Below are 216,279 nucleotides of genomic sequence, written 5' to 3'. Positions count from 1 at the left end.
CTGGCACGGCTGGGACGGAAGTCGCTGTCGTTCTCAAAATCGGTGGAGTTGCATGACAAAGTCATCGGGCATTATCTGAACATAAAACACTATCAATAAGTTGGAGTCATTACCGCAGCGGTGATGCTGGCGGCGCTTCCTCTTCGCGCCGCCTGTACCTGGCCTGCCTGGGAGCAGTTTAAAAAGGACTACATCAGTGAAGGCGGGCGCGTCATTGATCCCAGTGACACGCGCAAAATTACGACCTCGGAAGGGCAAAGCTACGCCCTGTTCTTTGCCCTGGCGGCGAACGATCGCAAAGCCTTTGACCTGCTGCTGACGTGGACGCGCGATAATCTCGCCAGCGGCGATCTCAACGCCCATCTGCCTGCCTGGCTATGGGGTCAGAAAGATAAAGACGCCTGGGCGGTGATTGATAACAACTCCGCCTCTGATGCCGATGTCTGGATCGCCTGGTCACTGCTCGAAGCGGGTCGGCTGTGGAAAGATCGGGACTATACCCGCACGGGTAAGGCGCTGCTGAAACGCATTGTCAGCGAGGAAGTGGTCAACGTCCCGGGGCTCGGCGCAATGCTGCTTCCTGGTAAAGTCGGTTTTGCCGATGAGAACGCCTGGCGTTTTAACCCCAGCTATCTTCCTCCGCAGCTAGCGGCTTATTTCACGCGCTTTGGTTCCCCGTGGACCCAGCTTCGTGAAACTAACCTGCGCCTGCTGCTTGAGAGTGCGCCGAAAGGTTTTTCGCCGGACTGGGTGCAGTATCAGAAAAACAAAGGCTGGCGGTTACAGCAGGAGAAAGCGCTGGTGGGCGGCTACGACGCCATCCGCGTGTATCTCTGGGTGGGCATGATGAGTGATAAAGATCCTCAGAAAGCCCGGCTCCTGACGCGCTTCCAGCCGATGGCGGCAAAGACCGTGAAACGGGGTGTGCCGCCGGAGAAAGTGGATGTGGCGACGGGGAAACGTACCGGTGACGGCCCGGTCGGGTTCTCTGCCGCTATGTTGCCTTTTTTACAACAACGTGATGCCCAGGCGGTTCAGCGCCAGCGCGTTGCAGACCATTTTCCCGATAACAATGCCTATTACAGCTATGTGCTGACGCTTTTTGGGCAAGGATGGGATCAGCATCGTTTTCGCTTCACCGCAAAAGGTGAATTAATACCGGATTGGGGCCAGGAATGCGCAAGTTCACAGTAAATCTACTCAGTTTATCGCTTGGCCTGGCGCTTATGCCGTGGGCACAGGCCGCCAACTCTCCGCAGCAGAAACAGCTGCTGGAGCAGGTCAGGCTGGGCGAATCGACACAGCGTGAGGATTTGGTTCGTCAGTCGCTCTATCGCCTTGAGTTGATTGACCCCAACAACCCTGACGTCATTGCCGCGCGCTTTCGCTACCTGCTGCGTCAGGGCGATAACGCCGGCGCGCAAAAAGAGCTGGATCGTCTGAAAGGGATCGCCCCGGGTTCGAGCGCTTACCAGTCCTCACGCAACACCATGCTGCTTTCTACTCCGGATGGCCGACAGCAGCTCCAGCAGGCGCGACTGCTCGCCACTACGGGGCACACGCAGGAAGCGATTGCCGCCTATGATAAGCTGTTTGACGGCAACCCGCCGGGTGGCGACGTGGCGACGGAATACTGGAACGTCGTGGCGAAAGATCCAGCTCGCCGCGGTGCGGCCATTAACCAGCTGAAAAAAATTAACAGCAGCAGCCCCGGGAATACGCAGCTGCAGACAACGCTGGCCCAGCTTCTGTTCCAGAGCGGACGACGTGATGAAGGCTTTGCGGTACTGCAGGAGATGGCCAAATCCACCAATGGCCGCAGCCAGGCGTCTGATATGTGGTATGACCAAATCAAAGACCAGCCTGCCAGCAGCGCCAGCGTCAGCGCGCTGCAAAAATATCTGAGCGTATTCAGCGACGGGGATAGCGTCGCTGCGGCGCGTGCCCAGCTTGAAGCGCAGCAAAAACAGCTCGCCGATCCGGCGTTCCGCGCGAAAGCGGAAGGGCTCGCGGCGGTGGATGCCGGGCAGGGCAGTAAGGCGGTGGCCGAACTGCAAAAAGCCGTCAGCGCCAACCATGCCGACAGTGAAGCGGTGGGTGCCCTGGGGCAGGCGTATTCCCAGAAGGGCGACCGTGCCCGCGCGGTAGCCCAGTTTGAAAAGGCGATTGCCCTCGATCCCCAGAGCGATAACCGGGGTAAATGGGACAGTCTTCTGAAGGTTAACCGCTACTGGCTGCTGATCCAGCAGGGCGATGCGGCGCTGAAGGCGAATAACCCGGCGCAGGCAGAGCGTTACTATCAGCAGGCGCGTAACATCGACAATACCGACAGCTACGCGGTGCTGGGGCTGGGCGACGCCGCCGCGGCGCGTAAAGATAACGACGCGGCGGAGCGTTATTACCGTCAGGCGCTGCGAATGGACAGCGGCAACAGCAACGCGGTTCGCGGCCTGGCCAATATTTACCGCGCGCAGTCCCCGGAGAAAGCCTCGCAGTTTATCCAGTCGCTTTCCGCCAGCCAGCGTCGGAGCATTGATGATATCGAGCGTAGTCTGACCAACGAGCAGCTCTCCGCCCAGGCCGAACAGCTGGAAAATCAGGGGAAATACGCCCAGGCAGCAGAAATCCAGCGTCGTCGTCTGGCGCTCTCTCCTGGCGACGTGTGGATAACCTATCGTCTGTCGCGCGATCTCTACAGCGCGGGTCAGCGCAGCCAGGCGGACACCCTGATGCGTCAGCTTGCCCGCCAGAAACCGTCCGACCCGGATCAGGTCTATGCCAGCGGGCTCTATCTTTCCGGAAACGATCAGGACCGTGCCGCGCTGGCGCATCTGGACACGCTGCCGCGCAGCCAGTGGAACAGCAATATTCAGGAACTTGCCGACCGCCTGCAAAGCAATCAGGTGCTGGAAACCGCCAACCGCCTGCGGGACAGCGGTAAAGAGCAGGAGGCGGAGAATCTTCTTCGCCAGCAGCCAACCTCCACCCGCATCGACCTGACGCTGGCGGACTGGGCACAGCAGCGTGGCGATCTGAATTCCGCAAAAACGACGTACAACGCCGTCCTGCAGCGTGAGCCGCAGAACGAAGACGCGATCCTCGGCCTGACCGAGATTTACAGCGCCCAGGGTAACAAAGATGCCGCGCGCGCGGAGCTGGCGAAGCTGCCCGCCGCGCAGAACGGCCAGCCGCTGTCGCTCAACATGCAGCGCCGCATCGCGATGGCGCAGGCGGGGCTGGGTGATTCCGCCGCGGCAGAACAAACCTTCAGTAAAATCATTCCGCAGGCTAAATCGCAGCCCGGATCCATGGAAAACGCGCTGGTGCTGCGTGATGCCGCGCGTTTCCAGGCGCAGAACGGGCAGCCTCAGCAGGCGCTGGAAACCTATAAAGATGCGATGGTATCGACGGGTATCACCACGACGCGTCCGGCTGATAACGACAGTTTCACCCGTCTGACGCGTAACGATGAAAAAGACGACTGGCTGAAGCGCGGCGTGCGCAGTGATGCCGGTGAGTTGTACCGCCAGCAGGATGTTAACGTCACGCTGCAGCACGATTACTGGGGCTCCAGCGGCACGGGTGGCTATTCCGATCTGAAAGCGCATACCACCATGCTGCAGGTGGATGCGCCGCTCTCTGACGGGCGCATGTTCTTCAGAAGCGATCTGGTCAATATGGACGTCGGGTCATTCGATACCAGGAACGGGACTTACGACCCTAAATGGGGAACCTGCTACGAAACGCCGTGTAGCGGTAACACCCATCAGTCAGACAATGGCGCAAGCGTCGCTGTCGGCTGGCAGAATAAAACCTGGGCGATGGATATTGGCACCACGCCGATGGGCTTTGACGTCGTCGACGTGGTGGGCGGCATCAGCTACAGCAGCGATCTGGGCCCTATCGGCTATACCGTTAACGCCCATCGTCGGCCAATCTCCAGCTCTCTGCTGGCCTTCGGCGGGCAAAAAGACACCAACACCGGCACCACCTGGGGCGGCGTACGCGCGACCGGTGGCGGCGTCAGCATCAGCTATGACAAAGGGGAAGCGAACGGCGTCTGGTCAAGCCTGAACGCGGAAACGCTGACGGGTAAAAATGTGGAGGATAACTGGCGCGTCCGCTGGATGACGGGTTACTACTACAAGCTCATTAATAAAAACAATGAGCGCCTGACGGTCGGCGTCTCCAACATGCTCTGGCACTACGACAAAGACCTGAGCGGTTATACACTGGGTCAGGGCGGCTATTACAGCCCGCAGGAGTATGTCTCCTTCGCCTTGCCGGTGACCTGGCGTAAGCGCACGGAAAACTGGTCCTGGGAGCTGGGGGGCTCGGTCTCCTGGTCTCACTCCAAAACCAAAGACGAGCTGCGCTACCCGATCCAGAATCTGATCCCGACCGATGAGCCAGACCGCTATACCGACCGGGGCGCGATGGAAACCGGCAGCAGCTCCTCAGGCACGGGTTATACCGCGCGAGCCATTATTGAGCGCCGGGTTACGTCCAACTGGTTTGTTGGCATGGGCGTGGACATTCAGGAAGCGAAAGACTATACCCCAAGCCATGCGCTGATCTATGTGCGCTACTCTGCTGCAGGCTGGCAGGGCGATATGGACTTACCGCCGCAACCGCTCATCCCTTACGCGGACTGGTAATCGGATTTTCCTTAATCCATTTGTAAGTCTCTCTTAACAGCGCAGCAATCGGGTATACTCAGGCGCGCCAGGTTTACACCCTGGCGCGCCCTGCGCTTCGAGTTTTGTGGAGAGTCATTTTGCGTGTCAGCCGTTCCTTAACAATCAAACAGATGGCGATGGTCTCTGCCGTCACCATGCTGTTTGTCCTGCTCTTCTGCGTAATTTTGCTGTTTCATTCCGTACAGCAGAATCGCTATAACACGGCTTCGCAATTAGAAAGTATCGCCCGCTCGGTACGCGGCCCGCTGTCTGCCTCCATTCTGAAAGGGGATATCCCCGAAGCGGAAACCATTCTGAAACGTATTCAGCCAGCCGGTGTTGTGAGCCGGGCGGACGTCGTGCTACCCAATCAGTTTCAGGCGCTGCGGATGAGCTTTATCCCGGAGCGTCCCGTCCCGATGATGGTGATGCGCCTGTTTGAGCTGCCGGTGCAAATTTCGCTTCCCGTTTATTCGCTTGAGCGCCCTGCGAATCCACAGCCTCTGGCCTACCTGGTGTTACAGGCAGACTCCTACCGCATGTATAAATTCGTCATGAGTTGGGTGGTTACGTTAGTGACCACTTGCTTACTCATGACGCTTATTCTCAGCGTTGCGCTGACCTGGTGCATTAACCGGCTGATTGTCCATCCCCTGCGCCGTATCGCCCGCGAACTGAACACGCTTGCGCCGCAGGATCAGATGGGACACCAGCTTGAGCTGCCGCGTCTGCATCATGACGATGAGATCGGCATGCTGGTGCGCAGCTACAACCTCAACCAGCAGCGCATCCAGCGTCAGCAGGATGAGATGAACAGTAGCGCCACCCGTTTTCCGGTATCGGAGCTTCCCAATAAAGCGTTCCTGATGGCGATGCTGGAGCAAACCGTTGAGCGCCAGCAAACCACCGCGCTGATGGTCATTGCCTGTGAAACCCTGCAGGACACGGCTGGCGTGCTTCAGGAGAGCCAGCGAGAGATGCTGCTGCTCACCCTGGTGGAAAAGATCAAATCTGTCCTTGCCCCGCGCATGGTGCTGACCCAGGTCAGCGGTTACGACCTGGTGGTGATTGCCAACGGCGTAAAAGAACCCTGGCATGCGATCACGTTAGGTCAGCAAGTACTCACTGTCATTAATGAGCGGCTGCCGATTCAGGGTATCCAGCTTCGCCCGAGCGCCAGTATCGGGATTGCCATGTTCTATGGCGACCTGACCGCGGAACAGCTTTATCGCCGCGCCTTCTCGGCGGCTTTTACCGCCCGGCGCAAAGGGAAAAACCAAATCCAGTTCTTCGACCCGGCGCAGATGGAAAAGGCGCAGCAGCGCCTGACGGAAGAGAGTGACATCCTGACCGCGCTGGATAACCGCCAGTTTGCCCTCTGGCTGCAGCCGCAGGTGGATCTGCGGACGGGAGAGGTAAAAAGCGCCGAGGCCCTGCTGCGTCTGCAGCAGCCGGATGGCACATGGGAGCTGCCGGAAGGGCTGATTGAGCGCATCGAGTCCTGCGGCCTGATGGTCACCGTCGGCTACTGGGTGCTCGAAGAGTCCTGTCGTCAGCTTGCCGCCTGGCAGGAGCGCGGCATAACGCTGCCGCTGTCGGTCAATTTGTCTGCCATGCAGCTTATGCACCCGACCATGGTTTCTGAGATGCTGGAGCTGATCCATCGTTACCGCATCAAACCGGATACCTTGACCCTGGAAGTGACGGAGAGTCGACGCATTGACGACCCCAATGAGGCGGTCGCGATTCTTAAGCCGCTGCGTAATGCCGGCATTCGCATTGCCCTGGACGATTTTGGCATGGGCTACGCCGGGCTGCGCCAGCTTCAGCACATGAAGACGCTTCCGGTGGATGTGCTGAAAATTGACAAAGCGTTTGTCGACGGTCTGCCGGACGACAGCAGCATGGTGCAGGCGATTATCCAGATGGCGCGCAGCCTCAACCTGCACCTTATTGCCGAGGGAATTGAAACCAACGCGCAACGCGCCTGGCTGGCAGAGGCGGGCGTGGAGAGCGGGCAGGGTTTCCTGTTTGCCCCCGCAGTGCCTTCGGATGTCTTTGAAGAACGATACCTTTCTGGTGCTGACAATAACGCAAAAGTGTAATTTTGTTGCTAGCTTGTGCGAGCCAGCTCAAATTTCTTAACATTTGTGTTTCAAATTTGAACTGAGTTTATTTCTGTCCTGTTATGCGGGTGTTATTTTAAAGCCGCAGGTTAACCATAACCTTACAAAGCCTGTGGTTTTTCTTCCCAAGGACACCCTATGAAAACCTCACTCTTCAAAAGTCTTTATTTCCAGGTCCTGACAGCCATCGCCATCGGTATTCTGCTGGGTCACTATTACCCTGAACTGGGCGCGCAAATGAAACCGCTTGGCGACGCGTTCGTTAAGCTCATCAAAATGGTCATCGCGCCGGTGATCTTCTGTACGGTCGTCACGGGCATCGCTGGCATGGAAAGCATGAAGGCGGTTGGCCGTACCGGTGCAGTGGCGCTTCTCTATTTTGAAGTGGTCAGTACCCTTGCGCTGATTATTGGTCTGGTCATCGTTAACGTGGTGCAGCCAGGTGCGGGGATGAACGTCGATCCCTCGACGCTGGATGCCAAAGCGGTTGCGGTCTATGCCGAACAGGCGAAGGATCAGGGCGTGGTGGCCTTCCTGCTGGACGTCATTCCTGGCAGCGTCATTGGCGCGTTCGCCAGCGGAAACATCCTCCAGGTGCTGCTGTTCGCCGTGATGTTTGGCTTCGCCCTGCACCGTCTGGGCAGCAAAGGCCAGCTGATCTTTAACGTGATCGAAAGCTTCTCGCAGGTCATCTTCGGCATCATCAATATGATCATGCGCCTGGCGCCCATCGGTGCTTTCGGTGCGATGGCCTTCACCATCGGTAAGTATGGCGTCGGTACGCTGGTCCAGTTGGGTCAGCTGATTATCTGCTTCTATATCACCTGTATTCTTTTCGTGGTGGTGGTGCTGGGCTCCATCGCCCGCGCGACCGGTTTCAGCATCTTCAAATTTATCCGTTACATCCGTGAAGAGCTGCTGATTGTTCTGGGAACCTCCTCGTCAGAATCGGCGCTGCCGCGCATGCTCGATAAGATGGAGAAACTCGGGTGTCGTAAATCGGTGGTGGGGCTGGTGATCCCGACGGGCTACTCCTTCAACCTGGACGGCACCTCAATATACCTGACGATGGCGGCGGTGTTTATCGCACAGGCCACCAACAGCCATATGGATATTTTCCATCAGATCACCCTGCTGGTGGTGCTCCTGCTCTCCTCTAAAGGCGCGGCGGGCGTAACGGGCAGCGGCTTTATCGTGCTGGCTGCCACTATCTCTGCAGTGGGGCACCTGCCGGTGGCGGGCCTGGCGTTGATTCTCGGTATTGACCGCTTTATGTCAGAGGCGCGTGCGTTAACCAACCTGGTGGGTAACGGCGTGGCAACGGTAGTGGTCGCGAAATGGGTGAAAGAGCTGGATCATAAAAAGCTCGACGATACTCTGAATAATCGTTCAACTGACAGCAAAAATCCTGGCTTATCCTCTTAATCTTGTCACAAATGCCCGTATTCCCTTGTGGGGATGCGGGCTCCTGCGCATAATAACTGTTCATACCTGTCATAATTCGACAAGATTTTTTTTGGGTATATTTCACTTCGGACCGTGACGTTTTGCCGAACGCGCGGTCTAATCGACGTGTTTTCATCGTCATCTTTAAGAGTGAAGCGCGTCGCGAGGCACTCTTTTTTAACCAGGAATGTTGATCAGGGGTTCACATGCAGGGCACAAAAATTCGACTCTTAACCGGCGGTTTGCTGATGATGGCAGCAGCCAGTTATGTGCAGGCAGATGCGCTCCAGCCAGACCCGGCCTGGCAACAAGGGACACTAGCGAACGGTTTTCAGTGGCAGGTGTTAGCCACGCCGCAACGTCCCAGTGACCGTATTGAAATCCGTCTGTCTGTTAATACTGGTTCCCTTACGGAAAGCACTCAGCAAACCGGTTTCAGCCACTTTATTCCCCGGCTGGCGCTCACGCAGAGCGGCAGCCTGCAAGCGGTTCAGGTGCGTTCGCTCTGGCAACAGGCCATCGATCCGAAGCGCCCGCTTCCTCCGGCTGTGGTCTCGTATGACTACACCATGTTTAACCTGAGCCTGCCTAATAACCGCAACGATCTGCTTAAAGAAGCCCTGACGTATCTCTCTGATGCCTCCGGCAATCTGGCGATTACGCCGGACACCGTCAACTATGCGTTGAGCAACAGCGACATGGTGGCGACCTGGCCTGGTGATACCAAAGAGGGCTGGTGGCGTTACCGCCTGAAAGGCTCGACGTTGCTGGGACATGACCCTGCCGAGCCGCTAAAACAGCCGGTGGACGCCGAACAGGTGAAATCGTTCTACCAGAAGTGGTACACCCCGGACGCGATGACGCTGATCGTGGTGGGTAACGTGGACAGCCGCGCGGTGGTGGAGCAGATCAACAAAGCGTTTGGCGATCTGAAAGGCAAGCGTGAATCGCCTGCCCCTGTTCCGACACTCTCCCCGCTGCGTGCAGAGCCTGTCAGCATTATGACGGACACCGTGCGTCAGGACCGACTCTCCGTGATGTGGGATAACGCCTGGCAGCCCATCCGTGAGTCCGCGGCGCTGTTGCGCTACTGGCGTGCCGACCTGGCGCGTGAAGCGCTGTTCTGGCACGTTCAGCAGACGCTCAGTAAGAATAACGTGAAGAATATCGGTCTTGGCTTTGACTGCCGCGTGCTGTTCCAGCGTGCGCAATGCGCCATTAACGTTGAATCACCGGGCGATAAGCTGAATGCCAATCTGGGTGTCGTCGCGAAAGAGTTGGCAAAAGTGCGTAAAGAGGGGCTTTCCGAAGAGGAATTCAACGCGCTTGTGGCACAGAAAAAACTCGAGCTGCAGAAGCTGTTTGCGACCTACGCGCGCGCCGATACCGATATTCTGATCAGCCAGCGTATTCGTTCCCTGCAGAATCAGGTGGTGGATATTGCGCCGGAACAGTACCAGAAGCTCCGTCAGGATTTCCTGAACGGTCTGACCGTCGAAATGCTCAACCAGGATCTCCGTCAGCAGCTGTCGCAGGAGATGGCGTTGATCCTTCTGCAGCCGAAGGGCGAACCGGAATATGACATGAAGGAACTTCAGAAGACCTGGGATTCCATCATGGCGACCGCGCCGCAGCCGACGCAGGCCGCGACGGCTGATGATTTACACCCTGACGCGACGGATATCCCGCAAGGGCAGTAATGCGTAGACTAACCCTCTCCCTGTGGGAGAGGGTTAGGGCATCAGCCCGCACCCTACTTAAACAGGCATCGCCTCACGCGGAATAATCGCCCCGCGATACTGAATCACCGTGCTGGCCGTCAGATGTCCACGCTGTGCCGCCGCTTCCGGCGTTCCGCCCGTCAGGCGTACTGCCAGATAGCCCGCGCTGAATGAATCACCCGCCGCCGTGGTATCAATCACTTTCTCTTTGGCAAGCTTCACAGCCGGGACCTCAATCGCCGCTTCACCCGTAATCGCGACCAGGCACGACTCCGCACCGCGCTTAATCACCACTTCGCTCACGCCAGCCGCTTGCGTGCGTGCAATCACGTCCTCTACCGGTTTCTCCCCCCAGAGGGCGTCTTCATCGTCGAGCGTCAGGAAGGCGATGTCGGTGCATTGCAGCATCTGCTGATAGACCTGCTGCGTCTCTTCACGGCTGGCCCACAGGCGCGGGCGGTAGTTGTTATCGAAAATGACCTTGCCGCCGTTGGCACGGCATTCGCGCAGCAGCGAGAGCAGCTTTTCACGGCTGGTGGGACTCAGGATCGCCAGGCTGATCCCGCTCAGATAGAGATAGTCGAAGGTCGCCAGCGCTTCGCAGATGGCCGCGGCATCCTCGCTCTCCAGCCAGAATTTGGCCGCGGCTTCGTTACGCCAGTAATAAAACGTGCGTTCGCCGGTGTCGTCGGTCTCAATGTAATACAAACCCGGCAGGCGATTTTCCATACGCTGGATCAGCGAGGTATCAATATGTTCACTTTGCCAGGCCTCAAGCATATGCTGGCTGAAGCTGTCCGTCCCCAGGGCGGTAACGTATTTCACGGTGAGCGCCTCAGGCACAACCTGGCGGGCAATATAAACGGAGGTGTTTAACGTATCGCCACCAAATCCGCGGCTCACTTCCGCGCCTTTTTGTGACAGCTCAATCATGCATTCGCCAATCACGGCAATTTTTTTAGACATAATCGTGAACCTGAACAGAAGAATGATCAGCAGTGTGCGCTGAGTGAATTAACAGGTCAACTATATTAAAACAACGTTCCATTATTTTATTTGAGCCAGCGCGTGTTCCTGCGCATTTCTGTCATCTTAATTTCATTTTCCCGGTGAATTGAACATAAAGTTCTCAATTGTCGCGCCGATAATCCTGTGACGAGTCCAGAAAGGCCATCCCAACAACAGGACATCTGAAATGAAGTCAGAGCAGGTTATCCAGCGGCTGAGCACCACGCCTGAGGCAAGTATTGAGAACTTGCAGGAGCATCGCTACTGGCTGCAATGTGAGCGTGCGTATACCTATCAGCCGATATACCGAACAGACGGTCGACTGATGGCCATTGAAATTTTGACCGTCGTGACGCATCCCTCAAACCCTTCCCAGCGTATCGCACCGGATCGCTATTTTGCCGAAGTGGCCGTTCGCCAGCGTCTTGACGTGCTGGAAGAGCAGCTCCGTATGCTGGCAACGAAGCAGCCCTTTTTCGAACAGCACGATATCCTCGCCTCGGTGAATGTTGATGGCCCCACTCTGCTGGCGCTGCGTCAGAACGCGAAATTGCAGGCGCTGATCGCCACTCTGCCGTGGGTGCGCTTTGAGCTGGTGGAGCATGTCCGCCTGCCGCAGGACTCCTCGTTTGCCTCCATATGCGAATACGGCCCGCTGTGGCTGGATGACTTTGGCACCGGCATGGCGAACTTTTCGGCTCTGAGTGAAGTGCGTTATGACTACATTAAAGTGGCCCGCGATCTGTTCATTATGCTGCGTCAGACCCCGGAAGGGCGGAACCTGTTTACGCTGTTATTACAGCTGATGAACCGCTATTGCCAGGGCGTGATTGTTGAAGGTGTGGAAACGCTGGAAGAGTGGCGTGATGTGCAAAGCTCGCCTGCCGCGGCGGCGCAAGGCTATTTCCTCTCCCGACCGGTACCCATGGATCGCCTCGATAGCGTGATAACTACCCTCTGATAAGCCCGCTTCCCTTTGTCTGGACTATAGTTTTACAGGACAGGTCATCAGGAAAGGGGATAAAAATGACAAGAACAACCAGGGTAATCTCCTGGACAGCAGGGATTTTCTTGTTGTTGATCGTGGTCGTCGCCATCATTATCGCGACGTTTGACTGGAACCGTCTTAAGCCGAACATCAACCAGAAAGTCTCAACCGAACTAAACCGCCCCTTCGCCATACGCGGTGATTTAGGGGTCGTGTGGGAGCGTCAGAAAGAGGAGCCCGGCTGGCGAAGCTGGATCCCCTGGCCGCACGTCCACGCCGACGACATCATTCTCGGTAACCCGCCGGATATCCCGGACGTCACCATGATCCACCTGCCGCGCGTTGAGGCCACGCTGGCCCCGCTCGCGTTGCTGACCAAAACGGTCTATCTGCCGTGGATCAAACTTCAGCAGCCCGACGCGCGCCTGATCCGCCTCTCTGAAAAAAACAACAACTGGACGTTCAACCTTGCCAGCGATGGCGAAAAGGATCCGAATGCTCAGCCTTCCTCCTGGTCATTCCGTCTCGACAATATTCTCTTCGATCGCGGGCGGATCGCCATCGACGATAAGGTCAGCAAGGCCGACGTGGAGATCCTGGTCGATCCGCTCGGCAAGCCGCTGCCGTTTAGCGAGGTCACGGGGACGAAAGCCAAAGGTGACACGGCAAGCGTGGGCGACTATGTCTTCGGCCTGACGGCAAAAGGACGCTACAACGACCAGCCGCTCAGCGGTAAAGGGAAAATAGGCGGCATGCTGGCGCTTCGGAGCGAAGGCACGCCGTTCCCGGTGCAGGCGGACTTCCGCTCCGGTAACACCCGCGTGGCGTTCGTGGGAACGGTTAACGACCCGATGAACATGGGCGGCGTCGATCTTCAGCTTAAATTTGCCGGTGATTCGCTGGGCGAGCTGTATGAGCTGACCGGCGTGCTGCTGCCGGATACCCCGCCGTTCGAAACGGACGGGCATCTGGTCGCCAAAATCGACAGCGAAAAATCGTCGGTTTTTGACTACCGTGATTTTAACGGCCGCATCGGCGACAGCGATATCCACGGCTCGCTGACCTACACCACCGGAAAACCGAGGCCGAAGCTGGAAGGGGACGTTGAGTCCCGCCAGCTGCGTCTGGCCGATCTCGGCCCGCTGATCGGCGTGGATTCCGGTAAAGGTACGAAGTCAAAAGAGGTGAAAAAGGACATTCAGCCTGCGGGAAAAGTGCTGCCTTACGATCGCTTTGAAACCGATAAGTGGAACGTGATGGATGCGGATGTGCGCTTCAAAGGGCGTAAAATTGAGCATGGCAGCACGTTGCCGCTGAGTGATCTCTCGACGCATATCATCCTGAAAAATGCCGATCTGCGCCTGCAGCCGCTGAAGTTTGGCATGGCGGGCGGGACGATTTCCTCCAACATTCACCTGGAAGGCGATAAAAAGCCGATGCAGGGCCGGGCGGAGATTCAGGCGCGCAGGCTTAAGCTGAAAGCGCTGATGCCGAACGTCGAGCTGATGCAGAAGACCCTCGGCGAGATGAACGGCGATGCCGACATTCGCGGCGTGGGGAACTCCGTGGCGGCGCTGCTGGGCAGCGGTAATGGCAACCTGAAGCTGCTGATGAACGACGGGCTGGTCAGCCGCAACCTGATGGAGATCCTGGGGCTGAACGTCGGGAACTACATCATCGGGCAAATCTTCGGCGATGATGAGGTACGGGTGAACTGCGCGGCGGCCAATCTGGATCTGGTTAACGGCGTGGCGCGTCCGCAGATTTTTGCCTTCGACACGGAAAATGCGGTGATTAACGTGACCGGTACCGCCAGCATGGCGTCCGAACAGCTGGATTTGACCATCGATCCGGAAAGTAAGGGGATCCGTATCATCACGCTGCGCTCGCCGCTGTACGTGCGCGGAACCTTCAAAAATCCGCAGGCGGGCGTGAAGCCCGGACCGCTGATTGCGCGTGGTGCGGTGGCTGCGGCGCTTGCGACGCTGGTTACCCCCGCCGCAGCGCTGCTGGCGTTGATTTCGCCGTCAGAAGGCGAGGCGAATCAGTGCCGGACCATTTTGTCGCAAATGAAGAAGTAAGGAGCGGCCTGTTTTTGCCGGGTGGCGCTGCGCTTACCCGGCCTACATTTGAATCGTAGGCCGGGTAAGGCGTAGCCGCCACCCGGCATTAGCTTACAGAGCCTGGTGTTTCGTCTCGTGCGTCAGCAGCAGCGCAATCAGCGTCAGTGCCGCCATGGCCGCCAGATAAACGCCCACATAGAACAAGCCGTAGTTTGCCTGCAGCCAGGTGGCGATATACGGCGCAACGGAGGCACCCAGAATAGACGAGACGTTGTAGGAGAACGACGCGCCGGTATAACGCACTTCCGTCGGGAACAGCTCTGGCAGCAACGCGCCCATCGGGCCGAAGGTCAACCCCATCAGGCTCAGGCCAATCAGCAGGTAGGCCATCACCAGCGCCGGGCTGCCTGAACCCAGCAGCGGCGGGAAGACGAACAGAGCAAACAGAACGATCAGCGTGGTGATGGTGATCATGCTTGCGCGACGACCGAACTTATCCGCGAGCAGGCCCGCAATCGGAACCATCACGCCAAACCCGATCACCGCCATCATCAGCATCCACAGCACTTCGTTACGCGGCAGACCCAGCCCAACCGGCGCGGCGGCGGTACTGAAGGTCATGGAGTAAACGGTCATGATGTAGAACAGCGTGTAGGTGGCCAGCATGATAAACGTGCCCAGTACGGTCACGCGGACGTGTTTGGTCAGCAGCGTGCCCAGCGGCACTTTCACCTGCTTGTTCGCCGCGGCCACTTTTGCGAAAACAGGGGTCTCATGCAGAGAAACTCGCACGTACAGGCCAATCAGCACCAGCACGGCTGAGAAGACAAACGGGATACGCCAGCCCCAGCTCATGAACTGTTCATCCGTCAGCAGCCAGGAGAGCAGCAGGAACGTCCCGTTGGCGAAGAAGAAGCCAATCGGTGCGCCAAGCTGCGGGAAAGAACCATACAGCGCGCGCTTGCGCGCCGGGGCGTTTTCGGTGGCCAGCAGCGCCGCGCCACCCCATTCACCACCCAGGCCCAGACCCTGACCAAAACGCGCCAGCGCCAGCAGGACCGGCGCCAGAATGCCGATGGTCTCATACGTCGGCAGCAGGCCGATGGCCACGGTGGAGATCCCCATCGTCAGCAGCGAGGCCACCAGCGTGACTTTGCGTCCGATGCGATCGCCAAAGTGTCCAAACAGCGCAGAGCCAATCGGACGCGCAACAAACGCGATAGCAAAGGTCGCCAGAGACTGCAGCGTGGCCGCCGTCGGATCGCCCTGCGGGAAGAAAATATGCGGGAAGACGATGACCGCCGCGGTGGCGTAAATGTAAAAGTCGAAGAACTCGATGGCGGTGCCAATCAGCGAGGCGACGACAACTTTATTGCGCGAATTTACCGGAACGTTTTCCGTTTCTGAGTCGAGTGTGGTGGCGGTTGCTTGCATAATATTTTCTTATTTTTGTCGAACGAAAGGCCATATTACGCACAGCAAAAGCGACATTTCAATCTGTAACAAAGCCGCGACCTGGTGATAAAAGCAACAAAAAGCGGATAATTTTCAGGCCAGCCAAAACACGTCTATGAAATGCTTCACAGATTTTAAATATCAGTCAATAAAACTGGTTTTCGGTTAAATAAAAGTTACGGACTGGATTTATATGCTGAAATGATGAATCGGGCTGAAATTTCAGCCCGGGAGAGGGGTTAACGGTGCGTTTTGCCCGGCATTCGCGGGTCGTCTTTGTACTCGGCAGTGGCGATCCACGCGGCGCAGAACAGGGTTAAACGTGCGAAGAAGTAGAAGAACGCCATTAACCCCAGCACCGAGCCGAACGCCGCGCCGGAAGGGGATTTCACCAGCGACGGCAGGGTGTAGGTCATCACGATTTTGATCACCTCAAAGCCGATCGCCGCGATCAACGTGCCGCGGATCAGCGCCTTCTTGCGGGGACGATGACGGGGCAAGCGCCAGAAGATCCAGAAGAACAGCAGGTAGTTGGCGAAGATGGAAATGGCCAGCCCAATGCTGCGCCAGGCGGGCTTCAGCCATTCGATGTAATCAAGGTAGAGCGCGGAGATGATCATCTGCTGCGCGGAGCCCGCCACGGAGGTAATGGACAGCGTCACGATGAGCGCGACGAGCAGGCCAATCAGCGAAACAAAGTCGCGGAGATACTTCACCCAAATCTTCTCCTGATCCTGCGGCTTACGCTCCCAGACATCGCGCGACTGGGCGCGAATGGCCTCACGCAGGTTGCCCATCCAGTTAACGCCGGAGTAAAGGGCAATCAGCAAACCGACGATACCGACGGTGGTGCGCTGCTGGACGGCGGTATTGATGGTGCTTTTGAGCGTGCTGGCAAGGGTTGGATCACTGACGTTATTCAGGATTTTGTTAAAGATATCCTGCAACAGCGTCGGGTGCGAGGCGAGCACAAAACCGGCCGCCGCAAACGACACCATCAGGATCGGGATCATCGACAGGAACGAAAAATAGGTGATGGCGGCACCAAACTGGTTTCCCATGCGGTCATTAAAGCGTTCGGTCGCACGTATCAGATGCGCAATCATGGGAAACTGCTGAATTCTGGCGATAATGCCGGTGACGGTCCCCAGCGCTTTGCTGGCGGTACCTGGAGACCTGGTCTCTTCCGGCTCGGTCTCCATCTTCTTGATGGGCTCATACTCTAAATGTTGGGTGGGTCGTTGCGGGTTATTTTCCGGCGTCACGCGTCTTTTCCTTTTCGTTTGGCTGGATGTTACTGAATTATAGCTTGCGACTAGTCCACGTAAGCTTTTGTGAGTTCGGTCAGCCACTCCATGAACAGATGTACCCGGCGGGAGAGGTTGCGCCGGTGGGGATAAATCAGGGAGACAGGCATTGGTTCGGCCCGGTATTGCGGGAGAATTTCAATCAGTTTCTTCGCGCGCAGTAAATCTCGCACCCCAACCCGCGGAACCTGAATGATGCCCAGCCCGGCGAGGCAGGCAGCCTGGTAAGTTTCGGTGCTGTTAACAGTTAACACCCCTCCCGTTTTTATCCACTGCGTCGTACTGCCGTTATAAAACTCAAAGCCCTGTGGGCGAGTTCCCAGCGTAGCGGTGTAGTGAATGACGGCGTGGGAGCCTAAATCGTCCAGCGTTTCCGGGTAGCCAAAACGCGCCAGATAATCCGGGCTGGCGCAGTTAATCACCGACAGCTTGCCCAACGGTCGGGCAATAAGCCCTGAATCTTTCAGGGTGCCGACGCGTACCACGCAGTCAAACCCTTCGCGGATCACATCCACCAGACGATCGCTGCTGCTGAGCTCCAGCTCGATGCCCGGATAATGCTGCAGAAAAGCAGGCAGTTTGGGGATGACTAAATTTCGAGCAACGGCGACGGGCATATCCACGCGGAGCCGTCCGCTGATGCTGGAGGGATCGTGCAGAAACATACCGTCCAGCTCATCGAGGTTTGCCAGCAGATCTTTTGCCCGTTCGTAATAGACCATACCGTCCTGCGTCAGGCTGACGCGGCGGGTGGTGCGGTGCAATAGCTGGGTGCCAAGCCGGTTTTCGAGGGCCTGAATCTGCCGTGACACGCTGCCTTTCGGCAACGTTAATGTTTCTGCCGCGCGGGAAAAACTCTCCAGTTCCGCGACGCGAACAAACAGCTGCATTGCGTGAATTTTATCCATAGATATAGCTCATTGTTGTTTGTGCTGAAACAGTGAAGCGTTTTAACTCATCTTTATTGATTTTCTATCACCTAATAAGCTCTTACTCAATCTCCATAACAGCCAAAACGAGGTTTATGATGACTGAACGTATCGCATTAGTGACGGGTGGTAGCCGTGGTTTGGGTAAAAACGCTGCCTTAAAGCTGGCGGCAGATGGCACGGGAATTGTGCTGACCTACAACCGCAGCCAGCAGGAAGCGCTGGACGTTGTGCATGAAATTCAGGAAAAAGGCGTCAACGCGGCGGCATTGCAGCTCAACGTCGGGGATATCACGAGTTTTGAGCATTTTGCCCAACAGCTTCAGGAGACCCTTAAGAGCGTCTGGCAGCGTGAAACGTTTGACTATTTATTGAACAATGCCGGGACGGGTTTATATGCGCCTTATACCGACACGACGGAAGCCCAGTTTGACGAGGCGCTGAACGTTCATTTCAAAGGACCTTTCTTCCTGACGCAGCGCCTGCTGCCGCTGCTTAGCGACGGCGGACGGATCCTCAACGTCTCCAGCGGGCTGGCCCGTTTTACCCAGCCAGGATCGGCGACCTACGCGGCGATGAAAGGAGCAATGGAAGTGTTGACGCGTTATCAGGCGAAAGAGCTGGGCGCGCGCGGCATCTCCGTCAATATCATTGCGCCTGGCGCGATAGAAACCGACTTTGGCGGCGGACACGTGCGCGACAACGCGGAGCTCAACCAGATGCTGGCGTCCCAGACGGCGCTGGGGCGGGTGGGGCTGCCTGACGATATCGGCGATGCCATTGCGGCACTGCTCAGCGACAAACTGGGCTGGATGAATGCGCAACGTATTGAAGTATCAGGCGGTATGTTCCTGTGAGGTATGCGCTTGAGTAAATCCTTAAGATAAATGTGTCTAAATACTGACAGATATAAAGAACCCCGGGGATTTGTAACGTATCCATTCGTTGAGTTTTTTCTTAAATAATGCCTCTGTAGAATCCCCCTTCGCTATTCTCAGAGGGGAAAAAACGATGCGAGTAATCATGTTTGACAGGCAGTCACTCTTTATTCACGGAGCGATACACAGTCTTCAGAGGTTGATTCCGGAAATAAATATAACTGGGACCTGTCAGGCAGAAGATTTATGGACTCAGATTTCTGCTTCACCGTCGGCTATCGTCATGATTGATGGGAATTTAATTCAGGACGAAGGGAGCACTTTGCTGGAAGCGATCCTGCATCGCTTTCCGGCAATACGTGTGATTCTGATTTTGGCGAAAAAAGAGGCCAAATGTGCTGAGCAGCTGCGGCAGCGAAACGTCATGGCCATTGTTCCCCGAAACGCCAATCCCGAACGGTTTTCCGCCGTACTGGATTCGGTATCCAGAGGGATGGTCTGTTTTCCCGGAGAGTGGGTCAGAGAGCCGACGTCGCCTCAGGCATTATTATCCTTGAGCGAGCGCCAGCGCGAAGTCTTGAAATTGCTGGCGGCGGGGGAGTCGAATAAAGAGATTGGCCGCAATCTGAACATCAGTGCGGCCACGGTAAAAGCGCACCTCGAGGCGCTTTTCCGGCGGCTGGACGTGAAAAACAGAACGCAGGCAGCCATGTATTATACCCGGGCGACGGCCTGAAAAAGCGCGTTTGGGAGCGACGTTATCTCTCCGAAACTGAATATCATCATCACCAGCGCATCATGCTGCTGTTGGGTTAATGGGCGTGTCATATTTTCCCGCAGCAGCGCTTCACACAACCGGATATCTTCGCGCAACAAAGTCTCAGCCTCCAGAGGTGTGACAGGGCCGTGAAAATGCTCCTGATCGCGGATAACGTGGCCATAGCCGATAACCCATAATCCTTTTTCGTCACGATATTTTTCCAGAGAAAGACCCTGATGTTTCTTTATTAACGCGATGGCGGCAGAAGATATTTTCAGCGCATGCTCTTTCATATTCATTTCCTCTTAATGGCGACACTGTAGAGGAAATGAGGTACGAGAAATATCCGCCAAATGGCTATTGATCAGGGATTGTTATTCAGATATTCCTGCCGCAATAAACCAAATAACCAGTCATTATGCCAACGTCCCGCAAGGTAATAGCTCTCGCGTAATTCGCCCTCCAGGCAAAAGCGGGCTTTTTCCAGCAGACGTCGTGAGGCGACATTCCCGGCGGTGACGGTGGCGGTAAGTCGACGTATACCGCCCTGATGAAAAGCGTAATCGCAAAGCGCTTTCAGGGATTCAAAGCCGTAACCTTTCCCCTGCGCCTCGGGAGCGAAAAGAAAACCGACCTCAGCGCAATCCTCCTCCCGATGAATATACCCGGTGACGCCCAACGGAGCCCTGGAAGCGGCGTCACGCACGACGAGGCATAGCCAGTGCGCGCTGCCTGGCGTCCAGGGCGTCAGGCGCGAATCAAACGCCTCGCGGATCGCCGCGACGGGGCGGTCTTCCGCCACAAAGCGCATGACGTCGGGATGCTGCTGTAGCGCCAGAAAAAAGGGCCAGTCTTCTTCTTGTAAAGGCGAGCAGTTCAGGCGAGGGGTAATTAAAACCGGCATTCAGATTCTCCTGAAACATTTTAAATGATTTTAGGGTTGTCACTTTATTTCAACAGAAAGTCAGGTATGGTTAACCGCGTATAAATAAAAAGAAAAAAGGCCGTTACGTGCCAATCCGGATGTCTTCGTTGTCGCTTAAGGAAAACAATGACTCTCAGCACATCACATCATATTCGCGAACAGTTCGAACACTGTCTGGCGGTCATTCGCCATGCGTCGGTGGAAATTTTGCTTCTTCTGAATGTACATGCTTCTGAGGGCAAAGATCCACGCTGGTTTCTGGAACAACTGGACAGCGCGCGATTAGCCCTGGGCGGCTGGGGAGCCGTAGCGAAAAAACTCAACCTGAATGATGCCGAGATGTCGGAATTTACGCTCCAGCTGCGCCTGCTGCAGCAGCGCGTGCCGCAGTATGAAAGCGGACAGGATGTGAGTGAAAACCAGCTGATTGCGGCGATGCGGTTTGTCACCGCGCTGGAGCACCTTCGCCTGCAGCAGCCGCTGTTGACCTACAGCACGGAGCTGGCTCCGGGCAGCGAACTTCAGCAGCAGCAGGCGCATAAGCAGGTGCGGGCGATAGAGCTCATGATAAAAGGGCTCATACAGCAGGCCTGGCCCGATCAGGTAAGGCTGAATAACCATCTCAAGACTTTGTTTAACGCCGATCGCGTACGGCGCTGGCTGAAGTTGGGCGAGATCAACGATGTCCTGAGCGGCATGATGTTCAGCGAACTGGCGCAAATGCTGGTGGATAAAAAAGAGTTCAGCCGCTATTACGCTTCGCTGTTCAGCGACCCGTCCATGCTGACGCTACTGGTTGAACCGCGTAAAACGCTGCAAACCTTCCTCGATGACATTCGGCAAATCCGCAACAACATCACCGTCCAGAAAACGTTAAGCTCGGCGCAAATCCAGCTGCTGGATAACTACTACGCGCAGATCGCGCGGCCCGTTCAACGCGCGTTTGAAGAGGGGAGAACGCGCGTCAATCCGGCGGGATTCATGGCGGTAGATGCCAGCGAACTGCATACCTTCTGGGAAAAGGCGCAGAAAATGGATCGGGTCACCGGTGGGGATCTGTTTGAAGTCCGTGACACCATTGAAAAGCCGACCCAGCGCGCGCCGCGCACCCCCGAACAACGCGAGCAGCTCATTTCCGGTGCGTTATGGGGGGCGGTTGGCGTTATGGTGATTGCCATCGTGGCGGGAGGCTTCTGGCTGGTGACCAGCAGTAAACCGCAGCCTGCGGCCGTCAGCGCGGCTGAAGCGGCGCCGCCACAGGAAATGCGTGAGACGCCTTCCTCGCGCGAAACGCTCACGCGCATGGGAGTGACCTGGGACGAGAATAATTTCCGCTCGGCCATTAACCGCAACGACACCCGCGTGACCCAGCTTTTTTTGCAGGGCGGTATGGACTGGAAGCTGTCCTGGACCGAAGAGGCGATGTCGGCAGGCTATGACGACGTGCTGGAGCTGATGCTACGCTACCGGCAAAACATGGTGGAGGAGAAGCCGTGTCGGCGCTTCATCAACACGCTCAGCCACGCGATGTCGAACGGCGAGTCTCTGACCTCGGTACGTAAAGAGTACCTCAAAGCTTTCTGCACCGTGCCAGCGGTGGTGAAACGCCAGCAGCACGATCTCGACATGGCCACACGCCGTGCGAAGTCACAGCCGGATGCCACCACCAAAAAATGGCAGTCTATTCAGAGCGCCATTTATGAGGTGATTTGCTGATTTCTCCTCCCTCTCCCCGTGGGAGAGGGCACCAGACCGCACCCTATTCAAGGCTCCCCATACAACCCAATCAGCCGCCGCACCACGCCGTTCGTCCAGCCGAAACCATCCTGCAGCGGATACTCACCCCCGCCCCCTTCGCGCGGCGTGCTGCTGGCGATGTGGTACTTCTCAATCAGCTTATGATGCGTCTGATAAAAATGGTTCACCGTATGCAGCCAGCTCCAGGCGATTTCATCCCCCAGCGAGTCGTTGCCGTACTGCTTGAACCCCTGGATCGCCATCCACTGCAGCGGCGCCCAGCCGTTGGGTTTATCCCACTGCTCGCCGGTTTCGTACTCGGTCGCCAGAATCCCGCCCGGCGTCAGCAGTCGCGCTTTGACCGCATCAGACAGGCGCTCGGCCTGCTCATGGGTCGCCATGCCGACATACAGCGGCACAATGCTGGCGGCAGAAAACAGCGCCAGCTCTTCGCGTCGCCAGTCGTAATCGCGGTAACAGCCGCTCTCCTCGTCCCACAGATAGCGGTTCACCGCCTCGCGGCGATCGCTGGCTTTCTGGCGGAACAGGTCGGCCGTCTCTTTATCCCCTTTCGACGCCGAGATGTTGGCGATTGCGCTTTCCAGCTTGTACAGGAAGGCGTTCAGGTCGATGGGGATAAACTGCGTCGTGCGGATGCTGGCGAGCCGCGACGGATCGCGCAGCCAGCGGGAGGAATAGTCCCAGCCGGACGCCGCCCCGGCGCGCAGATCGCGATACACCTCGTTTGGCGGACGGCCCGAATGGCGGGCAGTTTCCACGTCCTCAATCCACGATTCATCGCGCGGGGTATCACGGTCATCCCAGTAGCGGTTGAGCAACGAGCCGTCCGGCATACGCACGGCGCTGCGGTAGGCCTGGTTAAGCAGGAGCGACTCCGCGCCGTCCATCCAGAAGGCGTACTCCATTTTGAGGTGTTCCAGATAGCGTTTCGCACCGCGAACGCCGTCCTCCTCAAACAGCTCCACCATCAGCGCAAAGACCGGCGGCTGGGAGCGGCTGAGATAATAGGTACGGTTGCCGTTGGGAATATGCCCGTAGCGTTCAATCAGCCAGGCGAAGTTATCCGCCATACATTTCAGCAGATCGTTACGACCGCTCTCCGCCAGCCCCAGCATGGAGAAATAGGAATCCCAGTAGTAGGTCTCGCTGAATCGTCCGCCGGGAACGATATAGGCTTGGGGCAGCGCCAGCAGGGAAGACCAGGGAATATGATCCTGCGGCTCGCGCGTCAGCACTGGCCACAGGCTGTCAATGTGCTCTTTGAGGGACAGACCGGGGTCGGAGACATATTCCGTACTGTAGGTCTCCGGCAGCCAGAAGTGGTTTTCCACAAACTGGCGCAGGTCGAAATCCCGGTGGCGTCTGACCTTGCGGTAGCGGATCAGGATATCCAGCGGATCCATCTTCGGCGCGCAGTCGGGAAAGGTTTTGCTGTCCGTGAACAGGCGCGAGGACTGCACGTGCTCAAACAGTTCAAGATAGCGGTCTGCGGGCGTCAACGCATCGGAGGCGGGTAGCCCCTCGATCATTTCGGGTTCCGGCTCCGCCTCAATCATTTCATCCAGTTTCAACTCGCAGGGATCGGTCTCGTAGCGCAGCTCTTCTGCAATCTCGAATTCGATGTTCTCGGTAGCCTGTAGTTTCTGGTTGAACATGGTGATAGGGACCTCCGGTTGTGTGTTCAAAAGACAGGTTTATCCGGGCGTCTTATAAGCGTAGACATTCGCTTCGGTAGAGGGGGAGGAATATGTGCGGTAGATCACTATTTTCGGAGCATTCGTTTTGCAACGATTTATGAATGTTAAAAAAAAATGCCCCTCCGGAGAGGGGCTTATGCATTAACGCATGGTGACAAACTCTTCGGCGGCCGTTGGGTGGATCGCCACGGTGTTGTCGAAGTCTTTCTTGGTCGCGCCCATCTTCAGCGCTACCGCAAAGCCCTGCAGGATTTCATCCATGCCGAAGCCAATGCCGTGGATACCGACAATCTTCTCGTCCGGGCCGACGCAGACCAGCTTCATGCGGCACGGCTGACGGTGGGAGGTAACGGCGGTATACATCGCGGTAAACGCGGATTTATACACTTTCACCTGGTCGTCGCCATACTGCTCGCGCGCCTGCGGCTCGGTTAAGCCGACGGTGCCGATTGGCGGGTGGCTGAAGACCACGGTTGGGATGTTGCTGTAGTCCAGATGCTCGTCCGGCTTGTTATTGAACAGGCGCTCGGAGAGACGGCGGCCCGCCGCAACGGCAACCGGGGTAAGCTCAACGGCACCGGTGTTATCGCCGACCGCATAAATGCCCGGTACGCTGGTGTTCTGGAATTTATCGACGACGATATAGCCTTTTTCGTCGGTTTTCACGCCGGTCACGCCCAGGTTGAAATTATCGTTCGCCGGTTCACGGCCAATCGCCCAGATCAGGCAATCGACGGTCTGGCTGCGGCCATCCTCCAGCTCCAGCGTCAGGCTGCCGTCTGCATTTTTCACCACCGCTTTTGGCACGGCGTTGGTATGCAGGGTTGGGCCTTCGGTGTTCATCACTTCAACCAGCGTATCAACGATCAGCGGATCGAAGCTGCGCAGCGGCGCGTGTTTACGCACGAACAGGTGCGCTTCGGCGCCCAGACCGTTAATCACGCCAGCCAGCTCCACCGCGATGTAACCCGCGCCCACCACGGCAACGCGCTTAGGCAGGGCAGGCAGTTCGAAGAAACCGTCAGAGTCGATGCCGTATTCCACGCCCGGGATGTTCGGGTGGCTCGGACGGCCGCCGGTAGCGATCAGGATGTGATCGGCGGTGATCGTCTCACCGTTCACTTCGATCGTTTTCGCGTCCACAAAGCGGGCGAAACCGTGGATAACGTCGACGTTATTTTTCCCCAGCACGTTGTCGTAGGAGGTGTGAATACGGTCGATGTAGGCGGTACGGCTGGCGATCAGTTTGTCCCAGTCGAAGTGGTTGATGGTGGTGTCAAAGCCGTAGTCCGGGCCATACATATGGATAGCTTCACGGATTTGCGCCGCATGCCACATCACCTTTTTCGGTACACAACCCACGTTCACGCAGGTGCCGCCCAGCGCTTTGGCTTCAATCAGCGCACATTTCTGGCCGTACATGGCCGCGCGGTTGATGGAGGCGATGCCGCCGCTGCCACCGCCGATGGCGATGTAGTCATAATGCTTAGTCATAGCTTTTGTCCTTAATCGTGAATTGCCGCGATTGTATACCTGAAATCAATAGTTTCCACCGATGGCTGCGATTACTCCGGCACGATCCAACTGACGGAGGTATGACCCGTACCGGCTGGCACCAGCGTTTTGTGCAGCCACGGCAGCACGTTGTTCATCTGCGCTTCGAGCTTCCACGGCGGGTTAATGACGATCATGCCCGAGGCGGTCATGCCGCGCTGGTCGCTGTCCGGACGCACGGCCAGCTCGATCTGCAGGATTTTGCGGATGCCGGTGGCTTCCAGGTCTTTGATCATGCGCTTGATTTGCGCGCGCAGCACCACCGGATACCACAGGGCGTATGTCCCGGTGGCGAAGCGTTTGTAGCCTTCGTGAATACCCGTCACCACCGCCTGATAGTCGGTTTTGATTTCGTACGGCGGGTCGATCAGTATCAGGCCGCGACGGGAAACCGGCGGCAGCTTGGCTTTCAGCTGCTGATAGCCGTCGGCTTTTTCCACGCGGGCGCGGCTGTCTTTCTGGAATTCAGAACGCAGCAGCGGGAAGTCGCTCGGATGCAGCTCGGTCAGCTGGATGCTGTCCTGCTCGCGCAGCAGCTGGCGGGCAATCAGCGGGGATCCCGGGTAGTAACGCAGCTGGCCGTTGCGGTTGAAGTGGTTCACCACGCCGATGTACGGCTCCAGCTCGGCAGGCAGGTCGTCCTGCTGCCAGATGCGGGCGATCCCTTCCAGATATTCACCGGTACGCTCGGCATGCTCGCCGCTCAGCTGATAACGGCCCGCGCCCGCGTGCGTGTCCAGATAGAGAAACGGCTTCTCTTTCTCTTTGAGCGATTCGATGATCAGGCTCTGAACGGTGTGTTTAAGGACGTCGGCGTGGTTGCCTGCGTGGAAGCTGTGGCGATAACTGAGCATAGGTAATGATATTCCGCTGAATTGACGATTTGCCACAGTTTACAGCAGAACGGCGCAGATTACCCGTAGGCCCGGTAAGCGCAGCGCCACCGGGCTCTTTTCCGCCACGTCTGGCATTGAAATCCTCTACACTTAACCCCATTCTAGATCGCATATGCACAGCGCCGGATGCGCGCTTCATTCACCTCTTTCAACAGGACAGCGTTTATGACCAATCCATTACTGACGCCTTTTTCGTTGCCACCGTTTTCTAAAATCCTCCCCGAGCATGTGGTTCCAGCGGTTACGCAATCGCTGGACAACTGCCGCGCGGCGGTAGAAAGCGTGGTCGCGCAGGGCGGGCCGTACACCTGGGAAAATCTGTGTCAGCCGCTGGCCGAAGTGGACGACGTGCTGGGGCGTATCTTCTCCCCGGTGAGCCACCTGAACTCGGTAAAAAACAGCCCGGAGCTGCGTGAAGCCTACGAGCAAACCCTGCCGCTGCTCTCTGAGTACAGCACCTGGGTCGGCCAGCACGAAGGGCTCTACAAAGCCTACCGCGACCTGCGCGACGGCGATCACTACGCCGAGCTGAACACCGCCCAGAAAAAATCGGTCGATAACGCCCTGCGTGATTTTGAGCTGTCCGGGATTGGCCTGCCAAAAGAGAAGCAGACCCGCTACGGTGAAATCGCCGCGCGCCTGTCCGAGCTGGGCAACCAGTACAGCAACAATGTGCTCGACGCCACCATGGGCTGGACGAAGCTGATTACCGACGAAGCAGAGCTGGCGGGTATGCCGGAAAGCGCCCTGGCGGCAGCAAAAGCGCAGGCCGAAGCGAAAGAGCAGGACGGCTTCCTGTTAACCCTGGATATCCCAAGCTATCTGCCGGTGATGACCTACTGCGACAACCAGGCGCTTCGCGAAGAGATGTACCGCGCCTACAGCACCCGCGCTTCCGATCAGGGGCCGAATGCCGGTAAGTGGGACAACAGCCCGGTCATGGCGGAAATCCTCGCCCTGCGCCACGAGCTGGCGCAGCTGCTGGGCTTTGAAAACTACGCCGACAAATCTCTCGCCACCAAAATGGCGGAAAACCCGCAGCAGGTGCTCGACTTCCTGACCGATCTGGCGAAACGCGCCCGTCCGCAGGGTGAAAAAGAGCTGGCCCAGCTGCGCGCCTTCGCGAAAGCGGAGTTCGGCGTGGACGAGCTGCAGCCGTGGGACATTGCTTACTACAGCGAAAAACAGAAGCAGCACCTCTACAGCATCAGCGACGAGCAGCTGCGCCCGTACTTCCCGGAAAACAAAGCCGTTAACGGCCTGTTTGAAGTGGTGAAGCGCATCTATGGCATCACTGCCAAAGAGCGTACCGATATCGACGTCTGGCATCCGGACGTGCGCTTCTTCGAGCTGTATGACGAGAAAAACGAACTGCGCGGCAGCTTCTACCTCGATCTCTACGCGCGTGAGAACAAGCGCGGCGGGGCGTGGATGGACGACTGCGTGGGCCAGATGCGTAAAGCAGACGGTTCCCTGCAGAAGCCGGTCGCCTACCTGACCTGTAACTTCAACCGTCCGGTGAACGGCAAACCTGCGCTGTTCACCCACGATGAAGTGATCACCCTGTTCCACGAGTTCGGTCACGGCCTGCACCACATGCTGACCCGCATCGAAACCGCAGGCGTGGCCGGCATCAGCGGAGTGCCGTGGGATGCGGTCGAGCTGCCAAGCCAGTTTATGGAAAACTGGTGCTGGGAGCCGGACGCGCTGGCGTTTATCTCCGGCCACTACGAGACCGGTGAACCGCTGCCGAAAGAACTGCTGGATAAAATGCTGGCGGCGAAGAACTACCAGGCGGCGATGTTTATCCTGCGCCAGCTGGAGTTCGGCCTGTTCGACTTCCGCCTGCACGCCGAGTTCAGCCCGGAGCAGGGGGCGAAAATCCTTGAAACCCTGGCGGAGATTAAAAAGCAGGTCGCGGTGATCCCTGGGCCAACCTGGGGTCGTTTCCCGCACGCGTTCAGCCACATCTTCGCAGGCGGCTATGCGGCGGGGTACTACAGCTACCTGTGGGCCGACGTGCTGGCGGCGGATGCCTTCTCTCGTTTCGAAGAAGAGGGGATTTTCAACCGCGAAACCGGTCAGTCGTTCCTCGACAACATCCTGACCCGCGGCGGTTCCGAAGAGCCAATGGTGCTGTTCAAACGCTTCCGCGGGCGCGAGCCGCAGCTGGACGCGATGCTTGAGCATTACGGGATCAAAGGCTGATTGTTACGTGAAGATCTGCTTAGTGGATGAAACAGGCGCCGGAGACGGCGCCTTATCTGTTCTGGCCGCCCGCTGGGGGCTGGAGCACGACGAAGAGAACCTGATGGCGCTGGTGATGACACCAGAACATCTCGAATTACGTAAGCGCGACGAACCGAAGCTCGGCGGGATTTTTGTCGATTTTGTCGGCGGGGCCATGGCGCACCGGCGCAAGTTCGGCGGCGGTCGCGGCGAAGCGGTGGCGAAAGCGGTTGGGATTAAAGGAAGCTATCTGCCGGACGTGGTGGATGCCACGGCGGGGCTGGGGCGCGATGCGTTTGTGCTGGCGTCTGTCGGCTGTCATGTGCGGATGCTGGAGCGTAATCCGGTGGTGGCCGCGTTGCTGGACGATGGTCTGACGCGTGGCTACGCGGACCCGGAAATCGGGCCGTGGTTGCAGGAACGATTGCAGCTGATTCATGCCTCGAGCCTGACGGCGCTGACCGATATCACCCCGCGCCCGCAGGTCGTCTATCTCGACCCGATGTTCCCGCACAAGCAGAAAAGCGCGCTGGTGAAGAAAGAGATGCGGGTGTTTCAGTCTCTGGTGGGGCCTGATCTGGATGCGGATGGCCTGCTGGAACCGGCTCGTCAGCTGGCGACGAAGCGGGTGGTGGTGAAGCGCCCTGACTATGCGCCGCCCCTGGCGGACGTTGCCACGACCAATGCGGTGACCACCAAAGGGCACCGGTTTGATATTTATTCGGGAACACCGGAATAAAAAAGCCGGGTGGCGGCTTCGCCTTACCCGGCCTACATTTCGGGCCGCCTGTAGGCCCGGTAAGCGTTAGCGCCACCGGGCTTTTTTGCACTTACTCGTCTTCTTCGTCACGCAGCGGAACAATCAGCATATCCACGTGAACGGTATTAATCAGCTGGCGAGCGGAAGACATCAGCTTGCTCCAGAAGTCCTGGTGGTGACCGCACACCACCAGGTCCATGTCGTATTTCTTGATCGCATCTACCAGCACCTGGCCCAGGTCGCCGCTGCCGCTCAGGGTTTCGGTAATCGGGTAGCCCGCGTTGGTGGACAGTTCGCTCAGGGCGTGGTGCGTCTCTTCAGAGATGCGTTTTTGCATGTCGCCGAGATTGACGTCGATCAGACCGGTGTAAAGGTCGGAGTAATTCACATCAACGTGAATCAGGGAAACTTTCGCGTTGTAGGGACGTGCCATGGATACCGCTTTATCAACCAGCACTTTGCTCTCCGGGGAGAGGTCTACCGCGATGAGAATGTGTTTGTAAGCCATAGTGTTACTCCTTCCTTAAGTTATCGATGACTAAATGGGAAAGCCGTCGTCTGATGCTTTCATTACGGCCCAGTTAAACATATTTTTCAAGCTTTGGTGTTGATAACGATTAACCTTGTGGCAAAAAAATTAACGGATCTCCTACACTATTAAATGAGCCGTTCGGATATTAAAACGCGAACCGGATCGACTTTTGGTCATTCTTTCACTGAACTGTCTGTCAGGGCATTGGGGTGCGGTAGCTCAGAAGCCTTGCTTCGTGGGCGGACGCCGGGGAGGATGTATGATTAGCACCGTCGCATTGTTTTGGGCGTTATGCGTAGTTTGCATAGTGAATATGGCGCGCTACTTCTCATCGTTACGTGCGCTGTTAGTGGTACTTCGTGGTTGCGATCCGTTGCTTTATCAGTATGTGGACGGTGGAGGGTTCTTCACCTCGCATGGACAGCCCAGCAAACAGATGCGTCTGGTGGGATATATCTACTACCAGCGCTACCGCGATCATCACGATGAAGAATTTATCCGTCGCTGCGAGCGCCTGCGTCGTCAGTTCATTTTGACCAGTGCCCTGTGCGGGCTGGTCGTGGTCAGCATGATTGCATTGATGATTTGGCACTGAGCATAAAAAAAGCGGGTCAGTTTCCTGACCCGCTTTTTTGTCGCCTTTAACCGATTAAATCAGCTTCAGCGAAATCCAGTACAGCCCGCCAGACAGCAGGATGGACGCCGGAAGGGTGAACACCCAGGCCATCAGAATGTTGGTTACGGTTTTGCGCTGAAGGCCGCCACCGTCAACAATCATGGTACCTGCCACGGACGAGGAGAGTACGTGGGTGGTGGATACCGGCATACCGGTGTAGCTCGCCAGACCGATAGACACTGCCGCCGTCATCTGCGCGGACATACCCTGCGCATAGGTCATGCCTTTCTTACCGATCTTCTCGCCGATGGTGGTCGCCACGCGGCGCCAGCCAATCATCGTACCGATACCGAGTGCCAGCGCGACCGCCATGATGATCCAGATTGGCGCGTACTCGATGGTATTGAGCATATCGCCTTTCAGTTTCTTCAGGAGACGCTGGTCGTCAGCATTCACGTCTGGCAGCTTCGCCACTTTATCCGTCACATCAGAGATGCACAGCATAATGCGACGCAGCTGACCACGCTGCTCAACGGTCAGTTTGTCATAACTTTCGATATTGCCCAGCATGCCTTTGGCACGTTCCAGCGCGTTAATCGCGTTAGCCGGATGGCAGTGGAATTCGCCAGGTGCAGTCGTGGCACCGGCTTCCGGAGACGGGATTAACTGGTCAACGCCGGTCGCTTTTTTCAGCAGCTCAGGGTGCTGCTGGAAATAAGTTTCAACGTTGTTGACCGCATCGCGGGTACGGGTGATTTCGTAGCCGGAGGCGTTCATGTTAACCACGAAGCCTGCCGGAGCAACACCGATCAGTACCAGCATCACCAGACCAATGCCTTTCTGACCATCGTTCGCGCCGTGTGAGAAAGCCACGCCGATAGCGGAAATGATCAGGGCAATACGCGTCCAGAATGGCGGCTTTTTCTTGCCGTCTTTCTTTTCACGCTCTGCCGGCGTCAGGTGAATACGGGAGCGTTTTTTGGTATTGCTCCAGTAACGACGCAGGATGAAGATCAGCCCGCCCGCCACCACCAGACCCACGATAGGGGAGACGATGAGAGAGGCAAAGATCCCCAGTACTTTCGGGATATTTAACGCATCAACAACCGATGTACCGGTCATGAGGGCGTTGGTTAACCCGATACCGATAATCGCGCCGATGAGGGTGTGAGAACTGGATGCAGGCAGGCCGAAATACCAGGTACCGAGGTTCCAGATAATTGCAGCAAGCAGCATTGAGAACACCATAGCGAGGCCATGGCCAGAACTTACGTTAAGCAGCAGATCTGTTGGCAGCATATGCACAATGGCATACGCAACGCTCAGTCCGCCCAGGAGGACACCAAAAAAGTTAAATACCGCCGCCATAACAACCGCAAGCTGCGATCGCATTGCGCGAGTGTAGATAACCGTCGCTACTGCGTTTGCAGTGTCGTGGAAGCCGTTGATCGCTTCGTAAAACAGTACAAAAACCAGAGCAAGCAAGAGTAAAAGCCCGGTATGTAAATCCAGGCCGGCAAACAAATGTAGCATAGGACGTTACGCCATTTTGAGGACATGAACGCGGCGCATTATCCAGGACAAATGCGCAACGGGCAAAGTGAAATATAGACTTTTTTTGACATACCACCTGAATTGAGAAAAGTGCCTGAAAGGATATTCTTTAAATTTCAATGGAATGGCTTTGTAATATCTTTTTACGCTGGTGTGACCACAGAGGAAACTTTACAATCCGCGGCAGTTAACAAAGAGGGTTTTGACGTGGAAAGGTTTGATGCCGTGGTAATTGGCGCCGGTGCGGCGGGTATGTTTTGTGCGGCAATGGCCGGACAGGCGGGTCGTCGCGTGCTGCTGCTGGATAACGGTAAAAAGCCAGGCCGTAAGATCCTGATGTCCGGCGGCGGGCGCTGCAACTTTACTAACCTGTATGTTGAACCCGCGGCCTATTTGAGCCAAAACCGTCATTTTTGTAAATCTGCGCTGGCGCGTTATACCCAGTGGGACTTTATCGACCTGGTGGGTAAGCACGGTATCGCATGGCATGAGAAGACGCTGGGCCAGCTGTTCTGCGACGACTCCGCCCAGCAGATTGTCGATATGCTGGTGGCCGAGTGCGAGAAGGGCGGCGTGGTCATGCGCCTTCGCACCGAAGTGCTGGACGTTTCCCGCGATGACCAGGGCTACACGCTGCAGCTCAACGGTGAAACCGTCAGCGCCGATAATCTGGTGATTGCCAGCGGCGGCCTGTCTATGCCGGGGCTGGGCGCTTCCCCGTTCGGCTATAAAATCGCCGAGCAGTTTGGCCTGAAAGTCCTGCCTACGCGCGCCGGGCTGGTGCCGTTCACGCTGCATAAACCGCTTCTGGAACAGCTTCAGACGCTGTCTGGCGTGTCCGTTCCCGCCGTTATCACCGCCGAAGACGGCACGGTGTTTCGCGAAAACCTGCTCTTTACCCATCGCGGCCTCTCCGGCCCGGCGGTACTGCAAATCTCCAGCTACTGGCAGCCGGGAGAGTTTGTCACGGTTAACCTGCTCCCCGATTGCGATCTGGATGCCTTCCTCAACGAGCAGCGTACCGCGCACCCGAATCAGAGCCTGAAAAACACCCTCGCAATGCAGCTGCCGAAGCGTCTGGTGGAATGTTTGCAGGTGCTGGGGCAGATCCCCGACGTGTCGCTAAAGCAGCTTAACAGCCGCGAGCAGGAAACGCTGGTCGAGACGCTAACAAACTGGCGCGTGCAGCCAAACGGCACGGAAGGCTACCGCACCGCGGAAGTGACGCTGGGTGGTGTCGACACGAATGAGCTCTCTTCCCGTACCATGGAAGCGCGCAACGTGCCGGGGCTCTACTTCATCGGTGAAGTGATGGACGTCACCGGCTGGCTCGGCGGGTATAACTTCCAGTGGGCCTGGGCAAGTGCCTGGGCGTGTGCTCAGGCGCTGGCAGATGTCCGAGGACAATAAAGTTGTACACAAAGCACTAAAGTTGTAACCATTCTCAAAAAACGACGCTAATGTTGTATACTTACTGAATGTGTGGTTATAGGGTTGGAGACTATAAAATGCACATATAGGTACGTATCAATGTCGTTTTTAGGGTACGATCATGGCTAGGGGTAGGCGTCTCAAATCCTATTTGGATTATGAAAATGCGCTAGGTGACGGCATAGGAGTGGGCTATGGCCAAAGTTATCAGCCCTGGCTTAGAGCTCAGGACGTTAAATCCCGTGGAAACCGTTCGATAGTCTTTGGCCTTAAGACGTTTCGAAACCATCATCTCCTTTCTTCTGTCGAAAGTAACTTTTTCTATCTGGCTGAGTTTAATGACTCGGTGATTGATATCCGGGAACAATTCCCACTCTTTCCTCTCCGGCTTACCCAACAAATAGCAAATCATCTACATTTTCAACATCCTATGGTGAGGGGAGTAAGAGGAGTACCTGTCGAAGTTCTGAATGTTATGACAACCGATTTTTTACTGACCTTGAGAACTCCTGAAGGCGGACTTCGATACAAAGCTATAGCAGTAAAACGGCTTTGTTGAATAAATCGAACTTTTGCTGAGTTGAAGGATCAGATCACGCATCCTCCCGACAACACAGACCATTCCGTGGCAAAGCAAAAGTTCAGAATCACCAACTGGTCCACCTACAACAAAGCTCTCATCAACCGTGGCTCCCTCACTTTCTGGCTGGATGATGGGGCGATTCAGGCCTGGTATGAGTCGGCAACGCCTTCATCACGGGGAAGGCCCCAGCGCTATTCTGATCTCGCCATCACCACCGTTCTGGTGATTAAACGCGTATTCCGGCTGACCCTGCGCGCTGCGCAGGGTTTTATTGATTCCATTTTTGCCCTGATGAACGTTCCGTTGCGCTGCCCGGATTACACCAGTGTCAGTAAGCGGGCAAAGTCGGTTAATGTCAGTTTCAAAACGCCCACCCGGGGTGAAATCGCACACCTGGTAATTGATTCCACCGGGCTGAAGGTCTTCGGTGAAGGCGAGTGGAAAGTCAAAAAGCATGGCCAGGAACGCCGCCGTATCTGGCGTAAGCTGCATCTCGCCGTTGACAGTAAAACACATGAAATCATCTGCGCTGACCTGTCGCTGAACAATGTGACGGACTCAGAAGCCTTCCCGGGTCTTATCCGGCAGACTCACAGAAAAATCAGGGCAGCATCGGCAGACGGCGCTTACGACACCCGGCTCTGTCACGATGAACTGCGGCGTAAGAAAATCAGCGCGCTTATCCCACCCCGAAAAGGTGCGGGTTACTGGCCCGGTGAATATGCAGACCGTAACCGTGCAGTGGCTAATCAGCGAATGACCGGGAGTAATGCGCGGTGGAAATGGACAACAGATTACAACCGTCGCTCGATAGCGGAAACGGCGATGTACCGGGTAAAACAGCTGTTCGGGGGTTCACTGACGCTGCGTGACTACGATGGTCAGGTTGCGGAGGCTATGGCCCTGGTACGAGCGCTGAACAAAATGACGAAAGCAGGTATGCCTGAAAGCGTGCGTATTGCCTGAAAACACAACCCGCTACGGGGGAGACTTACCCGAAATCTGATTTATTCAACAAAGCCATTTTTTTTGAAACAGAAGGAATGAAGGCTGACAAGAATGACATGAACTGTTTCAGCCTAAGAGAAGGGGACGGCCGTTTTGAAATAGCCTGTGAATTTGATGACCTGCCCGATTTTATCATGATCGACGACAGGGTGCAGACCACGCTCGCCTCAGAACATCTGCTGAATGAGGACGGCAATTTTGAAATCGTCAAAACGTTTAAAGCAACGACCTCAGGAAAACCGGAGCAGACCTGCATCCGCTGCATCCACCCGGATGAGGAGCCCCTGAGAAATTTACTGGGCATGAAAATTTCTGAGCTCAAGGCGGTGGGAAAAGAAGTTGAAAAAAATGTGGCGGATAAACGCACTGCATCGTTATGGCGTCAGGCCATCAGGGAAGCCGCAGCCCCCTATACCTGTTCGGAAATTATGCTGGATGTCGATAAAGAGTTCGGAACCGACACAAAATCATTATGGGGTAAGATCCTCGATTTGCTGCCCACGTATGCGATTTTCAAAGCCGACAGGGAAAGCAGCGACGGGGATTCCGAAGCTAAAAACCCCTTACAGCAGGCCGTAAAAGACGCTCAGGCTGCGCTGCAGGACAAAATTACAGCGCTGGAAAATGAGATTCAGGACAGCGTCCTGGATGTCGCACAGAGAACGCTGGATAAATTACGTGAAATGGCCCCCGAACTCGCCAGTGAACTGACTCCACGATTTAAGGAGAAACCCAAGTGGACCTTCAATTTCACCCTGGACGGGGAAAATGGCATCCCCATCAATAAGCGCGGCAGCGGGATAAGGAGGCTTATCCTGTTGAATTTTTTTCGGGCTGAGGCTGAAAAGAATGTCGCGGGGACGCCCAGAAATGTGATTTATGCCATAGAGGAGCCTGAAACGTCACAGCATCCGAACTATCAGATGATGCTGATGAAAGCGTTACTGGCACTGGCAGGCCAGCCGCACCGTCAGATTATCGTCACCACTCATGTCCCGGCGCTGGCCGGATTAATCCCTGTCGAAGGCGTACGTTATGTTACCCGAAATGAGGCGGGTGAACCCGTAGTAAAAATGCCGGATGACGCAGTGCTGAAGGAAGCCACTGAAAGCCTGGGGGTGCTGCCAGAGACCGGTATGGAAAGGGCGCAGGGGATTGTTCTGGTAGAGGGAAAGTCGGATGTTACTTTCCTGAGGCATGCGGCCAGTTCATTAAAACAGTCAGGTGCGCTGCCAGCCTCTCTGGAGGACGTGAAAATAGTGCCAGTCCTCATAGGAGGGTGTGGTAGCGTCAAACACTGGGTTACATTGAATCTGGCCAAAGATCTGGGGCTTCCCTGGTGCGTATTTCTGGACTCCGATATTGGGGGAGACCCTGCACAGGTTCTGTCCATCCAGAAGCGTAAAAAAGAAGTAGAGGAGGCCGGTAAGGTATTTTTCGCTACGCGCAAACGTGAGATAGAAAACTATCTGTGCCCGGATCTTATCGAGGAAATTACTGGTGTAGCCGTCACGTTTACGGACACCTGTGACGCTAAAAAAATAATCGGCCGGGCTGTGGGAATGAAACCCGATAATGTACTAGATAAATTCTGGCCTCAGATGACATCAGAAAGAATCATCTCAAGATCAACCTATCATGACGGAACGCAGGAGAGAAGCGAGCTGGTTGAGATCCTGAGCGACATTGTATCCATGACGAGATAATGTATTAAATAAGCATCTCAGGTGCATATATTCCGGTCCTCAACAAAGGACCGGAGTACAGAGTAGTAAAAACCCGAAATTAATCGGGTTTGAATTATATAAAGATTAACCGACTCCCGCGCCCAGGAACGATGTAAAATCACGCTTGTCGTGACATTTCTACAATGTTTACTTTTGACTATCAAGCCATTTATTCATCTGCTCAATTTCACCTTTTTGAGCTTTAATGATGTCCTGCGCGAGCTTTCTCATTTTCGGATCTTTTCCGTATTTGAGCTCGGTCTCAGCCATTGCTATTGCCCCTTCATGGTGCGCTACCATGCCTTTCGCAAAAGCCTTGTCGGGATCGGACTCATTTACGGCAGCCATCATTTTGTCATGCATGTCTTTCATGCCAGCCATATATTCCTGTGACGAAGCCGAGGTAGACATATCAGTCATTTTCATTTCTGAATGTTCTGCTGAAATCGCTGGCAGGGATAACATTAATACTGCAAATAAAGTGTTTCTGGCTTTCATAAAAAATATCCTTTTAGCGTTGATGCCCGTTAACTGTAGCAGAATCTGATAAAAATGCCCCCTGTAGGGGGCAAAGATGTTGCCATATATCCGGTTACGGAAAAATCTATCAAGGAAATAAGGACAGCACAGATACTTCCCTCGCCGTCAGCCTGCACTGAGCATGCGACGATGCGCTTCGGCCATGGCCTGATGTGGGCCAGACTGACCGTTATTCATAAATTCATGGGCAACTGCAGCTCTTTCATGCTCATTCATTGCCGCTAATGACTTCGACGGCCCGGTAGGGGAAACGGTCTGACTTCCCATCATCCTCTGATGACTTTCCACCATTTTCTGGTGCGCATCCGCCGACCCGTTCGTCATGGTTTCATGAGCAATAATGGCCTGTTCATGCTGGTCCATACCGGCCATACGAGGTGCAGTCCCCTGGATCCCGACAGGAGCCGCAGCAGACTGCATCTGGTGAGCAGGTGCCTGTGCATTGTTGACCCGCTCATGGATATTCACGGTTTCAGTGGCCCAGGCCGAAGAAATTAAGCCAAAGCCCAGCAAGGATGCTAATACGATATTTTTCATGATAACTCTCCATTTCTTAATTAGTGATGTCCGGGGGAGTACAACCGGTGTTTTCAGTTCCATAACTGAAACAGGTTCGGAAGTGTTTATTTCTCCGGGAGGGGACTGGATATTCATTTCCTGGCGTCCACTGACGCCGGATATTGATAAAGCAATCCAGCCTTCCTGATAAGTTGCACTAATTATATCGAATGGCTTCTGTTTGCTGCATGACAGGCTAATGACATCTTTGTCATTTAAATCTTTATTCCCAGCACTGGGTGTCCGGAATCATTTTCTCCAGTCTGGGCACGGATAAGATAAAACGCGTTGAGTGTACGTCCGATTCCACCTGCACTCTTCCGTGATGTGCTTCCACGATTGACTTCACAATCGCAAGGCCGATGCCGCTGCCTTCTCCTTTTCGTTGTCTGGACGGATCCACCCGATAAAAACGGTCAAACAACCTTGATAAATGCTCTTCAGGGATTGGTTTCCCCGGATTTTCAATCACAAGGTCAAAAAAGCTCTCCTGCTCTCTTATTGAGACGGTGATTGCCTGTCCCTCCGGGGTATAACGCAGGGCATTGGATAACAGATTATTGATCGCCCTTCTGAACATTTGTGGATCTCCCTCAACCAGGCAGGGCATCCCGTTAAATTTGAGCGTGATATTGCGTTCTTCGGCCCAGGCTTCGAAAAACTCGAAGACTTTCATGACTTCCGCTCTGAGGTCAAACATGACCCTGTCAGGTATCAGCTGATTATTATCTGCCTGTGCCAGGAACAGCATATCGCTGACCATTTTGGTCATCCGGTTATACTCTTCAAGACTGGAATAGAGGACATCCTCAAGTTCCCTCTGTGTTCGATCCTGACTCAGTGCGATTTCAGTCTGCGTCACCAGATTGGTGATGGGCGTTCTGATCTCATGCGCGATATCGGCAGAGAAATTGGCCTGGCGGGTAAAGACATCCTCAATCTTTCCAATCATATGATTGAACGAGATAACCAGTTGCTCCAGCTCAATGGGAACGCGTGTCGGTTCCAGTCGCGCATCAAGATTCTCGGAGGTGATGTTTTTAATGGCATTGCTGACATTACGAAGGGGCAGGTGCCCCTGACGGACAGCGATTCGAATGATCAGAACAATCAACAGGCTTATCACGACGGCAATCGCAATCAGGTTCTTTTTCAGCGCATCGAGGTAATGGAGATGGAAATTAATGGATAGGCCAGTCAGCATGACATAGTTCTGCTGTTTGCCCTGAAATATCGCCTGACCAGAGGAGGCGATAATCCTGTATGTTTCCATCTTCATTTCGGACCCGGTATCCATCGGTCCCGCAGGATCCTCCACCGTCCAGAGAAAGACATCCCGTGCGCGGCTGTGCTCGCTAAAATCTGCTGAATTCACTGCCGGGCGTAGTGCCGCCCCCTGAGCTGAGCTAAAGAGCACTTCCCCCCTGGGATTGAGGAGCAAAAGGGCAACGTTGCGGTAGCTGGCAATTGATTCCTTTATTTTGCTTATTTTTTTATCATCCGGATCCACCGGGGACTGCAGTATACGGTTCAGTGTGGTGCTGATTTGTTGAAGATCGCTGACATCCTGCTCGGCAAAATGATTTTCAACAGAATGCAGCATAAACCAGGTGAATGCGATAAAAGCCAGTATCGTGGACAGGCTGATAAAAAAGGTCAGCCGCAGAGCGAGTGAGAAAGGGCGTCTGGAAGGTTTGCTATGCATCCGGGACCTCCAGCATGTAGCCCACGCCCCGGACTGTCTGGATCAGCTTTGTCTCGTAATCGTTGTCTATTTTAGCGCGGAGTCGCTTTACTGCGACATCGATCGCATTAGTGTCGCTGTCAAAATTCATGTCCCAGACCTGAGAGGCAATCAGGGAGCGGGGAAGAACCTCTCCCTGATGGCGAATGAAGAATTCCAGCAGGCTGAACTCTTTACTGGTGAGCACAATGCGGTTTCCGGCGCGACTGACTTTTCTGGATACGAGATCAATCGAGAGGTCAGCCACCTTAAACTGGCTTTCCGTGATCATCGTGTTTCCCCGCCTCAGAAGGGTTCTCACCCGGGCGAGCAGTTCGGCAAACGCAAAGGGTTTAACCAGATAATCGTCCGCACCCAGTTCCAGTCCTTTGACCCTATGTTCGATCGTGCCGAGGGCTGTCAGCAGTAAGACCGGCATACCCTTTCCGGCAGTGCGCAGCATGCGGATGATATCCCAGCCGTTCACATCAGGTAGCATGATATCCAGAATGACTAAATCATACTCGGCTGTCATGGCGAGATGATATCCGGTAAGACCATTATCAGCGTGATCCACTACGAACCCTGCCTCTGTAAGCCCTTTGCTGAGATATTCACCTGTTTTAATTTCGTCTTCGACGATCAATATTTTCATCTTGCTCCCCGGCTGGCTGCTAATGTCATTCTATTGCGCCCACGATCGTTATCAACGGATTACAGCAAAAATGACAACATTGTCATTATCCTGTCACCCGGCAAACAGAGAGCGTTAGGTAAAGTACCCCTATCAATACTCTGGACTTCATTTGAACCATTTACCAGGTCTGCCTGGACGAGAAGCGTTATGTTCAAATTAAAATTACTCAGCATTAGCACGATATTCATCCTGGCAGGCTGCGTGTCGCTTGCGCCTGAATATCAGCGGCCCGCAGCACCGGTACCCCAGCAGTTTTCACTGTCCCATAACAGCCTGACGCCAGCGGTAAATGGCTATCAGGATACGGGCTGGCGTAACTTTTTTGTCGATCCCCAGGTTACCCGGTTGATCGGTGAAGCTCTGACTAATAACCGTGATTTGAGAATGGCTGCCCTGAAGGTTGAAGAGGCCCGAGCCCAGTTCAACGTCACGGATGCAGATCGTTATCCCCAGCTGAATGCCTCATCCGGGATAACATACAGCGGTGGTCTGAAAGGTGACAAGCCGACCACACAGGAGTACGACGCGAGACTGGAGCTCAGCTATGAGCTCGATTTTTTCGGCAAACTTAAGAACATGAGTGATGCTGATCGCCAGAACTACTTTGCCAGCGAAGAAGCCCGTCGGGCCGTACACATCCTGCTGGTATCCAACGTTTCACAAAGCTATTTCAGCCAGCAACTGGCGTACGAACAACTTCGTATTGCGCGGGAAACGCTGAAAAATTATCAACAGTCCTATGCTTTCGTTGAGCAGCAGCTCGTGACCGGGAGTACGAACGTTCTGGCACTTGAACAGGCGCGAGGACAAATCGAAAGTACCCGCGCCGAAATAGCCAAACGAGAAGGCGATCTGGCTCAGGCAAACAATGCCCTGCAACTGGTGCTGGGAACGTACCGCGCACTTCCGTCAGAAAAAGGGATGAAAGGCGGGGAGATAGCCCCAGTAAAATTGCCACCAAATCTGTCTTCACAAATTTTGCTGCAGCGACCGGATATTATGGAAGCGGAATATCAGCTGAAAGCGGCTGATGCCAATATTGGCGCAGCGCGAGCGGCCTTTTTCCCCTCAATTACCCTGACCAGTGGTCTTTCCGCAAGCAGTACGGAGCTGTCCAGCCTGTTTACGTCAGGAAGTGGAATGTGGAATTTTATCCCTAAAATTGAAATTCCTATATTTAATGCTGGCAGGAATAAAGCCAATCTGAAGCTGGCTGAAATTCGCCAGCAACAGTCGGTGGTTAATTACGAACAAAAAATTCAGTCAGCCTTTAAGGATGTTTCCGACACGCTTGCGCTGCGCGACAGCCTTAGCCAGCAACTTGAGTCACAGCAGCGTTATCTTGATTCACTTCAGATAACTCTCCAGCGTGCCAGAGGATTGTATGCAAGTGGTGCTGTCAGTTACATCGAAGTGCTGGATGCAGAACGTTCCCTCTTCGCTACCCAGCAAACCATTCTCGATCTTACCTATTCCCGGCAGGTTAACGAAATTAATCTGTTTACCGCGCTGGGTGGCGGTTGGGTAGAGTAAATTTATTTAATTAATCAGGAAATTAAAATGCGTAATTCACTTAAAGCCGTTTTATTTGGTGCCTTCTCTGTCATGTTTTCTGCCGGTCTTCATGCTGAAACACATCAGCATGGCGATATGAATACTGCCAGTGATGCTTCGGTACAGCAAGTTATCAAGGGCACCGGTGTCGTTAAAGACATTGATATGAATACTAAGAAAATCACCATTTCGCATGAAGCAATTCCAGCGGTGGGCTGGCCTGCAATGACCATGCGCTTTACTTTTGTTAATGCAGACGATGCTATTAATGCCCTGAAAACAGGCAACCATGTCGATTTCTCGTTTATTCAGCAGGGCAATATCTCCTTACTCAAAAGCATTAACGTGACGCAGTCCTGATTGGCTGTCCGGAGCGATTACATCCTGTGCGCCTGTACATTCACATAGGTATATGTGTGAGTTAACCGTCAGGCGCATATGCCAGGTGTTTTGATTTTTTAGCGGAAAATTGTATGGCTTCTTTAAAGATAAAATATGCTGCAATAATTATCAGCAGCCTCATAGCAGGGGGGCTGATATCGGTTACTGCCTGGCAGTATGTAAACTCAGCACAAAAGACAGAAAAAACAGAACAAAAGGCACCGGAACGAAAGGTGCTTTTCTGGTATGACCCAATGAAACCGGATACCAAATTTGATAAACCCGGAAAATCGCCCTTTATGGATATGGACCTGGTGCCAAAATATGCTGATGACAGTGGCGATAAAAGCAGTGGCGGGATCCGTATCGACCCAACCCAGGTTCAGAATCTGGGATTAAAAACGCAAAAAGTCACGCGAGGAATGCTGAATTATTCTCAGACAATCCCGGCTAATGTCAGCTATAACGAGTATCAGTTTGTTATTGTGCAGGCGCGTTCTGACGGGTTTGTCGAAAAAGTCTACCCCATGACGATTGGCGATCATGTGAAGAAGGGGACGCCACTTATCGATATTACCATTCCGGACTGGGTGGAAGCACAGAGTGAATTCCTTCTGTTATCCAGCACCGGTGGTACTTCCACGCAAATTAAAGGCGTTCTGGAACGGCTTCGCCTGGCAGGTATGCCGGAAGAGGATATTCAGAGACTGCGTTCTACCCGGAGCATTCAGACCCGTTTTACCATTAAAGCACCTATTGATGGTGTCATTACTGCATTTGACCTGCGCACCGGCATGAATATTTCGAAAGATAAGGTGGTGGCTCAGATTCAGGGAATGGACCCGGTCTGGATCAGCGCTGCAGTGCCAGAATCTATCGCCTATCTGCTGAAAGATACGTCGCAGTTTGAAATTTCGGTACCGGCTTATCCGGATAAAACATTCCATGTCGAAAAATGGAATATTCTTCCCAGCGTGGATCAGACAACCCGTACGCTTCAGGTCCGTCTCCAGGTTTCTAATAAGGATGAGTTTCTCAAGCCGGGCATGAATGCCTATCTGAAACTGAATACCAGAAGCCAGGAGATGCTGCTGATACCAAGCCAGGCCGTTATCGATACCGGCAAAGAACAGCGCGTGATTACTGTTGATGATGAAGGCAAGTTTGTGCCGAAACAGATCCACGTTCTGCATGAGTCACAGCAACAGTCCGGCATCGGCTCCGGCCTGAATGAAGGCGATACCGTGGTGGTCAGTGGCCTGTTCCTCATTGACTCTGAAGCCAATATTACGGGCGCACTGGAACGTATGCGCCACCCTGAAAAAACAGAAAGCAGTATGCCAGCAATGTCTGACCAGCCTGTAAATATGCATTCAGGGCACTGAGGAGACGACGATGATTGAATGGATTATCCGGCGCTCTGTCGCCAACCGTTTCCTGGTCATGATGGGGGCCCTGTTTCTCAGCATCTGGGGCACATGGACGATTATTAACACGCCTGTCGATGCCTTGCCTGACCTGTCAGATGTGCAGGTCATTATCAAAACCAGCTATCCCGGCCAGGCCCCGCAGATTGTAGAAAACCAGGTCACCTATCCACTTACCACCACCATGCTGTCCGTGCCTGGCGCAAAAACCGTGCGTGGTTTTTCACAGTTCGGTGATTCGTATGTGTATGTCATTTTTGAAGACGGCACCGATCTGTACTGGGCCCGTTCCCGCGTGCTGGAGTACCTGAACCAGGTACAGGGAAAACTGCCCGCCGGTGTGAGTTCTGAAATCGGTCCGGACGCCACGGGGGTGGGCTGGATATTTGAATATGCCCTTGTCGATCGCAGCGGAAAACACGACCTTTCAGAACTGCGTTCTCTGCAGGACTGGTTCCTGAAATTTGAGCTGAAAACCATCCCGAACGTGGCTGAGGTCGCTTCGGTTGGCGGCGTGGTGAAACAGTACCAGATTCAGGTCAATCCGGTAAAATTGTCTCAGTATGGTATCAGCCTGCCCGAAGTGAAACAGGCCCTTGAATCGTCTAACCAGGAGGCCGGTGGCTCATCCGTTGAAATGGCCGAAGCTGAGTATATGGTCCGTGCCAGCGGTTATCTTCAGAGCATTGATGATTTTAATAACATCGTCCTGAAAACAGGCGAGAACGGCGTGCCGGTTTATCTGCGGGATGTTGCCCGCGTGCAGACCGGGCCTGAAATGCGGCGTGGTATTGCCGAGCTGAACGGCCAGGGCGAAGTCGCTGGCGGCGTGGTGATCCTGCGGTCGGGTAAAAATGCACGCGACGTTATCACGGCAGTGAGGGATAAACTTGAGACGCTGAAGGCCAGCCTGCCGGAAGGCGTTGAAATCGTGACCACCTACGATCGCAGCCAGCTCATCGACCGGGCGATTGATAACCTCAGTTCCAAACTTCTGGAAGAGTTTATCGTGGTGGCCATCGTCTGTGCCCTGTTCCTGTGGCACGTACGTTCTGCCCTGGTGGCGATTATCTCTCTGCCGCTTGGTCTGTGTATCGCCTTTATCGTCATGCACTTCCAGGGACTGAACGCCAATATCATGTCGCTGGGAGGGATAGCGATTGCCGTCGGTGCGATGGTGGATGCCGCCATTGTGATGATTGAGAATGCGCATAAGCGGCTTGAGGAGTGGGATCATCAGCATCCGGGTGAGCAGATTGACAACGCCACCCGCTGGAAGGTGATTACCGATGCCTCCGTTGAAGTGGGACCCGCACTGTTTATCAGCCTGCTGATCATCACCCTGTCCTTTATTCCTATCTTTACCCTGGAAGGTCAGGAAGGACGTCTGTTTGGCCCGCTGGCATTCACGAAAACGTACTCCATGGCGGGCGCGGCCGCGCTGGCCATCATCGTCATTCCGATTCTGATGGGATTCTGGATCCGGGGGAAAATTCCTGCAGAGACCAGTAACCCCCTGAACCGGGTACTGATCAAAGCGTATCATCCATTGCTGTTGCGGGTTCTCCACTGGCCAAAAACAACCCTGCTGGTTGCGGCCTTGTCCATTTTCACCGTTATCTGGCCGCTGAGCCAGGTGGGCGGTGAGTTTCTGCCGAAGATTAACGAGGGCGACCTGTTGTATATGCCGTCGACCCTGCCGGGTGTCTCTCCGGCTGAAGCTGCAGCGCTCCTGCAGACGACGGACAAGTTAATCAAAAGCGTTCCTGAAGTGGCCTCTGTATTTGGCAAGACCGGTAAAGCAGAGACCGCCACGGATTCCGCACCGCTCGAAATGGTTGAAACCACGATCCAGCTCAAACCTGAGGATCAGTGGCGTCCAGGCATGACGATTGACAAGATTATTGAAGAACTCGACAGGACCGTCCGTTTACCGGGGCTGGCAAACCTCTGGGTGCCGCCAATCCGTAACCGTATTGATATGCTCTCAACCGGGATCAAAAGCCCGATAGGTATCAAGGTGTCCGGAACGGTTCTGTCCGATATCGATGCAACGGCGCAGAGTATCGAAGCGGTCGCCAAAACCGTACCCGGCGTAGTGTCTGCTCTCGCAGAGCGACTGGAAGGCGGGCGCTACATTGATGTGGATATCAACCGGGAAAAAGCCTCCCGCTACGGAATGACGGTGGGCGATGTGCAGCTGTTCATCTCATCAGCCATCGGCGGCGCGACGGTAGGGGAAACGGTTGAAGGCGTGGCCCGGTACCCGATTAATATCCGCTATCCGCAGGATTACCGGAACAGCCCGCAGGCCCTGAAACAGATGCCGATCCTGACCCCGATGAAGCAGCAGATCACGCTGGGCGATGTTGCGGATATTAAGGTCGTTTCCGGGCCGACTATGCTGAAAACGGAAAATGCCCGTCCAGCCAGCTGGATTTACATTGACGCGCGCGGCAGGGATATGGTGTCGGTGGTTAATGACATTAAAACGGCGATCAGTCAGAAAGTGAAACTGAGACCGGGTACCAGCGTGTCATTCTCCGGACAGTTTGAACTGCTTGAGCATGCCAACAAGAAACTGAAGCTGATGGTGCCGATGACGGTGATGATCATCTTCATCCTGTTGTATCTGGCATTCCGCCGGGTTGATGAAGCCCTGCTGATCCTGATGAGCCTGCCGTTCGCCCTGGTTGGCGGGATATGGTTCCTGTACTGGCAGGGCTTCCATATGTCTGTCGCAACCGGAACGGGGTTTATCGCTCTGGCCGGGGTGGCAGCAGAGTTTGGCGTGGTCATGCTGATGTATCTGCGTCATGCCATTGAAGCGCACCCGGAATTGTCCCGTAAAGAGACGTTCACACCGGAAGGCCTTGATGAAGCCCTCTATCATGGTGCCGTACTGCGTGTCCGGCCGAAAGCCATGACCGTGGCGGTGATCATTGCGGGTCTGCTGCCAATACTCTGGGGAACCGGTGCAGGTTCAGAAGTCATGAGCCGTATCGCGGCACCCATGATTGGTGGGATGATCACGGCTCCGCTGCTGTCCCTGTTCATTATTCCTGCCGCCTACAAATTAATCTGGCTGCGCAGACATAAAAAAAGCGTGTCCTGAACCTGAAAGGGCACCCCCTGTGGGTGTCCTTCTTTACTGATTCACCCTGACGTCAGGGTTTAAATCGATAATATACAGAGGTGAGTATGAAAAAAGTGGTTCTGATGGCGCTGGCTCTCGGCCTTTCACTGCCCGCGATGGCGAGTGAAAAAGTGATTGATATGTACAAATCTGAAAACTGTGGCTGTTGTTCCCTGTGGGGCAAGGCGATGGAAAAAGACGGGTTTGAAGTACGAACTCACGTCATGAATGATCAGGCGCTGTCAGCCCTGAAAGAAAAGCATGCTATTCCTGCAGGACTGCGAAGTTGTCATACCGCGGTTGCCGGTAATTTGATCATTGAAGGCCATGTGCCTGCGACAACGATACATAAGGCAATGCAGTCTGGTTCAGGTATATACGGTCTCGCCACCCCCGGTATGCCAGCAGGAAGTCCTGGAATGGAGATGGGAGCCCGAAAAGAGGCTTACGATGTTATCGCATTCTCACCGGATGGAAGTAAAAAAGTCTTCCAGCGAATCGAATAGTCAGCGGAACGGCTGATAACGGGACGCCGGTAGCAGGCACTCCTGTGCCGGCGATATTCGTGGTAATCGCATCCATGACATACCCTGAAGACAGAAGATGCTTCGGTATGCATAAGGAGAGTTACTGTGAAAAATGACAATGCAGTGCAACACAACAACCAGACTGCTTCTGAGCAGACATTATCCCCGGACGAGGGCCACGTATTGCATAAGGTGAGAGATCCCGTGTGCGGGATGGCCATCCTGCCCGACAGGGCGCACAGCAGCATTCGATACCAGGACCATCAACTTTATTTCTGCTCCGCCAGCTGTGAGAGTAAATTTAAAGCCCATCCCGATCGTTATCTTACCGAAGATGCCAGTGAACATTCCCATCACCATCACCACGATCATCACGAAGTCAGCCCTGATCAGATAAAACAGCCTCACCACCAGGCGGAAAAAGAGAATTCTGAAGGTGTGTGGACATGTCCGATGCACCCGGAGATACGCCGCAGTGGTCCCGGAAGCTGTCCTGTCTGTGGAATGGCACTGGAGCCGCTCGTAGCTACGGCATCCACGGGGCCGAGTGATGAACTTCACGACATGACAAGACGCTTCTGGCTGGGGTTGTTGCTGGCGTTTCCGGTTCTGGTACTCGAAATGGGATCTCATCTGTTTCCCGAGTTGAGGAATACAGTACCGCCACAGTACAACACATGGCTGCAGCTGCTTCTGGCCTCCCCTGTCGTGTTGTGGTGTGGCTGGCCATTCTTCGCCCGGGCCGGAATGTCGTTACGTAACCGCTCCCTGAATATGTTTACCCTTGTTGCAATGGGGACCGGCGTAGCCTGGGTTTACAGCGTCATTGCAACCGTCTTCCCCTCCTGGTTTCCTGCATCGTTCAGAAACATGGATGGCCTGGTGGCCGTTTATTTTGAAGCCGCAGCAGTTATTACGGTGCTTGTTCTGCTGGGACAGGTTCTTGAGCTGCGGGCACGGGAACAAACCTCAGGCGCCATTACTGCGCTTCTGAACCTTGCCCCCAAAACCGCCAGACGGCTGGATCATGACGGTCATGAAACGGATATTAATGCGGAAGATGTCCTGCCTGGCGATAAGCTCCGCATCAGACCTGGAGAGAGTATTCCGGTCGACGGTATCGTGATCGAAGGCAAAACAACCGTTGATGAATCGATGGTGACCGGGGAATCTATGCCGGTTACCAAAACGGAGGGTGACCCTGTCATCGGGGGGACCATTAATCAGACAGGGAGTCTCATCATCCGTGCAGAGAAAGTCGGTGATGAAACAATGCTCTCACGAATTGTTCAGATGGTCGCTGATGCACAGCGTTCGCGTGCCCCCATCCAGAGAATGGCTGACAGCGTTTCAGGCTGGTTTGTTCCTCTGGTGATACTTATCGCGGTTGTTGCTTTCGTGATCTGGTCTGTCTGGGGGCCCGAGCCCAGGATGGCGCACGGTCTCATTGCGGCTGTGTCGGTCCTGATTATTGCCTGTCCCTGCGCGCTGGGGCTGGCCACGCCGATGTCGATAATGGTGGGGGTGGGCAAAGGAGCCCAGGCCGGGGTGTTAATCAGGAATGCCGAAGCCCTTGAGCGTCTTGAAAAAGTGGACACGCTGGTTGTCGACAAAACAGGCACGCTCACGGAAGGTTCGCCTACGGTGACAGGGATTATCAGTCTCAATCCGGGTGGGGAAACATCTCTTTTGCGTGTAACAGCCGCAGTGGAAAAAGGCTCGCAGCATCCGCTGGGTATGGCAGTAGTTAAAGCAGCACAGGAAAAGGGGATCGCAATACCCGCAGTCACTCATTTCGATGCACCGTCGGGTAAAGGTGTCTCAGGCGATGTCGAAGGTCAACGGGTTGTTATTGGTAATGAACTGGCTATGCAGGAAAACAGTATAGTTATTGATAATCAAAAGGCCGTTGCGGATACGTTGCGGATGGAAGGCGCTACCGTTATCTATGTGGCCACAGACGGGGACCTTGCAGGCCTGATAGCTATCTCGGATCCCGTGAAAACAACCACGCCGGATGCGCTTAAAGCTTTGCGTCAGGCGGGGATCCGCATCGTTATGCTCACCGGGGATAACCAGCTTACTGCTGAAGCAGTCGCACGGAAACTGGGAATAGATGAGGTTGAAGCCGGAATTCTGCCGGATGGCAAAAAAGCAGTGATAACCCGACTGAAAGAGTCTGGCCATGTGGTTGCGATGGCCGGAGACGGTGTGAATGATGCCCCGGCGCTGGCAGCGGCTGACGTGGGTATAGCCATGGGAACGGGTACAGATGTGGCAATTGAAAGTGCCGGAGTCACCCTTCTCAAAGGCGACTTGATGATACTGAACAGGGCCCGTCATCTGTCAGAGATCACCATGAAAAATATCCGTCAGAATCTGTTTTTTGCATTTATCTACAACGCACTTGGCGTGCCTGTGGCTGCAGGTCTGCTTTATCCTGTGTATGGAATACTGCTGTCGCCAGTTATTGCGGCGGCGGCCATGGCTCTTTCCTCCGTCAGCGTCATTGTGAATGCGTTGCGTCTGAAAAGTGTCAGGCTCGGGAAATAACACTGAGTGAAGGGTCAGTTACGAACAGAAGGAGTCCAGTATGAAAAGTACCACCTATGCGCTTATTGCTGTCGCCGCGATCGCGGCATTTGCCCTCCTGCGCGAACACTGGTCACATGTGGCAGGTTACTGGCCATATCTGTTATTGCTGGTCTGCCCGCTAATGCATCTTTTCCACGGCCACGGAGGGCATGGAGATCATCAACATCACGGAAGTGAAAACGATAAAAAAAATTAATCCGGCAGACGGGGCCGCGTCGCGGTCCCGTTATCAGTCCAGGTATCGTTCGTAGTCTCTGGCATGCGCAAAGGCATGCTGTTCGAGTTTGTTATCAGCGGGTGCCGCTGCCCGGAACGCCAGAGAGTTAACAGGGTTGTTATTGATGACCAGCTCGTAATGCAGATGAGGACCGGATGAACGTCCGCTGTTACCGGATAACGCAATAGCACCTCCCCGTGTAACCCTGGCCCCTTTAGTAACGAGTATTTTATTGAGGTGGAGATAGCGAGTTTTAACACCGGCTTTTCCCGTTACTTCAACAAAATATCCCATGGTACTGTTGTATTCGGCCCGGGTGATTTTTCCGTCGATGACGCTGACTATTTTCGTGTTCATGGGCATGGAATAATCAATGCCATTATGGGGACTCACTTTTCCCGATACCGGGTTAAGTCTTGCAGGATTGAAAGGCGAACTGAGTCTTGCTGTGGCCGGTAACGGATAATCGAGACTGCCTTTCCAGGAAGTATCGGAAAGGTTATAGAACTTTTTATCTGATATACGATACGCCGTGTAATTAAATGAACCGGACGTAAATTTATAGGCCACGACACGTGATTTTCCCGCTTTCTTTTGCAGTACGAGTTTTAATGATTCATTTTTTTTCAAATGCCGCAGATTAAACCGGGAAGGCAAGGAGCGCTGAAGAGTAGCGATCTCGTTCGATTCCAGCCCCGAGCGGGTGGCTGAAAGGTAGGCATTTTCTTTTACGACATCGGTAGAATACATTTACTGGAATTCGCCGTTAGCATGAACACTGCGGCGTATGCTAGGGGTTTTCAGGAGGCGTGTCATCTGTCAGTTAATCGGGAGCACCGTTGATGGTCGTCATTTTTGTAACATATCTTGTTTCCCGTTTGCTCCTGAAGCTCTGGGAACTGTATGACCAGCCCGACGGTGATGATTAACGGGACTGAAACAGGTTACGGCAGAGCAATATGGGGCTCATGTCCTGCTACGTAACCCGTCAGTAAAGCCCTGCTGCGCACCTGACGCTAAGCACTAACCCGCCTGCAGTTACCTGGTCGAATACAGCCCGCGAAGCTTTCTTGCCTGCGTCTGATGTGCTTCCGCACCGGCATTATTGACCTGCTCATGCACGAGAGCGGCTTTTTCTCCGGCATTCAGTTCGTTAAAAGAAGAAGACGAGGTCTTTGAATTTGCATCACTGCCGGACAGCATTTTTTTATGTTCCTCAATCATTTTCTGATGCGCATAGGACGCGCTGTTGTTCATAAATGAATGAGCAACAATGGCCCTTTCATGTTCATTCATTTCAGAGAATGAGGGCGTGTTGTTTTTATTAACCCTGTCCGGTAAGTTTTCATGCGTCGAGGAATTCACATGACTGACGGCTGAGGCATTATTAACAAATCGATGTGCTTCATGGGCAATATCACTGGACTGAGCAAAAGCTGCCCCACAAAATAAAGCTGTAAACGCAGTGGTCGTGATTAATATATTCATGTGTAATTACCTTCTGAGGTACATAAAAGATGTCCTTATGATCATATATAAAAATAATCAACCTGTGGGGAAGATGACGTAAATGTAATACAGCTATGTACATTACACGATTGTAATGAATTTGTTTCTTAAGGTGTGCTAGATTCATTTCATTGTAAGTGGATGAACCAGTAATTTAATTTAAATCGGTTCTCGAATTCTGTCAGTAACCATACTTTAAATAAGGGAATGCGCATGCTGTTGAAAACGTCTCGACGAACTTTCCTGAAGGGGTTAACCCTCTCTGGCGTAGCCGGAAGTCTTGGCGTATGGAGTTTCAATGCGCGTTCCAGTCTGAGCCTGCCAGTTGCCGCATCCCTGCAGGGTACTCAGTTTGACCTGACCATTGGTGAAACGGCCGTCAATATCACGGGCAGTGAGCGTCAGGCCAAAACAATCAATGGAGGCCTGCCGGGGCCCGTTCTTCGCTGGAAAGAAGGTGACACCATTACCCTGAAGGTCAAAAACCGTCTTAATGAACAGACGTCCATTCACTGGCACGGCATTATTCTTCCGGCCAATATGGATGGTGTTCCGGGGCTGAGTTTTATGGGCATAGAGCCTGATGATACCTACGTTTACACCTTTAAGGTTAAGCAGAACGGGACTTACTGGTACCACAGCCATTCCGGTCTGCAGGAACAGGAGGGGGTATACGGTGCCATTATCATCGATGCCGGGGAGCCAGAACCGTTTACTTACGATCGTGAGCATGTGGTCATGTTGTCTGACTGGACCGATGAAAATCCTCACAGCCTGCTGAAAAAATTAAAAAAACAGTCGGATTACTACAATTTCAATAAACCAACCGTTGGCTCTTTTTTCCGCGACGTGAATACCAGGGGGCTGTCAGCCACCATTGCCGATCGGAAAATGTGGGCTGAAATGAAAATGAATCCGACTGACCTCGCGGATGTCAGTGGCTACACCTACACCTATCTCATGAACGGGCAGGCCCCGCTGAAAAACTGGACCGGACTGTTCCGTCCCGGTGAAAAGATACGCTTACGGTTTATCAACGGCTCGGCAATGACCTATTTCGATATCCGTATCCCCGGGCTGAAAATGACGGTCGTGGCTGCAGATGGCCAGTATGTAAACCCGGTTACCGTTGACGAATTCAGGATTGCCGTTGCCGAAACCTATGATGTCATTGTGGAGCCTCAGGGTGAGGCCTATACCATCTTCGCACAATCCATGGACAGGACCGGTTACGCTCGAGGGACACTGGCCACGAGAGAGGGGTTAAGTGCTGCCGTTCCCCCCCTCGATCCCCGTCCTCTGTTGACCATGGAAGATATGGGTATGGGGGGAATGGGACATGATATGGCAGGAATGGACCACAGCCAGATGGGAGGCATGGATAACAGCGGAGAGATGATGTCTATGGACGGTGCTGACCTTCCGGATAGCGGGACATCCTCCGCGCCCATGGATCACAGCAGCATGGCCGGTATGGATCATTCCCGGATGGCCGGAATGCCGGGTATGCAAAGTCATCCTGCGTCAGAAACGGATAACCCACTGGTTGATATGCAGGCGATGAGCGTCTCTCCGAAATTAAATGATCCGGGTATTGGTCTTCGAAATAACGGAAGAAAGGTTCTCACGTACGCGGATTTGAAAAGCCGCTTTGAGGATCCTGACGGACGTGAACCTGGCCGTACCATAGAACTGCATTTAACCGGCCACATGGAAAAGTTTGCCTGGTCATTTAACGGAATCAAGTTTTCAGATGCCGCACCGGTGCTGCTGAAATACGGTGAGCGGCTCAGGATCACGCTGATCAACGATACCATGATGACTCACCCCATTCACCTGCATGGTATGTGGAGCGATCTGGAAGATGAAAACGGTAATTTCATGGTTCGTAAACACACAATAGATGTTCCCCCTGGTACAAAACGCAGTTACAGAGTGACAGCAGATGCGCTTGGCCGCTGGGCGTATCACTGCCATTTGCTCTATCACATGGAAATGGGAATGTTTCGTGAAGTCCGGGTGGAGGAATGATGCGAATGAAGAGAAATTTGAAGGCCATACCTGTTCTGGTCGCCGGTTTGTTTACCTCACAGCTTTCTATTGCGGCGGGCTCCGTCTCTGCAGATCCCCACGCCGGGTACGACATGTCTGCCATGCAGATGCCAGCAGATGAGAATTTCACTGAGATGACGTCAATGGAGCCCATTGTAACTGAGAGCAGAACGCCAATTCCGCCTGTTACCGATGCCGACCGGAAGGCTGCATTCGGCAATTTACAGGGGCATGCGATTCACGACAGTGCGATTAATTATCTGGTTCTGCTGGATCAACTGGAATGGCAACGGTCGGATAACACCAACAATTTCAGCTGGAGTGTTAACAGCTGGATTGGAGGCGACACAGATCGGATTTGGCTAAAGAGTGAAGGTGAACGAAGCAATGGGGAAACGGAGGCGGCTGAAGCGCAGTTACTCTGGGGACATGCGGTTGGCCCATGGTGGGATTTGGTTGCGGGTGTCAGGCAGGATTTCAGACCTGCTTCTGCCCGGACCTGGGCTGCTGTCGGTTTTCAGGGGCTGGCACTCTATAATTTTGAGTCTGAAATTACGGGTTTTGTCAGTAATGGCGGAAAAGCAGCCCTTCGTCTGGGAGGAGAATACGACGTTTTACTGACTAACCGGCTCATACTCCAGCCATCCTATGAGGTGAATTTCTACAGTCAGGATGATGAATCGCGGGGTCGCGGCAGGGGACTGACTGACACAGAGCTGGGGCTCCGGCTGCGCTATGAAATACGCCGTGAGTTTGCACCCTATATAGGCGTTTCCTGGAATCAACTTTACGGGAAAACATCCGATATGGCGAAAAGAGAAGGTGAGAAAGACCATCAGGTAGTATTCCTGGCGGGAGCCAGAATCTGGTTTTAACGCACTGATATAAAACACTCAACTAAACAGGTAAATAAAATGTCGATTTTAAATAAAGCCATTCTTACAGGTGGCCTCGTTATGGGCGTTGCTTTCTCTGCTATGGCCCATCCGGAATTAAAAAGCTCTGTGCCACCGGCTGATTCAGCCGTAGCGGCCCCGGAAAAGATTCAGCTTAATTTCTCGGAAAATCTGACCGTGAAATTCTCAGGTGCAAAATTAACGATGACGGGTATGAAAGGCATGTCATCACATTCTCCGATGCCGGTCGCGGCAAAAGTGGCGCCAGGCGCTGACCCTAAATCGATGGTCATTATTCCGCGAGAGCCTTTACCCGCTGGCACTTATCGTGTTGACTGGCGCGCGGTTTCTTCAGATACGCACCCTATTACCGGTAATTACACCTTTACAGTGAAGTAATATTATGAACGACCTGATTATGATTGTTATTCGTTTTCTTCTTTATCTGGATTTGATGGTAATATTTGGATTGCCATTTTTTCAGATATATGGAATAAGCGGTGTCAGACATGAAACCTATAACCTGACTAATTTCAGGTCGTTTATAACTTTTGCTGTTGTTACAGGCATCATTCTTACTGGCATTAATATGCTCCTGGTATCTAATGCCATGAGTGGAGTAACTGACCTCAGAGAATTATCCATCCATGTTATCGAGATGGTGATAGAAGAAACTGATGTGGGTATTAGCTGGATTGTCAGGCTCTGTGCCCTGTTTACCACACTCGGTGCTTTGTTCCTTTACACTAATAAGAGAGTATTGTCCTGCCTGCTGATGACGATGAGTGGGGGCGTGGCGCTGGCTACACTTGCCTGGGGAGGACACGCCGTTATGCATGACGGTCTGCATTACTATCTCCATTTACTGAGCGATCTGACCCATCTCGGCGCTGCAGGTGCCTGGACAGGTGCTCTGGTTGCATTTGCTATCCTGCTGATGCGCAGAAACGAGCATAATGCACAGAGCGTCATTGTGATATCTGACTCCCTGGCAAAATTTGCCACGGCAGGAACGGTGATTGTTGTAGCCCTGATCCTGAGTGCGCTGGTCAACTATCTGTATATTGCTGAGGGTAACTTAACTCCCTTATTCAACAGTTCCTGGGGGAGGATATTGCTTGCCAAGACGGCTCTGTTTGTTCTGATGCTTCTTCTGGCTGCAGCAAACCGGTTTCACCTGGGTCCCCGGCTTGAAGTTATGGTCAGGGAAGGGAATTATGATCGCAGCGTTGCCCTGATGCGAAACAGCATCCTGACAGAATTCGTTGTTGCGATTATCATTCTGGGCGCCGTAGCGTGGCTCGGAATGCTTGCTCCGTCTCAGGTCAGCTAGGGGACAGCCAAAGCTCATGCGTGAGATTTTTACTTTCATATCAGCGAGTTGACCATGCAGCGTATTTTAATCGTTGAAGACGAACAAAAAACAGGTCGTTACCTGCAGCAGGGACTGGTTGAGGAAGGCTATCAGGCCGATCTCTTTAATAATGGCCGCGATGGTCTCGGGGCCGCGTCGAAGGGACAGTATGATTTGATAATACTGGACGTGATGCTGCCTTTCCTCGACGGGTGGCAAATCATCAGCGCACTGAGGGAGTCCGGGCACGAAGAACCGGTCCTGTTTTTAACCGCAAAGGACAACGTGCGGGACAAAGTGAAAGGACTGGAGCTTGGCGCAGATGACTACCTGATTAAGCCCTTTGATTTTACGGAGCTGGTTGCACGTGTAAGAACCCTACTGCGCCGGGCACGCTCGCAGGCCGCAACAGTCTGCACCATCGCCGATATGACCGTTGATATGGTGCGCCGGACCGTGATCCGTTCGGGGAAGAAGATCCATCTCACCGGTAAAGAATACGTTCTGCTTGAGTTGCTGCTGCAACGCACCGGAGAAGTGTTACCCAGGAGTCTTATCTCGTCCCTGGTCTGGAACATGAATTTTGACAGTGATACGAATGTGATTGATGTCGCCGTGAGACGTCTGAGAAGTAAAATTGATGATGACTTTGAGCCAAAACTGATCCATACCGTTCGCGGTGCCGGATATGTCCTGGAGATCAGAGAAGAGTGAGGTTCAAAATTTCCCTGACCACACGCCTGAGCCTGATTTTTTCTGCGGTGATGCTTACGGTATGGTGGTTATCAAGTTTTATCCTGATTAGCACCCTTAATGGCTATTTCGATAATCAGGACCGCGATTTTCTGACAGGTAAACTTCAGCTCACCGAAGAGTTTCTTAAAACAGAGACGTTCAGGAACAAAACGGATATTAAGTCATTATCAGAAAAAATAAACGATGCGATGGTGGGGCACAATGGCTTATTCATTTCTATAAAAAACATGGAAAATGAAAAAATTGTTGAACTCTATGCCAAAAATTCTGTTGTTCCAGCGATCCTGCTTAATAAGTCGGGTGATATTCTCGACTATATGATCCAGACGGAAGAAAATAACACCGTGTACCGCAGTATCTCGCGGCGGGTTGCCGTGACGCCGGAACAGGGTAAAAGCAAACATGTCATCATTACGGTTGCCACGGATACTGGGTATCACACCCTGTTTATGGACAAACTCAGTACCTGGCTGTTCTGGTTCAATATCGGTCTGGTCTTTATTTCTGTTTTTCTGGGCTGGCTGACCACACGTATTGGTCTGAAACCGCTACGGGAAATGACCAGTCTGGCTTCCTCCATGACCGTACACAGCCTGGATCAGCGTCTAAATCCCGATCTGGCTCCGCCGGAAATCTCTGAGACCATGCAGGAGTTCAATAATATGTTTGATCGCCTGGAGGGGGCATTCCGGAAACTGTCAGATTTCTCGTCTGACATCGCGCATGAGCTGCGCACACCAGTCAGTAATCTGATGATGCAGACGCAGTTTGCACTGGCTAAGGAAAGGGATGTTTCGCATTACCGCGAAATTTTATTCGCTAACCTGGAAGAACTGAAAAGGTTGTCACGAATGACCAGTGACATGCTTTTTCTGGCACGTTCAGAGCATGGTCTGCTGCGGCTGGATAAACATGATGTGGATCTGGCAGCCGAACTGAATGAATTACGTGAGTTGTTCGAGCCCCTGGCAGACGAAACAGGAAAGACAATCACGGTTGAAGGAGAGGGCGTTGTTGCCGGAGACAGCGATATGCTCCGACGTGCTTTCAGTAACCTGCTTTCCAATGCAATCAAGTATTCTCCCGATAACACCTGTACAGCGATACACCTTGAGCGTGACAGTGACTGTGTGAACGTGATGATTACGAATACGATGTCCGGCCAGGTTCCCGCTAATCTGGAACGTTTGTTTGACCGGTTCTATCGCGCAGACTCATCAAGGTTCTACAACACGGAAGGCGCGGGGCTGGGATTATCAATTACAAGGTCGATCATTCATGCTCACGGCGGCGAGCTGTCAGCAGAACAGCAGGGGCGTGAAATTGTGTTCAAAGTGCGCCTGTTAATGGATTAATCCCGTTGTTCAGGAGAAACCTGGAAGGTGACAAAATTGTCATCATTCAGTCACGCGATAAACAGAGGCGGTTTTTTATAATTATTCATAAATCAGGAGCAGCGTGATAACACAATCACCTGGTTCCTGGAGTGATGATTAACCCGCCCTGAGATCAACTGCTTTCTCTGTTATAAGCCATTGATTGTTTGGGTATGTAAACACCGGAGACCCAACCATGAAAAAGATTCTCGTATCATTTGTTGCCATTATGGCTGCCGCTTCATCTGCCATGGCTGCAGAGACAATGAACATGCATGACCAGGTAAATAATGCACAGGCACCTGCCCACCAGATGCAGTCATCTGCTGAAAAAAGTGCAATTCAGGGAGACAGCATGACAATGATGGATATGAGCAGTCACGATCAGGCCGCAATGTCCCATGACATGATGCAAAACAGCAATTCTGCTGCCCACCAGGACATGGCTGAAATGCATAAAAAAATGATGAAAGCTAAACCCGGAGCTACCAACGAAACAGCAAAGTCATTTTCTGAAATGAGCGAGCATGAGAAGGCCGCAGCTGTACATGAGAAGGCGAATAATGGTCAGTCTTCCGTTGTTCACCAGCAGCAGGCTGATAAGCATCGCAGTCAGATCACCCAGAATTAACCCGCAGCTCCACTTGTTAGACCCTCATTTGACGCCGAAGTCACTGGCTTACGCTCCCGTCCGGGAGCGTTTTTTTTCCCATATATCAAACTTTAACTCTGAAGAGGTGGAAGTATCTGACCAACACTGTCACGTAACGCCAGATAACTACAAAAACACCTTTTTCCTCCTGTAAATTGCAGTTCCTGCAAGAACATCAAGGCATAATGTTGGAACAGCGTGTGATACACACTTAGCATCATGTTTTGTATGTGTTTTTTTAAAACTTTACAACTTTAAAGTCTTTTTCAGGTTAAAGGATACAACTTTAATGTCTCTACACAGCAGAAGACAAGTGACATCAGCGCGCTGCCACTCGTCACGCTTGGCTTTACGAGCTGACGGTGGTGGCATCCGTCACGGCCAGAATATTGCCCGCGGCCACGGTCCCCATCTTGATGTATGACGCGGCGGTAACGCCGCCGATATGCGGTGAAATAACCACGTTTTCTACGGACTGCCAGAGATGCGGCGCCGTCAGCGGCTCCTGGGTAAAGCTGTCCAGCGCTGCGCTGTGCAGCGTGCCATCCCGGAGTGCCGCCAGTAACGATTCACTGTGGATCAGTCCACCGCGTGCCGTATTGACCAGAATGGCGTTCCGTTTGCAGTGTGCGAGCGCCTCGCTATTGATCATTCCCCGATTCTCATCGGTTAGCGGACAGTGCAAAGAGATGACATCGGAACGGGAAAGAAGTCCGGTCAGCGTCTCTGCACGTTCGCACAGGGCAGGCATCGATTTAGCATAGGGATCGTAAGCCAGCACCTTCATGCCGAAGGCATGACCAATAGTTGCCACGCGCGAGCCGATAGCGCCCAATCCGATTAGCCCCAGCGTTAAACCCTCCAGCTCAATGGATTTATGCGTCGCCTTATCCCAGTGCCCGTCTCGTAACCGCTTGTCCAGAGGCACTACAGACTTTGCGCAGGCGAGGATCAGCGCCCAGGTATGTTCAGCCACTGCCGCCGCGTTTGCGCCTGGGGCCGCGCGGACGGCGATATTGCGCTCGGCCGCTGCCGTCTGGTCTATCACATCGATCCCGCTTCCGTGCTTGGAAATAACCTGCAGAGCCGGGGCGGCATCCATGACTTTCGCGGTGATCCGGCCGTAACGAACCAGAATCGCCACGGGATTGTGTCGTTTACACAGCGCGATCAGGTCATCTTCTGTCGGCTGGCGGCCCGCAAACACCACCTCAAAGCCCTGCAGCATCACCATGGCCTGCTCCGCCAGGTCGCTTCCGGTAACCAGAATTACGTCTTTGCCCCCCATCACAGCGTCTCCCCGTCAGCTAACATACCTGCCTTACGAAGCGCGTCATCTAGCCAGTGTGGACGCAAATCGCCTTCACGGATGGCGGCAAGACGCCGGGTCTCCATCTCCAGCTTTTCTTTTGCCAGCGCGATGACCTGCTGAACCTCATCACGCGGGATGACGACCACGCCGTCGATATCCGCGACAACCAGATCCCCGGCCTGAACCGTCGCCCCGGCGACTGAAATGGGATGATTAACCCGGCCAGAAATTAACTTTGTCGGGCCGCAGGGGTTCAGACCGGCAGAAAAGACAGGGTAGTGACCTTTGCTCAGGGAATCGGCGTCACGTACAGCGCCGTCAATAATGATGCCCGCAATGCCGCTCGCCTGAGCCTGAGTGGCCATGATTTCGCCCAGCAGCGCGCAGCTCAGGTCGCCTTTGCCATCGACGACCAGGACATCGCCGGGTTGCGCAACCGCCATCGCGGCATGAATCGCCAGATTATCACCCGGACGGACTTCCACGGTGATGGCCGGACCCGCAACGGACATGTGAGGAGCCAGCGGTTTGATGCGGCCGTGAAGCGTACCGCGGCGACCGGCGACGTCGGCCAGAATGGCGGCCTGATACTCGGCAGCCCGACGAACGTCCTCGGCAGAAACGCGTTCGAACTGGCGATTAATCGCTTTTTTTTCAGAAACGGACATGAATGCCTCCATATTGTTTTACTGAGTACAATGCAGGTGTACAGAACAAAACAACTATAGCGGTGTTGCTTTCCTTTTAGCCAGACCCGAGGTGGCGTTTGTGATGTAAACACGAAGTGACTCACAAAATTTGAGGTACACTCACTGCCGGGCTAACAAGGAGATAATGATGGGGAATGAAGGCGTTGTAGCGGTTGAAAAAGCGCTGGCTTTACTGGATTGCTTCCGTCCTGGGGATGAGAGCCTGACGCTGACCGCGCTGGCACAGCTGTCGGGTTATCACAAAACCACGGTTTACCGCTTGATGAATTCTCTTGAACGGATGAATTACGTCGTCAGGCATGAAGACGGCAATTATGCGCTTGGCCCACGTCTGCTTTACCTCGGCAAGCTGTATGAACAATCTTTCCATCTTTCGCGGGTGGTTCAGCCAGAGCTTCAGGCCTTATCCCTGGCGTCTCAGGAGAGCGCCAGCTGGTATGTGCTGGAGGGCGGGCAGCGCCTTTGCCTGTTTCGCGCTGAAGCGTCGCACGGCCTGCGACACAGTAATCTTCCCGGCAGCCAGTTCCCGCTTGATAGTTCGGCCATCAGTAAGGTCTTGCGCCACTGGGGGCTCAATGAGAGCCTGCCGGAGGGCGATGCTGAACTCCCTTTCTACACGTCAGGCGCACGCGATCCCCATACCGCTGCGTTTGCGATGCCTGTCTTCGGCGATCACGACAAGCTGGTTGCGGCGTTAGCCCTGACCGGCCCCATCTCACGGCTGACGGAAGATCGTCGTGAGAAGGAGATAGGCCCGTTGATGAAGGCGGCGGCCAGCCGTCTGTCGCAGAAAATGGGAGCCAGTAAGCCCTTCTGTCAGCAGTTCTTTGGTGAAACGAGCGACGCGGCGGAAGAAAATCTTTAAACGCAGAAGCGGGACATGTGTCCCGCTTCTGTCATCACGAATGTGTGACCTGTTTTTCGTGTAGCTGAGCGTTGCGTGCCTGCCGTCCCATAATGAGTACCGCGATACCCCCGGCCAGGCACAGCGCCGCCAGCGGAAGCATAGCCAGCGTGTAGCTTCCCGTCCGATCGCTGATTATGCCGTAGGCATTTACCATGACCACCCCGCCTATCAGGTTCGCGATGGCGCCAATCGCGGCCAGCCCTGCCGCCGCCGAGGAGCTGCTCATCCAGCCGGATGCCAGCGCCCAGAAAGGCCCTTTCGCAGCATACGCACCTGTCAGGATAATGCTCAGGATCGCGAGAGTGGCAAAGAGCGAGACGTTTACAAAGGCAGCGAACACGCCGGCGGCAATCATGAACAGCGTCAGCGCGGTATGCCAGCGGCGTTCGTTGGTGCGATCGGAGTGTCGTCCCCAGACAATCATCAGAACCGATGCCAGACCGTAAGGGATAGCGTTAAACAGACCTGTCTCAAGATTATCAAGATGGAAGGATTTCAGCAGCTGAGGAGACCAGACGCTAATAGTGGTGCCCGCGGACGATGCGCCCGCGTAAATCAGCGCCATCAGCCAGATTTGGCGATGCTTCAGCAGCTGCCACGTCGTCTGGTGTCCAATGTTCTTTTGCTGGCTACGCTCGGTCTCAAGGGTGGTTTCCAGCCACTTTTTCTGTTCATCGCTGAGCCATTTCGCCTGATGAGGGCGATCCCGGAGAATAAACCAGGCCGCAATACCCAGCAGCACCGCAGGTAAGCCTTCAATGATGAACAGTAGATGCCAGCCGCGAAGACCCAGCCAGCCATCCAGCGACAGTATCAATCCGGAAAGCGGGGAGCCGATGAAGTTAGCGAGCGGGATGGCAACCATAAAGGACGCAATAATGCGCGCGCGGTAGCGGGCAGGGATCCACCAGGTCAGATACAGCACGACGCCGGGGAAGAAGCCTGCTTCCGCTGCTCCGAGAAGAAAACGGACGATATAGAGCGACGTGGTGTTTTGAACCAGCGCCATGCCCATGGAGACGATGCCCCAGCTGATCATAATGCGCGGGATCCACAGCCGGGCGCCGACTTTCTGCATGGCCAGGTTGCTCGGCACCTCAAACAGGAAATAGGCCACGAAGTAAAGGCTGCTGGCGAAGCCAAACGCCGCTTTGCTGAGGCCAAGGTCCTCATTCATCTGCAGCGAAGCCATGCCGATATTCCCGCGATCGATAATGGAGACCAGGTAACTGACAATCAGAAACGGAAGAATACGCCAGATCACCTTCCGCATCGTCTCTCTTTCTATGTCCTCGGTGGCGGTCGCGCCGTTACGTAAATGTTCTGTCATTGTATCCTCGCAGGGTGTGTCCTTTGTTTTATTAGGTACAACTTGGTTTTATTAAACAAAACCACTATAGCGACGGCGCGTTCTTTTTATCCAGTTAATGGAAGGTTTAAATGATGTAAATAAGAGGTGACTCACAGATAGTGCGCTGCGGATATCGCTCAAGGCTGCTGACCAGCCGCAAGCAGGACGTGCTGGCAGAGAAATAATCACGTAACGCAATTATTGCACCAACTTTTCCTCTCCCTTCGACTAAGCTTCGACCAGATGCCCCGCCGCGCTCGCGGGGCCATACTCCTTTTGGTCAGAGCACGTACCATGCAGCTACTCAGCATTATTATTTTGCTTACCCTAACCGTGGTCATTCATTCGCTGTGGATGTTTGGCGTTCTAAAATTCATCACGTTAGACGTCGATTCTGCGGTACGCATTGTTTTACGCAATGTCGGTATCGTTATCTCTATGATTTTCGCCCATCTCCTGGAGGCCGGGCTGTTTGCAGCCTTTTATTTTGTCATCGACGCGTTTAATGACTGGAACACCAGCTTCTACTTTTCGCTGGTGAGCTATGCGACGGTAGGGTACGGCGACGTCACGTTACCCCAGCACTGGCGGCTCATCGGCGGGGTGGAAGGACTGGTGGGCGCGTTGATGGTAGGCTGGTCTGTGGCGGTTCTGGTCGCAGTGCTGCAGCGTTTGCGTGGCATGAGCGCCTAAACGGTAGATGTGCAATCCCCATCTGGTAAGGTAAAGTACACCCCTTACGCGGCCGTCGCGCTGCGGTTTTGAGGGTGGATGTGATAAACAGCCCACCCTTTTTCTCTGCTGGTTTACGCCAGCCTGCATGGTGCTGTGCTTTGCCTCTATAAAAGGGTTATGTATGTCTGCTGCTCATCTCGGTTTCCCGACGGAAACCGTTGTTGTCTTTGTAGTGATGGCCGTTGGGGCGATGTTTATCGACCTCTTTATGCACCGTCACGATAAACCGATCTCGCTGAAAAGCGCCGCAATGTGGTCCCTCTTCTGGGTCATGATGGCGATGGCCTTCGCCGGGTTCCTGTACGTTCACCACGGCGCCGAGATGGCGAGCCTGTTCCTCACCGGTTATGCGCTGGAGGAGGTGCTCTCCGTCGATAACCTGTTTGTGATGATGGCGATCTTCGCCTGGTTCGGCGTGCCGGATAAGTACCGTCACCGCGTGCTCTACTGGGGCGTGCTGGGGGCGATTGTCTTCCGCGGTATTTTCGTGGCTATCGGCACCAGCCTGTTAAGTCTGGGGCCCTACGTCGAGGTGATTTTCGCGCTGGTCGTCGGCTGGACGGCGGTAATGATGCTCCGACGCAATGAAGAGAGTGACGAAGTGGAAGATTACTCGGGTCATCTCGCCTATCGCCTGGTGAAACGCTTCTATCCGGTCTGGCCGAAAATCAGCAGCAACGCCTTTATTCTGACGCAGAAAGAGGTGGATGCGGAGCTTGAAAAGCCGGAAAACCAGGACGTGATGGTTGGGCGCGTGAAGAAGGCGAAGCGCTATGCGACCCCGCTGTTGCTCTGCGTGGCGGTGGTGGAACTCTCAGACGTGATGTTCGCGTTTGACTCCGTGCCGGCCATTATCGCCGTCAGCCGCGAGCCGCTGATTATCTACAGCGCCATGATGTTCGCTATCCTCGGCCTGCGTACTCTTTACTTCGTGCTGGAAGCGCTGAAGCAGTATCTGGTGCATCTCGAGAAAGCGGTGGTGCTGCTGCTGTTCTTCGTGGCGTTCAAGCTGGGGTTAAATGCCACCGATCACTTCTGGCATCACGGTTACAGCATTGGCGCGACCGCCAGCCTGTTTGTGGTATTGGGCGTGCTGGCGCTGGGAATTATTGCGAGCGTGATGTTCCCGGGTAAACGAGAAGCCTGATGTACCGCCCGGTGGCGCTTCGCTTACCGGGCCTACAGTTCGAATGTAGGCCGGGTAAGGCGCAGCCGCCACCCGGCAAAAAGGCTACTTGATGGGTGAATTGCGGCGCTTGCGCGGCGGGTGGAAGTGCCGCCAGTGCGGATCCTGCGCCGCCGCCAGCAGCTCGTGGTCGCCGCGGGTGTCTCCCCAGGCGCGCAGGTGATAGGCGTTCAGATCGCCATACACTTTTTCCAGCCTGGCCACCTTCTGGGCGCAGCGGCAGTTATGGCCCGTGATGCGCCCCGTCAGCTTGCCGTCTTTCACTTCCAGCTGCGTGCCAATCAGCTTAATGCCCAGTTTGTCAGCCCACGGCTGGAGCACCAGCGCCGGAGACGCGGAACAGATGGTCACCTCCGCACCGGAATTCACCTCGGCCGCCACGGCCAGAACCCCTTCGGGGCGCATCAGCTTGCTCCAGTATTTTTCGCAAAACGCTTCCGCCTGCTGGCGCAACCAGTGTTCATCCACGCCCGTCAGGAACGTTTTGATCAGCACTTCCTTTAGCTCATCGCGCGTCAGCTTGCGACGCACGCAGTGGAGCGTAGGCAGCGCCATACGCACCAGACGGCCCGCGAAGTAGCGTTTCCCGAAGGCAAAGCGCAGGAAAGGAATAAAGCTGTCGTGGTGTGTTAACGTCCCATCAAAGTCAAAGACAGAGAGCACGCTGGATTTCGCCACCGTCTCGTCGGCAATCATATTGGTCATAAATACGTCTTAGCTGAAATACACATTCTGTGGATCAGTTTACCTGCTTTACCAGGACAGTCCTTACATCACCACCATTTTTTTCTTGATCTTGCGATCTCAAAGTGAGTCCATTTTTGGCCTCGATAAGAATTGGTGAAAAAACGATCTGTCTATATTATCGCCACATCGCACGATATTCAGGGGAACCCTTTGGCCCCACAGGTAAGGAAAAACTCACTCACTACTGCTTTCTTGATATGACTCTTAGATCGTTTATTTCAATCCTGACGTTAAGTTTTGCTTCGTTTTCTGCATTCAGTTTTCAACTCCCCGCGTCGATGCTATCGATGAACAGTGACCTGGCCGTCTCGCCAGCGAAATCTGCACTGATGCAACAGGATACGGGCCCGCTGCGCGCGCGCATCCTTGATCAATACCAAAAGTGGAAGGGGACCCAGTATCAGTGGGGCGGAACTACGCGCCGCGGCGTGGACTGCTCCGCGCTGATGCAGCACCTGTTCAGCGATGTGGCGCATCTTAACTTACCGCGCACGACCGGCGAGCAGATCCACCGCGGGGTGCAGGTGACGCAATACCGCCTGAGGCCCGGAGATCTGGTGTTCTTCCAGACGGGTCCGAACCGCAGGCATGTCGGCGTGTATATTGGCAATAGCCAGTTTATTCATGCCTCAAGCAGCCAGGGCGTCACGGTCTCAACCCTGACGGATGCTTACTGGCAGGCGCACTACATTACTGCCCGTCGGGTTGCAGGCAGTGCGGCCTGACAGCCTCAGATGATGTCATCTACCACGCCGCCATCGACGCGCAGCGCCGCGCCCGAGGTGGCGGAAGCCTGGGGCGAACAGACATAAATCACCATATTGGCCACCTCTTCAACCGTGGCCGCGCGCTGGATCACCGAGCTGGGGCGGTTGGCCATCACAAACTCTTTCGCCAGCTGCTCCAGCGATTTACCGGTTTTTTCGATTTCATCCTTCATCATCTCTGCGAAACCGTCCGACATCGTTGGCCCCGGCAGTACGCTGTTGACCGTCACGCCGCTTCCCGCCACGAACTTCGCCAGCCCGCGCGCCAGGGAGAGCTGCGCCGTTTTGGTCACGCCGTAGTGGATCATATCCGCCGGGATATTGCAGGCCGACTCGGAGGAGATAAACACCACCCGCCCCCAGCCCTTTTGCACCATGCCTGGCAGCAAGGCGCGGGACAGACGCACGCCGGACATCACGTTGGTCTGCCAGTAACGCTCCCAGGTTTCATCGTCGGCTGCATAGAAATCCTGCGGGCCGTAAATCCCGGCGTTGTTAACCAGAATATCGACGTTATTCGCCACCTTCAGCAGCGACTCGACCCCTTCCGCCGTGCTGAGATCGGCAATCGCGGCGCGCACCTGCACGCCCGGCACCACCTGCTGCAGCTGCTGAATGCCTTTATTCACCGATTCCGTGCTGCGGCCATTGACGATCACCTCGGCACCGCTTTCTGCCAGCCCTCTGGCAATGGCGAACCCGATCCCGCCGGTTGAGGCGGTCACCAGCGCCACTTTCCCCGTAAAGTCGATTTTCATCATCCGCTCCTTATCGTTTTAACGTTCGGACCTTAAAGCGTAGCAGGTGAGGATGACGGCTCCTGGCTAAAAAGGCGCAGCAGCGTCTCCACCTGCTCGTCAAGCGGGGCGAGGGAGCGCTTAACAATCAGGTGAAGCGGCGTCGCTCTGCGTGCACCGTGGCTCAGCGGCAGGCGTTTCAGGATGCCTTGATCCAGCTGGGCCTGGATGCGTTCCTCTGGCAGCCAGCCGTAGCCGACCTGAGAGAGGACGGCCTCAATGGCGGCATCGATGGTGGAGAAGGTCCATGACTCACCGGCCGCGCGCGCGGCGGGCTGGCTGTCCGCAATCTGAATGAGCGGCCACGGGCGTAGCATGTCGTCGTTAAGCGGCGCGTCGAGGTCAAAGAGGGGGTGCTGATGGTGGGCCACGGCAACAAAGTCGATATTCATCAGCCATTCGCCGAGCCCGGTCATGTCCTGGCGGCGGGTGAGAACCATCACATCGGCTTCGTCGTTAATGGCATCGTTCCGGGTGTTTTCCAGCACCTCGGTGAGGCGTACCTGGGTTTGCGGATACTGCTGCTGGAACTGGCGCAGAATGGCAAACAGGCGGCGGCGGGGGAAAATGGAATCCACCACCAGATCCAGCCGCGTGCGCATTCCGTTGCGAAGGGTCGCTGCGCGCGTCTCAACGTACGAAAAGGCTTTCAGCAGCGGTTTAACCTGGTTGAGCAGCAGTTCTCCTGCCGGCGTTAATACCGCCCGTCGTCCTTCCGGCACCAGGAGGGCCACGCCCAGCCGCTCCTGCAGCAGCGACAGGTTATAGCTAACCGAGGACTGGCTGCGGTGGGTTTCTTCTGCGGCTTTGGCAAAGCTGCCCGCCTCGACCACTCTTTCCAGTAAAGACCATTGTTCCAGCGTCGTCTTATGCATAATTTATCTAAAATTTGGATGAATTTGATTAAAACATAGCGTTATTCATTCATTTTTTGAAGGGGTACGATCGTCTCATCAAAACAAAGGAGACATCTTATGAACACCTTCGACAAACACGACTTAAGCGGCTTCGTTGGCAAACACCTTGTTTACACCTACGACAACGGCTGGAACTACGAGATTTACGTCAAAAACGAGACGACCCTGGATTACCGTATTCACAGCGGTCTGGTGGCAAACCGTTGGGTGAAAGATCAGCAGGCTTACATCGTGCGGGTAGGGGAGAGCATCTATAAAATTTCCTGGACCGAGCCAACCGGTACCGACGTCAGCCTGATTGTGAACCTGGGCGACAAACTGTTCCACGGCACCATCTTCTTCCCGCGCTGGGTCATGAACAACCCGGAAAAAACCGTCTGCTTCCAGAACGATCATATTCCGCTGATGAACAGCTACCGTGATGCGGGCCCGGCGTATCCAACGGAAGTGATTGATGAATTTGCCACTATCACCTTTGTACGCGACTGTGGTGCCAATAATGAAAGCGTGATCGCCTGTGCGGCCAGTGAATTACCGAAAAACTTTCCAGATAACCTGTAATAAGCGCGACAATTAACTAAATAGAAAAGTTCCCGGCTATTTCATATTATTTTGAAATGGCCGGGATTTTTTTTGTTTGTTGAGGATTGGTTTAAATGTTTCCATTTCAAAATGTTGCGGAAGATCACATCAAAAATATTTAATATAAAATTAACTTGTTGTTTTTCAATTGGCTGCTAGTTGTCTTATAACGTTGTAAACGTTGTCTTAATTTTTCCCTAAGGAAAGAGAGCTACTTTGATATGAGTTTATGGTTCGTTGAAATAAGCGGGCTGGCATTTGGTTAATATCAAAAACATGCCATTTTGATTGCAAGGAAATTAATAATGAGTGATTTTCTGCCTTTTTCGCGGCCGTCGATGGGCGCTGAGGAAATTGCGGCGCTTCAGGACGTTTTGATGTCGGGCTGGATCACCACAGGGCCTAAGAATCAGCAACTTGAAGAGGCATTCTGTCAACTTACCGGGAATCAGCATGCGATTGCCCTCTGTTCCGCCACCGCGGGCATGCACGTTACGCTGATGGCGCTGGATATTGGCCCGGGCGATGAAGTTATTACCCCTTCCCAGACTTGGGTCTCCACGCTGAATATGATCGTATTGCTGGGCGCCACGCCGGTCATGATTGATGTGGACAAAGATACATTAATGGTGACGCCAGAAGCCGTTGAAGCCGCTATTACCCCGCGCACTAAAGCCATTATTCCCGTTCACTATGCCGGCGCGCCGTGTGATATCGACGCAATTCATGCCATCGGTGAACGTCACGGTATTCCGGTGATTGAAGATGCGGCCCATGCCGCCGGAACGTATTACAAAAACCGTCACGTGGGCTGGAAAGGAACGGCAATTTTCTCCTTCCACGCCATTAAAAACATGACCTGCGCGGAAGGCGGCCTGGTGGTCACGGATAATGCCCAGCTGGCACAGCGGATCCGCAGTCTGAAATTCCATGGCCTGGGCGTAGATGCCTATGATCGCCAGACGCACGGTCGCGCGCCGCAGGCGGAAGTGATCGCGCCGGGCTATAAATACAACCTGGCGGACATCAACGCCGCGCTGGCGCTGGTGCAGTTAGGCAAACTGAAAGAGGCCAACAGGCGCCGTGAGGAAATAGCACAACGCTACCTGCGGGAGCTTGCCGATACGCCGTTCCAGCCGCTCACTATTCCGTCATGGCCGCACGTGCACGCCTGGCACCTGTTTATTATTCGCGTGGATGAAGCGCGCTGCGGGATCTCACGCGACAACCTGATGGCGGCGCTGAAAGAGAAAGGCATCGGTACCGGCCTCCATTTCCGCGCGGCCCACACGCAAAAATACTACCGCGAGCGTTTTCCTGATGTATCGCTCCCGAATTCTGAATGGAATAGCGCACGTATTTGTTCTCTCCCTCTTTTCCCGGACATGACTCATGACGACACAACCCGCGTCATTACCGCACTCCATCAGCTTGCAGGACATTGATATGTTCAGTGCACCGCCTGTACAAAAAGTATCCGTGGTCATCCCGGTTTATAACGAGCAGGAGAGCCTGCCCGAACTGATCCGCCGCACAACGGCCGCCTGCGACACGATGGGCAAGGCCTACGAAATTTTGCTGGTGGATGATGGCAGTAGCGATAATTCCGCGCTGATGATGACCGAAGCCGCGCAGGCCGAAGGCAGCCACATCGTTGCCGTGCTGCTCAACCGTAACTACGGCCAGCACTCGGCGATTATGGCGGGGTTTAGCCACGTCACGGGCGATCTGATTATCACCCTGGACGCGGACCTGCAAAACCCGCCGGAAGAGATCCCGCGCCTGGTGGCCAAAGCCGACGAAGGCTATGACGTGGTCGGCACGGTACGTCAGAACCGTCAGGACAGCCTGTTCCGCAAGCTGGCCTCGCGCACCATCAACCGTCTGATCCAGCGCACGACCGGTAAAGCGATGGGCGATTACGGCTGCATGCTGCGCGCCTACCGCCGCCATATTGTCGACGCCATGCTGCATTGCCACGAGCGCAGCACCTTCATTCCGATTCTGGCGAATACCTTTGCCCGTAAGGCAACGGAAATCCCGGTCCTGCACGCCGAGCGCGAGCACGGGGAGTCGAAGTACAGCTTTATGCGCCTCATCAACCTGATGTACGACCTCATTACCTGCCTGACCACCACGCCGCTGCGTCTGCTGAGCGTGTTCGGCAGCATCATCGCCGTGGCCGGTTTCGCGCTGTCCGTTCTGCTGGTGGTGCTGCGACTGGTCTTTGGCCCGCAGTGGGCGGCGGAAGGGGTCTTCATGCTCTTTGCCGTGCTGTTTATGTTCATCGGCGCCCAGTTTGTCGGGATGGGGCTCCTCGGTGAATACATTGGCCGAATCTATAACGACGTTCGCGCGCGTCCGCGCTACTTTATTCAACGTGTTGTCCGTCAGGAACACAAAGCATCTCAAGAGGAAATTCACCCATGAAAGCTGTTGTATTTGCCTATCACGATATGGGGTGCACGGGCACGCAGGCCCTGCTGGAAGCGGGCTATGACATTGCGGCAATCTTTACCCATCCGGACACGGCTGGAGAGAATAACTTTTTCGGCTCCGTGGCGCGTATCGCCGCCGAGCGTGGTATTCCGGTTTATGCGCCAGACGACGTCAACCACCCGCTGTGGGTGGAGCGCATCCGCGCCCTCGCGCCTGACGTCATCTTCTCGTTTTACTATCGCAACCTGCTCTCCGACGAGATCTTAGGCCTGGCTGCAAAAGGCGCCTTTAATCTTCACGGTTCTCTGCTGCCTGCCTACCGTGGCCGCGCACCGCTGAACTGGGTGCTGGTGAACGGTGAAACGGAAACGGGCGTGACGCTGCACCGCATGGTACGCCGTGCGGATGCGGGCGCTATCGTGGCGCAGCAGAAGGTCGCTATTGATGCGGACGATACCGCGCTGCAGCTGCATCAAAAGCTGAACGCGACGGCACAGACGCTGCTGCGCGATGCGCTGCCGGGCATCCTTAACGGCACCTTCAGCGAAACCGCACAGGACGAGAGCAAGGCAAGCTGCTTTGGCCGCCGCGCGCCGGAAGATGGTCGTCTGGACTGGAACAAACCGGCCCGCCAGCTGCACAACCTGGTGCGCGCCGTGACCGACCCGTGGCCGGGCGCCTACAGCTTTGCGGGCGTCAGCAAGTTCATCGTCTGGAAATCCCGCGTGCGTGACGACATTCCGGCGGCAAAACCGGGCACCGTCGTCTCCGTCTCCCCGCTGATTGTGAGCTGCGGCGAGCAGGCGCTGGAGATCGTTACCGGCCAAACCGACAACGGTCTGTACGTTCAGGGCACCCAGCTGGCGCAGTCGCTGGGGCTGGTGGCCGGGGCGCTGATCACCAGCGCGCCGGTGGTGGCCATCAAACGCCGTACCCGCGTGCTGATCCTCGGCGTGAACGGTTTTATCGGTAACCACCTGACCGAACGTCTGCTCAAAGACGATAACTACGAAATCTACGGCCTGGATATTGGCGCGGATGCGATCAGCCGTTTCCTCGACAACCCGCGCTTCCACTTCGTGGAAGGGGATATCAGCATCCACTCCGAGTGGATTGAATACCACATTAAAAAATGCGACGTGGTGCTGCCGCTGGTCGCTATTGCCACGCCAATCGAGTACACCCGTAACCCGCTGCGCGTGTTCGAGCTGGACTTCGAAGAGAACCTGAAGATCATCCGCGACTGCGTGAAATACGACAAGCGCATCATCTTCCCGTCCACCTCTGAAGTGTACGGCATGTGTACCGATAAGAACTTCGATGAAGACACCTCCAACCTGGTGGTCGGGCCGATCAACAAGCAGCGCTGGATTTACTCCGTCTCCAAACAGCTGCTGGACCGCGTGATTTGGGCCTACGGTGAGAAAGAGGGCCTGCGCTTTACCCTGTTCCGTCCGTTCAACTGGATGGGTCCGCGTCTGGATAACCTGAACGCAGCGCGTATCGGCAGCTCCCGTGCGATCACCCAGCTGATCCTGAACCTGGTGGAAGGCTCGCCAATCAAGCTTATCGAAGGCGGGAAACAGAAACGCTGCTTTACGGATATCAGCGACGGTATCGAAGCGCTGTTCCGCATCATCGAAAACAAAGATAATCGCTGCATCGGTGAAATCATTAACATCGGCAACCCGGACAACGAAGCGAGCATTCGCGAGCTGGCCGAGATGCTGCTGGCCAGCTTTGAGCGCCACCCGCTGCGCGATAAATTCCCGCCGTTTGCCGGCTTCCGCGAAGTGGAAAGCAGCAGCTACTACGGTAAAGGGTATCAGGACGTTGAGCACCGTAAGCCAAGCATTCGCAATGCGAAGCGCTGCCTGAACTGGACGCCGACGGTGAAGATGGAACAGACCATTGATGAAACGCTTGATTTCTTCCTGCGCACCGTGGAGCTGTCGGAACAGGTCTCATGAAAAAAGTCGGTTTACGCATTGATGTCGACACCTTCAGGGGAACGCGTGACGGCGTACCCAAACTGCTGGAACTGCTGAGCAAGCACGGCGTGCGCTCCAGCATTTTCTTCAGCGTGGGGCCTGACAACATGGGACGCCATTTATGGCGTCTGGTTAAACCGGCATTTCTGTTCAAAATGCTGCGCTCGCGCGCAGCATCCCTCTACGGCTGGGATATTTTGCTGGCCGGCACCGCCTGGCCCGGCAGACGCATCGGCGCGGGTAATGAAGCGGTTATCCGTGAGGCGGCACAGCATCATGAGGTGGGTCTGCACGCCTGGGATCACCATGCCTGGCAAGCCTGGGCGGGCGTCTGGGATATCCCGCGCCTGTCCCGTGAGGTCGAGCGTGGGATGCTGGAGCTGGAGGCCATTATCGGTCAGCCCGTGTGCTGCTCCGCCGTGGCGGGATGGCGTGCGGATCAGCGCGTCGTGAAGGCCAAAGAAGCCTTTGCGTTTCGCTACAACAGCGATTGCCGCGGAACCGAGCCCTTTTTGCCGCTGTTGGGCGAAAATCGCTACGGTACGGTGCAAATTCCGGTCACGCTTCCCACCTGGGATGAAGTGGTCGGGCGCGAGGTCAAAGCTGATGAGTTCAATCGCTACATCCTGGACCGCATTCATCGTGACGCCGGTACGCCGGTGTATACCATCCATGCCGAAGTGGAAGGGATTGCGTATCAGCATGATTTCGACGAACTGCTGACGATGGCCGCTCAGGAAGGCATTGCGTTTTGCCCGTTAAGCGAGCTGCTGCCAGACGACCTCAGCACCCTGCCCGTGGGCAAAGTGGTCCGCAATGAACTGGCTGGCCGGGAAGGCTGGCTTGGCTATCAACAAACCGTGAGTCCGGTCCAATGAAAACAGCCCGTTATGGCTTAGCGCTTCTCGCACTGTTTATCGTTTACTACCTCATCCCGGTTGATATTCGCCTGCTTTGGCAGCCTGATGAAACGCGCTATGCGGAAATCAGCCGCGAAATGCTGGCCTCCGGAGACTGGGTTGTCCCGCATTTTTTGGGGCTGCGTTACTTTGAAAAGCCGATTGCTGGCTACTGGATCAACAGCATCGGGCAGATGCTGTTCGGGCACACGAACCTCGCCGTGCGCGCCGGGTCTATCTTCTCCACCGGTTTAGCGGCGCTGCTGGTCATCTGGATGGCCTGGCGTCTCTGGCGGGATAAGCGGACAGCCATTTTCTCCGGCCTGATCTTCCTGACCCTGTTCCTGGTGTATGGCATCGGCACGTATGCGGTGCTGGATCCCATCATCACCCTGTGGCTGGTGGCGGCGATGTGCAGCTTCTGGCTGGCGTCACAGGCCCAGACCGTTGCCGGAAAAGCGGGGGGCTATGTGCTGCTTGGGCTGGCCTGCGGGATGGGGGTGATGACCAAAGGCTTCCTGGCGCTGGCGGTACCGGTGATTGGCGTGCTGCCGTGGGTGATTGCCCAGAAGCGCTGGAAAGAGGTGCTGATTTTTGGCTGGCTCGCGATCCTGAGCTGCGTGCTGATTGTTCTGCCATGGGGGCTGGCGATTGCGCAGCGTGAGCCTGACTTCTGGCGTTACTTCTTCTGGGTTGAGCATATTCAGCGTTTCGCCCAGAGCGACGCGCAGCACAAAGCCCCGTTCTGGTACTACGTGCCGTTCCTGATCGCGGGTAGCCTGCCGTGGCTGGCGCTGCTGCCCGGCGCGTTCCGTCTCGGCTGGCGTGACAGACAAAACGCGGGCGGCGGATTCTATCTGCTGGGATGGGTGATAATGCCGCTGCTGTTCTTCAGCATCGCCAAAGGCAAGCTGCCGACCTATATCCTGCCGTGCTTTGCCCCGCTGGCGATCCTGATGGCGCGCTATGCCTGCCTCGCGGCGGAGAAGGGCGCCAGAGCGTTACGCATTAACGGCGGGATCAACCTGGCGTTTGGCGTTATTGGCATGGTGGCGGCGCTGGTGGTCTCTCCGTGGGGGCTGGCTAAGCATCCGGTCTGGTCCTCGGTTGAACTGTATAAAGTGTTCTGCGCGGTGGTCGCGTTCCTCATCTGGGCCGCGGTCGGCTGGTTTACGTTCAGGCAGAGTCAGCAGCGCTGGTGGCTTGCGGCGCTCTGCCCTGCGGGCCTGGCGCTGCTGATCGGTTTTGCCATTCCTAACCTGGTGGTGGATTCCAAACAGCCGCAGTCGCTGGTCGACACCGTGCGCGAGCCGCTTCAGGACAGCCGATTTGTCTTGGCCAATAACGTGGGCCTGGCCGCTGGCCTGGCGTGGGAGCTGAAGCGCAATGACATCACGCTGTTTGGTCAGAGTGGCGAACTGCGCTACGGGCTGGATTATCCTGATGTGAAAGATCGTTTTGTCGGTAAAGATGACTTCGCGCAGTGGCTGGCTGAGCACCGTCAGCAGGGACGCGTATCGCTGGTTATCCTGCTGTCAAAACGCGATGACCTTTCGCGGGCGGATCTGCCAGAACCGGACAGCCTGTATATCCAGGGCCGTCTGGCCTACCTGCAGTATCTGCCGAAGTGATGACCTGGATCTGGCTGATACTGGCAAGCCTGCTCAGCTGTGCAGGACAGCTGTGCCAGAAACAGGCTACCCGTCCGGCGAAAGCCGGGCGGCGTGGCGTGCATATCGCGCTGTGGCTTGGCCTGGCTCTGCTGGCGCTGGGCAGCGGGATGCTGGTCTGGCTGGTGGTGCTGCAGCGCCTGCCTGTCGGCATTGCCTACCCTATGCTGAGCCTCAATTTTGTCTGGGTGACGCTGGCGGCGAAGGTATTCTGGCGTGAAAACGTCGCCTCGCATCACTGGCTGGGGGTGGGGTTGATCATCATTGGGATTGTTATCCTGGGAGGGAGCCTGTGAAAGGGGCGTTCTGGGCCTTATGCAGTGTGCTGTTAGTCAGCGCCGCGCAGCTGTTGCTGCGCGATGCCATGCAGGCACTGCCGCCGGTCAGCGAGATTCTGACGTTTATTTCCGCGCTGTGGCACGTCTCGTCCGGCACGGGCGCGCTGCTGCTGGGGTTGATGGGGTATGTGGCTTCTATGGGCTGCTGGTACCTGGCGCTGCATCGCATGGCGCTCAGCAAAGCGTATGCCTTGCTGAGTCTTAGCTATATCCTGGTGTGGGGCGCCGCGATCCTGCTGCCGGGCTGGGGAGAAAGCTTCTCCTGGCACGGGCTGGTCGGCGTCGTGTTTATTATGTTGGGTGTACTGGTGATTTTCCTGCCCCGACGTGGATAATCGACTCGGTGGTCAGGGTGTAAGGGGTCGACGTACAAACGGCCAGGCTGAGTGAGCCGATCTGCACCTGGCTGACCGAGTGCGACGGCGCCGTGCTGTCGATGCTGACAATCTGCCATGCGCTACCGCCACGCTGTTTGATGATTGCCTCTTTTCGCGTCCAGATACGCCAGAAGGCGGCAAGCCGTTCCTCTGGCGCTTCGCGCTCAAGCTCATCATGCTCCGTCATGCTGAAGACGGCATTCGCTAACGCCTGCCAGTTCTTCCTGGGGCGAATCACTTCGATATCACAGCCGACTTCGCCTTCATCGCTCATCAGCAAGGCGATATCGTCACCGCTGTGGCTCAGGTTGAACCACAGCGGATGGCCCTCCGCAAAGGCCGGTTTCCCCTGCTCGCCGTAAATAATGTCGGGGAGCGGATGAGGGGATAACGCTCTGGCGAGCAGCATCCTGCCAGCCAGCCATGAGGCATTGCGAGCACCCTGAGGTGCGCTGTCTGCGAGCGTTGACGCCAGCGGGTCCGCGCAAAGGGTGGATATTTTTCCCAGTACAAACTGGTACATAGTTACGCCCAGCGTTTAATGATAATCGAGGTGTTGATGCCGCCAAACGCGAAGTTATTGCTCTGCAGGTACTCGCAATCGATCTGGCGGGCTTCTCCCATAATATAATCTAAAGCACCACATTGCTCATCCGGTTGCCTTAAATTGAGTGTCGGGGCAAACCAGCCTTCACGCATCATCTGTAAACTCATCCATGCTTCCAGCGCGCCGCAGGCTCCGAGCGTGTGGCCAAAATAGCTCTTCAGCGATGAAATCGGCACGTTGTCACCATAGATAGCGGCGGTGGCCTGGCTTTCAGCAATATCACCGCGATCGGTGGCAGTACCGTGTGCGGAGATATACCCCATATCCAGGGCGCTTAGTCCCGCCATGGCCAGCGACTGCTCCATACAAATCTGCATGGTTTCACGCTGAGGCTGGGTGATATGGGCCGCATCACAGTTAGTGGCAAAGCCCACGATTTCGCCGTAGATAGTGGCACCGCGCGCTTTGGCATGCTCCAGCTCTTCAAGTATCAGGGTGCCCGCGCCTTCCCCAATCACCAGACCATCGCGCTGCGTATCAAATGGCGAAGGGGTGGTTTTGGGTTCATCGTTACGCTGGCTGGTGGCAAACAGCGTGTCAAACACCGCCGCTTCAGACGGGCACAGCTCCTCAGCGCCCCCCGCAACCATAACGGTCTGATAGCCGTGGCGAATCGCCTCCCAGGCGTAGCCAATTGCCTGGCTGCCGGACGTACAGGCGCTTGAGGTCGGGATGACGCGGCCACGTAATCCAAAGAACAGTCCGGTATTCACCGCGGTGGTGTGCGGCATCATCTGCACGTAGGTTGTGCCGGTGATGTTATTGGTGTGCTTTTCGGTGAGCATAGTGGCGAATTCGCTGACGGGCCCGGTACTGCCTGTGGATGAGCCATACGCGATACCCGTTTGCCCATTGGTGAGCACCGCCTCGCCAATCAGCCCCGCCTGCTCCAGCGCCAGCTCGGTGGCGCGGGTCGACATCAACGACACGCGGCCCATGGCGCGGATCCGTTTGCGGGTATAATGTTCCGGCAGCGTGAAGTCATCAATCGGCGCGCCCAGCAGGGTGTGCAGGCCATCATAGACCTGCCACTCCGGCATTTTACGCACCGCGTTTTCATACGCCAGCAGCCTGCTGGACACGGATTGCCAGTTTTCGCCAAAGGCGGTCACGCCGCCCATGCCCGTAATCACCACGCGACGCGTCATAGCATTCCTCCGTTAATGGAAATGACCTGGCGGGTGACGTAACCCGCAATATCTGACATCAGATAGCTTGCCAGCCCGGCGACCTCCTCAGCCTGGCCCATGCGTTTCATTGGAATGATGGACATCGCTTCTTTCAGCGCGGCCTCTTCCATTTCAATCATTCCGGTATCAATCAGCCCCGGCGCAATGCAGTTCACGGTGATTTTGCGTTTTGCCAGCTCAATCGCCAGCGCTTTGGTGGCACCGATAATGCCCGCTTTTGCCGCGCTGTAGTTCACCTGCCCGCGGTTACCCATCACGCCGGACACGGACGATAAGGTGATAATGCGTCCCCCTTTACGGGTGCCAATCATCGGCATAATGCAGGGGTGAATGACGTTATAAAAACTGTCGAGATTGGTGTGGATCACGCTGTCCCAGTCGTCTTCACTCAATGCCGGAAAGGCGCCATCGCGGGTGATACCCGCGTTGCTGACCACGCCATACCATGCGCCATGGGCTTCAATGTCCTGTTCCAGCACCTCGCGGCACTGTTCGCGGTTGCCCACATCAAACGAGAGTAAACGGCCGTTGCCGCCCGCCTGCGTGATGGCGTCCAGCGTCTCCTGCGCGCCTGCGGCATCACGATGGTAATGTACGCCTACGGTAAACCCGTCGGCGGCAAGCTGGCGGGCGATGGCGCGCCCTATGCCTTTGCTGGCCCCGGTGACCAGTACGGAACGACTCATGCGTTAGATCCCTGATTAAAAAGCGAGGTTAATTCTTCTGCGCTTGGCTGGAAGGTGTTGACCCGGCCCGTGGCCAGCGTCTCTTCATTAGCGGAAATTGCGCATTCAAAACTGCCGAAGCGTTCGTCCTGCATCAGCAGCTTAACGGTGATGTCCAGCGTCAAGCCTGCGGCGAAACGCCCGCTGGCGCAGATCAGTTCACGCGCGCCGAGCACCATGCCCAGCGCAATATGCTCCTGCCCCTGCTGCTGGCGATGCCAGCCGGACCAGACGCCGACGGTCTGCGCCATCAGCTCGAGCGCGTACCAGCCCGGCAGGTCGCCATCGGCATTCAGAAATGGTGCCAGCACGCTTTGTCTGTCTATCGCGACGCGGCATACCGCCATGTCGTCCGTCACATTCTCAACGGACTCCAGCAGCATCATGGGCGCATCGTGCGGCAAATAGGCTTCGGGTGATAAGTAGCTCATGACGCTCTCCCCAGCAGAATGCTGGCGTTGTTGCCGCCAAACGCGAACGAGTTAGACAGAATGACCGGCTTTGTCAGCGCGGTGCGCTGGTGCAGCAGACCGCACGGCGCCAGCGTGTCGTCCGGTGCGTAGCGGGCGAAGTCCTGCGGCGGTAAGGGCAGATCGCGCGTCAGAATCAGCCAGCTCAGGGCCGCTTCGGTGATACCGGCAGCGCCCAGCGTATGGCCGGTAAGGTGTTTAGTAGAGCTACAGGGCACGCTTTCCCCAAAGAGATCGTGTACCACCTGCGATTCAATCTGATCGTTAAGCGGCGTGGCCGTGCCGTGCAGGTTGATGTAGCCGATATCTCCGGGCTGCATACCCGCTTCGTTGAGCGCCTGCGTGATGGCCCTGATCGCCCCTTCGCCCTGCGGATGCGGAGCGGAGATATGGTACGCATCGCTGGATTCCCCCGTCCCGAGCAGCGCCACGTCCGCGGGCTCACGGCTAAGCACCATCAGCGCGGCGGCTTCACCGATGGTGATTCCCCGACGGTCGCGACCAAAAGGCTCGCAGAGCGTAGGGGAGAAGGATTCAAGGCTGTTAAACCCGTTGACGGGCATCCGGCTCAGGGTATCTGCTCCGCCAACAATGGCGATGTCCACCAGCCCGGCTTCAATCAGACGTTTGCCGCCGATCATCGCCCGCGCGCTGGAAGAGCAGGCTGTCGAGATCGTATAGGCCGGGCCTTCGAGCTGAAGCCAGTTGGCGAGGAAGCGGGACGGATCGCCGAGCTCCTGCTGCGGGTACTGCCAGTGCGTGCTCGCTTCGCCATGGGTCATGCGCTGCACGTGCTCATCGCCTTCATCCAGCCCAGAGGTGCTGGTCCCCAGCACCACGGCCACCCGATCGCGGCCGACGCGGGCGATAGCCTCGTCGACGGTCGACTGAATCTGCGCCAGCGCGGCCAGCAGAAGCTGGTTATTGCGGGTGCGGTGTGCGGACAGCGTTTCCGGGATGGGCGGCAGTTCGCCTTCCACACCGCCCAGCACGGCGTCGGGTGAACCCTGTAACCAGCCGGTTCGGGCATGCATACCCGGCGCTACGCCCGTCACCAGGTTAGCAGCGATTTCATCATGCGAGTTGCCCAGCGCGTTGACCATGCCAACAGCGGAAATATAAATCATCTCAGTCACCCAGATATTGAATGGTGATGTGGTATTTAAAAACGTGTTGCTCGATGCTGATCGGCTCGCGCTTGCCTTTACGCTGCAGGTAGACAATTTCCGTCACCAGCTTGCCGCTGGCGTTACGCAGTTCGCGCCGATCGCCCGTGTCAGTCAGCGTCCAGCCCTTCGGCAACTGCGGCTGCCAGGCGCTAATCGGCCAGTGGCTGAGCATCACGTCGGCCAGCACCTGGCTGGCGGGCGGCAACTGCGGCACAACGATCGACTGCTCGGTATGAATACCGGTCTCATCGTACGTCGCCAGGAACAGACGAATGCCCACGGAAGAGAGCCCGGCCAGCGTCACTTTATGCGCATCCGCGTTGAGCATCACCAGCAGGGACTGCGTTTGCCCGTTAAAGCTGCCGGTCAGCAGCTGCTGGGAGCTTACCGCCGGGCTAATGCCGGGCGGTGGGAGCGTAACGCGGGTTCCCGGCTGGAGCCAGGCCTGGGGACGCGTCTCTTGGGTATCGGTCGAATGGCTGCAGCCTGCCAGCAGCAGCGCCGCGGTTAGCGCGACGGCGCGGTAAAAAGCGTTCATTTACGTTTTCTCTCTTTCTTATCCGGCATCGCCAGCGGCGCCAGCAGGAAGGCGGTAAAAATACCGCTCACCAGCACGATACCAAAGCTGCTAATGGCCTGCGTGGCGCTGAAGACGAGCATGCCCAGCGTCAGCAGCGTGGTCATCATCGCCAGCGTAATCGCCAGCATCGAGGTCAGCGGCGTGCCGCGCGGGTTGCTGAAAAACAGCGTGTAGTTAATGCCAATGCCGAGCACCAGCACCAGCGCCAGCAGTGAAAACAGGTTTACCGGGTGGCCCGTTGCGGCCAGTACCGCCAGCCCGCAGCTCAGCGACAGCACGGACGGCACCAGGCTTATCAGCCCCTTACGCCAGCCGAGGCGCACCATCGCCCCGCAGGCAATCACCGCCAGCGCGGCAAACAGAAGCCCCGTCAGCAGCGTGCGGTAGAGGGCAAACAGGGTGTCAAAACTGGCTTTGCGATCGACCCAGACGACGCCGTCATGGCGCGCGGCCAGCTCGCCGAGGGCCGCGCTGTTTTTTGCGCCGTCCACCGGTACGAGCACGCCGCTTTGACCGTCGGGCAGGGTCAGCCAGAGCAGACGCCAGCCTTCGCTGGCCGGGCTTTTAAGCCACGCGTCCACGCTGACCGGCATGGCGTCCAGATTCGGGGAGACGGTGTTGAGCCCTGCGCTTTTCAGCACGTTCGTTACCGCAGGCGCGGCGTTTTGCAGCAGCGTAAGATCGCTTTTCTGACGGGCCAGCGAGTTCAGCGGCAGGGTGCGCCAGCGGGTAATTTCTCCCGCTTTCTGCGCCTCTGCCAGCGCCGGGGTAAAGGCTTCCAGCCGCTCCAGCGTTTGCTGAGGCGAAGCGCCATGAACCACAAACCATTTCTGATCCACGCTCTGTCCGGTCAGGGCGGTAATGGCCTTCTCCTGTGCCAGAATATCTTTCGGTAGCGCCTGCAGCTGGGCGATGTCGTCGTCCACCTTCAGCGTGCTTATTCCCACGGCGGAGAGCAGCGCCAGCGCGACGGGAAGACCAATTGACAGTTTTTTACTGCGTCGCCAGGCGGCCAGCCAGCGCAACATCAGGACCATAAAGGGAACCGGGCGCACCGGTAACCCGCAGCACAACCACGGATGCCAGAAAATCACCGTCAGGCAGGAGGCGCTCAGCCCCACGGCAGCGAACACCGCCATCTGGCGGATCCCGGGGAAGGGGGCCAGCATCATAATCAGGTAGGCGGCGACGGTCGTCAGCAGCGCCAGCAGCAGCGCATTCCGAACTTTGGCCAGGCTTTGCCAGGGAGAATGCTCCGCGCCGTGTACCATCCGTTCGGTCAGGTAGTAAAGCGTGTAGTCTGCCGAAATTCCGATGATGCTCATGCTCATCACCAGCGTCATCAGGTGCAGCTCGCCAAAGAGCAGCAGCGTCACCACCGTCCCCGCCAGCGCGCCGATGGCAATGGAGAGCACGCTCAGCAGCAGCGGGCGCAGAGAGCGGAACACCGCCACGATGAGCAGGAACACGCCAAGCAGGGTGGCGATACCCAGCGTCGAAACATCACGTTTGGCCTGCTGGCTGGCGTAATCGCTGTAGAACACGGTCCCGCGGGAAAGCAGCTGTGCCTGAGGGTAGCGGGCTTTCAGCGTCTCCTGCAGCACGTTAAGCGTCGTCACAAGCCGGTGGGTCTGCTGCATATCAAATGATGAGCCCGCCAGCTCGCCGTGGAGCAGATACCAGTAGTTTCCCGCCTCATCTTTTGCGACCAGCCAGCCGTCCATCAGCCGCAGCTTCTGGCCGTTTTGCGCCAGAGCGAGCTGCGAGCCGCGCATCAGCATCAGGGGATCGTTTTGCAGCTCTTTGCCGCTGACGCCGGAAAAGGCCGAATAGAGCTGAGATAAAATCCACTGCGCCTGCGCTTCTCCGCCGTTTTGCAGGCGGGCGCGGGTGGCGGGGTCAATCAGGCCATTTCGGTGCTGCCAGAAGAACTCTCCCCAGGCCTTTTGCCCGGCGGCGTCCATCGGGCCTTTGACCTCGCTGAGCGAATCAGTGCTTTGCAGCAGCGCCAGCCACTGCTGTGCCACGCGCGGATCCGGCTCTTTGCCGGGGCTGACCAGCCAGACCAGCTGGCGGTCGAGACGCTGCATAAACCCGTCGTTGAGCGCCGGCGGGATAGCCCCCAGCGTCTGCTTCGGCAGCATGGCCAGCACGCTGCTGTTCAGTCGCGCGCCGGGCAGCAGCGACAGCAACACGCCCAGCAGAATCAGGCATAGCGTGGCCCACAGCAGCGCCGGGCGCAGGGATTTACGGTGCGGCAAAGCGTTGGCGTTCGTCATCGGTCAGGCTGGCGGGCGTCAGTTGGTGGCGAGAAAGGGCGATATCGGTACGGTCGCCCTGTTTGTCGTTGAGGCGAATCGTTTCCAGATAGGTCGCGCCGCCCAGATCGAGGGTGGCGAAAATCTTGTCCAGCGGCGTCGTTTTTGGCGTAAGCACCAGCGACCAGCGGCCCGCTCCCAGGTCTTTAAAATCGATGCGGAAGTTCTCTTCCAGCACCTTGCGGTCCGCCTGGAACAGGGCGCGCAGAAGATGGTTGAACTGGAACATCTGCGGATTATTGTCGGCAGTGATGGTTTGCGGCGGCTGGCCGTTAATCGCCTGAACCATCCGCTTGTCGTCCAGCAGGAGCGTCATCGGAAACGGCGCTTTTTGATCCCACAGCAGGCCGCTGTCGCGGGCGATCAGCATTTCGCCCTGCGAGCGCAGCGGCTGCGGCATATCTTTTATCGTGCGAACCTGTTCGAAGTGCGCGCGCACCACGGGCTGCTCGGTGAAGCGCTGCTGCAGCTCATCCAGCGTCACGGCGCTGACCAGCGGGCTGACGATCAGCGCCAGTAAAGGCAACCATTTCATGGTGTTACTCCCATACGTTCAAACAGTATTGCCGGGCTTACAAAGCACATTTCGCGGGTCGCTTCTTCCACCGCCACCTGAATGGTGTAACCGGTGGTCGTGCGTTTGCCGGTCTGCGCATCGAAAATTTGATAGGCAATGCGCAGGCGGTTTTCATACTCTTCAATGTGCGCGCGGACGCGAATACGCTGCTCAAAGGTCACCGCATCGCGGTATTTCACCCGGGTGTCGACGACGGGCCAGACGTAGCCGGAGGCCTTCATCTGGCGATAGCCATAATCAAACTGATTGAGCAGCGCCTCGCGGGCGATCTCAAAGTAGCGGAAATAGTTACCGTGCCAGACCACGCCCATCATATCGACGTCGTGGAACGGAACGGTGATCTCGACTTCAGTCGTAAAGCGGGGATCGGTCAGCACCCTTTACTCCTTCTCACTGGACTCTGGCAGATGCCAGAAATCGAAAAAATTAAACCAGTCTAGCGGCGACATGAGGGCGTAATGTTCCAGCCGCTGCGCATAGCGATCGACGGTATCTTGCAGTGCCTGCTGGCGTTCACCGCGCGGCAGGCGCAGCGGGTCGGCAAACGGCTCGCAGTGCAGGACGAGCTTACCCTGCTGGCGCAGGGCGAAAATCAGCACCACCGGGCAGCGGAGGATGGAGGCCAGGATAAACGGCCCCTGTGGGAACGGTGCAGGCTGGCCCATGAATCGGCTCCAGATCACGCGCCATTCGCCGCCGCGCTGCGGATTCACCGCGATGCGATCCCCCACAATCGCGACCCATTCACCGCGCTCAAGCTTCTCTTTGATGGCAATGGCGGTGTACGGGCCGATGTCGGTGACCGACATCAAATTCACGCCAGCTTCGGGCGCCATTTCGCTCATGATTTGCTTAAAGCGCTGGGCGTTCTCGCTGAAAACCAGGGCGTTGATGATTTTACTGCCTTCCAGCTGAGCCAGGGCCCGGCAGGCCTCTACGTCGCCAAGGTGCGAGGCCAGCAGCAGTTTGCCCTGTGGAGCCGCGATGTTTAACGCTTCGCTCGCGCCGGGGGCAAAGACAATATCGCGATGAAGCTTCAGTTCGCCGCGCCAGCTGGCGACTTTATCCAGCATCGCGTTGCCGAAGCGCATGAAATGGAAAAAGCTGTTAAGCCGTGAGGGAACAGGCATGCTCCGCTGACGCAGTTCTTGCTTCACTCTCGCCATCCACTGCCGCGAGGCCTGCCGCGCCGGACGCGCGATAAGCCAGTACACGCCGATAACCGGCCACAACAGCACGGTAAAGGCCCGCCGACCCAGTAGTTCCCAGACGCGCAGCATCAGGCGCATCCCCCACAGACCCTTGACCTCGTCCTGCTGCGCCCAGTGCTGGCGGCGTCGACGGAAAAGCAGGCCGGGCATGCGGGGCAGCATGCCGAAGAAGAGCCGGGTATGCATCAGGGAGATCCGCACGTTATCTTTTAGCGCGTCGAAGTGGGACAAACCGTCCTGCGGATAGGTCACGCGCGTGGGCAGAAAGACGCTGGTGTTGCCCTGCCAGTAGAGACGAACCATCACTTCGGTGTCAAAGTCCATCCGCTTGCCGAGCGGTTCGCGCGCGGCCAGCCGCAGCGTGGGTGAAACCGGATAGACCCGAAAGCCGCACATGCTGTCTTTAAGCTGCAGCGATAAGGTTTCAATCCAGACCCAGACGTGGGTTACCCAGCGCCCGTAAAGTCGGGAGCGCGGAATAGAGTCATCGTAAATGGGCTGGCCGGAAATCAGCGCGTCCGGGTGGCGCTCCGCCAGCGCCAGCAGTTTGGGGATATCTTCGATGGCGTGTTGACCATCCGCATCCACCTGCACGGCGTGGGTGTAGCCCGTCCGCGCGCACTCCTCCAGCCCTCTGATGACCGCGGCACCTTTTCCGGCGTTTTGCGCCAGACGAACCAGCGTCATCTGCGGCTGCTCCGCCGCCAGGCGCTCAAGCTCCTGACGGGTGACTGCGTCGCTGCCGTCATCCACCACCAGGCACGGCAGGCCGAACGGCGCGAGACGTGACAGCACGCGGGCAATCATCGCGCCGTGGTTGTAGCACGGGATCAGCACGCAGGGACGAAAGATTACTGACATAGACGAATTTTCCCGCTGCTGGCGGTGTGGCGCTCAGCCCCGGCATGGCGCTGATAGCTGAAGGTCAGCATCTGACGTTCGGCATGCCACTCAAGCATCAGCGTCACCGTGGTTTCCGGCAGCAGTGGTGCCTGAAACTTCACGTTTTGAATGCTGTGAAAGCGATAGCCCGGTGCCAGTAACGTCGTGGCGTAGTGCATCACCCAGTCAAGCTGCGCAACGCCGGGCAGCAGCGGTTGTACGGCGAAATGGCCCTGAAACCAGAACAGCGTTGCGTCGAGATGCAAAACGATCTCCAGCTTCTCCGGCTGTGTCTGGTGGCGCTCAATTTCATGAATTTTCATGAAATAACTCCTCTAACTGCGCATAGACACGCTTGTTCATACTGTTTACCGGCATTTCATCAACGATGCGCCAGTAGCGCGGCACCGCGACAGGTTCAAGCCACGGCAGCAGGGCGCGACGCCAGGCGAACTCCTGCGCTTTTTTATCCTGCACATACCCGCGCTGACGGGCCGTTTCATCCAGAACCAGCAGGGCGCCAATCCCCTGACGACCCCCGCGCGTGACCGGCAGGGCGGCCGCTTCGCAAATACCGTCGAGCTCCAGCAGGCGGCGTTCGATCTCGTTAAGCGAGATGCGTTTTTCTTCAATTTTGACCACTCGCCCGCGGCGACCGGCGATGCTGAAAAGCCCCTCGCTGTCGAAGTGCAGGATATCGTCGAGCTGGAGCCCTTCTGGCTCATGGATCAGTGGCGACGTAACGCGACAGGCGTCATCTTCCTGATGGAAGATCACGCCGGGGAACGGTAGCCAGGGCACGTTATCCTCCTGACGATGGCGCCAGGCGAGGATCCCGGTTTCGGTACTGCCATAAATTTCATCCGGCCAAAGGTTAAGCCAGCCAGAGGTGGTCGAGACGTCACGCCAGGGCAGCATTCCACCTGCTGAAATCAGCATCCTGACGGGCGGCGCGGCAAGCTCGGTATCCAGGCGCTTCAGGAACGCCGGGCTGCTGATGAACAGGTATTGCCTGTCAGGAGGCAGGGCGGCCAGTTGTTCTGCGTAATAGAGCATCGCGGCATGCAGCGGCAGGCCCAGCGCCATCGGCAAGACGATACGGAATGTCAGGCCATACAGGTGTTGCGGTACGACCGAGGCCACAATGCTGCATCCGGCCAGACGCTCACCAAAGCGGTTAGCCAGCAGGCGGGCTTCGCGATCCAGACTGACGATGTGCTTAACCACCCGGCGCGGGGTGCCCGTGGAGCCTGAGGTGAACAGTTCAACGAAGCGGTTTTCGTCAATGATCGGCAGAGGCACCCAGTGGCTGGCTGTCTGGTGGCTGGAGGCCACCACAATCTGTTTCCCATGAAAACCAAGAGTCCGATCGCTCAGAACGCCGCTAAACAAAGATTGCTGTTCTTCAAGCTGCGAGACGCGGCTATGGCCGGGAATGACCGGTGTTTTACCGGCGTGCAGCGAGGCCAGCAGCGCAACAATAAACAGGTAGCTGTTTTCAAAGCACAGCGCCCAGCGCTCGCCTTCCTGCTGACGCAGGGTCTCGACCAGTAAGGTTACGTCGTGGCGCAACTGGCCCAGCGTCCAGGTACGATCGTCAAGCCAGGCAACAGGCGTGTCGTCAGGGCGCGGCGCATTTAACCACTGGCCCAGCGGAAGGGGGTTAGTCATTGTGCATCTCTTTTTTTATCACCCGCTGGCGCACCAGCCACTCTGCTGCCATCAGCATCCCCATCAGGATGTAAGCCACCATACCGTTCCATAGCGTCCACAGATGCATGTCGCCGTGGAGGACGGTAAACAGCGCCATCGTGCCGTTGCCGACGAAAAAACCGCACCAGACGAGGGTCACCTTACGGGTATAGCGCACGCCCTCCGGGGGCAAGTTTGGCTCGCGCAAGCGCGCCAGTCGTTCGACAAGCGGCATCGCTGTCCACAGCGAACCGCCAAACACGGCCAGCATGATAAGGTTGACGACCACCGGGTAGAGCAGCAGCCACTGGTGGGCTTTCAGCAGGTAGCTTGCCGTGCAGAGGGCGATCCCCGCCAGCGCCACGCACTGCACCACATACCGCATCGGGCTTGTGTTCCGCTGCGCCTGACGCAGCCGCAGCAGTAACACCAGAGCCATCACGGGTAATAGCCACTGCAGGCTGTTATGCGCCAGCCCAAATCCAATCAGGAAGGGCCACGCCAGCAGCATCAACCCCGTCAGAAGTGGGATGATCGGGAATGTCCGTCCGCCGCGCACGACGTCTTACTCTTCGCGCAGAAGCTGTTCGACGGCGTCTACCACATCCTGAACGGTACGAACCGATTTGAAGGTTTCCGGCTTGATTTTCTTGCCCGTTTTCTTCTGCAGATGAACAATCATGTCCACCGCATCAATGCTGTCCAGCTCCAGGTCTTCGTAAAGACGGGCTTCAGGGGTAATATCCTGCGGGTCGATTTCAAACAGTCGGGTCAGAAGGCCACAGACTTCCTGATAAATGGTTTCTTGTTCGGTCATCGTGATCACATCTCAGGCGCGTTGAGCGTTGATAAAGGACGCCAGCGTGGCGACGGAAAAGAAGTGCTGGCGCATCTCTTCGCTTTCAGCAGAAAGCACCACGCCATACTGGTTTTTCACGGCCAGACCCAGTTCCAGCGCGTCGATAGAGTCGAGACCCAGCCCATCGCCAAACAGCGCGGCATCGGTATCAATATCCTCTGCGGTAAGCTCGTCCAGATTCAGCGTGGTGATAATGAGATTCTTAATTTCAAGATAAAGCGCTTGCATCATTAATTCCTGACAAAGATTGAAGGCCTGATGTTAATCGATGCTGTAGATGCCGGTTTAACTGCCTTGCCGCCAGCGCCGGTTCTTGTTCATTTGCATCGTAAAATTCGTCGATGTTCACGCGGTCGCGGACATCCACGGTGAAGACAGGTTTTTCTGGCGGCACATCATACCAGCGACTTTTTTTATCCAGCAGATGTTCGCTACAGTGGATCAGCACCACCCGCAGATCGCTGTTACAGCGCACGGCGATATTTGCTGCGCCGCGCTGGAGGGAAATAGCTTCACCAGACCGGGTACGTGTGCCTTCCGGGAAGATTAACAGCGTGTCGCCCTGAGCCAGACGCTGCTGGCTTGCAGCCAGCAGAGGCTCGGCTTCGCTGTTAATGAGGTAATCCGCCGCGCGGATGACGCCGCTGACAAACGGATTGCGCAGCAGCGCGCTTTTCACCAGACAGTCGGTTTCTGGCATCACCGATGCCAGAATCACGTAGTCAATTAACGTGGGGTGGTTAGCCACCACCAGACAACCCCGATCGTTGCGCAGGGCGTCAAGATTGTGAATGCGATAGTCCAGTACCCCGAGGCCACGGGCAACGGTCAGGAAGAAGCGGAAGCTGGCCGCAATGCTGCGCCGCGCAAGGCGACGGCGGTTGGTGCGGTCGCGCTGGACGATCAGCAGCAGGTTGAACCATACCAGTGACAGCAGCAGCCCGCCCACGCCAAACAGCACGAAGCAGAATCCGGTCATCACCAGACGCCATAACCAGTTAATTCGGGCAGTCAGGCGGTTCATGCGCGCGTCCATTGCCACAGCAAACGTTCGCCGGGTACCACAAACTGGCGTGCCTCGCTGAGATAGCGTTGCAGGAACACCAGGCTTTGCGGAAGGGCGGGTTCATCCCCCGTGCTGCCGCTGCGGGTTTCACACTGCAATTCCTTGCCGGATTCAATCACCAGCGCCAGCGCGTAGGGCCAGTTGGGCATCTGGTGCGGTAACGCTGGGTGGTAAAATTCCGGCAGTGCGCCGTCAAAATCGACCAGCAAGACGCGGGAGTAGCCCGCCTGCAGCAGGCTCAGGACTTCACATAATGCCTGCTGGAAGGTGTCCAGCCCGGCAGAAATGGATGACGAGACGATAGCCTGGCGTGCGGTAATCGTGAGATTGCCCACCGCCGAATTGTGCACGGACATGGCGAAGTCGGTAGGCGATACGGATTGCCCCGTCGCCAGAGCATGCAGAATACGGTAGTTGCGCTCCAGCTCGCCGTGGCGGCTGGAATAGACGACGGCATCAATGGCGTGGTGTTGCAGCATAGCGAGACCAATGTCCACCGCCAGCTTACTGCCTGAATTGAGGCGGCGCGCGGTCATCATCGGTAAAGCGGTCAGCCGGGGAAGCGGGGCCGCTGGATCGACGGGCAGCTGCAGGCGTGACCACGCCTGCCACTCTGTGGCATCGCTGAGTCCTGGGGCTCTCGCCTGCCAGTCGATAATGTTCAGTGAAAATTTCATCTACGCGCGTCCGCGAAAAAAAAACCGTATTCAAAGGGCAGACCTGGCCACCCGGGCAGCTAAGCTGCTCTATTGTTCACGTTTGGTGCATATCAACAGGGTATGACCGACCCCAAGGTTATCCAGACGCTGTTCAACGCTGAAACCTGCGCTCTCCAGGTAACGATAAAACGCCTCTACGCTGTAAAACCGGCTATTGCCATTCGCCATACAGGTGAAATAGAGCGAGGTGGCATTCAGGCTGAAAGAGGCCGCTTCAAACTTCTGGGCATCCCAGAAAAGCTCCATGATGCATAAACGTGCGCCTGGCTTCATGACCTGTGCGACGCGCGTCAGCATGGCGACAATCTGATCCGGAGAGAAACAATCCAGAAACTGGCTCATCCACCAGACGTCGGCCTCACCCGGCAAGGCTGCTGGGCTAAGCATATCGACAGCATGGAATCCAATACGATGAGAAAAACCTGCTTTTGCGATGTTTTCCTGCGCCAGCGCTATCTGCTGCGGCAGGTCGAGGATCGTCACGGCAACATTTTCGTCATAGCGGCAGCAGCGTAACGCCCATTTACCCGTATTTCCGCCCACATCGTACAATTTTGTCGGCGAGCTTGCGAATATATATGGCAAAGCGGCGTCAAACGCGGCGTCGGAATAGTAATGATCAAAGGCGAACCAGCTCTCTTTCGCCTGTGCCGGTAATTGGGATAATGCCGGATAGATGGTTGGCCAGTTGCCAAACACCGCTAAGCCCGCAGGTTTTTCTTCCTTCAGGGCGTCCGCCAGGTGAAATAGCCCTTTGTAACAAACGTCCTGAGTGAAATCCATATTTACGCGGGTCATTTCATCGTGCAGTAAAAAGTGGCCCACTTTCGCCAGAAAATAACGTCCATGCTGTTGGGTAACGATCCGCCCGCTTAATCCCATATCCAGCAGTACGCTGACGCCATAGCTGCCGAGCGTGCTGTGTTCGGTTATTTCCTCGAGGCTGGCACCCTCTTTACCTTGTTTATCGAGCCAGGCGAGAATGCCTGAGTTACGCAGACAAAGCGCGGTCTGAAATAACATCGGAGCAAAAGCGATGCGTTGCGCTTCGGTAATGGCATCCAGTGCGCTGAGCGTATCCTTTTCGTACATTGCTGCGTAACCTTTCAGGGCAAGAAATAAGGGTTATCGGGCCAAATGCGGCCCGACTTTAGAAAAATATTACAGTGCGGCGCCCGCGGAGAGGTTCAGCTGAATATCGTGGTCGAGGTTATTCACCCAACGGTTATAATTTTTGTGAATTTTACCGTCAGCCGCTTTCAGGTTCATACTGCTTTCGTAGTTAATGGAATAGCTTGTTGCGGAATAAGGAATACGAACGTCGACCGAGTGGTCGCGCGCCTGCAGACGACCTTTGATAACGCCCGGACCGGCTTCCGTCATGATCCAGTCACGTTTTTGTCCTGCTTTCAAAATCGCTGTTTTTACCTGGTCGGCGGTATGACCCGCGCTCACAGTAGAGTGAACCTGAGCGATTGGGGCAGTACGCGCACAGCCTGCCAGTGCGCCAACGAATACGGCGGCAGCACACCATTTAACGATCTTTTTCATCAACAACTCCATATCAATAATAACAATTAAAGGTAGTGGTTTTTACAAATAATATTCATCCGGCGTTTCTTTTGTGCCAGATGTTTTTTTAATCAATATTAAGGTTTGCATTACGTTGACGCGAAGGCGGGCATAATAACATGGAAAATAATTAACAATTTCATTTTTTTTAATTTGCGTTAAATCATGATTTGCGTTTCAACGTAATGCGACTGACGTAAACAAAAACAGAATTAATATTTCCTTAACGCAAATAAAAATACCGCGACAGGTTATGAACGCGGTAATTTAAGGCGGATTATTGGCGGTTTAAACCTACCTATACAGGTAGGTCAGCTACCCAGGCAACCGGCTTTTCGGCCTTCCCGGCCCGAGCAAAATGGCCAGCTTGCTGCCGCCTTTGGTGGTCTCCATCCAGATCTTACACACGCTGGTCAGGGGGACCGAGAGCAGCATACCGACCGGGCCCAGCAGCCATCCCCAAACCAGTAAGGATAAAAAGACGACCAGCGTCGACATGCCGAGCCGGTGCCCCATCATGCGTGGTTCGAGAATATTGCCCAGCACCATGTGCACGACGAGGAATAACGCGCCGACCAGCATACATTCGTAGAAACCGTTAAACAGAAACGCCTGAATCATCGGCGGCACGGCGGAAAGCACCGCGCCAATGTTGGGCACGTAGTTCAGCAGAAACGCCAGCACGCCCCACATCAGCGCGAACTGCACGTTCATCAGCATCAGCCCCAGCCAGACGATGATCCCGGTCCAGACGCTCAGCAGCGTTTTCAGCGCCAGATATTTAGAGACGCCCTTCAGCGCCCGGTGTAAGCCAGCAATGTGAATTTGTGGGTTATTCAGTGCAAAGCGCAGCTTATACGGGACGTGGCGGACTTCAAACAGCATAAACACCACCGTCATGACCAGCAGCAGAATGCTGGCCATCGCGCCGGAAAGCCCCGTCATCAAGGTGGTGGCGTAGGTCATGACCTTCTCGGAGTCCATCCTGCGCAGCATCCGTTCGGGAGAGATATGCAGATTAAGGAAAGGCACCATCTCCTGGAGTGCGACGATCTTACGCGTCAGCTCTTTGTTGTACTGCGGCAGCATGGTGGAGAATTCACTCAGCGAGGCCGCCAGCACGCCGAAGAGCGCCGTCAGGGCAATCAGCATCACGATGACGACGATAGTGATGGCGACCGGGCGGCTAACGCCCCGGCGCAGAAACCAGGTGACCAGAGGATTAAGCACAATGGCAAAAAAGAGCGCCAGCAGGAGCTGAACTATGATGTCGGCGGCCGCATGGATACCCGCAAGGATAACCACCAGACAGGCGAGTTTTAATAAGATGTGGAGTCCTGCTTTGTCGGACGGGTTAGCGATCATGCGCGTTCCTTAATGTGATGACCCGGTAAGTGTAGTGCCCGGGCCTCGCTTCGTCTGGCACCGTTAATCTGAAAGTCGCTGCTGATTTTCTTATTGGGGCGTGGTAATAGTGAAACACTGTTGTAAAAAATCCAGGTAGAACCCCATGCCCGAACCTGCCGCTGAACCGGCACTGAGCGGACTGCGCCTCAATCTGCGCATCGTTTCCGTTGTGATTTTTAACTTTGCCAGCTATCTCACCATCGGCCTGCCGCTGGCGGTTCTGCCGGGCTATGTCAATGACGTGATGGGCTTCAGTGCCTTCTGGGCGGGGCTGGTGATTAGCCTGCAGTATTTCGCCACGCTCCTGAGCCGCCCACATGCCGGGCGCTACGCGGACACGTTCGGTCCAAAAAGCATCGTGGTGGTGGGATTGTGCGGCTGCTTCCTCAGTGGCCTGAGCTATCTGCTGGCTGCCTCAGCCAGCCACTGGCCGCTGGTCAGCCTGGCGCTGCTCTGCCTGGGCCGCGTCATCCTCGGTATCGGGCAAAGCCTGGCGGGAACCGGCTCGACGCTCTGGGGCGTGGGGGTTGTCGGGACGCCACACATTGGTCGGGTGATCTCCTGGAACGGGATTGTCACCTACGGCGCGATGGCGCTCGGCGCGCCGCTTGGCGTGGCCTGCTATGCGTTTGGCGGGCTGTATGGCCTGGCCGTCACCATTATGGCGGTCGCGCTTGTGGCGATACTGTTTGCGCTGCCGCGCCCGACAGTGAAGGCCAGCAAGGGCAAACCGCTGCCGTTTCGGGCGGTGCTGGGGCGCGTCTGGCCGTACGGCATGGCACTGGCGCTGGCGACCACCGGCTTCGGGGTCATCGCCACCTTCATTACCCTGTTCTATGACGCCAAAGGCTGGGACGGCGCGGCCTTTGCGTTAACCCTGTTCAGCTGTGCGTTTGTTGGTGCGCGCCTGCTTTTCCCTAACGGCATAAACCGTCTGGGCGGGCTGAACGTGGCGACGATCTGCTTTGTGGTAGAGATTGTCGGGCTGCTGTTGACCGGCGTAGCCAGCGCGCCCTGGATGGCGAAAATGGGCGTATTTCTCGCGGGAGCCGGTTTTTCACTGGTCTTCCCGGCGCTGGGCGTGGTCGCGGTAAAAGCGGTACCGCAGCAGAACCAGGGGGCGGCGCTGGCGACCTATACGGTATTTATGGATATGTCGTTGGGCATTACCGGGCCGCTGGCAGGGCTGGTAATGGCCTGGGCGGGGGTACCGGTGATCTATCTTGCCGCGGCGGGTCTGGTCATGATGGCATTGCTGCTGACGTGGCGGCTAAAAAAATGGCCCCCGGTGCAGGCACCGGAGGCCACATCATCATCGTGAAACGTTACTGGATTACGATGGTGTTAATGATGTTTTCAGCAGCCGTCTGCGCTTTCTGCTGATCTTCCGCTGGCAGGGTGATCTGCAGGGTCAGGAGTTTGTTATCGACCTTGCCCAGCACAACAGAGGAGTAAGCGGTCTGGCCTTTCGCAGAGATGATGCTGTCCAGCTGCTGCAGCTTATGGCCTTTCAGCTCGATGGATTTGTTGGTCACGACCTGCAGCTGCGGGTCGCGGCCGCGCTGCTGATCTTCCAGACGTTTGGACAGGACCGCCAGATCTTCGCTGGTGTCGTCGCCCACAATCACAATGACCGCTTTCTGCCCGGTTGCGTCGGAGTAAACGTGCATGTTATTCGCCTGAGTGCCCAGCTTGCCGCTCTGGTCAGTCATATCGGCTGGCAGAGAGAAGCTAAGTTTGCCATCCATCAGATTCACCGGCTGGCCGGTCGCATTGCTTTCTGCGGATGCGCCCTGAGCAGGCGTTTTCGTGTCGCTGTTATCACAGGCTGCAAGACCCACAACCAGCAGGCCAATCCCGACATATTTAACCAGATTGCGCATTGACTTCTTCCTTTCGATAAACGGCCATAACGGCTCATTCGCTCATCTTATCACAACTGATAAAGCGAACCCTTAACCAGCCTGCAATGCCGTGATTTCAGATTTATCTGCCAGCCTTTTCAGCAGCATATTCAGCAGCACGCCGTACATGGGCAGGAAGAACACAATGCTGATGAGCACCTTGAAGCAGTAGTCCACCAGCGCGATTTCCATCCAGTGTTCGGCCATGAACGCATCCGGGCTACGCCAGAAGGCGATGAAGAAGAAGGCCAGCGTATCGCTCACGTTACCGAACAGCGTGGAGGCGGTGGGTGCCATCCACCAGCGATGATTCTGACGCAGGCGGTTAAACACGTGCACGTCCAGAATCTGCCCCAGCGCGTAGGCCATAAAGCTTGCTGCGGCGATACGGGCGACAAACAGGTTGAAGTGGGTTAACGCCTCAAAGCCCTGCCAGCTTCCCATATAAAACAGGGACGACACCCCGTACGAGATGAACAGCGCCGGGAGCATGACCGCAAAAATAATGCGGCGAGCCAGCGGTGCGCCAAAAATACGCACGGTCAGATCGGTGGCGAGGAAAATAAACGGAAAACTGAACGCGCCCCAGGTGGTATGAAAACCAAAGATGGAGATAGGGAGCTGCACCAGATAGTTGCTGGAGGTGATCACCAGCAAATGGAAAAGCGAAAGCCAGAACAACGCTTTTACGCGCTGTGATTCAGAAAACTGCGTCATATTGTGACCTTTTTATACGTTGGGGTGAGGGAACCCAATAAAAACCGCAGCATGATACTGCTTTGGCGGGACATTGCAATGGTTAGTTTTTACGCAATCGTTAACTTGGTTTGCATTGACCGCAACGGGGCGTAAACTACAGCCGTTTTTACCTGACCGAGAAGATCATGACCGACCTGTTTTCCAGCCCAGACCACACTCTTGATGCCCAGGGCCTTCGCTGCCCGGAACCGGTAATGATGGTACGTAAAACCGTGCGCAACATGCAGACCGGTGAAACGCTGCTGATCGTTGCCGACGACCCTGCCACCACGCGCGACATTCCCGGTTTTTGTACCTTTATGGAGCATGAGCTGGTGGCACAGCAGACGGAAACGCTGCCGTACCGGTATTTGATTCGTAAGGGGTAGCCCTCACTTATTTGGGGGGAGGTTGAGGGTATCAGGCCGCACCCATGCTTGAACCTGTTCCTGAATATTTAAAAGCGAGTTTAACGGTAGATGACCTGCCTCTGGACGTCCCTGCCTTCGAACCGGAAGTTGAACAGTTGGGAAGCTATTGCCCGCTATTAACGCAGTTGCTGTTGGCTCGTTCACTTTCAGAAAGTGATGAAAGAGTGGCTGGAGATTTTTTGCAAGGCTTAGTTGGGCTGTATAGCGGTATGTTGAAAGCACCGCGCTGGTTGCGTACAAATGAAGGCATCTTGCCACTGTGAAAAAAGTCGGGTGGCGCTAACGCTTACCCGACCTACGGGACTAGAGCCGTTGTAGGCCGGGTAAGGCGAAGCCGCCACCCGGCAAGAATACGGCCTCTGCGGCCTGATGCCCTCTCCCACAGGGAGAGGGAGAACGTCATCCTTTCATCCACGCCCTGATCCCATCCAGGAACATCTGCGTTGCCATCATCACCAGAATGAGCCCCATCAGGCGCTCCAGCGCGTTTACCCCTTTTTCGCCCAGCAGGCGCAGGAACAGGGACGACTGCAGCAGGATGATAAACGTCCCGCCCCAGGCAATCAGCAGGGCAATGACCAGATGGCTCATCTGGTTCGGATACTGGTGCGACAGCAGCATCAGCGTCGCCAGAATGGTTGGCCCCGCGACGAGCGGGATCGCCAGCGGCACAATAAACGGTTCTTCACCCGCAGGCAGGCCGCTGCTGCTGCCTTCCGCGCTCGGGAAAATCATCTTAATCGCAATCAGGAACAGAATAATCCCGCCGGAAATCGACACGGTTTCAGCCCGCAGGTTCAGGAAGGCGAGGATTTTTTCACCCGCAAACAGGAAGATAAACATCACCAGCAGGGCGATGAGCAGCTCGCGGATCATGATCGCCCGGCGGCGCTTCGGCTCGGTGTGCTTCAACACCGACATGAAGATCGGCAGGTTACCCAGGGGATCCATTATCAGGATCAATAAAACCGCGGCGGAAATGATTTCACTCATGTAAATTATCCCTGAAACTCTCTAAGGTTATTATGATAATTAGCTGTATTTCTGATTGCCGGGCAATCATCGATTAATTTCGCTTGCGACTTTGGCTGCATTTTGTAATGTGAAGCATATCCCAGTTCAATACTGGCTTGCACAATCAGCACACACCCTCAGCAGGAAAAAAATGCTATGAAAAACGTTGGTTTTATCGGCTGGCGCGGTATGGTCGGCTCTGTACTCATGCAACGCATGGTTGAAGAGCGCGATTTCGACGCTATCCGCCCGGTCTTCTTCTCCACTTCCCAGCTCGGCCAGGCTGCTCCGTCCTTTGGTGGTACCACAGGCACGTTGCAGGATGCTTACGATCTGGAAGCGCTGAAGGCACTCGACATTATTGTGACCTGCCAGGGCGGCGATTATACCAACGAAATCTATCCAAAGCTGCGTGAAAGCGGCTGGCAGGGCTACTGGATTGACGCGGCCTCTTCGCTGCGCATGAAAGACGATGCCATTATCATTCTCGACCCGGTTAACCAGGGCGTGATCGCCGATGGCCTGAACAACGGCGTAAAAACCTTTGTTGGCGGTAACTGCACCGTCAGCCTGATGCTGATGTCCCTCGGCGGCCTGTTCGCGCAGGATCTGGTGGAGTGGGTCTCCGTGGCGACCTACCAGGCGGCGTCCGGCGGCGGCGCGCGTCACATGCGCGAGCTGCTGACCCAGATGGGCCAGCTGCACCAGAGCGTCGCGACCGAGCTGGCAAACCCGGCGTCGGCTATTCTCGATATCGAGCGTAAAGTGACCGAGCTGACCCGCAGCGGCGAGCTGCCGGTGGATAACTTTGGCGTACCGCTGGCCGGCGGCCTGATCCCGTGGATCGACAAGCAGCTGGATAACGGCCAGACCCGCGAAGAGTGGAAAGGCCAGGCCGAGACCAACAAAATCCTCAATACCGCGAACACCATTCCGGTTGACGGTCTGTGCGTGCGTATCGGCGCGCTGCGCTGCCACAGCCAGGCTTTCACTATTAAACTGAAAAAAGATGTGTCTATTCCGACCGTGGAAGAGCTGCTGGCCGCGCACAACCCGTGGGCGAAAGTGGTGCCAAACGATCGCGATATCACCATGCGCGAGCTGACCCCGGCAGCGGTGACCGGCACGCTGACCACGCCGGTTGGCCGTCTGCGTAAGCTGAACATGGGGCCGGAGTATCTCTCCGCGTTCACCGTTGGTGACCAGCTCCTGTGGGGCGCCGCTGAGCCGCTGCGCCGCATGCTGCGCCAGCTGGCGTAATAATTTGTTAAATACCGGGGGTGATTTTCACCCCTTTTTTTTGCGTACTACATGGAGTAACACGCGTATGTCTTATTTTTTATCAGGAGTCATTTAGAGCGTTGGCTATGCTTTAAGGAAGAGTCATTTCTTACCTGAGGTTCGAACGGAGCAGAATGGATGCACATTTTTGTGCTGTCCCGTTCAGGTCACATTAAAAGTCGTCCCGGAGCGCTTAAAAAGGACGACATAAAAACAGGATGAATACCATGTCCGATCGTGTGGATAGAGACGTGATTAATGCGCTTATTGCGGGTCATTTCGCTGACCCCTTTTCTGTGCTTGGGATGCACCGTACTGAGGCAGGCCTGGAAGTTCGTGCCCTGTTGCCGGATGCCACAGAAGTTTGGGTGATTGAACCCAAAACCGGCCGCAAAGTCGGTAACCTTGAATGCCTCGATTCCCGTGGCTTCTTCTCGGGCGTGATGCCCCGTCGTAAAAACCCTTTTCGCTATCAGCTCGCCGTTCTCTGGCACGGTCAGCAAAACCTGATTGACGATCCCTACAGCTTCGGCCCTCTGCTTAAAGAGATGGATGCCTGGCTGCTCTCCGAGGGGACCCATCTGCGTCCTTATGAAACGCTGGGCGCCCATGCCGATACCATGGACGGCATCACCGGCACGCGGTTCTCCGTGTGGGCGCCCAATGCCCAGCGCGTCTCCGTTGTCGGCCAGTTCAACTACTGGGACGGCCGCCGTCACCCGATGCGCCTGCGTCGGGAAACCGGCATCTGGGAGCTGTTTATCCCCGGGGCACACCACGGGCAGCTTTATAAATTCGAGATGATCGACGCCCATGGCAAGCTGCGCATTAAAGCCGACCCGTATGCCTTCGAAGCGCAGATGCGCCCGGATACCGCGTCGCTGATCTGCGGCCTGCCGGAGAAGGTCGTCCAGACGGAGGAGCGTAAACAGGCCAACCGTTTTGATGCGCCAATATCCGTCTATGAAGTCCATCTCGGCTCCTGGCGCCGCCATACCGATAACAACTTCTGGCTGAGTTACCGGGAGCTTGCCGACCAGCTGGTGCCATACGCCAAATGGATGGGCTTTACCCACCTTGAGCTGCTGCCGGTCAACGAGCATCCGTTCGACGGCAGCTGGGGCTATCAGCCCACCGGGCTGTATGCGCCGACCCGCCGCTTCGGCACCCGCGACGACTTCCGCTATTTCATTGATGCCGCGCACGCCGCCGGGCTGAACGTGATCCTCGACTGGGTGCCGGGCCATTTCCCGGCGGATGATTTTGCGCTGGCAGAGTTTGACGGCACGAAGCTGTACGAGCATAGCGATCCGCGCGAGGGCTATCACCAGGACTGGAACACGCTGATTTACAACTACGGTCGCCGTGAAGTGTCGAACTACCTGGTCGGGAATGCCCTGTACTGGATCGAGCGGTTTGGCATTGACGCCCTGCGCGTGGATGCGGTGGCGTCAATGATCTACCGCGACTACAGCCGCAAAGAGGGGGAGTGGATCCCGAACGAGTTTGGCGGCCGTGAAAACCTGGAAGCCATTGAATTCCTGCGTAATACCAACCGCATTATCGGCGAGCAGGTGGACGGTGCCGTGACCATGGCGGAAGAGTCCACCGACTTTGCGGGCGTCTCCCGTCCGCCGTCATTGGGCGGCCTGGGGTTCTGGTATAAGTGGAACCTGGGCTGGATGCACGACACGCTCGACTACATGAAGCTGGATCCGGTTTACCGTAAGTATCATCACGATAAGCTGACGTTCGGGATGCTCTACAACTACACCGAAAACTTCATGCTGCCGCTGTCGCACGATGAGGTGGTACACGGTAAAAAATCGATTCTCGACCGCATGCCGGGCGACGCGTGGCAGAAGTTTGCCAACCTGCGCGCCTATTACGGCTGGATGTTTGCCTTCCCGGGCAAGAAACTGCTGTTCATGGGCAATGAGTTCGCCCAGGGGCGCGAGTGGAACCACGACGCCAGCCTCGACTGGCATCTGCTGGAAGGCGGCGACAACTGGCACCACGGGGTGCAGCGTCTGGTGCGCGATCTGAACCTGACCTATCGCCACCACAAAGCGCTGCACGAGCTCGACTTCGATCCGTACGGCTTTGAATGGCTGGTGGTGGACGACCATGAGCGCTCGGTGTTTGTCTTTGTGCGTCGTGACAAGGCGGGTAACGAGATCATCGTCGCCAGCAACTTCACCCCGGTGCCGCGCGAACACTACCGCTTCGGCATTAACCAGCCGGGCAAATGGCGTGAAATTCTGAATACCGACTCGATGCACTACCACGGCAGCAACGCCGGTAACGGTGGGCTGGTACAGAGCGACGCCATTGAAAGCCACGGGCGACCCAACTCCCTGAGCCTGACGCTGCCGCCGCTTGGCACCATCTGGCTGATGCGGGAGGGCGAATGACGCAGCTTACGGCAGGTAAACCCGAACCGCTCGGGGCGCATTTTGACGGAAAAGGGGTGAACTTCACCCTCTTTTCCGCTCACGCCGAGCGGGTTGAACTGTGCGTGTTTGACGGGGAAGGTAACGAGCACCGTTACGATTTACCCGCGCGCACGGGGGATACCTGGCACGGCTACCTGGCCGGAGGACGGCCCGGCATGCACTATGGCTTTCGCGTTCACGGTCCGTGGGAGCCCGCGCAGGGGCACTGGTTTAACCCGGCGAAGCTGCTAATTGATCCGTGCGCGCACCGCGTGGACGGCGAATTTAAAGATGACCCGCTCTTCCACGTGGGCTACGGCGAGCCCGACCACCGCGACAGCGCGCCCGTCGCGCCAAAAAGCGTGGTGGTGAACGATCTTTATGACTGGGAAGACGATACCCCGCCGCACACGCCGTGGGGCAATACGGTTATTTATGAAGCCCACGTCAAAGGGCTGACCTACCTGCATCCGTCGATCCCCAAAGAGATGCGCGGCACCTACAAGGCGCTCGGGCATCCCACCATGATCGCCTACCTGAAACACCTCGGCATCACCGCCCTGGAACTGCTCCCCGTCGCCCATTTTGCCAGCGAGCCGCGTCTGCAGCGGCTGGGGCTGAGCAACTACTGGGGCTATAACCCGCTGGCGATGTTCGCGCTCGAGCCGCGCTATGCCGTCCATCCGGAAAAGGCGCGGGACGAGTTCCGCGATGCGGTGAAGGCGCTCCACGCGGCGGGCATTGAGGTCATTCTGGACGTGGTGCTGAACCACAGCGCAGAAAGCGATCTCGACGGCCCGACGCTCTCCATGCGCGGAATTGATAACCGTAGCTATTATTGGATCAGGCACGATGGCGATTACGAGAACTGGACCGGCTGCGGCAACACGCTCAATCTCAGCCATCCGGCGGTTACGCATTTTGCGTATGAATGCCTGAAATACTGGGTGGAGACGTTCCACGTCGACGGTTTTCGTTTCGACCTGGCGCCCGTCATGGGACGCACGCCGGCGTTCAGCCAGCAGGCGCCATTGTTTGAGGCGATAAAAAACTGTCCGGTGCTCTCGCAGGTGAAGCTGATTGCCGAGCCGTGGGACATTGGTGAAGGCGGTTATCAGGTCGGGAATTTCCCGCCGCTGTTTGCCGAGTGGAACGACCACTACCGCGACGCCGTACGCCGCTTCTGGCTGGAGCGGAACCTGTCGCTGGGGGAATTTGCCGGGCGCTTTGCCGCGTCGAGCGATCTCTTTAAGCGCGACGGCAAACGCCCGTCGGCCACCGTTAATCAGTTGACGGCGCACGACGGTTTTACGCTCAGGGACTGCGTTTGTTTCAATCAGAAACACAATGAGGCGAACGGTGAAGAGAATCGCGATGGCACTAACAATAACCATAGCTTTAATCATGGTATAGAAGGGTTAGGCGGAAGTCTGGATGTGATAGAGCGGCGACGCGCCAGCGTTCATGCGCTGCTGACAACGCTTTTACTGTCGCAGGGCACGCCGATGCTGCTGGCAGGCGACGAGCATGGTCACAGCCAGCACGGTAACAACAACGCCTATTGCCAGGACAACACCTTAACCTGGCTCGACTGGGGTGAAGCCAACAGCGGGCTGATTCATTTTACCGCTGCGCTGATCCATCTTCGTCAGCAGATCCCCGCGCTGACCGCCAACAGCTGGTGGGAAGAGGGTGACGGCAACGTTCGCTGGCTGAATAAAGACGCGCAACCGTTAAGCGCGCAAGAGTGGCAACACGGCGTACCCCGCCTGCAAATCCTGCTGTCGGATAAATGGCTGGTCACGCTGAACGCGACGGATGACGTCGCAGAGATTGTTTTACCTGACGGGGAGTGGCGAGCCGTTCCCCCCTTTGCCGGAGCGGATAATCCGGTAGTAATGGCTGTCTGGCACGGGCCTGCGCACGGAGTGTGCGTATTCCAAAGATGATAAAAAAGGAGTTAGTCATGGTTAGATTAGAGAAGAACGATCCCTTAATGTTGGCACGCCAGCTACCATTAAAAACGGTTGCCCTGATACTTGCGGGTGGGCGTGGTACCCGTCTGAAAGATTTGACCATCAAGCGCGCCAAGCCGGCCGTTCACTTTGGTGGTAAGTTCCGTATTATCGACTTTGCGCTCTCCAACTGCCTGAACTCGGGCATTCGCCGCATTGGCGTCATCACGCAGTATCAGTCGCACACCCTGGTGCAGCATATTCAGCGCGGCTGGTCATTCTTCAGCGAAGAGATGAACGAATTTGTCGATCTCCTTCCTGCGCAGCAGCGCGTTCACGGCGAGAACTGGTATCGCGGAACGGCGGATGCGGTGACCCAGAACCTCGACATCATTCGTCGCTATAACGCGGAATACATTGTGATCCTCGCCGGGGACCACATTTACAAGCAAGATTACTCCCACATGCTCATCGACCACGTCGAAAAAGGGGCGCGCTGCACCGTGGCGTGTCTGCCTGTGCCCGTTGCTGAAGCGACGGCGTTTGGCGTCATGCACGTGGATGCCGACGACAAAATTATCGACTTCGTTGAAAAACCGGCGAACCCGCCAACCATGCCGGGCGATGACACCAAATCGCTCGCCAGCATGGGGATCTATGTCTTTGACGCAGATTATCTTTATGAGCTGCTGGAAGAAGACGACAAAGACGAAAACTCAAGCCACGACTTCGGTAAAGACATCATTCCGAAAATCACCAAAGCTGGCATGGCGTATGCACATCCTTTCCCGCTGTCCTGCGTGCAGTCCGACCCGAATGCGGAACCGTACTGGCGCGATGTGGGCACGCTGGAAGCGTACTGGAAAGCGAACCTCGATCTGGCATCGGTCACGCCTGAACTGGATATGTACGACCAGAACTGGCCGATTCGTACCCATATGGAGTCGCTGCCGCCAGCCAAATTCGTGCAGGACCGCTCCGGCAGCCACGGTATGACGCTGAACTCGCTGGTGTCCGGCGGGTGCATCATCTCCGGTTCGGTCGTGGTGCAGTCGGTGCTGTTCCCGCGCGTGCGGATAAATTCATTCTGTAATATCGATTCGGCAGTCTTGTTGCCGGACGTCTGGGTAGGGCGCTCGTGTCGTCTGCGTCGTTGCGTGATCGACCGTGCCTGCGTCATCCCTGAAGGGATGGTCATTGGGGAGAATGCGGAAGAAGACGCGCGTCGTTTCTACCGTTCGGAAGAGGGGATCGTGTTAGTCACACGGGAAATGTTGCGGAAGCTGCAAATCAAACAGGAGCGATGATGCAGGTTTTACACGTATGTTCTGAGATGTTCCCGTTATTAAAAACGGGCGGTCTGGCAGATGTGCTTGGCGCATTACCGGCGGCGCAAATCGCCGGAGGCGTGGATACCCGAGTCCTGCTGCCCGCCTTTCCGGATATCCGGCGCGGTATACCTGATGCAAAAGTGGTGACCCGCCGTGAAACGTTTGCCGGACGCATTACCCTGCTGTTTGGACATTACAATGGCGTAGGGATTTACCTGATCGACGCGCCGCATTTATACGATCGCCCGGGTAGCCCGTATCACGATACGAACCTGTTCGCCTATACCGACAACGTGCTGCGCTTTGCGCTCCTCGGCTGGGTTGGAGCAGAAATGGCGACGGGGCTGGATCCGTTCTGGCGGCCGGATGTGGTACACGCGCATGACTGGCACGCCGGGCTTGCCCCGGCGTATCTCGCCGCGCGCGGCCACCCGGCGAAATCGGTCTTTACCGTGCATAACCTGGCCTATCAGGGGATGTACTACGCCCATCACATGAATGACATCGATCTGCCATGGTCGTTCTTTAACATGCACGGTCTGGAGTTTAACGGGCAGATCTCGTTCCTGAAGGCGGGGCTGTACTACGCCGATCACATCACGGCGGTGAGCCCAACCTACGCGCGTGAGATCACCCAGCCGGCATTTGGCTACGGCATGGAAGGGTTGCTGCAGCAGCGCCACCGCGAAGGCCGCCTGTCGGGCATTCTGAACGGTGTGGATGAACAGATCTGGAGCCCGGAAACCGATCTCCTGCTGGCGGCGCGCTACGGTCGTGATTCCGTGGAAGACAAAGCGGAAAACAAACGCCAGCTGCAGATTGCGATGGGCCTGAAGGTTAACGACAAAGTGCCGCTGTTCGCCGTCGTAAGCCGCCTGACCAGCCAGAAAGGGCTGGATCTGGTGCTGGAGGCGCTGCCCGGTTTACTGGAGCAGGGCGGGCAGCTGGCGCTGCTCGGCGCGGGCGACCCGGTATTGCAGGAAGGTTTCCTTGCCGCCGCCGCGGAACATCCGGGGCAGGTGGGCGTACAGATTGGCTACCACGAGGCGTTTTCGCACCGCATTATGGGCGGCGCGGACGTCATCCTGGTGCCGAGCCGTTTCGAACCCTGCGGCCTGACGCAGCTTTACGGCCTGAAATACGGTACCCTGCCGCTGGTGCGCCGCACGGGCGGGCTGGCGGATACGGTATCGGATAGCTCACTGGAAAACCTGGCGGACGGTATCGCCAGCGGGTTTGTCTTTGAGGACAGTAATGCCTGGTCGCTGCTTCGGGCGATTCGGCGTGCTTTCGTCTTGTGGTCCCGTCCATCGCTGTGGCGCTACGTCCAACGCCAGGCGATGTCCATGGACTTTAGCTGGCACGTTGCGGCGCAGTCATACCGCGATCTCTATCAACGCTTGATGTAACGAGGCGAAGTTACTGATATGAACGCTCCATTTAGCTACTCTTCACCCACGCTCAGCGTTGAGGCGTTAAAGCACTCCATCGCCTACAAGCTGATGTTCACCATCGGGAAAGATCCGGTTATTGCCAACAAGCACGAGTGGCTGAACGCCACCCTGTTTGCGGTGCGCGACCGCTTAGTTGAACGCTGGCTGCGCTCAAACCGCGCCCAGCTCTCGCAGGAGACGCGTCAGGTTTACTATCTGTCGATGGAATTTTTGATTGGCCGCACGCTGTCCAATGCGCTGTTGTCGCTCGGTATTTATGACGACGTCAAAACCGCACTGGAAGAGATGGGGTTAGATTTAGAAGAACTGATCGACGAAGAGAACGACCCGGGCCTCGGTAACGGCGGTCTGGGACGTCTTGCCGCCTGCTTCCTCGACTCGCTGGCGACGCTGGCGCTGCCGGGCCGCGGCTACGGTATTCGCTACGATTACGGCATGTTCAAGCAAAACATCGTCGACGGGCGTCAGAAAGAGTCCCCGGACTACTGGCTGGAGTACGGCAACCCGTGGGAGTTCAAGCGCCACAACACGCGCTACAAGGTGCGCTTTGGCGGGCGTATTCAGCAGGAAGGAAAAAAATCCCGCTGGGTGGAAACGGAAGAGATCCTGGCCGTGGCCTACGACCAGATCATCCCCGGCTACGACACCGATGCCACCAACACGCTGCGCCTGTGGAGCGCTCAGGCCAGTAGCGAAATTAACCTCGGTAAATTTAACCAGGGTGACTACTTCGCGGCGGTGGAGGATAAAAACCACTCCGAGAACGTATCCCGCGTGTTGTACCCGGATGACTCGACCTACTCAGGCCGCGAGCTGCGCCTGCGTCAGGAGTACTTCCTCGTTTCGGCGACCATTCAGGACATCCTCAGCCGCCACCATCAGCTGCACAAAACCTACGCCAACCTGGCGGAGAAAACCGCGATCCACCTTAATGACACCCACCCGGTGCTCTCTATTCCGGAGCTGATGCGCCTGCTGATCGACGAGCATAAGTTCAGCTGGGACGACGCCTTTGAGGTGACCTGCCAGGTGTTCTCGTACACCAACCACACGCTGATGAGCGAAGCGCTGGAGACGTGGCCGGTGGACATGCTCGGCAAAATCCTGCCGCGCCATCTGCAGATTATCTTTGAGATTAACGACTACTTCCTCAAGACGCTGCAGGAGCAGTATCCGAACGATACCGGCCTGCTGAGCCGCGCGTCCATCATTGATGAGTCGAACGGCCGCCGCGTGCGCATGGCCTGGCTGGCGGTTGTCATCAGCCACAAGGTCAACGGCGTGTCCGAGCTCCACTCGAACCTGATGGTGCAGTCGCTGTTTGCGGACTTCGCGAAGATCTTCCCGACGCGGTTCTGCAACGTGACCAACGGCGTCACCCCGCGCCGCTGGCTGGCGCTGGCTAACCAGCCGCTCTCGGAGGTGCTGGACGAGAATATCGGCCGCACCTGGCGTACCGATTTGAGCCAGCTGAGCGAGCTGGAACAGCATATTGATTTCCCGACGGTGAACAAAGCCGTGCGCGAAGCCAAGCTGCTGAACAAAAAGCGTCTGGCGGTCTGGCTGGCGATGCACCTGAACGTGGTGGCAAACCCGAAAGCGCTGTTCGACGTTCAGATCAAACGCATCCACGAATACAAGCGTCAGCTGATGAACGTGCTGCACGTGATCACCCATTACAACCGCATTAAGGCCGACCCGACGGCCGAATGGGTGCCGCGCGTGAAGATCTTCGCCGGTAAGGCGGCGTCGGCCTACTACATGGCGAAGCATATTATTCATCTCATCAACGACGTGGCGAAGGTGGTTAACCAGGATCCGGACATTGGCGACAAGCTGAAGGTGGTGTTCATTCCGAACTACAGCGTCAGCCTGGCGCAGCTGATCATCCCGGCAGCGGATCTCTCTGAGCAGATTTCCACGGCGGGCACAGAAGCGTCCGGCACCAGTAACATGAAGTTTGCCCTTAACGGCGCGCTGACCATCGGCACGCTGGACGGGGCGAACGTCGAGATGCTGGAGCACGTGGGCGAAGAGAATATCTTTATCTTCGGTAATACGACGGAAGAGGTAGAGGCGCTGCGCAGGAAAGGCTACTCGCCGCGTCAATATTACGAAGAGGATGAAGAGTTGCGTCAGGTGCTGACGCAGATTGCAACCGGCGTGTTTAGCCCTGATGAACCGAGCCGCTACCGCGATCTGGTGGATTCGCTGATTAACTTTGGCGATCACTACCAGGTGCTGGCGGATTACCGTAGCTACGTCGACTGTCAGGATAAGGTGGACGAACTGTATCGCCAGCCTGAGAAGTGGACCAGCGCCGCGATGTACAACATCGCCAATATGGGCTATTTCTCGTCAGACAGGACCATCAAGGAGTATGCCGAGACGATCTGGCATATTGATCCGGTGAGGTTGTAAAAACAAAGCCGGGTGGCGCTGCGCTTACCGGGCCTACGGGATCGAGTAGGCCGGGTAAGGCGGAGCCGCCACCCGGCTTTTTTGTATTAGGACGCCAGCGACAGCTCACGTTTCGCCGCATGTTGCAGCAACCACTGCGCCACGCGAGACTGCTGTTCGGCGTTGAGCCACATCCCTTCTTTGGTACGGCGCCAGATAGCATCATCCAGACGACGCACCCACTCGTGCTCAACCAGATAACGCAGCTCGGCTTCGTACAGCTCGTGGCCGAAATGCTCGCCCAGATCGGCAATCTCTTTTGCATCACCCAGGATCAGCTCGGTATTGCTGCCGTAGGTGCGGGCATAGTGGCGCGCCATCCCTTCGGTGATGAACGGGAAGCGACGGCGCAGCTTCGCGGCGTAATCATCGCGGTTACCGCCGATATCACCGCCGGGCAGTACCGCGCCTTTGGTCCATGCCGGGCCAATGCCTTTATAGTACGGCGCCAGTTTTTCCAGCGCGTGCTCGGCCAGCTTGCGGTAGGTGGTGAGCTTACCGCCAAATACGGAGAGCAGCGGCGCCTGACCGTCAACGTCGTGAATATCGAGCGTATAGTCGCGGGTAATGGCCTGCGGTGAATCAGACTCGTCATCGCACAGCGGACGCACGCCGGAGTAGGTCCAGACCACGTCGTCGCGCGACAGCTGTTTCTTAAAGTGCGCGTTATACACTTTAAGCAGGTAGTTCACTTCGCTCTCGTCGATCTCGACGTTCTTCGGATCGCCTTTGTACTCCACGTCGGTGGTACCGATGATCGAGAATTCGTCCATCCACGGGATGACGAACACGATGCGCTTGTCTTCGTTCTGCAGGATGTAAGCCTGCTTCTGGGTATGCACGCGCGGCACCACAATGTGGCTGCCTTTGATCAGGCGGATGCAGTACGGGGATGGCAGATGCATGCCGTCGTCAAAGAACTGCTTCACCCACGGGCCGGTGGCGTTCACCAGGCCGCGCGCTTTCCAGCTGAACTTCTCGCCGGTATCGATATCTTCCGCCTCGACAATCCACAGGCCGTTTTCACGACGGGCAGCGGTCGCGCGGGTGCGGGTTTTCACCTCGCCGCCTTTCTTCTCAACCATCTGCGCGTTCGCCAGCACCAGGCGGGCATCGTCCACCCAGCAGTCGGAATATTCGAATCCGCGCACGATTTCCGGCTTAAGGACCGATTCTGAGCCAAAACGCAACCCTTTCGAACCCGGGAGGCTGGTGCGTTTACCCAGATGATCGTACATAAACAGACCAATGCGGATCATCCACGCCGGACGCAGATGCGGGCGATGGGGCAGGCGGAAGCGCATCGGAATCGCCAGATGCGGGGCCATTTTCAGCAGCACTTCACGTTCGGCCAGCGCTTCGCTGACCAGGCGGAATTCGTAGTGTTCCAGGTAGCGCAGGCCACCGTGAATCAGTTTGGAGCTGGCGGACGACGTCGCGCAGGCGAGATCGTTAGCTTCCAGCATCAGTACGGATAAACCGCGTCCTGCGGCATCGACCGCAATACCGGCACCGTTGATGCCACCGCCTATCACAATCAGATCTTTGGTTTCCATAACACCCTCATGCACTTTCGTTAAAGCTCAGAAATGTTCGATATCGCTCATAATAGCAAAGGAACGCGCTTTTGGTAACATCAAAAAAACAATTTAGAGTGATATGGATAACATAATGGCGTTTACCCGCCGCCAGGACGTACACTACGGGGTAAAATCTTGTCGTTGACCACTGTTAAGAGAACACCATGGATCAGTTTGAATGTATTAACGTAGAAGAAGCCCACCAGAAGATGCACCAGGGAAAAGCGGTGCTGGTGGACATCCGCGATCCGCAGAGTTTTGCGATGGGCCATACGCCGGGCGCGTTTCATCTCACCAACGACACGCTGGGCGCGTTTATGCGCGATAACGACTTCGACACGCCGGTGATGGTCATGTGCTACCACGGCAACAGCAGCAAAGGCGCGGCGCAGTATCTGCTTCAGCAGGGTTACGACGCGGTTTACAGCGTCGACGGCGGTTTCGATGCCTGGCATCGTCATTTCCCGGCGGAAGTGGAATACGCGTTTGAGCGCTGATCCCGCTATACTGTCCCCTTTTGTGTGGAAATAAGCGACCGCTGCCCATGTTGATGATCACCTCTTTTACCAACCCGCGCGTCGCCCAGGCGTTTGTCGACTATATGGCGACGCAGGGCGTTATTCTCACTATTCAGCAACATACGCAGACCGACGTCTGGCTGGCCGATGAGAGCCAGGCCGGGCGGGTAAACGAGGAGCTGGCGCGTTTTCTTGAGAACCCTGGCGACCCGCGCTATCTGGCGGCCAGCTGGCAATCCGGCCAGACCGGCAGCGGATTGCACTACAGCCGCTTCCCCTTCCTCGCCACCCTTCGCGAGCGCGCGGGCCCGTTTACGCTGCTGCTGATGGCGGCCTGCATCATCGTCTTTATTATCATGAACGTGGTCGGCGACCAGAGCGTGATGATTGCCCTGGCGTGGCCCTATGATCCGTCGCTTGAGTTTGACGTATGGCGCTACTTTAGCCACGCGCTGATGCACTTCTCGGTGATGCATATCCTCTTCAACCTGCTCTGGTGGTGGTATCTCGGCGGTGCCGTTGAAAAGCGTCTGGGCAGCGGCAAGCTGATCGTTATCACCCTCATCAGCGCCCTGTTGAGCGGCTACGTACAGCACAAGTTCAGCGGCCCGTGGTTTGGCGGGCTGTCGGGTGTCGTCTATGCCCTGATGGGCTACGTCTGGCTTCGCGGGGAGCGCGATCCGCAAAGCGGCATCTATCTGCAACGCGGATTGATAACCTTTGCGTTAATATGGCTAATTGCCGGATGGTTTGATCTGTTTGGTATGTCTATCGCCAACGGTGCGCACGTCGCCGGGCTGGCCGTGGGGCTGGCGATGGCCTTTGCCGACACGCTCCATGCGCGAAAACGAACATAATTCTCAGGGATAATTGATGAAACAAACACAACGTCATGACGCCATTATCGAACTGGTAAAAAAACAGGGATACGTCAGCACCGAAGAGCTGGTGGAGCAGTTTGCCGTCAGCCCACAAACCATCCGTCGTGACCTGAACGACCTGGCCGATCAGAACCGCATCCTTCGCCACCACGGCGGCGCGGCGCTGCCGTCCAGCTCGGTCAACACCTCCTGGCACGACCGTAAAGCGACGCAGACGGCGGAGAAAGAGCGCATTGCCCGCAAGGTCGCCAGCCAGATCCCGAACGGGGCGACGCTGTTTATTGATATCGGCACCACGCCGGAAGCGGTCGCCCATGCGCTGCTGGATCACGAGAACCTGCGCGTGGTCACCAACAACCTGAACGTCGCCAATACCCTGATGCAAAAAGACGATTTCCGCATCATCCTCGCGGGCGGCGAGCTACGCAGCCGCGACGGCGGGATTATCGGTGAAGCGACCCTCGACTTTATCTCTCAGTTCCGCCTCGACTTCGGCATTCTGGGCATCAGCGGCATCGACAGCGACGGTTCGCTGCTGGAGTTTGATTACCACGAGGTGCGCACCAAGCGTGCGATCATTGAAAACTCACGCCACGTGATGCTGGTGGTGGATCACTCGAAGTTTGGCCGTAACGCGATGGTGAACATGGGCAGCATCAGCATGGTGGATGCGGTCTATACCGACGTGATGCCGCCGGCGGGCGTGATGCAGGTAATTAAAGATAATAATTTGCAGCTGGAACTGTGCTAACGGTTGTGTCGGGTGGCGCTGCGCTTACCCGACCTACAAATTGTTTTCCCTCTCCCTGTGGGAGAGGGCATCAGACCGCACAAAACTAAACGCCGTACCCCATCATCTTCAACAGCTGCTGCGCATGCTGTACCGCATCCTGACGATGCGCCACGCCCAGCTTCTGGTACAGGTTGCGGATATGCGTTTTGATGGTGGTCGCCGCCACCGCCAGCTCGCCGGCAATCTGCTCGTTGCTGTAGCCTGAATAGATCAGCCCCAGAACCTGCCATTCGCGCTGGGTAAGCGGACTGGTGCGGATAAGCTCCGGCACTTCCGGGTGGTTTAGCAGACGTTCAACGAAGTTCTCATCGAAATGCGCAAATTTGTGGCGATGATGCTGGTTAATCTCGCGCAGAATACGCTGGGCGCGATGCTGATCCAGCTCCGGCAGCGTGTTGAGCTGAATAAGCTGACGCAGCTGCTGGGCCATCACTTCCCCTTCAATCACAAAGTGGCTGATAAACCCGGTGCGGTTTGCCAGCTGTAGCGCCTCCAGCAGCACGCGCTGGGCATCGTTTTTACGGCCCGCCTGCCAGTAGAGCTGATTTTGCAGCAGCAGGTTGCGGTTCAGGTCGCTCATCAGGCGCAGGCTGCGCGCGTTCTCGTTCAGCTCTTCCAGCACAATCTCAGCGGGCTCTAATTCACCGAGCAGGATCTGCGCGCGGGCAATGTTGCGCCACTGGCTCTGCAGGAAGTGGTTGTTGGCAAATTCCGGTTTTGGCGTCTGACGCAGCCAGTTGGCGGCGGATTTTTTATCGCCGGTCATCTGCCAGTAAATCACCCGGACCTTGTCGGCGTTTGACACCCAGTCGCTATGATACTGGCCGTTGCCGAGCAGGTTTTCCAGGCGGTTAAGATGGTTGCGGGCGTTATCGAGATCGCCGCGCGCCAGCGAGCACTGCACCAGCAGCGCCAGGCACTGCAGCTGCTGCTGAGGCTGGAAACTGGAAAGGACGTCCACACCCTGGCGGGCGCAGCTTTCTGCTTCATCCAGACGCGACCATGCCCACAGTAATTGAGCGCGAATACGCAGCAGGAACTCGTGCATCGGCAGCTGTTCCAGATGCTGCTCGTGAATCAGCTGGAACGCTTTCTCCTGGTTTTCCCAGGCGGCCTGCAGGAACCCCTGCGCGAATAAAATCTCGCTCTGCTGGATCAGGCTCCACAGCGCGTAGTGCCAGACATCATGACGACGCGCCATCTGTTCGGTTTGCTGCATCAGTGAAAGCGAGCGCGTGAGATCGCCCTTGCAGTGCAGTACTTCGCCGTGTACGGAGGTCGCCACGATGCGGCTGTAGAAGTTGGCCAGCGGCAATTCATCCAGCGCGACCATTGCCAGCCGTTCCGCTTCGTCCGGGTCGCCATCGTTAATGGCCACCTGAGCGCGCAGCGCGTTGAACTCGCCGTGCAGGGTGGTATCCATCTCGCTTTCCATCTCCTGCTCGGCGCGCGCCAGCAGGGTGTTCACTTCGCTGTAGCGATGCTGGCTCTGCATCAGCCAGGCCTGCAGCAGCACCAGACGCGGATTCTCCAGCAGGCTTTCCCACGGCAGGGCTTTGAGGGACTCTTCCAGCAGGGTCAGCTCGCTGTGGTTAAACAGGCCCCACGCGTGATTGAGGAGGATATCGCGCAGCATACTGGCATCACCGGCGGCGAGCGCATGGTGGATGGCCTCGCTCGGGAAGCCCTGTGCCATCCAGCTTTCGGCAGCGGCGCGGTGGATCTCCGGCAGTTCAACCGCCAGCTCCCACTGACAGCGCTGGCGCAGGAAGCTACCAAACAGCGGATGATAGCTAAACCACTCGCCGGGATCGTCCATGCGCGTCAGGAAAAGGCCCTGACGTTCAATCTCTTCGAGCTGAAGCTGACCGTTTTCACAGCCCGTCACCCGCACGATCAGCGCATCGTTCATGGAGCGCAGCAGCGAGCTTTTCAGCAGGAAATTACGCGTCGAGGGATCGACGCTGTCCAGCACCTCATCCACCAGATAATCAGAGAGGTGGCTGGCGTTGATGCCTGCCAGACGGCGCGCTGACTGGTGCGCCGGGCTGTTGTTTTGCCGGGCAGAGAGGGCAATCAGCTGCAGCGCCGTGGCCCAGCCTGCGACGTCATCACACAGACGGCTGCTTTCGGCGGCCTCAATCGGTGAGTTCAGGCGGCAGTCGAAGAACTGTTTCGCTTCCTGGTGGGTAAAAGCAAGCTGTTGGCTACCCACTTCCAGAAGCTGATCGCGCACGCGCAGGTTGGCAATACCCAACTGCGGCAGGTTGCGTGACAGCACCACTAACGTCAGGTTTTCCGGCTGATGGCGCAGGAAGAAACGCATCGATTCATGAATCACCGGGTTAGTGATGAGATGGTAATCATCAATCACCACGTAAAGCGGGCGATGCCATTCAGCCAGTTCGATAAACAGCTGAGAGAAAAGGGAGGACAGGCTGGCGTACTGGCGCTTTTGCACCATCACCTCACTGGCGACGCAGTGTCCATGGGTGGCTTGCTGTATGGCGGCAATCAGATAGCTGGCAAAACGTTCTTGCTGGTTATCGCCCTCATCAAGGGAGTACCAGCCAAGATCGCTCTTACCTGCGGCCCATTGCGAGATGAGCGTTGTTTTTCCATAACCTGCAGGGCTCGTAACCAGCGCCAGTCGGAAATTATGCGCGCCGGAAAGTTTAGCCAACAGACGCTCGCGGACCACTGTATGGTCAAGACGAACCGGGCGACTTAATTTAGACGGAATCAACATAGGTTTCACTTCACTGTGGGGAACGAGAGATTTTATTTTTTTTGCGCTTCGTAATTAATACGATATAAGGTCGGTCAGAAAGAGAACTATTGCAAGTTATGTCTGGATTTGGTGGCTCTGAATTTGCACTCTGTCACAAAACATTCAGGCAGATGATGGAACTTTCTGGAAAGGGCTTTAATGCCGCGTCAATGCTGGCTTGTATGGTTGTGCTGCGGCTGCGCTGAAACTGGTTTCAGGAAGGGATAGTGACGTCAAATTTAATAAAGTGTGGGTAAAGTTCAGCGAGAATAATACCTTTCCTGGTCATGACATCCTGTTGCAAAAATATTATTCCAGGTAAGTAATTATTTCGGCAGGGTTTAATTTCATCCGAAACTGCATTTCATTTCTTTGACATTCTCCTCGGTTACTTTTTTATCTTCCGGGCACACTCGAACTATGCTCTGAGAGTGGCCTTGATCACACTTTTCTGCTCATCCCCGCTACTCCTCCCTGTCTAATCCCCTACGGGAGGAGGAAGAGGTGAAATGAGCCAGGCACACTAGCGCCAACTTGTGTTTTCTTTCTAAAGGATGCCGATCCCCTATGTCACAGCCTACCTTCAACAAAGCTCAATTCCAGGCTGCCCTGACGCGTCAGTGGCAGCGTTTTGGCCTTCATGCTGCAAACGAGATGACGCCTCACCAGTGGTGGCAGGCAGTGAGCGGTGCGCTCGCAGAGCAGCTGGATGCTCAACCTCTGGCAAAACCGGCAAACGGGCAGCGCCATGTAAACTACATTTCAATGGAGTTCCTGATTGGCCGTCTGACGGGCAACAACCTGTTGAACCTCGGCTGGTATCAGGAGGTTGGTGACGTTCTTAAAGAACACGACATTAACCTGACCGATCTGCTGGAAGAAGAGATTGACCCGGCGCTGGGCAACGGTGGCCTGGGTCGTCTGGCGGCCTGTTTCCTGGATTCCATGGCGACCGTCGGCCAGTCGGCGATTGGTTACGGTCTGAACTACCAGTACGGCCTGTTCCGTCAGTCCTTCGCTGACGGCCATCAGATGGAAGCGCCGGACGACTGGCATCGCAATACCTACCCGTGGTTCCGCCATAACGCGCAGCTGGACGTGCAGGTTGGCATTGGCGGGAAAGTGACGAAACAAGGCCTCTGGGAACCTGCGTTCACCATTACCGGCGAAGCCTGGGATCTGCCGGTGCTTGGCTACCGTAACGGCGTGGCGCAGCCGCTGCGTCTGTGGCAGGCGAAGCACGCCCATCCGTTTAACCTGACCAAATTTAACGACGGCGATTTCCTGCGTGCCGAGCAGCAGGGCATCGACGCCGAGAAGCTGACCAAAGTTCTCTACCCGAACGACAACCACCTGGCCGGTAAAAAGCTGCGCCTGATGCAGCAGTACTTCCAGTGCGCCTGCTCCGTGGCGGACATTCTGCGTCGCCATCACCTGGCGGGCCGCAAGCTGGCGCAGCTGCCGGACTTCGAAGTCATTCAGCTCAACGACACGCACCCGACCATTGCCATCCCGGAACTGCTGCGCGTGCTGATTGACGAGCATCAGCTGAGCTGGGACGACGCCTGGGCCATCACCAGCCGTACCTTTGCCTACACCAACCACACCCTGATGCCAGAAGCGCTTGAGTGCTGGGATGAGAAGCTGGTGAAAGCGCTGCTGCCGCGCCACATGCAGATCATCAACAAGATTAACGACCAGTTTAAAACCCTGGTGGATAAAACCTGGCCGGGCAACAAAGCGGTCTGGGCGAAGCTGGCGGTGGTTCACGATAAGCAGGTACGCATGGCGAACATGTGCGTAGTGAGCGGCTTTGCGGTGAACGGCGTGGCGGCGCTGCACTCGGATCTGGTGGTCAAAGATCTGTTCCCGGAATACCACCAGCTGTGGCCGACCAAATTCCACAACGTGACCAACGGCATTACGCCGCGTCGCTGGATCAAGCAGTGCAACCCGCTGCTGGCTGGCCTGCTGGACAAGACCCTGAAGAAAGAGTGGGCGAACGATCTGGACCAGCTCATCAACCTGGAAAAATACGCTGACGACGCGAAATTCCGCGAACAGTACCGCGCGATTAAGCTGGAGAACAAAGTTCGCCTGGCGGCGTTCGTGAAAGCGCGCACCGGGATTGAGATCAACCCAAATGCGATTTTCGATATCCAGATCAAACGCCTGCACGAGTACAAACGTCAGCACCTGAACCTGCTGCACATTCTGGCGCTGTACAAAGAGATCCGCGAGAACCCGCAGGCTGACCGCGTGCCGCACGTGTTCCTGTTCGGCGCGAAGGCGGCGCCGGGCTACTACCTGGCGAAAAACATTATCCTCGCCATCAATAAAGTGGCGGAGGCGATCAACAGCGATCCGAACGTGGGCGACAAGCTGAAGGTGGTGTTCCTGCCGGATTACTGCGTCTCGGCGGCTGAAATGCTGATCCCGGCGGCGGATATCTCCGAGCAGATCTCAACCGCAGGAAAAGAAGCCTCCGGTACCGGCAACATGAAGCTGGCGCTGAACGGCGCGCTGACCGTCGGCACGCTGGACGGGGCGAACGTCGAAATCGCCGAGAAGGTGGGCGAAGAGAATATCTTTATCTTCGGCCACACCGTGGAAGAGGTGAAAGCCATCAAGGCCAAAGGCTACGACCCGGTGAAATGGCGTAAGAAAGACAAAGTGCTGGACGCAGTGCTGAAGGAGCTGGAGAGCGGCAAATACAGCGACGGCGACAAGCACGCGTTTGACCAGATGCTGCACAGCATGGACAAACACGGCGGTGACCCGTATCTGGTGATGGCGGACTTCACGGCCTACGTTGAAGCGCAAAAACAGGTCGACGTGCTGTATCGCGACCAGGAAGCGTGGACCCGGGCGTGCATCCTGAACACCGCCCGCTGCGGCATGTTCAGCTCTGACCGCTCAATCCGTGATTATCAGGCCCGTATCTGGCAGGCAAAACGCTAAGGAAGCGCGATGGAGAGTAAACGTCTGGACAGTGCCGCGCAGGCGGCGGGAATTAGCCTCAGTTACATTAATGCTCACGGCAAACCACAGTCTATTGGCGCCGACACCAAAAGACGTTTGCTGGATGCCATGCACAAAACCGACGCGAAAGCGTCGGCTGCGCCGGTGCCGAACGTGAAGGTATTCACCGCAGGTAAAAAGATGCCGCTCGCGGTGGAAGGGCGCGGCGAGTTTAGCTGGCTGCTCACGACCGAAGAGGGGCATCAGCACAAAGGCCACGCCACCGGCGGCAAAACCCTTAACCTTCCGGCGAAGCTGCCGGAGGGCTACCACACCCTGACGCTCACCCAGGACGATCGGCGTTTCCACTGCCGGGTGATCGTCGCGCCAAAACGCTGCTACGAGCCGCAGGCGCTGCTCGAAGGGAAAAAGCTGTGGGGCGCCTGCGTGCAGCTCTACACGCTGCGCTCCGACAGCAACTGGGGGATCGGTGATTTTGGCGATCTGAAGAACATGCTGGCATCCGTGGGCGAGCGCGGCGGCGCGTTTATCGGCCTCAACCCGATCCACGCCCTCTATCCGGCCAACCCGGAGAGCGCCAGCCCGTACAGCCCGTCCTCCCGTCGCTGGCTGAACGTGATTTATATCGACGTTAACGCCTTAGATGACTTCAAAAACAGCAAAGAGGCGCAGGCCTGGTGGAAACTCAGTACCACACAGCAGGCGCTGAAGCAGGCGCGCGAAGCCGACTGGGTGGACTATTCCACCGTCACGGCGCTGAAAATGGCCGCGCTGCGTCTGGCGTGGAAAGGCTTTTCGCAGCGCGATGACGAGCAGATGGCGGCGTTCCGCCAGTTCGTGACGCAGGAGGGCGAGAGCCTGTACTGGCAGGCGGCGTTCGATGCGCTGCACGCGTATCAGGTGAAAGAGGACGAAATGCGCTGGGGCTGGCCGGTCTGGCCTGAAGCGTATCAATCCGTCGACACGCCGGAAGTGAAAGCGTTCTGTAAAAAATATGCCGATGAAGTGGACTTCTACCTGTGGCTGCAGTGGCTGGCGTACAGCCAGTTTGCCGCCTGCTGGCAGGTGAGCCAGGGCTATAAAATGCCGATTGGCCTGTACCGCGATCTGGCCGTAGGTGTGGCAGAGGGCGGCGCGGAAACCTGGTGCGACCGTGAACTCTACTGCCTGAAGGCCTCCGTCGGCGCGCCACCGGATATCCTGGGGCCGCTCGGCCAGAACTGGGGCTTACCGCCGATGGATCCACACGTCATGGCGGCGCGCGCCTACGAGCCGTTTATCGACCTGCTGCGCGCCAACATGCAGAACTGCGGGGCGCTGCGTATTGACCACGTGATGTCCGTGCTGCGTCTGTGGTGGATCCCGTACGGTGAAACGGCGGATCACGGGGCATACGTGCAGTATCCGGTTGACGATCTGCTGTCGATCCTGGCCCTGGAAAGCAAGCGTCACCAGTGCATGGTGATCGGTGAAGATCTCGGTACCGTGCCGGTGGAGATTGTCAGCAAGCTCCGCGACAGCGGCGTCTACTCCTATAAAGTGCTCTATTTTGAAAACGACCATGAGAAAACCTTCCGCGCGCCGCAAGCGTACCCTGAACAGTCAATGGCAGTCGCGACGACGCATGACCTTCCTACGCTTCGTGGCTATTGGGAAAGCGGCGATCTGACCCTTGGCAAAACGCTGGGCCTTTATCCTGATGAAGAGGTGTTACGCGGCCTGTATCAGGATCGCGAGCTCTCCAAACAGGGGCTGCTGGATGCGCTGCATAAGCATGGCTGTCTGCCGAAGCGCGCCGGGCATAAAGCGTCGCTGATGGCGATGACTGCGACACTCAACCGCGGTTTGCAGCGCTATATTGCCGACAGCAACAGTGCGCTGCTGGGCCTGCAGCCGGAAGACTGGATTGATATGGCGGAGCCGGTGAACATTCCGGGTACCAGCTATCAGTACAAGAACTGGCGTCGCAAGCTGTCCACCACGCTTGAGGCGATGTTTGCCGATGACGGGGTGAACAGGCTGATCAAGGATTTGGATAAGCGGCGAAAAGCTGCTGGTAAGAAGTAATAAAAAACCCGCCAGTGGCGGGTTTTTTATTATCAGGTGGTGCTCATGTAGGTCGGGTAAGGCGTAGCCGCCACCCGACTTAGGGCATCAGACCACCATATTCAGCAGCAGCACCCCGACCAGACCGCACACCGAAATAATGGTTTCCAGCGCGGACCAGGACTTGATGGTTTCACCGATCGTCAGGTTGAAGTACTCCTTGAACAGCCAGAAGCCCGGATCGTTTACGTGAGAGAAAATCACGCTACCGGAACCGACGGCGATAACCATCAGCTCAGGGCTCACGCCCGTGGTGGCAATCAGCGGCGCAACGATGCCGCCTGCGGTGATCGCCGCAACGGTCGCAGAACCCAGCGCAATACGCAGAACCGCGGCAATAGACCAGGCCATCAGAAGCGGCGACACGTTGGTTTCATGCATCATGGCAGCGATGTATTTGTCCACGCCGCTGTCGACCAGAACCTGCTTGAAGGCACCGCCACCGCCGATGATCAGGAGCATCATGGCAATGATTTTGATGGAAGAGGTCAGCGTGTCGTTGATCTGATCCATGGAGCGGCCGCGGTTCAGACCGAAAGTGAACATCGCGATCAGCACGGCAATCAGCGTTGCCATCACCGGGTCACCCAGGAATTCTGCAACGGACAGGAACGCATGACCTTTTGGCAGAACCATCTCTGCCACGGCGCGCATCGCCATCAGGATCACCGGTACCAGAGAGGTCCAGACGCTGACGCCAAAGCCAGGCATCTCTTCTTCGGTGAAGGTTTTGGCGCTGTACAGACCTTCCGGAATCGGCTTATCAATGCCTTTCAGGAAGCGGGCATAAACCGGGCCTGCCAGAATCACCGTTGGGATCGCCAGAATCGTACCGAACAGCAGGGTTTTACCCATGTCGGCGTGGAAGATGGTCGCGATAGCGGTTGGGCCCGGGTGCGGCGGCAGGAAGCCGTGGGTCACGGACAGCGCCGCGGCCATTGGCACACCGACATACAGCAGCGGGATGCTCGCGGCAGCCGCAATGGTGAACACCAGCGGCAGCATCAGCACGAAGCCCACTTCATAGAACAGCGCGAAACCAACGGTAAAGCCGGTTAACACCACTGCCCACTGAATGTTCTTCTTACCAAATTTGTCGATAAGCGTGGTGGCAATACGCTGCGCGCCACCGCAGTCCGCCAGCATTTTACCGAGCATGGCGCCGAAGCCCATGATCAGCGCCAGGCTGCCGAGCGTGCCGCCGACACCGGCTTTAATCGAGCTGATAACTTTTACCAGCGGCATCCCCTGCATCAGACCGACTGCAAGTGCCACCAGAACCAGAGCGATAAATCCGTTCATTTTGAAGCGGATCATCAAGAGCAGTAATAACACAACACCGATAGCAACGATGACTAATGGCATGATTTACCTGGCCTTTGAATTGTTATGGGTAACGTCATTGTTTCAACGACAAATTCCGGTTGTCCCAACTGGGAACAGAGAAGTAACGGCACTAATACTGATGCCTTTTAAACGATTAAGTTTAGTCGGCTGTTATGAGTGTGCTTAGTGCCCATGAGAATGATACGGGTAACATGGCGTGATTGAGAATCACCCTGGAAGGCAAAATGTGAATTATGAGACGCAGGTCAACATATAGAGGGGAGTGAAGAGGGGGAGCAGGGTTTTGTAGGCCCGGTAAGCGCAGCGCCACCGGGCAATACAGACGGGCAATGAATCAGTAGTAAGAGTGCTCGCCGCGCTGGTGTTCGGTCAGGTCACGCACGCCTTTCAGTTCCGGGAACTCGTTCAGCAGCTGCTTCTCGATCCCTTCTTTCAGGGTGACATCGACCATTGAACAGCCGTTACAGCCGCCGCCAAACTGCAGAATGGCAAAACCTTCGTCGGTGATTTCCATCAGGGAAACACGACCGCCATGGCCAGCCAGCTGCGGGTTAATCTGGGATTGCAGCAGATACTCAACGCGCTCCATCAGCGGGGCATCGTCAGACACTTTACGCATTTTCGCGTTCGGTGCTTTCAGGGTCAGCTGAGAACCCAGCTGATCGGTGACGAAGTCGATCTCCGCATCTTCAAGATACGGTGCGCTCAGCTCATCAACATAGGCGGTGAGCTGTTCAAATTTAAGGGCAGTGTCGGTGGCTTCCACGGCGTCCGGAGGACAATAAGAAACACCACATTCTGCATTCGGCGTGCCTGGATTGATCACAAACACACGGATCTGCGTCCCTTCTTCCTGATTTGCCAGCAGTTTGGCAAAGTGCGCTTGTGCAGAATCGGAAATACGGATCATAGCTTTGGCCTAATAGTTGACTAAATTACCTGGGTATAATCATACGCCCATTGAAGAAGGGCTACAAGGTACGGCACAGACACCATACCTGAACCGACGCGGCGCCGCTTTGCAAAAGCAGTCGGGAAAGTTCAGCAACGGTACTGCCTGTGGTGACGACATCATCCACAATCGCGATATGGAGACCGTCGACCGGCAATTCAAGGCGAAAGGCATTTTTGAGGTTTCTTTTGCGAAGACGGGCGCTGAGCTGATGCTGGATGGCGGTGGCATGAACACGCGTCAGCGCGCGGGCATCATACTGACAGCCAAGCCACCGGGCGAGGGGACGGCAGATCAGGTCGCTCTGATTGTAACCGCGTCGCCAGTGGCGGCGTCGGTAGAGGGGGACATTCACCACCCTGTCGATTTTCGGCAATGCGCGGTGGCGCCGCGCCTGCAAAACCGCCAGCAGTAGCAGTCGCGCAAGGGGCTGTGCCAGGGAACTTTGACCGGAAAACTTCAGCGCGTGAATCAGCCTGCTCAGCGGCGGAACATAATCATCCACCGCCACCAGCGCGCTCCACGGCGGGGATTTTTTCAGGCACCGGCCACAGGGCAAAGAGGGATTTGTGGCCGGTAAACCACATTGTGGACAGATCCCGATACGCCATTGCAGCGATCGCGTACAGACGGAGCAGATGCCCCACCTGCTGAGTGCCAGCGGCATTCGGCATAGCCAGCACAACCCAGGTACTGTTAGCATGTGCAACCTCCATGTGAAAAAGAGAACAGTAACTGATGAAGACGCTGTGGTGGCAGACCGTCGGAACGGGAAATTGCCATCTTGTGCTGCTGCACGGATGGGGACTGAATGCTGAAGTGTGGCGTTGCGTAAGCGAGGAACTTGCCTCGCAATTTACGCTGCATCTGGTGGATTTGCCGGGTTATGGCCGCAGCCGCGGCTTTGGCGCGATGTCGCTTGATGAGATGGCGCAGCAGGTTCTGGACGCCGCGCCGCAAAACGCTGTCTGGCTGGGCTGGAGCCTGGGCGGGCTGGTGGCAAGCAAGATTGCTCTGGATAACCCCGGGCGCGTGAGCGCGCTGGTTACCGTTGCCTCGTCACCCTGCTTTAGCGCGCAGGACGCGTGGCCGGGGATCAAGCCTGAAGTGCTGGCAGGATTCCAGCAGCAGCTAAGCGACGATTTCCAGCGGACGGTGGAGCGTTTTCTCGCGCTGCAGACGATGGGTACAGAAACCGCGCGTCAGGACGCGCGCACGCTGAAGCAGACCGTGCTGTCGCTGCCGATGCCTGACGTTGAGGTGCTTAACGGGGGGCTTGAGATACTCAAGACGATCGATCTGCGTGAACCGCTGGCGTCGCTGGCGCTTCCGCACCTGCGTATGTATGGCTATCTGGACGGACTGGTTCCGCGTAAGGTGGTTCCACTGCTGGATAACCTGTGGCCGGAAAGCCAATCAATGGTGGTCGCTAAAGCGGCACACGCGCCATTTATTTCACATCCTGGCGAGTTTTGTTCGGCGCTGTCCGCCTTTATTCGCGCAGTGCCCACCACTCCCTGAGGCAGGCTTTTCCTTCCGGGCAATGTTTACAGCTGCCGGACAGACAACCGTCCGGCTCTTCCTGAATGCGCACCGCTTTCCCCATGGCTTCCAGTCTTTCCAGCATGGCGTCGATCATCGGCTGCGGCGTATGCAGGCTGAGGCTCAGCTGTTTCGCCTCCATTCGCCCCTGCAGTGCCAGCAGGTCACGAACCTGAATCAACGATGCCATGGGGTGTGCTCCTTAGTGACAGTCGCCTGCCGGGCTGTTGCAGCAGGTCGCCACGGTTTTACGGTTTGCCAGCAGGTCGATGTCGACGCGGCTGCGTGCCCGCCGCAGCAGGCCGAGAACGATCACGTTAAACAGCACAACCGCGAGAATGCAGACCAGGCTGTAGCGCGGGTGCTGGCTGAAATTGACGGTTTGATAAAACAGCGTCGCCAGCGAATACGCGATGTTTAATCCCCACAGGATGGAGAAGCCCATCCAGCCGCGGCTGGACTCGCGAGCAATCGCCCCCATCACGGAGATGCATGGAATATAGAGCAGAACGAAGATGAGGTAGCTGTAGGCCGCGGACGCGCTGCCAAACTTCTCGCCCATCACGCCCATGGCACCGGTCGCCATCTCGCCGTCGCCTTTGCTCGCCTCAATCGGGTTCGCCAGCACGCTCAGGCTGAAGGTGTCCTTCAGGCTCTGCCAGGTTTCCTCTACGGCACCCAGCAGTTCGTCACCGAGGTGAAACTCCGCCGGGTTAAATTCCTGCTCCTGAATGTTCTCGGCGGTGTAGAGCGTGTTCAGGGTACCGACAACCACCTCTTTTGCCATCGCGCCGGTAAACAGCCCGACGGTTGCCTGCCAGTTATCCTCATGCACGCCAATCGGTTTGAAGACCGGCGTGATGACGCGGCTGACGGAGGCGAGGGCAGAGTCGTTAATGTTATCCGCTGCCTGTCCACTCAGGGTAAAGCTGTTCAGGGCGCTCAGGAAAACGCTGACGATGACAATCACCTTACCGGCGCGCAGGACGAAGCCTTTCAGACGCTGCCAGGTCTGGATCGCCAGGCTTTTCAGATGGGGGACGTGGTACACCGGCAGCTCCATCACGAACGGTGACGCTTCACCGCGCATGATGGTGTGTTTCAGCATTAAGCCGGTCAGGATCGCCATCACGATGCCCAGCACGTACAGCGAGAAGACCGCCAGCGCGCCCTGCTGGCCAAAGAAGGCTGCCGCAAAGACCGCAAAGATCGCCAGACGGGCGCCGCAGGACATAAACGGCGCCATCATGATGGTCATCAGACGCTCGCGCGGTGCATCCAGCGTGCGCGCGCCCATCACCGACGGCACGTTACAGCCGAAGCCGACGATCAGCGGGACGAAGGATTTGCCCGGCAGGCCCAGCGCCTGCATCAGACGATCCATCACGAACGCCGCGCGCGCCATGTAGCCGGAATCTTCCAGGAACGAGAGGAACAGGTACATCATGCCGATCTGCGGCACCAGCGGCAGAACGGTATTGATACCGCCGCCGATCCCCTGCGCGAGGAAGATGGTGAGCCATTCCGGGAAGTGCAGGGTGTAGCCCACCCACTGAATGCCGTGCACGAAGACCGCGACGGAACCGGCGTCAAAAATCGGCTGCAGCGCGCCACCGATGTTAATGGCGAGCAGGAACATCACGTACATCACCAGCAGGAAGATCGGCAAACCGAGGAAGCGGTTGAGCACAATCTTATCCACCGCCGCCGTAAAGCGGCTGGGTTCTGCCGTCAGCGCGTTACTGACCACGTCGCAGATCGAGGCGATAGCCTGGTAACGGGCATCGGCGATGTGCAGCGCCGGGTCGTCCAGCTCGTCGCTAAGACGGGCCACCGTCACGTCCAGCTTATCGGCCGCATGACCGGCATAAGCGCGGCTGTAGATATCCCCTTCCAGCATCTGCAGGCCAAGCCACAGGCGCTGTTTCGCAGGCATGGCTTTGTCCATCTCCTGCGCCAGCACGTTGGCTTCGCGCAGGAGAGGCTGGGCGTAATGCACCAGCTCAACGTCGCGATTTCCCGCGTGACGGTCAATGGCCAGCTTCAGCGCATCAATACCGCGCGCGCGCGTCGAGACCAGCGGAACGACCGGGCACCCGAGGCGCGCGGAGAGGGCATCAACGTCGATGCGTAGCTTTTGTTTCTCTGCGATGTCGAGCATGTTGAGCGCCACGATGCAGGGGATACCCAGCTCCAGCAGCTGCAGCGTCAGATAGAGGTTACGCTCGAGGTTTGAGGCATCGACCACGTTGATCAGCAGATCCGCGTCGCCGCCAAGAATGTAGTGACAGGCGATTTGCTCATCGAGCGAAGTTTGCGACGAAATGGTGGTTAAGGAGTAGGTGCCGGGAAGGTCAACCAGCGTCACCTGGTTGTCTGTCGTCGTGAACTGGCCCTCTTTACGTTCAACCGTTACGCCCGCCCAGTTGCCCACGCGCTGGCGAGCCCCGGTCAGCTGGTTAAAAAGCGTAGTCTTGCCGGAATTAGGATTGCCAATTAAGCCAATAGTTAACTTTTTCATTTTTCTGGACTCACTGAAACCGCTGGCTTGTTATCGGGATAAGGCTTCGACTTCTATTAACGCGAGGTCTTTTTTACGCAGGACCAGATTCACGCGTCGGGTTTCGATATGAACCGGATCGCCTAACGGCGCCACGCGTACGACCTGGAATGACGAGCCGGGCAGCATGCCAAGCGACAGCAGCTTTTGCCGATAGGCCGGGCTAATTTCGCGGGTAAAACCGGTAATCTTCCATGCACTGTCTGGAGTGAATTGCATAACGCCTGATTCCACGAAAGGTTAAATTATCTACTATGCGATGATAATGAGAATAGTTTTTATCAGCAATATTAAAACTGTGACGGAATGTTGTTTACGGTATTAATTTACGGCCTGTTTGACCTTGCTCAATATTTGCTGAAATGCCGGGAAAACGAAAAGAGAGGTATTTGTTAACGGGGTGATAATTCGTGGTTTAAATATGGCTATACGCTATTTATTTTAATTCCCTGCGGCCTGCTTGCCGGGCGGCACTGCATTTGCCCGGCCTACAAAACCGTAGGCCCGGTAAGCGTAGCGCCACCGGGCATGTACAACCTTAGCGTTTTTTACCCATCGCGGCCGCCAGCGCATCCATCATCGCGCTGTTGCCTGCAGGCTGGGCGTCACGTCCACGCGGCTTCGCGGCTTTCGCGGCCGGACGCTGCTGCTCGCGGCCCCCGCCGTTGCCGCCGCGGCGAGCGTTGGTGTCACCCGGCTGCTCGTCCAGACGCATGGTCAGGGCGATACGCTTGCGCTGCAGATCCACTTCCAGCACTTTGACCTTCACGATGTCGCCCGCTTTGACCACGGTGTGCGGGTCTTCAACGAACTTGTCGGCAAGGGATGAGATATGGACCAGGCCATCCTGATGCACGCCGATATCCACAAACGCGCCAAAGTTGGTGACGTTGGTCACCGCACCTTCCAGCACCATCCCTGGCAGCAGGTCGTTCATAGTCTCGATACCGTCAGCAAAGGTCGCCGTTTTGAACTCAGGACGCGGATCGCGGCCCGGTTTTTCCAGCTCTTTAATAATATCGGTAACGGTTGGCACACCAAATTTGTCGTCAGTGAAATCAACGGCTTTCAGGTTGCGCAGGGCGCTGCTGTCGCCCATGAGATCCTTCAGCGCCTGCTGGGTGGCGGCCAGGATGCGTTCCACCACCGGGTACGCTTCCGGGTGAACGGTGGAGGCATCGAGCGGGTTATCGCCGTGGTTGATGCGCAGGAAGCCCGCGCACTGCTCAAACGCTTTTGGCCCCAGACGGCTTACCTTCAGCAGCTGCTGACGGTTCTGGAACTGGCCGTTCTCATCGCGCCAGGCGACGATGTTTTGCGCCATCATGCGGGTTAAGCCCGCTACGCGGGTCAGCAGAGGGACGGAGGCGGTGTTCAGGTCAACGCCAACGGCGTTTACGCAGTCTTCCACCACCGCATCCAGCTTGCGCGCCAGCTGAGTCTGGCTCACGTCATGCTGATACTGGCCCACGCCGATTGATTTCGGGTCGATCTTCACCAGTTCCGCCAGCGGATCCTGCAGGCGGCGAGCGATCGAGACTGCACCGCGCAGGGAAACGTCCAGATCCGGAAACTCCTGGGCCGCCAGCTCGGACGCGGAGTAGACGGATGCCCCGGCCTCGCTGACGATCACTTTCTGCGCCGTCACTTTCGGGAACTGCTTCTGCACGTCGAGGTAGAAACGTTCGGTTTCGCGGGACGCCGTACCGTTGCCAATGGCGACAAGTTCGACGTTGTATTTTTCGCACAGCGCCGCCACCACGACGGCCGCTTTCGCTGCCTGGCCGGTGTGCGGATAGATGGTGTCGGTGGCGACCAGCTTGCCGGTGCCGTCAACGACAGCGACTTTTACACCGGTACGCAGACCCGGATCGAGACCCATGGTCGCGCGCAGGCCAGCAGGGGCGGCCATCAGCAGGTCGTGCAGGTTGCGGGCGAACACGTTAATCGCTTCATCTTCGGCGCGTTCGCGCACGGTGCCCATCAGCTCGGTTTCGAGGTGCATCAGCACCTTGATGCGCCAGGTCCAGCTCACCACGCCTTTGCGCCAGCTGTCAGCCGGGGCGTTGTTCAGGCGCAGGCCAAGATGGTCGATGATGATCAGCTCGCAGTGGCTCTCTTTCGGCGGCTCGTCAAACTGCGGGTCGGCGTTCAGGGAGAGCTGCAGCACGCCTTCGTTGCGGCCGCGGAACATTGCCAGCGCGCGGTGGGAAGGGGTGGTGGAAATCGGTTCGTGGTGATCGAAGTAGTCGCGGAATTTCGCGCCTTCTTCCTCTTTACCCGCGACGACGGTAGAGACGATGTGGGCGTTCTTCCACAGGTAATCACGCACTTTAGCGAGGAGGGCGGCATCTTCAGCGAAGCGCTCCATCAGAATGTAGCGTGCGCCGTCGAGGGCTGCCTTGGTGTCCGCTACGCCTTTGTCGGCGTCGATGAATTTCGCCGCTTCGGTATCCGGATCGTGGGACGGCTCGTTCCACAACAGGTCGGCCAGCGGCTCAAGACCCGCTTCAATTGCAATCTGTCCGCGCGTGCGGCGCTTCGGCTTGTACGGCAGATAGAGGTCTTCGAGTTCGGTTTTGCTCAGGGTGCCGTTAATGGCGCTTTCCAGCTCGCTGGTCAGCTTGCCCTGTTCGCCGATGGATTTGAGGATCGCCTGACGACGTTCTTCCAGCTCGCGCAGATAGCCCAGACGGGTCTCCAGGTTACGCAGCTGCGTGTCATCCAGACCGCCGGTGACTTCCTTACGATAGCGTGCAATAAACGGCACGGTGTTCCCTTCATCAAGCAGGCGAACGGCAGCTTCTACCTGTTCGGCTCTGGCCTGAAGTTCACCCGCAATAATGCGGCAGAGCGAATCTTTCATCATGGCTTTATCATCTGTTGAGTCGAAAAAATCAGGGGATAGTTATACGGGCTGACACGGCAAAATGCCAGCCGGGGAGGGCGCTCTCGGACTATTTTACGTAGACGATCTCATTAACGTACCAGCTGGCTTCACCGGCTGGGGTTTGCACGACGGCCAGATCGCCCACTTCCTTTTTCAGCAGCGCGCGGGCCATCGGGGAGTCGATGGAGATGTAATCCTTACGACCAAAAATTTCATCGTAGCCGACGATGCGAAAACGCAGGGTGTCACCGTCGTCGTTTTCAATCTCCACCCACGCGCCGAAGAAGACCTTGCCCTCCTGCTGCGGGGAGTAATCGACGATTTTCAGGTTCTCAAGGCACTTCGTCAGATAGCGTACACGGCGGTCAATTTCGCGCAGCCGCTTCTTGTTATACTGGTAGTCAGCGTTTTCGCTGCGATCGCCCAGGCTCGCGGCCCAGGTCACCTTTTTGGTCACCTCAGGACGCTCTTCGCGCCAGAGGAAATCCATCTCTTTTTTGAGCTTCTCGTACCCTTCGCGGGTGATCAGGGGCGTTTTCATGGTGCTGCCTTTGCTGCCGGTTCTCTGTTTTGCGCACAATACGTAGCACACAGTGTAACAGACAGGATTAATAATAATTTATGTGGTGAAATGAAAAGATAAGCTGCTGTTAAATATGCTTTGTAACAATTTCGACTAGAATTTATACCAGAATTAACTGGTCGAATACGTGCACTTTTTTAGAATACGCTGTTACAAAGACTATCCGAACCTTTGGGAGTACACACAATGCAAGAAAACTATAAAATTCTGGTCGTGGATGACGACATGCGCCTGCGTGCGCTGCTGGAGCGTTATCTGACCGAGCAGGGCTTCCAGGTTCGCAGCGTCGCGAACGCTGAGCAAATGGATCGTCTGTTGACCCGTGAATCTTTCCATCTGATGGTTCTCGACCTGATGCTGCCAGGCGAAGACGGGCTCTCTATCTGCCGCCGTCTGCGCAGCCAGAGCAACCCGATGCCGATCATTATGGTAACGGCGAAGGGCGAAGAAGTTGACCGTATCGTGGGCCTCGAAATCGGCGCCGACGACTACATTCCAAAACCGTTTAACCCGCGTGAACTGCTGGCGCGCATTCGCGCCGTGCTGCGCCGTCAGGCGAACGAGCTGCCGGGCGCACCGTCGCAGGAAGAAGCCGTTATTGCCTTCGGCAAGTTCAAGCTGAACCTCGGCACGCGCGAAATGTTCCGTGAAGACGAGCCAATGCCGCTCACCAGCGGCGAGTTCGCGGTGCTGAAAGCGCTGGTTAGCCACCCGCGTGAGCCGCTCTCCCGCGACAAGCTGATGAACCTGGCGCGTGGTCGCGAATACTCCGCAATGGAACGCTCTATCGACGTGCAGATCTCCCGTCTGCGCCGCATGGTGGAAGAAGATCCGGCGCATCCTCGTTATATTCAGACCGTATGGGGTCTGGGCTACGTGTTCGTCCCGGACGGCTCTAAAGCATGAGGCGAATGCGCTTCTCGCCGCGAAGCTCGTTTGCCCGCACCCTGTTACTGATCGTCACCCTGCTGTTCGTCAGCCTGGTGACGACCTACCTGGTGGTGCTGAACTTTGCGATCCTGCCGAGCCTCCAGCAGTTTAATAAGGTCCTGGCCTACGAAGTGCGTATGCTGATGACCGATAAGCTGCAGCTGGAGGACGGCACGCAGCTGGTTGTTCCCCCGGCGTTTCGTCGTGAAATCTACCGTGAACTGGGCATCTCGCTCTATTCGAATGAAGCGGCGGAAGACGCCGGTCTGCGCTGGGCGCAGCACTACGAATTTCTCAGCCAGCAGATGGCGCAGCAGCTGGGTGGCCCGACGGAAGTGCGCGTCGAGGTCAACAAAAGCTCGCCCGTTGTCTGGCTGAAAACCTGGCTGTCACCCAACATCTGGGTGCGTGTCCCGCTGACCGAAATCCATCAGGGCGATTTCTCGCCGCTGTTCCGCTATACCCTGGCAATTATGTTGCTGGCGATAGGCGGAGCCTGGCTGTTTATTCGAATACAGAACCGACCGCTGGTCGACCTGGAGCACGCTGCGCTGCAGGTCGGTAAAGGCATTATTCCTCCTCCGCTGCGCGAGTATGGTGCCTCGGAAGTCCGCTCGGTGACGCGTGCGTTTAACCATATGGCGGCAGGCGTGAAGCAGCTTGCGGATGACCGTACGCTGCTGATGGCGGGCGTGAGCCATGACCTGCGCACCCCCCTGACGCGTATTCGTCTGGCGACGGAGATGATGGGAGAAGAGGATGGTTACCTTGCCGAGTCCATCAACAAGGACATCGAAGAGTGCAACGCCATCATCGAGCAGTTCATCGACTACCTGCGCACCGGCCAGGAGATGCCGATGGAAATGGCGGACCTGAACGCGGTGCTGGGTGAAGTGGTGGCGGCAGAAAGCGGCTACGAGCGTGAAATTGATACTGACCTTCAGGCCGGTGAAATTCAGGTTCGTATGCACCCGCTCTCCATTAAGCGCGCGGTGGCGAACATGGTGGTCAACGCGGCGCGCTACGGTAACGGCTGGATCAAAGTCAGCAGCGGGTCTGAACTCAACCGCGCCTGGTTCCAGGTGGAAGACGACGGTCCGGGCATCAAGCCCGAGCAGCGTAAGCATCTGTTCCAGCCGTTTGTGCGTGGCGACAGCGCACGCAGCACCAGCGGTACGGGCTTAGGCCTGGCGATTGTGCAGCGTATTGTGGATAACCATAACGGGTTGCTGGAGATTGGTACCAGCGAGCGGGGCGGGTTGAGCATTCGCGCCTGGTTGCCGGTTCCGGTCACGCGGGGGCAGGTGAAAGAGAGTTGAAATAAGGGTGGCACGAGCCACCCTTTTTTGTAGGTCGGGTAAGGCGAAGCCGCCACCCGACATGGACTACAGTTTTGGACCCGCGCTCACCAGCGCAGCACCCGCCGGGGTATCGGTATACTTCTCGAAGTTCTCGATAAACAGCTTCGCCAGCGATTCCGCTTTCTCGCGCCACTGTTCAGGCGAACCGTACGTATTGCGCGGGTCGAGGATATGCGTATCCACACCCGGCAGCGACGTTGGGATCGCCAGGTCAAACATCGGCAGCGTGAAGGTTTCGGCGTCGTCCAGAGAACCATCCAGAATAGCGTCGATAATGGCGCGGGTATCTTTGATGGAGATACGTTTGCCGGTGCCGTTCCAGCCGGTGTTCACCAGGTATGCCTGCGCGCCGGATGCCTGCATGCGTTTCACCAGCACTTCAGCGTACTGCGTCGGGTGCAGCGACAGGAAGGCTGCGCCGAAACAGGCGGAGAAGGTTGGGGTTGGCTCCGTCACGCCGCGCTCGGTACCCGCCAGCTTGGCGGTGAAACCGGAGAGGAAGTGGTACTGCGTCTGGCTGGCCGTCAGGCGAGACACCGGCGGCAACACGCCGAACGCATCCGCCGTCAGGAAAATGACCTTCGTGGCATGACCCGCTTTTGACACCGGCTTCACGATGTTGTCGATGTGGTAGATGGGGTAAGAGACGCGGGTGTTTTCCGTTTTCGACGCATCGTCGAAGTCGATGGAGCCGTCGGCACGCACGGTGACGTTTTCCAGCAGCGCATCGCGACGGATCGCGTGGAAGATATCCGGCTCGGCCTCTTCAGACAGGCGAATGGTCTTCGCGTAGCAGCCGCCTTCAAAGTTGAATACGCCGTCGTCATCCCAGCCGTGTTCGTCATCGCCAATCAGGCGACGTTTTGGATCGGTGGACAGGGTGGTTTTCCCGGTGCCGGACAGGCCGAAGAAGACCGCCACGTCGCCTTTTTCACCGACGTTAGCCGAGCAGTGCATGGAGGCGATGCCCCGCAGCGGCAGCAGGTAGTTCATGACCGAGAACATCCCTTTCTTCATTTCGCCGCCGTACCAGGTACCGCCGATCAGCTGGATACGCTCGGTCAGGTTGAAGGCAACAAAGTTTTCGGAGTTCAGACCCTGCTCTTTCCACTGTGGGTTGGTGCATTTCGCGCCGTTCATCACGATGAAATCAGGGGTGAAGTCCTGCAGCTCTTCGTCGGTTGGACGAATAAACATGTTTTTCACGAAATGCGCCTGCCAGGCCACTTCGGTGATAAAACGTACGGAGAGACGGGTGTCGGCGTTAGCGCCGCAGAAAGCGTCGACAATAAACAAACGCTTGCCGGAAAGTTGATGGGTGACGAGCCCTTTCAGGTGCTGCCAGGTTTCCGGAGAGAGCGGTTTGTTGTCGTTCTTCCCTTTGCCCTTGTCAGCCCACCACAGCGTATCGCGGGTGGTTTCGTCTCGGACGATATACTTATCTTTCGGCGAACGACCGGTAAAAATACCGGTATCGACGGCGATAGCACCAAGATTCGTCAACACACCGCGCTCGTATCCTTCCAGTGCTGGATTGAGCTCTTCCTGATACAGCGTATCGTAGTCGGGGTTGTAGACGACTTCCTGGACGTCGTGAATACCATAAGCCTTGAGATCTTGCGGGGTTAAACCAGTAACACGCATATCACTGCTCCTTAGCCAATATGTACTGCCTGAAATTGTAGGGTTTTTCTGAGGTTGTTTACCGCGACGGGGCTCATAGATTCACGCATCTGGACAAAACCCTTACTAACGGAAAACGCTGCGACTCCAGTCACAGCGCAGGCGGATTATCGCAGGAATCGCTTTTTTGTTGGGGAAAATGTTCCGAAAAGGTTAAAGGCTGGTGATTTTATCGGAAAGAATGTGAATGTAATCGCATACACGTAAGAAAATTACGTAAGAGTTACATTGGGAAAACGATTCAGCTTGGGGGGTGTTTTTTACCCCTCAACCCAGCCCTCTTCCCAAACGGAAGAGGGTGAGGGGAAAGCGGTTTAGTGAACCTGCGGATCCGCCGGGGAGGCGTTGTTGCGGATCTCAGCGATATCCATCGAATTGAACACATAGTGCGTACCGCAGTAGTCACAGTGCATATCAATTTCGCCGTCTTCCGCCATGATGCTGTCGATCTCTTCATCCGGCAGGGTTTTCAGTGCGCCAGCGCAGCGCTCGCGGGAGCAGGTGCACTTAAACTCCACGGACTGCGGGTCGTAGACGGTCACTTCTTCTTCGTGGTACAGACGCCACAGCACGTCGGTCGCCGACAGGTTGAACAGCTCTTCCGCCTTGATGGTTTCGGTCAGTGTTGCCAGGTGCTCGAAATCATTGGTCTGCGCGTCCTGCGCAGGCAGAACCTGCAGCAGCATCCCGCCAGCAGCTGGCTGGCCGTCCACTTCACCGGTGCGGATGAAGAGACGCGTCGGCAGCTGTTCAGAACGCATGAAGTAATCTTCCAGGCAGGCTGCCAGGGTATCGCCTTCCAGACCGACCACGCCCTGATAGCGTTCACCTTCCTCCGGGGAGATGGTGATCACCAGGTAGCCATTACCTACCAGCGTTTTGAGGTCAGCATTTTCAGGCACGTCGCCCTGAACGCGCGCCACGCCGCGCATCTGCTGCTGGTTATTGCCGTTGATCACCGCCAGCGACATTGGGCCGTCACCCTGCAGCTGCACGGTGATATCGCCGGCAAACTTCAGCGTTGCGGTCAGCAGGCTGGTGGCAACCAGCAGTTCGCCCAACAGGGTCTTCACCGGCAGCGGGTAGTTGTGGTTTTCCAGAATCTGTTTCCAGGTTTCGGATACGGTGACCAGCTCGCCGCGCACGGCGAATTGTTCAAACAGATAGCGGTGTAATTGGTCGTGTTGGGCCATTTTCATCTCTCGTGCGGGTGAGGGTTACTCGCTCTCACCGTGTTTAAATTTCATCAGATCGCGGCGCTCTTTTTTATCCGGTCGCCGGTCCGGGTGGGGCATGGTCAGCGCATTCATTTTGCGCGCCAGCGCGGTCTTCTCGCGCTTTTCAATGCTTTCCGCCGTCTCTTCATAAAGCAGGACGGCTTCCGGGGCGGGCCGTCGTTGTTCGGTAATGGCTTTAATCACTACCGTACGTTCGTCGTTGCCCTGACGCAGCGTTAAGGTGGCATTCAGCTCAACCAGCTTGCTTGGTTTGCTGCGCTGGCCGTTGTAATGCACCTTTCCGCCGTCAATCATCTCGCGGGCAAGGGCGCGCGTTTTATAAAAACGCGCCGCCCACAGCCATTTATCCAGTCTTACCCCGTCAGAGGGTTTTTCTTTCATGGCCTCTCCTTCACGGTCAGTGAGGGGATCATCTGGCGGTAGTCGTTCAGTCCCGGGTGGCGCAGATAGCTTTTTTCAGCCAGGCCAGAGTCAGGATTGGTGACGCCCAGACAATAGCGAATGCCAAACCTTGCCGCGGAATCCAGAATGGGCTCGCTGTCGTCAATGAACAGCGTACGTTCCGGCTGCAAGCCCGTCTCTTCCTTCACCGCATGCCACAACCGCTGATCCTCTTTCGGATAACCAAATGTGTGGGTGGAAAGTAATAAATCAAGGTGTGATGCCAGACCCGTATGCTCCAGCTTCACGGCCAGGTTATGGGGATGCGCATTGGTCAGCAAAATACGGCGTTTGCCGCTTGCTTTCAGCGCATCCAGGAACGGAACCGTATCCTCGCGCAGCACGGCGCGTGGACCCTGGGCGGTGGTCATGGCACAAATATCCAGACCGAGGCGCTCGCTCCAGTAGTCCAGACAGTACCAGTTTAGCGTATGTTGCACGGCGCTATATTGCGAACGAATGAATGCCTGCGCTTCTGCCGGGGAGATTCCCTGCTGCTCGCCATAGGTTTCCGGCACCAGCGTTTGCCAGAAATAGTTGTCAAAGGCGAGATCGAGCAGCGTGCCGTCCATATCCAGCAGAACGGTGTCGACCTGCTGCCAGTCGATATCAAGATGCATAGGGGGGGAACTCCAGCCAGAAGAATCGTGCGCGACAGGGTAGCACATCTTGTCGCGCAACGACGTTATCAGATCAGGCTCTCAGAGGAGGGGATCAGCTTAGGATTGAGGCAATTTTCATAATATTGCTGGATCTCTGCAAGCCGGGTGCGCGAGCGCTGGTAGCGTCGCAGGGCCATAAAGCCGTTCCAGAAAATGGCGATCAGCATCGCGGTCATCAGCAGAGAGGTGCCGATATAGCGCCATAAACCTGCGCTATCCGGCATCCGGTGCAGGCCGATATGGCGCGTGCCGTTGGCGTCGGTATAAACACTCGTGACAATCCCTTCTGCGCTGAACGGCGTTTGCATCAGCATCTGCGCCAGGCGCTGGAACTGGCTCCACTGCTCCTGCGCCGGGTAGTCATAAAGTGCAACCTGCGGGTAAGGCTGATCGACCAGGTCGCTGCCTTCATCGCTTGCAATCACAAAGCCGCCCGGTGCCGGGCTGTTCAGCGCCTGAGCCGCCCGGGTGGTTTCGCGCATCATAAACGGTGATGTGGAGGTGGCGACCAGGTTATCCAGCGATTCAGCACTCACCGGACGCAGCAGCACGTTGACGCCATCCAGTCGTCCCGCTTCGGCGCGCTTTACCAGCGAGTCCCAGTCTTTACTGTTCCCGAGGTTGACCAGGGCATTTTTAAGACGTATGCACTCATCCTGCGAAGAACAGAGATCCTGCGTTTTCAGAACGATGTCACCAAAATCATCCAGCAGAACCATGCCTGATTTTTGAATGGCCGAACGCAGTGCGGGACTAACGCGTGAATCATCGTCCGGTTTCGGGTGCAGCTGGCGGTTAACCGTCTGGGTAAGAGCCGTGGCTTTATTCACCACTTCGGATTCCGGCAGCGGCAGCGGCGGTGCGTCGTTCCAGATAATTTGCGAGCAATCGAACGGCATGAACGGCGAGTTCTGACGCGTGTTCCATGCCCCCGGCGTGTGAATATTACACATCCCGGTTCCCTTCAGGCGCAGCGTGTCTCCCACGCGTACACCGGCTTCATCCAGCTTGTTGACGCTGGTCGCTTCAATGGTTTGCGCCCCTTTGATCCACGACAGGGTGAATTTGATGGGCATATCCAGCGGCACGAAAAGCAGCAGCATGACTAAGACCAGCGCCGCGCCCCCGGCAATGACCGTGCTGCGAAGCCAGTGCTGAAGCGGGAAATTTTTCACTTCATCATGCAGGGATAAGAAGCGTCCCTGACGCACAACGTGGCGGTCAAGGTAGATATCAATATCGGTTTTCTGGCCTAAATCCTGCGCGATCCACGGTTGCCAGTGGCGCGGGTAGATCAGGTCAATAATCCCGAGCGAGATATTGTTGAGGTGTTCCTGATCGTTTTCACCGAACAGACCCCAGCGCTTTGGCGTCCCGCGCAGGCAGTGGATCTCGCGCAACGAGGTTTTGGCCGGCGGAGCAAAGAGCCCCCAAAGCCCGCCCGCCAGCAGCAGCACCGCACCGCCCGCCAGCCAGGGGACAAACACATCCGGCGTCAGCAGGCAGAAAAAAAAGAGCAGGAAGGCGGCGACGATCAGCAGGGCTTCACGAATGCCGTCCGGGCGGCTCAGGGCGTACTCTTCATGCGTCTCCTGACGAATGTTCAGCAGTTCAATCTGCTCTGTCTCTTCGCCACGAATAGAAGCCTGCGTCGAACTGGCGCGCTCCAGCGCAAAACGCGGGGCTTCCTGAAGATATTCATTCAGCGTGTGGCCGTTAAGCGAGATAACCAGAGGCAATGAATCGGTGTGAATCAGCTCAACGCTGTTTTCGTCATTAATGTATTGCTCCCAGGACGGAGGGAGATGCACTTCGACGGAATCAAGGTAATAGCGCCACTTGTTGGGGTCATCAGTCGTGATGCCATAGCGCGTGATGGATCGCGTCACGCAGAGCACGGTATCACTCTGGGCATTAAGCTTTAACGCCACGGGCGCAGCGGTGGCACCCGTTGGCCCAGGCGTGAGCTGAGTACGGTTCAGGATTTCGAGATAGTTTTCAACCGCATCGCGCTCGTCTTGCGTGAGTTTACGCGTGGTCGCGCCCGCAAATGCAGTTAAAAAAGGCAGGCGATAACGGCGCTGTATGCGGCGCCTGTACAACCACCCTGCAACCAATGCGCCGGCCAGCATAGCAGCGAGAACAATCAAAATGGTGCTCATGCTTTCCCCATCTTACTTATCTTCTTACAGGTGTAGTCAGTAGCACCTTTACATTGAATGAGAGTCTGTGGCTGGCTATCGGCAAGTATGGAGTCGAACTTGAGCATTCTGAAGCGCATCCCAGTGACCGGTGATGATAGCAAAGCCTGTTATGGCGCGATATCAGCAAATTCCTGGAAACATTTCAACCTCTTGACATTTGTTTTGAATTGAGGATTGATCCCTGCTACGTTGCATAAATGTAAATAAAGAACGATTGACATTGCCGAAACCGTGCGGCGTATCGCACAATAACGCCAGTTCTCACTGCTAAGACCCATCACGATGAGCAAACCACTACAAAAACCCACCATTCTGAATGTTGAAACAGTCGCCAAATCGCGCCTGTTTAATGTCGAAAGTGTGGATCTGGAGTTCAGCAACGGTGTGCGTCGCGTTTATGAACGTATGCGCCCCTCGTCGCGCGAAGCGGTGATGATTGTGCCGATTGTCGACGATCATCTGATTTTGATCCGCGAATACGCTGTGGGAACGGAATCTTACGAGCTTGGATTCTCGAAAGGGCTGATCGACCCGGGCGAAACCGTCTTTGAAGCGGCAAACCGCGAGCTGAAAGAAGAGGTGGGGTTCGGGGCGAATGAGCTTTCATTCCTGAAAAAACTGAGCATGGCGCCGTCCTATTTTTCCAGCAAAATGAATATCGTGGTGGCTGAAGATCTCTATCCTGAATCGCTGGAAGGGGATGAGCCGGAGCCGCTGCCGCAGGTTCGCTGGCCGCTGGCGCACCTGATGGATCTGCTGGAAGATCCTGACTTTAATGAGGCTCGCAACGTGAGCGCGCTGTTCCTGGTACGGGAGTGGTTGAAAGGGCAGGGGCGACTGTAGCCCATAAAAAATGCCGGGTGGCGGCTTCGCCTGACCCGGCCTACGCTGTGTTGCCCGGTTTTTACCGGGCATTTTTACATTTAGAACAGCTCGTGCGTTTCGCCGTTATCGATAATCTCTGTACCCACCTCATGCACCGCCTGTGTGGTTGGCTGTGTGCCCTCGATGAAATACTCCTCGCGACTATTACCGCCGTTGGCGAGCTGGCCCGTGCTGCGGTCGATATTGACCGTCACCACGCCAGGCGGTGGCGTCAGTGGCTGCTCCGGCACGCCTTCAAGAACGGCCTTCATGTAGGCGTCCCAGGCTGGCTGCGCGCTCTTCGCGCCGCCTTCATAGCCGGAAATCTGATCTTTAATCGCGCCGGAGGCCGTGGTACGCCCTAAATCGCGGCGGTGATCGTCGAAGCCGATCCAGACCGAGGTCACCACGCCCGGACCGTAACCGGAGAACCACGCGTCTTTCGAGCTGTTGGTTGTCCCCGTTTTACCGCCGATATCATGGCGCTGCAGATCGCGTCCTGCGCGCCAGCCGGTACCCTGCCAGCCTGGCTCACCGAAGATGTTGGTGTTCAGCGCGCTTTTGATCAGGAAAGACAGCGGCGTGTTGATCACATGCGGGGCGTATTCCTGCGCGCCGGTCTGCGCCACCAGCGCCTGGTTCGCCTGCTCGAGCTGCGGCTGCGGCACCACGCCGCTCTGCTGCTCCTGCGACACGGCAGGGTCTTCCATGTCCTTGTTTTCAAGTACTTCAGATTTCGGCGTATTGCCATAAATGACCGGAATATCGCAGTCAGGGCAGGCAATTTTCGGCTTCGCCTCGAACAGCACGCCGCCCTGATCGTTCTCGATCTTGCTGATGAAGTACGGGTCAATCAGGAAGCCGCCGTTGGCCATCACCGAGTATCCACGCGCGACCTGAAGCGGCGTAAAGGAGGCTGAGCCTAACGCCAGCGACTCGGTGCGAACGATGTTCTGCGCCGGGAAACCGAAGCGCTGCAGATACTCTGCGGCATAGTCGACGCCCATGGCGCGCATGGCACGCACCATCACCACGTTTTTCGACTGTCCCAGACCCTGACGAAGACGAATCGGGCCGGCATATTCCGCAGGGGAGTTTTTCGGCTGCCAGTCGGAACCCGCCCCCGCATCCCAGCGGGAGATTGGCACGTCGTTGAGGATGCTGGCGAGGGTCAGGCCCTTATCCATCGCGGCCGTGTAGAGGAACGGTTTGATATTGGAACCGACCTGACGCAGCGCCTGGGTGGCACGGTTAAATTTGCTCTGGTTGAAATCGAACCCGCCGACCAGGGCCAGTACAGCACCGTTCTGCGGATTGATAGAAACCAGGGCCGAGTTGACGTCCGGCACCTGCGCCAGCCACCAGGATTCGCCAACCTTGCGCACCCAGATTTGCTGCCCGGTCTGTACCGCATCGGTCACTTTACGCGGCGTGGCGCCCTGCAGGGTATCCGAGCGGTACGGACGCGCCCAACGGATACCGTCCATGCGCAGGGAGACGGACGTACCGTCCGCGAGCGTTGCAACGGCTTCCTGAGGATCGGCCTGCGTCACCACCGCAGGAAGGAGCGGACCGTAGGTAGGCAGCGCTCTCAGCGTACTGGTGATTTTTTTGCTGTCCCACGCGCTTTCGCCCACCTTCCAGAGCACGTTTGAGGGGCCGCGATAGCCGTGACGCATATCGTAGTCCATCACGTTGTTGCGTACCGCGTCCTGCGCCGCCTGCTGCACTTTACGGGTGACGGTGGTGTACACGCGATAGCCATCTTCATAGGCCTTGTCGCCATAGCGATTCACCATCTCCTGGCGAACCATTTCGGTCAGGTAAGGCGCTGAGAAGGCGATCTCCGGGGCGTGGTAGTTAGCGTCAATGACGTCGTTGCGCGCCTGGTCATACTCGCTCTGGCTGATATAGCCTTCGCTCAGCATACGTGACAGGACGACGTTACGACGGGCAGTGGCGCGATCGAGCGAGTAGAGCGGGTTAAACGTGGACGGCGCTTTTGGCAGACCGGCGATGGTGGCCATTTCGCTTAAGGTGAGTTGCTCAACAGGCTTACCGAAGTACACCTGCGCGGCCGCCCCCACGCCATAGGCACGGTAGCCCAGGTAGATTTTATTGAGGTACAGCTCAAGGATCTCGTCTTTGCTCAGCAGCTGCTCAATACGGATCGCCAGGAACACCTCTTTGATCTTACGGGTCAGCGTCTTTTCAGGGCTGAGGAAGAAGTTACGCGCCAGCTGCTGCGTAATGGTACTCGCCCCCTGAGAGGCGTGACCAGAGAACAACGCAATGCTCGCGGCACGGAAAATCCCCACCGGATCGACACCGTGGTGCTCGTAAAAACGGCTGTCCTCCGTGGCGATAAAGGCTTTCACCATCACGGGTGGAATTTGGTTTAAGGTCAGCGGGATACGACGCTTCTCGCCATACTGCGCCATGAGCTCGCCATCGGCGCTATAGACCTGCATCGGGATCTGGAGACGCACATCGCGAAGCGTGGCGACATCAGGTAGCTGTGGCTCAATATATTTGTACAAACCGTAAATCGAGCCTGCTCCCAGCAGAATGCAACAGACTGCAAGGATGAATAAATACTTTACGAACTTCACCGGAGATTTCCCATTTGGTTTCACTTGGGCAGTTTCTAAACAATCGCGCGGTAGTATAAAGGCAAGCCTGATTCATTGATATAGCCGTCAGGGCGACGGGCGATAAGGAGATCGTGAAGCATGGCCTTCAAAACATGGCAAACGGGCGTTCATATTCAACAGGATAGGGTGCTGATCGTGGCGCTGGACCGGGATAAGTCCGGCTGGCGTCTGTGGCGCTGGTGGGCAATCCCGCTGGGCGAAGGCATCATTCGTGACGGCAAAATTTGCCAGCCAGAACAGCTGGTTGATGCGTTGCGCGACTGGCGAAAAACGCTGCCGCACGCCCATCGGGTGTTCCTCTCTTTCCCGGCAGCACGCACTCTGCAGCGGTCGCTTCCCCGCCCGACCGTTGCGCTGCGCGACAGCGAGCAGCTCTCATGGCTGGGTAGCGCGCTCGCCCGCGAACTGGAGATGTCTGCCGATACCCTCTGTTTCGACTACGCCCAGGATACCTTCAGCAATACCTTTCACGTGACGGCCGCACAAAACAACGAGGTCGATACCCTTCTGGCGCTGGCGAAAACGCTGCGTTTGCGGCTGGTGACCATTACCCCGGATGCCAGCGCGCTGACGAATCTTCTTCCCGCAGTGGCGCCGGCGCAGTGCGTTGCCTGGCGGGACGATCGGCAGTGGCTCTGGGCGATGCGCCACCAGTGGGGACGCCGCTTAACTACCGAAGCAGAAAACGTGGCCGAGCTGGCGGCGCTGCTGGCGCTTGGTCCGGATGACATCGCGCTGTTTGATTGCCAACGTGATCCGTGGGAAATCCTGGAACGCTGCCATGCTCCGCTGCCGGAATGCGGGGCTGATTATACCGTCGCGCTGGCGTTGGCCATGAGCGAGGTGCCCGGATGAGCATCCTGAATTTTCTGCCCTGGCGACAGCAGCGGCGCGCGCGATGCCTGCGCTTCTGGGGCGCAATGTGTATCGGCACAGTACTGTTGATGTTCGTAGTCATTGTTTGTCTGCGGATGAACCAGTTCGTGAAACTGCGCGCGCTGCAAACGGATCTGACGGGAATGCAGTCCGTGCAGCACGCGCTTGTCGCCCGGCAAAAACTGGCCGCACAGGCGCAGCTCCCCGTGCAAACCAGGCAACGACGCGCATGGCAACCGGTGCTGGCCTCCCTTTCCCGCGCCATTCCTTCACAGGTCTGGCTGACAGAGCTGCGCTATCAGCCGCCTGCGCTGATATTGACCGGTTACGCTATCACCCTGCCGGCCCTCTCTACTCTGCGCGATGCGCTTGGCCAAATAGCGGGCTTTACGCCCGGGACGCCGGGCGAGCTTCGGCAGGATAGCCGGGGGCACTGGATGTTTACGCTTCATCTCAAAAGCGAGGGGTAACGCGTGAATACCTTGTTAGAACGCTGGTGCGAAAGCCGTCCCTGGCATCGGCTACTCTGCTGGTGCCTGGGGAGTCTCCTGGCAGGGCTGTTCGCGTGGGGCGCGTTGCTCAGACCGGTAGACAGGCAGTGTGCTGAACAACAACGCCAGCTGATTGAAGATGTGAGGACGAACGCGGCGTTATGGCCTGCCGTCAGAAAGGTGCCGTTTCGTCCGGACGCTGTAAAAGCACGGGCGCTGACGCCGTTCTCCCCGCTCAATTTTCAGGGCGATGAGACGACGCTCGTTCACTGGAAGCCGCTGCAAAATGGAGGGGAGCTGGCGCTGGATGCGGAGTGGCAGGCCATTCCAGCGCTTTTTTCCCGGCTGGCACAGCAGGATGTGGAGATCGCCGCTTTCGCGATTGCGCCACAAGGTAGGGCGTTACGCCTGCAGCTGGAGCTGGAACATGCGAAATAGCGCGCGATGTTTGCTGGTTTGCTCAGTGCTGCTATTGACCGGTATGCGCGATCCGTTTCGTCCCCCGGACGATCCTTGCGCCATTGGCGAGCTGGCGCAGTGGCGCTTTCGCGGCATGGTGGAAGGGCAGGAGACTATCGGCATTTTACAGGATGGGGAAATGCGCTGGCACCGGCTGAAAATGCATGAGCGCTTCCCGGCTGGCTGGAGGATAACCGCCGTCAATGCAGCGGAGCTGGCGGTTGATGTGGGTGACACCTGTGACCCGGGAAAATGGACGTGGCAACGAGAAGGAACGGACAAAAATGAATTTACGGATAATGCTGTGGCTGCTGGCGTTCAGCCAACCGCTGTGGGCCGCCGCGCCAAAACCGGTCACGCTGGTGGTGGATGACGTGCCTGTGGTCCAGGTGTTACAGGCCCTGGTCGCACAGGAGAACCGTAATCTGGTGGTATCGCCTGATGTCAGCGGTACGCTTTCGCTTAACCTGACGCGCGTCCCCTGGAGGCAGGCGTTACGGACGGTCGTCTCCAGCGCCGGGCTCGTCTTGCGCGAGGAGGGCGGTATTTTTTATGTGCATACCGCGGCCTGGCAACGTGAACAGCGGGAGCGTTCAGAACAGGAACAGGCGCGTCGACAGCTTGATGCCCCGCTGGTCACTCAGGGCATTCCCTTTTCTTATGCGGATGCCGGGGAGCTGCAAAAAGCCGCGGAAAAACTCCTGAGCCCAAAGGGGAGCTTATCCGTCGACACGCGTACTAACCGCCTGCTGATTCGGGATAACCAGGCTGCGGTGGATACGCTGCAGCGCTGGGCCGCCGAGATGGATATTCCCGTCGAGCAGGTCGAACTGGCGGCGCATATTGTGACCATCAACGAAAAAAGCCTGCGCGAGTTGGGGGTGAAGTGGAATCTCGCCGACGCTACCGACGTGGGCAAGGTTGGACAACTGACGACGCTGGGCAGCGATCTTTCCGTCGCCAGCGCCACCAGCCACGTGGGTTTTAATATCGGTCGGATTAACGGCAGATTGCTTGATCTGGAACTTTTAGCGCTGGAGCAAAAACAGCAGGTCGATATTATCGCCAGCCCGCGGCTGTTGGCCTCGCATATGCAACCTACCAGCATTAAGCAGGGCAGTGAGATCCCGTATCAGGTCTCAAGCGGGGAAAGCGGCGCCACCTCCGTTGAGTTTAAAGAGGCGGTACTCGGAATGGAGGTCACACCGGTAGTATTGCCGGGGGGACGCGTGCGCCTGAAATTACACATCAGCGAAAATATGCCGGGACAGGTTCTGCAGCAGGCCGATGGCGAAACGCTGGCTATCGATAAGCAGGAGATAGAAACCCAGGTGGAGGTAAAAAGTGGAGAAACGCTGGCGTTGGGCGGAATATTTTCCCAGAAGAACAAAACCGGCACTGACAGCGTACCGGGGCTTGGGAGCATCCCCTGGATTGGGTCGCTTTTCCGCCATGACGGGAAAGACAACGAACGGCGTGAATTAGTGGTGTTTATTACACCACGTCTGGTCGGTATTCGCTGACGGGTAACGATCCCCGCAATGATTTTGCATTCAGTTTGTTGCAGATGTTTGACGTGGGGCATGAATTAGCATACAAGGAGTACCGATTTGAGTTGGACTTACGTCTTATTACCTTATGCGCCCGGCGCGGTGATTTAATCAGTTGCCAAACAAGCCGGAGTATTGAGATAATTTTTAGTCTGACTCTCGCTCTATTGCATATGAGGTTTCAGTTCATGTCCTGCTACGCCGGGTGTCTGCGAAGCGGGGATTACCATTAACGAATAGTCTTAGTAGTACCGATAAAATGGCAGAGAAACGCAATATCTTTCTGGTTGGGCCTATGGGTGCCGGCAAAAGCACTATTGGGCGTCAGTTAGCTCAACAACTCAATATGGAATTTTACGATTCTGATCAAGAGATTGAGAAACGAACCGGAGCTGATGTGGGCTGGGTTTTCGACGTAGAAGGCGAAGAAGGTTTCCGTGACCGAGAAGAAAAAGTGATCAACGAACTCACGGAAAAACAGGGCATCGTTCTGGCAACAGGCGGCGGCTCTGTGAAATCTCGCGAAACCCGCAACCGTCTCTCCGCCCGTGGCGTAGTGGTCTATCTTGAGACGACCATTGAGAAACAGCTGGCACGTACGCAGCGCGATAAAAAGCGCCCGCTGCTGCAGGTTGAAACGCCACCACGCGAAGTTCTGGAAGCGTTGGCCGATGAACGCAATCCGCTGTATGAAGAGATTGCCGATGTGACCATTCGTACCGACGACCAGAGCGCTAAAGTGGTTGCAAACCAGATTATTCATATGCTGGAAAGCAACTGATTCTGGCTTTATATACACTCGCCTGCGGGTAATAGCATTAAAGGTGGATGTCGCGTCATGGAGAGGATTACAGTTACTCTCGGGGAACGTAGTTACCCTATCACCATCGCGGCTGGTTTGTTTAACGACCCAGCTTCCTTTTTACCACTGAAAGCGGGTGATCAGGCGATGCTGGTCACCAACGAGACGCTGGCTCCGCTTTATCTCGACCGCGTACGCCACCTGCTTGAGCAGGCGGGCGTAAAAGTCGACAGTGTGATTCTCCCCGATGGCGAGCAGTATAAAAGCCTGACGGTACTGGATACCGTCTTTACCGCATTGCTGCAAAAACCGCATGGTCGCGATACAACACTGCTTGCCCTGGGCGGCGGTGTTGTGGGCGATCTGACCGGCTTTGCGGCCGCAAGCTATCAGCGTGGTGTCCGCTTTATTCAAATCCCTACCACGCTGCTGTCCCAGGTCGACTCCTCTGTGGGTGGCAAAACGGCAGTGAACCATCCGCTCGGCAAAAACATGATTGGCGCGTTCTATCAGCCCGCATCGGTGGTGGTGGATCTCGACTGTCTGAAAACCCTGCCGAAGCGCGAACTGGCTTCGGGTCTGGCGGAAGTGATCAAATACGGCATTATTCTGGACGGCGAGTTCTTTAACTGGCTTGAAGAGAATATGGATGCGCTGCTGGGCCTCGATGAGGCAAAACTGGCATACTGCATTCGTCGTTGCTGTGAGCTGAAAGCAGAAGTTGTTGCCGCAGACGAGCGTGAAACGGGCTTACGTGCTTTACTGAATCTTGGGCATACGTTTGGTCACGCGATTGAAGCCGAAATGGGTTACGGCAACTGGCTGCACGGTGAAGCCGTCGCGGTCGGCATGGTGATGGCTGCCCGCACCTCTGAACGCCTTGGGCAGTTCAAACCGGAAGAGACGGCACGTATCATTGCGCTGCTTGAGCGTGCAGGTTTGCCGGTGAACGGGCCGCAGGAGATGTCGGCGCAAGCGTATTTACCCCACATGATGCGCGATAAAAAAGTATTGGCAGGTGAGATGCGTCTTGTACTCCCGCTTGCAATAGGGAAGAGTGAAGTGCGCGGCGGAGTGCCGCACGATGTCGTTCTTGGCGCTATCGCTGACTGTCAGCAGGCGTAACAACTAGAAAGGTCAGGCCACTGTCGCAGGTGGTCGTTTAGCTTCAGGTGAAATGCAAAGTCGTTGGCATAAGCCTTTGAGTGGGGTGTTAAATGGATGAATTCAAACCAGAAGACGAGCTGAAACCCGATCCCAGCGATCGTCGTACTGGTCGTTCTCGTCAATCTTCAGAACGTGATAACGAGCCGCAGATCAACTTTGACGATGTTGATCTGGATGCAGACGATCGTCGCCCTTCGCGCAGCCGCAACGCGCACGAAGAGCGAGCAGAAGAGGATTATGAGTCCGAAGAAGATTCAATGGACGAACAGCCTGTAGAGCGTCGCCCGCGTAAACGTAAAAAAGCCGCTGCGCCAAAACCGGCGTCCCGCCAGTACATTATGATGGGCCTTGGCGTTCTGGTGCTTGTGCTGCTGATTGTCGGCATTGGCTCCGCGCTTAAAGCACCGTCAACGAACTCAACCGAGCAAACGGCTTCCGCTGAGAAGAGCATCAACCTTTCCGGTAACGATGCGTCCAATCAGGCGAATGGCGCACAGCCAGCGCCGGGTGCTACTTCCGCAGAGCAGACCGCCGGTAACACCACAGCGCCGCAGGATGTTTCTCTGCCGCCCGTTTCTTCAACCCCAGCTCAGGGTCAGGCACCTGCTGCGCCAGAAAGTCAGCAGCGTGTGGAAGTTCAGGGAGACCTGAACAATGCGCTGACGCAGCCGCAGAACCAGCAGCAGGTTGATAACGTCGTGGTTAACTCTACGCTGCCAACTGAACCTGCAACCGTTGCCCCGATTCGCGGCGGTAACGCTCAGCCGCAAACGGCCGCGACGGAAACCAAACCGCACCAGACGCAGACTACGACACGTCCTGAGCGTAAGCAGGCAGTGATTGAGCCTAAGCGTGAAACCAAACCTCAGGCAGTGGTAAAAGCGCCTGAAGTGAAAGCCGTACCGGCCCAGCCGAAACGCACGGAAACGGCTGCGGTGAGCGAGCCTGCTAAAGCGCCCGTCACGCAGACTGCGCCGAAAGCCACGGCGACCACCACGGCACCGGCTGCCACAGCGGCACCAGCCGCGACGGCAACCGCATCCAGCAGCGCGGCAGGTAAAACGGCAGGTAACGTCGGTTCGCTGAAGTCTGCGCCTTCCAGCAACTACACGCTGCAGCTGAGCAGTTCGTCTAACTACGACAACCTCAACAGCTGGGCGAAGAAATCAAATCTGAAAAACTATGTTGTTTATCAGACGACCCGTAACGGTCAGCCGTGGTATGTGCTGGTGAGCGGTGTTTATTCGTCAAAAGATGAAGCAAAACGTGCCGTAGCGGCGCTGCCAGCTGACGTTCAGGCGAAGAACCCATGGGCGAAGCCGATTCATCAGGTTCAGGCCGATCTGAAGTAATGTTTAAAGCGCAGGATGCTGTCGGAGCTTTCTCCACAGCCGGAGAAGGTGTAATCAGTTAGTCAGCATGAAAAAAAATCGCGCTTTTCTGAAATGGGCAGGGGGGAAATACCCCCTGCTCGATGATATTAAAAAGCACCTGCCTGAAGGCGAGTGTCTTATCGAACCTTTCGTGGGTGCGGGATCGGTGTTCCTCAACACCGATTTTTCTCGTTATATCCTGGCGGATATCAACAGCGACCTTATCAGCCTCTATAACATCGTTAAGCTCCGTACCGATGAGTATGTCGCAGAGGCGCGCAAGCTGTTTACGCCCGAGAACAATAATCCGGACGTTTACTACCAGTTCCGCGCGGAGTTTAACCAGAGCCAGGATCCGTTCCGCAGAGCCCTGCTGTTCCTCTATCTTAATCGTCATGGTTACAACGGCCTGTGCCGGTATAACCTGCGCGGGGAATTTAACGTGCCGTTTGGTCGCTACAAGCGCCCGTATTTCCCACAGGACGAGCTTTATCACTTTGCTGAAAAAGCGCAGAACGCGGAGTTTCATTGCCTCTCCTATGAAGAGTGTATGGAACTGGCAGGCGTCAATTCGGTGGTTTACTGTGACCCCCCATACGCGCCGCTGTCTGCGACGGCGAACTTCACCGCCTACCACACCAACAGCTTCAGCCCTGCCGAGCAGGCGCGTCTGGCGGAGATGGCGGAAAAGCTGGTCAGCAAAAGAATTCCGGTGTTAATTTCGAATCACGACACGCCTGATACGCGCGAATGGTACAAAGCCGCGAAGCATTTTCAGGTTAAGGTGCGGCGTAGCATTAGCAGCAACGGCGGCACACGTAAAAAGGTGGACGAACTCCTGGCTCTTTATCGCCCCTGAGCCGTTTTGCCCGCCGGTAAACACATTTCAAGGAGAAGCGGATGAAACAGTTTTTGATTGCTCCCTCAATTCTGTCGGCCGATTTTGCCCGCCTGGGTGAAGATACCGCCAACGCACTGGCGGCTGGCGCGGATGTCGTCCATTTCGACGTGATGGATAACCACTACGTTCCTAACCTGACCATCGGTCCGATGGTGCTCAAGGCGCTGCGTAACTATGGCATTACCGCCCCGATCGACGTTCACCTGATGGTGAAACCGGTTGATCGCATCGTGCCTGACTTCGCCGCGGCGGGTGCCAGCATCATCACCTTCCATCCGGAAGCCTCTGAACATGTGGATCGCACGCTGCAGCTGATCAAAGAGAACGGCTGTAAAGCGGGTCTGGTGTTTAACCCGGCCACGCCGCTGAGCTATCTCGACTATGTCATGGACAAGCTGGACGTGATCCTGCTGATGTCCGTTAACCCCGGTTTTGGCGGCCAGTCATTCATTCCTCACACGCTGGATAAGCTGCGTGAAGTCCGCCGTCGTATCGACGAGTCAGGCTACGACATTCGTCTGGAAGTAGACGGCGGCGTGAAAGTGAATAACATTGGTGAAATTGCGGCGGCAGGCGCGGATATGTTCGTTGCTGGTTCAGCCATTTTCGACCAACCGGATTATAAAAAAGTCATTGATGAAATGCGCCGCGAGCTGGCGAAGGTAAGTCATGGATAAATTACAGGCTATTCGGGGTGTGGCATTCGACCTCGACGGCACGCTGGTTGACAGCGCGCCGGGCTTAACGAGCGCCGTCGACCAGGCGCTGTATGCACTTGAACTCCCCGTTGCGGGTGAAGAGCGCGTCGTCACGTGGATTGGCAACGGCGCCGATGTTCTGATGGCGCGCGCGTTGACGTGGGCGCGTCAGGAGCGTGCGTCGCAGCGTTCCGCCCAGGGTAAACCGAGCGTCGATCACGCGGACATCCCGCAGGAAGAGCAGCTGCGTATTCTGCGCAAACTGTTCGATCGTTTCTATGAAGAGACCGTCGAGGAGGGCAGCTTCCTGTTCCCGGACGTTCAGGAAACGCTGAGCGCGCTGCACGCGAAGGGCATCCCGCTGGGTCTGGTGACCAACAAACCCACGCCGTTTGTCGCACCGCTGCTGGAAGCGCTCAATATCGCGAAGTATTTCTCCGTGATTGTGGGCGGCGACGACGTGCAGAACAAAAAGCCCCATCCGGAACCGCTGCTGCTGGTGGCAGGAAAATTATCCTTAACGCCTGCGGAGCTGCTCTTTGTCGGCGATTCCCGCAATGATATTCTGGCTGCCCGCGCGGCCGGGTGTCCTTCCGTGGGGTTAACCTATGGCTACAACTACGGTGAGGCCATTACGCTGAGTGAGCCGGACGTCGTTTTCGACCACTTCAAAGATTTGTTGCCCGCACTCGGGCTTTCGCACAGTGAACATCAGGAATTGAACAATGACTAAGCCCATCGTTTTTAGTGGCGCACAGCCTTCAGGTGAATTGACCATTGGTAACTACATGGGCGCGTTACGTCAGTGGGTCAGCATGCAGGATGACTACCATTGCATTTACTGCATCGTCGATCTCCATGCGATTACCGCCCGTCAGGATCCTGAGAAGCTGCGCAAAGCCACGCTGGACACCCTGGCGCTGTATCTGGCCTGCGGCATCGATCCGGAGAAGAGCACCATCTTCGTTCAGTCTCACGTGCCGGAGCACGCGCAGCTGGGCTGGGCGCTGAACTGCTACACCTATTTCGGCGAGCTGAGCCGCATGACGCAGTTCAAGGATAAATCCGCGCGCTACTCTGAAAACATCAACGCCGGCCTGTTTGACTATCCGGTGCTGATGGCGGCAGACATTCTGCTGTACCAGACAAACCAGGTCCCTGTGGGCGAAGATCAGAAGCAGCACCTGGAGCTGAGCCGCGATATCGCCCAGCGCTTTAACGCGATCTACGGCGATGTGTTTAAAGTACCAGAGCCATTTATTCCGAAGTCCGGTGCACGCGTGATGTCGCTGCTGGAGCCGACCAAGAAGATGTCCAAGTCTGACGATAACCGCAACAACGTTATCGGCCTGCTGGAAGATCCGAAATCGGTGGTGAAAAAACTCAAGCGTGCCGTGACCGACTCCGACGAGCCGCCAGTCGTGCGTTACGACGTGCAGAACAAAGCGGGCGTCTCCAACCTGCTGGATATCCTCTCGGGCGTCACCGGCCAGAGCATCCCTGAGCTGGAAAAACACTTCGAAGGCAAGATGTACGGCCACCTTAAAGGCGAAGTGGCAGATGCCGTTTCCGGCATGCTGACCGAGCTGCAGGAGCGTTATCACCGCTACCGTAACGACGAAGCGTTCCTGCAGAAAGTGATGAAAGAGGGCGCGGAAAAAGCCAGCGCGCGCGCGTCCGAAACCCTGAAAGCGGTGTATGAAGCGATTGGGTTTGTGGCGAAACCTTAAGCCGCTGTGCCGGGTGGCGGCTTCGCCTTACCCGGCCTACGGGACCGTGTAGGTCGGGTAAGCGTCAGCGCCACCCGACAAAAAAACGCTCCGCATCAACAAAAAAACCGGGACATCCCGGTTTTTTTACGCCTGTATAACGCTTACTGCTGTGCCGCCGGGCCGCAACCACCGATGATCTTCGAAATGGAGATCGCCGGGTGCAGCAGGTAATCGTAGCTGCAGTTATTTTTGGTGTTTTGAACGTGACCGGTGCAGGCCGTCAGAGTCGATAACAGGCCAACCAGAACGGCGGCCTTTGCCAGTTTGAACATACGCATTCCTTGTCTTTAAAACGAAAATTGGATGTAACTCAAGGGAATAAAGGGAAAAGTTCCACTTCGGGGCGGTATGTTATCGGTAGCGGTAAGAGGGGAGTAGTCCGCTTAAGGACTACTCCGGGGAGGAGGAATATGCGTTAGTGATTGGAGAACCAGTTCAGCCTGTCGCGCAGTTCAACCACGCGGCCCACCACGATCAGCGCCGGGCTTTCGACCTGCTGCGCCAGCTCGCCTAACTGCGTCAGCACGCCATCCACCACGCGCTGCGTAATGGCGGTGCCGTTTTCGACCAGCGCGACGGGCATATCCGCATTCATACCGTGCTCCAGCAGCTTCGCCTGAATCGTGGCGGCCTGGTTTAGCCCCATGTAGAACACCAGCGTCTGCTTTTCGGCGGCCAGGTTATGCCAGTCCAGCTCGCTGCCGGTCTTCAGGTGGCCCGTCACCAGACGCACGCTCTGAGCGTAGTCGCGGTGGGTCAGCGGAATGCCAGAGTACGCTGAACAGCCGGACGCCGCCGTAATGCCGGGCACCACGGAGAACGGAATACCCGCGTCGCACAGGGTTTCCAGCTCCTCGCCGCCGCGTCCAAAGATAAACGGATCGCCCCCCTTCAGGCGGACCACGCGTTTTCCCTTTTGCGCTTCGTGCAGCAGGATCTGGTTAATCTCCTCCTGCGGCACGCAGTGGTAGCCCGCGCGCTTGCCCACGAAAACGCGGTCGGCGTCGCGGCGCACCAGGTTCATGATGTCATCGGAGACCAGACGGTCGTACACCACGATATCCGCCTGCTGGATCTGCTGTAGCCCTTTCAGCGTCAGCAAACCCGCATCTCCGGGGCCTGCGCCCACCAGCACTACTTCGCCGCGATGGTCCAGCGGTTCGCTTAGCAACTGCTCGGTCGTCTCTTCAACGGCTTTGGTGTCCTGATTCGCCAGCGACTGCGCCAGCCTGTCGTTCACAAAGAATTTTTCCCAGAAGCGACGGCGCTCGCCCACGGTCGCGAAGGTTTGCTTCACGCGTGAACGCAGCTGACCGGCATAATGCGCAATCTGGCCAAGGTGTTGAGGCAACAGGGCTTCCAGTTTTTCCCGCAGCAGACGCGCGAGAACCGGCGAACGTCCCCCGGACGAGACCGCAATCATCAGCGGCGAGCGGTCGATAATCGACGGCATGATAAAGCTGGCCTCTTTCGGCGCATCCACCACGTTGCAGAAGATACGGCGCGCTTCGCAGGCGTCGCTCACGCGCTGGTTCACTTCATCGTCATCCGTCGCGGCAATGGTCAGCCAGCAGGTGTCCAGCAGGGATTCATTAAACGCACCCTGTTCCAGCGTAAGCATCCCTTCCTGGGCCCAAACCTCAAACTGGGGGGCGAAGGACAGGGCATTCACGGTCAGGCGGGCGCCAGCCTCTAACAGCAGGCGCGCTTTGCGCTCGGCCACGTCGCCGCCGCCCACGAGCAGGCAGTCGCGGTTGCGTAATTGACAAAAAATCGGCAGGTGATCCACGACGTTACCTCACAGCATTCATGGCGGGGGAAGAATTGACGTCAGGATAACAGCAGGAATCGTACAGAACATACGGTTTTTCCTGCCGTTACCCATAAGGGGTCATAAGCCTTTCCTATTGAAAAGGCGAGGGGTTACGCTTTCAGCTGCACCTCGCCGTCCTTCACGCGGACGTCGTAGTGTTTGACCGAGAAGCTTTCATCTTCCATGCAGAGTCCGTCGGTTAAGCGGAAACGCTGCTTTTTCAACGGGCTGGCGACCCACAGTTCCCCCTGGTGCTCGGCAATCAGGCCGCGGGAGAGCACGCTGGCCTCAAAGAACGGGTCAATATTGCTGATGGCAAAAACCTGTTCATCGTGGCGAGGGCGGAAAATCGCCACCTGCTCGTTGCCCAGCAGCGCACAGACGCCGGTGGCGGGGAGAATGTCGTTAATATTGCAGATGTTTACCCACTGGCTCATGCGTTTTCCTCCACCAGCGTGACCGGAATACGTTCATACGGCGTCGCCGGACGATGCTGTTCGCGCTCCGGCACAACCTGTACGTTCGGGTCGCGCTGGGTGCTGTTGATAAAGTGTTTGAAGCGCGTCTGCGCCGCCGGGGTGTTGACGGTTTCCGTCCACTCGCAGATCACCGCCTCGCGCAGCCGCGCCATTTCTGCTTCCAGATGTTCGTTCAGGCCCAGTTTGTCGTCGATAATGACCGATTTCAGGTAGTCGATGCCGCCCTCGAGGTTATCGAGCCAGGAGGCGGTACGGGTCAGCTTATCGGCGGTACGGATGTAGAACATCATGAAGCGGTCGAGATACTGAATCAGCGTGTCGCGATCGAGATCCGCCGCCAGCAGGTCCGCATGGCGCGGTTTCATCCCGCCGTTGCCGCACACATACAGGTTCCAGCCTTTCTCGGTGGCAATAATACCCACGTCTTTACCCTGCGCTTCCGCACATTCGCGGGTACAGCCGGAGACGCCGAACTTCATTTTGTGCGGGGTACGGATGCCTTTGTAGCGGTTTTCCAGCTCAACGCCGAAGCCCACGCTGTCGCCGACGCCGTAGCGGCACCAGGTGCTGCCCACGCAGGTTTTCGCCATGCGCAGCGCCTTGGCGTACGCGTGGCCGGTTTCGAAGCCCGCTTCAATCAGCTGACGCCAGATTTCCGGCAGGTCGTCCTTCTGCGCACCAAACAGGCCGATACGCTGGGAGCCGGTAATTTTGGTGTAGAGGTTAAATTCACGTGCGATACGGCCCACCGCGACCAGCCCTTCCGGCGTAATTTCACCACCGGCGGAACGCGGAATGACGGAGTAAGTACCGTCTTTCTGAATGTTCGCTAGGAAGTTATCGTTGGTGTCCTGCAGCGGCGTATGTTCTGGTTTGAGCACGTACTCATTCCAGCAGGAGGCCAGCAGGGAGCCGACGGTCGGTTTACACACCTCACAGCCGTAACCCTGGCCGTGTTTCTCCAGCAGTTCGTCGAAGGACTTGATGCCTTCCACGCGGATCAGATGGTACAGCTCCTGGCGAGAGTAAGCGAAGTGCTCGCACAGGTTGTTGTTCACTTCGATGCCCTGTTTCGCCAGCTCGGCGTTCAGCACCTGGGTGACCAGCGGAATACAGCCGCCGCAGCCGGTACCGGCTTTGGTTTCCGCTTTCAGCGCCGCAACGGTGTGGCACCCTTTGTTGATCGCGGAGATCAGCATGCCTTTGGTGACGTCGAAGCAGGAGCAAATCTGCGCGCTGTCCGGCAGTTTATCCACGCCGATGGACGGCTTACCGCTGGAGGCGTGCGCCGGGAGGATCAGCGCGTCCGGGTTTTCCGGCAGCTCGATGGCGTTGAGCACCAGCTGGAGCAGGTTACCGAAGTCGCTGGTGTCGCCCACCAGCACCGCGCCGAGCAGGGTTTTGTTGTCCTGGCTGACGATGAGACGTTTGTAGACCTCTTTGCTTTCGTCGAGATAGACGTAGCTGCGCGCGCCGGGCGTGCGACCATGCGCATCGCCAATACCGCCTACGTCCACGCCCAGCAGCTTCAGCTTGGCGCTCATGTCTGCGCCGGTGAAGGCGTTTTCGCTACCGAGGATATGATCCACGGCGACCTGCGCCATTTTGTAGCCCGGCGCCACCAGGCCGTATACGCGGTTGTTCCAGCTGGCGCATTCGCCGATGGCGTAGATATCCGGATCGGAGGTCTGGCAGGTGTCGTTAATCATGATCCCGCCGCGCTGCGCGACGGCCAGGCCGCACTGGGTCGCCAGCTTGTCGCGCGGGCGGATGCCGGTGGAGAAGACGATGAAGTCCACTTCCAGCTCGCTGCCGTCGGCAAAGCGCATGGTTTTGCGTGCTTCAGTCCCTTCCTGAACGATCTCTTTGGTGTTCTTGCTGGTGTGAACCTTCACGCCCATGCTTTCGATTTTACGACGCAGCTGATCGCCACCCATGTGGTCGAGCTGTTCGGCCATCAGCATTGGCGCAAATTCGATAACGTGGGTTTCAACACCGAGGTTTTTGAGCGCGCCAGCCGCTTCCAGACCCAGCAGACCGCCGCCGACCACCGCGCCGCGTTTGCTTCGACGCGCGCAGGATTCGATGGCGTTGAGGTCCTCAATCGTGCGATAAACGAAGCAATCCTGAGTCTCCGAGCCTTTAATGGGTGGGATCCACGGATACGAACCCGTTGCCATGATCAGCTTGTCGTAAAAAACCGTACGGCCGGCGCTGGAGTGGATCACTTTTTCCTGACGGTTGATGGTGATAGCGCGTTCGCCCACCAGCACTTTTACGCCATGCTTCTCGTAGAAACCTTCACGCACCAGAGAGAGCTCTTCGGCGGTATGATGGGAGAAGTAGGAAGACAGGTGCACACGGTCGTATGCCTTGCGGGGTTCTTCACAGAACACGGTAATATCGAACTGCTCAGCATCGGCTTTATCGAGAAGATCCTCAATAAAGCGGTGGCCGACCATGCCGTTACCGATGATAGCGAGTCTGACTTTGCTCATTATTGCCTCGATTTCTTTTCTATTATTGCCTACCTTAACGATTCAGCAGGGGCGCTTATTGATGCAAATCAAATACGCCTTCGCCTACTCCTTAGGTGGTATATGACTGATTTGTCAGGATTTTTATAAGTGGCGGAAATCGCAGGCTTTTCGTGTTCGTTGAATTTGTGTACAAATCAGGGGCGGTTTTGCAAAAATCGATACGCCTGAATATCAGCTGCGTTTATGAGGGGAAAGTTATGTCTACATCACCGTTATGGCTTGTTCAGAATGTGCGTTTACCGGGTCGGGAAGGGCTGTGGCAACTTACCATCGAGAACGGGCGTTTTGGTGACATCACCCCCATGGACGATACCCACGCCGAAAGTTATGAGGTACTGAACGCGCGCGGTGGGCTGGCTATTCCCCCGTTCATCGAGCCGCATATTCATCTTGATACCACCCAGACGGCGGGGGAGCCGAACTGGAACCAGTCCGGCACGCTGTTCGAAGGCATTGAACGCTGGGCGGAGCGCAAGGCGCTGCTCAGCCATAAGGATGTGAAAGCACGCGCCTGGAAAACGCTGAAGTGGCAAATCGCTAACGGCATTCAGTTTGTCCGCACCCATGTGGATGTCTCTGACCCGACGCTCACCGCCCTGAAGGCGATGCTGGAGGTGAAGCAGGAGGTGGCGCCGTGGGTAACGCTGCAAATCGTCGCGTTTCCGCAGGAAGGTATTCTCTCTTACCCGAACGGCGCGGCGCTGCTGGAAGAGGCGTTAAAACTGGGGGCCGACGTGGTGGGGGCGATCCCGCACTTCGAATTTACCCGGGAATATGGCGTCCAGTCGCTGCACATCGCTTTTGAGCTGGCGAAGAAGTATGACCGCCCGCTGGATATCCACTGCGATGAAATTGACGACGAACAGTCGCGGTTTGTCGAGACGGTGGCCACGCTGGCGTACGAGGCCGGCATCGGCCCGCGCGTGACGGCCAGCCACACCACCGCCATGCACGCCTACAACGGCGCTTACACCTCGCGGCTCTTCCGTCTGCTGAAGATGTCGGGGATTAACTTCGTCGCTAACCCGCTGGTCAACATCCACCTGCAGGGGCGCTTTGATGACTATCCGAAGCGTCGCGGCATCACCCGCGTGAAAGAGCTGCAGGAGGCGGGTATTAACGTCTGCTTTGGTCATGACGACGTCTTCGACCCGTGGTACCCGCTCGGCACCGGCAACATGCTGCAGGTGCTGCATATGGGGCTACACGTCTGCCAGATGATGGGCTATCCGCAAATCGACAGCGGCCTGAACCTGATTACTCATAACAGCGCCCGCACCTTTGGCCTGAGCGATTACGGTATTGAAACGGGAAATCAGGCAAACCTGATTATTCTGCCTGCGGAGAGTGGGTTTGAAGCGGTGCGCTGTCAGGTGCCGGTGCGCTGGTCGATTCGTCAGGGGCGGATTATTGCCACTACGCAGCTGGCGCAGACCTGGATCCAGATGGATACCGGAGGAGAAGAAGTCAGTTTCGCCAGAAACAGCCCCTCTGCGTAATGCAAAGGGGCGCAGGGTTTAGTGCGATGCCGCTGCCGCGTTGTGCTGGCGGTGGCGGGTCACAAAGCCCAGGATGAAGCACATGATGAACACCACGGCGTACAGACCGTTCGCGGTGTGCAGCGCGGCCAGCGGGCCGCTGTGGGCAACGATCGGGCCCGTCACCACGAAGGTCAGCATGGTGCCGATAGTGCCGCAGGTCAGAACGAAGTTAACCAGCTTCGGCGAGGCCACTTTGGTCTGCAGGGAGCCCAGTGTGATGATCGAGGTATAAATGGCGCTGGAGAAGAAGCCCAGGGTCAGAATGAACCACGGCATATGCTCCGGCGAACCGTTGATGAACAGATACATCAGAACGGTCGCCAGGCCCGCCAGCACGGTCAGAATGCGCTGCAGGTCGAAGAAGCGCAGGATGAAGCTAAACGCCCACATGCCGAACATGTAAGACATCCAGAAATCGCTCACCAGTTTACCCGCGTCGTTCAGGCTCATGCCCAGACCTTTGGCATATTCCGGTACCCAGGAGATAAAGCCCAGCTGGCCCAGGATGTAGCACAGGGCGGCGATGGAGAGGAACAGCACGCCGATACCCCATTTCTCTTTCGCCACAGGCTCTGCCGTGGTTTGCGCTTTTTTACCCAGAACCGGGAAGTCGCAGCCGAAGGTCAGAATGAAAATTGCAACGTAGACCAGACCGATGCAGGCGTAGACCCAGTACCACTCAATGCTGCGCGCCAGCAGAACGGCAGCGACCATCGGGAAGATCATTCCGGCCATGCTGAAGAAGGAGTCGGTAAACAGCAGGCGCGCGCCGCGCTGGCGGCCTTCATACATATGGGTAATCAGGAACGTCCCGATCGACATGGTGATCCCGCTGACCAGGCCGAGCACGAACATGGCGGCTGAGAACAGGGCGATGCTGTGGCTGAGCATCAGACCCGCCACGGCGGCAACCATCAGCACGAAGCCGAAGCGAAGCTGGGTTTTCAGCGGCACGATTTCCATCAGCCAGGCATTCAGGAAGATAGAGATCAGGATCCCTGCGTTGAGGAAGGTGAAGGTGTTACTCATGCTGGAAACGGGCAGCTGGAAGTAGTCTGCGATATTCCCCATCACCATCCCGGTGACGATCACCAACGCGCCGGTCAGGGCGTAGGAGAAGAAGCTGATCCATGTGAGCTTGATGCGATTGCTGTTAGTCATGTCTGGCCTGTTCAAAAAAAGAAAAGCGCCGAAGGGGCGCTGAGAGCGGGCAGATTTTAGTCGCTAAAGTGATCCATTCCTATCTTTTAAGGGTAATGATTATGTCATTGCAGGTTTTAATGTGATCTAAATCACATTAAGTGGCGGTCTAACCAATCGTTTGCGCAGTAATAATTGTTTCAATTTCGTAAAATTAGGTAAAAGGCTGGTCTACGTTCATACTGCTCTTTAGAATCAAGCCATTCGCTTTTTATACTGCGCTTTGTTAAGGAATTCTCATGCTCAAATCAACACTGGCGGCTGTCGCAGCTGTGTTTGCTCTTTCTGCCGTTTCCCCTGCTGCGCTGGCAGCAAAAGGGGACCCTCACGTTCTGCTGACCACCTCCGCCGGGAATATTGAGCTGGAACTGAATAGCCAGAAAGCTCCGGTTTCTGTGAAAAACTTCCTCGACTATGTGAACAGTGGTTTCTATAACAACACCACCTTCCACCGCGTGATCCCGGGCTTCATGATCCAGGGTGGCGGCTTCAACGAGCAGATGCAGCAGAAACAGCCGAACCCGCCAATCAAAAACGAAGCGGACAACGGCCTGCTGAACAAGCGCGGCACGATCTCTATGGCGCGTACCGCAGACAAAGATAGCGCGACCAGCCAGTTCTTCCTCAACGTGGCGGATAACGCCTTCCTCGACCACGGCCAGCGCGACTTCGGCTATGCGGTGTTCGGTAAAATCGTGAAAGGGATGGATGTGGCCGATAAGATTTCTCAGGTGCCTACCCATGACGTCGGTCCGTATCAGAATGTGCCGTCTAAACCTGTCGTGATCCTCTCCGCAAAAGTTCTGCCGTAACGTTCTTCGACGCGGGCGATGTTAGCCCGTGTTGTGACCCCTCCCTGCGAAAGCGCGTTTTGCTGCTTATACTTGTGGCAAACGGACTATTCAGGGAGGCGTTAAGTGAAAAAACTCACCGACAAGCAAAAATCCCGTCTCTGGGAGCAGCAGCGTAGCGTTAACTTTCAGGCCAGTTGTCTCCTTGAGAAAGGTAATGGTCCATCGGATCCCGACATTGAGAGCCTGGCGCTTGGGCCTTCCGCGCCCGGGTTACCCCATCTGTGCCTTATTCACCGCCATCTCTACCGCAGAGAGATGAAGCGGGCAGGTGAGTTCCGGACCGACGATATTTTCAAAGGTGATATTCCCTTCTGCCATTTCGAATACATCGAAAAGATGGGTAATGAACTGATGGCGGCGCTGGAAAGCGAAAAGTATCTGGCTGGCCTTGAGAAAGCGGCGTTCATTGAAAAAATTAGCCATTATTATTGTGAAATCAACATGCTGCATCCTTTTTCGAGTGGTAACGGTATTGCTCAGCGCGTTTTCTTTGAGCAGCTGGCGATCCATGCGGGCTATTCACTGGACTGGCGCGATATCGATCCCGAGGAGTGGGTGTCCGCTAACCGCAGCGGCGCAACGGGAGATTTAACCGCGCTAAATGCGATCTTTGCCAAAGTAGTGAGCGAAGCGCGGGAATCTGAGTAGAATAGGGCGGCATTTTTTTCGGGAGCCGCCATGATTCTGCTGATTGATAACTACGATTCCTTCACCTGGAACCTTTACCAGTATTTTTGCGAACTGGGTGCAGAGGTGGTTGTCCGACGTAACGACGAGATTGGCCTGGCCGATATCGAGACGCTGGCTCCGCAGAAAATCGTGATTTCACCCGGCCCCTGCACGCCGTCGGAATCAGGTATTTCGCTGGAGGTTATCCAGCACTATGCCGGCAAGCTGCCGATCCTCGGCGTTTGTCTGGGCCATCAGGCGATTGCCCAGGCCTTTGGTGCCACCATCGTGCGCGCCGCCAAAGTCATGCACGGTAAAACCTCGCCGGTCACCCACACGGGCACCGGAGTGTTCACGGGGCTCAATAATCCGTTAACCGTGACGCGCTACCATTCCCTGGTCATTGACCCGTCGACGTTGCCCGACGGCTTTGAGGTGACCGCCTGGAGCGATACGCAGGAGATCATGGGGATTCGTCACCGCGAATGGGATCTCGAAGGCGTGCAGTTCCATCCGGAAAGCATCCTCAGCGAGCAGGGGCACGCGCTGCTGGCAAATTTCCTTAATCGCTGAATATCTGTTGCCTTGCTGTGATTTTTTATGCATATTTTGTGATTATATTTTCACAATCAATGTGACATAAAATGGATGGGCATGACATGGCAACTGAACAACCAGCAATTACCCGCGCGACATTCGATGAAGTGATTCTGCCGATTTATGCACCGGCTGAATTTATCCCGGTGAAGGGGAAAGGCAGCCGCGTCTGGGATCAGCAGGGCAAGGAGTATGTGGATTTCGCGGGCGGTATTGCGGTCACGGCGCTGGGTCATTGCCATCCCGCGCTGGTGGAGGCGCTGAAAACCCAGGGTGAAACCCTGTGGCACACCAGCAACGTGTTCACCAACGAACCGGCGCTGCGCCTGGGCCGTAAGATCATTGATGCCACGTTTGCCGAGCGCGTGCTGTTTATGAACTCCGGCACCGAAGCCAACGAAACCGCCTTTAAGCTGGCGCGCTACTACGCGACCACGCGCCACAGCCCGTACAAAACCAAAATCATCGCCTTCCACAATGCCTTCCACGGGCGCTCCTTCTTTACCGTCTCCGTTGGCGGCCAGCCGAAGTATTCCGACGGGTTTGGTCCGAAACCGGCCGACATCATCCACGTGCCGTTTAACGATCTGCACGCGGTGAAAGCGGTGATGGACGACCACACCTGCGCGGTTGTGGTCGAGCCTATTCAGGGGGAAGGCGGCGTGACCGCGGCAACCCCGGAATTCCTGAAAGGGCTGCGCGCGCTGTGCGACGAGCATCAGGCGCTGCTGGTGCTTGATGAAGTGCAGTGCGGGATGGGGCGTACCGGGGACCTGTTTGCCTATATGCACTACGGCGTGACGCCGGATATTTTGACCAGCGCGAAAGCGCTCGGCGGCGGTTTCCCGGTAAGTGCGGTCCTGACGACGCAGGAGATCGCCTCCGCGTTCCACGTCGGTTCTCACGGCTCTACCTACGGCGGTAACCCGCTGGCGAGCGCCGTGGCGGGGGCCGCGTTCGACATCATCAACACGCCAGAGGTGCTAAACGGCGTTAGCGCGAAGCGCGAGCTGTTTGTGAAGCACCTGAAGCAGATTGACGAGCAGTACGACGTGTTCAGCGAGATCCGCGGGATGGGGCTGCTGATTGGCGCCGAGCTGAAGCCGCAGTACAAGGGCCGCGCGCGCGACTTCCTGCACGCCGCCGCTCGCGAAGGGGTGATGGTGCTCAACGCCGGGCCGGACGTGATGCGCTTTGCGCCGTCGCTGGTGGTGGAAGACAAAGACATCGAAGACGGCTTAACCCGCTTTGCCGCGGCGGTTGCAAAGATCGTTAAAGGCTAATATTCGGTTCGTTTCAACCGGCGCGTTAACCAAACCCCATGATGCGGACGCTGACGCCATGCCACCGACGAAATGGTGTGCATGGTGTTCAGGTGCCCCAGCACGCGCTGCAAGTGTTGCTCCAGGGTGCTCATTGGCCCATGGGTTAACGTCTCCGGCGCTTCCAGAATATTTAAATCCCCCGACTCGCCCGGTGAGTCATACTCCAGACGCTGCTGGCAGCGCTGCAACGCAATTTCACACGACTGCAGGTAGCGCTGCGCCAGATCCGGCGTCAGCATCGTATGCTCGCGCGCCAGCGTCGTCATGGCGTTAATGTGCTCGACGATAAACTGGCTGTGCGTCACCCACAGCTTCATGTCCGCCAGATAATGAGAATTAAAGCCCGGCTCTTGCATCGCCTGATTCAGCGAGTTAAAGAGGGCGTTATGCGCCTGGTTGACCTTCATGCGTTGATACGCCAGCGGGGAGGGCTGCGGGTCGTCGCTCAGGATGAGGCGAATGGCCTGCTGGTCGGCCTCCAGCGCGTCGTGGGCGTTCTGCCTGAGCAGCCCGCTCTGCCACTGCGGCCACAGCCAGACCATGCCGCCGAAGGCAATCAGGCAGCCGATCAGGGTATCAATCAGCCTGGCGATAATAAACTGTTCGCCGTTCAGCGTAAGCAGCTGCAGGGTGTATACCGCCGTCACCGTAAAGCCCACCATCGCCCAGCCGTAATTTTTGCGGATAATCAGGTAGCTCACCAGCGTGATCGCCAGCATGCCTGCCAGGGTATAGCCTTCCGGCACGTGGAAGTGCAGCGTTACGCCTGCAATGATCAGCCCGGCCATGGTGCCGCCCGCCCGGTGCAGAATACGCACCCGCGTGGCGCCGTAGCCGTTCTGGGTGACGAACAGCACGGTCATTAAGATCCAGTAGGGCTTCGGCAGATGCAGCGCCATGCCCATCAGGCTGGCGATACTGAGCATCACGCTAATTCGTGCGGCATTGCGCAGGGCGGACGATTTGAGAGACAGATAGCTTTTGAGCGCGGGCAACAGGGGAAGCCGTTTTTGCTTATCCGCCATCAGGTCGCGGGGATAAAGCGGGCGCTGGGTGCGCAGCACGCGGGCGATGCGGCTGAAGTGCCAGGCGGCAAACTGGCCGACCGGGTTATCCGGATGCTGACGGGCGATTTTCTCCAGCGCGCCGAGCTGTTTTTCCATATTAAAGCGCGTGGGATAGCGGTGGTAGAGAATATCGTCAGCCAGCACGCGCAGGCGTGCCGAGACGGTCTGCGCGTTCCAGCGGATCACCGCTTCGGCGTGGCTGCGCTCAACCAGCTTTTGCACCTCCTGCGGGTGGTGCAGGCTAACGGAGATATGCTCCTGCAGATCCAGGCCTACCTGGAAGGTGCGCAGCAGCCGTTTGTATTCGTGGTTCTTGTTGGCGGCGAGCATATGCAGCTGCTGATAGCACTGGCTTATCAGATCCACCACCTTCTGCTGGCGCGTCAGCAGCGGCGGTAAGGCTTTTTCCGGATCGGTATGCTGGGTGAGCAGGGTGTATTTGGCTTCGCAGTATTCCGCCAACTGCACATAGAGCAGGCTCAGGGATTCGCGCAGCGGCTGTTCCCGCCACAGCCAGAACCAGAACCAGTTAAACAGCCCGTACCACAGTGTCCCCAGCGCGTAGATCAGTAGCGGCTCCCACACCGGCATATTCCCGGCGAGGCTCAGCGTGAAGATGGCCGCAATCAGCGAGGCGGGAAGCAGGCGGGCGTGCAGCGAGCTGATTTCCGCCGTGACGCCGAGCGTCATCGCCAGCACCGTCAGGATCAGCGGCAGCGGGATATCCCGGGCCAGTAAAAGCTGTACGGCAAGGCTACAGCCAGCAAACAGGCAGCCGCCCACGATCAGACGTTTGAAAAAGCGCTTATGCGGTGTGTCCAGGCCAGCAATGTTGCAGCAGGCGGGCACGAGGGAAAAGAGCAGGCCTTGCTGAAGGTGTCCGAGGATCAGGCCGATGGCCACGGGTAGACACAACACCAGCGTTTGTCGCAGTGCGTAGTTAACTTCCGGGTGATAGATCAGCCTGCGCCACATGAGGAGTAGAGACAAAAACGGCGTGACACCTTGCGATGGCACGCCGTTTAAGCGGAATTAACGCGTTCCGTAAACCACGATGGTTTTACCGTGGGCGGAGATCAGGTTTTGATCTTCCAGCATTTTCAGGATACGGCCCACTGTTTCACGGGAGCAACCGACGATCTGACCAATTTCCTGACGGGTAATTTTAATTTGCATGCCGTCCGGATGGGTCATGGCGTCTGGCTGTTTCGCCAGGTTCAGCAGAGTTTGTGCGATGCGGCCCGTCACGTCCAGGAAGGCGAGGTTGCCCACTTTCTCTGAGGTGACCTGCAGACGGCGCGCCATCTGGGAAGAGAGACGCATCAGAATGTCAGGGTTAACCTGAATCAGCTGACGGAACTTCTTGTAAGAAATTTCAGCCACTTCACATGCTGTCTTTGCACGAACCCAGGCGCTACGTTCCTGGCCCTCTTCAAACAGGCCCAGTTCACCGATGAAATCGCCCTGGTTCAGATAAGAAAGGATCATCTCTTTCCCTTCTTCATCTTTGATCAGCACTGCCACCGAGCCTTTAACGATGTAATACAACGTTTCCGCTTTTTCACCCTGGTGAATCAGCGTGCTCTTTGATGGGTACTTATGAATGTGGCAATGAGACAAGAACCATTCGAGAGTCGGGTCTGTTTGCGGTTTGCCAAGCACCATGCGCTGTTATCCTCTGTTATAAGCTGTCACCAGAGTCATCAGATGCATCCGGACTCTGGGGTTGCAATCGAATTCTTACCCATACCCTGGGAAGTCGGCTACCGTAACGTTTCGCAGCCAGTAAAGTTTGATGTCCTCTGCATACATGTGTAACGTCAATGTATTACTGTAGCATCCTGAGTGTTTTAGCATAGCTTTCGCCGCGTGTCTCCTGGTGTCTCGCTTCAGCATGATGCAGGTCGCCTTCCATTGCGAGAAATGTAACGCACGCGTAATCTGTCACCAAAAATGCAACGTTGGAGTTTAAGAATATGCAAGCGCGCGTGAAGTGGGTTGAAGGTTTAACGTTCCTGGGCGAGTCCGCGTCAGGGCATCAGATTTTGATGGATGGTAACTCCGGCGATAAAGCGCCCAGCCCAATGGAAATGGTGCTGATGGCGGCAGGGGGATGCAGCGCCATTGACGTGGTGTCGATTCTGCAAAAAGGCCGTCATGACGTGACGGATTGTGAGGTCAAACTCACGTCAGAACGCCGCGAAGAGGCGCCACGCCTGTTCACCCACATCAATCTGCACTTTGTGGTCACCGGTAAAGAACTGAAAGACGCGGCGGTTTCACGTGCGGTGGACCTGTCTGCGGAGAAGTACTGCTCTGTGGCGTTAATGCTGGAGAAAGCGGTAAAAATCACCCATTCGTATGAAGTGATCGAGGCTTAATGTTTTGGCGGGTGGCGCTTCGCTGACCCGCCCTACAAAAGCACGACCGTAGGCCCGGTAAGCGCAGCGCCACCGTGCTAAAAACTCACGCGATCTGTTTCCCTTCCATCAGTCGCTCCACCAGCGGCGTCATGATGAGCTCCATCGCCAGCCCCATTTTTCCGCCCGGTACGACTAATGTATTCATGTGAGAAATAAACGAGCCCTGCAGCATCGCCAGCAGCCAGGGGTAGTCAATGCCTTCGAGATTGCGGAAATGGATCACCACAAAGCTCTCATCCAGGGATGGGATACTTTTGGCCGCGAACGGGTTGGAGGTGTCCACCGTCGGCACGCGCTGGAAGTTGATATGGGTGCGGGAAAACTGCGGCGTCAGGAAGTTGATGTAGTCTTCCATGGAGCGCACCACCGAATCCATCACTGCTTCGCGCGAGTGGCCGCGCTCGCTCATGTCACGCGTCAGCTTCTGGATCCACTCCAGGTTAACGATAGGCACCACGCCAACCAGCAGATCCACGTGGCGCGCCACGTCGTGCTGCGGCGTGACCACGCCGCCGTGTAATCCTTCGTAGAACAGCACGTCGGTAGGTTCCGGCAGGGGCTGCCAGGGGGTAAAGGTGCCAGGCACCTGATTCCAGGGAACGGCTTCATCATAGGTATGCAGATACTTGCGGGACTGCCCTTTACCGCTCTGGCCGTACTCAATAAAGGTTTGTTCCAGCAGGCCGAAGTCATTGGCTTCCGGACCGAAGTAGCTGATGTGTTTACCCAGATCGCGCGCCTTACGGATGGCCATGTCCATCTCCGGGCGCGTGTAGCGGTGAAAGCTGTCGCCTTCGACCTCCGCCGCACGGAGATTCAGCTGGGCGAAAATCTTGCGAAATGCGAGGCTGGTGGTGGTGGTTCCCGCACCACTCGACCCCGTAACGGCAATAACCGGATGTCTGGCAGACATAGCAACTCCCTGACTGAAAAGGGTGGAAGATCAGCCGTGAAACGCGTTGCGGGGCATGATATTGACCGTCTCATGCAGTTCTGACCACACCAGCACCACGTCGCCGCTTTTCAGCTGGCGCTTTACATCGTTGACCTTTTGCTCAAGCGAGCGTTCCTGTTCACCATAATCGGTGCCTTCGCGTAATACAAAGCTTTCAATCAGATTATCGAGCGTTTCGGGAGCCAGATCCTGCCAGGGAATAATCATGTTGCACCGTCCAGATAAGGGGTTAGCCAGTCAGGAATACGCGCCTCAAGCCACATTTTCGGGCGGCGCAGCGTGCCGCCGATAAACCCGACGTGGCCGCCGTGCTCGGTCAACTGATAGTGAACATTGTCGGGCAGGAATTCCTGAGCGGGAATCGAGTGATGATCCATAAAAGGGTCATCTTTGGCGTGAATGATCAGCGTTGGCAGCGTGATCTTGCTGAGCAGCGGCATGGCGCTGCATTGACGATAATAGTCAATCGCATCGGCGAAACCGTGAATTTTCGCGGTGATCAGATCGTCGAATTCGCGTATGCGGCGCACTTTTTTCAGCTGGCGCAGGCTTACCGGGAGGGTGTCCGGGTAGGCCTTCAGCTTACGCGCCGCGTTGGCCTTCAGCAGGTTGAGCAGGTAGCGCTGATAGACGCGGGAAAAGCCTTTGTCCATGTGGTAGCTGCACTGCTCCAGCATGAACGGGGCGGAGACGATGACGGCGGCATCCAGCGGGACGCTTTCCCCTTCTTTAGCTAACAGGCAGGCCAGCATATTTCCGCCCAGCGAGTAGCCTACGGCCGCGGTGGGCACGGTGCCATAGTTGTCCCGCAGCCAGTGTAAAAACCACGTGCCGTCTTCGGTTTCACCCGAGTGATAGATACGCTTCTGCCGGTTCGGCTCGCCGCTGCAGCCGCGAAAATGCATCACCACGCCGAGCCAGCCGCGCGCTTTGGCCGCCTCAATGAGCCCGTGCGCATACGGGCTGTGCAGGCTGCCTTCCAGACCGTGAAAAACCACCAGCCGCGGCTTATGTCGAGCCTGATCCGGCGCTTCGCTCCAGGCGAGATCCAGAAAGTCACCGTCTGGCAGATCTAGCCGCTGCCAGTGTGGGGTGAACTGAACCTTGCGGCGGATCAGTCGCGGCAGCATGGTCTGCAAATGGCGATTGGCGACGCCGCGCATAGGCACGAACTCAGTGCTGTCTTCGGCTGCAATCTCGAAGCCTGATGGAATGATTTGGGTCATAAGCGCGATGCTGATTCTTGTCGGAAATTAACGATACTTTCCGAATTGTACCCCGTTTAGCCTGGTTTTCCGAAACATGAACTGATCCCGATCACAAATATTTACCTTGATTATTACTCTCAGGCTAATGATTCAGCTCTACGCTTAATTGATGCCTTTCTCACCAGAGCGCACACTCTACTCAACGTTAAGCAAATCAAAATGATTAGCTGAATCAGGAGGTTAATAATGTTATCTGGGCAAACACCCACCCGGCAATGGAACACGCGACGCAGCGAAAAAGCGCGTCGTCTGGCCTCCGTACCGGTGCAGGGCAAGGTACTGCCAACCGGCGATCTCGTCGCCATGCTGGAAAAACTGATCGCGCCAGGCGACAAGGTCGTGCTGGAAGGTAACAACCAGAAGCAGGCCGATTTCCTTTCCCGCTCGCTGGCCGAAGTGAACCCGCAGATCGTCCACGACCTGCATATGATCATGCCGAGCGTTGGCCGTAGCGAACATTTGGATATCTTTGAGAAAGGCATCGCCCGCAAGCTGGATTTCTCCTTCTCCGGGACGCAGAGCCTGCGCATCTCCCAACTGCTGGAGGATGGTCAGCTCGAAATCGGCGCGATTCACACCTACATCGAACTCTACTCCCGTCTCTACGTCGACCTGTCGCCCAACGTGGCGCTGATTGCTGGCTTTAAAGCTGACCGCAAAGGCAACCTCTATACCGGGGCGAGCACCGAAGATACCCCGGCGCTGGTGGAAGCCGCCGCGTTCCATGACGGCATCGTCATCGCGCAGGTGAACGAGCTGGTGGATGACGAGTGTGACCTGCCGCGCGTGGACATTCCGGGTTCGTGGATTGACTTTGTGGTGGTGGCCGATAAGCCGTTCTTTATCGAACCGCTGTTTACCCGCGACCCGCGCCTGATTAAACAGGAACACATCCTGATGGCGATGATGGCCATCAAGGGTATTTATGCGGAACACCAGGTGCAGTCCCTGAACCACGGGATCGGCTTTAACACTGCGGCGATTGAGCTGCTGCTGCCTACCTACGGTGAACAGCTCGGCCTTAAAGGCAAAATCTGTAAACACTGGACGCTGAACCCGCATCCGACGCTGATCCCGGCTATTGAAAGCGGCTGGGTCGAGAGCGTGCACTGCTTCGGCGGCGAGCTGGGGATGGAAGAGTACATCCGCGCGCGTCCGGACGTCTTCTTTACCGGTGCCGACGGCTCCATGCGCTCCAACCGCGCGTTCTGCCAGCTGGCAGGTCAGTACGCGGTGGATATGTTCATCGGCTCTACGCTGCAGGTGGACGGCTACGCCAACTCCTCAACCGTGACCCGTGGTCGTCTGTCCGGCTTCGGCGGTGCGCCAAACATGGGTCACGACCCGCACGGTCGTCGCCACGCCACGCCAGCCTGGCTGAACATGATCACCGAACCTGACCCAATGCAGCGCGGCAAAAAACTCGTCGTGCAGATGGTGGAAACCTTCCAGGCGGGCGTGAAGCCGACCTTCGTGGAAAAACTCGATGCCGTTGACGTGGCGAAAGCCTCCGGTATGCCGCTGGCGCCGGTGATGATCTACGGCGATGACGTCACCCACGTGCTGACGGAAGAGGGGATTGCCTACCTCTATCGGGCGAAAGATCTGGAAGAGCGTCGCGCCATGGTCGCCGCCGTCGCGGGGATCACCGACATCGGTCTGGGCGTGGATGCCAAACGCGTGGCGGAACTGCGTCAGAGCGGCAAGGTGCTCTATCCGGAAGATATGGGGATTCGCCGCACTGATGCCACCCGCTCTCTGCTGGCGGCAGGCAGCGTGTCTGATCTCGTGGAATGGTCCGGCGGTCTCTATAACCCACCTGCGAAATTCCGGAGCTGGTAATGAAACTTCTCCCCCAGATTCAGGTTGAAGGCGGTGCCGAATGGCTGGCGCGAACCGCCACGCAGTGTCTGATTGACGAAGCACGTTTAAGCCCGAAACCCGGTCTGGTGGACAGTCGGGGGAACGGCGCGCACCACGATTTATCCCTTGCGCTGATGGAGTGCTCCGCGCACAGCCTGACCTCCACGTTTCAGGCACTGGCGCTGCAAAGCTGGCAGCGCCCGGCAGATATCGCACTTCGGCAAACCGTCGGGCGACTCGGTCGCGAAGGCGAGCAGCAGATGATGGCCGCAACCGGTGGCGTAAACACCCATCGCGGCGCGATTTGGGCGCTGGGGCTGCTGGTCAGCGCGGTGGCGATGCTCGGCGGTGATGCCAGGGCGCAAGACGTCGCCCGCACCGCCGCACAGCTGGCGAGACTGCCGGACGACGCGGCGCCGAAGGTGTTCAGTAAAGGCCTGCGCGCCACGCATCGTTACCGCGTGCCGGGCGCGCGTGAAGAGGCGCAGCAGGCGTTCCCGCACGTTATGCAGCGCGCGCTGCCGCAGCTTCGTCTGAGCCGCCTCAACGGCAGCAGCGAAACGCACGCCAGGCTCGACGCGCTGATGGCCATCATGACCTCACTCACCGACACCTGCGTGCTGTCACGTGCCGGAATGGAAGGGCTTGATGCTATGCAGGACGGCGCCCGTGCGGTGCTGAATGCCGGCGGCAGCGCAACGCCTGCGGGCCAGCAGGCGCTGGCGAGGTTAGACCGTCAGATGCTGGCGCTCAACGCCTCACCGGGCGGCGCTGCCGACCTGCTTGCCGCCACGCTGTTTCTCGACCGCATCGAAACGCCAAATTCAAAGCATTAAGAGGATGTTATGGAAAAAATCACATTGACCGTGCCAGCCAGCCGCACGTTAAGCGGCAGGGCGCTGGCAGGGGTAGTCGGTTCCGGGGATATGGAGGTGCTCTTCACCGCCGAACCGGGCCAGACGTTAACCATTGATATCACCACCTCCGTGGACAACAGCCGGGGGCGCTGGGAGGCGCTGTTCAACCGTCTGCAAACCGTCAGCAGCCTGCCCGCAGGGAAGCTGACCATCCACGACTTCGGCGCGACGCCGGGCGTGGCGCGCATTCGCATCGAACAGGTTTTTGAGGGGGTGAGCCATGCGTGATGACAGCAGCTTTATCGAACTGAAAGCGCGCCAGCGCGCGCAGGCCCTGCTCGACGAGGGCAGCTACCGCGAACTGCTGGATCCGTTTGAAGGTATTATTTCTCCGTGGCTTGGGCCACAGGGCATTGTGCCGCAGGCGGACGACGGCATGGTGGTGGCGAAGGGCACCATCAACGGCAAGCCTGCCGTCGTCGTGGCGATTGAAGGCGCGTTCCAGGGCGGCAGCATGGGCGAAGTGTCCGGCGCCAAAATGGCGGCGGCGCTGGAGCTGGCGGCGGAGGATAACCGCAACGGCATTCCGACTCAGGCGGTACTGTGCCTCGAAACCGGCGGCGTGCGTCTGCAGGAGGCGAACCTCGGCCTGGCGGCGATTGCCGATATTCACGCGGCGATTGTGGACCTGCGTCGCTACACGCCGGTTATTGGCATTGTGGCCGGAACCGTGGGCTGCTTCGGTGGGATGTCCATCGCGGCGGCGCTCTGCAGCTACCTGATTGTGACCCGCGAAGCGCGTCTTGGCCTCAACGGCCCGCAGGTTATCGAGCAGGAGGCGGGCATTGAGGAGTACGACTCCCGCGATCGTCCGTTTATCTGGAGCATGACCGGCGGTGAAGTGCGCTATCAAAGCGGGCTGGTGGATGCGCTCGTCGGCGACGGTATCAACGCGGTGAAACAGGCGATGAACGACGCGATTGCTAAAGGCGTTCCCGCGAAACATCGCACCGATAACTACGATGATTACCTCGCCCGTCTGACCCATTTTGACACCCGCAAACAGGCTGATGCCGAACAAATTAACGCGCTTTTTGCCCGGGAGGTGAAATGATGAGTAACGCAATAAGCCGTGGCGAACGCTGGCTGGAAATCCTCGCTCCGAACGCCAAACGTATCGAAGGGCTATGCCCGTCCGTCCAGGCGGCAGATGGTGAGCTAAACGGCGAGGCGGTGCGCTTTGTTGCCGTGGTGCCGGATGCCAACAACCACTTCCCGCGTGCGGCGAAAGGAGAAGTGGGGCTGCTGGAAGGCTGGACCCTGGCGAAAGTGGTCAGTGAAACCGTCGCGGCGGATGCCGATAAAGCCGTGAAGCGCCCGATAGTGGCGGTGATCGACGTCCCAAGCCAGGCCTATGGCCGTCGTGAAGAGGCGTTTGGTATTCATCAGGCGCTGGCCGGTGCGGCAGCAGCCTATGCGAATGCGCGTCTGGCCGGTCACCCGGTGATTGGGCTTATCGTCGGCAAGGCGATGTCCGGCGCGTTTCTGGCGCACGGCTACCAGGCCAACCGCCTGATTGCCTTTAACGACAAAGGCGTGCTGATCCACGCGATGGGCAAAGAGTCTGCGGCGCGCATTACGCTGCGCACCGTCGACGCGCTGGAAAAACTGGCGGCAACCATTCCGCCCATGGCGTACGACATCAGCAACTACGCCACGCTGGGGCTGCTCTCTAACCTGCTGGATATCAGCAACCCGGATGCCCCGTCCGATAACGATCTGACGCTGGTGAAATCCACCCTGCAACATGCCATCAGTAACGCTCGTCAGGACACCACGTTGAAAAACCGTCTGGGTGCTGACAATCGCCGCAGCTCGGCGCTCGTACGCGAACGTATGCGAGCCAGCTGGTAAGTAAAAAGAGACCTGCCAGATGCATCAACCCGTGGGCACGTGACTGTGCCCACGCGGGAACCTGCATCCTGAAAATAATAATCATCGCGCCAGTGCTATAACTTTTTTACTACAGGTGATTTATGACTTACGTAATTGTTCATGCTCTTGCACCGATTTTCGTCATCATGTTGCTGGGATTCTGGGCCGGCAAGGCAAAGATGGTCGATAACAAAAATGTTTCCCTGCTTAATATCTTCGTGATGGATTTTGCACTGCCTGCCGCGCTGTTCAGCGCTACCGTGCAAACGCCATGGACCGGCATCGTAGCCCAGTCGCCGCTGATCCTGGTGCTGACGCTGGCGATGTGGATCACCTATGCGGCCATCTACTTCCTCGCCACCGGCGTCTTTAAGAAGTCGCCACAGGATGCGGCCGTGCTGACGCTCACCGTCGCGCTGCCCAACTATGCAGCGCTGGGTCTGCCGATTCTGGGCAGCGTACTAGGGGAGGGTTCCTCTACGTCGCTCTCCGTAGCGGTCTCCATCGCCTGCGGTTCGGTGTTGATGACCCCGTTCTGCCTGCTCATTCTTGAGCGTGAAAAAGCGCGCGCCGAGGGCAATAACTCCGGTTCAACGCTTTCCATGCTGCCGGTGCTGATGTGGCGCTCCATTAAAAAGCCGATCGTGATGGGCCCGCTGCTGGGTGTGATTTTGTCCGCCATCGGCATCAAAATGCCGGAGCTGGTGCTGGCGGCGATTAAACCGCTGGGACTGTCCGCGACCGCTGCGGCGCTGTTCCTGACCGGGGTGATCCTCTCTGCCCGTAAGCTGCAGATCAACACCATGGTGATCACCTCCACCATCGCCAAGCTGCTGATTCAGCCTGCCATCGCCTGGGGTATCGTCTTGATCTTTGGTCTGCATGGCTCCGTGGCGATCACCGCGATCCTCATGATTGCGCTCTCCGCGGGCTTCTTCGGCGTGGTGTTCGGTAACCGCTTTGGCGTGCAATCGCCGGATGCTGAAGCCGTGCTGCTGTTAAGCTCCGTACTGTGTATCCTGTCGCTGCCGCTGTTTATCTCGCTGACTTCAGGAATGTAACCATGACCACAACATTACGCCCGCACGACCTTATCTGGCTTACTGCGCGAGACGCGCTGGAAGGCATCACTGAATCCTGGGTGGAGGCCGCCTGGCATACCGGCCTGCCGGTGGTGGTGCGGCGTGATGTTGACAGTGAAGGCCGGATCCCCGTTGGCGTGCGCGGTTTACGTCGCGACCAGCGGGCGGCCGGATGGGTGAAGCCCGAAAACGTGCGGCGTGTGGTATCACCGGAAGACCTGTGCGCAACCGCCGATCTGCTGCGCTCGCCGTTTGTCACCCAGCCACCCGTTCAGGTGGCGCTTCAGCTTTCTCAGCAGGCGTGGTCGTGGACGTGGGGCATTACCGGCAGCACCGGCTACGCGCTGGCGACCGGTATTCCGGTTATTCATGCCGAAAGCGATCTCGATCTGCTAATCCGCGTGCCGCAGCCAATTTCCCCCGATGCTTTTACCGCATGGCAGTCGCAGCTGAGCCGCGCATTGTGCCGGGTGGATACGCAGGTCGATACGCCCGAGGGCGGTTTCGCGCTGGCGGAGTGGTTGCGCGACGGTAAAACGCTGCTGAAAACCCGCCGAGGACCGCGCCTGGTGGCGGATCCGTGGCGCAGGGAGGAGTGATGAAAATAGTGTTTACCTTTCCGGGGCAGGGCACGCAGCACGAAGGCATGCTGCAAAACCTGCCGGGAACGGAACTGGCTCAGGCGCGTGAGGTGCTTGGCACCGAAGTGGATACGCTGGATAGCGCAGACGCGTTAAGCCATACCCGCGCGGTTCAGCTTTGCCTGCTAATTGCAGGCGTGGCCTGGGCGCGCGAGCTGGAACGGCGCGGCGTGGCGCCGGATATCGTCAGCGGGCTGTCCATCGGCGCTTATCCGGCGGCGGTCATTGCAGGCGCGCTGGACTTCACGGATGCGCTGAAGCTGGTGGCGCTGCGTGGCGATCTGATGGAGCAGGCGTATCCGCACGGCTACGGCCTGACGGCAATTATGGGGCTCACTCTGCCGCAGGTGGAAGACCTTATCCAGGGCACCGGGACCTACATTGCCAACCTGAATGCCGAAACGCAGATCGTGATTGCCGGAACCGATGAAGGGATGGCGGAGGCGGCGTCGCGCGCGCTGGCGAAAGGGGCGAGCAAGGCCAAACGGCTGGCGGTCAGCGTGCCGTCGCACTGCGAACTGCTGACAGCACCCGCGCAAAAGCTGGCAACGGCGTTTGAATCGGTCACGCTTTCACGCCCACGCTGCGCCTACCTGAGCGGCAGCACCGGGCGCGTGTTGTGGCAGCCGGAAAAGATCGCCGACGATCTGGCGATGAACATGGCGCGTACGGTGCGCTGGCAGGAGGCGATGATTTCAGCGAATGAACGCGAAGCCCGGCTGGCGATCGAGATGCCCCCCGGCGGCGTACTGACCTGCCTGACGCGTCAGGCGCCGTGGGAAGGAGAGACGATTTCACTGGAGCGCAGCGGGGTGGACGTGGCGGTACATCTGGCGAAGCGACTCCGTGCGTGATGGTTTAGCCCGGTGGCGGCTGCGCCTTACCGGGCCTACTACGGACTGTAGGCCCGGTAAGCGTAGCGCCACCGGGCAATAACATCAGGCACTATCCTGCAAACTGCGGGCATACATCCGCCCTTCGGCGGCCAGCGCCCGCAGGCTTGGATCCTGCTCGCGGTTGCGGGCAAAGACGATGGCGATCAGCTGTTGCATCTGGTACGGCTCGGCAAGCTTCAGGAGCTGCACGGAATTCTCATAGACCTTTTTCATCCTGCCCGGCATCAGCGTAAAGCCCACTCCCGCCTGCACCAGACTGAGCATGGAGAAAATGTCATTCACCCGGGTAACAATCTCCGGCTCGAACCCGGCGATATGAAACGCCTCCTGGAAGCCTGCATAGGTGGCGAACCCTTCCGCAAGAGAGACAAATTTCCGATCTTTATAGTCGCGCAGATCGGCCGGGCCGCGGGTATTGAGCGTCGCGGAGGCCGGTGCGGCAAGGAAGATGTCGTCATGGAACAGGGGCAGCACTTCCAGGCTGTTACGGTCGATATCGCTCTCGGAAATGGAGATAAGAATGGCGTCCAGAGAGCCTTCATCCAGCATGTGCAGCAGGGTTTCGTTGGAGCCCATCGTCAGATCCATTTCCAGATCCGGACGACGTAGCTTCATGCCCATGATCAGACGCGGCACGGTTTCCAGGGTGAGCGAGTAGAGCGTTCCGACTCGCAGCCGCCCCTGGCCGATCCCGGCAATTTTGCGCGACGCTTCCAGCCCGCGCTCCATCACCTGCATCACTTCCTGACAATATTCCAGTAAGGTCCAGGCGGAAGGGAGAGCAATCAGGTTGCGCCCCTTATGGGTAAAGAGCGGACAGCGCACGTTCTCTTCCAGCGTGTGCAGCGCACGGTGAACGCTGACGCCGCTCAGGCCCAGAGTTTCGGCGGTACGCGCGATATTCCCCTTCTCCATAAACGTCATGAAGATGCTGAGCTTGCGGAATGTAATCTCGCTCGTGTTATCGAAACTCATAGCCCTCCCGGTATCAGTCAGCCTGCAGCATCGCTTCCAGCTGTTCCTGCGCGTCCAGCCACGCCATCTCACACTCTTCAAGGCTGGATTTGGTCTTCGCCTGGGTTTGCAGGCAGTCCGTCAGTTCGGCTTTACGGCTCTGGTCATACAGACCGCTGTCGCCGAGCTTCTCTTCAACGGTAGCAAGCGTGGCGTTGAGCTTTTCCATCTCTTTTTCGAGACGGGCAATCTCTTTACGCAGCGGCTGCGTCTGGGTGCGCAGCTCCGCTTCACGGCGCTTCTGGTCTTTACGTGCCTGCGCGCTGTTGGCGTTCTCTTTCGCTGATTCTTCCGGCTGGTTCTCCTGCTTCTGCACGTCCGTCAGCCACTGCTGGTAGTCTTCCAGATCGCCGTCGAACGGTTCGACTTTGCCATCGTGCACTAAGTAGAGATCGTCCGTGGTGGAGCGGATCAGGTGACGATCGTGCGAAACGACAACCAGCGCCCCTTCGAATTCAATCAGCGCTTCGGTCAGCGCCTGACGCATGTCGAGATCCAGGTGGTTGGTCGGTTCATCGAGCAGCAGCAGGTTCGGGCGCTGCCAGACGATCAGCGCCAGCACCAGACGGGCTTTTTCGCCGCCGGAGAAGCGCTCGGTGTTTTCGGTGACCTTATCGCCCTGGAAGCCGAAGCCGCCGAGATAGTCGCGCAGCTTCTGCTCCATCTCCTGCGGCGCCAGACGCGCGAGGTGCTGAATCGGGGATTCATCCGCGCGTAAAAATTCCAGCTGATGCTGGGCGAAGTAACCCAGCTTGATGCCCTTCGCCAGGCCGATTTCACCGTTGACCGGATTAAGCTCGCCCGCCAGCAGTTTGATCAGCGTGGATTTACCGGCACCGTTGCGCCCGAGCAGACCAATACGTGAACCCGGCACCAGGTTGAGCTTGATGGAGTCGAGAATAATGCGGTCGGCATAACCCGCGCTGACCTTTTCCATTTTCAGCAGGGGATTTGGCAGGCTTTCCGGGGCCCGGAAGCTGAAGTGGAACGGGTTGTCGACGTGCGCCGGGGCGATCATCTCCATGCGCTCCAGCATCTTGATGCGGCTCTGGGCCTGCTTCGCCTTTGACGCCTTGGCCTTGAAGCGATCCACAAAGCTTTGCAGGTGCGCCACGCGCTGCTGCTGGCTTTCGTACATGGACTGCTGCTGGGCAAGACGCGTCGCGCGCTGGCGCTCGAAGGAGCTGTAGTTGCCGGTGTACTCGAACATCGTTTGCTGTTCGATATGAATGATTTTATCCACCACCGGGTCGAGGAAGTCTCGGTCGTGGGAGATCAGAATCAGAGTGCCCTGATAGCTCTTGAGCCACTTCTCCAGCCAAATAACCGCATCGAGATCGAGGTGGTTAGTCGGTTCATCGAGCAGCAGCAGGTCAGAGCGGCAGATCAGCGCCTGCGCCAGGTTGAGGCGCATGCGCCAGCCGCCCGAGAAGTCGCTGACCGGGCGTTCCAGCTGTTCATTGCTGAAGCCCAGGCCGTGAAGCAGGCTGGAGGCGCGGGAGCGAATGGTCCACGCGTCAATGGCGTCCAGCTTGCCGTGAACGGTGGCGATGGCGTGGCCGTCGTTGCGCTCGTTAGCGGCGTTAAGTTCCGCCTCGAGCTTGCGGTATTCCCGGTCGCCGTCGATAACATAGTCGAGTGCCGGTTCGCTCAGGGCTGGCGTCTCCTGATTCACCCAGGCGAGCTGCCAGTTCCCCGGGAAGGTGAAGTTACCGCCATCCGCGCTAATCTCGTTTTTCAGCAACGCCAGCAGCGTGGATTTACCACAGCCGTTTTTGCCGACCAGACCCACTTTCTGGCCCGGGTTGATGGTAGCAGTGGCGTTATCCAGCAGGACGCGCACGCCGCGACGAATTTGTAACGAGGAGAAAACAATCATAGAAGCGCCGTATGTTCCGACTATGTTAATTTGTCATTATGATAATGTAAGGTGTGGGCCGTTTTCCGCCCCGGGCCGCCATGGTAGCCCAAAACAGCGACGATACACAAAAACAGAAACAAGACCGGGAGGGGAATGATGTCTCAGACAGCAAAAGTGCTGCTGCTGTATGCCCATCCGGAATCTCAGGACTCGGTGGCAAACCGGGTGCTGCTTAAGCCGGCTACTCAGCTCAGCAACGTGACGGTGCACGATCTCTACGCGCACTATCCTGATTTCTTTATTGATATTCCTTACGAGCAGGAACTGCTGCGTCAGCATGACGTGATTGTGTTCCAGCATCCGCTTTATACCTACAGCTGTCCGGCGCTGCTCAAAGAGTGGCTGGACCGCGTGCTGAGCCGGGGCTTCTCCAGCGGGGTGGGGGGCAACCAGCTGGCGGGAAAGTACTGGCGTAGTGTGATTACGACCGGTGAACCCGAAAGCGCCTACCGCCACGACGGGCTGAACCGCTATCCGATGAGCGACATTCTGCGGCCTTTTGAGCTGACGGCGGCCATGTGCCGTATGCACTGGATGAGCCCGATTATTGTCTACTGGGCCCGTCGTCAGGATCCGAAAGAGCTGGCCAGCCACGCCAGAGCCTACGGCGAATGGCTGGCGTCACCGATTCCGGCAGGAGGGCGTTAATGGAAGGATCGAATTTGCTCCTCGCCGGGGTGCTGTTTTTATTTGCGGCCGTCGTCGCGGTGCCGCTTGCAGCGCGTATTGGTATCGGTGCGGTACTGGGGTATTTGCTGGCGGGGATCGCCATTGGCCCATGGGGACTGGGTTTCATCAGCGATGTGGATGAAATTCTCCATTTCTCCGAGCTGGGCGTTGTGTTCCTGATGTTCATCATTGGCCTTGAGCTCAACCCTTCTAAATTATGGCAGCTCCGACGCTCCATCTTTGGCGTGGGTGCCGCGCAGGTGTTGCTCAGCGCCGCGATTCTGGGTGGCCTGTTAATGCTGACGAATTTCTCCTGGCAGGCGGCGGTGATCGGCGGAATAGGCCTTGCGATGTCGTCGACGGCGATGGCCCTGCAGCTGATGCGCGACAAGGGGATGAACCGTAACGAAGCCGGTCAACTGGGCTTTTCGGTGCTGCTGTTCCAGGATTTGGCGGTGATCCCGGCGCTGGCGCTGGTGCCGCTGCTGGCGGGCTCCGGGGACGATCATTTCGACTGGGCTAAAATCGCCATGAAGGTGCGGGCCTTCGCGGGCATGCTCATCGGCGGGCGTTTCCTGTTACGTCCCGTGTTCCGCTTTATTGCCGCGTCGGGCGTTCGCGAGGTATTTACCGCCGCGACGCTGCTGCTGGTGCTGGGATCGGCGTTATTCATGGACGCGCTGGGGCTGTCGATGGCGCTCGGGACCTTTATCGCCGGGGTGCTGCTGGCGGAGAGCGAGTATCGGCACGAGCTGGAAATTGCCATCGATCCCTTCAAAGGACTGCTGCTAGGTCTGTTCTTTATTTCGGTCGGGATGGCGCTCAACCTTGGCGTGCTCTATACCCATCTGCTGTGGGTTGTGGTGAGCGTCGCTATCCTGGTGGCGGTGAAAACGCTGGTGCTGTATGTCATGGCGCGCATTTACGGCCTGCGCAGTTCGGAGCGCATGCAGTTTGCGAGCGTGTTGAGTCAGGGAGGCGAGTTCGCGTTTGTGCTGTTCTCTACCGCCTCGTCCCAGAAGCTGTTTAAAGACGATCAGATGGCGCTTTTGCTGGTAACTGTCACGCTGTCCATGATGACCACGCCGCTGCTGATGAAGATGGTGGATAGACTGCTGTCGCGCCGCCTGAACCCGGCAGACGACGAAGACGAAGCGCCGTGGGTGGAAGACGATAAGCCCCAGGTGATCGTGGTGGGCTTTGGCCGCTTTGGACAGGTAATCGGCCGTTTGCTAATGGCGAACAAAATGCGCATTACGGTGCTGGAGCGTGATATCAGCGCGGTCAACCTGATGCGCAAATATGGCTACAAGGTTTACTACGGCGACGCGACCCAGCTCGAGCTACTGCGCTCGGCGGGGGCAGAAGCGGCAGAATCCATCGTCATTACCTGTAACGACCCGGAAGACACGATGAAGCTGGTGGATCTTTGCCAGCAGCATTTCCCGCATCTGCATATTCTGGCGCGTGCGCGGGGACGTGTTGAAGCTCACGAATTATTGCAGGCGGGTGTGAAACACTTCTCCCGTGAGACGTTCTCCAGTGCGCTGGAGTTGGGGCGCAAGGCGCTGATCTCGCTTGGCATGCATCCGCATCAGGCGCAGCGCGCCCAGATGCATTTCCGCCGGCTGGATATGCGGATGCTGCGCGAGCTGATGCCGGTACATACCGATACGGCGCAGATCTCCCGCGTGCGGGAAGCCCGTCGCGAGCTGGAGGAGATCTTCCAGCGCGAGATGCAGCAGGAACGACGCCAGCTCGATGGCTGGGATGAATTTGAATAAAGGGTAACGAAAGATGGCTGTACGTAAACGCTTTATCGCGGGTGCAAAATGCCCGACCTGCCAGGCGCAAGACACCCTGGCGATGTGGCGGGAAAATAATATTGATGTTGTTGAGTGTGTTAAGTGCGGTCACCAGATGCGTGAGGCCGACAAAGAGGCGCGCGAGCACGTTCGCAAAGAAGAGCAAGTTATCGGGATTTTTCATCCGGACTAGCGATATGCCCTGAGTTTTTTTAAGCTAAAGGGTACACAGGTGCAGATTTCCGCTACAATCTGCGCCAGCAATTTTCCCACGCTCAGGAGATATCATGAAAGTAGCAAAAGACCTGGTGGTCAGCCTGGCCTATCAGGTACGTACAGAAGACGGTGTGTTGGTTGATGAGTCTCCGGTGAGTGCGCCGCTTGACTACCTGCATGGTCACGGTTCCCTGATTTCCGGCCTGGAAAACGCGCTGGAAGGTCATGAAGTTGGCGACAAATTTGACGTTGCTGTAGGCGCGAACGACGCTTACGGTCAGTATGACGACAACCTGGTTCAGCGCGTTCCTAAAGACGTGTTCATGGGCGTTGACGAACTGCAGGTTGGCATGCGCTTCCTGGCGGAAACCGACCAGGGCCCGGTTCCAGTTGAAATCACCGAAGTGGAAGATGACCACGTCGTGGTTGACGGCAACCACATGCTGGCTGGCCAGAACCTGAAGTTCAACGTAGAAGTTGTTGCGATCCGCGAGGCGACCGAAGAAGAGCTGGCTCATGGCCACGTTCACGGTGCGCACGGTCACGACCATGACCACGATCACGGCCACGACGGCTGCTGCGGTGGTCACGGCCACGACCATGGTCATGACCACGGCCACGGTAAAGGTGGTTGCGGTAACGGCGGCTGCGGCTGCCACTAATTCCGTCATGCGGAAAATAAAAAAGCGGGATTATCCCGCTTTTTTTACGCCTCAATAATGAGGCGGTGGCGTCTCTTCTGACTGAGAGGCGATGTTCGACGGCTGCGTAGCCTTCAGCTTTTCCGTCAGCAGGCGCATATGATCCCGCAGTTTCGCCATTTCGAGCTCATGTGCGGTCACGGTCTGGTTTAGCTCTTCGATGGTGATGTCCTGAAAAGCCAGGCGGCTTTCCAGCTCAGCCATTCTCGCTTCTATCGTTGTATCCTTCATCATTCACCTCGTTTATTTCAGATTCGCCATAATGGCCCAGCGGCGGCGCAGTTTAACTGAGTTTATCCTTAAGTACAGTTCGCATCCCTCTGGCAAGAAACTTATTTAAACAAAAATAGTCTGAAAAGTGGCGAGAATTGGACGTGTCTGTCTGTAGATTTCTTCTGCAACGTTTTATAGTACGTCACTCATTTACGTTTAACGCTGGGGTGAGAGTCCCCAGGCCCTGGAGATATGGATGAAATCACTGTTTAAAGTAACGCTGCTGGCGACGACGATGGCTGTTGCGCTGAACGCGCCGCTGTCATTCGCTGCTGATACTGCTGCGAAGCCTGCTGCCACTGCAGACAGCAAAGCAGCGTTCAAAAATGACGACCAGAAATCCGCCTACGCACTGGGCGCATCTCTGGGTCGTTACATGGAAAACTCTCTGAAAGAACAAGAGAAACTGGGCATCAAACTGGATAAAGCTCAGCTGATCGCAGGCGTTCAGGACGCATTTGCCGATAAGAGCAAGCTGTCTGACCAGGAAATTGAACAGACTCTGCAGGCGTTCGAAGCGCGTGTGAAGGGCGCCGCGCAGACTAAGATGGACGCGGACGCAAAAGACAACGAAGCGAAAGGCAAAGCCTACCGCGATGCCTTCGCTAAAGAGAAGGGTGTGAAAACCTCTTCGACTGGCCTGGTGTACAAAGTTGAGAAAGAAGGCACCGGCGATGCGCCTAAAGACAGCGACACGGTTGTCGTGAACTACAAAGGTACGCTGATCGACGGTAAAGAGTTCGATAACTCTTACACCCGTGGTGAGCCGCTCTCCTTCCGTCTGGATGGTGTGATCCCTGGCTGGACTGAAGGCCTGAAAAACATCAAGAAAGGCGGCAAGATCAAGATGGTCATCCCACCGGATCTGGCCTATGGCAAAACCGGCGTTCCGGGGATCCCTGCCAACTCTACGCTGGTCTTTGACGTAGAGCTGCTGGACATCAAACCGGCACCGAAAGCGGATGCCAAGGCAGACGCACCGGCTGACGATAAAGCCGCTGCTGCTAAGAAGTAATGCTGAAAAAAAACCGCCGCCTTTAAGGCGGCGGTTTTTTATTGTGGGGCAGATATAATTAACACTGGAAAGCGTTAGGCACGCTGTATTAATTTAGTTGTCCGTGTAGATAATGAGCCTGCCCTGAAAACCTAACGACAGGCTCCTGAAAAGGAGTGTTTTTTTCATGTCCAGGTCGCTTTTAACCAACGAAACCAGTGAACTTGATTTGCTGGATCAACGTCCTTTTGACCAGACCGACTTCGATATTCTGAAATCCTATGAAGCGGTAGTGGACGGGTTAGCGATGCTCATTGGCTCCCACTGCGAAATCGTATTGCACTCCCTGCAAGATCTGAAGTGTTCCGCCATCCGCATTGCGAATGGTGAGCATACTGGCCGTAAAATTGGCTCGCCAATTACCGACCTTGCATTGCGTATGTTGCATGACATGACCGGCGCGGACAGCAGCGTCTCCAAATGCTATTTCACCCGCGCCAAAAGCGGCGTGCTGATGAAATCAGAAACCATCGCGATTCGAAACCGCGAGCATCGTGTTATTGGGCTGCTGTGCATCAACATGAACCTTGATGTGCCTTTCTCGCAGATCATGAGCACCTTTATTCCACCAGAAACGCCGGATGTTGGCTCTTCTGTTAACTTTGCCTCTTCCGTCGAAGATCTCGTCACGCAGACACTTGAGTTCACCATTGAAGAGGTGAATGCCGACCGCAACGTCTCGAACAACGCCAAGAATCGCCAGATCGTGCTCAATCTCTATGAAAAAGGGATTTTTGATATTAAAGACGCCATCAACCAGGTGGCCGATCGTCTCAACATCTCCAAGCACACGGTCTACCTCTATATTCGCCAGTTCAAAAGCGGTGATTTCCTGGGACAAGACAAGTAATGCGTTATGCGTTAATGGTGACAGGCCCGGCGTACGGGACTCAGCAGGCCAGCAGCGCGCTGCAGTTTGCGCAGGCGCTGCTGGCAGCCGGACATGAGCTGGCGAGCGTCTTCTTCTATCGGGAAGGGGTGTATAACGCGAACCAGTTTACGTCGCCGGCGAGCGATGAGTTTGATGTGGTGCGCGGCTGGCAGGCATTAAACGAAAAGCAGGGCGTAGAACTGCACATCTGCGTGGCGGCGGCACTGCGCCGCGGCGTGACCGATGCAACCGAAGCCGCCCGTCTAGGTTTGTCGGGTTCTAACCTCCAGCCCGGTTTTTCGTTAAGCGGTCTGGGCGCGCTGGCACAGGCGGCGCTCACCTGCGACAGAGTGGTGCAATTCTGATGAAGCGCGTGGCATTTGTTTTTGCGTCTGCGCCGCACGGGAGCGCTTCTGGTCGCGAAGGACTGGATGCGTTACTTGCGACGTCCGCGCTGACCGAAGATATCGGCGTCTTCTTTTTAGGGGACGGTGTGTTCCAGCTTCTGGCGGGTCAGCAGCCACAGGCCATTCTGGCGCGGGATTACATCGCTACGTTTAAAGTGCTGCCGCTGTATGACATTGAAACCCTTTATGTCTGCGCCGACTCGCTGGCCGCTCGCGGTTTGGATGAGAAGACGCCTTTCGTGCTGGATGTGACCGTCGTCTCTTCTGCGGCATTGCGCGAACACCTTTCCCACTACGACACCGTTCTGACTTTCTGAGGCTGCCATGCTCCATACTCTGAGCCATTCACCATGGCAATGTGATATCGACGCGTTACTGAGTATGCTGCGCGACGGTGATGACCTGCTGCTGATTCAGGACGGCGTGCTTGCTGCACTTGAAGGCAGCCGTTTCGTTGAAATGCTCACGAATGCCCCCATAACAGTTTCTGCGCTGAAAGACGATCTGGATGCGCGGGGTCTTTCTGGTCAAATTTCAGCCAAAATTGACGTGGTTGGCTATACTGATTTCGTCAATCTTACTGTGACGCACGCCAGTCAAATGAACTGGTGATTTGAGATCGCTGTATATTTCTTGACACCTTTTCGACGTAGCCCTAAAATTTCGCGTCCTCATATTGTATGAGGTCGTTTTATTACGTGTTTACGAAGCAAAAGCTAAAACCAGGAGCTATTTAATGGCAACAGTTAACCAGCTGGTACGCAAACCACGTGCACGCAAAGTTGCGAAAAGCAACGTGCCTGCGCTGGAAGCCTGCCCGCAGAAACGTGGTGTATGTACTCGTGTATATACCACCACTCCTAAAAAACCAAACTCCGCACTGCGTAAAGTATGCCGTGTGCGTTTGACTAACGGTTTCGAAGTGACTTCCTACATCGGTGGTGAAGGTCACAACCTGCAGGAGCACTCCGTGATCCTGATCCGTGGCGGTCGTGTTAAAGACCTTCCGGGTGTTCGTTACCACACCGTTCGTGGTGCGCTGGACTGCTCAGGTGTTAAAGACCGTAAGCAGGCTCGCTCCAAGTACGGCGTGAAGCGTCCTAAGGCTTAATGGTTCTCCGTTAAGTAAGGCCAAACTGATTTATCTTAATGTCATACTAAACTCTTTGAGTTTTGGACAATCCTGAATTAACAACGGAGTATTCCCATGCCACGTCGTCGCGTCATTGGTCAGCGTAAAATTCTTCCAGATCCGAAATTCGGATCAGAACTGCTGGCAAAATTTGTAAATATCCTGATGGTAGATGGTAAAAAATCTACTGCAGAAGCAATCGTATACAGCGCGCTGGAGACCCTGGCTCAGCGTTCTGGTAAAAATGAACTGGAAGCTTTCGAAGTCGCTCTCGACAACGTTCGCCCAACTGTAGAAGTTAAGTCCCGCCGCGTTGGTGGTTCTACTTATCAGGTTCCAGTTGAAGTTCGTCCGGTTCGTCGTAATGCCCTGGCAATGCGTTGGATCGTTGAAGCTGCTCGTAAACGCGGTGATAAATCCATGGCTCTGCGTCTGGCGAACGAACTTTCTGATGCTGCAGACAACAAAGGTACTGCAGTTAAGAAACGTGAAGACGTTCACCGTATGGCAGAAGCCAACAAGGCGTTCGCACACTACCGTTGGTAATCCCTTCGGAGTCTTAGTCACCAGGCGGGCGCTTCAGAGAAGCCGCCCGCTCTGGGTAACTTAACTGAACGCCTAAAGATATAAACGAGGAATCAAATGGCTCGTACAACACCCATCGCACGCTACCGTAACATCGGTATCAGTGCGCACATCGACGCCGGTAAAACCACTACTACCGAACGTATTCTGTTCTACACCGGTGTAAACCACAAAATCGGTGAAGTTCATGACGGCGCAGCCACCATGGACTGGATGGAACAGGAGCAGGAGCGTGGTATCACTATCACCTCCGCAGCGACTACTGCATTCTGGTCAGGTATGGCTAAGCAGTACGAACCGCATCGCGTAAACATCATCGACACCCCAGGGCACGTTGACTTCACCATCGAAGTAGAACGTTCCATGCGTGTTCTTGACGGCGCGGTAATGGTTTATTGCGCAGTTGGTGGTGTTCAGCCACAGTCTGAAACCGTATGGCGTCAGGCGAACAAATATAAAGTTCCACGCATCGCGTTCGTTAACAAAATGGACCGTATGGGTGCTAACTTCCTGAAAGTTGTTGGTCAGATCAAAACCCGTCTGGGCGCGAACCCTGTTCCGCTGCAGCTGGCAATTGGTGCTGAAGAAGGCTTCACCGGCGTTATCGACCTGGTGAAAATGAAAGCCATCAACTGGAACGATGCAGACCAGGGCGTTACCTTCGAATACGAAGATATCCCAGCTGCAATGCAGGACCTGGCTGACGAATGGCACCAGAACCTGATCGAATCCGCTGCTGAAGCTTCTGAAGAGCTGATGGAGAAATACTTGGGTGGTGAAGAACTGACTGAAGAAGAGATCAAAAAAGCTCTGCGTCAGCGCGTTCTGAACAACGAAATCATCCTGGTAACCTGTGGTTCTGCGTTCAAGAACAAAGGTGTTCAGGCGATGCTGGATGCGGTAGTTGACTACCTGCCATCCCCAGTTGACGTTCCTGCGATCAACGGCATCCTGGACGACGGTAAAGATACCCCGGCTGAGCGTCACGCAAGCGACGAAGAGCCATTCTCTGCACTGGCGTTCAAAATTGCTACCGACCCATTCGTGGGTAACCTGACCTTCTTCCGCGTTTACTCTGGTGTGGTTAACTCCGGTGACACCATCCTGAACTCCGTGAAAGCGGCGCGTGAGCGTTTTGGCCGTATCGTACAGATGCACGCTAACAAACGTGAAGAGATCAAAGAAGTTCGTGCGGGCGACATCGCTGCAGCTATCGGTCTGAAAGACGTGACCACTGGTGACACCCTGTGTGACCCGGATCACCCGATCATTCTGGAGCGTATGGAATTCCCAGAGCCGGTAATCTCCATCGCAGTTGAACCAAAAACCAAAGCTGACCAGGAAAAAATGGGTCTGGCTCTGGGCCGTCTGGCGAAAGAAGACCCATCATTCCGCGTATGGACTGATGAAGAATCTAACCAGACCATCATCGCTGGTATGGGTGAACTGCACCTGGACATCATCGTTGACCGTATGAAGCGTGAATTCAACGTTGAAGCGAACGTGGGTAAACCTCAGGTTGCTTACCGCGAAGCGATTCGCGCGAAAGTTACCGACATTGAAGGTAAACACGCTAAGCAGTCTGGTGGTCGCGGTCAGTACGGTCACGTTGTGATCGACATGTACCCACTGGAGCCGGGCTCTAACCCGAAAGGTTACGAGTTCATCAACGACATCAAAGGTGGTGTAATTCCTGGCGAATACATCCCAGCCGTTGATAAAGGCATCCAGGAACAGCTGAAAGCGGGCCCTCTGGCTGGCTATCCGGTTGTTGACATGGGTGTTCGTCTGCACTTCGGTTCTTACCACGACGTTGACTCCTCTGAACTGGCGTTTAAACTGGCTGCGTCTATTGCCTTTAAAGAAGGCTTTAAGAAAGCAAAACCAGTTCTGCTTGAGCCAATCATGAAGGTTGAAGTAGAAACTCCTGAAGAGAACACCGGTGACGTTATCGGTGACTTGAGCCGTCGTCGCGGTATGCTGCGTGGTCAGGAATCCGAAGTAACTGGCGTTAAGATCCACGCTGAAGTTCCGCTGTCTGAAATGTTCGGATATGCAACTCAGCTGCGTTCTCTGACCAAAGGTCGTGCATCATACACCATGGAATTCCTGAAGTATGATGATGCGCCTAACAACGTTGCTCAGGCCGTTATTGAAGCCCGTGGTAAGTAATCCACAGGATTAAAACCTAAGTCCCGTGCTCTCTCCAGAGGGGAGAGCACTATAGTAAGGAATATAGCCGTGTCTAAAGAAAAATTTGAACGTACAAAACCGCACGTCAACGTTGGTACTATCGGCCACGTTGACCATGGTAAAACTACCCTGACTGCTGCAATCACTACCGTTCTGGCTAAAACCTACGGTGGTTCTGCTCGTGCATTCGACCAGATCGATAACGCACCAGAAGAAAAAGCTCGTGGTATCACCATCAACACTTCCCACGTTGAATACGACACCCCGACTCGCCACTACGCACACGTAGACTGCCCAGGCCACGCCGACTATGTTAAAAACATGATCACCGGTGCTGCGCAGATGGACGGCGCGATCCTGGTTGTTGCTGCGACTGACGGCCCAATGCCTCAGACTCGTGAGCACATCCTGCTGGGTCGTCAGGTAGGCGTTCCTTTCATCATCGTGTTCCTGAACAAATGCGACATGGTTGATGACGAAGAGCTGCTGGAACTGGTAGAGATGGAAGTTCGTGAACTGCTGTCTCAGTACGATTTCCCGGGCGACGATACCCCAATCGTTCGTGGTTCTGCTCTGAAAGCGCTGGAAGGCGACGCAGAGTGGGAAGCGAAAATCATCGAACTGGCTGGCTTCCTGGATTCTTACATCCCAGAACCAGAGCGTGCGATTGACAAGCCATTCCTGCTGCCAATCGAAGACGTATTCTCCATCTCCGGTCGTGGTACCGTTGTTACCGGTCGTGTAGAGCGCGGTATCATCAAAGTTGGTGAAGAAGTTGAAATCGTTGGTATCAAAGAGACTGCGAAGTCTACCTGTACTGGCGTTGAAATGTTCCGCAAACTGCTGGACGAAGGCCGTGCTGGTGAGAACGTTGGTGTTCTGCTGCGTGGTATCAAACGTGAAGAAATCGAACGTGGTCAGGTTCTGGCTAAGCCAGGCTCAATCAAGCCACACACCAAGTTCGAATCTGAAGTGTACATCCTGTCCAAAGACGAAGGCGGCCGTCATACTCCGTTCTTCAAAGGCTACCGTCCACAGTTCTACTTCCGTACTACTGACGTGACCGGTACCATCGAACTGCCAGAAGGCGTTGAGATGGTAATGCCAGGCGACAACATCAAGATGGTTGTGACTCTGATCCACCCAATCGCGATGGACGACGGTCTGCGTTTCGCAATCCGTGAAGGCGGCCGTACCGTTGGCGCGGGCGTTGTTGCTAAAGTTCTGGGCTAATTAATTATCCCTGAATTAAAAAAGGACGCTTCGGCGTCCTTTTTTGTTTTCTACCGCTCAGGCGTCGTCACAAAATTTCGCATTTTTTGCCTGCTCCCGCCCCGCATTCTGGCGTTTGTGCTATTGTAATCATAACCATTCTCACTTACACTTTGCGCATAATTTGAACGGGAGTTTCTATGTACGTTTGTTTATGTAATGGTGTAAGCGACAAAAAAATACGTCAGGCCGTTCGCCAGTTTCAGCCCCAGTCATTCCAGCAGCTTCGCAAATTTGTTCCGGTGGGAAATCAATGCGGTAAATGCGTACGTGCTGCGCGAGAGATCATGCAGGACGAGCTGATGCAGATCCCGGAATACAAAGAGATCGCGTAAGCGCCCATCTTTTCTTTGACATCCCTGTAGCCCGATCTACGCTTCAATGAGTGGAAGCGGAGGGACTATATAATGAAAGGTGATGTTAAAATCATAAGTTATCTCAATAAATTATTGGGAAATGAGCTTGTCGCAATCAACCAGTATTTTCTTCACGCGAGAATGTTCAAAAACTGGGGACTCAAACGTTTAAACGACGTTGAGTACCATGAATCTATCGATGAGATGAAACACGCTGATAAATATATCGAGCGTATTTTATTCCTTGAAGGCATTCCAAACCTGCAGGATCTCGGCAAGCTGGGCATCGGAGAAGATGTCGAAGAGATGCTGCGTTCCGACCTCAGGCTAGAACTTGAAGGTGCCAAAGATCTCCGTGAAGCCATTGCCTATGCTGACAGCGTACATGACTACGTCAGCCGCGATATGATGATTCAGATCCTGGCCGATGAAGAAGGGCATATTGACTGGCTGGAAACAGAGCTGGATCTCATTGCTAAAATCGGGCTGCAAAACTATCTTCAGTCACAGATTAAAGTTGAAGAGTAACCAACGTCTTCCAGCCTACGCATAAACCCGCTGCTGCCAGAAATGGCCCAAAAGGTAGCGGGTTTTTTATTGCCTTCTTATCAGGGCGGATTACCGAAAAAACAAGAATACAAAGAAGCGCCATCAGCGCCGCGAGCAACGCCAGCGCAGGCAGTACGCACCAGCCATGCCATGCACCCAGTGCCGCCAGGTACTTCACATCGCCATATCCCATTCCTTCACGCCGGCAGATAAACCAATAGCCCCAGTAAATAACGGCAAAGGCAATATATCCGGCCATCGCACCCGCGACTGCACTCGGCAGAAAATCAGGTTGGATACAGAGCTGAAAGAGCAGTCCTGCCCATAGCAGCGGACAGAGAAATTTATCGGGAAGTAGACCGTAGCGAATATCGGCATTTACAAGTAAGGCTGTCAGTGAAAGATAGATCAGCAGAAAGGGGAGGGTGGTTAGCATGTAAAAGGCCTCAAACGGGTTTGAGCGCATAGTCGTTATAATCGGCCGGTCCGGCAATGCACAAAAAACGGGGATGCGTAGCGGCTCGAAACAAAGCATCGACACAGAATACATTGCATGAAACGTTGCGCGCTCTTACGCACCCTGCGACATTGGCGCTTAATTTCTAAACGGCACTTGCGTCTTGCCCAGATTTACGTATAATGCGCGGGCTTGTCGTAATTGACGGCGGGTTCAATCAGAACCAGAGTAGCTCATTTTGTTACTCAACAATGCTCCCAATTGGGGAGCTACGTAAGAACGGTTACACTCTCCCATCAATCGTAATGGGTTTGAGGAGTAATCATTTTCGTTTATAAAATAATTGGAGCTCTGGTCTCATGCAGAACCAAAGAATCCGTATCCGCCTTAAAGCGTTTGATCATCGTCTGATCGATCAATCAACCGCGGAAATCGTCGAGACTGCTAAGCGCACTGGTGCGCAAGTCCGTGGTCCGATCCCGCTGCCGACCCGCAAAGAGCGCTTCACCGTTCTGATCTCTCCGCACGTTAACAAAGACGCGCGCGATCAGTACGAAATCCGCACTCACAAGCGTCTGGTTGACATCGTTGAGCCAACTGAGAAAACCGTTGATGCTCTGATGCGTCTGGATCTGGCTGCCGGTGTAGACGTGCAGATCAGCCTGGGTTAATCAGGTCATCGAGCGATTGAGAGGTTGAAACAATGATTGGTTTAGTCGGTAAAAAAGTGGGTATGACCCGCATCTTCACTGAAGATGGCGTTTCTATCCCAGTAACCGTAATCGAAGTTGAAGCAAACCGCGTTACTCAGGTTAAAGATCTGGCTAACGATGGCTACCGCGCTATTCAGGTTACCACTGGTGCTAAAAAAGCTAACCGTGTAACCAAACCAGAAGCGGGTCACTTCGCTAAAGCTGGCGTAGAAGCTGGCCGTGGTCTGTGGGAATTCCGTCTTGCTGAAGGCGAAGAGTTCACCGTAGGTCAGGACATTAGCGTTGAGCTGTTTGCTGACGTTAAAAAAGTTGACGTAACCGGTACCTCTAAAGGTAAAGGTTTTGCTGGTACCGTTAAGCGCTGGAACTTCCGTACCCAGGACGCTACCCACGGTAACTCCTTGTCTCACCGCGTTCCGGGTTCTATCGGTCAGAACCAGACTCCGGGCAAAGTGTTCAAAGGCAAGAAAATGGCAGGTCAGCTGGGTAACGAACGTGTAACCGTTCAGAGCCTGGACGTAGTACGTGTTGACGCTGAGCGCAACCTGCTGCTGGTTAAAGGTGCGGTCCCGGGTGCAACCGGTAGCGACCTGATCGTTAAACCAGCTGTGAAGGCGTAAGGGGATAGCAATGGAATTAGTATTGAAAGACGCGCAGAGCGCGCTGACTGTTTCCGAAACTACCTTCGGTCGTGATTTCAACGAAGCGCTGGTTCACCAGGTTGTTGTTGCTTATGCAGCTGGTGCTCGTCAGGGTACTCGTGCTCAGAAGACTCGTGCTGAAGTAACTGGTTCTGGCAAAAAGCCATGGCGCCAGAAAGGTACCGGCCGTGCGCGTTCAGGTTCTATCAAGAGCCCGATCTGGCGTTCAGGTGGCGTGACCTTCGCTGCGCGTCCACAGGACCACAGTCAAAAAGTTAACAAAAAGATGTACCGCGGCGCGCTGAAAAGCATCCTGTCCGAACTGGTACGTCAGGATCGTCTGATCGTTGTCGAGAAGTTCTCTGTTGAAGCGCCTAAAACTAAGCTGCTGGCACAGAAACTGAAAGACATGGCTCTGGAAGATGTGCTGATCATCACCGGTGAGCTGGACGAGAACCTGTTCCTGGCCGCACGTAACCTGCACAAGGTTGACGTACGCGATGCGACTGGTATCGACCCGGTTAGCCTGATCGCCTTCGACAAAGTCGTAATGACTGCTGATGCTGTTAAGCAAGTTGAGGAGATGCTGGCATGATTCGTGAAGAACGTCTGCTGAAGGTGCTTCGCGCACCGCACGTTTCTGAAAAAGCGTCTACTGCGATGGAAAAAACAAACACCATCGTTCTCAAAGTTGCTAAAGACGCGACCAAAGCAGAGATCAAAGCTGCTGTGCAGAAACTGTTTGAAGTCGAAGTCGAAGTCGTTAACACCCTGGTAGTTAAAGGGAAAGTTAAACGTCACGGACAGCGTATCGGTCGTCGTAGCGACTGGAAAAAAGCTTACGTCACCCTGAAAGAAGGCCAGAATCTGGACTTCGTTGGCGGCGCTGAGTAAGTCGGAGGAGTAATACAATGGCAGTTGTTAAATGTAAACCGACATCTCCGGGTCGTCGCCACGTAGTTAAAGTGGTTAACCCTGAGCTGCACAAGGGCAAACCTTTTGCTCCGTTGCTGGAAAAAAACAGCAAATCCGGTGGTCGTAACAACAATGGCCGTATCACCACTCGTCACATCGGTGGTGGCCACAAGCAGGCTTATCGTATTGTTGACTTCAAACGCAACAAAGACGGTATCCCAGCAGTTGTTGAACGTCTTGAGTACGATCCGAACCGTTCCGCGAACATCGCGCTGGTTCTGTACAAAGACGGCGAACGCCGTTACATCCTGGCCCCTAAAGGCCTGAAAGCTGGCGACCAGATTCAGTCTGGCGTTGATGCTGCAATCAAAGCAGGCAACACCCTGCCGATGCGCAATATCCCGGTTGGTTCTACCGTTCATAACGTAGAAATGAAACCAGGTAAAGGCGGTCAGCTGGCGCGTTCCGCGGGTACTTACGTTCAGATCGTTGCGCGTGATGGTGCTTATGTCACCCTGCGTCTGCGTTCTGGTGAAATGCGTAAAGTCGAAGCAGACTGCCGCGCTACTCTGGGCGAAGTTGGCAATGCTGAGCATATGCTGCGCGTTCTGGGTAAAGCAGGTGCTGCACGCTGGCGTGGTGTTCGTCCTACCGTTCGCGGTACTGCGATGAACCCAGTCGACCACCCACATGGTGGTGGTGAAGGTCGTAACTTTGGTAAGCACCCGGTATCTCCGTGGGGCGTTCAGACCAAAGGTAAGAAGACCCGCAGCAACAAGCGTACTGATAAATTTATCGTACGTCGCCGTAGCAAATAATTTTAGAGGATAAGCCATGCCACGTTCTCTCAAGAAAGGTCCTTTTATTGACCTGCACTTGCTGAAGAAGGTAGAGAAAGCGGTGGAAAGCGGAGACAAGAAGCCCCTGCGCACTTGGTCCCGTCGTTCAACGATCTTTCCTAACATGATCGGTTTGACCATCGCTGTCCATAATGGTCGTCAGCACGTTCCAGTCTTTGTTACCGACGAAATGGTTGGTCACAAACTGGGTGAATTCGCACCGACTCGTACTTATCGCGGCCACGCTGCTGATAAAAAAGCGAAGAAGAAATAAGGTAGGAGGAAGAGATGGAAACTTTAGCTCAACATCGCCATGCTCGTTCTTCTGCACAGAAGGTTCGCCTTGTTGCTGACCTGATTCGCGGTAAGAAAGTGTCGCAGGCCCTGGACATCCTGACCTATACCAACAAGAAAGCTGCGGTATTGGTCAAGAAAGTACTGGAATCTGCCATTGCTAACGCTGAACACAACGATGGCGCTGACATCGACGATCTGAAAGTCGCGAAAATTTTCGTAGATGAAGGCCCAAGCATGAAGCGCATTATGCCGCGTGCGAAAGGTCGTGCAGATCGCATCCTGAAGCGCACCAGCCACATTACTGTGGTTGTGTCCGATCGCTGAGACTCTGGAGACTAGCAATGGGTCAGAAAGTACATCCTAATGGTATTCGCCTGGGTATTGTAAAACCATGGAACTCTACCTGGTTTGCGAACACCAAAGAATTCGCTGACAACCTGGACAGCGATTTTAAAGTACGTCAGTACCTGACTAAGGAACTGGCTAAAGCGTCTGTATCTCGTATCGTTATCGAGCGTCCAGCGAAGAGCATCCGTGTGACTATTCACACTGCTCGTCCTGGCATCGTTATCGGTAAGAAAGGCGAAGACGTAGAAAAACTGCGCAAGGTCGTAGCGGATATCGCTGGCGTTCCTGCACAGATCAATATCGCTGAAGTTCGTAAGCCTGAACTGGACGCTAAATTGGTTGCTGACAGCATCACTTCACAGCTGGAACGTCGTGTTATGTTCCGTCGTGCTATGAAGCGTGCTGTACAGAACGCAATGCGTCTGGGCGCTAAAGGTATCAAAGTTGAAGTTAGCGGCCGTCTGGGCGGCGCGGAAATCGCACGTACCGAATGGTACCGTGAAGGTCGCGTACCGCTGCACACTCTGCGTGCTGACATCGACTACAACACCTCTGAAGCGCACACCACTTACGGTGTAATCGGCGTTAAGGTATGGATCTTCAAAGGTGAGATCCTGGGTGGTATGGCTGCTGTTGAACAACCGGAAAAACCGGCTGCTCAACCTAAAAAGCAGCAGCGTAAAGGCCGTAAATAAGGAGCGTCGCTGATGTTACAACCAAAGCGTACAAAATTCCGTAAAGTGCACAAAGGCCGCAACCGTGGTCTGGCGCAGGGTACGGATGTTAGCTTCGGCACTTTCGGTCTGAAAGCTGTTGGCCGTGGTCGTCTGACTGCACGTCAGATCGAAGCAGCACGTCGTGCAATGACCCGTGCAGTTAAGCGTCAAGGTAAGATCTGGATCCGTGTATTCCCGGACAAACCGATCACCGAGAAGCCGCTGGAAGTTCGTATGGGTAAAGGTAAAGGTAACGTGGAGTACTGGGTTGCCTTGATCCAACCGGGCAAAGTCCTGTATGAAATGGACGGTGTTCCGGAAGAGCTGGCCCGTGAAGCCTTCGGCCTGGCAGCAGCGAAACTGCCTATCAAAACCACCTTTGTAACTAAGACGGTGATGTAATGAAAGCAAAAGAGCTGCGTGAAAAAAGCGTTGAAGAGCTGAACGCTGAGCTGCTGAACCTGCTGCGTGAGCAGTTCAACCTGCGTATGCAGGCTGCAAGTGGCCAGCTGCAACAGACTCACCTGCTGAAGCAAGTGCGTCGCAATGTTGCACGCGTTAAGACTTTACTGACTCAGAAGGCGGGTGCGTAATGACCGATAAAATCCGTACTCTGCAAGGTCGTGTTGTTAGCGACAAAATGGAGAAATCCATTGTAGTAGCTATCGAACGTATTGTGAAACACCCGATCTACGGTAAATTCATCAAGCGTACGACCAAACTGCACGTACATGACGAGAACAACGAATGTGGTATCGGCGACAAGGTTGAAATCCGTGAATGCCGTCCACTGTCCAAGACTAAGTCCTGGACGCTGGTTCGCGTTGTAGAGAAAGCGGTTCTGTAATACAGTACGCCTTCTCAATACGAATAAACGGCTCAGCGATGAGCCGTTTATTTTTTCTACCCATATTGCAGAAGCGGTGTTATAATGCCGCGCCCTCGATATGGGGCTTTTTAACGGCTCTGATTTTAGAGTCTCAGGTAGTAGTTGACATTAGCGGAGCACTAAAATGATCCAAGAACAGACTATGCTGAACGTCGCCGACAACTCCGGTGCACGTCGCGTAATGTGTATCAAGGTTCTGGGTGGCTCGCACCGTCGCTACGCAGGCGTAGGCGACATCATCAAGATCACCATCAAAGAAGCAATTCCACGTGGTAAGGTCAAAAAAGGTGATGTGCTGAAGGCGGTAGTGGTGCGCACCAAGAAGGGTGTTCGTCGCCCTGACGGTTCTGTCATTCGCTTCGATGGTAATGCATGCGTTATTTTAAACAATAACAGCGAGCAGCCTATCGGCACGCGTATCTTTGGGCCGGTAACTCGTGAACTTCGTACTGAGAAGTTCATGAAAATTATCTCTCTGGCACCAGAAGTACTCTAAGGAGCGAATCATGGCAGCGAAAATCCGTCGTGATGACGAAGTTATCGTGTTAACCGGTAAAGATAAAGGTAAACGCGGTAAAGTAAAAAATGTTCTGTCTTCCGGCAAACTTGTCGTTGAAGGTATCAACCTGGTTAAGAAACATCAGAAGCCGGTTCCGGCCCTGAACCAACCAGGTGGCATCGTTGAAAAAGAAGCTGCTATTCAGGTTTCTAACGTTGCAATCTTCAATGCGGCTACCGGCAAGGCTGACCGTGTAGGCTTTAGATTCGAAGACGGTAAAAAAGTCCGTTTCTTCAAGTCTAACAGCGAAACTATCAAGTAATTTGGAGTAGTACGATGGCGAAACTGCATGATTACTACAAAGACGAAGTAGTTAAGAAACTCATGACCGAGTTTAACTACAATTCTGTCATGCAAGTCCCTCGGGTCGAGAAGATCACCCTGAACATGGGTGTTGGTGAAGCGATCGCTGACAAGAAACTGCTGGATAACGCAGCAGCTGACCTGACAGCAATCTCCGGTCAAAAACCGCTGATCACCAAAGCACGCAAATCTGTTGCAGGCTTCAAAATCCGTCAGGGCTATCCGATCGGCTGTAAAGTAACTCTGCGTGGCGAACGCATGTGGGAGTTCTTTGAGCGCCTGATCACTATTGCTGTTCCACGTATCCGTGACTTCCGTGGCTTGTCCGCTAAGTCTTTCGACGGTCGTGGTAACTACAGCATGGGTGTCCGTGAGCAGATCATCTTCCCAGAAATCGACTACGATAAAGTCGACCGCGTGCGTGGTTTGGATATTACCATTACCACTACTGCGAAATCTGACGAAGAAGGCCGTGCTCTGCTGGCTGCCTTTGACTTCCCGTTCCGCAAGTAAGGTAGGGTTACTGAATGGCTAAGCAATCAATGAAAGCACGCGAAGTAAAGCGCGTAGCTTTAGCTGATAAATTCTTCGCTAAACGCGCTGAACTGAAAGCGATCATTTCTGATGTGAACGCTTCCGACGAAGATCGTTGGAATGCGGTTCTCAAGCTGCAGTCTCTGCCGCGTGATTCCAGCCCGTCTCGTCAGCGTAACCGCTGTCGTCAAACAGGTCGTCCACATGGTTATGTGGGCAAGTTTGGGTTGAGCCGTATCAAACTGCGTGAAGCCGCCATGCGCGGTGAAGTGCCAGGCTTGAAAAAGGCTAGCTGGTAATTACCAATTGAATCACGGGAGTAAAGACAGATGAGCATGCAAGATCCGATCGCGGATATGCTGACCCGTATCCGTAACGGTCAGGCCGCGAACAAAGTTGCGGTCACCATGCCTTCCGCCAAGCTGAAAGTGGCAATTGCCAACGTGCTGAAGGAAGAAGGTTTTATCGAAGATTTTAAAGTTGAAGGCGACACCAAGCCGGAACTGGAACTTACTCTCAAGTATTTCCAGGGTAAAGCTGTTGTAGAAAGCATTCAGCGTGTCAGCCGCCCAGGCCTGCGCATCTATAAGAAAAAAGATGAGCTGCCAAAAGTTATGGCTGGTCTTGGTATCGCAGTTGTTTCTACCTCTAAAGGTGTTATGACTGATCGTGCAGCGCGCCAGGCTGGTCTTGGTGGCGAAATTATCTGCTACGTAGCCTAATCGGAGGAAAGAATGTCTCGTGTTGCTAAAGCACCGGTCGTTATTCCTGCCGGCGTTGATGTAAAAATCGACGGTCAGGTTATTACGATCAAAGGTAAAAACGGCGAGCTGACTCGTACCCTCAACAAAGCTGTTGAAGTTAAACATGCAGATAACGCTCTGACCTTCGGTCCACGTGATGGTTTCGTGGATGGTTGGGCTCAGGCTGGTACCGCGCGTGCCCTGCTGAACTCAATGGTTGTTGGTGTTACCGAAGGCTTCACTAAAAAGCTTCAGCTGGTTGGTGTAGGTTATCGTGCAGCTATCAAAGGGAATGCAGTAGGCCTGTCTCTGGGCTTCTCACACCCTGTTGAGCATCCGCTGCCGGCCGGTATCACTGCAGAATGCCCGACTCAGACTGAAATCGTGCTGAAAGGCGCTGATAAACAGCTGATCGGTCAGGTTGCAGCAGATCTGCGCGCCTACCGTCGTCCTGAGCCTTACAAAGGCAAGGGTGTTCGTTACGCCGACGAAGTCGTGCGTACCAAAGAGGCTAAGAAGAAGTAAGGTAACACTATGGATAAGAAATCTGCTCGTATCCGTCGTGCGACCCGCGCACGCCGCAAGCTCAAAGAGCTGGGTGCAACTCGCCTGGTGGTACATCGTACCCCGCGTCATATTTACGCACAGGTAATTGCACCGAACGGTTCTGAAGTTCTGGTAGCTGCTTCTACTGTAGAAAAAGCTATCTCAGAACAATTGAAGTACACCGGTAACAAAGACGCCGCTGCAGCTGTAGGTAAAGCTGTTGCTGAACGCGCTCTGGAAAAAGGCATCAGCAATGTTTCCTTTGACCGTTCCGGGTTCCAATATCATGGTCGTGTCCAGGCACTGGCAGATGCTGCCCGTGAAGCTGGCCTTCAGTTCTAAGGTAGAGGTGTAAGATGGCTCACATCGAAAAACAGGCTGGCGAACTGCAGGAAAAGCTGATCGCGGTAAACCGCGTATCTAAAACCGTTAAAGGTGGTCGTATTTTCTCCTTCACAGCTCTGACTGTAGTAGGCGATGGTAACGGTCGCGTTGGTTTTGGTTACGGTAAAGCGCGTGAAGTTCCAGCAGCGATCCAGAAAGCGATGGAAAAAGCCCGTCGCAACATGATTAACGTCGCGCTGAACAACGGTACCCTGCAGCACCCAGTTAAAGGTGTTCACACGGGTTCTCGTGTATTCATGCAGCCAGCTTCAGAAGGTACCGGTATCATCGCCGGTGGTGCAATGCGCGCCGTTCTGGAAGTTGCTGGGGTTCATAACGTTCTGGCTAAAGCATATGGTTCCACCAACCCGATCAACGTGGTTCGTGCAACTATTGATGGCCTGGAAAATATGAATTCTCCAGAAATGGTCGCTGCCAAGCGTGGTAAATCCGTTGAAGAAATTCTGGGGTAATTGACCATGGCAAAGACTATTAAAATCACTCAAACCCGCAGTGCAATCGGTCGTCTGCCGAAACACAAGGCAACGCTGCTTGGCCTGGGTCTGCGTCGTATTGGTCATACCGTTGAGCGCGAGGATACTCCTGCTGTTCGTGGTATGGTCAACGCGGTTTACTTCATGGTTAAAGTTGAGGAGTAAGAGATGCGTTTAAATACTCTGTCTCCGGCCGAAGGCTCTAAAAAGGCGGGTAAACGCCTGGGTCGTGGTATCGGTTCTGGCCTCGGCAAAACCGGTGGTCGTGGTCACAAAGGTCAGAACTCTCGTTCTGGCGGTGGCGTACGTCGCGGTTTCGAGGGTGGCCAGATGCCACTGTACCGTCGTCTGCCGAAGTTCGGCTTCACCTCTCGCAAAGCAGCGATCACGGCGGAAATCCGTCTGTCTGACCTGGCGAAAGTTGAAGGCGGCGTTGTAGACCTGAACACGCTGAAAGCAGCAAACATTATCGGTATCCAGATCGAGTTCGCGAAAGTGATCCTGGCTGGTGAAGTTTCTACTCCGGTAACTGTTCGTGGCCTGCGTGTTACTAAAGGTGCTCGTGCTGCTATCGAAGCTGCTGGCGGTAAAATTGAGGAATAAGTAGCAGATGGCTAAGCAACCGGGATTAGATTTTCAAAGTGCCAAAGGTGGATTTGGCGAGCTGAAACGCAGACTGCTGTTTGTTATCGGCGCGCTGATTGTGTTCCGTATTGGCTCTTTTATTCCGATCCCTGGTATCGATGCCGCTGTACTTGCCAAACTGCTTGAGCAACAGCGAGGCACCATCATTGAAATGTTCAACATGTTCTCTGGTGGTGCTCTCAGCCGTGCTTCTATCTTCGCACTGGGTATTATGCCGTACATTTCGGCATCGATTATTATCCAGCTGCTGACGGTCGTTCATCCGGCCCTGGCAGAGTTGAAGAAAGAAGGGGAGTCTGGACGTCGTAAGATTAGTCAGTACACCCGTTACGGTACTCTGGTGCTGGCTATATTCCAGTCGATCGGTATTGCTACCGGTCTGCCGAATATGCCTGGTATGCAGGGCCTGGTGTTAAACCCGGGCTTTGCATTCTACTTCACCGCTGTTGTAAGTCTGGTCACAGGGACAATGTTCCTGATGTGGCTCGGCGAACAGATTACTGAGCGTGGTATCGGTAACGGTATCTCAATCATTATCTTCGCCGGTATTGTTGCGGGCCTCCCGCCAGCCATCGCCCACACTATCGAGCAAGCGCGTCAAGGCGACCTGCACTTCCTCCTGTTGCTGTTGGTTGCAGTATTAGTATTTGCAGTGACGTTCTTTGTTGTCTTCGTTGAACGTGGTCAACGCCGCATTGTGGTGAACTACGCTAAGCGTCAGCAAGGTCGTCGTGTCTATGCTGCACAGAGCACACATTTACCGCTGAAAGTGAACATGGCGGGGGTTATCCCGGCTATCTTCGCTTCCAGTATTATTCTGTTCCCGGCAACCATCGCGTCATGGTTCGGGGGCGGTACTGGTTGGAACTGGCTGACAACAATTTCGCTGTATTTGCAGCCTGGGCAACCACTTTATGTGTTACTCTATGCGTCTGCGATCATCTTCTTCTGTTTCTTCTACACGGCGTTGGTCTTCAACCCGCGTGAAACAGCAGATAACCTGAAGAAGTCCGGTGCATTTGTACCAGGAATTCGTCCGGGAGAGCAAACGGCGAAGTATATCGATAAAGTAATGACCCGCCTGACTTTGGTTGGTGCGCTCTATATTACTTTTATCTGCCTGATCCCGGAGTTCATGCGTGATGCAATGAAAGTACCGTTCTACTTCGGTGGGACCTCACTGCTTATCGTTGTTGTCGTGATTATGGACTTTATGGCTCAAGTGCAAACTCTGATGATGTCCAGTCAGTATGAGTCTGCATTGAAGAAGGCGAACCTGAAAGGCTACGGCCGCTAATTGGTCGCCTGAGAAGTTACGGAGAGTAAAAATGAAAGTTCGTGCTTCCGTCAAGAAATTATGCCGTAACTGCAAAATCGTTAAGCGTGATGGTGTCATCCGTGTGATTTGCAGTGCCGAGCCGAAGCATAAACAGCGCCAAGGCTGATTATTTCGCATATTTTTCTTGCAAAGTTGGGTTGAGCTGGCTAGATTAGCCAGCCAATCTTTTGTATGTCTGTACGTTTCCATTTGAGTATCCTGAAAACGGGCTTTTCAGCATGGTGCGTACATATTAAATAGTAGGAGTGCATAGTGGCCCGTATAGCAGGCATTAACATTCCTGATCAGAAACATGCTGTGATCGCATTAACTTCGATCTACGGCATCGGCAAGACCCGTTCTAAAGCCATTCTGGCTGCAGCGGGTATCGCTGAAGATGTTAAGATCAGTGAGCTGTCTGAAGAACAAATCGACACGCTGCGTGACGAAGTTGCCAAATTTGTCGTTGAAGGTGATCTGCGCCGTGAAATCAGCATGAGCATCAAGCGCCTGATGGATCTTGGTTGCTATCGCGGTTTGCGTCATCGTCGTGGTCTGCCAGTGCGCGGTCAGCGTACTAAGACCAACGCACGTACCCGTAAGGGTCCGCGCAAACCGATCAAGAAATAATCGGGGTGATTGAATAATGGCAAAGGCACCAGTTCGTGCACGTAAACGTGTAAGAAAACAAGTCTCTGACGGCGTGGCTCATATCCATGCTTCTTTCAACAACACCATCGTTACTATTACTGATCGTCAGGGTAACGCATTGGGTTGGGCAACAGCCGGTGGTTCCGGTTTCCGTGGTTCTCGCAAATCCACTCCGTTCGCAGCTCAGGTTGCAGCAGAGCGTTGCGCAGAAGCCGTAAAAGAATACGGCATCAAGAATCTGGAAGTTATGGTTAAAGGTCCGGGTCCGGGTCGTGAATCTACTGTTCGCGCTCTGAACGCCGCTGGTTTCCGCATCACTAATATTACTGATGTGACTCCGATCCCTCATAACGGTTGTCGTCCGCCGAAAAAACGTCGCGTATAACGCTCGTTTTTTAGGTTAGTTGGAGATAGAAAATGGCAAGATATTTGGGTCCTAAGCTCAAGCTGAGCCGTCGTGAGGGCACCGACTTATTCCTTAAGTCTGGCGTTCGCGCGATCGATACCAAGTGTAAAATTGAACAAGCTCCTGGCCAGCACGGTGCGCGTAAACCGCGTCTGTCTGACTATGGTGTGCAGTTGCGTGAAAAGCAAAAAGTTCGCCGTATGTACGGTGTGCTGGAGCGTCAGTTCCGTAACTACTATAAAGAAGCAGCACGTCTGAAAGGCAACACAGGTGAAAACCTGCTGGCTCTGCTGGAAGGTCGTCTGGACAACGTTGTATACCGTATGGGCTTCGGCGCTACTCGTGCTGAATCACGTCAGCTGGTTAGCCACAAAGCAATCATGGTAAACGGTCGTGTTGTTAACATCGCTTCTTATCAGGTTAAAGCGAATGACGTTGTTAGCATTCGTGAGAAAGCGAAAAAGCAATCTCGCGTGAAGGCCGCTCTGGAGCTGGCTGAGCAGCGTGAAAAGCCAACCTGGCTGGAAGTTGATGCTGGCAAGATGGAAGGTACGTTCAAGCGTCAGCCAGAACGTTCTGATCTGTCTGCGGACATTAACGAACACCTGATCGTCGAGCTTTACTCCAAGTAAAGCTTAGTACCAAAGAGAGGACACAATGCAGGGTTCTGTGACAGAGTTTCTAAAACCGCGCCTGGTAGATATCGAGCAAGTGAGTTCGACGCACGCCAAGGTGACCCTTGAGCCTTTAGAGCGTGGCTTTGGCCATACTCTGGGTAACGCACTGCGCCGTATTCTGCTCTCATCGATGCCGGGTTGCGCGGTGACCGAGGTTGAGATTGATGGTGTACTTCATGAGTACAGCACCAAAGAAGGCGTTCAGGAAGATATCCTTGAAATCCTGCTCAACCTGAAAGGGCTGGCGGTGAGAGTTCAGGGTAAAGATGAAGTTATTCTTACTCTGAATAAATCTGGCATTGGCCCTGTGACTGCAGCCGACATCACCCACGACGGTGATGTTGAAATCGTCAAGCCGCAGCACGTGATCTGCCACCTGACCGATGAGAACGCAGCTATTAGCATGCGTATCAAAGTTCAGCGCGGTCGTGGTTATGTGCCGGCTTCTGCCCGAATTCATTCGGAAGAAGATGAGCGCCCAATCGGCCGTCTGCTGGTCGACGCATGCTACAGCCCTGTAGAGCGTATTGCCTACAATGTTGAAGCAGCGCGTGTAGAACAGCGTACCGACCTGGACAAGCTGGTCATCGAAATGGAAACCAACGGCACAATCGATCCTGAAGAGGCGATTCGTCGTGCGGCAACCATCCTGGCAGAACAACTGGAAGCTTTCGTTGACTTACGTGATGTTCGTCAGCCGGAAGTGAAAGAAGAGAAACCAGAATTCGATCCGATCCTGCTGCGCCCTGTTGACGATCTCGAATTGACTGTCCGCTCTGCTAACTGCCTCAAGGCAGAAGCTATCCACTATATCGGTGATCTGGTACAGCGTACCGAGGTTGAGTTGCTGAAAACGCCGAACCTGGGTAAAAAATCTCTTACCGAGATTAAAGACGTGCTGGCTTCACGTGGTCTGTCTCTGGGCATGCGCCTGGAAAACTGGCCACCGGCAAGCATTGCTGACGAGTAACCGGATCACAGGTTAAGGTTTTACTGAGAAGGATAAGGTCATGCGCCATCGTAAGAGTGGTCGTCAACTGAACCGCAACAGCAGCCATCGCCAGGCTATGTTCCGCAACATGGCAGGTTCACTGGTTCGTCATGAGATCATCAAGACGACCCTGCCTAAAGCGAAAGAGCTGCGTCGCGTAGTTGAGCCGCTGATTACTCTTGCCAAGACTGACAGCGTTGCTAATCGTCGTCTGGCATTCGCCCGTACTCGTGATAACGAGATCGTGGCAAAACTGTTTAACGAACTGGGCCCGCGTTTCGCGAGCCGTGCCGGTGGTTACACTCGCATTCTGAAGTGTGGCTTCCGTGCAGGCGACAACGCGCCGATGGCTTACATCGAGCTGGTTGATCGTTCAGAGAAAGCAGAAGCTGCTGCAGAGTAATCTGCAGTAACGTAAAAAAACCCGCTCCGGCGGGTTTTTTTATATCCGCGATATCCCCACTTCTCTACAATATCTGTATCAATTCTGTTCATCCTCTGGAGCGGGTAATGTGGCTGCTTGACCAGTGGGCAGAACGCCATATTCGTGATGCCCAAAAAAAAGGTGAATTCGACGATCTTCCGGGACGCGGCGAACCCCTTATGCTTGACGATGACTCGCATATTGCGCCTGAATTACGCGCGGGATACCGTTTACTAAAGAATGCAGGCTGTCTCCCTCCTGAGCTCGAACAGCGCAGAGAGGCTGTTGAACTTGTCGATCTGCTAAAAGGGATCCGTCAGGACGATCCGCGACATTCTGAACTTAGCCGCCGTCTCGCCGTGCTTGAACTTAAACTGTGTCAGGCAGGAATGAACACTGATTTTCTGCACGGTGAATACGGTGAACGCTTGTTGCGGAAAATAAACGAGGAGTAGTTATGTACCGTATCGGTGAACTTGCGAAGCTCGCGAACGTCACACCGGATACCATCCGATATTACGAAAAGCAGCAGATGATCGATCATGAAGTTCGTACTGAAGGTGGTTTTCGACTTTATACCGATAACGATCTGCAGCGCCTGCGGTTTATTCGTTATGCGCGTCAGCTTGGTTTCACATTAGACTCGATCCGCGAGTTATTATCGATCCGCATCGATCCGGCACATCACACCTGTCAGGAGTCGAAAAGCATTGTGCAGGCCCGGTTGGATGAAGTTGAAGCACGCATTCAGGAATTGCAAACCATGCAGCGCTCTCTGCAAAGGCTGAATGATGCTTGTTGTGGCACGGCCCACAGCAGTATTTATTGTTCTATTCTGGAAGCCCTTGAACAGGGGGCCAGTGGGGAAACCGAGGACTGTTGATTTTTAGTCCAACCGGGTCTAGACTCCCGTCGACATAAACCATGCTCAGGAGAATTTATGAGCCGCTATCAGCACACGAAAGGACAGATTAAAGACAATGCCATTGAGGCACTACTTCATGACCCGCTATTCAGACAGCGCGTTGAGAAGAATAAAAAAGGGAAAGGAAGTTATCTGCGTAAAGACAAGCATGCAAAACGGGGTAACTGGGAGGCCAGTGGCAAACAAGCGAATCGCTTATTTACCACTGGCCTTCCTGCTTTCAGCTTCTGATTAAACGCGCTTGTTCTGCTCTTTTAACAGATCGCGAATCTCACTCAGCAGCACTTCTTCTTTTGTCGGTGCAGGCGCTGCTGCCGGCTCTTCTTTTTTACGGTTGAGTTTATTGATCAGCTTGATAGCCATAAAAATGGCAAACGCTACAATCACGAAATCAAATACGTTCTGAATAAATACACCGTAGTGCATCACGACTGCCGGCACATCACCCTGTGCTTCACGCAGCGTGAAAGCGAACTGTTTGAAATCAATGCCCCCGATCAGCAACCCTAAAGGTGGCATGATAATGTCGGCCACTAATGATGAAACAATCTTGCCGAATGCTGCACCAATAATGACACCCACTGCCAAATCCACCACGTTTCCGCGCATCGCAAATTCGCGAAATTCTTTAATAAAACTCATTTTGTTCTCCTTGTGCCAGCTGACGACTATAAGTTTAACAAATGATTAGCTAATTGCCATTCGTGATAATTAAACGTTATGCAAAATAAAAGGCACAGAAATGAGAAGGATAAAGAGCGGGTACCCCATTGAGAGCACCCGACACATTAAAGGAAGAATGGGCTTGGCTGGAATAAACGTTCGACGTCGGTAATAAACTTTTTATCGGTAAGGAACATAATAACGTGATCGCCTTGCTCAATGCGCAAATTATCATTGGCAATCATGACATCATTCCCGCGCACGACAGCACCAATAATGGTGCCCGGTGGCAGCTTAATTTCGTCTATCGAACGGCCCACGACGCGTGATGTAGTTTCATCTCCGTGCGCTACGGCTTCAATGGCTTCCGCTACCCCGCGACGAAGCGATGATACCCCAACAATATCCGCTTTACGCACATGGCTCAGTAACGCGGAAATTGTCGCCTGCTGCGGCGAAATGGCAATATCAATGACGCTGCCCTGAACCAGATCAACATAGGCTTTGCGCTGGATAAGCACCATGACCTTCTTTGCCCCCATACGTTTCGCGAGCATGGCGGACATTATATTCGCCTCGTCGTCGTTGGTAACGGCAATAAAAAGATCAACTTGATCAATATGCTCTTCAGCCAGCAACTCCTGATCTGACGCATCGCCATAAAATACGATCGTATTTTGCAGTTTTTCCGCCAGTTCAGCCGCTCGCTGCTGATCGCGTTCGATCAATTTTACGCTGTAATCTTTTTCCAGCCGGTGTGCCAGACCGGCACCAATATTGCCGCCGCCGACCAGCATAATGCGTTTATAGGGTTTTTCGAGACGCTGAAGTTCACTCATCACCGCACGAATATGCTGTGAAGCCGCAATAAAGAAGACTTCGTCCCCGGCTTCGACAATCGTAGAGCCCTGCGGGCGGATAGGTCTGTCGTGGCGGAAAATAGCCGCGACGCGCGTATCAATATGCGGCATATGCTCGCGCATGGTGGACAACGCGTTGCCAATCAACGGGCCGCCGTAATAGGCCTTAACGACGGCCAGGCTCACTTTACCTTCGGCAAAGTTCACCACCTGCAGGGCGCCCGGATATTCGATCAGACGGTAGATATTGTCGATCACCAGCTGTTCTGGCGCGATGAGATGGTCAATAGGAACTGCTTCTGAATTAAACAGTTTCTCAGCATCGCGGACATAGTCCGGAGAGCGGATGCGCGCGATTCGGTTTGGCGTGTTAAAAAGCGAGTAGGCCACCTGACAGGCCACCATATTGGTTTCGTCAGAACTGGTCACCGCAACCAGCATGTCGGCATCGTCAGCGCCCGCCTCACGAAGGACGCGGGGGTGCGAACCATGACCCTGCACAACGCGCAGGTCAAATTTGTCCTGCAAAACACGCAGGCGATCGCCGTTGGTATCCACTATGGTGATATCGTTGTTTTCGCCAACCAGGTTTTCCGCCAGCGTTCCACCAACCTGTCCTGCGCCCAGAATGATAATCTTCATCTCTCGTGACCTGTTCTCAACATCACTCTTTGATTAGCTTAGCGTAAAAGAAGCCATCACCCTCTTCTGCACCCGGCAGATTCTGCTGACCCGGGCATTCAGGCGTTCCCGTATCGTGCAGCGCCGCGTCCGGGGTTCGTTTAAGGAAGGCCGCGATTTGCTGACTGTTTTCTTCCGGCAGTACTGAACAGGTTGCATAGACCAGCGTGCCGCCGGGTTTGAGATATGGCCAGATGGCGTCGAGGATGTCGGATTGCAGTTGGGCAAGCTCACTAATATCACGATCGCGACGCAGCCACTTGATATCCGGATGACGACGAATCACACCGGTTGCAGAGCAGGGGGCATCCAGCAAAATGCGATCGAATTGTGTTTCGCCACACCATTCTGCGGGTTTGCGTCCATCGCCTTGCTTAACCTGTGCCTTCATGCCCAGGCGCTTGAGGTTGTCGTAGACGCGTGAAAGACGCTGCTCATCAACGTCCACTGCCATCACGTTGGCCTGCGGAGCCACTTCAAGAATATGCGTCGTTTTGCCCCCTGGTGCGGCGCAGAGATCGAGGATCTGCTCACCGTTTTGGGGTTCAAGCCAGGTCATGCAACCCTGAGCAGAGGCATCCTGTACCGTTACCCAACCCTCTTCAAAGCCGGGTAATGCATGTACCGGTGCAGGCGATGCTAAGCGCACGGCATCAGGGTATGCGTCATGGGTGAGGCCGCTCATTCCAGCTTCTTCAAGTAATGCCAGCCATGCGTCACGGGTGTGGTGATTACGATTCACGCGTAACCACATTGGTGGACGCTGATTGTTGGCATCGGCAATGTCTTGCCACTGCTGCGGATAAGCTTTTTTCAGGCGCTTCAACAGCCAGTCCGGATGCAGAAAGCGTGCTTCGGTTTGGGCAAATTCAGCCAGAAATTCTTCCTGCTGTCTCTGGAACTGACGCAATACGCCGTTGATCAGCCCTTTCAGCTGAGGACGTTTAATCGCAACGGCACCTTCCACCGTCTCTGCCAGCGCGGCATGAGGTGGGATGCGGGTATGAAGAAGCTGATAAAAACCCACCATAATTAAATAATGTACGGTGCGCTGCTTGCCCGTCATTGGGCGGGACATCAGCTTGTTAATCAACCACTCAAGCTGCGAGAGTGTGCGCAGGACGCCAAAGCAGAGCTCCTGAAGCAGGGCTTTATCTTTATCAGAGACTTTTTGCTGCAGGGGAGGCAGGACGTTGCTCAGTGACTGGCCCTGCTCGATAACCTGCTCGACGGCCTGGGCCGCCATGCTGCGTAGATTTTGTTTTTTCATAACCGTAAAAATAAAAATGCCCGGAAACACCGGGCCTTAAGAATAAATTTGCTCAGGCAAGGCGATTGCCAGGGATAAACCATTCGCGACGGGAATTTAGTAGATCCTGAGCACTCATGGCTTTCTTACCGGCCGGTTGGAGAGATTCAAGATTCAAAATCCCTTGCGCAGTCGCCACCTGGATGCCGTTCTTGCTGGCATCAATAATCGTACCGGGTTCCACCGTGGTAGCGCTGCTAATGACGGAGGCTTTCCAGACTTTTACTGGCTGCTCATCAATTTCCAACCAGCTCATCGGCCACGGATTAAAAGCGCGAATGCAACGTTCAAGTTGAGCGGCTGACAGGGACCAGTCGATCCGCGCTTCTTCTTTGCTCAGCTTTTCGGCGTAGGTTACCAGCGCGTCGTCCTGAACTTCTGGTTTTGCCGTATTGTCAGCAAGCTGCTGAAGCGTCTCGATGAGCCCTTGTGGGCCAAGCTCTGCCAGTTTGTCATACAGCGTGGCGCTGGTATCGTCTGACGTAATGGGGCAGGCCAGTTTATAGAGCATGTCGCCGGTGTCTAAACCTACGTCCATCTTCATGATGGTAACGCCCGTTTCGTCATCACCCGCCCACAGCGCGCGCTGGATAGGTGCTGCACCACGCCAGCGTGGGAGCAGGGACCCATGAACGTTGATGCAACCCAGGCGCGGCATATCGAGCACGGCTTTTGGCAAAATTAAACCGTAAGCCACCACCACCATTACGTCGGCATTCAGGTCAGCAACCAGCTGCTGATTTTCCTGCGGGCGCAGCGATGCGGGCTGGAAAACAGGAAGCCCATGCTCTTCTGCCAGCACCTTGACCGGGCTCGGCATCAGTTTTTTGCCGCGACCAGCAGGACGGTCCGGTTGGGTAAAGACGCCAACAACCTGGTGACCAGACGATAACAGCGCGTCAAGATGACGCGCTGCAAAATCAGGGGTTCCCGCGAAGATAATACGTAGTGATTTAGACACGATGATCCTTGTATCCGGTGGGACGTTATGCGCGAGAACGCAAACGATCCAGTTTCTCTACTTTCTGACGAATACGCTGCTGTTTCAGCGGCGAGAGATAATCGATAAACAGTTTACCGACCAGGTGATCCATCTCATGCTGAATACAAATCGCCAGCAGGTCATCTGCCTCCAGTTCGAACGGATTACCGTCACGATCCAGAGCGCGAATTTTCACTTTCTCAGCACGCGGCACTAACGCACGCTGTTCTGGAATAGACAGACAGCCTTCCTCAATACCGGTTTCGCCACTCTTTTCAAGCAGCTCTGGGTTGATCAGCACCAGACGGCCATCGCGATTCTCAGAAACGTCGATCACGATAATACGCTTGTGAATGTCCACCTGCGTCGCCGCCAGGCCAATGCCTTCTTCGGCGTACATGGTATCGAACATATCATCAACGATACGCTGGATTTCTGCATTCACTTCTTTAACCGGTTCAGCGACGATGCGAAGGCGCTCGTCCGGAATATGTAATACTTGCAAAACTGCCATAAATTTCCAGAGTCGTGTTCAGGAGTTGATAAGAATACTCCCTCTATTCTAGACAAATCCCCCATCGATTGACAGCATCAGTGACCAATCGCAATGATTGCGGAGACCGCTTATGGCAGGGGAAAGGATGACATCTACCGAGATTTGGCTACGGCTCATGCACACAGGTTCTTTGTGTAGTGATGTCATGGTGGAAGCGGCTGCACGACTGCAGAGGCAGGAAGGCATCGACACGCTTGTTCTGAGAAACGCTGGTTTGACAGCTAAGCAGGCTGAACGGTTCTTTGCGCTCAATGAGAGTGAGCTGGAGCGTAGCCTGATATGGCTTGAGCAGCCGGGTCATCATTAATTAACGGCCAACCATCCCCTTTATCCCCCTTTGCTCCGCACGATCCCTGATTATCCCGGAGCATTATTCATAAAAGGTAACCCCGAGACGCTTAATACCGTTCAGCTGGCGGTGGTAGGCAGTCGTGCGCCGTCATGGTACGGCGAGCGGTGGGGGAAAATCCTGTGCGAACAACTTTCACAAAGTGGTTTCACGATCACCAGCGGGCTGGCCTGTGGTATTGACGGCGTTGCCCACAGCGCGGCGCTGTCAGTAAAAGGACGAAGTGTCGCGGTGCTGGGGAACGGTCTTTTTAGCATTTACCCACGCCGGCATCAGGCATTGGCGATGCGGCTTATTGAGTCTGATGGCGCGATAGTGTCTGAGTTTCCGCTTTCCGCGCAGCCCCGACCGGCAAACTTTCCGCGTCGTAATCGCATCATCAGCGGCCTTAGCAAAGGCGTGCTGGTGGTCGAAGCCGCGCGGCGAAGCGGTTCGCTGGTCACGGCACGGTGTGCGCTCGAACAGGGACGAGAAGTCTTCGCTTTGCCCGGCCCGATAGGTAATCCGGGATGCGAGGGACCGCACTGGCTGATTAAGCAGGGGGCAACACCGGTAACGGAAGTCGGGGACATTCTTGAAAATTTGCAATATGGGCTGCAATGGCTGCAGGAAGATCCCGAAAAGCGACAATATTCATCAGATCAGGGAAAGGTGGCATTGCCATTTCCCAAGCTCCTGGCTAACGTAGGAGATGAGGTAACACCTGTTGACGTTGTCGCTGAACGTGCCGGCCAACCTGTGCCAGTAACGGTAGCACAGCTACTCGAACTGGAGTTAGCAGGGTGGATCGCAGCTGTACCCGGCGGCTATGTCCGATTAAGGAGGGCATGCCATGTTCGACGTACTGATGTATTTGTTTGAGACTTACATCCATAACGAAGCAGAAATGCGAGTGGATCAGGACAAGTTGACACAGGATCTTACCGATGCGGGATTTGAGCGGGAAGATATCTACAATGCGTTGATGTGGCTGGAAAAACTGGCTGATTATCAGGAAGGCCTTGCCGAACCGATGCAGCTTGCTTCTGACCCATTGTCAGTACGCATTTATACCGCTGAAGAGTGTGAACGGCTGGACGCCAGCTGCCGGGGATTCATTTTATTCCTTGAGCAGATTCAGGTGCTAAACCTCGAAACGAGAGAAATGGTGATAGAGCGCGTCATGGCGCTGGATACCGCAGAATTTGAACTGGAAGATCTCAAATGGGTGATCCTGATGGTTCTGTTTAATATCCCGGGCTGTGAAAATGCCTATCAGCAAATGGAAGAATTACTCTTTGAAGTGAATGAAGGTATGCTGCACTAATTCAATGTGCAGCACCAAGAGTTGTTATGGCCAAATCAGCACTGTTCACGGTGCATAAAAACGAGCCCTGCCCGCAGTGCGGGGCTGAACTTGTTATTCGGTCCGGGAAACACGGCCCGTTTCTCGGTTGTTCTCACTATCCGGAATGCGATTATGTTCGTCCTCTGAAAAGCCAGGCGGATGGACATATCGTTAAAATTCTGGAGGGTCAGCTTTGTCCTCTCTGCGGTGGCGAACTCGCGCTACGTCAGGGGCGTTTCGGCATGTTTATTGGATGTAGCCGCTACCCGGAATGTGAGCATACGGAACAAATTGATAAGCCTGATGAAACGGCAATTGCCTGCCCTCAGTGTCAGCGAGGTCAGCTGGTACAGCGCCGCTCCCGTTATGGTAAGACTTTCCATTCGTGCGATCGCTACCCTGAATGCCAGTTCGTTATCAATTTTAAGCCGGTAGCGGGAATCTGCCCTCATTGCAATTATCCGCTACTGATAGAGAAGAAAACCGCGCAAGGCATGAAACGCTTCTGCGCCAGTAAACAATGTGGAAAGCCGGTTACGGCGGATCAAAATAGTGAATAATAACCTGCCATCAGGCTCCATTGCGCATGCAGTGGACGTACTGAAAAATGAAGAAGTCATCGCCTATCCAACTGAAGCTGTTTTTGGGGTCGGTTGCGATCCTGACAGCGAAACGGCTGTGAGCCGTCTGCTTACTCTTAAACAAAGACCCGTCGAGAAAGGGCTGATTTTGATCGCTGCGAATTACGCGCAGCTTAAACCCTATATCGATGATTCTATGCTGACACCGGCACAGCGCGAGACAATCTTCTCCGCATGGCCTGGACCAGTAACCTTTGTCTTCCCGGCTCAGCCTACAACGCCGCGCTGGTTAACCGGACGCTTTGACTCCCTTGCCGTTCGCGTCACTGACCATCCGCTGGTGGTGGAGCTGTGCCTGGCATTTGGTAAACCACTGGTCTCAACCAGCGCCAACCTGACCGGGCAGCCGCCTTGTCGGACAACTGAAGAAGTGCTGGCGCAGTTCGGGAATGACTTCCCTGTCGCTGTTGGTGAAACGGGAGGGCGCCTGAATCCGTCTGAGATTCGCGACGCTTTGACCGGCGAACGTTTTCGCCAGGGGTAATCTCATGGAAACCTATGCTGTTTTTGGTAATCCGATTGCACACAGCAAGTCACCGTGGATTCATCAGCAATTCGCGGAGCAGCTGCAGATAGATCATCCCTATGGGCGCGTACTGGCGCCAGTGGATGCCTTTATCCCAACGCTGGAGGCCTTTTTCGCAGCGGGGGGCAAAGGCGCGAATGTGACGGTCCCGTTTAAAGAAGAAGCATTCGAACGTGCAGATGAGCTGACCGAGCGCGCTTCACTTGCAGGTGCAGTCAATACTCTAAAACGGCTTGAGGATGGACGCCTTCTGGGTGACAACACCGACGGGATTGGTTTACTCAGCGATCTGGAAAGACTCTCCTTTATCAAACCCGGATTCCGGGTTCTGCTGATTGGCGCGGGTGGTGCATCGAGGGGCGTTCTGTTGCCTCTGCTTTCCCTGGACTGTTCAGTGACCATTACTAACAGAACCTTTTCCCGGGCAGAAGCGCTGGCGGCGTTGTTTGCGCATACCGGCAGCGTGAGCGCGGTAGCGCTTGACGATCTTGCTGAACGTGAGTTCGATCTTGTCATTAATGCCACATCCAGCGGCATCAGTGGCGAGATCCCGGCGATCCCCGCTTCGCTGGTCAGTGCACATATGTACTTCTATGACATGTTCTATCAGAAAGGTAAGACGCCTTTCCTGAATTGGTGTGAACAACACGGCGCGAAACAGTTAGCCGATGGGCTGGGAATGCTGGTGGGGCAGGCTGCGCATGCGGTACTGCTCTGGCACGGAGTGTTGCCTGCTGTCGAGCCGGTCATTGAAAAGCTAAAGCAGGAGCTTTCGGCGTGAATCAGGCTATTCATTTCCCGGACAGAGAGAGCTGGGATGAGCATAAGCAAGCGGTCTGTTTTCCTGTGCTGGTGCAGGGTATGCAGCTTACCTGTGCCATCCATGGAGAAACGCTGTTGCATCGTTTTGGCGGCACAGACCCGCTAGCGGTATTTTGCGAAAATCGCTGGGATCTGGAAGAGGAAGCCAGCGATTTAATCCGCGAACAGCAGGAAGACGATCAGGGCTGGGTTTGGCTATCCTGATCCAAATAGTCATTCTTCCATTTTACGTAGTTGTTCGCCGAGTATTTTAATCCTTCGATCTCTGCCTCCTTAAGGGGGCGGATCTGTTTTACCGGGCTTCCCAGATAGAGATAGCCGCTCTCCAGCCGTTTGTTCTGCGGGACCAGGCTACCGGCGCCAATCATCACGTCATCTTCTACTATGACGCCATCCAGTAAAATCGACCCCATGCCAACAAGTACGCGATTTCCGACAGTGCAGCCGTGAAGCATGACTTTATGGCCGACGGTAACATCTTCTCCAATAATGAGGGGATTGCCTTCCGGGTTATAGGACGATTTGTGCGTGACGTGCAGAACGCTACCGTCCTGAATATTGGTTCGCGCGCCAATAGACACATAGTTAACGTCTCCCCTGATGGCAACGAGTGGCCAGATACTAACGTCATCGGCCAGTCGGACATCACCAATGACCACACTACTGGCGTCGATCATCACGCGATCGCCTTGTTTGGGGAACAGATCTTTATAAGGACGTAATACTGCAGACATAACTACCTCTGAGAATGAGCGCTATACAGAAGACTTTGATCGTATTCGTCGATCGAGGCAAGGCAAAATACGTCAATATTTAAGCAGATCGGGCGGGATTTCAGCGAAAAGCGCGGAAAATCAGCAGTCGGAAAAAAAGATCTAAAAAATACTTGTGCTAAAAATTGGGATCCCTATAATGCGCCTCCATCGACACGGCGGATGTGAATCACTTCACAGACAACACGGTCGGTTGAAGAGAAAAAATCCTGAAATAACGGGTTGACTCTGAAAGAGGAAGGCGTAATATACGCCACCTCGCAACGGTGAGCGAAAGCCGCGTTGCACTGCTCTTTAACAATTTATCAGACAATCTGTGTGGGCACTCAAAGTGACATGGATTCTTAACGTCCTCGGACGAAAAATGAAT

At 55.8% G+C, this 216,279-nt stretch carries 220 protein-coding genes and 2 pseudogenes; 140 read left to right on the top strand and 82 right to left on the bottom strand.

Translation table 11 applies throughout. From position 1 onward, the window contains the following. The 6 genes from FHC48_RS05610 to FHC48_RS05585 form a co-directional block, all read left to right on the top strand. The coding region (locus FHC48_RS05610) for an IS1 family transposase (RefSeq protein ID WP_000641146.1) at positions 1-99 on the top strand (99 nt) is incomplete at its 5' end. Between the two features lie 24 nt (positions 100-123). Further along, entirely contained in the window at positions 124-1,194 is a 1,071-nt protein-coding gene (gene bcsZ / locus FHC48_RS05605) for a cellulose synthase complex periplasmic endoglucanase BcsZ (RefSeq protein ID WP_220420513.1), read from the top strand. After that, positions 1,176-4,658, top strand: coding sequence for a cellulose synthase complex outer membrane protein BcsC (bcsC, locus tag FHC48_RS05600; RefSeq protein WP_046092607.1), 3,483 nt, complete (start codon positions 1,176-1,178; stop codon positions 4,656-4,658). Before bcsZ ends, bcsC begins: the two co-directional genes overlap by 19 nt. 119 nt (positions 4,659-4,777) lie before the next feature. Then, complete coding sequence (gene hmsP / locus FHC48_RS05595) at positions 4,778-6,784, top strand: biofilm formation regulator HmsP (RefSeq protein ID WP_059363933.1); 2,007 nt, start codon at positions 4,778-4,780, stop codon at positions 6,782-6,784. A gap of 159 nt (positions 6,785-6,943) precedes the next feature. Continuing rightward, positions 6,944-8,230 (top strand): dicarboxylate/amino acid:cation symporter, encoded by a 1,287-nt coding sequence (locus tag FHC48_RS05590; RefSeq protein ID WP_021242141.1) that lies wholly within the window; start codon positions 6,944-6,946, stop codon positions 8,228-8,230. Between the two features lie 227 nt (positions 8,231-8,457). Further along, positions 8,458-9,951: a pitrilysin family protein gene (locus FHC48_RS05585; RefSeq protein ID WP_008503229.1), complete on the top strand. Its 1,494-nt coding sequence runs from the start codon at positions 8,458-8,460 to the stop codon at positions 9,949-9,951. 57 nt (positions 9,952-10,008) lie between these two features. On the opposite strand, the gene FHC48_RS05580 is transcribed toward FHC48_RS05585, so the two are convergent. Next, on the bottom strand, positions 10,009-10,938 hold the full coding sequence (locus tag FHC48_RS05580) for a sugar kinase (protein WP_059363930.1): 930 nt from the start codon (positions 10,936-10,938) through the stop codon (positions 10,009-10,011). 229 nt (positions 10,939-11,167) lie between these two features. Between FHC48_RS05580 and pdeH the strand changes: the two genes are divergently transcribed. Together pdeH and FHC48_RS05570 are read left to right on the top strand one after the other, a co-directional pair. Beyond that, the gene (gene pdeH, locus FHC48_RS05575) at positions 11,168-11,941 is read left to right on the top strand and encodes a cyclic-guanylate-specific phosphodiesterase (RefSeq protein ID WP_021242143.1); all 774 of its coding nucleotides are present in this window, start codon (positions 11,168-11,170) and stop codon (positions 11,939-11,941) included. Between the two features lie 65 nt (positions 11,942-12,006). Next, complete coding sequence (locus FHC48_RS05570; protein WP_119312258.1) at positions 12,007-14,049, top strand: AsmA family protein; 2,043 nt, start codon at positions 12,007-12,009, stop codon at positions 14,047-14,049. Between the two features lie 93 nt (positions 14,050-14,142). Here FHC48_RS05570 and FHC48_RS05565 read toward each other — a convergent pair whose 3' ends face one another. The 3 genes from FHC48_RS05565 to FHC48_RS05555 all read right to left on the bottom strand — a co-directional run bounded on the left by FHC48_RS05565 (position 14,143) and on the right by FHC48_RS05555 (position 17,701). Beyond that, positions 14,143-15,465, bottom strand: coding sequence for an MFS transporter (locus tag FHC48_RS05565; RefSeq protein ID WP_008503129.1), 1,323 nt, complete (start codon positions 15,463-15,465; stop codon positions 14,143-14,145). Between the two features lie 260 nt (positions 15,466-15,725). Further along, a complete protein-coding gene (gene yhjD / locus FHC48_RS05560) occupies positions 15,726-16,751 on the bottom strand; it encodes an inner membrane protein YhjD (protein ID WP_008503128.1) in 1,026 nt (341 codons plus the stop codon). Positions 16,752-16,801: 50 nt separating this feature from the next. Beyond that, the gene (locus tag FHC48_RS05555) at positions 16,802-17,701 is read right to left on the bottom strand and encodes a LysR family transcriptional regulator (RefSeq protein ID WP_008503127.1); all 900 of its coding nucleotides are present in this window, start codon (positions 17,699-17,701) and stop codon (positions 16,802-16,804) included. A 119-nt stretch (positions 17,702-17,820) separates the two neighbouring features. Between FHC48_RS05555 and FHC48_RS05550 the strand changes: the two genes are divergently transcribed. Together FHC48_RS05550 and FHC48_RS05545 are read left to right on the top strand one after the other, a co-directional pair. After that, entirely contained in the window at positions 17,821-18,579 is a 759-nt protein-coding gene (locus FHC48_RS05550; protein ID WP_025910193.1) for an SDR family NAD(P)-dependent oxidoreductase, read from the top strand. A gap of 154 nt (positions 18,580-18,733) precedes the next feature. Next, entirely contained in the window at positions 18,734-19,336 is a 603-nt protein-coding gene (locus FHC48_RS05545) for a response regulator transcription factor (RefSeq protein WP_023294761.1), read from the top strand. On the opposite strand, the gene FHC48_RS05540 is transcribed toward FHC48_RS05545, so the two are convergent. After that, entirely contained in the window at positions 19,315-19,653 is a 339-nt protein-coding gene (locus FHC48_RS05540) for a lysozyme (RefSeq protein WP_008503124.1), read from the bottom strand. The genes FHC48_RS05545 and FHC48_RS05540 overlap by 22 nt on opposite strands. Positions 19,654-19,724: 71 nt before the next feature. Further along, positions 19,725-20,264 (bottom strand): GNAT family N-acetyltransferase, encoded by a 540-nt coding sequence (locus FHC48_RS05535; protein WP_025910199.1) that lies wholly within the window; start codon positions 20,262-20,264, stop codon positions 19,725-19,727. Positions 20,265-20,411: 147 nt separating this feature from the next. Between FHC48_RS05535 and FHC48_RS05530 the strand changes: the two genes are divergently transcribed. Next, positions 20,412-22,001, top strand: a complete 1,590-nt coding sequence (locus tag FHC48_RS05530) for an STY4199 family HEPN domain-containing protein (protein WP_059363925.1) — start codon at positions 20,412-20,414, stop codon at positions 21,999-22,001. A 47-nt stretch (positions 22,002-22,048) separates the two neighbouring features. Here the strand turns inward: FHC48_RS05530 and FHC48_RS05525 are convergent, their stop codons facing one another. The 3 genes from FHC48_RS05525 to FHC48_RS05515 form a co-directional block, all read right to left on the bottom strand. After that, positions 22,049-23,698 carry an alpha,alpha-trehalase gene (locus FHC48_RS05525; protein ID WP_008503121.1) on the bottom strand — a complete coding sequence of 550 codons (1,650 nt, stop codon included), beginning with the start codon at positions 23,696-23,698 and terminating at the stop codon, positions 22,049-22,051. A gap of 183 nt (positions 23,699-23,881) precedes the next feature. Further along, positions 23,882-25,234 carry a glutathione-disulfide reductase gene (gorA, locus tag FHC48_RS05520; protein WP_008503120.1) on the bottom strand — a complete coding sequence of 451 codons (1,353 nt, stop codon included), beginning with the start codon at positions 25,232-25,234 and terminating at the stop codon, positions 23,882-23,884. Positions 25,235-25,305: 71 nt separating this feature from the next. After that, positions 25,306-26,148, bottom strand: coding sequence for a 23S rRNA (adenine(2030)-N(6))-methyltransferase RlmJ (locus tag FHC48_RS05515; RefSeq protein ID WP_021242151.1), 843 nt, complete (start codon positions 26,146-26,148; stop codon positions 25,306-25,308). A 207-nt stretch (positions 26,149-26,355) separates the two neighbouring features. On the opposite strand from FHC48_RS05515, the gene prlC reads away from it, so the two are divergent. Both prlC and rsmJ read left to right on the top strand, forming a co-directional pair. Then, a complete protein-coding gene (gene prlC / locus FHC48_RS05510) occupies positions 26,356-28,398 on the top strand; it encodes an oligopeptidase A (RefSeq protein WP_059363924.1) in 2,043 nt (680 codons plus the stop codon). A gap of 7 nt (positions 28,399-28,405) precedes the next feature. Continuing rightward, entirely contained in the window at positions 28,406-29,158 is a 753-nt protein-coding gene (gene rsmJ / locus FHC48_RS05505) for a 16S rRNA (guanine(1516)-N(2))-methyltransferase RsmJ (RefSeq protein ID WP_059363923.1), read from the top strand. Between the two features lie 91 nt (positions 29,159-29,249). Here rsmJ and uspA read toward each other — a convergent pair whose 3' ends face one another. Continuing rightward, a complete protein-coding gene (gene uspA, locus FHC48_RS05500) occupies positions 29,250-29,687 on the bottom strand; it encodes a universal stress protein UspA (RefSeq protein WP_003861223.1) in 438 nt (145 codons plus the stop codon). A gap of 283 nt (positions 29,688-29,970) precedes the next feature. Here uspA and uspB point away from each other — a divergent pair, with 283 nt between their 5' ends. Then, the gene (gene uspB / locus FHC48_RS05495) at positions 29,971-30,306 is read left to right on the top strand and encodes a universal stress protein UspB (RefSeq protein ID WP_003861224.1); all 336 of its coding nucleotides are present in this window, start codon (positions 29,971-29,973) and stop codon (positions 30,304-30,306) included. Between the two features lie 54 nt (positions 30,307-30,360). Here the strand turns inward: uspB and pitA are convergent, their stop codons facing one another. Next, positions 30,361-31,860 carry an inorganic phosphate transporter PitA gene (gene pitA / locus FHC48_RS05490; RefSeq protein WP_008503116.1) on the bottom strand — a complete coding sequence of 500 codons (1,500 nt, stop codon included), beginning with the start codon at positions 31,858-31,860 and terminating at the stop codon, positions 30,361-30,363. Between the two features lie 228 nt (positions 31,861-32,088). Between pitA and FHC48_RS05485 the strand changes: the two genes are divergently transcribed. From FHC48_RS05485 to FHC48_RS05470, 4 genes and pseudogenes are all read left to right on the top strand, one after another. Further along, the gene (locus FHC48_RS05485; RefSeq protein ID WP_046092622.1) at positions 32,089-33,291 is read left to right on the top strand and encodes an NAD(P)/FAD-dependent oxidoreductase; all 1,203 of its coding nucleotides are present in this window, start codon (positions 32,089-32,091) and stop codon (positions 33,289-33,291) included. 142 nt (positions 33,292-33,433) lie between these two features. Beyond that, positions 33,434-33,859: pseudogene (locus FHC48_RS05480) on the top strand (TnsA endonuclease N-terminal domain-containing protein); the annotation flags it as partial. Positions 33,860-33,892: 33 nt separating this feature from the next. Further along, entirely contained in the window at positions 33,893-34,861 is a 969-nt protein-coding gene (locus FHC48_RS05475) for an IS5 family transposase (RefSeq protein ID WP_185949882.1), read from the top strand. Continuing rightward, entirely contained in the window at positions 34,858-36,609 is a 1,752-nt protein-coding gene (locus tag FHC48_RS05470) for an ATP-dependent nuclease (RefSeq protein ID WP_404997226.1), read from the top strand. The genes FHC48_RS05475 and FHC48_RS05470 overlap by 4 nt, the downstream gene beginning before the upstream one ends. Positions 36,610-36,777: 168 nt before the next feature. Here the strand turns inward: FHC48_RS05470 and FHC48_RS05465 are convergent, their stop codons facing one another. The 4 genes from FHC48_RS05465 to silR all read right to left on the bottom strand — a co-directional run bounded on the left by FHC48_RS05465 (position 36,778) and on the right by silR (position 40,106). Next, positions 36,778-37,128, bottom strand: coding sequence for a DUF305 domain-containing protein (locus FHC48_RS05465; protein ID WP_000647571.1), 351 nt, complete (start codon positions 37,126-37,128; stop codon positions 36,778-36,780). A gap of 147 nt (positions 37,129-37,275) precedes the next feature. After that, positions 37,276-37,707: a silver-binding protein SilE gene (gene silE, locus FHC48_RS05460; RefSeq protein ID WP_000790485.1), complete on the bottom strand. Its 432-nt coding sequence runs from the start codon at positions 37,705-37,707 to the stop codon at positions 37,276-37,278. 244 nt (positions 37,708-37,951) lie between these two features. Further along, positions 37,952-39,433: a copper/silver sensor histidine kinase SilS gene (silS, locus tag FHC48_RS05455; RefSeq protein WP_000555736.1), complete on the bottom strand. Its 1,482-nt coding sequence runs from the start codon at positions 39,431-39,433 to the stop codon at positions 37,952-37,954. After that, complete coding sequence (silR, locus tag FHC48_RS05450; RefSeq protein WP_000697968.1) at positions 39,426-40,106, bottom strand: copper/silver response regulator transcription factor SilR; 681 nt, start codon at positions 40,104-40,106, stop codon at positions 39,426-39,428. Before silR ends, silS begins: the two co-directional genes overlap by 8 nt. Before the next feature lie 189 nt (positions 40,107-40,295). Between silR and silC the strand changes: the two genes are divergently transcribed. The 7 genes from silC (at position 40,296) to FHC48_RS05415 (ending at position 49,964) form a co-directional block, all read left to right on the top strand. Beyond that, the gene (silC, locus tag FHC48_RS05445; RefSeq protein WP_000475506.1) at positions 40,296-41,681 is read left to right on the top strand and encodes a Cu(+)/Ag(+) efflux RND transporter outer membrane channel SilC; all 1,386 of its coding nucleotides are present in this window, start codon (positions 40,296-40,298) and stop codon (positions 41,679-41,681) included. A 27-nt stretch (positions 41,682-41,708) separates the two neighbouring features. Further along, positions 41,709-42,062, top strand: a complete 354-nt coding sequence (gene cusF / locus FHC48_RS05440; protein ID WP_001246155.1) for a cation efflux system protein CusF — start codon at positions 41,709-41,711, stop codon at positions 42,060-42,062. A 113-nt stretch (positions 42,063-42,175) separates the two neighbouring features. Then, positions 42,176-43,468, top strand: a complete 1,293-nt coding sequence (gene silB / locus FHC48_RS05435) for a Cu(+)/Ag(+) efflux RND transporter periplasmic adaptor subunit SilB (RefSeq protein ID WP_000157620.1) — start codon at positions 42,176-42,178, stop codon at positions 43,466-43,468. 10 nt (positions 43,469-43,478) lie between these two features. Continuing rightward, positions 43,479-46,625: a Cu(+)/Ag(+) efflux RND transporter permease subunit SilA gene (gene silA, locus FHC48_RS05430; protein WP_000574029.1), complete on the top strand. Its 3,147-nt coding sequence runs from the start codon at positions 43,479-43,481 to the stop codon at positions 46,623-46,625. An 86-nt stretch (positions 46,626-46,711) separates the two neighbouring features. Beyond that, positions 46,712-47,152 carry a DUF411 domain-containing protein gene (locus tag FHC48_RS05425; RefSeq protein WP_000758228.1) on the top strand — a complete coding sequence of 147 codons (441 nt, stop codon included), beginning with the start codon at positions 46,712-46,714 and terminating at the stop codon, positions 47,150-47,152. A 126-nt stretch (positions 47,153-47,278) separates the two neighbouring features. After that, on the top strand, positions 47,279-49,726 hold the full coding sequence (silP, locus tag FHC48_RS05420; protein WP_001353604.1) for an Ag(+)-translocating P-type ATPase SilP: 2,448 nt from the start codon (positions 47,279-47,281) through the stop codon (positions 49,724-49,726). A gap of 40 nt (positions 49,727-49,766) precedes the next feature. Beyond that, positions 49,767-49,964 carry a DUF2933 domain-containing protein gene (locus tag FHC48_RS05415; RefSeq protein ID WP_000843494.1) on the top strand — a complete coding sequence of 66 codons (198 nt, stop codon included), beginning with the start codon at positions 49,767-49,769 and terminating at the stop codon, positions 49,962-49,964. 33 nt (positions 49,965-49,997) lie between these two features. Here the strand turns inward: FHC48_RS05415 and FHC48_RS05410 are convergent, their stop codons facing one another. Next, on the bottom strand, positions 49,998-50,735 hold the full coding sequence (locus tag FHC48_RS05410) for a peptidoglycan DD-metalloendopeptidase family protein (RefSeq protein ID WP_059364260.1): 738 nt from the start codon (positions 50,733-50,735) through the stop codon (positions 49,998-50,000). A 288-nt stretch (positions 50,736-51,023) separates the two neighbouring features. Beyond that, complete coding sequence (locus tag FHC48_RS05405; RefSeq protein WP_001023257.1) at positions 51,024-51,473, bottom strand: copper resistance protein; 450 nt, start codon at positions 51,471-51,473, stop codon at positions 51,024-51,026. A gap of 234 nt (positions 51,474-51,707) precedes the next feature. Here FHC48_RS05405 and pcoA point away from each other — a divergent pair, with 234 nt between their 5' ends. The 7 genes from pcoA (at position 51,708) to pcoE (ending at position 58,559) form a co-directional block, all read left to right on the top strand. Next, positions 51,708-53,525, top strand: a complete 1,818-nt coding sequence (pcoA, locus tag FHC48_RS05400) for a multicopper oxidase PcoA (RefSeq protein ID WP_000925240.1) — start codon at positions 51,708-51,710, stop codon at positions 53,523-53,525. A gap of 5 nt (positions 53,526-53,530) precedes the next feature. Continuing rightward, complete coding sequence (gene pcoB / locus FHC48_RS05395; RefSeq protein ID WP_072253904.1) at positions 53,531-54,421, top strand: copper resistance outer membrane transporter PcoB; 891 nt, start codon at positions 53,531-53,533, stop codon at positions 54,419-54,421. Between the two features lie 39 nt (positions 54,422-54,460). Continuing rightward, a complete protein-coding gene (gene pcoC / locus FHC48_RS05390) occupies positions 54,461-54,841 on the top strand; it encodes a copper resistance system metallochaperone PcoC (RefSeq protein ID WP_059364264.1) in 381 nt (126 codons plus the stop codon). Positions 54,842-54,896: 55 nt separating this feature from the next. Next, entirely contained in the window at positions 54,897-55,775 is an 879-nt protein-coding gene (pcoD, locus tag FHC48_RS05385; protein ID WP_229692861.1) for a copper resistance inner membrane protein PcoD, read from the top strand. 54 nt (positions 55,776-55,829) lie between these two features. Beyond that, positions 55,830-56,510: a copper response regulator transcription factor PcoR gene (gene pcoR / locus FHC48_RS05380; protein ID WP_001188930.1), complete on the top strand. Its 681-nt coding sequence runs from the start codon at positions 55,830-55,832 to the stop codon at positions 56,508-56,510. Continuing rightward, a complete protein-coding gene (pcoS, locus tag FHC48_RS05375) occupies positions 56,507-57,907 on the top strand; it encodes a copper resistance membrane spanning protein PcoS (RefSeq protein WP_001211179.1) in 1,401 nt (466 codons plus the stop codon). Before pcoR ends, pcoS begins: the two co-directional genes overlap by 4 nt. Before the next feature lie 217 nt (positions 57,908-58,124). Continuing rightward, complete coding sequence (gene pcoE / locus FHC48_RS05370; RefSeq protein WP_000723069.1) at positions 58,125-58,559, top strand: copper resistance system metallochaperone PcoE; 435 nt, start codon at positions 58,125-58,127, stop codon at positions 58,557-58,559. A gap of 370 nt (positions 58,560-58,929) precedes the next feature. On the opposite strand, the gene FHC48_RS05365 is transcribed toward pcoE, so the two are convergent. Further along, entirely contained in the window at positions 58,930-59,868 is a 939-nt protein-coding gene (locus tag FHC48_RS05365) for an NAD(P)-dependent oxidoreductase (RefSeq protein WP_045336749.1), read from the bottom strand. Next, a complete protein-coding gene (locus FHC48_RS05360; RefSeq protein WP_039267176.1) occupies positions 59,868-60,560 on the bottom strand; it encodes an RraA family protein in 693 nt (230 codons plus the stop codon). Before FHC48_RS05360 ends, FHC48_RS05365 begins: the two co-directional genes overlap by 1 nt. Before the next feature lie 169 nt (positions 60,561-60,729). Between FHC48_RS05360 and FHC48_RS05355 the strand changes: the two genes are divergently transcribed. Then, positions 60,730-61,467: an IclR family transcriptional regulator gene (locus tag FHC48_RS05355; protein WP_059364266.1), complete on the top strand. Its 738-nt coding sequence runs from the start codon at positions 60,730-60,732 to the stop codon at positions 61,465-61,467. 34 nt (positions 61,468-61,501) lie between these two features. Here FHC48_RS05355 and FHC48_RS05350 read toward each other — a convergent pair whose 3' ends face one another. Next, a complete protein-coding gene (locus FHC48_RS05350) occupies positions 61,502-62,839 on the bottom strand; it encodes an MFS transporter (protein WP_059364268.1) in 1,338 nt (445 codons plus the stop codon). 315 nt (positions 62,840-63,154) lie between these two features. On the opposite strand from FHC48_RS05350, the gene FHC48_RS05345 reads away from it, so the two are divergent. Next, on the top strand, positions 63,155-63,553 hold the full coding sequence (locus tag FHC48_RS05345; RefSeq protein ID WP_008503110.1) for a potassium channel family protein: 399 nt from the start codon (positions 63,155-63,157) through the stop codon (positions 63,551-63,553). Positions 63,554-63,716: 163 nt separating this feature from the next. Then, positions 63,717-64,742: a TerC/Alx family metal homeostasis membrane protein gene (locus FHC48_RS05340; RefSeq protein ID WP_008503109.1), complete on the top strand. Its 1,026-nt coding sequence runs from the start codon at positions 63,717-63,719 to the stop codon at positions 64,740-64,742. Positions 64,743-64,826: 84 nt separating this feature from the next. On the opposite strand, the gene FHC48_RS05335 is transcribed toward FHC48_RS05340, so the two are convergent. Then, the gene (locus FHC48_RS05335) at positions 64,827-65,486 is read right to left on the bottom strand and encodes an HAD family hydrolase (protein ID WP_008503107.1); all 660 of its coding nucleotides are present in this window, start codon (positions 65,484-65,486) and stop codon (positions 64,827-64,829) included. A gap of 320 nt (positions 65,487-65,806) precedes the next feature. Between FHC48_RS05335 and FHC48_RS05330 the strand changes: the two genes are divergently transcribed. Beyond that, positions 65,807-66,253: an NlpC/P60 family protein gene (locus FHC48_RS05330; protein WP_008503106.1), complete on the top strand. Its 447-nt coding sequence runs from the start codon at positions 65,807-65,809 to the stop codon at positions 66,251-66,253. Positions 66,254-66,258: 5 nt separating this feature from the next. Here FHC48_RS05330 and FHC48_RS05325 read toward each other — a convergent pair whose 3' ends face one another. Beyond that, on the bottom strand, positions 66,259-67,053 hold the full coding sequence (locus FHC48_RS05325) for an SDR family NAD(P)-dependent oxidoreductase (protein WP_059364270.1): 795 nt from the start codon (positions 67,051-67,053) through the stop codon (positions 66,259-66,261). 32 nt (positions 67,054-67,085) lie between these two features. Further along, positions 67,086-67,967, bottom strand: coding sequence for a LysR family transcriptional regulator (locus tag FHC48_RS05320; protein ID WP_059364271.1), 882 nt, complete (start codon positions 67,965-67,967; stop codon positions 67,086-67,088). A gap of 99 nt (positions 67,968-68,066) precedes the next feature. Here FHC48_RS05320 and FHC48_RS05315 point away from each other — a divergent pair, with 99 nt between their 5' ends. From FHC48_RS05315 to arnF, 8 genes are all read left to right on the top strand, one after another. Beyond that, on the top strand, positions 68,067-68,570 hold the full coding sequence (locus FHC48_RS05315; RefSeq protein WP_008503103.1) for a phenolic acid decarboxylase: 504 nt from the start codon (positions 68,067-68,069) through the stop codon (positions 68,568-68,570). A 326-nt stretch (positions 68,571-68,896) separates the two neighbouring features. Beyond that, positions 68,897-70,036: a UDP-4-amino-4-deoxy-L-arabinose aminotransferase gene (gene arnB, locus FHC48_RS05310; RefSeq protein WP_059362387.1), complete on the top strand. Its 1,140-nt coding sequence runs from the start codon at positions 68,897-68,899 to the stop codon at positions 70,034-70,036. 1 nt (position 70,037) lies between these two features. Continuing rightward, complete coding sequence (gene arnC, locus FHC48_RS05305) at positions 70,038-71,021, top strand: undecaprenyl-phosphate 4-deoxy-4-formamido-L-arabinose transferase (protein ID WP_008503101.1); 984 nt, start codon at positions 70,038-70,040, stop codon at positions 71,019-71,021. Beyond that, the gene (gene arnA, locus FHC48_RS05300; RefSeq protein WP_059362391.1) at positions 71,018-73,000 is read left to right on the top strand and encodes a bifunctional UDP-4-amino-4-deoxy-L-arabinose formyltransferase/UDP-glucuronic acid oxidase ArnA; all 1,983 of its coding nucleotides are present in this window, start codon (positions 71,018-71,020) and stop codon (positions 72,998-73,000) included. Before arnC ends, arnA begins: the two co-directional genes overlap by 4 nt. Next, positions 72,997-73,899 carry a 4-deoxy-4-formamido-L-arabinose-phosphoundecaprenol deformylase gene (gene arnD / locus FHC48_RS05295; RefSeq protein WP_039267170.1) on the top strand — a complete coding sequence of 301 codons (903 nt, stop codon included), beginning with the start codon at positions 72,997-72,999 and terminating at the stop codon, positions 73,897-73,899. Before arnA ends, arnD begins: the two co-directional genes overlap by 4 nt. After that, a complete protein-coding gene (gene arnT, locus FHC48_RS05290; RefSeq protein WP_058654977.1) occupies positions 73,896-75,551 on the top strand; it encodes a lipid IV(A) 4-amino-4-deoxy-L-arabinosyltransferase in 1,656 nt (551 codons plus the stop codon). The genes arnD and arnT overlap by 4 nt, the downstream gene beginning before the upstream one ends. Then, positions 75,551-75,886 carry a 4-amino-4-deoxy-L-arabinose-phosphoundecaprenol flippase subunit ArnE gene (gene arnE, locus FHC48_RS05285; protein ID WP_023326251.1) on the top strand — a complete coding sequence of 112 codons (336 nt, stop codon included), beginning with the start codon at positions 75,551-75,553 and terminating at the stop codon, positions 75,884-75,886. Before arnT ends, arnE begins: the two co-directional genes overlap by 1 nt. Then, positions 75,883-76,263 carry a 4-amino-4-deoxy-L-arabinose-phosphoundecaprenol flippase subunit ArnF gene (gene arnF, locus FHC48_RS05280; RefSeq protein WP_008503096.1) on the top strand — a complete coding sequence of 127 codons (381 nt, stop codon included), beginning with the start codon at positions 75,883-75,885 and terminating at the stop codon, positions 76,261-76,263. The genes arnE and arnF overlap by 4 nt, the downstream gene beginning before the upstream one ends. Here the strand turns inward: arnF and acpT are convergent. The 20 genes from acpT to FHC48_RS05180 form a co-directional block, all read right to left on the bottom strand. Next, positions 76,220-76,828, bottom strand: a complete 609-nt coding sequence (gene acpT / locus FHC48_RS05275; protein ID WP_023326249.1) for a 4'-phosphopantetheinyl transferase AcpT — start codon at positions 76,826-76,828, stop codon at positions 76,220-76,222. The genes arnF and acpT overlap by 44 nt on opposite strands. A gap of 2 nt (positions 76,829-76,830) precedes the next feature. Next, positions 76,831-78,060, bottom strand: a complete 1,230-nt coding sequence (locus FHC48_RS05270) for a beta-ketoacyl-ACP synthase (RefSeq protein ID WP_021242168.1) — start codon at positions 78,058-78,060, stop codon at positions 76,831-76,833. Then, positions 78,057-78,788 (bottom strand): 3-ketoacyl-ACP reductase FabG2, encoded by a 732-nt coding sequence (locus FHC48_RS05265; protein ID WP_008503093.1) that lies wholly within the window; start codon positions 78,786-78,788, stop codon positions 78,057-78,059. Before FHC48_RS05265 ends, FHC48_RS05270 begins: the two co-directional genes overlap by 4 nt. Then, the gene (locus FHC48_RS05260) at positions 78,785-79,258 is read right to left on the bottom strand and encodes a 3-hydroxy-fatty acyl-ACP dehydratase (protein WP_008503092.1); all 474 of its coding nucleotides are present in this window, start codon (positions 79,256-79,258) and stop codon (positions 78,785-78,787) included. Before FHC48_RS05260 ends, FHC48_RS05265 begins: the two co-directional genes overlap by 4 nt. After that, a complete protein-coding gene (locus tag FHC48_RS05255; RefSeq protein WP_008503091.1) occupies positions 79,255-80,424 on the bottom strand; it encodes a beta-ketoacyl-[acyl-carrier-protein] synthase family protein in 1,170 nt (389 codons plus the stop codon). The genes FHC48_RS05260 and FHC48_RS05255 overlap by 4 nt, the downstream gene beginning before the upstream one ends. Position 80,425: 1 nt before the next feature. Beyond that, complete coding sequence (locus tag FHC48_RS05250; protein WP_008503090.1) at positions 80,426-81,004, bottom strand: DUF3261 domain-containing protein; 579 nt, start codon at positions 81,002-81,004, stop codon at positions 80,426-80,428. Beyond that, positions 81,001-83,325, bottom strand: a complete 2,325-nt coding sequence (locus tag FHC48_RS05245) for an MMPL family transporter (protein ID WP_220418793.1) — start codon at positions 83,323-83,325, stop codon at positions 81,001-81,003. Before FHC48_RS05245 ends, FHC48_RS05250 begins: the two co-directional genes overlap by 4 nt. After that, entirely contained in the window at positions 83,294-83,899 is a 606-nt protein-coding gene (locus FHC48_RS05240) for an outer membrane lipoprotein carrier protein LolA (protein WP_008503088.1), read from the bottom strand. The genes FHC48_RS05245 and FHC48_RS05240 overlap by 32 nt, the downstream gene beginning before the upstream one ends. After that, on the bottom strand, positions 83,896-84,318 hold the full coding sequence (locus FHC48_RS05235) for a thioesterase family protein (protein ID WP_008503087.1): 423 nt from the start codon (positions 84,316-84,318) through the stop codon (positions 83,896-83,898). Before FHC48_RS05235 ends, FHC48_RS05240 begins: the two co-directional genes overlap by 4 nt. Positions 84,319-84,321: 3 nt before the next feature. Beyond that, positions 84,322-86,013, bottom strand: coding sequence for a glycosyltransferase (locus FHC48_RS05230; protein WP_220418792.1), 1,692 nt, complete (start codon positions 86,011-86,013; stop codon positions 84,322-84,324). Then, positions 86,004-86,357 carry a hydroxymyristoyl-ACP dehydratase gene (locus tag FHC48_RS05225; RefSeq protein ID WP_008503085.1) on the bottom strand — a complete coding sequence of 118 codons (354 nt, stop codon included), beginning with the start codon at positions 86,355-86,357 and terminating at the stop codon, positions 86,004-86,006. The genes FHC48_RS05230 and FHC48_RS05225 overlap by 10 nt, the downstream gene beginning before the upstream one ends. Then, positions 86,344-87,705 (bottom strand): acyl-CoA synthetase, encoded by a 1,362-nt coding sequence (locus FHC48_RS05220; protein ID WP_039267163.1) that lies wholly within the window; start codon positions 87,703-87,705, stop codon positions 86,344-86,346. Before FHC48_RS05220 ends, FHC48_RS05225 begins: the two co-directional genes overlap by 14 nt. After that, positions 87,698-88,237, bottom strand: coding sequence for a hypothetical protein (locus FHC48_RS05215; protein ID WP_008503083.1), 540 nt, complete (start codon positions 88,235-88,237; stop codon positions 87,698-87,700). The genes FHC48_RS05220 and FHC48_RS05215 overlap by 8 nt, the downstream gene beginning before the upstream one ends. Before the next feature lie 54 nt (positions 88,238-88,291). Beyond that, the gene (locus tag FHC48_RS05210) at positions 88,292-88,543 is read right to left on the bottom strand and encodes an acyl carrier protein (protein ID WP_008503082.1); all 252 of its coding nucleotides are present in this window, start codon (positions 88,541-88,543) and stop codon (positions 88,292-88,294) included. A 12-nt stretch (positions 88,544-88,555) separates the two neighbouring features. Next, positions 88,556-88,813, bottom strand: coding sequence for a phosphopantetheine-binding protein (locus FHC48_RS05205; RefSeq protein WP_008503081.1), 258 nt, complete (start codon positions 88,811-88,813; stop codon positions 88,556-88,558). Beyond that, positions 88,794-89,609 carry a 1-acyl-sn-glycerol-3-phosphate acyltransferase gene (locus tag FHC48_RS05200; protein WP_008503080.1) on the bottom strand — a complete coding sequence of 272 codons (816 nt, stop codon included), beginning with the start codon at positions 89,607-89,609 and terminating at the stop codon, positions 88,794-88,796. Before FHC48_RS05200 ends, FHC48_RS05205 begins: the two co-directional genes overlap by 20 nt. Beyond that, positions 89,606-90,328: a beta-ketoacyl synthase chain length factor gene (locus tag FHC48_RS05195; RefSeq protein ID WP_039267162.1), complete on the bottom strand. Its 723-nt coding sequence runs from the start codon at positions 90,326-90,328 to the stop codon at positions 89,606-89,608. Before FHC48_RS05195 ends, FHC48_RS05200 begins: the two co-directional genes overlap by 4 nt. Before the next feature lie 69 nt (positions 90,329-90,397). Further along, the gene (locus tag FHC48_RS05190; protein WP_008503077.1) at positions 90,398-91,462 is read right to left on the bottom strand and encodes a class I SAM-dependent methyltransferase; all 1,065 of its coding nucleotides are present in this window, start codon (positions 91,460-91,462) and stop codon (positions 90,398-90,400) included. Positions 91,463-91,531: 69 nt separating this feature from the next. Next, a complete protein-coding gene (locus FHC48_RS05185; RefSeq protein WP_008503076.1) occupies positions 91,532-91,921 on the bottom strand; it encodes a hypothetical protein in 390 nt (129 codons plus the stop codon). Between the two features lie 336 nt (positions 91,922-92,257). Next, positions 92,258-93,307, bottom strand: a complete 1,050-nt coding sequence (locus FHC48_RS05180; protein ID WP_008503075.1) for an AI-2E family transporter — start codon at positions 93,305-93,307, stop codon at positions 92,258-92,260. Between the two features lie 145 nt (positions 93,308-93,452). Here FHC48_RS05180 and FHC48_RS05175 point away from each other — a divergent pair, with 145 nt between their 5' ends. Next, positions 93,453-94,670, top strand: coding sequence for an MFS transporter (locus FHC48_RS05175; protein WP_059363854.1), 1,218 nt, complete (start codon positions 93,453-93,455; stop codon positions 94,668-94,670). A gap of 4 nt (positions 94,671-94,674) precedes the next feature. Here FHC48_RS05175 and FHC48_RS05170 read toward each other — a convergent pair whose 3' ends face one another. Both FHC48_RS05170 and FHC48_RS05165 read right to left on the bottom strand, forming a co-directional pair. Next, on the bottom strand, positions 94,675-95,232 hold the full coding sequence (locus tag FHC48_RS05170; protein ID WP_008503073.1) for a DcrB family lipoprotein: 558 nt from the start codon (positions 95,230-95,232) through the stop codon (positions 94,675-94,677). A gap of 72 nt (positions 95,233-95,304) precedes the next feature. Next, the gene (locus tag FHC48_RS05165) at positions 95,305-95,970 is read right to left on the bottom strand and encodes a 7-cyano-7-deazaguanine/7-aminomethyl-7-deazaguanine transporter (protein WP_008503072.1); all 666 of its coding nucleotides are present in this window, start codon (positions 95,968-95,970) and stop codon (positions 95,305-95,307) included. Between the two features lie 167 nt (positions 95,971-96,137). Here FHC48_RS05165 and tusA point away from each other — a divergent pair, with 167 nt between their 5' ends. Both tusA and FHC48_RS05155 read left to right on the top strand, forming a co-directional pair. After that, positions 96,138-96,380, top strand: coding sequence for a sulfurtransferase TusA (tusA, locus tag FHC48_RS05160; protein ID WP_017693840.1), 243 nt, complete (start codon positions 96,138-96,140; stop codon positions 96,378-96,380). Positions 96,381-96,424: 44 nt separating this feature from the next. After that, positions 96,425-96,685, top strand: a complete 261-nt coding sequence (locus FHC48_RS05155; protein ID WP_039267160.1) for a hypothetical protein — start codon at positions 96,425-96,427, stop codon at positions 96,683-96,685. A gap of 136 nt (positions 96,686-96,821) precedes the next feature. Here the strand turns inward: FHC48_RS05155 and yhgN are convergent, their stop codons facing one another. After that, positions 96,822-97,415: an NAAT family transporter YhgN gene (gene yhgN / locus FHC48_RS05150; RefSeq protein WP_003861574.1), complete on the bottom strand. Its 594-nt coding sequence runs from the start codon at positions 97,413-97,415 to the stop codon at positions 96,822-96,824. A 177-nt stretch (positions 97,416-97,592) separates the two neighbouring features. Between yhgN and asd the strand changes: the two genes are divergently transcribed. From asd to glgP, 6 genes are all read left to right on the top strand, one after another. Next, entirely contained in the window at positions 97,593-98,696 is a 1,104-nt protein-coding gene (gene asd, locus FHC48_RS05145; RefSeq protein WP_021242179.1) for an aspartate-semialdehyde dehydrogenase, read from the top strand. A 248-nt stretch (positions 98,697-98,944) separates the two neighbouring features. Continuing rightward, positions 98,945-101,131, top strand: a complete 2,187-nt coding sequence (gene glgB / locus FHC48_RS05140) for a 1,4-alpha-glucan branching enzyme (protein WP_045408609.1) — start codon at positions 98,945-98,947, stop codon at positions 101,129-101,131. Further along, positions 101,128-103,101 (top strand): glycogen debranching protein GlgX, encoded by a 1,974-nt coding sequence (gene glgX / locus FHC48_RS05135; protein ID WP_059363853.1) that lies wholly within the window; start codon positions 101,128-101,130, stop codon positions 103,099-103,101. The genes glgB and glgX overlap by 4 nt, the downstream gene beginning before the upstream one ends. Before the next feature lie 17 nt (positions 103,102-103,118). Next, positions 103,119-104,414 (top strand): glucose-1-phosphate adenylyltransferase, encoded by a 1,296-nt coding sequence (gene glgC, locus FHC48_RS05130; protein ID WP_008503066.1) that lies wholly within the window; start codon positions 103,119-103,121, stop codon positions 104,412-104,414. Then, the gene (gene glgA / locus FHC48_RS05125; RefSeq protein WP_008503065.1) at positions 104,414-105,847 is read left to right on the top strand and encodes a glycogen synthase GlgA; all 1,434 of its coding nucleotides are present in this window, start codon (positions 104,414-104,416) and stop codon (positions 105,845-105,847) included. The genes glgC and glgA overlap by 1 nt, the downstream gene beginning before the upstream one ends. 18 nt (positions 105,848-105,865) lie before the next feature. Next, positions 105,866-108,313, top strand: a complete 2,448-nt coding sequence (gene glgP, locus FHC48_RS05120) for a glycogen phosphorylase (protein ID WP_008503064.1) — start codon at positions 105,866-105,868, stop codon at positions 108,311-108,313. 86 nt (positions 108,314-108,399) lie between these two features. Here glgP and glpD read toward each other — a convergent pair whose 3' ends face one another. Beyond that, positions 108,400-109,908, bottom strand: a complete 1,509-nt coding sequence (gene glpD / locus FHC48_RS05115; RefSeq protein ID WP_059363850.1) for a glycerol-3-phosphate dehydrogenase — start codon at positions 109,906-109,908, stop codon at positions 108,400-108,402. Positions 109,909-110,096: 188 nt separating this feature from the next. Between glpD and glpE the strand changes: the two genes are divergently transcribed. Genes glpE through FHC48_RS05100 form a run of 3 tightly spaced genes read left to right on the top strand, consistent with a single transcriptional unit; the run spans position 110,097 to position 112,082 of the window. Continuing rightward, positions 110,097-110,429 carry a thiosulfate sulfurtransferase GlpE gene (gene glpE / locus FHC48_RS05110; protein WP_008503062.1) on the top strand — a complete coding sequence of 111 codons (333 nt, stop codon included), beginning with the start codon at positions 110,097-110,099 and terminating at the stop codon, positions 110,427-110,429. Between the two features lie 47 nt (positions 110,430-110,476). Beyond that, positions 110,477-111,307 carry a rhomboid family intramembrane serine protease GlpG gene (gene glpG, locus FHC48_RS05105; protein WP_023326236.1) on the top strand — a complete coding sequence of 277 codons (831 nt, stop codon included), beginning with the start codon at positions 110,477-110,479 and terminating at the stop codon, positions 111,305-111,307. 16 nt (positions 111,308-111,323) lie between these two features. Then, complete coding sequence (locus FHC48_RS05100; protein WP_008503060.1) at positions 111,324-112,082, top strand: DeoR/GlpR family transcriptional regulator; 759 nt, start codon at positions 111,324-111,326, stop codon at positions 112,080-112,082. Between the two features lie 85 nt (positions 112,083-112,167). Here FHC48_RS05100 and malT read toward each other — a convergent pair whose 3' ends face one another. Beyond that, entirely contained in the window at positions 112,168-114,873 is a 2,706-nt protein-coding gene (malT, locus tag FHC48_RS05095) for an HTH-type transcriptional regulator MalT (RefSeq protein WP_059363849.1), read from the bottom strand. A 588-nt stretch (positions 114,874-115,461) separates the two neighbouring features. Here malT and malP point away from each other — a divergent pair. Both malP and malQ read left to right on the top strand, forming a co-directional pair. After that, positions 115,462-117,855, top strand: a complete 2,394-nt coding sequence (gene malP / locus FHC48_RS05090; protein WP_059363848.1) for a maltodextrin phosphorylase — start codon at positions 115,462-115,464, stop codon at positions 117,853-117,855. A 9-nt stretch (positions 117,856-117,864) separates the two neighbouring features. Then, positions 117,865-119,943, top strand: a complete 2,079-nt coding sequence (gene malQ / locus FHC48_RS05085) for a 4-alpha-glucanotransferase (protein WP_008503057.1) — start codon at positions 117,865-117,867, stop codon at positions 119,941-119,943. A gap of 87 nt (positions 119,944-120,030) precedes the next feature. On the opposite strand, the gene gntT is transcribed toward malQ, so the two are convergent. The 3 genes from gntT to gntX form a co-directional block, all read right to left on the bottom strand. Then, positions 120,031-121,347, bottom strand: coding sequence for a gluconate transporter (gene gntT / locus FHC48_RS05080; RefSeq protein ID WP_013099097.1), 1,317 nt, complete (start codon positions 121,345-121,347; stop codon positions 120,031-120,033). 316 nt (positions 121,348-121,663) lie between these two features. Then, a complete protein-coding gene (gene nfuA, locus FHC48_RS05075; RefSeq protein WP_008503055.1) occupies positions 121,664-122,239 on the bottom strand; it encodes a Fe-S biogenesis protein NfuA in 576 nt (191 codons plus the stop codon). Between the two features lie 61 nt (positions 122,240-122,300). Next, the gene (gntX, locus tag FHC48_RS05070) at positions 122,301-122,984 is read right to left on the bottom strand and encodes a DNA utilization protein GntX (protein ID WP_023294725.1); all 684 of its coding nucleotides are present in this window, start codon (positions 122,982-122,984) and stop codon (positions 122,301-122,303) included. 35 nt (positions 122,985-123,019) lie between these two features. Between gntX and bioH the strand changes: the two genes are divergently transcribed. After that, on the top strand, positions 123,020-123,802 hold the full coding sequence (gene bioH, locus FHC48_RS05065; RefSeq protein ID WP_008503053.1) for a pimeloyl-ACP methyl ester esterase BioH: 783 nt from the start codon (positions 123,020-123,022) through the stop codon (positions 123,800-123,802). Here bioH and feoC read toward each other — a convergent pair. The 5 genes from feoC to greB form a co-directional block, all read right to left on the bottom strand. Further along, positions 123,774-124,013: a [Fe-S]-dependent transcriptional repressor FeoC gene (feoC, locus tag FHC48_RS05060; RefSeq protein WP_008503052.1), complete on the bottom strand. Its 240-nt coding sequence runs from the start codon at positions 124,011-124,013 to the stop codon at positions 123,774-123,776. The genes bioH and feoC overlap by 29 nt on opposite strands. Before the next feature lie 12 nt (positions 124,014-124,025). Next, positions 124,026-126,344, bottom strand: coding sequence for a Fe(2+) transporter permease subunit FeoB (gene feoB, locus FHC48_RS05055; protein WP_059363847.1), 2,319 nt, complete (start codon positions 126,342-126,344; stop codon positions 124,026-124,028). A gap of 30 nt (positions 126,345-126,374) precedes the next feature. Continuing rightward, positions 126,375-126,602 carry a ferrous iron transporter A gene (gene feoA / locus FHC48_RS05050; RefSeq protein WP_008503050.1) on the bottom strand — a complete coding sequence of 76 codons (228 nt, stop codon included), beginning with the start codon at positions 126,600-126,602 and terminating at the stop codon, positions 126,375-126,377. A gap of 319 nt (positions 126,603-126,921) precedes the next feature. Next, on the bottom strand, positions 126,922-129,252 hold the full coding sequence (locus tag FHC48_RS05045; RefSeq protein ID WP_059363845.1) for a Tex family protein: 2,331 nt from the start codon (positions 129,250-129,252) through the stop codon (positions 126,922-126,924). Between the two features lie 88 nt (positions 129,253-129,340). After that, positions 129,341-129,814: a transcription elongation factor GreB gene (greB, locus tag FHC48_RS05040; RefSeq protein WP_008503048.1), complete on the bottom strand. Its 474-nt coding sequence runs from the start codon at positions 129,812-129,814 to the stop codon at positions 129,341-129,343. Between the two features lie 228 nt (positions 129,815-130,042). Here greB and ompR point away from each other — a divergent pair, with 228 nt between their 5' ends. Further along, entirely contained in the window at positions 130,043-130,762 is a 720-nt protein-coding gene (gene ompR / locus FHC48_RS05035) for a two-component system response regulator OmpR (RefSeq protein WP_001157751.1), read from the top strand. After that, positions 130,759-132,105 (top strand): two-component system sensor histidine kinase EnvZ, encoded by a 1,347-nt coding sequence (gene envZ, locus FHC48_RS05030; RefSeq protein WP_008503047.1) that lies wholly within the window; start codon positions 130,759-130,761, stop codon positions 132,103-132,105. The genes ompR and envZ overlap by 4 nt, the downstream gene beginning before the upstream one ends. 66 nt (positions 132,106-132,171) lie before the next feature. On the opposite strand, the gene pckA is transcribed toward envZ, so the two are convergent. The 5 genes from pckA to FHC48_RS05005 all read right to left on the bottom strand — a co-directional run bounded on the left by pckA (position 132,172) and on the right by FHC48_RS05005 (position 138,333). After that, positions 132,172-133,791 carry a phosphoenolpyruvate carboxykinase (ATP) gene (gene pckA, locus FHC48_RS05025; RefSeq protein WP_021242192.1) on the bottom strand — a complete coding sequence of 540 codons (1,620 nt, stop codon included), beginning with the start codon at positions 133,789-133,791 and terminating at the stop codon, positions 132,172-132,174. Between the two features lie 353 nt (positions 133,792-134,144). Then, positions 134,145-135,029 (bottom strand): Hsp33 family molecular chaperone HslO, encoded by an 885-nt coding sequence (gene hslO / locus FHC48_RS05020; RefSeq protein ID WP_161958630.1) that lies wholly within the window; start codon positions 135,027-135,029, stop codon positions 134,145-134,147. A gap of 18 nt (positions 135,030-135,047) precedes the next feature. Continuing rightward, a complete protein-coding gene (gene hslR / locus FHC48_RS05015) occupies positions 135,048-135,449 on the bottom strand; it encodes a ribosome-associated heat shock protein Hsp15 (protein ID WP_008503044.1) in 402 nt (133 codons plus the stop codon). Further along, positions 135,446-136,129, bottom strand: coding sequence for a GMP/IMP nucleotidase (gene yrfG, locus FHC48_RS05010; RefSeq protein ID WP_008503043.1), 684 nt, complete (start codon positions 136,127-136,129; stop codon positions 135,446-135,448). Before yrfG ends, hslR begins: the two co-directional genes overlap by 4 nt. 68 nt (positions 136,130-136,197) lie before the next feature. Beyond that, a complete protein-coding gene (locus FHC48_RS05005; protein ID WP_008503042.1) occupies positions 136,198-138,333 on the bottom strand; it encodes an intracellular growth attenuator family protein in 2,136 nt (711 codons plus the stop codon). 324 nt (positions 138,334-138,657) lie between these two features. On the opposite strand from FHC48_RS05005, the gene nudE reads away from it, so the two are divergent. Next, positions 138,658-139,218: an ADP compounds hydrolase NudE gene (gene nudE, locus FHC48_RS05000; RefSeq protein ID WP_008503041.1), complete on the top strand. Its 561-nt coding sequence runs from the start codon at positions 138,658-138,660 to the stop codon at positions 139,216-139,218. Between the two features lie 80 nt (positions 139,219-139,298). Here the strand turns inward: nudE and mrcA are convergent, their stop codons facing one another. After that, positions 139,299-141,851, bottom strand: a complete 2,553-nt coding sequence (gene mrcA, locus FHC48_RS04995; protein WP_032675579.1) for a peptidoglycan glycosyltransferase/peptidoglycan DD-transpeptidase MrcA — start codon at positions 141,849-141,851, stop codon at positions 139,299-139,301. Between the two features lie 120 nt (positions 141,852-141,971). Between mrcA and FHC48_RS04990 the strand changes: the two genes are divergently transcribed. From FHC48_RS04990 to trpS, 12 genes are all read left to right on the top strand, one after another. Continuing rightward, on the top strand, positions 141,972-142,748 hold the full coding sequence (locus tag FHC48_RS04990; RefSeq protein ID WP_059363982.1) for a pilus assembly protein PilM: 777 nt from the start codon (positions 141,972-141,974) through the stop codon (positions 142,746-142,748). Further along, complete coding sequence (locus tag FHC48_RS04985) at positions 142,745-143,239, top strand: PilN domain-containing protein (RefSeq protein WP_059363980.1); 495 nt, start codon at positions 142,745-142,747, stop codon at positions 143,237-143,239. Before FHC48_RS04990 ends, FHC48_RS04985 begins: the two co-directional genes overlap by 4 nt. 3 nt (positions 143,240-143,242) lie before the next feature. Beyond that, positions 143,243-143,698 carry a hypothetical protein gene (locus tag FHC48_RS04980; protein WP_059363979.1) on the top strand — a complete coding sequence of 152 codons (456 nt, stop codon included), beginning with the start codon at positions 143,243-143,245 and terminating at the stop codon, positions 143,696-143,698. Beyond that, the gene (locus FHC48_RS04975; RefSeq protein WP_045417879.1) at positions 143,688-144,092 is read left to right on the top strand and encodes a HofP DNA utilization family protein; all 405 of its coding nucleotides are present in this window, start codon (positions 143,688-143,690) and stop codon (positions 144,090-144,092) included. The genes FHC48_RS04980 and FHC48_RS04975 overlap by 11 nt, the downstream gene beginning before the upstream one ends. Next, positions 144,004-145,242, top strand: a complete 1,239-nt coding sequence (hofQ, locus tag FHC48_RS04970) for a DNA uptake porin HofQ (protein ID WP_059363977.1) — start codon at positions 144,004-144,006, stop codon at positions 145,240-145,242. Before FHC48_RS04975 ends, hofQ begins: the two co-directional genes overlap by 89 nt. Positions 145,243-145,528: 286 nt before the next feature. Continuing rightward, positions 145,529-146,050, top strand: a complete 522-nt coding sequence (aroK, locus tag FHC48_RS04965; protein ID WP_003861630.1) for a shikimate kinase AroK — start codon at positions 145,529-145,531, stop codon at positions 146,048-146,050. Between the two features lie 57 nt (positions 146,051-146,107). Further along, positions 146,108-147,196, top strand: coding sequence for a 3-dehydroquinate synthase (gene aroB, locus FHC48_RS04960; protein ID WP_059363975.1), 1,089 nt, complete (start codon positions 146,108-146,110; stop codon positions 147,194-147,196). Between the two features lie 92 nt (positions 147,197-147,288). Further along, positions 147,289-148,590: a cell division protein DamX gene (damX, locus tag FHC48_RS04955; RefSeq protein WP_059363974.1), complete on the top strand. Its 1,302-nt coding sequence runs from the start codon at positions 147,289-147,291 to the stop codon at positions 148,588-148,590. A 67-nt stretch (positions 148,591-148,657) separates the two neighbouring features. Continuing rightward, a complete protein-coding gene (dam, locus tag FHC48_RS04950) occupies positions 148,658-149,470 on the top strand; it encodes an adenine-specific DNA-methyltransferase (RefSeq protein WP_008503033.1) in 813 nt (270 codons plus the stop codon). Between the two features lie 41 nt (positions 149,471-149,511). Next, entirely contained in the window at positions 149,512-150,189 is a 678-nt protein-coding gene (gene rpe, locus FHC48_RS04945) for a ribulose-phosphate 3-epimerase (protein ID WP_008503032.1), read from the top strand. Then, positions 150,182-150,943: a phosphoglycolate phosphatase gene (gph, locus tag FHC48_RS04940; protein WP_023326223.1), complete on the top strand. Its 762-nt coding sequence runs from the start codon at positions 150,182-150,184 to the stop codon at positions 150,941-150,943. The genes rpe and gph overlap by 8 nt, the downstream gene beginning before the upstream one ends. Then, positions 150,936-151,940: a tryptophan--tRNA ligase gene (trpS, locus tag FHC48_RS04935; RefSeq protein ID WP_024907925.1), complete on the top strand. Its 1,005-nt coding sequence runs from the start codon at positions 150,936-150,938 to the stop codon at positions 151,938-151,940. The genes gph and trpS overlap by 8 nt, the downstream gene beginning before the upstream one ends. A 143-nt stretch (positions 151,941-152,083) precedes the next feature. Here trpS and FHC48_RS04930 read toward each other — a convergent pair whose 3' ends face one another. The 4 genes from FHC48_RS04930 to nirB form a co-directional block, all read right to left on the bottom strand. Beyond that, a complete protein-coding gene (locus FHC48_RS04930) occupies positions 152,084-152,254 on the bottom strand; it encodes a YhfL family protein (protein ID WP_008503029.1) in 171 nt (56 codons plus the stop codon). 143 nt (positions 152,255-152,397) lie between these two features. Beyond that, a complete protein-coding gene (gene cysG, locus FHC48_RS04925) occupies positions 152,398-153,771 on the bottom strand; it encodes a siroheme synthase CysG (RefSeq protein WP_059363973.1) in 1,374 nt (457 codons plus the stop codon). Positions 153,772-153,905: 134 nt separating this feature from the next. After that, complete coding sequence (gene nirD / locus FHC48_RS04920; RefSeq protein WP_008503027.1) at positions 153,906-154,232, bottom strand: nitrite reductase small subunit NirD; 327 nt, start codon at positions 154,230-154,232, stop codon at positions 153,906-153,908. After that, positions 154,229-156,772: a nitrite reductase large subunit NirB gene (gene nirB / locus FHC48_RS04915; RefSeq protein ID WP_059363972.1), complete on the bottom strand. Its 2,544-nt coding sequence runs from the start codon at positions 156,770-156,772 to the stop codon at positions 154,229-154,231. Before nirB ends, nirD begins: the two co-directional genes overlap by 4 nt. A gap of 239 nt (positions 156,773-157,011) precedes the next feature. On the opposite strand from nirB, the gene FHC48_RS04910 reads away from it, so the two are divergent. Further along, the gene (locus FHC48_RS04910) at positions 157,012-158,313 is read left to right on the top strand and encodes a cytosine deaminase (protein ID WP_059363986.1); all 1,302 of its coding nucleotides are present in this window, start codon (positions 157,012-157,014) and stop codon (positions 158,311-158,313) included. An 18-nt stretch (positions 158,314-158,331) separates the two neighbouring features. Here FHC48_RS04910 and tsgA read toward each other — a convergent pair whose 3' ends face one another. Next, positions 158,332-159,516, bottom strand: coding sequence for an MFS transporter TsgA (gene tsgA / locus FHC48_RS04905; RefSeq protein ID WP_023326220.1), 1,185 nt, complete (start codon positions 159,514-159,516; stop codon positions 158,332-158,334). 278 nt (positions 159,517-159,794) lie between these two features. On the opposite strand from tsgA, the gene ppiA reads away from it, so the two are divergent. The 4 genes from ppiA (at position 159,795) to FHC48_RS04885 (ending at position 162,958) form a co-directional block, all read left to right on the top strand. Beyond that, on the top strand, positions 159,795-160,367 hold the full coding sequence (gene ppiA / locus FHC48_RS04900) for a peptidylprolyl isomerase A (RefSeq protein WP_014885514.1): 573 nt from the start codon (positions 159,795-159,797) through the stop codon (positions 160,365-160,367). A 105-nt stretch (positions 160,368-160,472) separates the two neighbouring features. Then, positions 160,473-161,057 (top strand): putative adenosine monophosphate-protein transferase Fic, encoded by a 585-nt coding sequence (locus FHC48_RS04895; RefSeq protein ID WP_039267150.1) that lies wholly within the window; start codon positions 160,473-160,475, stop codon positions 161,055-161,057. Positions 161,058-161,087: 30 nt separating this feature from the next. Continuing rightward, positions 161,088-161,651 carry an aminodeoxychorismate synthase component 2 gene (gene pabA, locus FHC48_RS04890; protein WP_059363970.1) on the top strand — a complete coding sequence of 188 codons (564 nt, stop codon included), beginning with the start codon at positions 161,088-161,090 and terminating at the stop codon, positions 161,649-161,651. 86 nt (positions 161,652-161,737) lie between these two features. Beyond that, positions 161,738-162,958 (top strand): aspartate aminotransferase family protein, encoded by a 1,221-nt coding sequence (locus tag FHC48_RS04885; protein ID WP_220420512.1) that lies wholly within the window; start codon positions 161,738-161,740, stop codon positions 162,956-162,958. Here FHC48_RS04885 and FHC48_RS04880 read toward each other — a convergent pair. Then, positions 162,955-165,042 carry a YccS/YhfK family putative transporter gene (locus FHC48_RS04880; protein ID WP_021242208.1) on the bottom strand — a complete coding sequence of 696 codons (2,088 nt, stop codon included), beginning with the start codon at positions 165,040-165,042 and terminating at the stop codon, positions 162,955-162,957. The two genes, FHC48_RS04885 and FHC48_RS04880, sit on opposite strands and share 4 nt — an antisense overlap. Positions 165,043-165,099: 57 nt before the next feature. Then, a complete protein-coding gene (gene crp / locus FHC48_RS04875; protein WP_000242758.1) occupies positions 165,100-165,732 on the bottom strand; it encodes a cAMP-activated global transcriptional regulator CRP in 633 nt (210 codons plus the stop codon). Between the two features lie 311 nt (positions 165,733-166,043). On the opposite strand from crp, the gene FHC48_RS04870 reads away from it, so the two are divergent. Continuing rightward, positions 166,044-166,448, top strand: coding sequence for an OsmC family protein (locus FHC48_RS04870; protein ID WP_008503018.1), 405 nt, complete (start codon positions 166,044-166,046; stop codon positions 166,446-166,448). A gap of 85 nt (positions 166,449-166,533) precedes the next feature. Here the strand turns inward: FHC48_RS04870 and FHC48_RS04865 are convergent, their stop codons facing one another. Genes FHC48_RS04865 through FHC48_RS04855 form a run of 3 tightly spaced genes read right to left on the bottom strand, consistent with a single transcriptional unit; the run spans position 166,534 to position 168,671 of the window. After that, a complete protein-coding gene (locus FHC48_RS04865; RefSeq protein WP_008503017.1) occupies positions 166,534-167,403 on the bottom strand; it encodes a phosphoribulokinase in 870 nt (289 codons plus the stop codon). A 30-nt stretch (positions 167,404-167,433) separates the two neighbouring features. Further along, complete coding sequence (locus FHC48_RS04860; RefSeq protein ID WP_008503016.1) at positions 167,434-167,652, bottom strand: YheU family protein; 219 nt, start codon at positions 167,650-167,652, stop codon at positions 167,434-167,436. Then, entirely contained in the window at positions 167,649-168,671 is a 1,023-nt protein-coding gene (locus FHC48_RS04855) for a hydrolase (RefSeq protein WP_059363968.1), read from the bottom strand. The genes FHC48_RS04860 and FHC48_RS04855 overlap by 4 nt, the downstream gene beginning before the upstream one ends. Positions 168,672-168,899: 228 nt before the next feature. Between FHC48_RS04855 and mdcA the strand changes: the two genes are divergently transcribed. From mdcA to mdcH, 8 genes are all read left to right on the top strand, one after another. After that, positions 168,900-170,555 carry a malonate decarboxylase subunit alpha gene (mdcA, locus tag FHC48_RS04850; protein WP_021242210.1) on the top strand — a complete coding sequence of 552 codons (1,656 nt, stop codon included), beginning with the start codon at positions 168,900-168,902 and terminating at the stop codon, positions 170,553-170,555. Continuing rightward, the gene (locus tag FHC48_RS04845; protein WP_021242211.1) at positions 170,555-171,412 is read left to right on the top strand and encodes a triphosphoribosyl-dephospho-CoA synthase; all 858 of its coding nucleotides are present in this window, start codon (positions 170,555-170,557) and stop codon (positions 171,410-171,412) included. Before mdcA ends, FHC48_RS04845 begins: the two co-directional genes overlap by 1 nt. A gap of 9 nt (positions 171,413-171,421) precedes the next feature. Next, positions 171,422-171,721 carry a malonate decarboxylase acyl carrier protein gene (mdcC, locus tag FHC48_RS04840; RefSeq protein WP_023294711.1) on the top strand — a complete coding sequence of 100 codons (300 nt, stop codon included), beginning with the start codon at positions 171,422-171,424 and terminating at the stop codon, positions 171,719-171,721. Continuing rightward, entirely contained in the window at positions 171,714-172,547 is an 834-nt protein-coding gene (locus FHC48_RS04835; protein WP_045353562.1) for a biotin-independent malonate decarboxylase subunit beta, read from the top strand. The genes mdcC and FHC48_RS04835 overlap by 8 nt, the downstream gene beginning before the upstream one ends. Further along, positions 172,547-173,347 (top strand): biotin-independent malonate decarboxylase subunit gamma, encoded by an 801-nt coding sequence (gene mdcE / locus FHC48_RS04830; RefSeq protein WP_045353561.1) that lies wholly within the window; start codon positions 172,547-172,549, stop codon positions 173,345-173,347. The genes FHC48_RS04835 and mdcE overlap by 1 nt, the downstream gene beginning before the upstream one ends. 122 nt (positions 173,348-173,469) lie before the next feature. Then, positions 173,470-174,429 (top strand): AEC family transporter, encoded by a 960-nt coding sequence (locus FHC48_RS04825; protein ID WP_059363964.1) that lies wholly within the window; start codon positions 173,470-173,472, stop codon positions 174,427-174,429. Between the two features lie 2 nt (positions 174,430-174,431). Next, a complete protein-coding gene (locus FHC48_RS04820) occupies positions 174,432-175,049 on the top strand; it encodes a malonate decarboxylase holo-ACP synthase (protein WP_059362457.1) in 618 nt (205 codons plus the stop codon). Continuing rightward, positions 175,049-175,945, top strand: coding sequence for a malonate decarboxylase subunit epsilon (mdcH, locus tag FHC48_RS04815; protein ID WP_023294708.1), 897 nt, complete (start codon positions 175,049-175,051; stop codon positions 175,943-175,945). The genes FHC48_RS04820 and mdcH overlap by 1 nt, the downstream gene beginning before the upstream one ends. A gap of 84 nt (positions 175,946-176,029) precedes the next feature. Here the strand turns inward: mdcH and FHC48_RS04810 are convergent, their stop codons facing one another. Together FHC48_RS04810 and FHC48_RS04805 are read right to left on the bottom strand one after the other, a co-directional pair. Next, positions 176,030-176,962, bottom strand: a complete 933-nt coding sequence (locus FHC48_RS04810) for a LysR family transcriptional regulator (RefSeq protein ID WP_021242218.1) — start codon at positions 176,960-176,962, stop codon at positions 176,030-176,032. A 13-nt stretch (positions 176,963-176,975) separates the two neighbouring features. Continuing rightward, a complete protein-coding gene (locus tag FHC48_RS04805) occupies positions 176,976-178,880 on the bottom strand; it encodes an ABC transporter ATP-binding protein (protein ID WP_059362460.1) in 1,905 nt (634 codons plus the stop codon). 135 nt (positions 178,881-179,015) lie between these two features. On the opposite strand from FHC48_RS04805, the gene kefG reads away from it, so the two are divergent. The 4 genes from kefG to slyD all read left to right on the top strand — a co-directional run bounded on the left by kefG (position 179,016) and on the right by slyD (position 182,274). Next, the gene (kefG, locus tag FHC48_RS04800) at positions 179,016-179,570 is read left to right on the top strand and encodes a glutathione-regulated potassium-efflux system ancillary protein KefG (protein WP_021242220.1); all 555 of its coding nucleotides are present in this window, start codon (positions 179,016-179,018) and stop codon (positions 179,568-179,570) included. After that, on the top strand, positions 179,570-181,375 hold the full coding sequence (gene kefB, locus FHC48_RS04795) for a glutathione-regulated potassium-efflux system protein KefB (protein WP_220420511.1): 1,806 nt from the start codon (positions 179,570-179,572) through the stop codon (positions 181,373-181,375). Before kefG ends, kefB begins: the two co-directional genes overlap by 1 nt. 13 nt (positions 181,376-181,388) lie before the next feature. Then, positions 181,389-181,589 (top strand): YheV family putative zinc ribbon protein, encoded by a 201-nt coding sequence (locus FHC48_RS04790; RefSeq protein ID WP_008503011.1) that lies wholly within the window; start codon positions 181,389-181,391, stop codon positions 181,587-181,589. 94 nt (positions 181,590-181,683) lie between these two features. Beyond that, on the top strand, positions 181,684-182,274 hold the full coding sequence (gene slyD, locus FHC48_RS04785) for a peptidylprolyl isomerase (protein ID WP_008503010.1): 591 nt from the start codon (positions 181,684-181,686) through the stop codon (positions 182,272-182,274). Between the two features lie 51 nt (positions 182,275-182,325). On the opposite strand, the gene FHC48_RS04780 is transcribed toward slyD, so the two are convergent. Beyond that, positions 182,326-182,544: a protein SlyX gene (locus tag FHC48_RS04780; protein ID WP_008503009.1), complete on the bottom strand. Its 219-nt coding sequence runs from the start codon at positions 182,542-182,544 to the stop codon at positions 182,326-182,328. 238 nt (positions 182,545-182,782) lie between these two features. Between FHC48_RS04780 and fkpA the strand changes: the two genes are divergently transcribed. The 11 genes from fkpA to bfr all read left to right on the top strand — a co-directional run bounded on the left by fkpA (position 182,783) and on the right by bfr (position 190,984). Beyond that, positions 182,783-183,601: an FKBP-type peptidyl-prolyl cis-trans isomerase gene (gene fkpA, locus FHC48_RS04775; RefSeq protein ID WP_008503008.1), complete on the top strand. Its 819-nt coding sequence runs from the start codon at positions 182,783-182,785 to the stop codon at positions 183,599-183,601. Between the two features lie 166 nt (positions 183,602-183,767). After that, positions 183,768-184,490 (top strand): transcriptional regulator, encoded by a 723-nt coding sequence (locus FHC48_RS04770; protein WP_003861697.1) that lies wholly within the window; start codon positions 183,768-183,770, stop codon positions 184,488-184,490. After that, the gene (gene tusD / locus FHC48_RS04765; RefSeq protein ID WP_021242223.1) at positions 184,490-184,876 is read left to right on the top strand and encodes a sulfurtransferase complex subunit TusD; all 387 of its coding nucleotides are present in this window, start codon (positions 184,490-184,492) and stop codon (positions 184,874-184,876) included. The genes FHC48_RS04770 and tusD overlap by 1 nt, the downstream gene beginning before the upstream one ends. Beyond that, positions 184,876-185,235 carry a sulfurtransferase complex subunit TusC gene (tusC, locus tag FHC48_RS04760; protein WP_008503006.1) on the top strand — a complete coding sequence of 120 codons (360 nt, stop codon included), beginning with the start codon at positions 184,876-184,878 and terminating at the stop codon, positions 185,233-185,235. Before tusD ends, tusC begins: the two co-directional genes overlap by 1 nt. 7 nt (positions 185,236-185,242) lie before the next feature. Further along, positions 185,243-185,530: a sulfurtransferase complex subunit TusB gene (gene tusB, locus FHC48_RS04755; RefSeq protein WP_008503005.1), complete on the top strand. Its 288-nt coding sequence runs from the start codon at positions 185,243-185,245 to the stop codon at positions 185,528-185,530. Positions 185,531-185,654: 124 nt separating this feature from the next. Next, positions 185,655-186,029 carry a 30S ribosomal protein S12 gene (gene rpsL, locus FHC48_RS04750; protein ID WP_000246815.1) on the top strand — a complete coding sequence of 125 codons (375 nt, stop codon included), beginning with the start codon at positions 185,655-185,657 and terminating at the stop codon, positions 186,027-186,029. A gap of 96 nt (positions 186,030-186,125) precedes the next feature. Then, the gene (gene rpsG, locus FHC48_RS04745) at positions 186,126-186,596 is read left to right on the top strand and encodes a 30S ribosomal protein S7 (protein ID WP_004106370.1); all 471 of its coding nucleotides are present in this window, start codon (positions 186,126-186,128) and stop codon (positions 186,594-186,596) included. Between the two features lie 96 nt (positions 186,597-186,692). Then, positions 186,693-188,807 carry an elongation factor G gene (gene fusA, locus FHC48_RS04740; protein ID WP_008503004.1) on the top strand — a complete coding sequence of 705 codons (2,115 nt, stop codon included), beginning with the start codon at positions 186,693-186,695 and terminating at the stop codon, positions 188,805-188,807. A gap of 69 nt (positions 188,808-188,876) precedes the next feature. Further along, entirely contained in the window at positions 188,877-190,061 is a 1,185-nt protein-coding gene (gene tuf, locus FHC48_RS04735) for an elongation factor Tu (protein WP_023309456.1), read from the top strand. A 179-nt stretch (positions 190,062-190,240) separates the two neighbouring features. Beyond that, entirely contained in the window at positions 190,241-190,435 is a 195-nt protein-coding gene (bfd, locus tag FHC48_RS04730) for a bacterioferritin-associated ferredoxin (RefSeq protein ID WP_008503493.1), read from the top strand. 72 nt (positions 190,436-190,507) lie between these two features. Beyond that, entirely contained in the window at positions 190,508-190,984 is a 477-nt protein-coding gene (bfr, locus tag FHC48_RS04725; RefSeq protein WP_008503492.1) for a bacterioferritin, read from the top strand. Here bfr and FHC48_RS04720 read toward each other — a convergent pair. Then, positions 190,968-191,441 carry an A24 family peptidase gene (locus tag FHC48_RS04720; RefSeq protein WP_059365027.1) on the bottom strand — a complete coding sequence of 158 codons (474 nt, stop codon included), beginning with the start codon at positions 191,439-191,441 and terminating at the stop codon, positions 190,968-190,970. The genes bfr and FHC48_RS04720 overlap by 17 nt on opposite strands. A 380-nt stretch (positions 191,442-191,821) precedes the next feature. Here FHC48_RS04720 and rpsJ point away from each other — a divergent pair, with 380 nt between their 5' ends. From rpsJ to FHC48_RS04565, 31 genes are all read left to right on the top strand, one after another. After that, positions 191,822-192,133, top strand: coding sequence for a 30S ribosomal protein S10 (gene rpsJ / locus FHC48_RS04715; protein ID WP_001181005.1), 312 nt, complete (start codon positions 191,822-191,824; stop codon positions 192,131-192,133). Positions 192,134-192,165: 32 nt separating this feature from the next. Further along, the gene (gene rplC, locus FHC48_RS04710) at positions 192,166-192,795 is read left to right on the top strand and encodes a 50S ribosomal protein L3 (RefSeq protein ID WP_003863274.1); all 630 of its coding nucleotides are present in this window, start codon (positions 192,166-192,168) and stop codon (positions 192,793-192,795) included. Positions 192,796-192,805: 10 nt separating this feature from the next. Next, entirely contained in the window at positions 192,806-193,411 is a 606-nt protein-coding gene (gene rplD, locus FHC48_RS04705; protein WP_000424395.1) for a 50S ribosomal protein L4, read from the top strand. Beyond that, positions 193,408-193,710 carry a 50S ribosomal protein L23 gene (gene rplW, locus FHC48_RS04700; RefSeq protein ID WP_000617546.1) on the top strand — a complete coding sequence of 101 codons (303 nt, stop codon included), beginning with the start codon at positions 193,408-193,410 and terminating at the stop codon, positions 193,708-193,710. The genes rplD and rplW overlap by 4 nt, the downstream gene beginning before the upstream one ends. Positions 193,711-193,727: 17 nt before the next feature. Further along, complete coding sequence (gene rplB, locus FHC48_RS04695; RefSeq protein ID WP_008457150.1) at positions 193,728-194,549, top strand: 50S ribosomal protein L2; 822 nt, start codon at positions 193,728-193,730, stop codon at positions 194,547-194,549. Between the two features lie 16 nt (positions 194,550-194,565). Next, positions 194,566-194,844 (top strand): 30S ribosomal protein S19, encoded by a 279-nt coding sequence (rpsS, locus tag FHC48_RS04690; RefSeq protein ID WP_001138117.1) that lies wholly within the window; start codon positions 194,566-194,568, stop codon positions 194,842-194,844. 14 nt (positions 194,845-194,858) lie between these two features. Continuing rightward, positions 194,859-195,191, top strand: coding sequence for a 50S ribosomal protein L22 (rplV, locus tag FHC48_RS04685; protein WP_002919773.1), 333 nt, complete (start codon positions 194,859-194,861; stop codon positions 195,189-195,191). 17 nt (positions 195,192-195,208) lie between these two features. Continuing rightward, positions 195,209-195,910, top strand: a complete 702-nt coding sequence (gene rpsC / locus FHC48_RS04680; RefSeq protein WP_000529945.1) for a 30S ribosomal protein S3 — start codon at positions 195,209-195,211, stop codon at positions 195,908-195,910. Positions 195,911-195,922: 12 nt separating this feature from the next. After that, positions 195,923-196,333, top strand: coding sequence for a 50S ribosomal protein L16 (rplP, locus tag FHC48_RS04675; RefSeq protein ID WP_002919759.1), 411 nt, complete (start codon positions 195,923-195,925; stop codon positions 196,331-196,333). Further along, positions 196,333-196,524 (top strand): 50S ribosomal protein L29, encoded by a 192-nt coding sequence (rpmC, locus tag FHC48_RS04670; protein ID WP_003863282.1) that lies wholly within the window; start codon positions 196,333-196,335, stop codon positions 196,522-196,524. The genes rplP and rpmC overlap by 1 nt, the downstream gene beginning before the upstream one ends. Next, positions 196,524-196,778, top strand: a complete 255-nt coding sequence (gene rpsQ / locus FHC48_RS04665) for a 30S ribosomal protein S17 (protein WP_008503489.1) — start codon at positions 196,524-196,526, stop codon at positions 196,776-196,778. The genes rpmC and rpsQ overlap by 1 nt, the downstream gene beginning before the upstream one ends. Before the next feature lie 166 nt (positions 196,779-196,944). Continuing rightward, positions 196,945-197,316 (top strand): 50S ribosomal protein L14, encoded by a 372-nt coding sequence (gene rplN, locus FHC48_RS04660; RefSeq protein WP_002919748.1) that lies wholly within the window; start codon positions 196,945-196,947, stop codon positions 197,314-197,316. 10 nt (positions 197,317-197,326) lie between these two features. Next, positions 197,327-197,641, top strand: a complete 315-nt coding sequence (gene rplX / locus FHC48_RS04655; RefSeq protein WP_003863287.1) for a 50S ribosomal protein L24 — start codon at positions 197,327-197,329, stop codon at positions 197,639-197,641. Between the two features lie 14 nt (positions 197,642-197,655). Then, the gene (gene rplE, locus FHC48_RS04650) at positions 197,656-198,195 is read left to right on the top strand and encodes a 50S ribosomal protein L5 (RefSeq protein WP_001096202.1); all 540 of its coding nucleotides are present in this window, start codon (positions 197,656-197,658) and stop codon (positions 198,193-198,195) included. A 14-nt stretch (positions 198,196-198,209) separates the two neighbouring features. Beyond that, positions 198,210-198,515 carry a 30S ribosomal protein S14 gene (gene rpsN / locus FHC48_RS04645; protein ID WP_003863291.1) on the top strand — a complete coding sequence of 102 codons (306 nt, stop codon included), beginning with the start codon at positions 198,210-198,212 and terminating at the stop codon, positions 198,513-198,515. A gap of 30 nt (positions 198,516-198,545) precedes the next feature. Next, positions 198,546-198,938 (top strand): 30S ribosomal protein S8, encoded by a 393-nt coding sequence (rpsH, locus tag FHC48_RS04640; protein ID WP_006178918.1) that lies wholly within the window; start codon positions 198,546-198,548, stop codon positions 198,936-198,938. 12 nt (positions 198,939-198,950) lie between these two features. Further along, positions 198,951-199,484, top strand: coding sequence for a 50S ribosomal protein L6 (rplF, locus tag FHC48_RS04635; RefSeq protein ID WP_003863296.1), 534 nt, complete (start codon positions 198,951-198,953; stop codon positions 199,482-199,484). 9 nt (positions 199,485-199,493) lie between these two features. Next, a complete protein-coding gene (gene rplR / locus FHC48_RS04630) occupies positions 199,494-199,847 on the top strand; it encodes a 50S ribosomal protein L18 (protein WP_003863297.1) in 354 nt (117 codons plus the stop codon). 14 nt (positions 199,848-199,861) lie between these two features. Next, positions 199,862-200,362, top strand: a complete 501-nt coding sequence (rpsE, locus tag FHC48_RS04625) for a 30S ribosomal protein S5 (RefSeq protein ID WP_003863299.1) — start codon at positions 199,862-199,864, stop codon at positions 200,360-200,362. Between the two features lie 6 nt (positions 200,363-200,368). Continuing rightward, positions 200,369-200,548, top strand: coding sequence for a 50S ribosomal protein L30 (gene rpmD, locus FHC48_RS04620; RefSeq protein WP_003863301.1), 180 nt, complete (start codon positions 200,369-200,371; stop codon positions 200,546-200,548). A gap of 3 nt (positions 200,549-200,551) precedes the next feature. Continuing rightward, entirely contained in the window at positions 200,552-200,986 is a 435-nt protein-coding gene (gene rplO / locus FHC48_RS04615) for a 50S ribosomal protein L15 (protein WP_003863304.1), read from the top strand. Between the two features lie 7 nt (positions 200,987-200,993). After that, entirely contained in the window at positions 200,994-202,325 is a 1,332-nt protein-coding gene (gene secY / locus FHC48_RS04610; RefSeq protein ID WP_003863305.1) for a preprotein translocase subunit SecY, read from the top strand. A 31-nt stretch (positions 202,326-202,356) separates the two neighbouring features. Further along, complete coding sequence (gene rpmJ / locus FHC48_RS04605; protein ID WP_000868187.1) at positions 202,357-202,473, top strand: 50S ribosomal protein L36; 117 nt, start codon at positions 202,357-202,359, stop codon at positions 202,471-202,473. Positions 202,474-202,619: 146 nt separating this feature from the next. After that, complete coding sequence (gene rpsM, locus FHC48_RS04600) at positions 202,620-202,976, top strand: 30S ribosomal protein S13 (RefSeq protein WP_008503488.1); 357 nt, start codon at positions 202,620-202,622, stop codon at positions 202,974-202,976. 16 nt (positions 202,977-202,992) lie between these two features. Further along, positions 202,993-203,382: a 30S ribosomal protein S11 gene (rpsK, locus tag FHC48_RS04595; RefSeq protein ID WP_003863312.1), complete on the top strand. Its 390-nt coding sequence runs from the start codon at positions 202,993-202,995 to the stop codon at positions 203,380-203,382. Between the two features lie 32 nt (positions 203,383-203,414). Further along, positions 203,415-204,035: a 30S ribosomal protein S4 gene (gene rpsD, locus FHC48_RS04590; RefSeq protein WP_004868345.1), complete on the top strand. Its 621-nt coding sequence runs from the start codon at positions 203,415-203,417 to the stop codon at positions 204,033-204,035. A 25-nt stretch (positions 204,036-204,060) separates the two neighbouring features. Then, positions 204,061-205,050, top strand: coding sequence for a DNA-directed RNA polymerase subunit alpha (locus tag FHC48_RS04585; protein ID WP_002919219.1), 990 nt, complete (start codon positions 204,061-204,063; stop codon positions 205,048-205,050). Between the two features lie 40 nt (positions 205,051-205,090). Then, complete coding sequence (gene rplQ / locus FHC48_RS04580; protein ID WP_001216368.1) at positions 205,091-205,474, top strand: 50S ribosomal protein L17; 384 nt, start codon at positions 205,091-205,093, stop codon at positions 205,472-205,474. A 107-nt stretch (positions 205,475-205,581) separates the two neighbouring features. Continuing rightward, on the top strand, positions 205,582-205,950 hold the full coding sequence (locus FHC48_RS04575; RefSeq protein ID WP_059365024.1) for a DUF1992 domain-containing protein: 369 nt from the start codon (positions 205,582-205,584) through the stop codon (positions 205,948-205,950). A gap of 2 nt (positions 205,951-205,952) precedes the next feature. Next, positions 205,953-206,378 (top strand): Zn(2+)-responsive transcriptional regulator, encoded by a 426-nt coding sequence (gene zntR, locus FHC48_RS04570; protein WP_021242972.1) that lies wholly within the window; start codon positions 205,953-205,955, stop codon positions 206,376-206,378. Positions 206,379-206,435: 57 nt separating this feature from the next. Next, positions 206,436-206,651, top strand: a complete 216-nt coding sequence (locus FHC48_RS04565) for an alternative ribosome-rescue factor A (RefSeq protein ID WP_063618808.1) — start codon at positions 206,436-206,438, stop codon at positions 206,649-206,651. Here FHC48_RS04565 and mscL read toward each other — a convergent pair whose 3' ends face one another. From mscL to def, 5 genes are all read right to left on the bottom strand, one after another. Then, on the bottom strand, positions 206,652-207,062 hold the full coding sequence (gene mscL, locus FHC48_RS04560; protein ID WP_008503483.1) for a large-conductance mechanosensitive channel protein MscL: 411 nt from the start codon (positions 207,060-207,062) through the stop codon (positions 206,652-206,654). It lies immediately after the preceding gene. A gap of 146 nt (positions 207,063-207,208) precedes the next feature. Further along, complete coding sequence (gene trkA, locus FHC48_RS04555; protein ID WP_008503482.1) at positions 207,209-208,585, bottom strand: Trk system potassium transporter TrkA; 1,377 nt, start codon at positions 208,583-208,585, stop codon at positions 207,209-207,211. Positions 208,586-208,607: 22 nt separating this feature from the next. Continuing rightward, entirely contained in the window at positions 208,608-209,894 is a 1,287-nt protein-coding gene (gene rsmB, locus FHC48_RS04550; RefSeq protein WP_220418789.1) for a 16S rRNA (cytosine(967)-C(5))-methyltransferase RsmB, read from the bottom strand. 52 nt (positions 209,895-209,946) lie between these two features. Beyond that, positions 209,947-210,894, bottom strand: coding sequence for a methionyl-tRNA formyltransferase (gene fmt / locus FHC48_RS04545; protein ID WP_045337348.1), 948 nt, complete (start codon positions 210,892-210,894; stop codon positions 209,947-209,949). A 25-nt stretch (positions 210,895-210,919) separates the two neighbouring features. Continuing rightward, the gene (gene def / locus FHC48_RS04540) at positions 210,920-211,429 is read right to left on the bottom strand and encodes a peptide deformylase (RefSeq protein WP_008503479.1); all 510 of its coding nucleotides are present in this window, start codon (positions 211,427-211,429) and stop codon (positions 210,920-210,922) included. A gap of 127 nt (positions 211,430-211,556) precedes the next feature. On the opposite strand from def, the pseudogene dprA reads away from it, so the two are divergent. From dprA to FHC48_RS04510, 6 genes and pseudogenes are all read left to right on the top strand, one after another. Continuing rightward, positions 211,557-212,681: pseudogene (gene dprA, locus FHC48_RS04535) on the top strand (DNA-protecting protein DprA). Further along, on the top strand, positions 212,653-213,126 hold the full coding sequence (gene smg, locus FHC48_RS04530) for a DUF494 family protein Smg (RefSeq protein WP_008503477.1): 474 nt from the start codon (positions 212,653-212,655) through the stop codon (positions 213,124-213,126). Before dprA ends, smg begins: the two are co-directional and overlap by 29 nt. A gap of 26 nt (positions 213,127-213,152) precedes the next feature. Next, positions 213,153-213,707, top strand: a complete 555-nt coding sequence (locus tag FHC48_RS04525) for a type I DNA topoisomerase (RefSeq protein WP_023294698.1) — start codon at positions 213,153-213,155, stop codon at positions 213,705-213,707. Next, positions 213,700-214,272 (top strand): L-threonylcarbamoyladenylate synthase type 1 TsaC, encoded by a 573-nt coding sequence (gene tsaC / locus FHC48_RS04520; protein WP_059365020.1) that lies wholly within the window; start codon positions 213,700-213,702, stop codon positions 214,270-214,272. The genes FHC48_RS04525 and tsaC overlap by 8 nt, the downstream gene beginning before the upstream one ends. 4 nt (positions 214,273-214,276) lie before the next feature. Further along, entirely contained in the window at positions 214,277-215,095 is an 819-nt protein-coding gene (aroE, locus tag FHC48_RS04515) for a shikimate dehydrogenase (protein ID WP_023345008.1), read from the top strand. After that, complete coding sequence (locus tag FHC48_RS04510) at positions 215,092-215,340, top strand: DUF1488 domain-containing protein (protein WP_023345007.1); 249 nt, start codon at positions 215,092-215,094, stop codon at positions 215,338-215,340. The genes aroE and FHC48_RS04510 overlap by 4 nt, the downstream gene beginning before the upstream one ends. Here the strand turns inward: FHC48_RS04510 and FHC48_RS04505 are convergent. After that, on the bottom strand, positions 215,316-215,870 hold the full coding sequence (locus FHC48_RS04505) for a gamma carbonic anhydrase family protein (protein ID WP_008503472.1): 555 nt from the start codon (positions 215,868-215,870) through the stop codon (positions 215,316-215,318). The two genes, FHC48_RS04510 and FHC48_RS04505, sit on opposite strands and share 25 nt — an antisense overlap. Between the last annotated feature and the right edge of the window lie 409 nt (positions 215,871-216,279).

The sequence above is a fragment of the Enterobacter sp. EC_50 genome, assembly GCF_019584525.1.
GTDB classification, from domain to species: domain Bacteria; phylum Pseudomonadota; class Gammaproteobacteria; order Enterobacterales; family Enterobacteriaceae; genus Enterobacter; species Enterobacter roggenkampii.
Note: the sequence above shows the minus strand (reverse complement) of the source record. Positions and strands in the feature narration are given on the sequence as shown.

Excerpts from the sequence above, each read along its gene's own strand:
- FHC48_RS05540 (WP_008503124.1), bottom strand. The coding sequence starts at position 19,653 with ATGAAAGAGCATGCGCTGAAAATATCTTCTGCCGCCATCGCGTTAATA.
- rpsC (WP_000529945.1), top strand. The coding sequence starts at position 195,209 with ATGGGTCAGAAAGTACATCCTAATGGTATTCGCCTGGGTATTGTAAAA.
- FHC48_RS05550 (WP_025910193.1), top strand. The coding sequence starts at position 17,821 with ATGACTGAACGTATCGCATTAGTGACGGGTGGTAGCCGTGGTTTGGGT.
- FHC48_RS04805 (WP_059362460.1), bottom strand. The coding sequence starts at position 178,880 with ATGATTGTTTTCTCCTCGTTACAAATTCGTCGCGGCGTGCGCGTCCTG.
- FHC48_RS05565 (WP_008503129.1), bottom strand. The coding sequence starts at position 15,465 with ATGCAAGCAACCGCCACCACACTCGACTCAGAAACGGAAAACGTTCCG.
- bfr (WP_008503492.1), top strand. The coding sequence starts at position 190,508 with ATGAAAGGTGATGTTAAAATCATAAGTTATCTCAATAAATTATTGGGA.
- uspA (WP_003861223.1), bottom strand. The coding sequence starts at position 29,687 with ATGGCTTACAAACACATTCTCATCGCGGTAGACCTCTCCCCGGAGAGC.
- rplX (WP_003863287.1), top strand. The coding sequence starts at position 197,327 with ATGGCAGCGAAAATCCGTCGTGATGACGAAGTTATCGTGTTAACCGGT.
- mdcE (WP_045353561.1), top strand. The coding sequence starts at position 172,547 with ATGAGTAACGCAATAAGCCGTGGCGAACGCTGGCTGGAAATCCTCGCT.
- def (WP_008503479.1), bottom strand. The coding sequence starts at position 211,429 with ATGGCAGTTTTGCAAGTATTACATATTCCGGACGAGCGCCTTCGCATC.
- FHC48_RS05270 (WP_021242168.1), bottom strand. The coding sequence starts at position 78,060 with ATGACGCGTCGCGTGGTGATTACGGGCATGGGCGGCGTGACCGCCTTT.
- FHC48_RS05360 (WP_039267176.1), bottom strand. The coding sequence starts at position 60,560 with ATGTCCGTTTCTGAAAAAAAAGCGATTAATCGCCAGTTCGAACGCGTT.
- arnE (WP_023326251.1), top strand. The coding sequence starts at position 75,551 with ATGACCTGGATCTGGCTGATACTGGCAAGCCTGCTCAGCTGTGCAGGA.
- FHC48_RS05045 (WP_059363845.1), bottom strand. The coding sequence starts at position 129,252 with ATGATGAAAGATTCGCTCTGCCGCATTATTGCGGGTGAACTTCAGGCC.
- cusF (WP_001246155.1), top strand. The coding sequence starts at position 41,709 with ATGCGTAATTCACTTAAAGCCGTTTTATTTGGTGCCTTCTCTGTCATG.
- fkpA (WP_008503008.1), top strand. The coding sequence starts at position 182,783 with ATGAAATCACTGTTTAAAGTAACGCTGCTGGCGACGACGATGGCTGTT.
- arnD (WP_039267170.1), top strand. The coding sequence starts at position 72,997 with ATGAAAAAAGTCGGTTTACGCATTGATGTCGACACCTTCAGGGGAACG.
- rplE (WP_001096202.1), top strand. The coding sequence starts at position 197,656 with ATGGCGAAACTGCATGATTACTACAAAGACGAAGTAGTTAAGAAACTC.
- FHC48_RS04565 (WP_063618808.1), top strand. The coding sequence starts at position 206,436 with ATGAGCCGCTATCAGCACACGAAAGGACAGATTAAAGACAATGCCATT.
- FHC48_RS05405 (WP_001023257.1), bottom strand. The coding sequence starts at position 51,473 with ATGAATATATTAATCACGACCACTGCGTTTACAGCTTTATTTTGTGGG.
- FHC48_RS05005 (WP_008503042.1), bottom strand. The coding sequence starts at position 138,333 with ATGAGCACCATTTTGATTGTTCTCGCTGCTATGCTGGCCGGCGCATTG.
- FHC48_RS04855 (WP_059363968.1), bottom strand. The coding sequence starts at position 168,671 with ATGACCCAAATCATTCCATCAGGCTTCGAGATTGCAGCCGAAGACAGC.
- yrfG (WP_008503043.1), bottom strand. The coding sequence starts at position 136,129 with ATGCATCTTGATATCGACTGGCAGCAGGTCGACACCGTTCTGCTGGAT.
- trkA (WP_008503482.1), bottom strand. The coding sequence starts at position 208,585 with ATGAAGATTATCATTCTGGGCGCAGGACAGGTTGGTGGAACGCTGGCG.
- pcoE (WP_000723069.1), top strand. The coding sequence starts at position 58,125 with ATGAAAAAGATTCTCGTATCATTTGTTGCCATTATGGCTGCCGCTTCA.
- slyD (WP_008503010.1), top strand. The coding sequence starts at position 181,684 with ATGAAAGTAGCAAAAGACCTGGTGGTCAGCCTGGCCTATCAGGTACGT.
- rpmD (WP_003863301.1), top strand. The coding sequence starts at position 200,369 with ATGGCAAAGACTATTAAAATCACTCAAACCCGCAGTGCAATCGGTCGT.
- smg (WP_008503477.1), top strand. The coding sequence starts at position 212,653 with ATGTTCGACGTACTGATGTATTTGTTTGAGACTTACATCCATAACGAA.
- pitA (WP_008503116.1), bottom strand. The coding sequence starts at position 31,860 with ATGCTACATTTGTTTGCCGGCCTGGATTTACATACCGGGCTTTTACTC.
- rplD (WP_000424395.1), top strand. The coding sequence starts at position 192,806 with ATGGAATTAGTATTGAAAGACGCGCAGAGCGCGCTGACTGTTTCCGAA.
- glgB (WP_045408609.1), top strand. The coding sequence starts at position 98,945 with ATGTCCGATCGTGTGGATAGAGACGTGATTAATGCGCTTATTGCGGGT.
- glpD (WP_059363850.1), bottom strand. The coding sequence starts at position 109,908 with ATGGAAACCAAAGATCTGATTGTGATAGGCGGTGGCATCAACGGTGCC.
- FHC48_RS04820 (WP_059362457.1), top strand. The coding sequence starts at position 174,432 with ATGACCACAACATTACGCCCGCACGACCTTATCTGGCTTACTGCGCGA.
- fusA (WP_008503004.1), top strand. The coding sequence starts at position 186,693 with ATGGCTCGTACAACACCCATCGCACGCTACCGTAACATCGGTATCAGT.
- feoB (WP_059363847.1), bottom strand. The coding sequence starts at position 126,344 with ATGAAAAAGTTAACTATTGGCTTAATTGGCAATCCTAATTCCGGCAAG.
- FHC48_RS05215 (WP_008503083.1), bottom strand. The coding sequence starts at position 88,237 with ATGCTGCTGGCGTGGCCCTTCCTGATTGGATTTGGGCTGGCGCATAAC.
- rplN (WP_002919748.1), top strand. The coding sequence starts at position 196,945 with ATGATCCAAGAACAGACTATGCTGAACGTCGCCGACAACTCCGGTGCA.
- FHC48_RS04525 (WP_023294698.1), top strand. The coding sequence starts at position 213,153 with ATGGCCAAATCAGCACTGTTCACGGTGCATAAAAACGAGCCCTGCCCG.
- FHC48_RS04990 (WP_059363982.1), top strand. The coding sequence starts at position 141,972 with ATGGCCTTCAAAACATGGCAAACGGGCGTTCATATTCAACAGGATAGG.
- rpsG (WP_004106370.1), top strand. The coding sequence starts at position 186,126 with ATGCCACGTCGTCGCGTCATTGGTCAGCGTAAAATTCTTCCAGATCCG.
- FHC48_RS05525 (WP_008503121.1), bottom strand. The coding sequence starts at position 23,698 with ATGTTCAACCAGAAACTACAGGCTACCGAGAACATCGAATTCGAGATT.
- rplF (WP_003863296.1), top strand. The coding sequence starts at position 198,951 with ATGTCTCGTGTTGCTAAAGCACCGGTCGTTATTCCTGCCGGCGTTGAT.
- rpsH (WP_006178918.1), top strand. The coding sequence starts at position 198,546 with ATGAGCATGCAAGATCCGATCGCGGATATGCTGACCCGTATCCGTAAC.
- tusD (WP_021242223.1), top strand. The coding sequence starts at position 184,490 with ATGCGTTATGCGTTAATGGTGACAGGCCCGGCGTACGGGACTCAGCAG.
- FHC48_RS05345 (WP_008503110.1), top strand. The coding sequence starts at position 63,155 with ATGCAGCTACTCAGCATTATTATTTTGCTTACCCTAACCGTGGTCATT.
- FHC48_RS05415 (WP_000843494.1), top strand. The coding sequence starts at position 49,767 with ATGAAAAGTACCACCTATGCGCTTATTGCTGTCGCCGCGATCGCGGCA.
- FHC48_RS05335 (WP_008503107.1), bottom strand. The coding sequence starts at position 65,486 with ATGACCAATATGATTGCCGACGAGACGGTGGCGAAATCCAGCGTGCTC.
- FHC48_RS04780 (WP_008503009.1), bottom strand. The coding sequence starts at position 182,544 with ATGAAGGATACAACGATAGAAGCGAGAATGGCTGAGCTGGAAAGCCGC.
- crp (WP_000242758.1), bottom strand. The coding sequence starts at position 165,732 with ATGGTGCTTGGCAAACCGCAAACAGACCCGACTCTCGAATGGTTCTTG.
- FHC48_RS04910 (WP_059363986.1), top strand. The coding sequence starts at position 157,012 with ATGTCTACATCACCGTTATGGCTTGTTCAGAATGTGCGTTTACCGGGT.
- arnB (WP_059362387.1), top strand. The coding sequence starts at position 68,897 with ATGAGTGATTTTCTGCCTTTTTCGCGGCCGTCGATGGGCGCTGAGGAA.
- FHC48_RS04575 (WP_059365024.1), top strand. The coding sequence starts at position 205,582 with ATGTGGCTGCTTGACCAGTGGGCAGAACGCCATATTCGTGATGCCCAA.
- silC (WP_000475506.1), top strand. The coding sequence starts at position 40,296 with ATGTTCAAATTAAAATTACTCAGCATTAGCACGATATTCATCCTGGCA.
- rplB (WP_008457150.1), top strand. The coding sequence starts at position 193,728 with ATGGCAGTTGTTAAATGTAAACCGACATCTCCGGGTCGTCGCCACGTA.
- FHC48_RS05165 (WP_008503072.1), bottom strand. The coding sequence starts at position 95,970 with ATGACGCAGTTTTCTGAATCACAGCGCGTAAAAGCGTTGTTCTGGCTT.
- trpS (WP_024907925.1), top strand. The coding sequence starts at position 150,936 with ATGACTAAGCCCATCGTTTTTAGTGGCGCACAGCCTTCAGGTGAATTG.
- FHC48_RS04845 (WP_021242211.1), top strand. The coding sequence starts at position 170,555 with ATGAAACTTCTCCCCCAGATTCAGGTTGAAGGCGGTGCCGAATGGCTG.
- FHC48_RS05100 (WP_008503060.1), top strand. The coding sequence starts at position 111,324 with ATGAAACAAACACAACGTCATGACGCCATTATCGAACTGGTAAAAAAA.
- aroB (WP_059363975.1), top strand. The coding sequence starts at position 146,108 with ATGGAGAGGATTACAGTTACTCTCGGGGAACGTAGTTACCCTATCACC.
- gntX (WP_023294725.1), bottom strand. The coding sequence starts at position 122,984 with ATGCTAACAGTACCTGGGTTGTGCTGGCTATGCCGAATGCCGCTGGCA.
- FHC48_RS05410 (WP_059364260.1), bottom strand. The coding sequence starts at position 50,735 with ATGTATTCTACCGATGTCGTAAAAGAAAATGCCTACCTTTCAGCCACC.
- FHC48_RS05265 (WP_008503093.1), bottom strand. The coding sequence starts at position 78,788 with ATGAGTCGTTCCGTACTGGTCACCGGGGCCAGCAAAGGCATAGGGCGC.
- rplO (WP_003863304.1), top strand. The coding sequence starts at position 200,552 with ATGCGTTTAAATACTCTGTCTCCGGCCGAAGGCTCTAAAAAGGCGGGT.
- gorA (WP_008503120.1), bottom strand. The coding sequence starts at position 25,234 with ATGACTAAGCATTATGACTACATCGCCATCGGCGGTGGCAGCGGCGGC.
- rplR (WP_003863297.1), top strand. The coding sequence starts at position 199,494 with ATGGATAAGAAATCTGCTCGTATCCGTCGTGCGACCCGCGCACGCCGC.
- FHC48_RS05220 (WP_039267163.1), bottom strand. The coding sequence starts at position 87,705 with ATGACTAACCCCCTTCCGCTGGGCCAGTGGTTAAATGCGCCGCGCCCT.
- FHC48_RS05515 (WP_021242151.1), bottom strand. The coding sequence starts at position 26,148 with ATGCTCAGTTATCGCCACAGCTTCCACGCAGGCAACCACGCCGACGTC.
- FHC48_RS04930 (WP_008503029.1), bottom strand. The coding sequence starts at position 152,254 with ATGTTCAAACTGGCAAAGGCCGCCGTTCTGGTTGGCCTGTTATCGACT.
- asd (WP_021242179.1), top strand. The coding sequence starts at position 97,593 with ATGAAAAACGTTGGTTTTATCGGCTGGCGCGGTATGGTCGGCTCTGTA.
- glgP (WP_008503064.1), top strand. The coding sequence starts at position 105,866 with ATGAACGCTCCATTTAGCTACTCTTCACCCACGCTCAGCGTTGAGGCG.
- pabA (WP_059363970.1), top strand. The coding sequence starts at position 161,088 with ATGATTCTGCTGATTGATAACTACGATTCCTTCACCTGGAACCTTTAC.
- nudE (WP_008503041.1), top strand. The coding sequence starts at position 138,658 with ATGAGCAAACCACTACAAAAACCCACCATTCTGAATGTTGAAACAGTC.
- FHC48_RS05340 (WP_008503109.1), top strand. The coding sequence starts at position 63,717 with ATGTCTGCTGCTCATCTCGGTTTCCCGACGGAAACCGTTGTTGTCTTT.
- FHC48_RS04585 (WP_002919219.1), top strand. The coding sequence starts at position 204,061 with ATGCAGGGTTCTGTGACAGAGTTTCTAAAACCGCGCCTGGTAGATATC.
- FHC48_RS05210 (WP_008503082.1), bottom strand. The coding sequence starts at position 88,543 with ATGACCGAACAAGAAACCATTTATCAGGAAGTCTGTGGCCTTCTGACC.
- pcoA (WP_000925240.1), top strand. The coding sequence starts at position 51,708 with ATGCTGTTGAAAACGTCTCGACGAACTTTCCTGAAGGGGTTAACCCTC.
- FHC48_RS05180 (WP_008503075.1), bottom strand. The coding sequence starts at position 93,307 with ATGATCGCTAACCCGTCCGACAAAGCAGGACTCCACATCTTATTAAAA.
- hslR (WP_008503044.1), bottom strand. The coding sequence starts at position 135,449 with ATGAAAGAAAAACCCTCTGACGGGGTAAGACTGGATAAATGGCTGTGG.
- aroK (WP_003861630.1), top strand. The coding sequence starts at position 145,529 with ATGGCAGAGAAACGCAATATCTTTCTGGTTGGGCCTATGGGTGCCGGC.
- FHC48_RS05185 (WP_008503076.1), bottom strand. The coding sequence starts at position 91,921 with ATGAAAAAGATCGTTAAATGGTGTGCTGCCGCCGTATTCGTTGGCGCA.
- feoA (WP_008503050.1), bottom strand. The coding sequence starts at position 126,602 with ATGCAATTCACTCCAGACAGTGCATGGAAGATTACCGGTTTTACCCGC.
- rplP (WP_002919759.1), top strand. The coding sequence starts at position 195,923 with ATGTTACAACCAAAGCGTACAAAATTCCGTAAAGTGCACAAAGGCCGC.
- FHC48_RS05155 (WP_039267160.1), top strand. The coding sequence starts at position 96,425 with ATGCTTGAACCTGTTCCTGAATATTTAAAAGCGAGTTTAACGGTAGAT.
- rplW (WP_000617546.1), top strand. The coding sequence starts at position 193,408 with ATGATTCGTGAAGAACGTCTGCTGAAGGTGCTTCGCGCACCGCACGTT.
- mdcC (WP_023294711.1), top strand. The coding sequence starts at position 171,422 with ATGGAAAAAATCACATTGACCGTGCCAGCCAGCCGCACGTTAAGCGGC.
- greB (WP_008503048.1), bottom strand. The coding sequence starts at position 129,814 with ATGAAAACGCCCCTGATCACCCGCGAAGGGTACGAGAAGCTCAAAAAA.
- rpsE (WP_003863299.1), top strand. The coding sequence starts at position 199,862 with ATGGCTCACATCGAAAAACAGGCTGGCGAACTGCAGGAAAAGCTGATC.
- FHC48_RS05545 (WP_023294761.1), top strand. The coding sequence starts at position 18,734 with ATGCGAGTAATCATGTTTGACAGGCAGTCACTCTTTATTCACGGAGCG.
- FHC48_RS05555 (WP_008503127.1), bottom strand. The coding sequence starts at position 17,701 with ATGGATAAAATTCACGCAATGCAGCTGTTTGTTCGCGTCGCGGAACTG.
- FHC48_RS05200 (WP_008503080.1), bottom strand. The coding sequence starts at position 89,609 with ATGAACCGCCTGACTGCCCGAATTAACTGGTTATGGCGTCTGGTGATG.
- FHC48_RS04985 (WP_059363980.1), top strand. The coding sequence starts at position 142,745 with ATGAGCATCCTGAATTTTCTGCCCTGGCGACAGCAGCGGCGCGCGCGA.
- rplV (WP_002919773.1), top strand. The coding sequence starts at position 194,859 with ATGGAAACTTTAGCTCAACATCGCCATGCTCGTTCTTCTGCACAGAAG.
- nirB (WP_059363972.1), bottom strand. The coding sequence starts at position 156,772 with ATGAGCAAAGTCAGACTCGCTATCATCGGTAACGGCATGGTCGGCCAC.
- prlC (WP_059363924.1), top strand. The coding sequence starts at position 26,356 with ATGACCAATCCATTACTGACGCCTTTTTCGTTGCCACCGTTTTCTAAA.
- kefB (WP_220420511.1), top strand. The coding sequence starts at position 179,570 with ATGGAAGGATCGAATTTGCTCCTCGCCGGGGTGCTGTTTTTATTTGCG.
- uspB (WP_003861224.1), top strand. The coding sequence starts at position 29,971 with ATGATTAGCACCGTCGCATTGTTTTGGGCGTTATGCGTAGTTTGCATA.
- mscL (WP_008503483.1), bottom strand. The coding sequence starts at position 207,062 with ATGAGTTTTATTAAAGAATTTCGCGAATTTGCGATGCGCGGAAACGTG.
- FHC48_RS04880 (WP_021242208.1), bottom strand. The coding sequence starts at position 165,042 with ATGTGGCGCAGGCTGATCTATCACCCGGAAGTTAACTACGCACTGCGA.
- pckA (WP_021242192.1), bottom strand. The coding sequence starts at position 133,791 with ATGCGTGTTACTGGTTTAACCCCGCAAGATCTCAAGGCTTATGGTATT.
- FHC48_RS04870 (WP_008503018.1), top strand. The coding sequence starts at position 166,044 with ATGCAAGCGCGCGTGAAGTGGGTTGAAGGTTTAACGTTCCTGGGCGAG.
- silS (WP_000555736.1), bottom strand. The coding sequence starts at position 39,433 with ATGCATAGCAAACCTTCCAGACGCCCTTTCTCACTCGCTCTGCGGCTG.
- rplQ (WP_001216368.1), top strand. The coding sequence starts at position 205,091 with ATGCGCCATCGTAAGAGTGGTCGTCAACTGAACCGCAACAGCAGCCAT.
- FHC48_RS05240 (WP_008503088.1), bottom strand. The coding sequence starts at position 83,899 with ATGAAATGGTTGCCTTTACTGGCGCTGATCGTCAGCCCGCTGGTCAGC.
- FHC48_RS04865 (WP_008503017.1), bottom strand. The coding sequence starts at position 167,403 with ATGTCTGCCAGACATCCGGTTATTGCCGTTACGGGGTCGAGTGGTGCG.
- bcsC (WP_046092607.1), top strand. The coding sequence starts at position 1,176 with ATGCGCAAGTTCACAGTAAATCTACTCAGTTTATCGCTTGGCCTGGCG.
- pcoD (WP_229692861.1), top strand. The coding sequence starts at position 54,897 with ATGGTAATATTTGGATTGCCATTTTTTCAGATATATGGAATAAGCGGT.
- FHC48_RS05580 (WP_059363930.1), bottom strand. The coding sequence starts at position 10,938 with ATGTCTAAAAAAATTGCCGTGATTGGCGAATGCATGATTGAGCTGTCA.
- FHC48_RS05465 (WP_000647571.1), bottom strand. The coding sequence starts at position 37,128 with ATGAAAGCCAGAAACACTTTATTTGCAGTATTAATGTTATCCCTGCCA.
- zntR (WP_021242972.1), top strand. The coding sequence starts at position 205,953 with ATGTACCGTATCGGTGAACTTGCGAAGCTCGCGAACGTCACACCGGAT.
- mdcH (WP_023294708.1), top strand. The coding sequence starts at position 175,049 with ATGAAAATAGTGTTTACCTTTCCGGGGCAGGGCACGCAGCACGAAGGC.
- nirD (WP_008503027.1), bottom strand. The coding sequence starts at position 154,232 with ATGAGCCAGTGGGTAAACATCTGCAATATTAACGACATTCTCCCCGCC.
- rpmJ (WP_000868187.1), top strand. The coding sequence starts at position 202,357 with ATGAAAGTTCGTGCTTCCGTCAAGAAATTATGCCGTAACTGCAAAATC.
- ppiA (WP_014885514.1), top strand. The coding sequence starts at position 159,795 with ATGCTCAAATCAACACTGGCGGCTGTCGCAGCTGTGTTTGCTCTTTCT.
- hofQ (WP_059363977.1), top strand. The coding sequence starts at position 144,004 with ATGAATTTACGGATAATGCTGTGGCTGCTGGCGTTCAGCCAACCGCTG.
- FHC48_RS04975 (WP_045417879.1), top strand. The coding sequence starts at position 143,688 with ATGCGAAATAGCGCGCGATGTTTGCTGGTTTGCTCAGTGCTGCTATTG.
- FHC48_RS04505 (WP_008503472.1), bottom strand. The coding sequence starts at position 215,870 with ATGTCTGCAGTATTACGTCCTTATAAAGATCTGTTCCCCAAACAAGGC.
- glgC (WP_008503066.1), top strand. The coding sequence starts at position 103,119 with ATGGTTAGATTAGAGAAGAACGATCCCTTAATGTTGGCACGCCAGCTA.
- rpsK (WP_003863312.1), top strand. The coding sequence starts at position 202,993 with ATGGCAAAGGCACCAGTTCGTGCACGTAAACGTGTAAGAAAACAAGTC.
- glpG (WP_023326236.1), top strand. The coding sequence starts at position 110,477 with ATGTTGATGATCACCTCTTTTACCAACCCGCGCGTCGCCCAGGCGTTT.
- pcoB (WP_072253904.1), top strand. The coding sequence starts at position 53,531 with ATGAAGAGAAATTTGAAGGCCATACCTGTTCTGGTCGCCGGTTTGTTT.
- rpe (WP_008503032.1), top strand. The coding sequence starts at position 149,512 with ATGAAACAGTTTTTGATTGCTCCCTCAATTCTGTCGGCCGATTTTGCC.
- FHC48_RS05260 (WP_008503092.1), bottom strand. The coding sequence starts at position 79,258 with ATGAGCTACTTATCACCCGAAGCCTATTTGCCGCACGATGCGCCCATG.
- FHC48_RS04860 (WP_008503016.1), bottom strand. The coding sequence starts at position 167,652 with ATGATTATTCCCTGGCAGGATCTGGCTCCCGAAACGCTCGATAATCTG.
- glgX (WP_059363853.1), top strand. The coding sequence starts at position 101,128 with ATGACGCAGCTTACGGCAGGTAAACCCGAACCGCTCGGGGCGCATTTT.
- FHC48_RS05225 (WP_008503085.1), bottom strand. The coding sequence starts at position 86,357 with ATGAAAATTCATGAAATTGAGCGCCACCAGACACAGCCGGAGAAGCTG.
- dam (WP_008503033.1), top strand. The coding sequence starts at position 148,658 with ATGAAAAAAAATCGCGCTTTTCTGAAATGGGCAGGGGGGAAATACCCC.
- ompR (WP_001157751.1), top strand. The coding sequence starts at position 130,043 with ATGCAAGAAAACTATAAAATTCTGGTCGTGGATGACGACATGCGCCTG.
- FHC48_RS05325 (WP_059364270.1), bottom strand. The coding sequence starts at position 67,053 with ATGAAAATCGACTTTACGGGGAAAGTGGCGCTGGTGACCGCCTCAACC.
- FHC48_RS04835 (WP_045353562.1), top strand. The coding sequence starts at position 171,714 with ATGCGTGATGACAGCAGCTTTATCGAACTGAAAGCGCGCCAGCGCGCG.
- FHC48_RS05195 (WP_039267162.1), bottom strand. The coding sequence starts at position 90,328 with ATGAAATTTTCACTGAACATTATCGACTGGCAGGCGAGAGCCCCAGGA.
- FHC48_RS05255 (WP_008503091.1), bottom strand. The coding sequence starts at position 80,424 with ATGATTTATATTTCCGCTGTTGGCATGGTCAACGCGCTGGGCAACTCG.
- pdeH (WP_021242143.1), top strand. The coding sequence starts at position 11,168 with ATGAAGTCAGAGCAGGTTATCCAGCGGCTGAGCACCACGCCTGAGGCA.
- envZ (WP_008503047.1), top strand. The coding sequence starts at position 130,759 with ATGAGGCGAATGCGCTTCTCGCCGCGAAGCTCGTTTGCCCGCACCCTG.
- acpT (WP_023326249.1), bottom strand. The coding sequence starts at position 76,828 with ATGTACCAGTTTGTACTGGGAAAAATATCCACCCTTTGCGCGGACCCG.
- malT (WP_059363849.1), bottom strand. The coding sequence starts at position 114,873 with ATGTTGATTCCGTCTAAATTAAGTCGCCCGGTTCGTCTTGACCATACA.
- FHC48_RS05530 (WP_059363925.1), top strand. The coding sequence starts at position 20,412 with ATGACTCTCAGCACATCACATCATATTCGCGAACAGTTCGAACACTGT.
- rpsD (WP_004868345.1), top strand. The coding sequence starts at position 203,415 with ATGGCAAGATATTTGGGTCCTAAGCTCAAGCTGAGCCGTCGTGAGGGC.
- rpsN (WP_003863291.1), top strand. The coding sequence starts at position 198,210 with ATGGCTAAGCAATCAATGAAAGCACGCGAAGTAAAGCGCGTAGCTTTA.
- tusC (WP_008503006.1), top strand. The coding sequence starts at position 184,876 with ATGAAGCGCGTGGCATTTGTTTTTGCGTCTGCGCCGCACGGGAGCGCT.
- glgA (WP_008503065.1), top strand. The coding sequence starts at position 104,414 with ATGCAGGTTTTACACGTATGTTCTGAGATGTTCCCGTTATTAAAAACG.
- rplC (WP_003863274.1), top strand. The coding sequence starts at position 192,166 with ATGATTGGTTTAGTCGGTAAAAAAGTGGGTATGACCCGCATCTTCACT.
- FHC48_RS05365 (WP_045336749.1), bottom strand. The coding sequence starts at position 59,868 with ATGGGGGGCAAAGACGTAATTCTGGTTACCGGAAGCGACCTGGCGGAG.
- FHC48_RS05250 (WP_008503090.1), bottom strand. The coding sequence starts at position 81,004 with ATGAACGCTTTTTACCGCGCCGTCGCGCTAACCGCGGCGCTGCTGCTG.
- FHC48_RS05315 (WP_008503103.1), top strand. The coding sequence starts at position 68,067 with ATGAACACCTTCGACAAACACGACTTAAGCGGCTTCGTTGGCAAACAC.
- rpsQ (WP_008503489.1), top strand. The coding sequence starts at position 196,524 with ATGACCGATAAAATCCGTACTCTGCAAGGTCGTGTTGTTAGCGACAAA.
- nfuA (WP_008503055.1), bottom strand. The coding sequence starts at position 122,239 with ATGATCCGTATTTCCGATTCTGCACAAGCGCACTTTGCCAAACTGCTG.
- silA (WP_000574029.1), top strand. The coding sequence starts at position 43,479 with ATGATTGAATGGATTATCCGGCGCTCTGTCGCCAACCGTTTCCTGGTC.
- bfd (WP_008503493.1), top strand. The coding sequence starts at position 190,241 with ATGTACGTTTGTTTATGTAATGGTGTAAGCGACAAAAAAATACGTCAG.
- yhgN (WP_003861574.1), bottom strand. The coding sequence starts at position 97,415 with ATGAGTGAAATCATTTCCGCCGCGGTTTTATTGATCCTGATAATGGAT.
- tsgA (WP_023326220.1), bottom strand. The coding sequence starts at position 159,516 with ATGACTAACAGCAATCGCATCAAGCTCACATGGATCAGCTTCTTCTCC.
- FHC48_RS05585 (WP_008503229.1), top strand. The coding sequence starts at position 8,458 with ATGCAGGGCACAAAAATTCGACTCTTAACCGGCGGTTTGCTGATGATG.
- FHC48_RS04770 (WP_003861697.1), top strand. The coding sequence starts at position 183,768 with ATGTCCAGGTCGCTTTTAACCAACGAAACCAGTGAACTTGATTTGCTG.
- glpE (WP_008503062.1), top strand. The coding sequence starts at position 110,097 with ATGGATCAGTTTGAATGTATTAACGTAGAAGAAGCCCACCAGAAGATG.
- rpsS (WP_001138117.1), top strand. The coding sequence starts at position 194,566 with ATGCCACGTTCTCTCAAGAAAGGTCCTTTTATTGACCTGCACTTGCTG.
- FHC48_RS05190 (WP_008503077.1), bottom strand. The coding sequence starts at position 91,462 with ATGTACGAAAAGGATACGCTCAGCGCACTGGATGCCATTACCGAAGCG.
- kefG (WP_021242220.1), top strand. The coding sequence starts at position 179,016 with ATGATGTCTCAGACAGCAAAAGTGCTGCTGCTGTATGCCCATCCGGAA.
- malP (WP_059363848.1), top strand. The coding sequence starts at position 115,462 with ATGTCACAGCCTACCTTCAACAAAGCTCAATTCCAGGCTGCCCTGACG.
- bioH (WP_008503053.1), top strand. The coding sequence starts at position 123,020 with ATGAAGACGCTGTGGTGGCAGACCGTCGGAACGGGAAATTGCCATCTT.
- FHC48_RS05245 (WP_220418793.1), bottom strand. The coding sequence starts at position 83,325 with ATGACGAACGCCAACGCTTTGCCGCACCGTAAATCCCTGCGCCCGGCG.
- FHC48_RS05205 (WP_008503081.1), bottom strand. The coding sequence starts at position 88,813 with ATGCAAGCGCTTTATCTTGAAATTAAGAATCTCATTATCACCACGCTG.
- arnC (WP_008503101.1), top strand. The coding sequence starts at position 70,038 with ATGTTCAGTGCACCGCCTGTACAAAAAGTATCCGTGGTCATCCCGGTT.
- FHC48_RS05535 (WP_025910199.1), bottom strand. The coding sequence starts at position 20,264 with ATGCCGGTTTTAATTACCCCTCGCCTGAACTGCTCGCCTTTACAAGAA.
- arnA (WP_059362391.1), top strand. The coding sequence starts at position 71,018 with ATGAAAGCTGTTGTATTTGCCTATCACGATATGGGGTGCACGGGCACG.
- FHC48_RS05320 (WP_059364271.1), bottom strand. The coding sequence starts at position 67,967 with ATGCATAAGACGACGCTGGAACAATGGTCTTTACTGGAAAGAGTGGTC.
- gph (WP_023326223.1), top strand. The coding sequence starts at position 150,182 with ATGGATAAATTACAGGCTATTCGGGGTGTGGCATTCGACCTCGACGGC.
- damX (WP_059363974.1), top strand. The coding sequence starts at position 147,289 with ATGGATGAATTCAAACCAGAAGACGAGCTGAAACCCGATCCCAGCGAT.
- feoC (WP_008503052.1), bottom strand. The coding sequence starts at position 124,013 with ATGGCATCGTTGATTCAGGTTCGTGACCTGCTGGCACTGCAGGGGCGA.
- tusB (WP_008503005.1), top strand. The coding sequence starts at position 185,243 with ATGCTCCATACTCTGAGCCATTCACCATGGCAATGTGATATCGACGCG.
- FHC48_RS04810 (WP_021242218.1), bottom strand. The coding sequence starts at position 176,962 with ATGAGTTTCGATAACACGAGCGAGATTACATTCCGCAAGCTCAGCATC.
- rpmC (WP_003863282.1), top strand. The coding sequence starts at position 196,333 with ATGAAAGCAAAAGAGCTGCGTGAAAAAAGCGTTGAAGAGCTGAACGCT.
- malQ (WP_008503057.1), top strand. The coding sequence starts at position 117,865 with ATGGAGAGTAAACGTCTGGACAGTGCCGCGCAGGCGGCGGGAATTAGC.
- FHC48_RS05170 (WP_008503073.1), bottom strand. The coding sequence starts at position 95,232 with ATGCGCAATCTGGTTAAATATGTCGGGATTGGCCTGCTGGTTGTGGGT.
- secY (WP_003863305.1), top strand. The coding sequence starts at position 200,994 with ATGGCTAAGCAACCGGGATTAGATTTTCAAAGTGCCAAAGGTGGATTT.
- arnT (WP_058654977.1), top strand. The coding sequence starts at position 73,896 with ATGAAAACAGCCCGTTATGGCTTAGCGCTTCTCGCACTGTTTATCGTT.
- mdcA (WP_021242210.1), top strand. The coding sequence starts at position 168,900 with ATGTTATCTGGGCAAACACCCACCCGGCAATGGAACACGCGACGCAGC.
- rsmB (WP_220418789.1), bottom strand. The coding sequence starts at position 209,894 with ATGAAAAAACAAAATCTACGCAGCATGGCGGCCCAGGCCGTCGAGCAG.
- bcsZ (WP_220420513.1), top strand. The coding sequence starts at position 124 with ATGCTGGCGGCGCTTCCTCTTCGCGCCGCCTGTACCTGGCCTGCCTGG.
- tusA (WP_017693840.1), top strand. The coding sequence starts at position 96,138 with ATGACCGACCTGTTTTCCAGCCCAGACCACACTCTTGATGCCCAGGGC.
- rpsL (WP_000246815.1), top strand. The coding sequence starts at position 185,655 with ATGGCAACAGTTAACCAGCTGGTACGCAAACCACGTGCACGCAAAGTT.
- gntT (WP_013099097.1), bottom strand. The coding sequence starts at position 121,347 with ATGCCATTAGTCATCGTTGCTATCGGTGTTGTGTTATTACTGCTCTTG.
- FHC48_RS05355 (WP_059364266.1), top strand. The coding sequence starts at position 60,730 with ATGGGGAATGAAGGCGTTGTAGCGGTTGAAAAAGCGCTGGCTTTACTG.
- aroE (WP_023345008.1), top strand. The coding sequence starts at position 214,277 with ATGGAAACCTATGCTGTTTTTGGTAATCCGATTGCACACAGCAAGTCA.
- pcoR (WP_001188930.1), top strand. The coding sequence starts at position 55,830 with ATGCAGCGTATTTTAATCGTTGAAGACGAACAAAAAACAGGTCGTTAC.
- FHC48_RS04885 (WP_220420512.1), top strand. The coding sequence starts at position 161,738 with ATGGCAACTGAACAACCAGCAATTACCCGCGCGACATTCGATGAAGTG.
- FHC48_RS05425 (WP_000758228.1), top strand. The coding sequence starts at position 46,712 with ATGAAAAAAGTGGTTCTGATGGCGCTGGCTCTCGGCCTTTCACTGCCC.
- silE (WP_000790485.1), bottom strand. The coding sequence starts at position 37,707 with ATGAAAAATATCGTATTAGCATCCTTGCTGGGCTTTGGCTTAATTTCT.
- FHC48_RS05330 (WP_008503106.1), top strand. The coding sequence starts at position 65,807 with ATGCTATCGATGAACAGTGACCTGGCCGTCTCGCCAGCGAAATCTGCA.
- rpsJ (WP_001181005.1), top strand. The coding sequence starts at position 191,822 with ATGCAGAACCAAAGAATCCGTATCCGCCTTAAAGCGTTTGATCATCGT.
- FHC48_RS05230 (WP_220418792.1), bottom strand. The coding sequence starts at position 86,013 with ATGTCAGTAATCTTTCGTCCCTGCGTGCTGATCCCGTGCTACAACCAC.
- FHC48_RS05350 (WP_059364268.1), bottom strand. The coding sequence starts at position 62,839 with ATGACAGAACATTTACGTAACGGCGCGACCGCCACCGAGGACATAGAA.
- hslO (WP_161958630.1), bottom strand. The coding sequence starts at position 135,029 with ATGAAAATGGCCCAACACGACCAATTACACCGCTATCTGTTTGAACAA.
- FHC48_RS05570 (WP_119312258.1), top strand. The coding sequence starts at position 12,007 with ATGACAAGAACAACCAGGGTAATCTCCTGGACAGCAGGGATTTTCTTG.
- FHC48_RS05175 (WP_059363854.1), top strand. The coding sequence starts at position 93,453 with ATGCCCGAACCTGCCGCTGAACCGGCACTGAGCGGACTGCGCCTCAAT.
- pcoC (WP_059364264.1), top strand. The coding sequence starts at position 54,461 with ATGTCGATTTTAAATAAAGCCATTCTTACAGGTGGCCTCGTTATGGGC.
- silR (WP_000697968.1), bottom strand. The coding sequence starts at position 40,106 with ATGAAAATATTGATCGTCGAAGACGAAATTAAAACAGGTGAATATCTC.
- FHC48_RS04825 (WP_059363964.1), top strand. The coding sequence starts at position 173,470 with ATGACTTACGTAATTGTTCATGCTCTTGCACCGATTTTCGTCATCATG.
- FHC48_RS04720 (WP_059365027.1), bottom strand. The coding sequence starts at position 191,441 with ATGCTAACCACCCTCCCCTTTCTGCTGATCTATCTTTCACTGACAGCC.
- silB (WP_000157620.1), top strand. The coding sequence starts at position 42,176 with ATGGCTTCTTTAAAGATAAAATATGCTGCAATAATTATCAGCAGCCTC.
- FHC48_RS05590 (WP_021242141.1), top strand. The coding sequence starts at position 6,944 with ATGAAAACCTCACTCTTCAAAAGTCTTTATTTCCAGGTCCTGACAGCC.
- FHC48_RS04790 (WP_008503011.1), top strand. The coding sequence starts at position 181,389 with ATGGCTGTACGTAAACGCTTTATCGCGGGTGCAAAATGCCCGACCTGC.